Source organism: Neoaquamicrobium sediminum, assembly GCF_040970315.1.
In the GTDB taxonomy this organism is placed as follows: Bacteria; Pseudomonadota; Alphaproteobacteria; order Rhizobiales; family Rhizobiaceae; genus Aerobium; species Aerobium sediminum.
In genome coordinates, this window is record NZ_JAZHFV010000001.1 from 897,546 (window position 1) to 1,077,347 (window position 179,802).

The 179,802-nt window shown below is 64.7% G+C and carries 162 protein-coding genes (1 of these 162 cut by a window edge); 97 read left to right on the top strand and 65 right to left on the bottom strand.

All coding sequences use genetic code 11. The features are described from left to right. The 5 genes in view from V1479_RS04505 to V1479_RS04525 are tightly spaced (at most 56 nt apart) and all read right to left on the bottom strand, a layout consistent with a single transcriptional unit that may run on beyond the window. Positions 1-710, bottom strand: partial view of an alpha/beta hydrolase gene (locus V1479_RS04505; protein ID WP_368801836.1) — the 5' portion only. Its footprint begins 160 nt before the window's first position; only the first 710 of its 870 coding nucleotides appear in the window; the start codon lies at positions 708-710; the stop codon falls past the left edge of the window. Between the two features lie 13 nt (positions 711-723). Next, the gene (locus V1479_RS04510; RefSeq protein ID WP_368801837.1) at positions 724-2,373 is read right to left on the bottom strand and encodes an ABC transporter ATP-binding protein; all 1,650 of its coding nucleotides are present in this window, start codon (positions 2,371-2,373) and stop codon (positions 724-726) included. After that, positions 2,370-3,131: an ABC transporter permease gene (locus V1479_RS04515; RefSeq protein ID WP_438620500.1), complete on the bottom strand. Its 762-nt coding sequence runs from the start codon at positions 3,129-3,131 to the stop codon at positions 2,370-2,372. Before V1479_RS04515 ends, V1479_RS04510 begins: the two co-directional genes overlap by 4 nt. Before the next feature lie 56 nt (positions 3,132-3,187). Then, on the bottom strand, positions 3,188-4,132 hold the full coding sequence (locus tag V1479_RS04520) for an ABC transporter permease (protein ID WP_368801839.1): 945 nt from the start codon (positions 4,130-4,132) through the stop codon (positions 3,188-3,190). Positions 4,133-4,134: 2 nt separating this feature from the next. After that, entirely contained in the window at positions 4,135-5,301 is a 1,167-nt protein-coding gene (locus tag V1479_RS04525; RefSeq protein ID WP_368801840.1) for a C45 family autoproteolytic acyltransferase/hydrolase, read from the bottom strand. 164 nt (positions 5,302-5,465) lie between these two features. Here V1479_RS04525 and V1479_RS04530 point away from each other — a divergent pair, with 164 nt between their 5' ends. Then, entirely contained in the window at positions 5,466-6,425 is a 960-nt protein-coding gene (locus V1479_RS04530; RefSeq protein WP_368801841.1) for a GntR family transcriptional regulator, read from the top strand. On the opposite strand, the gene V1479_RS04535 is transcribed toward V1479_RS04530, so the two are convergent. Then, positions 6,415-7,836: an MATE family efflux transporter gene (locus tag V1479_RS04535; RefSeq protein WP_438620486.1), complete on the bottom strand. Its 1,422-nt coding sequence runs from the start codon at positions 7,834-7,836 to the stop codon at positions 6,415-6,417. The genes V1479_RS04530 and V1479_RS04535 overlap by 11 nt on opposite strands. Positions 7,837-7,961: 125 nt before the next feature. Here V1479_RS04535 and V1479_RS04540 point away from each other — a divergent pair, with 125 nt between their 5' ends. The 5 genes from V1479_RS04540 (at position 7,962) to V1479_RS04560 (ending at position 11,498) form a co-directional block, all read left to right on the top strand. Further along, positions 7,962-8,705, top strand: coding sequence for a ZIP family metal transporter (locus V1479_RS04540; RefSeq protein ID WP_368801842.1), 744 nt, complete (start codon positions 7,962-7,964; stop codon positions 8,703-8,705). 80 nt (positions 8,706-8,785) lie between these two features. After that, a complete protein-coding gene (gene argB, locus V1479_RS04545; protein WP_368801843.1) occupies positions 8,786-9,682 on the top strand; it encodes an acetylglutamate kinase in 897 nt (298 codons plus the stop codon). A gap of 325 nt (positions 9,683-10,007) precedes the next feature. After that, positions 10,008-10,346, top strand: coding sequence for a hypothetical protein (locus tag V1479_RS04550; protein WP_173187826.1), 339 nt, complete (start codon positions 10,008-10,010; stop codon positions 10,344-10,346). A 338-nt stretch (positions 10,347-10,684) separates the two neighbouring features. Then, positions 10,685-11,080 carry a MerR family transcriptional regulator gene (locus V1479_RS04555; RefSeq protein WP_173187824.1) on the top strand — a complete coding sequence of 132 codons (396 nt, stop codon included), beginning with the start codon at positions 10,685-10,687 and terminating at the stop codon, positions 11,078-11,080. Further along, positions 11,070-11,498 carry a carboxymuconolactone decarboxylase family protein gene (locus V1479_RS04560; protein ID WP_368801844.1) on the top strand — a complete coding sequence of 143 codons (429 nt, stop codon included), beginning with the start codon at positions 11,070-11,072 and terminating at the stop codon, positions 11,496-11,498. The genes V1479_RS04555 and V1479_RS04560 overlap by 11 nt, the downstream gene beginning before the upstream one ends. 3 nt (positions 11,499-11,501) lie before the next feature. Here the strand turns inward: V1479_RS04560 and V1479_RS04565 are convergent, their stop codons facing one another. Both V1479_RS04565 and V1479_RS04570 read right to left on the bottom strand, forming a co-directional pair. Continuing rightward, on the bottom strand, positions 11,502-12,407 hold the full coding sequence (locus tag V1479_RS04565) for a DMT family transporter (RefSeq protein ID WP_368801845.1): 906 nt from the start codon (positions 12,405-12,407) through the stop codon (positions 11,502-11,504). Between the two features lie 136 nt (positions 12,408-12,543). After that, on the bottom strand, positions 12,544-13,323 hold the full coding sequence (locus tag V1479_RS04570) for a GGDEF domain-containing protein (RefSeq protein ID WP_368801846.1): 780 nt from the start codon (positions 13,321-13,323) through the stop codon (positions 12,544-12,546). A 133-nt stretch (positions 13,324-13,456) separates the two neighbouring features. Between V1479_RS04570 and V1479_RS04575 the strand changes: the two genes are divergently transcribed. Together V1479_RS04575 and V1479_RS04580 are read left to right on the top strand one after the other, a co-directional pair. Next, complete coding sequence (locus V1479_RS04575) at positions 13,457-14,167, top strand: pyrimidine 5'-nucleotidase (protein WP_368801847.1); 711 nt, start codon at positions 13,457-13,459, stop codon at positions 14,165-14,167. Beyond that, positions 14,164-15,102: a DUF817 domain-containing protein gene (locus V1479_RS04580; RefSeq protein WP_368801848.1), complete on the top strand. Its 939-nt coding sequence runs from the start codon at positions 14,164-14,166 to the stop codon at positions 15,100-15,102. The genes V1479_RS04575 and V1479_RS04580 overlap by 4 nt, the downstream gene beginning before the upstream one ends. Positions 15,103-15,184: 82 nt before the next feature. Here V1479_RS04580 and proX read toward each other — a convergent pair whose 3' ends face one another. From proX to V1479_RS04620, 8 genes are all read right to left on the bottom strand, one after another. Then, the gene (proX, locus tag V1479_RS04585; RefSeq protein WP_173187812.1) at positions 15,185-16,228 is read right to left on the bottom strand and encodes a glycine betaine/L-proline ABC transporter substrate-binding protein ProX; all 1,044 of its coding nucleotides are present in this window, start codon (positions 16,226-16,228) and stop codon (positions 15,185-15,187) included. A 77-nt stretch (positions 16,229-16,305) separates the two neighbouring features. Then, positions 16,306-17,244, bottom strand: a complete 939-nt coding sequence (locus V1479_RS04590) for an ABC transporter permease (RefSeq protein WP_368801849.1) — start codon at positions 17,242-17,244, stop codon at positions 16,306-16,308. Between the two features lies 1 nt (position 17,245). Then, complete coding sequence (locus tag V1479_RS04595) at positions 17,246-18,364, bottom strand: quaternary amine ABC transporter ATP-binding protein (protein ID WP_368801850.1); 1,119 nt, start codon at positions 18,362-18,364, stop codon at positions 17,246-17,248. A gap of 391 nt (positions 18,365-18,755) precedes the next feature. Continuing rightward, complete coding sequence (locus V1479_RS04600; protein ID WP_368801851.1) at positions 18,756-20,177, bottom strand: FAD-binding oxidoreductase; 1,422 nt, start codon at positions 20,175-20,177, stop codon at positions 18,756-18,758. Continuing rightward, entirely contained in the window at positions 20,174-21,073 is a 900-nt protein-coding gene (gene dapA, locus V1479_RS04605) for a 4-hydroxy-tetrahydrodipicolinate synthase (RefSeq protein WP_368801852.1), read from the bottom strand. Before dapA ends, V1479_RS04600 begins: the two co-directional genes overlap by 4 nt. 22 nt (positions 21,074-21,095) lie before the next feature. Next, entirely contained in the window at positions 21,096-22,397 is a 1,302-nt protein-coding gene (locus tag V1479_RS04610) for a TRAP transporter large permease (protein ID WP_173187804.1), read from the bottom strand. Positions 22,398-22,406: 9 nt separating this feature from the next. Then, on the bottom strand, positions 22,407-22,925 hold the full coding sequence (locus tag V1479_RS04615; protein ID WP_368801853.1) for a TRAP transporter small permease: 519 nt from the start codon (positions 22,923-22,925) through the stop codon (positions 22,407-22,409). An 87-nt stretch (positions 22,926-23,012) separates the two neighbouring features. After that, positions 23,013-24,047: a TRAP transporter substrate-binding protein gene (locus V1479_RS04620; RefSeq protein ID WP_368801854.1), complete on the bottom strand. Its 1,035-nt coding sequence runs from the start codon at positions 24,045-24,047 to the stop codon at positions 23,013-23,015. A gap of 311 nt (positions 24,048-24,358) precedes the next feature. Here V1479_RS04620 and V1479_RS04625 point away from each other — a divergent pair, with 311 nt between their 5' ends. The 11 genes from V1479_RS04625 to V1479_RS04675 all read left to right on the top strand — a co-directional run bounded on the left by V1479_RS04625 (position 24,359) and on the right by V1479_RS04675 (position 35,604). Continuing rightward, a complete protein-coding gene (locus tag V1479_RS04625; protein ID WP_368801855.1) occupies positions 24,359-24,967 on the top strand; it encodes a helix-turn-helix domain-containing protein in 609 nt (202 codons plus the stop codon). A gap of 9 nt (positions 24,968-24,976) precedes the next feature. Further along, entirely contained in the window at positions 24,977-26,134 is a 1,158-nt protein-coding gene (locus V1479_RS04630; protein ID WP_368801856.1) for an alpha-hydroxy acid oxidase, read from the top strand. Between the two features lie 210 nt (positions 26,135-26,344). After that, positions 26,345-27,352, top strand: a complete 1,008-nt coding sequence (locus V1479_RS04635; RefSeq protein WP_368801857.1) for a Bug family tripartite tricarboxylate transporter substrate binding protein — start codon at positions 26,345-26,347, stop codon at positions 27,350-27,352. Between the two features lie 85 nt (positions 27,353-27,437). Beyond that, on the top strand, positions 27,438-28,961 hold the full coding sequence (locus V1479_RS04640) for a tripartite tricarboxylate transporter permease (protein WP_368801858.1): 1,524 nt from the start codon (positions 27,438-27,440) through the stop codon (positions 28,959-28,961). Continuing rightward, on the top strand, positions 28,954-29,994 hold the full coding sequence (locus V1479_RS04645; protein WP_368801859.1) for a Gfo/Idh/MocA family protein: 1,041 nt from the start codon (positions 28,954-28,956) through the stop codon (positions 29,992-29,994). The genes V1479_RS04640 and V1479_RS04645 overlap by 8 nt, the downstream gene beginning before the upstream one ends. Further along, positions 29,991-30,497, top strand: coding sequence for a tripartite tricarboxylate transporter TctB family protein (locus V1479_RS04650; RefSeq protein WP_368801860.1), 507 nt, complete (start codon positions 29,991-29,993; stop codon positions 30,495-30,497). Before V1479_RS04645 ends, V1479_RS04650 begins: the two co-directional genes overlap by 4 nt. Further along, the gene (locus tag V1479_RS04655; protein WP_368801861.1) at positions 30,494-31,342 is read left to right on the top strand and encodes a sugar phosphate isomerase/epimerase family protein; all 849 of its coding nucleotides are present in this window, start codon (positions 30,494-30,496) and stop codon (positions 31,340-31,342) included. Before V1479_RS04650 ends, V1479_RS04655 begins: the two co-directional genes overlap by 4 nt. Continuing rightward, positions 31,339-32,802, top strand: a complete 1,464-nt coding sequence (locus V1479_RS04660; RefSeq protein ID WP_368801862.1) for a mandelate racemase — start codon at positions 31,339-31,341, stop codon at positions 32,800-32,802. Before V1479_RS04655 ends, V1479_RS04660 begins: the two co-directional genes overlap by 4 nt. 18 nt (positions 32,803-32,820) lie before the next feature. Further along, complete coding sequence (locus tag V1479_RS04665; protein ID WP_368801863.1) at positions 32,821-33,849, top strand: NAD-dependent epimerase/dehydratase family protein; 1,029 nt, start codon at positions 32,821-32,823, stop codon at positions 33,847-33,849. Then, positions 33,836-34,558, top strand: a complete 723-nt coding sequence (locus V1479_RS04670; protein WP_368801864.1) for a TetR/AcrR family transcriptional regulator — start codon at positions 33,836-33,838, stop codon at positions 34,556-34,558. Before V1479_RS04665 ends, V1479_RS04670 begins: the two co-directional genes overlap by 14 nt. Beyond that, the gene (locus V1479_RS04675) at positions 34,555-35,604 is read left to right on the top strand and encodes a dihydrodipicolinate synthase family protein (protein ID WP_368801865.1); all 1,050 of its coding nucleotides are present in this window, start codon (positions 34,555-34,557) and stop codon (positions 35,602-35,604) included. The genes V1479_RS04670 and V1479_RS04675 overlap by 4 nt, the downstream gene beginning before the upstream one ends. 27 nt (positions 35,605-35,631) lie before the next feature. Here V1479_RS04675 and V1479_RS04680 read toward each other — a convergent pair whose 3' ends face one another. From V1479_RS04680 to V1479_RS04705, 6 genes are all read right to left on the bottom strand, one after another. After that, on the bottom strand, positions 35,632-36,615 hold the full coding sequence (locus tag V1479_RS04680) for a branched-chain amino acid ABC transporter permease (protein WP_173187778.1): 984 nt from the start codon (positions 36,613-36,615) through the stop codon (positions 35,632-35,634). Then, complete coding sequence (locus V1479_RS04685; RefSeq protein ID WP_173187776.1) at positions 36,615-37,502, bottom strand: branched-chain amino acid ABC transporter permease; 888 nt, start codon at positions 37,500-37,502, stop codon at positions 36,615-36,617. The genes V1479_RS04680 and V1479_RS04685 overlap by 1 nt, the downstream gene beginning before the upstream one ends. A 67-nt stretch (positions 37,503-37,569) precedes the next feature. Next, positions 37,570-38,760 carry an ABC transporter substrate-binding protein gene (locus tag V1479_RS04690; protein ID WP_368801866.1) on the bottom strand — a complete coding sequence of 397 codons (1,191 nt, stop codon included), beginning with the start codon at positions 38,758-38,760 and terminating at the stop codon, positions 37,570-37,572. A 43-nt stretch (positions 38,761-38,803) separates the two neighbouring features. Continuing rightward, positions 38,804-39,547, bottom strand: a complete 744-nt coding sequence (locus V1479_RS04695; RefSeq protein WP_368801867.1) for an ABC transporter ATP-binding protein — start codon at positions 39,545-39,547, stop codon at positions 38,804-38,806. Then, positions 39,540-40,295, bottom strand: coding sequence for an ABC transporter ATP-binding protein (locus tag V1479_RS04700; RefSeq protein WP_173187770.1), 756 nt, complete (start codon positions 40,293-40,295; stop codon positions 39,540-39,542). The genes V1479_RS04695 and V1479_RS04700 overlap by 8 nt, the downstream gene beginning before the upstream one ends. Positions 40,296-40,602: 307 nt before the next feature. Then, the gene (locus V1479_RS04705) at positions 40,603-42,522 is read right to left on the bottom strand and encodes a methyl-accepting chemotaxis protein (protein WP_368801868.1); all 1,920 of its coding nucleotides are present in this window, start codon (positions 42,520-42,522) and stop codon (positions 40,603-40,605) included. Positions 42,523-42,905: 383 nt separating this feature from the next. Between V1479_RS04705 and V1479_RS04710 the strand changes: the two genes are divergently transcribed. Next, entirely contained in the window at positions 42,906-51,425 is an 8,520-nt protein-coding gene (locus V1479_RS04710) for a GH36-type glycosyl hydrolase domain-containing protein (RefSeq protein WP_368801869.1), read from the top strand. A gap of 234 nt (positions 51,426-51,659) precedes the next feature. Then, positions 51,660-53,447, top strand: coding sequence for a glucan ABC transporter ATP-binding protein/ permease (locus V1479_RS04715; protein ID WP_368801870.1), 1,788 nt, complete (start codon positions 51,660-51,662; stop codon positions 53,445-53,447). 87 nt (positions 53,448-53,534) lie between these two features. Here V1479_RS04715 and bfr read toward each other — a convergent pair whose 3' ends face one another. Genes bfr through V1479_RS04730 form a run of 3 tightly spaced genes read right to left on the bottom strand, consistent with a single transcriptional unit; the run spans position 53,535 to position 54,628 of the window. After that, positions 53,535-54,020 carry a bacterioferritin gene (gene bfr / locus V1479_RS04720; RefSeq protein WP_368801871.1) on the bottom strand — a complete coding sequence of 162 codons (486 nt, stop codon included), beginning with the start codon at positions 54,018-54,020 and terminating at the stop codon, positions 53,535-53,537. Next, complete coding sequence (locus V1479_RS04725; protein WP_173187762.1) at positions 53,986-54,297, bottom strand: (2Fe-2S)-binding protein; 312 nt, start codon at positions 54,295-54,297, stop codon at positions 53,986-53,988. Before V1479_RS04725 ends, bfr begins: the two co-directional genes overlap by 35 nt. A 49-nt stretch (positions 54,298-54,346) precedes the next feature. Beyond that, a complete protein-coding gene (locus V1479_RS04730; RefSeq protein WP_368801872.1) occupies positions 54,347-54,628 on the bottom strand; it encodes a hypothetical protein in 282 nt (93 codons plus the stop codon). Positions 54,629-54,958: 330 nt separating this feature from the next. Between V1479_RS04730 and V1479_RS04735 the strand changes: the two genes are divergently transcribed. The 4 genes from V1479_RS04735 to V1479_RS04750 all read left to right on the top strand — a co-directional run bounded on the left by V1479_RS04735 (position 54,959) and on the right by V1479_RS04750 (position 60,662). Next, complete coding sequence (locus V1479_RS04735) at positions 54,959-56,164, top strand: OpgC family protein (RefSeq protein WP_368801873.1); 1,206 nt, start codon at positions 54,959-54,961, stop codon at positions 56,162-56,164. A gap of 44 nt (positions 56,165-56,208) precedes the next feature. Beyond that, positions 56,209-58,671, top strand: a complete 2,463-nt coding sequence (hrpB, locus tag V1479_RS04740) for an ATP-dependent helicase HrpB (protein WP_368801874.1) — start codon at positions 56,209-56,211, stop codon at positions 58,669-58,671. 40 nt (positions 58,672-58,711) lie between these two features. After that, positions 58,712-60,028: an ActS/PrrB/RegB family redox-sensitive histidine kinase gene (locus V1479_RS04745; protein WP_368801875.1), complete on the top strand. Its 1,317-nt coding sequence runs from the start codon at positions 58,712-58,714 to the stop codon at positions 60,026-60,028. 67 nt (positions 60,029-60,095) lie between these two features. Beyond that, positions 60,096-60,662, top strand: a complete 567-nt coding sequence (locus tag V1479_RS04750; protein ID WP_368801876.1) for an ActR/PrrA/RegA family redox response regulator transcription factor — start codon at positions 60,096-60,098, stop codon at positions 60,660-60,662. Between the two features lie 273 nt (positions 60,663-60,935). Here V1479_RS04750 and V1479_RS04755 read toward each other — a convergent pair whose 3' ends face one another. Further along, positions 60,936-61,877: a nucleoside hydrolase gene (locus tag V1479_RS04755; protein ID WP_368801877.1), complete on the bottom strand. Its 942-nt coding sequence runs from the start codon at positions 61,875-61,877 to the stop codon at positions 60,936-60,938. A 119-nt stretch (positions 61,878-61,996) separates the two neighbouring features. Between V1479_RS04755 and V1479_RS04760 the strand changes: the two genes are divergently transcribed. Together V1479_RS04760 and V1479_RS04765 are read left to right on the top strand one after the other, a co-directional pair. Continuing rightward, on the top strand, positions 61,997-62,416 hold the full coding sequence (locus V1479_RS04760) for an Hsp20 family protein (protein WP_173187754.1): 420 nt from the start codon (positions 61,997-61,999) through the stop codon (positions 62,414-62,416). Between the two features lie 78 nt (positions 62,417-62,494). Further along, positions 62,495-62,755: a BQ00720 family protein gene (locus V1479_RS04765; RefSeq protein ID WP_173187752.1), complete on the top strand. Its 261-nt coding sequence runs from the start codon at positions 62,495-62,497 to the stop codon at positions 62,753-62,755. Positions 62,756-62,827: 72 nt separating this feature from the next. Here V1479_RS04765 and ptsN read toward each other — a convergent pair whose 3' ends face one another. From ptsN to lptC, 6 genes are all read right to left on the bottom strand, one after another. Next, positions 62,828-63,292, bottom strand: a complete 465-nt coding sequence (gene ptsN / locus V1479_RS04770) for a PTS IIA-like nitrogen regulatory protein PtsN (RefSeq protein ID WP_173187750.1) — start codon at positions 63,290-63,292, stop codon at positions 62,828-62,830. 74 nt (positions 63,293-63,366) lie between these two features. Further along, a complete protein-coding gene (gene hpf, locus V1479_RS04775; RefSeq protein WP_173187748.1) occupies positions 63,367-63,948 on the bottom strand; it encodes a ribosome hibernation-promoting factor, HPF/YfiA family in 582 nt (193 codons plus the stop codon). Between the two features lie 239 nt (positions 63,949-64,187). Then, the gene (rpoN, locus tag V1479_RS04780) at positions 64,188-65,717 is read right to left on the bottom strand and encodes an RNA polymerase factor sigma-54 (RefSeq protein ID WP_368801878.1); all 1,530 of its coding nucleotides are present in this window, start codon (positions 65,715-65,717) and stop codon (positions 64,188-64,190) included. Positions 65,718-65,919: 202 nt separating this feature from the next. Next, positions 65,920-66,741: an LPS export ABC transporter ATP-binding protein gene (gene lptB / locus V1479_RS04785; protein WP_368801879.1), complete on the bottom strand. Its 822-nt coding sequence runs from the start codon at positions 66,739-66,741 to the stop codon at positions 65,920-65,922. Positions 66,742-66,758: 17 nt separating this feature from the next. After that, positions 66,759-67,313, bottom strand: coding sequence for an LptA/OstA family protein (locus tag V1479_RS04790; RefSeq protein WP_368801880.1), 555 nt, complete (start codon positions 67,311-67,313; stop codon positions 66,759-66,761). Beyond that, positions 67,303-68,037 carry an LPS export ABC transporter periplasmic protein LptC gene (gene lptC, locus V1479_RS04795; protein WP_368801881.1) on the bottom strand — a complete coding sequence of 245 codons (735 nt, stop codon included), beginning with the start codon at positions 68,035-68,037 and terminating at the stop codon, positions 67,303-67,305. Before lptC ends, V1479_RS04790 begins: the two co-directional genes overlap by 11 nt. A 326-nt stretch (positions 68,038-68,363) precedes the next feature. On the opposite strand from lptC, the gene sppA reads away from it, so the two are divergent. Genes sppA through lhpI form a run of 4 tightly spaced genes read left to right on the top strand, consistent with a single transcriptional unit; the run spans position 68,364 to position 71,047 of the window. Continuing rightward, positions 68,364-69,338 (top strand): signal peptide peptidase SppA, encoded by a 975-nt coding sequence (gene sppA / locus V1479_RS04800; RefSeq protein WP_368801882.1) that lies wholly within the window; start codon positions 68,364-68,366, stop codon positions 69,336-69,338. 60 nt (positions 69,339-69,398) lie between these two features. Continuing rightward, positions 69,399-69,680 (top strand): integration host factor subunit beta, encoded by a 282-nt coding sequence (locus tag V1479_RS04805; protein ID WP_173187741.1) that lies wholly within the window; start codon positions 69,399-69,401, stop codon positions 69,678-69,680. Between the two features lie 37 nt (positions 69,681-69,717). After that, positions 69,718-70,044: a LapA family protein gene (locus tag V1479_RS04810; RefSeq protein ID WP_368801999.1), complete on the top strand. Its 327-nt coding sequence runs from the start codon at positions 69,718-69,720 to the stop codon at positions 70,042-70,044. A 37-nt stretch (positions 70,045-70,081) separates the two neighbouring features. After that, complete coding sequence (gene lhpI, locus V1479_RS04815; RefSeq protein ID WP_368801883.1) at positions 70,082-71,047, top strand: bifunctional Delta(1)-pyrroline-2-carboxylate/Delta(1)-piperideine-2-carboxylate reductase; 966 nt, start codon at positions 70,082-70,084, stop codon at positions 71,045-71,047. Here lhpI and V1479_RS04820 read toward each other — a convergent pair. Next, positions 71,044-71,391: a VOC family protein gene (locus V1479_RS04820; protein WP_368801884.1), complete on the bottom strand. Its 348-nt coding sequence runs from the start codon at positions 71,389-71,391 to the stop codon at positions 71,044-71,046. The two genes, lhpI and V1479_RS04820, sit on opposite strands and share 4 nt — an antisense overlap. A 138-nt stretch (positions 71,392-71,529) precedes the next feature. Here V1479_RS04820 and V1479_RS04825 point away from each other — a divergent pair, with 138 nt between their 5' ends. From V1479_RS04825 to olsB, 6 genes are all read left to right on the top strand, one after another. Continuing rightward, a complete protein-coding gene (locus V1479_RS04825) occupies positions 71,530-72,555 on the top strand; it encodes an RsmD family RNA methyltransferase (RefSeq protein WP_438620487.1) in 1,026 nt (341 codons plus the stop codon). Then, complete coding sequence (locus tag V1479_RS04830; RefSeq protein WP_368801885.1) at positions 72,552-73,400, top strand: TrmH family RNA methyltransferase; 849 nt, start codon at positions 72,552-72,554, stop codon at positions 73,398-73,400. Before V1479_RS04825 ends, V1479_RS04830 begins: the two co-directional genes overlap by 4 nt. Continuing rightward, positions 73,397-73,885 carry a signal peptidase II gene (gene lspA / locus V1479_RS04835; protein WP_368801886.1) on the top strand — a complete coding sequence of 163 codons (489 nt, stop codon included), beginning with the start codon at positions 73,397-73,399 and terminating at the stop codon, positions 73,883-73,885. The genes V1479_RS04830 and lspA overlap by 4 nt, the downstream gene beginning before the upstream one ends. Positions 73,886-73,954: 69 nt before the next feature. Further along, the gene (acuI, locus tag V1479_RS04840) at positions 73,955-74,944 is read left to right on the top strand and encodes an acrylyl-CoA reductase (NADPH) (protein WP_173187733.1); all 990 of its coding nucleotides are present in this window, start codon (positions 73,955-73,957) and stop codon (positions 74,942-74,944) included. A 75-nt stretch (positions 74,945-75,019) separates the two neighbouring features. Continuing rightward, positions 75,020-77,311, top strand: coding sequence for a response regulator (locus V1479_RS04845; RefSeq protein ID WP_368801887.1), 2,292 nt, complete (start codon positions 75,020-75,022; stop codon positions 77,309-77,311). A gap of 115 nt (positions 77,312-77,426) precedes the next feature. After that, entirely contained in the window at positions 77,427-78,305 is an 879-nt protein-coding gene (gene olsB, locus V1479_RS04850) for a l-ornithine N(alpha)-acyltransferase (RefSeq protein ID WP_438620488.1), read from the top strand. Positions 78,306-78,317: 12 nt separating this feature from the next. Here olsB and V1479_RS04855 read toward each other — a convergent pair whose 3' ends face one another. Then, positions 78,318-79,400, bottom strand: coding sequence for an endonuclease/exonuclease/phosphatase family protein (locus V1479_RS04855; RefSeq protein ID WP_368801888.1), 1,083 nt, complete (start codon positions 79,398-79,400; stop codon positions 78,318-78,320). A 78-nt stretch (positions 79,401-79,478) separates the two neighbouring features. Further along, positions 79,479-81,764: an NADP-dependent malic enzyme gene (locus V1479_RS04860; RefSeq protein WP_368801889.1), complete on the bottom strand. Its 2,286-nt coding sequence runs from the start codon at positions 81,762-81,764 to the stop codon at positions 79,479-79,481. Between the two features lie 209 nt (positions 81,765-81,973). Here V1479_RS04860 and mutS point away from each other — a divergent pair, with 209 nt between their 5' ends. The 7 genes from mutS to V1479_RS04895 all read left to right on the top strand — a co-directional run bounded on the left by mutS (position 81,974) and on the right by V1479_RS04895 (position 93,366). After that, complete coding sequence (mutS, locus tag V1479_RS04865) at positions 81,974-84,643, top strand: DNA mismatch repair protein MutS (RefSeq protein ID WP_368802002.1); 2,670 nt, start codon at positions 81,974-81,976, stop codon at positions 84,641-84,643. 108 nt (positions 84,644-84,751) lie between these two features. Further along, positions 84,752-86,371 (top strand): EAL domain-containing protein, encoded by a 1,620-nt coding sequence (locus V1479_RS04870; protein WP_368801890.1) that lies wholly within the window; start codon positions 84,752-84,754, stop codon positions 86,369-86,371. A gap of 71 nt (positions 86,372-86,442) precedes the next feature. Further along, a complete protein-coding gene (locus V1479_RS04875; RefSeq protein WP_368801891.1) occupies positions 86,443-89,250 on the top strand; it encodes a [protein-PII] uridylyltransferase in 2,808 nt (935 codons plus the stop codon). A 30-nt stretch (positions 89,251-89,280) separates the two neighbouring features. Beyond that, positions 89,281-90,882 (top strand): murein biosynthesis integral membrane protein MurJ, encoded by a 1,602-nt coding sequence (gene murJ, locus V1479_RS04880; protein WP_368801892.1) that lies wholly within the window; start codon positions 89,281-89,283, stop codon positions 90,880-90,882. Between the two features lie 125 nt (positions 90,883-91,007). Further along, complete coding sequence (gene trpS, locus V1479_RS04885; RefSeq protein ID WP_368801893.1) at positions 91,008-92,075, top strand: tryptophan--tRNA ligase; 1,068 nt, start codon at positions 91,008-91,010, stop codon at positions 92,073-92,075. 97 nt (positions 92,076-92,172) lie between these two features. Further along, positions 92,173-92,664 (top strand): universal stress protein, encoded by a 492-nt coding sequence (locus V1479_RS04890; protein ID WP_368801894.1) that lies wholly within the window; start codon positions 92,173-92,175, stop codon positions 92,662-92,664. A gap of 120 nt (positions 92,665-92,784) precedes the next feature. Then, positions 92,785-93,366, top strand: coding sequence for a NifU family protein (locus tag V1479_RS04895; RefSeq protein ID WP_368801895.1), 582 nt, complete (start codon positions 92,785-92,787; stop codon positions 93,364-93,366). Positions 93,367-93,475: 109 nt separating this feature from the next. On the opposite strand, the gene V1479_RS04900 is transcribed toward V1479_RS04895, so the two are convergent. Next, positions 93,476-94,090, bottom strand: a complete 615-nt coding sequence (locus V1479_RS04900; RefSeq protein WP_173187718.1) for a L,D-transpeptidase — start codon at positions 94,088-94,090, stop codon at positions 93,476-93,478. 236 nt (positions 94,091-94,326) lie between these two features. Here V1479_RS04900 and cueR point away from each other — a divergent pair, with 236 nt between their 5' ends. Together cueR and V1479_RS04910 are read left to right on the top strand one after the other, a co-directional pair. Continuing rightward, positions 94,327-94,731: a Cu(I)-responsive transcriptional regulator gene (cueR, locus tag V1479_RS04905; RefSeq protein WP_368801896.1), complete on the top strand. Its 405-nt coding sequence runs from the start codon at positions 94,327-94,329 to the stop codon at positions 94,729-94,731. A gap of 38 nt (positions 94,732-94,769) precedes the next feature. Continuing rightward, entirely contained in the window at positions 94,770-95,270 is a 501-nt protein-coding gene (locus tag V1479_RS04910) for an MmcB family DNA repair protein (RefSeq protein ID WP_173187714.1), read from the top strand. A 4-nt stretch (positions 95,271-95,274) separates the two neighbouring features. On the opposite strand, the gene V1479_RS04915 is transcribed toward V1479_RS04910, so the two are convergent. The 5 genes from V1479_RS04915 to V1479_RS04935 all read right to left on the bottom strand — a co-directional run bounded on the left by V1479_RS04915 (position 95,275) and on the right by V1479_RS04935 (position 98,693). Then, positions 95,275-95,616: a winged helix-turn-helix domain-containing protein gene (locus V1479_RS04915; protein WP_368801897.1), complete on the bottom strand. Its 342-nt coding sequence runs from the start codon at positions 95,614-95,616 to the stop codon at positions 95,275-95,277. A gap of 20 nt (positions 95,617-95,636) precedes the next feature. Continuing rightward, positions 95,637-96,251 (bottom strand): LysE family translocator, encoded by a 615-nt coding sequence (locus V1479_RS04920; RefSeq protein ID WP_173187710.1) that lies wholly within the window; start codon positions 96,249-96,251, stop codon positions 95,637-95,639. Positions 96,252-96,296: 45 nt separating this feature from the next. Further along, a complete protein-coding gene (locus tag V1479_RS04925; RefSeq protein WP_368801898.1) occupies positions 96,297-97,199 on the bottom strand; it encodes a ribokinase in 903 nt (300 codons plus the stop codon). Between the two features lie 66 nt (positions 97,200-97,265). Beyond that, entirely contained in the window at positions 97,266-98,144 is an 879-nt protein-coding gene (locus tag V1479_RS04930) for a methylated-DNA--[protein]-cysteine S-methyltransferase (protein WP_368801899.1), read from the bottom strand. A gap of 63 nt (positions 98,145-98,207) precedes the next feature. Then, entirely contained in the window at positions 98,208-98,693 is a 486-nt protein-coding gene (locus V1479_RS04935) for a DUF2244 domain-containing protein (protein WP_368801900.1), read from the bottom strand. 21 nt (positions 98,694-98,714) lie between these two features. On the opposite strand from V1479_RS04935, the gene nth reads away from it, so the two are divergent. Further along, positions 98,715-99,479 (top strand): endonuclease III, encoded by a 765-nt coding sequence (gene nth / locus V1479_RS04940; RefSeq protein WP_368801901.1) that lies wholly within the window; start codon positions 98,715-98,717, stop codon positions 99,477-99,479. Here the strand turns inward: nth and V1479_RS04945 are convergent. From V1479_RS04945 to V1479_RS04955, 3 genes are all read right to left on the bottom strand, one after another. Further along, on the bottom strand, positions 99,473-99,922 hold the full coding sequence (locus V1479_RS04945; RefSeq protein ID WP_368801902.1) for a DUF2214 family protein: 450 nt from the start codon (positions 99,920-99,922) through the stop codon (positions 99,473-99,475). The genes nth and V1479_RS04945 overlap by 7 nt on opposite strands. A gap of 155 nt (positions 99,923-100,077) precedes the next feature. Further along, entirely contained in the window at positions 100,078-100,809 is a 732-nt protein-coding gene (locus tag V1479_RS04950; RefSeq protein ID WP_368801903.1) for a sulfate transporter family protein, read from the bottom strand. A 119-nt stretch (positions 100,810-100,928) separates the two neighbouring features. After that, a complete protein-coding gene (locus V1479_RS04955) occupies positions 100,929-101,414 on the bottom strand; it encodes a hypothetical protein (protein ID WP_368801904.1) in 486 nt (161 codons plus the stop codon). Positions 101,415-101,642: 228 nt separating this feature from the next. Here V1479_RS04955 and V1479_RS04960 point away from each other — a divergent pair, with 228 nt between their 5' ends. After that, positions 101,643-101,846, top strand: a complete 204-nt coding sequence (locus V1479_RS04960) for a hypothetical protein (protein WP_368801905.1) — start codon at positions 101,643-101,645, stop codon at positions 101,844-101,846. A 331-nt stretch (positions 101,847-102,177) separates the two neighbouring features. Here V1479_RS04960 and V1479_RS04965 read toward each other — a convergent pair whose 3' ends face one another. Beyond that, complete coding sequence (locus V1479_RS04965) at positions 102,178-103,143, bottom strand: helix-turn-helix domain-containing protein (RefSeq protein ID WP_368801906.1); 966 nt, start codon at positions 103,141-103,143, stop codon at positions 102,178-102,180. 161 nt (positions 103,144-103,304) lie between these two features. Here V1479_RS04965 and V1479_RS04970 point away from each other — a divergent pair, with 161 nt between their 5' ends. Then, on the top strand, positions 103,305-104,297 hold the full coding sequence (locus V1479_RS04970) for an adenosine kinase (RefSeq protein ID WP_173187690.1): 993 nt from the start codon (positions 103,305-103,307) through the stop codon (positions 104,295-104,297). A 3-nt stretch (positions 104,298-104,300) separates the two neighbouring features. On the opposite strand, the gene V1479_RS04975 is transcribed toward V1479_RS04970, so the two are convergent. The 4 genes from V1479_RS04975 to hrcA all read right to left on the bottom strand — a co-directional run bounded on the left by V1479_RS04975 (position 104,301) and on the right by hrcA (position 107,212). After that, entirely contained in the window at positions 104,301-104,933 is a 633-nt protein-coding gene (locus V1479_RS04975; RefSeq protein WP_368801907.1) for a trimeric intracellular cation channel family protein, read from the bottom strand. Between the two features lie 117 nt (positions 104,934-105,050). Then, a complete protein-coding gene (gene grpE / locus V1479_RS04980) occupies positions 105,051-105,728 on the bottom strand; it encodes a nucleotide exchange factor GrpE (RefSeq protein WP_368801908.1) in 678 nt (225 codons plus the stop codon). 67 nt (positions 105,729-105,795) lie between these two features. Continuing rightward, positions 105,796-106,128 carry a putative quinol monooxygenase gene (locus tag V1479_RS04985; RefSeq protein ID WP_368801909.1) on the bottom strand — a complete coding sequence of 111 codons (333 nt, stop codon included), beginning with the start codon at positions 106,126-106,128 and terminating at the stop codon, positions 105,796-105,798. A 13-nt stretch (positions 106,129-106,141) separates the two neighbouring features. Continuing rightward, the gene (gene hrcA, locus V1479_RS04990) at positions 106,142-107,212 is read right to left on the bottom strand and encodes a heat-inducible transcriptional repressor HrcA (protein WP_173187682.1); all 1,071 of its coding nucleotides are present in this window, start codon (positions 107,210-107,212) and stop codon (positions 106,142-106,144) included. A 150-nt stretch (positions 107,213-107,362) separates the two neighbouring features. Between hrcA and rph the strand changes: the two genes are divergently transcribed. The 8 genes from rph to V1479_RS05030 all read left to right on the top strand — a co-directional run bounded on the left by rph (position 107,363) and on the right by V1479_RS05030 (position 114,197). Beyond that, positions 107,363-108,079 carry a ribonuclease PH gene (rph, locus tag V1479_RS04995; protein WP_173187680.1) on the top strand — a complete coding sequence of 239 codons (717 nt, stop codon included), beginning with the start codon at positions 107,363-107,365 and terminating at the stop codon, positions 108,077-108,079. A gap of 10 nt (positions 108,080-108,089) precedes the next feature. Then, the gene (locus V1479_RS05000; protein ID WP_368801910.1) at positions 108,090-108,500 is read left to right on the top strand and encodes a VOC family protein; all 411 of its coding nucleotides are present in this window, start codon (positions 108,090-108,092) and stop codon (positions 108,498-108,500) included. Continuing rightward, entirely contained in the window at positions 108,501-109,148 is a 648-nt protein-coding gene (locus V1479_RS05005) for a non-canonical purine NTP pyrophosphatase (protein ID WP_368801911.1), read from the top strand. Continuing rightward, on the top strand, positions 109,148-110,305 hold the full coding sequence (gene hemW, locus V1479_RS05010; RefSeq protein ID WP_368801912.1) for a radical SAM family heme chaperone HemW: 1,158 nt from the start codon (positions 109,148-109,150) through the stop codon (positions 110,303-110,305). The genes V1479_RS05005 and hemW overlap by 1 nt, the downstream gene beginning before the upstream one ends. Positions 110,306-110,309: 4 nt before the next feature. After that, positions 110,310-111,209 (top strand): 16S rRNA (cytidine(1402)-2'-O)-methyltransferase, encoded by a 900-nt coding sequence (rsmI, locus tag V1479_RS05015; protein ID WP_368801913.1) that lies wholly within the window; start codon positions 110,310-110,312, stop codon positions 111,207-111,209. Continuing rightward, a complete protein-coding gene (locus tag V1479_RS05020) occupies positions 111,202-111,576 on the top strand; it encodes a YraN family protein (protein ID WP_173187672.1) in 375 nt (124 codons plus the stop codon). The genes rsmI and V1479_RS05020 overlap by 8 nt, the downstream gene beginning before the upstream one ends. A gap of 87 nt (positions 111,577-111,663) precedes the next feature. Then, positions 111,664-112,503 carry a cyclase family protein gene (locus V1479_RS05025; protein ID WP_368802003.1) on the top strand — a complete coding sequence of 280 codons (840 nt, stop codon included), beginning with the start codon at positions 111,664-111,666 and terminating at the stop codon, positions 112,501-112,503. Between the two features lie 80 nt (positions 112,504-112,583). Continuing rightward, positions 112,584-114,197 carry a GMC family oxidoreductase gene (locus tag V1479_RS05030; RefSeq protein WP_368801914.1) on the top strand — a complete coding sequence of 538 codons (1,614 nt, stop codon included), beginning with the start codon at positions 112,584-112,586 and terminating at the stop codon, positions 114,195-114,197. A gap of 344 nt (positions 114,198-114,541) precedes the next feature. On the opposite strand, the gene V1479_RS05035 is transcribed toward V1479_RS05030, so the two are convergent. Beyond that, positions 114,542-115,909 (bottom strand): cytochrome P450, encoded by a 1,368-nt coding sequence (locus V1479_RS05035; protein ID WP_368801915.1) that lies wholly within the window; start codon positions 115,907-115,909, stop codon positions 114,542-114,544. Positions 115,910-116,229: 320 nt separating this feature from the next. On the opposite strand from V1479_RS05035, the gene gyrB reads away from it, so the two are divergent. Continuing rightward, entirely contained in the window at positions 116,230-118,701 is a 2,472-nt protein-coding gene (gene gyrB, locus V1479_RS05040; RefSeq protein WP_173187666.1) for a DNA topoisomerase (ATP-hydrolyzing) subunit B, read from the top strand. 69 nt (positions 118,702-118,770) lie between these two features. On the opposite strand, the gene V1479_RS05045 is transcribed toward gyrB, so the two are convergent. Continuing rightward, positions 118,771-119,280, bottom strand: coding sequence for a hypothetical protein (locus V1479_RS05045; RefSeq protein ID WP_173187664.1), 510 nt, complete (start codon positions 119,278-119,280; stop codon positions 118,771-118,773). A 112-nt stretch (positions 119,281-119,392) separates the two neighbouring features. After that, positions 119,393-120,175, bottom strand: coding sequence for an IclR family transcriptional regulator (locus V1479_RS05050; RefSeq protein ID WP_368801917.1), 783 nt, complete (start codon positions 120,173-120,175; stop codon positions 119,393-119,395). Between the two features lie 169 nt (positions 120,176-120,344). Between V1479_RS05050 and V1479_RS05055 the strand changes: the two genes are divergently transcribed. From V1479_RS05055 to V1479_RS05085, 7 genes are all read left to right on the top strand, one after another. Then, the gene (locus V1479_RS05055) at positions 120,345-121,877 is read left to right on the top strand and encodes a sugar ABC transporter ATP-binding protein (protein WP_368801918.1); all 1,533 of its coding nucleotides are present in this window, start codon (positions 120,345-120,347) and stop codon (positions 121,875-121,877) included. Further along, complete coding sequence (locus tag V1479_RS05060; RefSeq protein WP_368801919.1) at positions 121,874-122,878, top strand: ABC transporter permease; 1,005 nt, start codon at positions 121,874-121,876, stop codon at positions 122,876-122,878. The genes V1479_RS05055 and V1479_RS05060 overlap by 4 nt, the downstream gene beginning before the upstream one ends. Positions 122,879-122,939: 61 nt before the next feature. Further along, positions 122,940-123,884 carry an ABC transporter substrate-binding protein gene (locus V1479_RS05065; RefSeq protein ID WP_173187658.1) on the top strand — a complete coding sequence of 315 codons (945 nt, stop codon included), beginning with the start codon at positions 122,940-122,942 and terminating at the stop codon, positions 123,882-123,884. Between the two features lie 294 nt (positions 123,885-124,178). Then, positions 124,179-125,453 carry an L-fuconate dehydratase gene (locus tag V1479_RS05070; protein ID WP_368801920.1) on the top strand — a complete coding sequence of 425 codons (1,275 nt, stop codon included), beginning with the start codon at positions 124,179-124,181 and terminating at the stop codon, positions 125,451-125,453. 505 nt (positions 125,454-125,958) lie between these two features. Beyond that, positions 125,959-129,252: a S8 family serine peptidase gene (locus tag V1479_RS05075; protein WP_368801921.1), complete on the top strand. Its 3,294-nt coding sequence runs from the start codon at positions 125,959-125,961 to the stop codon at positions 129,250-129,252. A 158-nt stretch (positions 129,253-129,410) separates the two neighbouring features. Next, positions 129,411-131,573: a transglycosylase domain-containing protein gene (locus V1479_RS05080; RefSeq protein WP_368801922.1), complete on the top strand. Its 2,163-nt coding sequence runs from the start codon at positions 129,411-129,413 to the stop codon at positions 131,571-131,573. A gap of 64 nt (positions 131,574-131,637) precedes the next feature. After that, positions 131,638-132,387 carry an SDR family NAD(P)-dependent oxidoreductase gene (locus V1479_RS05085; RefSeq protein ID WP_173187654.1) on the top strand — a complete coding sequence of 250 codons (750 nt, stop codon included), beginning with the start codon at positions 131,638-131,640 and terminating at the stop codon, positions 132,385-132,387. Between the two features lie 224 nt (positions 132,388-132,611). Here the strand turns inward: V1479_RS05085 and V1479_RS05090 are convergent, their stop codons facing one another. After that, entirely contained in the window at positions 132,612-133,169 is a 558-nt protein-coding gene (locus tag V1479_RS05090) for a PAS and helix-turn-helix domain-containing protein (RefSeq protein ID WP_173187652.1), read from the bottom strand. 124 nt (positions 133,170-133,293) lie between these two features. On the opposite strand from V1479_RS05090, the gene V1479_RS05095 reads away from it, so the two are divergent. The 6 genes from V1479_RS05095 to V1479_RS05120 all read left to right on the top strand — a co-directional run bounded on the left by V1479_RS05095 (position 133,294) and on the right by V1479_RS05120 (position 139,322). Further along, complete coding sequence (locus V1479_RS05095) at positions 133,294-134,490, top strand: substrate-binding domain-containing protein (protein ID WP_368801923.1); 1,197 nt, start codon at positions 133,294-133,296, stop codon at positions 134,488-134,490. Positions 134,491-134,659: 169 nt separating this feature from the next. Next, complete coding sequence (locus tag V1479_RS05100; protein ID WP_368801924.1) at positions 134,660-135,424, top strand: ABC transporter ATP-binding protein; 765 nt, start codon at positions 134,660-134,662, stop codon at positions 135,422-135,424. Further along, positions 135,421-136,140, top strand: coding sequence for an ABC transporter ATP-binding protein (locus V1479_RS05105; RefSeq protein WP_368801925.1), 720 nt, complete (start codon positions 135,421-135,423; stop codon positions 136,138-136,140). Before V1479_RS05100 ends, V1479_RS05105 begins: the two co-directional genes overlap by 4 nt. A gap of 235 nt (positions 136,141-136,375) precedes the next feature. Next, positions 136,376-137,371 carry a branched-chain amino acid ABC transporter permease gene (locus tag V1479_RS05110; RefSeq protein ID WP_368801926.1) on the top strand — a complete coding sequence of 332 codons (996 nt, stop codon included), beginning with the start codon at positions 136,376-136,378 and terminating at the stop codon, positions 137,369-137,371. A gap of 5 nt (positions 137,372-137,376) precedes the next feature. Then, complete coding sequence (locus V1479_RS05115) at positions 137,377-138,486, top strand: branched-chain amino acid ABC transporter permease (RefSeq protein ID WP_368801927.1); 1,110 nt, start codon at positions 137,377-137,379, stop codon at positions 138,484-138,486. Then, positions 138,483-139,322, top strand: a complete 840-nt coding sequence (locus V1479_RS05120; RefSeq protein ID WP_368801928.1) for an alpha/beta fold hydrolase — start codon at positions 138,483-138,485, stop codon at positions 139,320-139,322. Before V1479_RS05115 ends, V1479_RS05120 begins: the two co-directional genes overlap by 4 nt. Positions 139,323-139,565: 243 nt before the next feature. On the opposite strand, the gene V1479_RS05125 is transcribed toward V1479_RS05120, so the two are convergent. After that, positions 139,566-140,015 carry a baeRF12 domain-containing protein gene (locus V1479_RS05125; protein ID WP_368801929.1) on the bottom strand — a complete coding sequence of 150 codons (450 nt, stop codon included), beginning with the start codon at positions 140,013-140,015 and terminating at the stop codon, positions 139,566-139,568. Between the two features lie 203 nt (positions 140,016-140,218). Here V1479_RS05125 and cysG point away from each other — a divergent pair, with 203 nt between their 5' ends. The 6 genes from cysG (at position 140,219) to rpsU (ending at position 145,462) form a co-directional block, all read left to right on the top strand. Next, entirely contained in the window at positions 140,219-141,661 is a 1,443-nt protein-coding gene (cysG, locus tag V1479_RS05130) for a siroheme synthase CysG (protein ID WP_368802004.1), read from the top strand. 21 nt (positions 141,662-141,682) lie between these two features. Continuing rightward, positions 141,683-141,991, top strand: a complete 309-nt coding sequence (locus V1479_RS05135) for a DUF2849 domain-containing protein (protein WP_368801930.1) — start codon at positions 141,683-141,685, stop codon at positions 141,989-141,991. 38 nt (positions 141,992-142,029) lie between these two features. Beyond that, a complete protein-coding gene (locus V1479_RS05140) occupies positions 142,030-143,700 on the top strand; it encodes a nitrite/sulfite reductase (RefSeq protein ID WP_368801931.1) in 1,671 nt (556 codons plus the stop codon). Beyond that, the gene (locus V1479_RS05145; protein ID WP_368801932.1) at positions 143,675-144,427 is read left to right on the top strand and encodes a phosphoadenylyl-sulfate reductase; all 753 of its coding nucleotides are present in this window, start codon (positions 143,675-143,677) and stop codon (positions 144,425-144,427) included. Before V1479_RS05140 ends, V1479_RS05145 begins: the two co-directional genes overlap by 26 nt. Before the next feature lie 9 nt (positions 144,428-144,436). After that, positions 144,437-144,967 (top strand): DUF934 domain-containing protein, encoded by a 531-nt coding sequence (locus V1479_RS05150; protein WP_368801933.1) that lies wholly within the window; start codon positions 144,437-144,439, stop codon positions 144,965-144,967. Between the two features lie 201 nt (positions 144,968-145,168). Continuing rightward, positions 145,169-145,462 carry a 30S ribosomal protein S21 gene (rpsU, locus tag V1479_RS05155; RefSeq protein ID WP_173187630.1) on the top strand — a complete coding sequence of 98 codons (294 nt, stop codon included), beginning with the start codon at positions 145,169-145,171 and terminating at the stop codon, positions 145,460-145,462. A 49-nt stretch (positions 145,463-145,511) separates the two neighbouring features. Here the strand turns inward: rpsU and V1479_RS05160 are convergent, their stop codons facing one another. Beyond that, complete coding sequence (locus V1479_RS05160) at positions 145,512-145,712, bottom strand: hypothetical protein (protein ID WP_244648528.1); 201 nt, start codon at positions 145,710-145,712, stop codon at positions 145,512-145,514. Positions 145,713-145,894: 182 nt separating this feature from the next. Between V1479_RS05160 and V1479_RS05165 the strand changes: the two genes are divergently transcribed. Then, complete coding sequence (locus V1479_RS05165; protein ID WP_368801934.1) at positions 145,895-147,016, top strand: metallophosphoesterase family protein; 1,122 nt, start codon at positions 145,895-145,897, stop codon at positions 147,014-147,016. Continuing rightward, positions 147,013-149,649 (top strand): AAA family ATPase, encoded by a 2,637-nt coding sequence (locus V1479_RS05170; RefSeq protein ID WP_368801935.1) that lies wholly within the window; start codon positions 147,013-147,015, stop codon positions 149,647-149,649. Before V1479_RS05165 ends, V1479_RS05170 begins: the two co-directional genes overlap by 4 nt. A gap of 17 nt (positions 149,650-149,666) precedes the next feature. Here the strand turns inward: V1479_RS05170 and V1479_RS05175 are convergent, their stop codons facing one another. Then, positions 149,667-152,177 (bottom strand): heavy metal translocating P-type ATPase, encoded by a 2,511-nt coding sequence (locus V1479_RS05175; RefSeq protein ID WP_368801936.1) that lies wholly within the window; start codon positions 152,175-152,177, stop codon positions 149,667-149,669. A gap of 84 nt (positions 152,178-152,261) precedes the next feature. Then, the gene (locus V1479_RS05180) at positions 152,262-153,401 is read right to left on the bottom strand and encodes an acyl-CoA dehydrogenase family protein (protein ID WP_368801937.1); all 1,140 of its coding nucleotides are present in this window, start codon (positions 153,399-153,401) and stop codon (positions 152,262-152,264) included. 155 nt (positions 153,402-153,556) lie between these two features. Between V1479_RS05180 and V1479_RS05185 the strand changes: the two genes are divergently transcribed. Beyond that, positions 153,557-154,348: an enoyl-CoA hydratase/isomerase family protein gene (locus V1479_RS05185; protein WP_368801938.1), complete on the top strand. Its 792-nt coding sequence runs from the start codon at positions 153,557-153,559 to the stop codon at positions 154,346-154,348. A gap of 12 nt (positions 154,349-154,360) precedes the next feature. Here the strand turns inward: V1479_RS05185 and V1479_RS05190 are convergent, their stop codons facing one another. The 6 genes from V1479_RS05190 to purU all read right to left on the bottom strand — a co-directional run bounded on the left by V1479_RS05190 (position 154,361) and on the right by purU (position 160,282). Next, positions 154,361-155,071 (bottom strand): ABC transporter ATP-binding protein, encoded by a 711-nt coding sequence (locus V1479_RS05190; protein WP_368801939.1) that lies wholly within the window; start codon positions 155,069-155,071, stop codon positions 154,361-154,363. Next, positions 155,064-155,816, bottom strand: coding sequence for an ABC transporter ATP-binding protein (locus V1479_RS05195; protein ID WP_368801940.1), 753 nt, complete (start codon positions 155,814-155,816; stop codon positions 155,064-155,066). Before V1479_RS05195 ends, V1479_RS05190 begins: the two co-directional genes overlap by 8 nt. Further along, positions 155,813-156,805, bottom strand: coding sequence for a branched-chain amino acid ABC transporter permease (locus tag V1479_RS05200; RefSeq protein WP_368801941.1), 993 nt, complete (start codon positions 156,803-156,805; stop codon positions 155,813-155,815). The genes V1479_RS05195 and V1479_RS05200 overlap by 4 nt, the downstream gene beginning before the upstream one ends. 238 nt (positions 156,806-157,043) lie before the next feature. Continuing rightward, a complete protein-coding gene (locus V1479_RS05205) occupies positions 157,044-157,895 on the bottom strand; it encodes a branched-chain amino acid ABC transporter permease (protein WP_312860564.1) in 852 nt (283 codons plus the stop codon). A 49-nt stretch (positions 157,896-157,944) separates the two neighbouring features. Then, a complete protein-coding gene (locus V1479_RS05210; protein WP_173187616.1) occupies positions 157,945-159,123 on the bottom strand; it encodes an ABC transporter substrate-binding protein in 1,179 nt (392 codons plus the stop codon). Positions 159,124-159,412: 289 nt separating this feature from the next. After that, the gene (gene purU, locus V1479_RS05215) at positions 159,413-160,282 is read right to left on the bottom strand and encodes a formyltetrahydrofolate deformylase (RefSeq protein ID WP_368801942.1); all 870 of its coding nucleotides are present in this window, start codon (positions 160,280-160,282) and stop codon (positions 159,413-159,415) included. Positions 160,283-160,533: 251 nt separating this feature from the next. Between purU and ligM the strand changes: the two genes are divergently transcribed. The 5 genes from ligM (at position 160,534) to V1479_RS05240 (ending at position 165,546) form a co-directional block, all read left to right on the top strand. Continuing rightward, the gene (gene ligM, locus V1479_RS05220; RefSeq protein WP_173187612.1) at positions 160,534-161,949 is read left to right on the top strand and encodes a vanillate/3-O-methylgallate O-demethylase; all 1,416 of its coding nucleotides are present in this window, start codon (positions 160,534-160,536) and stop codon (positions 161,947-161,949) included. 101 nt (positions 161,950-162,050) lie between these two features. Beyond that, the gene (locus V1479_RS05225) at positions 162,051-162,977 is read left to right on the top strand and encodes a methylenetetrahydrofolate reductase (protein ID WP_368801943.1); all 927 of its coding nucleotides are present in this window, start codon (positions 162,051-162,053) and stop codon (positions 162,975-162,977) included. Between the two features lie 109 nt (positions 162,978-163,086). Next, entirely contained in the window at positions 163,087-163,818 is a 732-nt protein-coding gene (locus V1479_RS05230; RefSeq protein WP_368801944.1) for a PIG-L deacetylase family protein, read from the top strand. Continuing rightward, a complete protein-coding gene (locus V1479_RS05235) occupies positions 163,818-164,492 on the top strand; it encodes a 4-carboxy-4-hydroxy-2-oxoadipate aldolase/oxaloacetate decarboxylase (RefSeq protein WP_368801945.1) in 675 nt (224 codons plus the stop codon). The genes V1479_RS05230 and V1479_RS05235 overlap by 1 nt, the downstream gene beginning before the upstream one ends. Beyond that, positions 164,485-165,546, top strand: coding sequence for a 4-oxalomesaconate tautomerase (locus V1479_RS05240; protein ID WP_368801946.1), 1,062 nt, complete (start codon positions 164,485-164,487; stop codon positions 165,544-165,546). Before V1479_RS05235 ends, V1479_RS05240 begins: the two co-directional genes overlap by 8 nt. Positions 165,547-165,564: 18 nt before the next feature. On the opposite strand, the gene V1479_RS05245 is transcribed toward V1479_RS05240, so the two are convergent. Then, the gene (locus V1479_RS05245; protein ID WP_368801947.1) at positions 165,565-166,350 is read right to left on the bottom strand and encodes an IclR family transcriptional regulator; all 786 of its coding nucleotides are present in this window, start codon (positions 166,348-166,350) and stop codon (positions 165,565-165,567) included. 298 nt (positions 166,351-166,648) lie between these two features. Here V1479_RS05245 and V1479_RS05250 point away from each other — a divergent pair, with 298 nt between their 5' ends. The 12 genes from V1479_RS05250 to V1479_RS05305 are packed head-to-tail and all read left to right on the top strand — an operon-like array spanning position 166,649 to position 179,207. Continuing rightward, a complete protein-coding gene (locus tag V1479_RS05250; protein WP_368801948.1) occupies positions 166,649-167,869 on the top strand; it encodes a CaiB/BaiF CoA transferase family protein in 1,221 nt (406 codons plus the stop codon). An 11-nt stretch (positions 167,870-167,880) separates the two neighbouring features. Beyond that, positions 167,881-169,047, top strand: coding sequence for an acyl-CoA dehydrogenase family protein (locus tag V1479_RS05255; RefSeq protein WP_368801949.1), 1,167 nt, complete (start codon positions 167,881-167,883; stop codon positions 169,045-169,047). Between the two features lie 16 nt (positions 169,048-169,063). Continuing rightward, complete coding sequence (locus V1479_RS05260; RefSeq protein ID WP_368801950.1) at positions 169,064-170,329, top strand: acetyl-CoA hydrolase/transferase family protein; 1,266 nt, start codon at positions 169,064-169,066, stop codon at positions 170,327-170,329. After that, positions 170,304-171,500: a CaiB/BaiF CoA transferase family protein gene (locus tag V1479_RS05265; protein ID WP_438620489.1), complete on the top strand. Its 1,197-nt coding sequence runs from the start codon at positions 170,304-170,306 to the stop codon at positions 171,498-171,500. Before V1479_RS05260 ends, V1479_RS05265 begins: the two co-directional genes overlap by 26 nt. Before the next feature lie 22 nt (positions 171,501-171,522). Continuing rightward, entirely contained in the window at positions 171,523-171,978 is a 456-nt protein-coding gene (locus V1479_RS05270) for a MaoC family dehydratase (protein WP_173187597.1), read from the top strand. Next, positions 171,978-172,856, top strand: a complete 879-nt coding sequence (locus V1479_RS05275) for an HpcH/HpaI aldolase/citrate lyase family protein (protein WP_368801952.1) — start codon at positions 171,978-171,980, stop codon at positions 172,854-172,856. Before V1479_RS05270 ends, V1479_RS05275 begins: the two co-directional genes overlap by 1 nt. 31 nt (positions 172,857-172,887) lie before the next feature. Then, positions 172,888-173,466, top strand: a complete 579-nt coding sequence (locus V1479_RS05280) for a TRAP transporter small permease (RefSeq protein WP_368801953.1) — start codon at positions 172,888-172,890, stop codon at positions 173,464-173,466. Beyond that, positions 173,463-174,749 (top strand): TRAP transporter large permease, encoded by a 1,287-nt coding sequence (locus V1479_RS05285; protein ID WP_368801954.1) that lies wholly within the window; start codon positions 173,463-173,465, stop codon positions 174,747-174,749. Before V1479_RS05280 ends, V1479_RS05285 begins: the two co-directional genes overlap by 4 nt. Before the next feature lie 35 nt (positions 174,750-174,784). Continuing rightward, positions 174,785-175,822 (top strand): TRAP transporter substrate-binding protein, encoded by a 1,038-nt coding sequence (locus tag V1479_RS05290; protein WP_368801955.1) that lies wholly within the window; start codon positions 174,785-174,787, stop codon positions 175,820-175,822. A gap of 54 nt (positions 175,823-175,876) precedes the next feature. Next, entirely contained in the window at positions 175,877-177,181 is a 1,305-nt protein-coding gene (locus V1479_RS05295; protein WP_368801956.1) for an MFS transporter, read from the top strand. A gap of 19 nt (positions 177,182-177,200) precedes the next feature. Then, a complete protein-coding gene (locus tag V1479_RS05300) occupies positions 177,201-177,662 on the top strand; it encodes a MaoC family dehydratase (protein ID WP_173187590.1) in 462 nt (153 codons plus the stop codon). A 30-nt stretch (positions 177,663-177,692) separates the two neighbouring features. Further along, positions 177,693-179,207, top strand: a complete 1,515-nt coding sequence (locus tag V1479_RS05305) for a class I adenylate-forming enzyme family protein (protein ID WP_368801957.1) — start codon at positions 177,693-177,695, stop codon at positions 179,205-179,207. Between the two features lie 62 nt (positions 179,208-179,269). Here the strand turns inward: V1479_RS05305 and dctP are convergent. After that, positions 179,270-179,802 (bottom strand): TRAP transporter substrate-binding protein DctP (dctP, locus tag V1479_RS05310; RefSeq protein WP_368801958.1); only part of this gene is annotated, 533 nt, incomplete at its 5' end.

Genomic DNA, 179,802 nt, shown 5'->3' on the forward strand with positions numbered 1-179,802 from the left:
CCCTGAAGGTCGGCGCCGTCCATCCATAGCTTGCTTTCGCGCGGGATGGTGATTTCCCAGGTTGCGTCGTCGGCGCCGCCGATCAGCGTCTGGACCTTGACCCTGCGCATCGCCTCGAGGTCGATCTCGATGCCGAAGCGGGCTTTCAGGTCGCGCACGCCGACCCACCAGTCGTAGTCCTGGTTGAGCAGCGTCACCACGCCCGGCGCGCCGATGGCGACGGCGCGAAGGCGCTGCGGATGCAGCATGAAGAAGCGCTGGCAGAACTGGCCGCCGCCGGAATAGCCGTACATCATGAAGCCGCCGTCGCGGATGCGGTACTTGGCGCAGACCTCGTCGACCATCGACAAAAGCACGAGGTCGTAGCGGATGCCATGGAACTCGATGCGCTTGTAGTTGGCGAGTTCGCCGGGCTCGACGATGCCGACGGGAAACAGCGGCGCCAGGATAATGCAGCCATGCTTCTCGGCGAAGTCGGCGAAGCGGTCGCGATACTGCGCGGCCGTGCGGCCGGTGCCGTGGACGATGACGGCGAGGTCGTACTGCTTGCCGTTGGTCTCGCTGTAGTCCTGCGGGACATAGAGGCAGTAGCTGAAGCGCTGGTCGTACTGGCTGGCGAAGAACGGCGTCGGCCCGAAATCATAGAAGCTGAGATTGATGCCGTGGCCCTCGCGCTTCGGCGGTTTGGGCGTGACTGTGGCGTTCGACATGGATCGATCTCCTTCAGGTGGCATCGGCGGCGGCTGGTTCGTTGCGCCAGCGCAATTCGACGCCGCCGGCTGGCGTGGTCTCGAGGATCGGGATCGCGTTGAGCAGCCGGCGCGTATAGGCGTGGCGCGGCGTATCGAGAATGGCGTCGCGCGTGCCTTCCTCGACGATGCGCCCCTCATGCATGACGATGACGCGGTCTGCGATCTGCTCGACGACGGCGAGATCGTGGGTGATGAAGAGGCAGGCGAAACCGAACTTCGATTGCAGGTCGGCCAGAAGCCGCAGCACCTGCGCGCGGACAGTGACATCCAGTGCAGAGACCGCCTCGTCGGCGATGACGAAGGAGGGCCGGCGGATGAGCGCGCGCGCGATCGCCACGCGCTGGCGCTGGCCGCCGGAAAGCTCGTGCGGGAAACGCTTGGCGAAGGATGGGTCCAGCGTCACGTTGGTCAACGCCTCCTCGACGCGGCGCGCATAATGCGAGGCCGGTACGTCGGGCAGCGCGCGCAGCCCCTCGGCCACCAGCGCACCGACCTTCATGCGCGGATCGAGCGACGAGAACGGGTCCTGGAAGACCATCTGGCAATTGCGGCGGTAATCGGCATAGCCGGGTGCGCCGGGCTCGATGCCGTGACCGTTGAAGAGCACCCGTCCGCCCTGGTTCCGCGTCAGCCCCGCGATCACGCGCGCAAGCGTCGTCTTGCCGGATCCTGAACCGCCGACCACAGCGAGTACCTCGCCCGGGCGGATCTCCAGATTGACGTCGCGGACCGCATGCTTGACGCCGCGCCGGCCGAACAGCCCGGCCCGAACCGGGAAATCGACCTTCAGATTTTCGACCGACACGATCGGCGCGTTCTCCGGCGTAGCGCGTGCCGGCGCGCGCACCGGCAGCGATGCGAGCAGCTTACGGGTGTAGTCGTGCTTCGGCGTGACCAGCAGCTCCGCCGTCCTGCCTTCCTCGACGATCTCGCCCGTCTGCATGACGAGGATGCGGTCGCTGTAGCGGGCGACCATCGGCAGGTCGTGGCTGATGAGGATGACGGCCGTGCCATGCTCGCGCGTCAGGCCGACAAGCAGGTCCATGACGTCGCGCTGCGTGACGGCGTCAAGCGCGGTGGTCGGTTCATCCGCCACCAGCAGCGCCGGCCGCATCAGCATGGCGCTGGCGATCATGATGCGTTGGCGCATGCCGCCGGAGAACTCGTGCGGGTAGGCGGCCAGCGCGCGCTCGCCGTCGGCGATGCCGACCCGCCCGAGCATGTCGAGGATGCGGGCTTTGCGCTCTCTGCGCCCGATGCCGCCATGCAGGGCCAGCCCCTCGTCGAGCTGCTGGCCGATGCGCATCGACGGGTTGAGCGAGGTCATAGGCTCCTGGAAGACCATGGTCACGCCGCTGCCGCGCATTGCCCGCAGACCGGCATCGTCGAGCGCGCCCAGCGAGCGGCCCTTGAAGCGGATGTCGCCGGAGACGAGGCCGACTGGCGCGGGCGACAGTCCGAGGATCGCGCGGCCGAGCATGGTCTTGCCGGAACCGCTCTCGCCGACGATGCCGACGATCTCGCCCGGTGCGATCGACAGGCTCGCATCCTTCACGATCGTTGGGCCTGCCCGTCCGATGCCGAGCGTGACGTTGCTGACTTCGAGGAGTGGCTGGGTCACAGGACGCGCCTTCTCATGCGGGGGTCGAGCCGGTCACGCAGCGCGTCACCCAGAAGATTGATGCCGAGAAGCGCCATGGAGATGGTGAGGCCGGGGAAGGTTACCAGCCAGACCGCCTGGTCGAGAAAGGCGCGGCTGCCCGCCAGCATGTTGCCCCAGGTCGGCGCCGGCGGCGCAACGCCCAGGCCGAGGAAGCTGAGCGCGCTTTCAGCCAGCAGCGCCCAGCCGCACATCGACGTCGCGAGCACGGTCAGCGGCGCGATGCAGTTGGGCAGGATATGGCGGCGCATCGTGTAGCCGAGGGAGTTGCCCATGACGTGCGAGGCTTCGACGAATTCGCGCTCGCGCAGACTGAGCACGGTGCCGCGCACCACGCGCACCACGGAGGACATGTAGACGAGGCCCAGCGCAAGGATGATGCCGGTTTCGTTGGCGCCGAGCACGGCGAGCAGGCCGAGCGCGAAAAGCAGGCCCGGAAAGGCGAGCAGCACATCGTTGAGCGACATGATGATGCGGTCGGACCAGCCGCGCAGAAAGCCGCTGACGATGCCGATCGCCGTGCCCGCCGAGATCGCGAGCGTCACCGTCAGCACCGAGATCTTCACGCTTGCGGCGGCGCCGGTCATCAGCCGGCTGAGCTGGTCGCGGCCGAACTCGTCGGTGCCGAGCCAGTGGCTCCAGCTCGGCGGCGCGAGGCGGGCGGTGAAGTTCATGGCGACCGGGTCGTAAGGCGTCCAGACCACGCCCAATACCGCCATGACGACGATGATGCCCGTGAGCGCGAGCCCGATGACGAGGTTTGGCGGATAGGTTCTCATTGCGCCGTCACCCGCGGGTCGAAGATCGGATAGAGCAGGTCGACGACGAGGTTCACCAGCACGTAGATGCCGGCGATGAACAGCAGGCAGCCCTGGATGACGGGGTAGTCGCGGGCAAAGATCGCGTCGACCAGCAGCCGGCCGAGGCCGGGGATCGTGAACACGGTCTCGATGATGGCGACGCCGGCCAGAAGATTGCCGAGGATGAGGCCGAGCAGCGTCCATGTCGGGCCGAAGGCGTTACGGAAGGCGTGACGCCACATCACCGCGCTTTCGGGCAGACCCTTGGCGCGGGCGTGGGTGATGTAGTCGAGGCCGAGGACTTCCAGCGTGGAGGCGCGCGCCATGCGCAGGATCACGCCGACCTCGTGCAGGAAGAGCGTGAAGATCGGCAGGACGAGGTAGAGGGCGGCACCGCGAACGCTTTCAGAGAAGCTGACATAGCCGACGATCGGCAGCCATCCGAGCTTCAGTCCGAACAGGAGCAGCATCAGCATGCCCATCCAGAAGGTGGGGATCGACATCAGCAGCGTCGCAGAGGTGACAAGGGCGATGTCGCTGGTCTTGTTCTGCCGCCATGCCGCCAGCATGCCCATCGGCACGGCCACAAGCGTGGAAAGGATCACGGCAGGCACCACCACCTGCAGGCTGATAAGGAAGCGCGATATGATGGTCTGCAGCACTGGCTGGCCAGTGGCGATGGATGTGCCCATGTCGCCCTGCAGCAGCAAGCCTGCCCAGATCACGAACTGCTCCGGCAGGCTGCGGTCGAGCCCGAGCCGCTCGCGAAGCGCTGCCAGCGCCGCCGCGTCGCCGACATCGCCCAGCATCAGGGATGCCGGATCGCCGGGAATGATGCGCACTAGAATGAACACCGTGACGCCGACCATAATCAGCGTCGGGATCGCCATCGCTATGCGGCCTATGGCGAAGCGAAGCACCGTCAGTTCTCCGCGGATGCCGGGATCGCCCGCGCCCCGGCGTCCGCCGGCAGCAGCGCGTCGTCGTCCAGCGCGTATGTGCGGAACTCGCGGTTGAGCGCCGGAAGAGCTGCGATCTCCATGAACCCCTTCGAGGAGTCGATCACGACCATCGCGACGGTGGTCGAAATGTTGCTCGCCTCGTTCTCGCGCGGCGGCCGGCAGACCGAAAACGGCGTGAGGAAATCGTCGAACAACGCGGCCTTCAGGTCGGCGCGGCCGAGAAGGGGCCCGCGCTCCTCCAGCAGGCGGCGCACGCGCCAGTCGCGGTAGAAGCTTTCCGGCACATAGGGAATGCCGGTGTCGCGCAGCTTGGAGAGCGCGACCGGGCTCACCCAGTGGTTTGCATGCACCAGCAGCCCGTCCTCGGGATAAAGCGGAAAGGATTCGTCCGGCGCGCATTCGAAGTCGATGCCGAAACCGGCCGAGGTCGAGATCATGATGTTGTTGGAGCAGGACTTCGGCGTCGTCGCCACGACCTTGATGGCGCGGGCGAAATGCTCGTTCTGCAGCACCTTGCGACGGATCGCGCCCAGCGGCACGCCGCGCTGGGTGAAGTCGCGCTCGCACTCCAGATAGTTGGCGGTGATTGCCGTGCCAGCAGCGTTGAAGCCGCTGCGCGCAAGCCCGCCGGCCTCGACGAAGGTGACGAAGTCCGGCCCGTTCTCCTGCCGCACCCGCAGCACCACGCCGGTCTCGGCGCATTCCACCCGCCAGTCCCAGTTCTGGCCGTGGATCAGATGTCCGGTGCTGCTGCGCTCCGGCATGATGAGGGCGCAGGTGCAGCCGTCATCGGGCTCGTCTGGCTCGGGTTTGTTCAATTCAGCCCGCGCCGAAGCGACGATCTCGGTACGCGCATTGATCATCACGATGTCTTCGAAGGCGACGCCCGAGCCCTGTGCGATGCCGCGCATCTCCTCGATGTAGCTCTCGTCGAATTCGGCGATGCAGTCGGCATAGCTCTGGATCAGAGCTGCCTTGCGCTCTGCGGGAAGGCCAAGCTGGTGGAGCGAGCCGCCATACAGATCGGCGCTGCGTTTGATGCGCGGTGCCAGTAGCACGCCGTATTGCCGGCCACGCTCGAAGGCGCCGCCCGAAACGGTGATGAAGGGAAAGGGTTCGACCGGCATTGGCACTCCACAGGCACGTCACAAAATGTTCTTTATCGATACAGAAAACATATGTCCATACGTTCTTGAGTGAAATTCGTTTTATGCCTATTTATTATGCGTTTGAACAAGCCGCGGCCACCTGTCATGATGATGCAAAGTCGCAATCGATTGCCCGAGATGGCATGACGACCAGAGGCCCGATGCAGGTTTCCCCGAACGATTTGCAGCAACCCGCCGCGCTCAGCAGCCTTCAGGCCGAGATCGCACGTAAGGTCCTGGCGCTGATTTCCGAAGGGCGTTGGGCGGCCAAGGAGAAGGTTTCCGATTCGGCGCTGGCCCGGGAATTCGGCGTCTCGCGCACGCCTGTCAGACAGGTGTTGCAGGCGCTGACCGCGCAGGGGCTTCTCGAACAGAACGGCAGCAGGGGCTTCCAGCTCGTGCGGGCGCTGGCCTCGGGCGAGAGCATTCAAGGCATGGTGCCGCCCTCCGAAAGCCAGAGCCTCTATGACCGCCTGATGAGCGCCCGCGCGACCGGCGAGATCGCAGAGGAGGTCTCGGAAACCGAGCTGGTCGAGCAGTTCGGCGCGACGCGAGGCGCGGTGCGGCGTGCGCTCATGCGCATGTCCGACGAGGGGATCGCCAGTCGCCGTGCCGGCCATGGCTGGCGCTTCGCCGAATGCCTCGTCACCGACGAGGCCGTCGACGAGAGCTACCAGTTCCGCCTGATCGTCGAATGCGGCGCGCTGCTGGTGCCGAACTACCGGCCCGACGAGGCGCAGATCAAGACGCTCGAACGCGACCAGCGCGGTATCCTCGAGCGCCCCATCCACGAAATCAGCCGCGTCGACTGGTTCAGCGCCAATGCGAGGTTCCACGAGACCATCGTATCGTGGTCGGGCAACCGGTTCCTGGTGCAGAGCCTGCAGCGCCAGAACAGCCTGCGGCGGATGACCGAGCTGAGCGACTTCTCCAAGCTGAGCAAGCGCCGGCTTGACGAGGCCTGCAAGGACCATCTCGGCATTCTGGAGGCGATCGCTTCCGGCGACTACAAATTCGCGGCCGCACTGCTCAATCGGCACATTTCGCGGGCGAGCCAGGACGTATCCGACGAAGGGCGGGAAACGTCGCTGCCTATGGACTGACTGCGACAGTCGGCACTGGCGCAGGTGCCATCAGCCGGTCGCGGCGCAGCCAGCGGGCCAGAAGCAGCACGGCGACCACCGCAAGGCCGCTCGACAGCCCGATCCAGATGCCGACGCCGTCGAGCCCGCCGGGGAAGGCGAGCCACACGCCGAGCGTCAGCCCGACGCCCCAATAGCCGATCGCCGCATAGACCATCGGCACCGTCGTATCCTGCAAGCCGCGCAGCATGCCGCCGGCCACGGCCTGCGCCCCGTCGACGATCTGGAACATCGCGGCGAGCGCCAGGAAGGTGACCGCCAGCCCGATCACCGGCGCGTTGGCAGGATCCGACAGGTTGATGAAGGCGCGGATCAAAAGGTACGGCGCGAACAGCATCAGCGCCGCCATGCAGGCCATGAACGCCACCCCCATGACGAATGCCGTCCAGCCGGCGCGCGTCACGCCATCCCGATCGCCGGCGCCATAGGCGCGGCCGACGCGTACGGTGGCGGCCTGCGACACGCCCATCGGCACCATGAACGAGATCGAGGCGATCTGGATGGCGATGGCGTGGGCGGCCAGCGACACGGCGTCGATCAAGCCCATGATAAGCGCTGCGGCATTGAAGATGCTGACCTCGAAGGTGATGATGCCCGCGATTGGCAGGCCGAGCCGCAGCAACTGACGGAAACGCGGCCAGTCGGAACGCCAGAAGCGCCCGAAAAGCCGGTAGCGGCGGAAGCGCCGGTCGAGCGACACGGCCAGCGCCAGCCCGCCGAACATCAGCAGGCTCGACAGCGTAGTGGCGGCACCCGCGCCGACGATGCCGAGCGCCGGAAAGCCCAGATTGCCGAACATCAGCGCCCAGTTGCACAGCACGTTGAAGCCGACGGCGGCAAAGACGATCACCAGCGCCCAGCCGGGCCGTTCGAGCGCGGAAATGAAGGAGCGCAGCACGATGAAGCAGTAGAAGGGCAGGATCGCCCACTGCATCACGCGCACGTAACGGCCGGCTTCTGCCGCCAGCGCCGCGTCCTGCCCCATGGCAACGAGGATCGCCTCCGTGTGCCACAGGAGCACCCACACCGGCACGGCCACGCACAGCGCGATCCACAAGCCCTGCCGGACGGTGCGGCGTACATCGCGCACGGAATGGCGCTTGCGCCCGAGCTCGAAGGCGATCATCGGCGAGACGGCGAGGATCAGCCCGAGGCCGAACATCATCGGCGCGAAATAGAGGTTGGCACCGAGCGTTCCGGCGGCAAGAGCCTCCGGGCCCAGCCGGCCCATCATCATCACGTCCGTTGCCGTCATCGCGGTCTGGCCGAGATTGGTCAGGATCATCGGCCAGGCGAGCGCCAGCATGGCGCGGAACTCCGCGCGCCACGGCGTCTGCGCGGCAACGCGCCCTATGGTGGGGGTTTTTGACATTTCGGCTCAATAGCCGAGGCGGCGGACATTGCCAGAACCACGCCGCGCCATCGGTTGGCGCAGCGATGTTGCCCTTGTCGTGCCGTGGCTGTAGCGTTTTGACCACCTCGCAGGGGGATCGATTTGTGGGTGCGTTGACGGCATTGGGCTGGGGACTTTTCGGCGGCAGCGCGCTGCTGGTCGGAGCCGCGATCGGCTGGTTCGCGCGACCGAGCCCGCGCATTGTCGCCGCCGTCATGGCCTTCGGCAGCGGCGTGCTTATCTCAGCGATCGCGTTCGACCTGATGGATGACGCTGCCGGCAAGGGCGGTATCGCCGCCTCGGCCACCGGTTTCATGGTCGGGGCGATGGCTTTCACGCTCGGCGCGCTCTACCTCGCCCGGCGCGATGCCGGCGGCCGCAAACGCTCGTCGGCGTCCGCAGCGGCACCCGCGACGGCGGCCATGGCGATCGCGCTCGGCTCGGTCTTCGACGGCATTCCCGAATCGATGGTGATCGGGCTGAGCCTGCTCGACGGAGAAGGCGTCTCGCTGCCGGTGGTGATCGCCATCTTCCTGTCCAACGTGCCGGAAGGCATGTCGAGTTCGGCGGGCATGAAAGCATCGGGCCTGTCGCGCCGCTTCGTGTTCGGCCTGTGGAGCGGCATCGCCATTCTGTGCGGCATCGGTGCCGTGGCGGGTTTCCATCTCTTCGCCGGCGCGCCGCCGCATTACGTGGCCATTGCGCAGGGCGTCGCCGCCGGCGCGATGCTGGCGATGATCGCCGACACGATGATCCCGGAAGCCTTCGATACGGCGCATGATTTCGCCGGGTTGATCACGGCGGCGGGTTTCGTCTGCGCCTTCATGCTTTCGCATGCCTTCGGCTGACAGCGAACCATTTGCGCGGGGTCGCGTTTGAGGCTAAGACGCCGCCGACCGAAATGCCCAGCAATCCCGAGGTTTCCTCCATGACGACGGACCAGCTTGCCACCGCGGAAGAGCAGGCGCGCCTTCTCTCTGCCGCGCTGCCCTACATGCAACGCTACGAGAACAAGACCGTCGTGGTGAAATATGGCGGCCACGCCATGGGCGACGCCGAGCTCGGCCAGGCCTTCGCCCGCGACATCGCGCTGCTCAAGCAATCCGGGGTCAACCCCATCGTCGTGCATGGCGGTGGGCCGCAGATCGGCGCGATGCTGAACAAGATGGGCATCGAATCCAAGTTCGAGGGCGGCCTGCGCGTGACCGACCGCAAGACGGTCGAGATCGTTGAGATGGTGCTGGCCGGATCGATCAACAAGGAGATCGTGGCGCTCATCAACGCCGAAGGCGAGTGGGCGATCGGCCTGTGCGGCAAGGACGGCAACATGGTCTTCGCCGAGAAGGCGCACAAGACCATCAAGGACCCCGACAGCAACATCGAGCGCGTGCTGGATCTCGGCTTCGTCGGCGAGCCGGTCGAGGTCGACCGCACGCTTCTGGACCTGCTCGCCCGCTCCGAGATGATCCCGGTGATCGCACCGGTGGCGCCGGGCCGCGACGGCCATACCTACAACATCAACGCCGACACATTCGCCGGCGCCATCGCGGGTGCGCTGAGCGCCTCGCGTCTGCTGTTCCTGACCGACGTGCCGGGCGTGCTCGACAAGGACAAGAAGCTGATCGACGAGCTGACGGTCGGTGAAGCGCGCGCGCTGATCGCCGACGGCACGATCTCCGGGGGCATGATCCCCAAGGTCGAGACCTGCATCGAGGCGATCGAGCGCGGCGTCGAGGGTGTCGTCATCCTCAATGGCAAGGCGCCGCACGCGGTGCTGCTCGAACTCTTTACGCACCACGGCGCCGGTACGCTGATCGTGCCGTAGGCGGCATAGGCGGTCAGACACAGCCGGTTAGCGAGCCGATTCCCGCTCCCGGTTGGGCACGGGCCGGGCGCAGGCAGGACGGCCTCAAGCGATTCCCGCACATGCCGCGCGTTGGTGACGACGCTTGTCGGGCGACTGCTAGGCGGCACAAAGTGCCGCCGGTCGCACTGTTCCGGCCCCTCTTTCAGTCGATTCCGCACCCGGTTTTCCGGCAGTTTCCTGCAATCGACCCATTTTGCAGACGACGGATCGCGAATTTCGATGAAGCTTCTGTCGATGACGGCCGCACAGCGCCGTCTCAGGCAACGACTGAAGGAAACATCGCATGTACCACCGCCTCGCACCTCTGCTTCTCTTTCCGCTCGCTGGCTGCGTGAGCGCCAGCAGCGCCGACGTCACGCGCGAACTGGCAGTCGGCCAGACGGCCCACATCACAGCTTACAGGGGCGATGGCTGCAATGCTCCCGCACCGAGCTTTGAGGCGGTGATGCGGCGGATTCCCAAGTCGGACCTGGTCAGATATTCCGATGGCGGACTTTCCAGCCGCGTCAGCAACCAATGCAAGAAACGCGTCCCGACCCGTGCGGTCAACGGCACGGGCATCAAGGCCGGTTCCGAGGTGAAGCGCTACCAGTCGGGCACTGTCGCCATCGTCGTCAAATAAGCGAACGCATTTCCATTTGGCCGACGCGGCTGGGCGCAGACTTGCCTGGTGCGTCGCGCGACCCGGCTCGTGACCCCGATGGTTGGCCCCAGCGGGATCGCGGGCCGGTTTTCGTTCCGGCGCCAGTCTGGTGTCGGTATGCTTCGTAAAAATGCGCTTGACCTGGAGTTCGCTCCAGCAAGTAGATGCATGTGTGCAGACAACGGAGATGCACACATGCAGCGACAACCTTTCCTCGAAAATACCCCCGGCAGACCAAGGGCAGGGCGCGCTGGCCCCTCGCTTCTGGTGGATGCGCACGACGCGGTTCTGACCCGCTTTCGTGCCCGGCCCGAGCCATGAAGATCGGCGACGTCGCAAGGCGCACCGGGCTCAGCATCGATACGCTGCGCTATTACGAGAAGCTCGGCCTGATCGATCCGCCGTGGCGGCAGGCGGGGCGGCGCGCCTATGACGAGAACATCATCGCGTGGCTGAGTTTCATCAAGATGCTCAAGGCCACAGGCATGCCGCTTGCCGATGTCGAGACCTATGCAAGGCTCCGCCGCGACGGCGATCGAAGCTCGGCTGAGCGGCGCGTGATGCTGGAACAGCAGCGCGAGGCTGTGCTGCAGAAGATCGCAGAGCTGACCGAATGCGTGGAACTGCTCGACTACAAGATCAAGAACTACGCCGAAATCGAAGCGCGCTACCGCGCCGAGGACGGCCGGAAGGACCAACACGATGAACACTGAACAGACGATTGAGCGCCCGGCGCTCGACAAGGGGCGCGATATTGCGAGGAAACTGAACCCCGAACTGGAAGCGATCCTTGCCGGCCGCTACGACAAGGCACTGCCGGGATTCGCGGAAACGCTGATCGAATCCGCCTATGGCCGGCTCTACGCGCGCGACGGGCTGGACCTCAAGACGCGCCAACTCGCCACGGTCGCCGCGCTGACGGTGCTCGGCGGGCAGACCGCGCCGCAGCTCAAGGTCAACATCGAGCACACGCTGGCCGCCGGCGCGAACCGGCAGGAGGTGCTCGAGATCATCCTGCAGATGGCAGCTTATGGCGGCTGGCCCGCCGCGATCAACGGTATCAACGCCGCGCTGGCGCTGTTTGCCGAGCTGGACGGTTCCGACACGGCTTCCGCTTGGGACAGCCAGTAGTAATCAGCCTACGAGCACGAGGATCAGGATCCCGGCGACGATCAGGAGGCAACCGGCGGTTTCCAGCCGGTTGATCTTCTCCTTGAAGAAGAACACCGAGGCGGTGAAGGTAAAGAGCATTTCGATCTGGGCCAGCGCCTTCACCACCGCTGCCTGTTGCAAAGTCATCGCCATGAACCAGCCGAACGAGGCGGTCGCGCCGACGAAGCCGGTGAACAGCGAGACCTTCCAGGCCTTGCCGATGCGGCCGATCTCGGCGCGGTCCTTCCACAGCATCCAGCCGCCCATGACGAGCGTCTGGAGCGTGATCGTCCAGGCGAGGGTGACGGCTGCCTGCATCATGAAGTTCGGGCCGCCCAGCGCCAGCGAGGCCGCGCGATAGGCGACAGCAGCGATGCCGAACAGCGTGCCGGAGCCAAGCCCGATCAGCGCGTTCCTCGCAAAGATCGAGGCGACGAGATTGCGCCAGCTCATATGCATGTGCGCGACCGATATCAGCATGACGCCGAAGACGCTGACGGCGATTGCAAGCAGCGTTCCACCCGTGACCCGCTCGCCGAAGAAGAGCAACGCGAACAGCGCCGTCTGTGCCGGCTCGGTGCGCGAATAGGCCGTGCCCACGGCGAAGTTTCGGTACGAGAAAAGGTGGATGAGCAGGAAAGTCGCTCCGATCTGCCCGAAGGCGCCCACCGCCACCCAGAACAGAAACGTGCCGTTGGGCGAAGGGATCTGGTAGCCGGCAAGGCGGCTGAGCACGAGCAGGAAGAGCAGCGCGAAAGGCAGGCCGAAACCGAAGCGCACGAAGGTCGCGCCGGTGGTGCCCATCACCGCCTTCAAATGCTTCTGCGCCGCAGAACGCAGGTTCTGCAGGAACGCGGCAGCGATGGTGATGGGTATCCAGAGTTCCATGGGAGACGGCGCGTGAGGGACGAACGCTGTCTAGACCCGTGCGCTCATGCTTGCAATGGAGCTGCGAAAAACGACACCCGTTCCTTACCCGTCTTCCTTGTGGGGGCTGTGCCCGGCCTCATGCGGCTTTCCCTGGTCAGGCCGCCTTTGCGACGGTCTCGAAAACGACTCGGTTGCGACCGCGGCGCTTGGCTTCGTAGAGTCGCCTGTCTGCTTCGCGCATCATTTCCGACCATGTCAGCTGCTGGCGCAGCCTGGAGGCGCCGATGCTGACCGACAACGGAAGGTATTTGCCTTCGCCCGGCGAGAAATGGATGGCCTCGACGGCAAGGCGGATGCGTTCGGCCACCTCGACGGCCTCGTTCACATCGGCGCCGACGAGGAACGCGCCGAATTCCTCGCCTCCGATGCGCCCGACGAGATCGTCCTCGCGCAGGGCGGTGCGGATCGCCTCGGTGATCAGCTTCAGCGCCACGTCGCCCTGCTGGTGGCCGTGCGTGTCGTTGATGTATTTGAAGTTGTCCGCGTCGATGATGAGCAGCGCGCCGCTGTCGGTACGCCGCCGCAGGCTCTTCAAGGTGGCGAAAAAGGCTTCGCGGTTGAGCAGGCCGGTCATGTCGTCGTGACGGGCCTTTTCCGACAGCCGCGCATGCGCCTCGGCGAGCTGCATGTGAGCATCGGCAAGCTCGTCATGGGCGCGGGTCAGTTCGAGCAGGGCGTCGGAGAGCTTCTTCTTCTGCCACAAAGTGTGGCCGCTCGCGGGAAAGGCGATGACCAGCGGGCAAAGCAGCGCCATCAACAGCGCGTTGCCTTCCACGACCCCGCCGATGAGCGGCACGAGTGCGACCACAATCAGGAGCGACGCTGCTGCCGAGACCACGGCAAACAACGCTGCCTTTGCCAAAACCTGCTTCATGACGATCCTTCCGTTGGCGGACCTCATGGCAGGGGAAAGTGAATCGGTCGTTTCGAGCGCATCTCCAATTCGACATACTCGCCGAATTATCGTGGCGCTTCATTCGGCCTATGGAATCGTCTAGTCAGGTGCCATGACAAATCTTCCCGATCCCGCGCGCTTCGCCCATGTCACCGACTGGGTGTTCGACCTCGACAACACGCTCTATCCGCATCACTCGAACCTGTTTTCGCAGATCGACGTGAAGATGACGGCGTATGTGTCGGAGTTGCTGCAACTGCCGCGCGACGAGGCGCGCGTGTTGCAGAAGGACCTGTATCGGGAATATGGAACCACGCTGAACGGGCTGATGGCCCGCCATGGCATCGATCCGGACGACTTCCTCAACAAGGTGCACGACATCGACTATTCCTGGGTCGATCCAAACCCGGCACTCGGCGATGCCATCCGCACCCTGCCGGGCCGTAAGTTCATCTTCACCAACGGCGACCGGGGTCACGCCGAGCGCACGGCGCGGCAACTCGGCATCCTCGACCATTTCAACGACATCTTCGACATCGTGGCGGCCGACCTGACGCCCAAGCCGGCGCGCGAGACCTACGACAAATTCGTGGGCCTGCATCGCGTCGACACCGCCCATGCGGTCATGTTCGAGGACCTTGCCCGCAATCTTGCCGTGCCCAAGGCGCTCGGCATGACGACGGTGCTGATCGTGCCGAACAATTTCGAGCCGACCTTCTCCGAGATATGGGAGCGCGACGCCGATAACGAGGATGACGTCGACTACGTCACCGACGACCTCGCCGGCTTCCTGACGCGCATCAATGCGGCGCTTGCCCATTGAGGCGCTTTACCTCTCTTGAGGCACGGATCGATGCAGCCGCGCATATGGTGCTCGACCGACTGCCGGCGCATGGCCTCTATGGCGCTGCGGTCGAGTTCGTGGTTTTCGGGCTCAAGCAGGGCTGGGCGTGCCTGTTCGGCGGCGCGATGCTGGCGCTTATCATCGGCACGCGCCTGCTGTGGCCCGATGGGAGCATCGTGAGCCGCTATGACTTCCTGTTTCTCGCCGCGCTCGGCATCCAGCTCGCCATGCTGGGCCTCAAGCTGGAGACGCTCTCCGAGGCAAGGGTGATCCTCATCTTCCACGTCGTCGGAACGGCGATGGAAATCTTCAAGACCGGCGCGGGCTCCTGGGTCTATCCGGAGGAGAGCTTCTTCCGCATCGCTGGCGTTCCGCTGTTTTCGGGATTCATGTATGCGGCCGTCGGCTCCTATCTGGCGCGCGTCAGCCGTATCTTCGACATGCGGTACACGCATTATCCGCCCTTCTGGACGACAGTGGCGCTGGCCGTTGCGATCTACATCAACTTCTTCGCGCATCATTTCGTCGTGGATTTCCGCATTGTGCTCTTTGCGGCCACGGCGGTGCTGTTCCTGCGCACGACGGTGCACTACCGCGTTTTCCGGTTCCGCCACCGCATGCCGCTGCTCGTCGGCTTCCTGCTGGTGTCGCTGTTCATCTGGTTCGCGGAAAATATCGGCACGTGGTCGCGTGCCTGGCTCTATCCTGGCCAGGAGGACGGCTGGACGCCGGTCTCGATCCACAAGCTCGGCGCATGGTATCTGCTGATGATCATCTCGTTCGTGCTGGTGACGCTGGTGCACCGCCCGCGGTCGCTCGGCGACGAAAAAGATGAGATTGCAATGGATCGGGAGCCCGTCGCGGAGACGCCTTCAAAGGCGGACGCCATGGGGTTGAGCTCCCGGGAGACATAGCCCGACCGGGAAAGACGGGTGGTATCGGAGAGGACCCACCCGCCGTGTCCGGCGGATGGGTGGTTTTGATGCGTCCGGCCGATCAGTCGGCAGCGGCGCGGGCGGTTTCGAGCCAGCCGGAGACGAGCTCCTCATTGGCTTCGATCCACTCGCTGGCGTGACGCTCAATGTCCTCGGCGTCGCCTTCGCCGTTATTCATCTTGGCGTTCTGGGCAAAGATGTCCTCGATCGGGATCGAGGCGGCCTCAAGGAGCGCCTGCACGGCCGGGTTCTCTTCCAGGAAGGCAGAGTTGACCACCGGACGGATGTCGTTGGCCGGGAAGCCGAGCTTGCATGGATCGTTGATGCAGCCATTGACGCCGTCGAGCGTCGCGGCCTCCTCAAGGTCCTTCTGCGCTTCAGGCAGGTTCACCTCGGGAACCTCGATCCACATCACGTCCTCGCCGGGCTTCAGCGTGTCGACGGTCCAGTTCGGCGTCCAGGTGTAGAAGAGGATCGGGTCGCCCTCGCCATAGGCTGCCACGGCATCCGCCATCGAAGCAGAGTAGCTGGCCTTGATCGGGTTGACGTGGTCGCGCAGCTCGTAGGCATCGAGATGATGCTCGATGGTGATCTCGCAGCCCCAGCCGGGCGGGCAGGCAACCAGATCGGCCTTGCCGTCGCCATCGCGGTCGAAGGCTTCCTTGACCTCATCGCGCTTGAAGTCCTCGAGCGACTTGATGTCGAACTTCTCGATGGAGGCCTTGTCGACGAGATAGCCCTCGAGCGCGCCGCCCTGGGCGACATTGCCGACGAGCTCGGCGCCCTGCGAATAGGTGTCCTCATAGGTGTTGTGGAGCGGGAACCAGCCATTGACCCACAGATCGAGGTCGCCCTGCGAAACCGCCTGGTAGAAAGGCGGGTTGTCGAGCGTGGTCGGACCTTCGACCGTGTAGCCCAGCCGCTCCAGGAGCTGCTTGTAGACGGCAGCCGGGAACCAACCGGTGTCCCATGTGGCCTGGGCCATGCGCACGGTCACACCGGCGCCGGGCCCTTCCTGTGCCTGCGCGGTCGCCATCGGAGCGGTAAGCATCGTGCCGGCCGCAAGGGCCACGGCGAAGAGCCGCGATAGGTTGTGGTTGTTCATGTCAGTCTCCTTGCTTTCTTCTTTCGCCCCACGCGGATGGCGGGGCATGGGACCGCGCAAGACGCGGTCGGGGCAGGTCAGCCTGCCCGCTGCGACTCGCCGGCGGCGGCGTCGCGCCGCGGCGAGAAAAGGGATCGCATCGTCTCCATCAGCGAGACCGTACGCACGGAGCGTTTTTCGCCGAGCGCCTGGCTGATGCGGTCGAGGATGATGGCGAGCAGCACGATGCCGACGCCGCCGGCCGTGGCATTGCCGACGTCCAGCCGGCCGAGGCCGGTGAACACGGTCAGGCCGAGCCCGCCCGCGCCGATGAGTGCGGCGATGACCACCATCGAAAGAGCCAGCATCAGCGTCTGGTTGAGGCCGGCCATGATGGTGCGCAGCGCCAGCGGAAACTGCACCTCCACCAGCGACTGCCACGGCGTCGCGCCGAACGCGACGGCAGCTTCCGTGAGGTCGTGGCGCACGTTCCGGATGCCGAGATTGGTCAGCCTGATGATCGGCGGAACCGCGAAGATGATCGTTGCGATGATGCCCGGCACCACGCCGACGCCGAACAGCATGACGATCGGCACCAGATAAACGAAGGACGGGATCGTCTGCATGATGTCGAGGATCGGCCGCAGCACGGCCTGGAAGATGTCGCTGCGCGCGGCGAGCACGCCCAGCGGGATGCCGATCACAACGCAGAAGAACACGGCCGTCACGACCATGGCCAGCGTCGTCATCGTCTCCGGCCAGAGGCCGATAAGGTCGATGAAGACGAGCGCGATCAGCGTGAAGATGGCGACGCCGCGTCCGGCCGTACGCCAGGCGATCAGCGCGAGCGCGGCGGTAAACACCAGCATCGGCGTTGCGTTTAGGAAGGTGGACAGGCCGTTCAGCACCTGGCTCACCGGCCACTGCATGGACCGGAAGAAGGGCCGGAAGTTGGGCACCAGCCAGTCTCGAACGAACAGGTTGATCCAGTCGGCGAACGGGATTGCGAGAAAGTCGAAATCGGATGGGCTGATCATGTCAGGCGCCTCCCGCTGAAAGCTGCGCGAAGACCGCCTTCGGCTCGACAATGCCGGAGAGCCGTCCGTCACCATTGGTGAGCGCGATCGGAAGGCCGGTCTGCGCCAGTTCGTAGAGATCGAACAGCCGTGTGTCGGGCTCGGCTGCGGGGAAGTCGTCGTTCAGGACATCGCGAAGCGTGCTGCCTTTGCGACCCAGCGCGGCGTTGGCTTCGCGATAGGTTACGATGCCGGCCGGCTTGCCATCGTCAACGAGGTGTATCGCGTCCCTGTCCAGCCGCTCCATGGCGGCGAGCGCCGATTTCAGGTCGGCTGCAGCGAGCTCAAGCGCTTCACCGGGTTCCGCCACGCTGCCGGCTGTAAAGACCAGCGACCGGTCGATGTCCTTGGTGAAGGCGGCAACGTAATCGTCGGCCGGGCTGCCGACGATCTCTTCGGCGCTGCCGGTCTGCACGATGGCGCCGTTGCGCATGATCGCGATGGTGCTGCCGAGCGTCAGCGCTTCGTTCAGGTCGTGGGTGATGAAGACGATCGTCTTCTTGAGCGAGCGCTGGAGCTCGATGAGCTCCTGCTGCATGTCGCTGCGGATGAGCGGGTCGAGCGCGCTGAACGGCTCGTCCATCAAAAGGATTTCGGGCTCCGAGGCGAGACCGCGAGCAAGGCCGACACGCTGCTGCATGCCGCCGGAAAGCTCGTCCGGGTAGCTGTCGGCACGTGCGCCGAGGCCCACCTGGTCGAGGGCCGCCTGCGCCCGCTCGCGCCGTTCGGCTGCGGACATGCCCTTGATCTTGAGGCCAAAGGCGACGTTGTCGGCGACCGTCTTATGCGGGAAGAGGGCGAAGTGCTGGAAGACCATCGCCACCTTCTCGCGCCGCACCCACCGAAGCTGCTCGTCCGAGCAAGTGGCGACATCGACGCCGTCAATCAGAATTTCTCCGGCGCTTGGCTTGATGAGCCCGTTGATCATGCGCACCAAAGTGGATTTGCCGGACCCGGAAAGTCCCATGACGACGAAAATCTCGCCTTCGGCCACCTCGAAACTTGCGTCGTTCACGCCGACGGTCTGTCCCGTTGCCTCGAATATTTCGTCTTTGTCTTTTCCTGCTTCGAGGAGATTCAATGCGTCTCCGGCGCTTCCACCGAATATCTTATATAAATTCTTGCCTGATATTTTGGTTTTCATGAATCCATTGTGTGATGTCCAAAAATAAATACAGCCATGACCAAAAATAACATTCAATATCGCACGGGATCATGAAGGTTGTGCACCTTCAGCAATATCAAATGATTATTGAATGTCTGGCTATATGATGCCCTCATGGCATCGAAGTTGCTGCCTATATACGGCCGTAATATTTAACGGGCAACCCCGATGAGCCGGATTGGAACGGAACATTCAGGAATGGCGGGGCACGCGCAACATTGCTGCGCGAAGCCGATGAAACCCCGCGCGCAATGGCGCTTGATGCTGCCTGTGTCCGCAAAAGGAGAGCGGCGGCTGCGCGGTCGGCTCAGCCGAGCAGCGCGCCCGGGTTCATCATGCCGTCTGGATCGATCGCCTGCTTGATCTGGCGCATGACGGCAAGCTTCACCGGGTCGCCCAGCCGCTGCAACTCCGATGTGAGCTTGCGGCCGATGCCATGTTCGGCGCTGATGGTACCGCCGAAGCGCATGGCGATGTCGTGCACGGCCATTTCGACTTCGAGCGCCTTGGCCTCGCCGTCCGGCAGCGCCCGCCAGTAGTCGTGCGGGAACATGAGGATGTAGTGGACGTTGCCGTCGCCCAGGTGGGATACGACGAGCACCCGCGCCTGCGGGAAAAGCTTCGCGGACATCTCGTCGGCGGCCGCGATGAAGCCGGGCACAGCCGAATTGCGCACTGCGGTGTCGTGGACGATGCCGACACCTTCGATCTTGTGCGCCTCGGTGACGGAGTGGCGGATGTGCCAGATGTCCTGCGCCTGGGCCTCGTTCTGCGCGACGATCGCATCGTCTGCGAGGCCGGCTTCAAGCGCCGCCGCCATCACCTCTTCCAGCGCGGCTACGAGGTCTGCGTCGGGATCGGTGTGGGCGAGCTCGATCATCACCGACCATTCCGGCGTGGTCTCGAACGGCAGCCGCGTGCGCGGAATGTGCCGCAGCACGCAATCGACCTCAGCGCGGTTCAGCATCTCGAAGGCTTCGACCGCATCGCCGCAGCGATCCTGCAGGCGCGAAAGAAGCTCGACCGCAGCCTGCGGCCCTGTGACGGAAATCCAGCCATGGGCGAACGACCGGTTGGGTTGGCGCAGGCGCAGCGCGGCCCCTGTGACGAGGCCGAGAGTGCCCTCAGCGCCGATCAGCAGGTGCTTGAGGTCGTAGCCGGTGTTGTTCTTTCGCAGTGCGTCGAGATCGCGATAGACGCTGCCGTCGGGCAGCACCGCTTCGATGCCGCAGACGAGATCGCGCATCGGGCCGTAGCGCAGCACGCCCGTTCCGCCGGCATTGGTCGAAATCAGCCCGCCGATCTGGGCGGTGCCCTCGCTGCCCAGATGGAGCGGGAACTGCCGGCCTTCGCCGGCTGCAAGCTCGTGCACGCGCGCAAGCGTCATGCCGGCATCCACCGTCACGACGTTGGCGGCACGGTCCATGGCGCGCAGGTTCGCCATCCGGCTCATGCCGACGACGATTGCCGGGCGTCCGGGAGCAGGCGTAGGCACGGCGGCATAGCAAAGGCCAGTATTGCCGCCGAGCGGGAAGATCGCGGCGTTGTGTTCGCGCGCGATCGCCACCACGGCCGCCGCCTCGTCGGTATTTGCCGGCAGCGCGACCGCGTCGGCCGCGCCGGTCATGCGGCCACGGAAATCCGTCACGAACGGCGCCATCTCGCCCCGGTCGGCGATCAGGCCCCGTTCGCCGAGAACCGCACTCAGCCGCTCGATCAGCGTGCTCACGCAGCGGCTGCCTTCGTCATGCCGGCAAAGGCGGCCTTGAGCGCCTCGCGCGTCTCTGGCGTCGGATCGGTCAGCGGCAGGCGCACGCCGCCGGCGCGCATGCCGGCCAGCCCCATGTAATATTTGAGCGGGCCGGGGTTGGTCTCCAGGAAGATCGTCTTGACGACCGGGTCGAGGCGCTGCTGGTGGGCGATCGCGGCGTCGAGCTTGCCATCGCGGGCGAGCTTGAAGACCTCGATCCAGTGGCGCGGATAAACGGTCGCCGAAGCGAGCACGCCGCCGCATGCGCCGAGCGCCACATGCGTGGCGAACAGCGGCTCCTCGCCGCTGAGCACGGCAAGCTTGTCGCCGGCGAGCTTCATGGTCTCGATGAATTCCGGCATATCGTAGGACGAGCACTTCATGCCGATGATCGAACCGTCGTCGGCCAGTGCCGCGATGGTCTCGGCCTTGAGCGCCACGCCTGTGCGGCGCGGGATCTCGTAGGCGAGCACCGGCGCGTCGACCGCGTCGCGATAGTTGCGGAAATAGGTGCGCATGCCTTCCTGCGTGCCTGCGGCGTAGTATGGCGTGACCGTCATCACGCCGCTGGCGCCCGCGGCGATGAAGTCGCGGCCCGCGTCTACCGCATCGGCGAAGCCGGTTGCAAGCACGCCCGGCAGCACCGGCGCGCCGGCGGCGGCCTCCACGCAGGCTCGCACAATGTCGGCACGCTCGCCACGCGACAAAGCGGGGTATTCGCCGGTGCCGCCGATCGGCACGATGCCCGTCGCACCCGCATCGATCTGGAAGCGGACGAGCGAGCGTAGCGCGTCGAAGTCCACGGAACCGTCATCCGTGAACGGTGTGACGATTGCGGTGAAGAGACCCGACAGGTCGTCTTTTGTCAGAGCCATCCAGAAAGTCCTTTCAGAAATATCACATGAAACCGAACAACCGGGGCAGCGTCAGCGAAACCGCCGGCACGTAGGTGACGACAAGCAGCACCGCCAGGTTGGAGAGGAGGAAGGGCACGCTCTGGCGCACGATCGCGCCGAGTGGCACCCCGGATATGGTCGAGCCGAGATAGAGCGCCAGTCCGTAAGGAGGCGTCATCAGGCCGATCATGACGTTGAGCACCATGATGACCCCGAAATGGACCGGATCGACACCCATGGATGCAAGCAGCGGTGTGAACAGGGGCGCAAACAGCAGGAGCTGCACGGAATCGCCAATCCACAACCCGTTGATGAGGAAGAACAGGTTGAGAAGCAGCAGCAGCATCCACGGCTCGAGCTGCATGTCCTGCACAAGCGCCTGCAATTCGCTGGGCACGCGCTCATTGGCCAGAACCCAGCTTATGATGGTTGCGAAGCCGACGATCAGATAGACGGAGGCGGAGGTGCGCGCGGCGCGGTCGATGATGTCCCAGAAGGCCTTGAGCGACAGGTTGCGATAGGCAAGCACGCCCACCAGGAGCGCATAGGCAACAGCGATGGCGGCTGCCTCGGTCGCCGTGAAGATACCGGAGATGATGCCGCCCAGAATGATCAGCGGCATGAAGATCGCCCAGAACGCGCTCATGAAGATGTGGAAGGCAACGCCCAGCGTCAGGTTCTCGATCGGGTTGCGCGGGAAGCCCTTCTTGCGCGCCAGGTAGTAGATGACGGCCATCTGCGCGACGCCCAGCATCAGCCCCGGCACGGCGCCGGCGAGGAAAAGCGCTGCGACGGACGTGTTGGTCAGGGCCGAGAAGATGATAAGCGGGATCGACGGCGGGATGATCGGCCCCTGGATCGCCGAGCTGACGGTGAGCGCGGCCGCGAAATCCTTCCGGTAGCCGTCCTTCTCCATCATCTTGACCTCGACCGGGCCGAGCGCGGAGATGTCGGCCAGTGCCGATCCGGATACGCCGGAAAACATCATCGATCCGACGACGTTGACATAGGCAAGGCCGCCACGAAGCCTGCCGACCATCAGCCGCGACAGGTTCACCAGCCGGTCGGTCATGCCGATGGCGGTCATGATCTCGCCGGCGATGATGAAGAGCGGGATCGAGAGCCAGATGAACACATCCATGCCCGTGAAAAACTTGTGGGCATAGATGTCGAGCATGCCGGACATGCCCGGCTTGATGAAGAAATAGGCCATGCCGGCAAAGCCGATGGCGAAAATGACCGGGCTGCCCATGATCATGAGAACGAGCAGCAGGCCGATGACGACGAGAAGCGTGTAATCCATCGGGGTGCCTCAGATCTCGGCTTTGAGGATGGAGGGCTGGTCGTTTTCAGGTGTGCCACGGACCAGGTCGCGCAATGCCAGAACCAGCATGTGAAAGAGCATCAGGGCCGCGCCGACCGGCACGGAGAGATAGATCCAGTAGAAGCTGAGCTGCAGCGTCGCCGACATGCGGCGCTGTCCGAAATCAGCGTTTTCGTAGCCTTTCCAAACGAGCACGGCGAGAAGCGCGCACAGCATCAGCCGGAAGATCGCGTTGCGGATCGAGAGCAGCCGGCGCGGCCAGTAGCCGTCGAAGAAGTCGACGCGCACGAGCTGCTCGTCCTTCACCAGCAGGCTGCCGGCCAGCATCACCACCCAGATCATGAGGTAGCGCGCCGCTTCCTCGGGCCATGGAAGTGAGAAGCCGAAGCCGTAGCGCAGCACGACCTGCATGAACAGGATCGCGGCAACGAGGACGAGCATGACGCGGGCAACGAAGGAGGAGATGAAGCCCAGCACGTCTGCGAGCTTTTCGAGGGTTCTGAGCAACGCCGCCTCCATGGTTGAAGCCGGGACAGCCTTGGCTGTCCGGCGCAAATGAACGAGCCCGCGCCTGAGGCGCGGGCTCCATGATGACTAGTCCTGCGCGTCGGCGATAGCCTGCTGCAGCTCGCTGATGAGCTCCGCGCCGACCTGCTCGGTTAGGATTTCGGCGATCGGCTGCTGGGTCTTCTCGACGAAGGCCTGGAATTCTTCCGCCGTGGGCTGGTAGATTTCCACGCCTGCCTTCTCGATGACCTTCAGGTCCTGCGATTCCTTGGCCGCGATGATGCCGAGCATGGCGAACGTCGCCTGGCGGCCGGCATAATCGAACGCCGCGCGGTCTTCATCGCTGAGGCCCTGGTAGAACTCCTCATTGATGGTGATGAGCGGCATGTTGATGAGGTGGTGATCCAGCGTGTAGTACTTCTGCACTTCCTGCAGGTTCGCCAGAAGCATCGTGTAGGGCGCGTTCTCCTGCCCGTCGACGACGCCCGTCTGCAGCGCGCTGTAAAGCTCGGCCCAGGCGATCGGGGTCGGCGATGCGCCGAGCGCCTCGACCATCTTGATATGGATCGGAACCTGCTGGGTGCGGATCTTGAGGCCGACCATGTCCTCGGGCGTACGGATCGGCCGCACCGAGTTCGAGAAGTTGCGGAACGCGGACGGCAGGTAGTTGAGGATGCGCACGCCGCTCTGCTCGGCGACCGTGTCGGAGAGCTTCTTGCCGAACGGGCCTTCGAGAACCTCGCGCGCCACTTCCGTGGTGGAGAAGGTGTAGGGCATCTCCAGCACCTGCGCGGCCGGCGCGTAGGCTGCGACGTGGCCGGCATTCAGGCCACCGACGATCTGCAGCGATCCGCGCGCATTCTGCTCGAGCAGCGATTCCAGATCGCCGAGCTGGCCGTTCGGGAACACCTGGATCTCGTAGCGCCCGCCGGTGTGCGACTTGACGATCGAGCTGAACACCTCGGTGTAGGCCCAGTAAGGATTCGCCAGAAGGTCGCCTTCGCCGTCGACATGGCCGAAACGAACGACCGTCTGCGCGTCGGCGGCGCCGATCATCATGGTTCCAAGGCTCATTGTCGCCGCGGCGCAAACAACGCTCAGTTTTCGTATGATGGATTTCATTTCCTCAACTCCGCTGTCGGTGGTGAATGTCACAGTGACCCCGACGCGGCGGGCGCGGGCCCGACGACGCTCAAGTTCACCCTCAATGTAAATGCTTTTGGCAGTTTCCCTGGGGGCTTGTAGCCTGCCCCTCTTAGCTGTCTACCATACGAAACGAGATTTTCGTGTCAAGTTTGATCGGCAAAAAAATGTCGTATAGTGGATAAGCGTACTATCCGCACTTTCCCAACAGGAAGGGACATCGTATAAGCGACTGCGTCGCCTGGCGGTTTCCGCCGGGTAGCCAGACAGCAGGAAGGCTGGAGCCAGCAATGAACGTCCGACCCGCCGAAGTCATTGAGCCCGATGTCGAAACGGCCGTGCCCGGCCTGGATATCGGCGCGAGGCTCGCCCAGCTTCGCCAGCAGCAGGGCTGGACGCTGCAGCAGGCCAGCAAGCGGACCGGCGTCTCCGCATCGGCGCTGTCGAAGATCGAGCGCAACGAACTGTCGCCGACGATCTCAACGCTCCAGCGGGTTGCCCATGGCTACGAACTCGACGTGGTTGCGCTGCTCAACGACCGGGAGGCTTCGCGCAGTCTGCCGGGCCGCCGCAGCGTGACGCGGGCGGACGAGGGACGTCCCTACCAGTCGAACAGTTGCGCCAACACGGTGCTCTGCGCCGACCTGCTCGACAAGCGCATGACGCCGATCCGCACGCGGGTGACGGCGCGGTCGCCGGACGAATACCGCTCGTGGCCGGTGAGCGATGCCGAGATTTTCGTGACTGTCATCAAGGGGACGATGGTCGTGCACAGCCAGATCTACGAGCCCCTGATCCTCAACGCGGGCGACAGCCTCTATTACGACGCCGGATCGCCGCACATCTGGACCTCGCAGGGGCCGGAGGATGCGGAAGTGATCTGGGTGATCTCCTCCTAGAGACCTTCGATGCTGTTGAACGCAGCCGACTACCGCGAAAAAGCGCGGCGCAGACTGCCGCGCGGCCTGTTCGAATATATCGACCGGGGCACCGAGGACGAACAGGCCCTGACGCGCCTGCGCGGCTCGCTGGATGCGGTGACGCTGCGGCCTTCGGTGCTGTCCGGCCACGCGAGCCGCTATATCGGCACGACGCTTTTCGGCAGAGGATTGCCGACGCCTCTGGTCGTGGCGCCGACCGCGTTGGCGGGCCTCGTCGCACACGACGGCGAACTGAAGCTGGCGCGTGCCGCGGCAGCGCTCGGCATCCCATTTTGCGTCTCGACCCAATCCGTGACGACCATAGAGGTCATCCGCCGCGCAGCACCCGATGCGGCTTTGTGGTTCCAGCTCTATGTCTGGCGTGACCGTGCGCTGACCGCCGACCTTCTGAAGCGGGTGCGGGCGAGCGATTGCGAATGCCTCGTGGTGACGGCCGACACGCAGATGTCGCCCAACCGCGAATACAACCAGCGCAACGGCTTCGGCATTCCCTTCAAGCCGATCGTGCGAAACGTCGCCGACATGGCGGTTCACCCCGGCTGGCTGCTGGGCGTGATGCTGCGCTACGTGCTTGCCGGAGGCGTACCGACCTACGGTCATTATCCGCCGGAGTTTCGCAGCGCCATCACCCGCGCCAGTGTTGCGGACGCCGTGCGGCTGAGGACGGATCTCTCCTGGGACGACGTGAAACGGCTGCGTGACGAATGGCCGGGCAAGCTCATCGTCAAGGGTGTGCTGTCGGTCGAGGATGCCAAACTGGCCGACGGGGTCGGCGCGGATGGCATCGTCGTTTCCGCGCATGGCGGGCGCAATCTCGATTGCCTGCCATCTCCCGCAAGCTGCCTGCCGGCGATCGCGGAAGCGGTGGGCGACAGCATGGTCGTGCTGGCCGACAGCGGTGTGCGGCGCGGCACCGATGCACTGAAATATCTCGCCATGGGCGCGCAAGGCGTGATGCTCGGCCGGTTGCCGCTCTGGGGCCTTGCGGCCGGCGGCGAGGAGGGTGCGCGCGCCATCCTGTCGATGATGCTGCGCGAGATAGACACTGCAATGGGCTTTCTCGGCGTGGAAAACATCGCGGCCCTGCGAAACCCCGCGCGCTGGAGCGTCGAAGCGGTGAACTGAGCCCGCAACGCTGCTTCCCCTTGGTCGCGCCTGCTGCCTTGCCAGCCTTTCCTTGCCTTGCCTTTCCCCCGATCCCGTATCTCGCCTGCAAGCGGGCCGGTGCGACGGACGCTGCGGACAGAACCTTTTTCATCGCCGAATCTTCTTCTTGACTCGGGTGCGGATTCTCTCTCCTATTATCTAACCGTTTGGTTAGTTAGGGGAACGAGAATGGGCAATAAGGCATACGCATTCATCGCCGCGACAGCGGCCTTTCTGGTCGCCGGTCCAGCCGTTGCGCAGGACTGGAAGCCCAGCGAACCGGTCACGATCATCGTGCCGTGGTCCGCGGGCGGATCGACCGATACCGTCACCCGCGTCGTCGCCGGCGAGCTTTCCGAGGCGCTCGGCCAGAACGTCGTGATCCTCAACCAGCCCGGCGCGTCCGGCTCGACGGGCACGCGCTCTGTGTGGGAGGCGCCGCATGACGGCATGACCATGGCCGCCGGCGCGGTGGCCGACCTCGGCGCCTATCCGGTGCTGGGCACGCTCGACGCGAAGCTCGAGGACTGGCGCCTCTACCTGCATGTCGCCAATCCCGGCCTCATCTCCGTTCGCACCGACAGCGAGTGGAAGGATTTCGGCGACCTTCTCGAGGCGCTGAAAACGTCCGAGGAAGCCATCACCGTCTCGTCCGGCGGACTTTCCTCCGCAACCGCCATCAGCATGCAGACGCTGGAGAAGGCGGCCGACATCAACTATCGCCAGATCGTCTATGAGGGCGGCAACCCGGCCGTCATCTCGACCGTATCGGGTGAGACTCAGTTCACCGCGGCGACCGCCACCGAGCAGGTCGACATGATCCGTGCCGGCCGGCTGCGCCCGCTGGCCGTGGTGGCCGACAAGCCGCTCGAGCTCGAAGGCTTCGGCACGGTGCCGCCGGTGACCGAATGGCTGCCGGAGGTTGCCAGCGCGCCGAACTATTTCGGCGTCTTCATCCCCGCCGACGCGCCGCAGGAGGTGCTCGACACGATGGACAAGATCTGGGCCGAGAAGATCGCGGGCTCGGAAGTCATGAAGGCGCACGCCGCCGAGCGCGGCGCGCTGTTCAACGCCACCTATGGCGAGGAAGCGGTCAAGGCCGCGATGCCGTATCTTTCGATCAATGCCTGGCAGCAGTTCGAAAGCGGCGCGGCGCCGAACGACCCGTCGGAGTTCGGCATTCCGAAGCCGGAATAAGCATCCAACAGACGCGATCCGGCACGTTCTGCGCGCCGGATCGCGATAGTCTTTGCGCGCGGTACACGGCCAGGCGATCGGTTTCATGGACGGTCTGAATCAATTTCTCGGCGCGGTCGTCGCGATCGGCATGTCCGCGGACATGCTGGTCGTCGTCTGGGCGACGCTGCTCGGCATCGTGGTTGGCATGATACCGGGCCTGACGGCGACACTGGGCGTGGCGCTCGTCACCACGCTGACCTTCACCATGGAGCAGAACACCGCGATCCTGGTGCTGATCTGCGTCTATATCGGCGCGATCTACGGCGGCGGCAGGACCGCCATTCTGCTCAATATCCCCGGAACGCCGGCCAATGCGGCCTCGGCGCTGGACGGGTTTCCGCTCGCCAAGCAGGGCCGGGCGGGCGAGGCCATGGCGGTGGCGACGTCCGGCTCCTTCCTGGGCACGATGGTGGGCATGGTCGGCCTCGCGCTGATCGCGCCATGGCTGGCCGAATTCGCGCTCGACTTCACCTCCTTCGAATTCTTCTGGCTTGCCGTCTTCGGCATCGTGCTTTGCGGCCAGCTCACATCGATGGACGATCCGCTCAAGGGCTGGATCGCGGGCTTTCTAGGCCTGCTGGTCGCGATGGTGGGGCAGGAAAGCCTGCACGCCTATTCGCGTTATTCCTACGGCATCCTCGATCTTGAGGCGGGCTTCGGGCTGCTGCCCGTCCTCGTCGGCGCATTCGGCTGCGCGGAGGTGTTCGTGGTGATGCGGCAGGAGGCGACGACGCTGGTCGCCTCGCAGGTCGGCGGCGTGCTGCGGTCTGCCCTGAAATCGTTCAGATATGTGCGGACCTGGCTGCGATCCGGCGTGATCGGCACCTTCATGGGCGTCGTTCCCGGCGTCGGCGAAGACATGGGGGCGTGGGTCTCCTACGCAGCCGCCAAGCGCGCTTCGAAGACGCCCGACGACTTCGGCAAGGGCTCGACCGACGGCTTGCTGGCGGCCGAAACGGGCAACAACGCCGCCGTGCCCGGCGCGCTGATCCCGGTGCTCACCCTGGCAATCCCCGGTTCCGCGCCGGCCGCCGTGCTGCTGGCCGCGATGGTGATCCATGGGCTTCGCCCAGGTCCGCTGATCATGGTTACGCAGGCCGATTTCTTCTATTCGGTCGTCGCCATGGTGTTCTGGGCGAGCGTGGCAATGCTGGTGCTCGGGCTTCTCCTGACACGCCCGCTGCTGCTGATTCTCAAGGTGCGGCGCGAATGGCTGATGGGCATCATCTTCGTCCTGTGCGCGGTGGGCTCCTTCGCGATTGCCGGGCGCCTGTTCGATGTCTGGGTGATGATCGGCTTCGGCCTCATCGGCTTCCTGATGCGCGAAACCGGTTTCCCGATCGCGCCGATGATCCTCGGCGTGGTGCTGGGGCCGATCCTCGACAACAACTTCCGGCGCAGCCTGTCGCTTACACAGGGCGACCCGATACCCTTCGTCACGCGGCCGATCAGCGCCGTCATCGCACTCCTGGTGCTGCTGATGATCGTGCTGGCGCTGCCGCCGGTGCGGCGCATGCTGGGCCAGGCGAAAGTGCGGTTGCTCGAAGGGAGACGCGCCGATGGCTGACGCGCCGCGCTCCGTCCTGATCTGCGGCTTCGGTGCTTTCGGCGTACTGCATGCGAAGGCGTGGCGCGTCTGCGACCCCTCGGTTCGGCTCATGGTAAGCGACCCGTCAGAGGCGGCGCGTGGTGAGGCGATTGCAAGCGGCGTCGAACCGGCAGCGGTTGCCGAGGACCCTGCGACGCTGATGCCGCAGGCCGATATTGTAGATGTCGTCGCCCCGCCGGCTTATCATCTTCCGCTGGCGCTGCAGGCGCTGTCGCTCGGCAAGGCGGTATTGCTGGAAAAGCCCGCCGTGCGCTCGCTTGGCGAGGCGCAGGCACTCGTGCAGGCGGCCGGAACCGTGCCGGTTCAGGTCGGACTCGTGCTGCGGTGCCACCCGCTCGTGCGGCGCGCACGCGACCTGCTCGCGGCAGGCGCCATCGGCAAGCTGCTGTTGATGGAGGGTGATTTCTCCGGCTGGAAGCGGATGCGGGCGGATTCGTCACTCATCGAAAACGACGGCGTGCATTTCATCGACCTGATGCGCCATTTCGCAAGCGCGCCCGTCAGCGCGGTCGACGCTGCCGTCGCTCGGCACCTCGATCCGGCAGTTGTCGACGATATTCGCATCGATCTCGCATTCGAGAACGGCATCGAGGGCCGCCTGAGGCTCGGTGTGCTGGCCGGTGGGCTCGCCGAGGACGGCTTCGTGCCCGGCGCGATGACAAGCAAGAGCCTGCGGCTGATGGGATCGACCGGCAATCTGGTGCTCGATTTCAACGCCAACCGGCTGTTCCACGGCACCGTCGAATATCGCCGCTCGCCCGGCGGCTTCGACGTCATGCCGCAAGGCCTGACCAGCGAGGCAGCGATCGGGGTGACGCCGGTATCCCTGCTTGCCCGCAGCTTCGCGATCTTCGGCACGGCACTCGATGGCGGCGGGCCGGTGATGTGCGACCTGCATGAAGGCGCGCTGGAAATAGCGCGGGTAATCGAGGGGCTGGAGGCCTGCGCGAGCCGCACGCGCCAGCTCGAACCGGTAGGAGATGCCGCATGAAGGTGGACAAGGTCATGCGCACCGACCTGATATCGGGGCTGGTCGTTTCGGTGGTCGGCATTGCGGGTTTCGTCGAAGCCTTGCGGATGCCGCGTTTCGAGGCGCGCAACGCCGACCCGTTCACCGTACCCGGCCTGACGCCCGGCATCGTCAGCTTCGTCATCGCGGTGCTGGGCCTGATGCTCGTGTTGCGTGCGCTCGCGGGCCGTGGCGCATCCGAGACATTGCCGATTGGCGTATGGCCCGAAGGCAGCGTCAAGCGCACCCTGTTCACGATAGCCACGGTGGTCATCTACGGCGGTGCGCTGTTCGGCCGGATACCGTTCATTGCCGCGACGACGCTGTTCGTCTTCGTGTTTACCGTGGGAGCCGAGTGGCTGAACCCGCAACGCCGGATGGGCTTGCCGGTGCTTACGGGATGGGCTCTCGCCCTGTCGCTGGTTGCCGCCTTCGTGGTCCACTACGTCTTTACCGTCGTCTTCCATGTCAGGTTGCCGGGATGAGGACGTTTCGAATCTCGCTCTGCAACGAGGTGCTCGGCAAGCTGCCTTTCGTGCGCCAATGCGCGCTGGCGGCCGCACTGGGCTATGACGGGCTGGAGCTCGCACCGTTCACGCTTGACCCGGAACCGGCGTCCCTGGGCCTCGCGAAGCGCCGGGCCCTGCTGCGCACGGCCGAGCGGGAAGGCATCGCCATCACCGGATTGCACTGGCTCCTGACCGTGCCCAAGGGCCTGTCGATCACCACGGACGACGCGGCCCTGCGGGCGCGCACGGTCGCCCATATCGAGGCGATGATCGAGCTTTGCGCCGACCTCGGCGGTGAGGTTCTGGTTCATGGCTCGCCTGATCAGCGGCGACTTGCGGATGCGAGCGGCCCGCAGGCGGCGCGCAACAATGCGACCGTGGTGCTGGCTCGCGCGGCCGAAGCCGCGCAGCGCGCCGGCGTCGTCTACTGCCTGGAGCCGCTGTCGCCGGCGCTGACCGATTTCGTCACCAATATCGACGAGGCGGCGGCGATCGTGCGCGCGGTCGGGTCGCCGCATCTCGCGACGATGATCGACACCTCGGCCGCCTGGGCCGGCGAAACGGAAGAACCCGACGCGCTGATCCGGCGGCATCTGCCGACCGGCCTGCTGCGGCACGTTCACGTCAACGACACCAACCGCCGGGCGCCGGGGCAGGGGGAGCACGGCTTCCTGCCGGTAATGCGCGCGCTGGTCGATGGCGGCTACAGGGGCGTCGTCGGGGTCGAGCCCTTTGATTATCACCCGGACGGAGCAACGGCTGCCGCAATGGCGCTGGGCTATCTCAACGGGCTTCTTGAGCAGACGGAGAGGACGCCATGAACGCGCCAGCAATCAAGGTCGGCGAGGCGCGGTTTGGCATCGACAATGCGTTTGCCCGCATGCCTTTCCGTTTCGGCGTCGTCACCATGGAGGCGGCGGCGGCGCTCACGCTCGAACTGGAACTGAGCATCGACGGCCGCCGCGCCGTGGGCTACGTCTCTGATCTGCTTGCCTACAAATGGTTCGACAAGCGGCCGGAAAAGACGCCGGCCGACAATGTCGCCGATCTGCTCTGGGTGGTGCAGGAAGCAGCGAAGGTCGCGCGCGACCTGCCTTCGGGCACGCTGTTCGAGATCTGGCGGGCGCTGGACTGCGAGGTCGAGCGGCGCGCGCTCGACGCCGGCTTCAATCGTCTGGGCGCATCCTTCGGCGTGTCGATGATCGAACGCGCGCTGATCGACGGCATCGCACGAACGCTCGGGCTGACCTTCCACGAGTGCATCCGCGGCGACGTCCTCGGGCTGCGTCCGGCGCAGGTCTTCCCCGAGCTGGACGGCATGTCGCTTGCCGATGTGTTGCCGGCCACGCCGCTGAAGCGGCTGGGCCTGCGCCACACGGTCGGGCTGGTCGATCCGATCGACGCCGCAGACCTCGATCCGGCTCAGCGCGTCGGCGACGGTCTGCCAGAGACGCTGGCCGACTATCTGCGTCATGACGGCGTTCGCTATCTCAAGATCAAGGTGGGCGGCAACGCCGATGCCGACATCGCGCGTCTCGAGAAGATTGCCGGGCTGCTGAGGCAAGTCGGCGGGCCGTTCTCGATCACGCTCGACGGCAACGAGCAGTACAAGCGCCTCGACGATTTCGCCGGCCTGATGGAGGCGATCCGCTCGCGTCCAGCGCTGGACGAGCTCTACCGTTCGATCCTCTTCGTCGAACAGCCGCTGGAGCGCTCGGTCGCGCTCGTTGGGCCGCTGGGGGCGGACGCGCTGGCGGCGATTAGCAAGCCGCTGCTGATCGACGAGGCCGACGGCTGGACAGGCGCATTCCGCGATGCCATCGCGCTGGGCTATCGCGGCGTCAGCCACAAGAACTGCAAGGGCGTCGTCCGGTCGCTGCTCTACGCGATGCTGGTGGCGCACCACAACGGCGCGTCGGGCGAACCGAACGGCTATTTTCAGTCGGCCGAAGACCTGACATGCCTGCCGGCCGTGTCGTTGCAGGCGGATCTCGCGGTGGTCGCCTCGCTCGGCATCACGCATGTGGAGCGCAACGGGCACCACTATTTCCACGGGCTCGACCATCTGCCCGGCGCCGAGGCGAATGCGGCGCAGAAGGCACATCCCGACCTCTACGAGGAAACGGGCCAGGGCGCGCAACTCGCAGTGCGCGACGGCCATCTCGACATCGCGTCGCTGCAGGTGCCCGGCCTCGGCTGCGCGCTCACCCCCGATCTCGGCAAGCGCATCGCTCCGGCTGACTGGACGTTCGCCATGCTTAACGCAAGACCGGCAGACTGAGCCGGCGAGGAGACTGAAATGGACCAGACCATCCCGTCAGAAATCCGCACCGAGGAAGAGTTGGAGGAGCTGCTGTCGCGGCCGAGCGAACAACTCGTCGCGTCTCTGCGCAGCATCGACGGAGACATCACCATCCTCGGCGTGGGCGGCAAGATGGGGCCGACGCTGGCGCGCATGGCCAAGCGCGCCGCGCCCGAAAAGCGCGTCATCGGCGTTGCCCGCTTCTCCGAGCCGGGCCTGAAGGAGAAGCTGCAGGGCTGGGATATCGAGACGGTCGAGTGCGACCTGCTCGACCGCAAGGCAGTCGACGGCCTCGAGCGCACGGATAATGTCGTCTTCATGGCCGGCCGAAAGTTCGGGTCCGAGGGCAACGAGTCGCTGACCTGGGCGATGAACGTGCATGTGCCGGCGATCGTCGCCGAAGCTTTCGTGCAGTCGCGCATCGCCGTGTTCTCGACCGCCTGCGTCTATCCCTTCGTCGACATAGCGGGTCAGGGCGCGCGCGAGGACCTGCCGCTGGACCCGCCCGGCGAATACGCCAATTCCTGCGTCGGGCGCGAACGCATGTTCGAGCACTTCTCACGCGTCCACGGCGCACGGGTCTCGCTGATCCGTCTCTCCTACGCGATCGACATGCGCTACGGGGTGCTGCACGACGTCGCGCGCGCCGTACTCTCCGGCGAACCGGTGCAGGTGAGCAGCGGCCATTGCAACGTGATCTGGCAGGGTGATGCCAACGACATCGCGCTCCAGTCGCTCGCCCAAGCAGGAACGCCGCCTTTCGTGCTCAACCTGTCGGGTCCGGAGCTTGTCAGCGTGCGCCGGCTTGCGCAGAAGTTCGGGGAGCGCTTCGGGCGTACGCCGGTCTTCGAAGGCGAGGAGCAGGGCAAGGCATGGATCGTGGACACGAGCCTGCAGCAGTCGCTGCATGGCTACCCCTCGGTTCCGCTGCCCCGGCTGATCGACTGGACCGCAAAATGGATGCAAGGGGGCGGCAAGTCTCTCGACAAGCCGACGCATTTCGAGGTTCGAGATGGCAAATACTGATGCGGACGGGACGTCCGGCAAGGACGTCCCGACGGGCAAGACGGTGAAGGATGCGCCGCGCCAGACGCGCGACGCGGTGGCAACGCGCGCGCGCATCCTCACGGCCGCGGTGAAGGAATTCGCCAAGAAGGGCCTGACCGGCACCCGCATCGACCAGATCGCCACGCGCGCCCGCTGCAACAAGGCGCTGATCTACCATTATTTCGGCAGCAAGGAGGCGCTGTTCAGCGCCGTGCTGGAAAAGACCTACGAGAACATCAGGCTGGCGGAGCGCCAGCTCGACCTGGCGCACAAGCCGCCGGTGGAGGCGATGCGCGAGCTGATCGGCTTCTCGTTCGACTATGTCAGCCAGCACCCCGAATTCATCAAGCTCATCAACGACGAAAACCTGCATGGCGGCGTGCATGTCGCGCATTCGGCCAAGGCGCGGGACCTGAACAGCCCGCTCGTCGCGCTGATCGAGGAGATACTGAAGCGGGGCGAACGCGAAGGCGTCTTTCGCGCTGGCGTCGACCCGGTGCAGCTCTACATCTCCATCGCCAGCATCTGCTATTTCTTCATCGCCAATCGCCCGACCCTTTCCGCGATCTTCGGCCTGCCGAAGACGCCGGAAGTACTGGCGGATCGTCGCCGGCATGTGATCGACGTCATCCTCGGCTATCTGCGCCCCGTCGACGGGACGCCTTCCACATCAAGAGCAAATCCATGAAGATCAACGACATCCCCGCCACCCCGCTCGCAGCGCTCCGCAAGGGCGGCGTCATCCCCGCGCATCCGCTGGCGCTCGACGCCTCGCGCAAGCTGGACGAGCGCCATCAGCGCGCGCTGTCGCGTTATTATCTTGACGCAGGCGCGATCGGGATGGCGGTCGGTGTCCACACGACGCAGTTCGAAATCCGCGACCATGGCCTGCTGGAGCCGGTGCTTTCGCTGGCGGCGGAGGAGGCCGCGCGCCATGCGAGCCAGCCTTTCATGGTCGCCGGCGCGATCGGGCGCACGGAGCAGGCGGTTCGTGAGGCCGAGCTGGCGCGCGCCAAGGGCTATCATGCGGTGCTGCTCGGGCTCGCGGCCATGCGGGACGCCAGCGAGGACGAGCTGGTCGCGCACTGCCGCGCCGTCGCCGAGGTCATGCCGGTGATCGGCTTCTATCTGCAGACGGCCGTCGGCGGGCAGCCGCTGCGCTACGAGTTCTGGCGGCGCTTTGCCGAGATCGAGAATGTGGTGGCCATCAAGATGGCGCCCTTCAACCGCTACCGCACGCTCGACGTGGTGCGGGCGGTGATCGACGCCGGCGCGGAGGACCGCATCACGCTCTACAGCGGCAACGACGACCATATCGTCGCCGACCTGATGACCAAGTTTACGTTCAAGCGCGACGGCAAGCCGGTCAGCGTGCGCATCAAGGGCGGCCTGCTCGGCCACTGGGCAGTGTGGACCAGACGCGCCGTCGAGTTGCTGGCCGACATTCACGAACGCGCCGACGAGCGGTCAACCGCCGAATGGCTGGAGCTGGATGCGCGCACCACGGATGCCAACGGCGTGCTGTTCGACGTGCGCAACGACTTCGCCGGCTGCATCGCCGCCATCCACGAGGTACTGCGCCGGCAGGGCCTGCTGCAGGGCATCTGGTGCCTGAACCCGGACGAGACGATGGGGGCGGGGCAGGAAGAGGAACTCGCGCGCGTCATGCGCGACTATCCCGAACTCAACGACGATGCGTTCGTGCGCGAAAACCTGGATCGCTGGCTCGCCTGAGCAGGTCGCGGCAGGGATGGAAGCCGCTCAGAGCGGCTTCCGGGTCCATTTCGAGATGACGCCGACGATGCCTTCACGGAAGAGCATCACCGAGACCACGAAGATCAGGCCCTGAATGATGGTCACCCAGGCGCCGAAGGTCGCCAGGTAGTTCTGCATGGTGACGATCACGGCAGCACCCACGATCGGCCCGAACACGGTGCCCATGCCGCCGAGCAGCGTCATCAGCACGACTTCGCCGGACATCGTCCAGTAGACGTCGGTGAGCGAGGCGAGCTGGAAGACGATGGCCTTGGTGGCGCCGGCGAGGCCGGCCAGCGTCGCCGACAGCACGAAGACGGCGAGCTTGTAGCGGTTGACGCGATAGCCGAGCGAGATCGCGCGCGGTTCGTTCTCGCGGATCGCCTTCAGCACCTGCCCGAAGGGCGAGTGGATGATGCGGTAGATGAGCAGGATCCCCGCGAAGGCGATCGCCAGCACCAGGAAATACAGCGATTCCTGCGAGCGCAGATCGATGAGGCCGAAGAGATGGCCGCGCGGTACCGCCTGGATGCCGTCCTCGCCGCCGGTGAACTCGGCCTGCAGCGAGAAGAAGTAGACCATCTGCGCGAAAGCGAGCGTGATCATCGCGAAATAGATGCCCTGCCTGCGGATCGCCAGCGAACCGATGAGGAAGCCGAGCACCCCGGCGACCAGCGTGCCGCATATGATGGCAAGTTCTGGCGTCAGCCCCCACACCTTGGCGGCGTGGGCGCAGACATAGCTCGCCATCCCGAAATAAGCGGCATGGCCGAAGGACAGCAGCCCGCCATAGCCGAGCAGCAGGTTGAAGGCGCAGGCAAAGAGCGCGAAGCACAGGATCTTCATGATGAAGATCGGATAGAAGAAGAACGGCGCGGCAATCAGCAGCGCCAGCAGGCCGGCGAAGATCGCGATGTGGTGTACAGGCATGCCGCCCGCCGTCTGCTGGGCGACGACGGGGCCGCCGGTTGCTTCCGTGGTGGCGGTCATCAGGCAGTCCTCCCGAAGAGCCCTGCCGGCTTGACCAGCAGCACCAGGGCCATGATGACGAAAATGACCACCGCCGAGCCTTCGGGGTAGAAGACGCGCGTCAGGCCTTCGATGAGACCGAGCCCGAAGCCGGTGACGATCGAGCCGAGGATCGAGCCCATGCCCCCGATGACGACCACGGCGAAGACCACGATGATGAGGTTCTCGCCCATCACCGGGTTGATCGCGTAGATCGGCGCGGCAAGCACGCCGGCAAAGCCGGCAAGGGCTACGCCGAAGCCGTAGGTCAGCGTGATCATCAGCGGCACGTTCACGCCGAACGCGCCGACCAGCGTCGGGTTCTCCGTCGCGGCGCGCAGATAGGCGCCGAGCTTGGTCTTCTCGATCACGAACCATGTCGCCAGGCACACGACCGCCGACGCGATGATGACCCATGCGCGCGAGTTGGGCAGGTACATGAAGCCGAGATTATGTCCGCCCGAGAGCAGTGGCGGCGCCTGGTAGGGCAGGCCGGACACGCCGAAGATCTGCTTGAAGATGCCGGTCGTGATGAGCGCCAGGCCGAATGTGAGGAGCAGCCCGTAAAGATGGTCGAGGTGATACAATCGCCGGATGAACAGGCGTTCCAGGATGACGCCGGTAATGCCGACCGCGACCGGTGCGATCAGCAGCGACCACCAGTAGTTCACGCCGAGATAGTTGAGCAGCATCCAGGTGACGAATGCACCGAGCATGTACTGTGCGCCGTGGGTGAAATTGATGATGTTCAGCAAGCCGAAAATCACCGCCAGCCCTAGAGAGAGGATGGCGTAGAACGAGCCGTTGATCAGCCCGAGCAAGAGCTGGCCGAAAAGCGCCTGGGGCGGAATGCCGAGAAGTTCGAACATCTGGGTACCTGCTGCCGTATGAGAAGGGAGGCGCGCCTGTCGCGCGCCTCCCTTGCGAAGCGTTACGTCACTTGACGAATTCGCAGCCGCCTTCCTCGATCGGACGGAATGCCTTCTCGGCCGGGATCGTGGCGACCGTCTCGTAGAGGTCCCATTCGCCTTCCGACTTGTCGGGCGTCTTCACGCGGAACAGGTAGGAGTCGTGGATCTTGCGGCCGTCCTGCCGAACCACGCCCTTGCCGAACAGCGGATCGTCGGTCGGCATCTCCTTCATCTTGGCCATGACCGCCTCGGTTTCCTTGTTACCGACAGCCTCGACAGCCTTGAGGTAATGGAGAACCGCGCCGTAGACGCCGGCCTGGATCATCGACGGCTTGTTGCCGGTCTGCTCCTCGAAGCGGGCCGACCACTCGCGGGTGCCGTCATTCATGTCCCAATAGAAGCTTTCCGTCAGCACGAGGCCCTGGGCCACGTCGAGGCCCAAAGAGTGAATGTCGTTGATGAACACCAGCAGCCCGGCGATTGCCTGACCGGCCTGTGTGATACCGAATTCAGCCGCCTGCTTCATCGAGTTGACGGTGTCGCCGCCGGCATTGGCAAGGCCGATCACCTGCGCACCGGACGCCTGTGCCTGCAGCAGGAACGACGAGAAGTCTGTGCCGGGGAACGGCGTCTTGACCGAGCCGATCACCTCGCCACCGGCCTCCTTGACCACTGCCGAAGTATCACGCTCCAGAGCGTGGCCGAAGGCGTAGTCGGCGGTCAGGAAGAACCAGGTCTTGCCGCCGTTTTCCACCATAGCGCTACCGGTGCCGTGTGCGAGCTGCCAGGTGTCGTAAGTCCAGTGAACGGTGTTTGGCGAGCAGGCGGCACCCGTCAGGTCGGACGTCGCCGCGCCCGAATTGAGGAAGATCTTGTTCTTCTCGCGGGTGATCTCGTTGATGGCGAGCGCCACCGACGAGGTCGGAACGTCGGCGATCACGTCGACGCCTTCGGTGTCGTACCACTGACGTGCGATGTTGGAGCCGACGTCCGGCTTGTTCTGATGGTCGGCCGACACGATCTCGACATTGATGCCCTTGGAGGCCGCGTCGAAATCTTCGACCGCAAGCCTTGCGGCGATCACGGAACCTTCGCCGCCGATGTCTGCATAGATGCCGGAGCGGTCGTTCATGACGCCGATCTTGACGTCGGTGGCGTAGGCCGTTCCCGACATGAGCACACCTGCCAGTGCGGCAAGGACGAATTTGCTTTTCATTTCCTTCTCCTCCAATTGCGACGCATTTCGCGCCTTCTCTCCCTCACACGCCCAGATAGGCGTGCAACTTGTCGATATTGGCCTCGAGCTGGTCGTTGGGGATCATGTCGATCACCTTGCCCTGCTCGACGACATAGTGCCGGTCGGCCACCGTCGAGGCGAAGCGGAAGTTCTGCTCCACCAGAATGATGGTGAAGCCCTCCTGCTTCAGCCGCGCGATGGTGTGGCCGATCTGCTGGATGATGACCGGCGCGAGCCCCTCCGTCGGCTCGTCCAGAAGCAGCATCTTGGCGCCGGTGCGCAGGATGCGGGCGATCGCCAGCATCTGCTGCTCGCCGCCCGAAAGCTTGGTTCCCTGGCTCGAAAGGCGTTCCTTGAGATTGGGGAAAAGCTCGAAGATCCGATCCAGGCTCATGCCGCCGGGCTTCACCTGCGGCGGCAGCATCAAGTTCTCCTCGACCGAGAGCGACGAGAATATGCCGCGCTCTTCCGGGCACCACGCGATGCCTTCCCTGGCGATGAAGCGTGCCGGCGCGTGCATCAGTTCCTTGCCCTGGAACTGCACCGAGCCGGTGCGTTTCGGCAGGACGCCCATGATCGCCTTGAGCGTCGTTGTCTTGCCGGCGCCGTTGCGGCCCAGAAGCGTCACCACCTCGCCGAACCGCACGTCGAAGTCGATGCCGTGCAGTACGTGGCTCTCGCCGTACCAGGCTTCCAGCCCCTTGACCGACAGCAGCGGCGTTGCGTCATCGGCCTGCGGATTCTTTGCCAAAGCTGCCTCAGCCATGTCCCGCTCCGATATAGGCTTCGATCACGCGTTCGTCCTTGGACACGGTGGCGTAGTCGCCCTCGGCCAGCACCTTGCCGCGCGCCAGTACGGTGATGGTGTCGGACAGGCTCGCCACCACCGACAGGTTGTGCTCGACCATGAGAATGGTGCGATTGACGGAAATGCGCTTGATGAGCGCCGAGATACGCTCGACGTCTTCCTGCGCCATGCCCGCCATCGGCTCGTCGAGCAGCAGCATCTCGGGATTGAGCGCCAGAGTCGTTGCGATCTCCAGCGCCCGCTTGCGGCCGTATGACAGATCGGAGGCGTTGACGGTCTCGAATTCGGAAAGGCCGACATCGGCGAGCAGCGCCCGGGCCTCGTCGTCGAATGCGGAAAGCACCTTCTGCGAGCGCCAGAAGTCAAAGCTGTCGCCGCGCTTGCGCTGCAGGGCGATGCGGACGTTTTCCAGCGCGGTCAGGTGCGGGAACACCGCCGAAATCTGGAACGAGCGCACCAGCCCGAGCCGTGCGATGTCGGCCGATGACATGGATGTGATGTCGTCGCCCTTGTAGGTGATCCTGCCTCTGGTCGGCGACAGGAACTTGGTCAGCAGGTTGAAGCAGGTCGTCTTGCCGGCGCCGTTCGGGCCGATCAATGCGTGAATCTGCCCGCGCCGCACACTGAGGTTGACGTCTTCGACGGCAAAGAAGCCCTTGAATTCCTTGGTCAGATTCTCAGCGGCCAGAATGACGCCGTCACTCATACGTTCCTCACACTCATCGCTCGCGCCTTCCGGCGTGTTCTTTGTGATGAGCCCTCCTCCCGGGAAGCGCTCTGGCCGTTTGCCGGCCGATGCGGTCTGTCGCCGCGTCTGCCAGAACCATGCACAAGGATGCGGGGAAGGCAAGTTGGTATAAATACGTCGCTTGCCCGGTGACGCGCGTTACGAACCGTTCCGCGTATCATGTTCAACTAAAGTCTAATGAATATGAGTTGCCGCAACGGAAACGACGAAGGCCGGCTTTTCAGCCGGCCTTGGAGTTCGGTCAAGGAGGGGCGCGAGCTGCTCGCTAGCGGTGTCCGACCGCAGTGGCGGCGTCTTCGTTGTCGGCCTGCCGCATGGCGTTGCCGGCGGCGTGCAGCGGATTGCGCAGCATGACCAGCTCCGCACCTCCGGCCTCGTGGGCATCGAGCGAGAAGCGTGCGACCAGGGCCTCAAGCGACTGTGCCTCGCGTGCCAGCGAATGGCTGGCCGCCGTCGACTGCTCGGCCATGGCGGCGTTCTGCTGCGTGGCCTGGTCGATCGTGTTCACGGCGGAATTGACCTCGGCAAGGCTGGTCGCCTGCTCGCGCGCGGCGGTCACGATTGCCGCGATGTGGTCGTTGATTTCGGCGACCTCCCGGACGATCGAGTCCAACGACGTGCCGGTATCACCGACGAGTTGGACGCCCGACTGCACCTGTTGCGCCGAGGTCATGATGAGCGCCTTGATCTCCTTGGCGGCCTCCGCCGAGCGCTGCGCAAGGGCACGCACCTCGGAAGCGACCACCGCGAAGCCCTTTCCGGCCTCGCCGGCGCGCGCGGCTTCGACCCCAGCGTTCAGCGCCAGAAGATTGGTCTGGAACGCGATTTCGTCGATGACGCCGATGATGCTGGAGATCTCGCGCGAGGAGGCGTCGATCTGCGTCATGGCGTGAACCGCCTTCTGCACGGTCTCGCCGGAGATGCGGGCATCTTTGGTGGCTCTTGACACCAGGGCGCCGACCTCCTCTGCACGGCGCGATGAATCGCGAACGGTCGCCGTGATTTCTTCAAGCGCGGCAGCGGTTTCCTCAACGGAAGCAGCCTGCCGCTCGGTACGCCGCGACATGTCGTCGGCGGCGTTGCGGATTTCTTCCGAGCCGGAATTGATCGCCCTCGCGTTCTGCCGGATTTCGCCGAGCGTTTCGCGAAGTGTCGCCACCGAAGCATTGTAGTCGTTGCGAACCTGCTCGAGCCGGCCGGTGAAGGGTGTGTCGATCCGCTGCGACAGGTCGCCCTGTGCTAGTGCTGCCAGCGACGTGGCAAGCGCATCGACGGCTTCCGCGATTTCGGCCTCGGTCTGGCGTTTCTCCTCGTCGTTACGGGTGCGTTCCGCTTCCGATGCCGAACGCTGGCGCGCGCTTTCGCCCTCGACGCGTTCCTTCTGCAGTGCGTTGTCGCGGAACACGGCAAGCGCCCGGCCGATCGCGCCGAACTCGTTCTGCCTGTCCTGGTAGGGCGCTTCGGCGGTCATGTCGCCGGACGCCAGTCGGTGAACCGAGTCGGTCAGCGTCGCCATCGGCCGGATGAGCGCCCGCATCGCAAAGAACGCCACCGCCCCGAAGACCAGCAGGCACACCGCGCCCACGCCGGTCAGCAGCAAAAGCATGCTGTCGATCTTGGCGAAATAGACTTCCATGGGAATGCCGATGAACAGGATGCCGACATTGGCCCCGGCCTCGTTCTTCACCGGCACATAACCCGTCATATAGGCCTTCCCGAACAGCACGGCCTCTCCGTAATAGGCCTCGCCTTTGGCAAGAAAGGCCTGTGCCGGATGGTCCGGCGCAAGCGTGGTGCCGACCGCGCGGCTGCCATCCTGCTTGAGGACGTTGGTCGAGACCCGGCGGTATTCGTTTTCCTGCGTCTGGAACACCGTCGCGACGCCGGCGATGGCGTTCGCGGTGCGGTCGACGAGGTCGTGATTGGCGATCGGTGGTATGCTCGTCGCCGTGAGGTCGGAGATCTGTTCTCCGTCGATCTCAACGTTGAGCCCATAAAGCGACACGCCGGCCAGCACGGCCATGGTGCGGGCGGCGTCGCGTGCATCACTCGACGCATCCTGCAGCACCGATGCCCTGAGATTGTGGTGCATGACGCCGACGATGGCGGCGGTTGTCAGGAAAATGAGCGCTACGGTGACCGCCACGCTCTGGTAGACGATCGAAGATCTGAAAAGACTTATCATTGGGGCCCCTCGCCGCAGATGAACTCTTCAGATCATCCTTAAACAGTTAAAGCTTTAATGAAGCGTTCACTGTCTTATGGATGCTGCATCTGCGCCTGTGCCGATGCCTCAAACAAGGCTTCTGAACCTGACTTGGCGACCGTGACGCTGCAGGGACGCCATGCGGAAATACTGGGCCACGGAAGATTAAAGTGACGGTCGACATTGTAAGGACGGTGGGCGTGGGACACCTTGTCCGCCTGTTGTTTCGCGCTGCAACATAATGTGTTTGAGCAGAGTGAAACTCCCGTGGAACTATCGCCTCAATAATCGGTTTAAGAGCATCCCGCATACGTCTGGCTGGCAGCCGGGAAGTCGAAATCCCATCCGGGGGCTCATACCCAATGAATGTTCATGCAGACCCGACACTTCGGTCTGACAACAAGCTTTCGTTTCGCGGGGGCGATCTGCCTATCCGCTCTCCTTTTGCACATCACGGCGATCTGCGCCGGCTCGGCGCAGCGCTGGCGCAGGGTGCCAGGGAACATATCGAGGATATCGAGCCCTTCGAGCCGCGCGACCGTACGAAGGACAGCGCCGAGCGCATCCGCTCCGTCGTCCATGTACTGAACCGTGCGCAACTCGATGGCGAGAGCGTGACGCCGGCCGCCAACTGGCTGCTCGACAATTCGCACGTCATCGAACAGGCGATCGCCGCCATCCGCCGCGACTTGCCCCGGCGCTTCTATCGCCAGCTACCCGAAATGCCGGACCTGCGCGTGCCGCGCGTTCTGGCGATCGCATGGCTGTACGTGGCGCAGTCCGACAGCGAGGTCTCGGTCGACGGCTTCCGCGCTCTGGTCGACGGTTTCCAGGAAGTGCAGCCGTTGCGCATCGGCGAGCTCTGGGCGCTGCCGTCGCTGCTGCGCTTCGTGCTGGTGGAGAATCTGAGACGGCTGGCGGTTCGCGTGGCCAAGGCGCGCGACATGCGGGTGCTTGCCAATCAGGTGGCTGACAAGCTGGCACTGGTTCCGGGCGGCGAGGACGTAGACATCCTGCGCGCCTATGCGCAGCAGGCCCGCGACCGCACATTCGCGACACAACTACTCCATCGTCTGCGCGACGGCTCGCAGGTTTCCAGCAAGGCGCTGGCATGGCTGGAGGGCGAACTGGAAGCGGCCGGCAGCGACGCCGAGGAGATCACGCTCGGCGAGCACGCCAACCTGTCTTCGGGCAACGTCACCACCGGCAACATCATCAAGGGCCTGCGCCTGATCGACGACACCGAATGGACGGTATGGTTCGAGGAGGTCAGCCATATCGACCGCCTGCTGCGCGAGCGGACGGATTTCGAGAAGCTCGATTTCGCATCCCGCGACGCCTATCGCGGCGCCGTCGAAAAGCTGGCGAAACGTTCGGGGCGTGAGGAGCACGAGGTTGCCCTGCAGGCTGTCGTCATGGCCGAGACGGCGGGCGAATGCCGTTCGAACGGCGGCGCCGGCGTCGATGCAGGCTGCTTTCTCGTCGGGCCGCGGCGACAGGACTTCGAGCGTGAGCTGGGTTACAGCCCGTCGTTCGGTGAGAGGCTCCATCGCATTTACCGCAAGAGCGACTGGCTGGGTGTCGTCGTGCCGGTGGCGCTGGTGACCTGCCTGCTGCTCGCTGCTGGTGCGGTGGCGCTGGCCGACTACGGGCTTTCGACAGGGGCGGTGATGCTGCTGGTCGCGCTTTTTGCGTTTCCGGCGAGCGAGGCGGCCGTTGGCCTGTTCAACACGCTGGTCTCGACCTTCGTCAAGCCGACGCGGCTGATCGGCTATGACTACAAGGACGGCGTTCCAGCGTATGCGCGAACGCTTGTGGTTGCGCCGGTCCTGTTCGGCAGCCGCGACGATGTCGAAGAAGCCGTCCGCAATCTCGAAGTGCACTACCTCGCAAACATGGGGGGGGAATTGCATTTCGCCGTGCTGTCCGACTGGTCCGACAGTCAGACGGAGCAAAGCGCGGCTGATCTGGCTCTCCTCGAGCACGCCCACGAACTGATCGCGGCGCTCAATGCCCGCTATCCGAAGGATGGCCATGCTCGTTTCTACCTGCTTCACCGCCGGCGGCTCTACAACAAGGCCGAAGGCTGCTGGATGGGCTGGGAGCGCAAGCGCGGCAAGCTGCATGAGCTGAACACGCTGCTGCGCGGCGACCATGACACGACGTTCTTCGCGCCCGCGGACCCGCTGCCGCAGGACATCGAATATGTCATGACTGTCGACGCCGACACGCGCATGACGCGCGGCGCGGTCGGCAAGCTGGTCGGCAAGCTGGAACATCCGCTCAACCGCCCGGTGATCGACGCCAAGGCGCGGCGCCTGACGTCCGGCCACGGCATCCTGCAGCCGCGCATCACGCCGTCGCTGACGACCGGCGACGAGGCATCCTTCTTCCAGCGCATCTTTTCCGCCAACCGTGGCATCGATCCCTACGTCTTCGCCGTCTCCGACGTCTATCAGGACCTGTTCGATCAGGGCACTTTTACGGGCAAGGGGCTCTACCACATCGACGCGATGGAAGCCGCGCTCCGCGATCGCATCCCGGAAAACACGATCCTTAGCCACGACCTGATCGAGGGCGGTTATGCCAGAGCGGCGCTGGTGACCGATGTCGAGCTGATCGAGGATTACCCGACTCGCTATCTCGTCGACGAGTCGCGCCAGCATCGCTGGGCGCGCGGCGACTGGCAGCTTCTGCCGTGGATACTCAATCCGCGCTCGGGCGTGCCGGGCCTGTCGCGCTGGAAGATGATCGACAATCTGCGCCGGTCGCTGACGCCGATCTTCTGGATCGCGGCGTCGGTGGCGGGCTGGACCCTGCTGCCCTTCACGCAAGCCGCCCAGTGGCAGGCACTGCTTGTATTGAGCCTGTTCCTGTCGCTTACCTACGGCATTGTCGATTCGATCCTGCCGCGCGATCCCGAAGCGACGCTCAAGAACCACATTGCCGCAGTTGCGCGCGACTTCGCCTTTGCCAGTGCGCAGGTTGCGCTCAAGGTGGTGCTGATGGCGCATCACGCCTGGTCGATGGGCGATGCCGTGGTGCGCACGCTCTATCGGCTGTTCGTCAGCCGCCGGCATTTGCTGGAATGGCGGGCGGCCTCGCAGGCGGCGCGTTCCTGGGAGGCGAGCCTTGGAGGCCATTATCGCGCCATGAGCGGCGTGGTGCTGGTTGCTCTCGTGGGCCTTGCAATCCCGCTGATGGCCGGCTCCACCGGTGTGGTGATTGCTGCGTTCTTCGCGATTTTCTGGGCCGGTTCGCCGGCCTTCGCGTGGCTGGTCAGCCAGTCGGCGGAGACCGAGGATCGGCTGGAAGTAGACCCTGAGGACGCGGCCACCCTGCGCACCATCGCGCGGCGGACATGGCTCTACTTCGAGACCTTCGTGACGGCCGAGCACCACATGCTGCCGCCGGACAATTTCCAGGAAGTGCCGGTCCCGGTCGTGGCGGGCCGCACCTCGCCGACGAATATCGGCGTCTACATGCTGTCCGTGGTGTCCGCCCGCGACTTCGGCTGGATCAGCCTTTCGGAAACCATCGACCGTCTGGACCGGACCATGTCCACCATGGAGAAGATGGAGCGCTACCGCGGTCATCTCTACAACTGGTACGACACCCGCACGCTGCGGCCGTTGCATCCGCTCTACGTCTCATCCGTCGACAGCGGCAATCTGGCGGGGCACCTCGTCGCCGTCGCATCGGCCTGCGACCTTTGGGCTGCCGCGCCCGCTGCCCACCTGCAGGGTGAATTCGGCGGCATCATCGACGTCGCGACCATCCTCGAGGAGGAGCTGGCGGCGCTGCCCGACGACCGTCGCGCGCTGCGGCCGCTGCGCCAGCGTCTGGCCGAGCGCATCGAGGGCATGCGTCGGGCTGTGAACAACATCCGCGATGAACCCGAGACGGCGGCGATCCGTACCATCAACCTCACCGTACTGGCCGCCGACATCCGCAAGCTTGCCAGGGCGCTCGACGAAGAGATCGGCTCGCAGGCGAGCGGCGACCTGGCGCTCTGGGCTGAGAAGCTGGAGAAGGCCTGCGAAGCCCATCTGACGGATTCGCATGTCGAGGAAACCGGCATCGGCAAGCTGCGGCAGCGGCTGATGCAGCTGCGCGACCGCACGCGCAAGTTCGCCTTCGAGATGGATTTCTCGTTCCTGCTGCGGCAGGACCGCAAGCTGCTTTCCATCGGTTACCGGATCGAAGAGCGCCAGCTCGACGAAGCCTGCTACGACCTTCTTGCCTCCGAGGCGCGGCTGACGAGCCTTTTCGGCATCGCCAAGGGCGATCTGCCGACCGAGCACTGGTTCCGTCTCGGCCGTCCCGTTACCGAAATCGGCTTCCACGGCGCGCTGCTGTCGTGGTCGGGCTCGATGTTCGAATATCTGATGCCGCCGCTGGTCATGAAGGAGCCGCTGGGTGGCATCCTCAACCAGACCAGCAACCTCGTCATCAGGAAACAGATGTCATATGCCCGCTCGAAGCGGGTGCCGTGGGGCATTTCCGAAGCGGCCTATCACGCGCGCGACCGCGAGATGACCTATCAGTACACCAATTTCGGCGTGCCCGGCCTCGGCCTCAAGCGCGGGCTGGCGCAGGATACCGTGATCGCGCCTTATGCGAGCCTGCTTGCCGCGCAGTTCAAGCCAGCCGAAGCCGTCGAGAACCTGCGCTGGCTGCGCAAACTCGGGGCGCTCGGCCGCTACGGCTATCACGATGCGGTGGACTTCACGGCCGTGCGCGTGCCCGAAGGCAAACGCCACGCAGTGGTGCACAACTTCATGGCGCACCATCATGGCATGTCGATCGTCGCGGTCGCCAACGCCGTCTTCGAAGGTCGTATGCGCGACCGCTTCCACGCCGATTCCGTGATCGAATCCGCCGAGCTCTTGCTGCAGGAAAAGGCGCCGCGCGAAATCCCGGCAATGCCGATCCGCGCCGAGACCGGCGAGCGGATCAAGCCGGAGGTGCTCGACGAACGTCCGGATTCGCGGCTCGTCCTCGATCCCCTGCGCAGCATGCGCGCAACCAATCTCATGTCCAACGGCCACTATCACGTCATGGTCAGCGGCACGGGCACCGGCTACAGCCGCGCCGACGAGATCGCCATCACGCGCTGGAACGCCGATCCGACCGAGGACCGTACCGGAACGTTCCTGTTCCTGAGCGATCCCGAGAATGGCGACTGGTGGTCGGCCACGGCGGAGCCGAAACGCATGCCGGGCGAAACGACCCGCGCCTTCTTCGGCGATGACCGGGCCGTGTTCACCAAGACCGTCGGCACGCTGCGCTCCGAGGTCGAGTGCGTCGTCGTTTCCGAAGGCAATGGCGAGGCACGTCGCCTCACGATTTGGAACGAAGGCGATCAGGATCGCCATATCGACGTGACGTCCTTCGCCGAGCTGGCCTTGGCCTTCGAGGCGGCCGATACCGCGCATCCCGCTTTCTCCAAGATGTTCGTGAAGACGGAAATCGGCGGCGAGGACGGCGCGACTGTGTTCGCGGAGCGCCGCAAGCGCTCGTCCGGTGACCCATCGATCGCGCTCGCGCATTTCGTGACCTCCGGCGTCGGCGTTGCCCGCGATGTCGAGGCGGAGACGGACCGGCGCACCTTCATCGGGCGCGGCCGGTCGATCGCCAACGCCGCTGCCTTCGATGCCGGCGCCCGGCTCTCCGGCTCGGCCGGTCATGTGCTGGACCCCGTGATGGCGCTGCGTGCGCGCGTGAGGGTGCCGGCGCGCAAGAAGGTAATGCTCACCTTCTGGACGGTCGTCGCCGCGAACCGCCCCGATGTCGAGCAGGAAATGAAGCGCTTCCTCCACCCCGACAGTTTCCGCCGGCAGGCGATGCTGGCTTGGACGCGTTCGCAGGTGCAGACGCGCCATGTGGGGCTCAGCCTTGCCGAAGCCGCCGGGGTGCAGAAGCTCGCAAGCCGCCTGCTTTATCCGGACCCGACGTTGCGTGCACCGGCAGAAACCATCTCAGCCGGCCTCGGCCGCCAGTCGGCGCTTTGGCCGATGGCGATCTCGGGCGACTTCCCGATCTTCGCGCTGCGTATCGGAGACGTCGCCGATCTGGAGATCGTCGCGACTGCGCTTCGCATGCAGGAATACATGCGCGCCCACGGCCTGCTGGCAGATCTGGTGATCGTCAACGAGCAGGCCTCGTCCTACGTGCAGGACCTGCAACAGGCGATCGAGCTTCTTTGCGACAACGCCCGCATGCGCGGCCGCGAACTCGGGCCGCGCCAGCATATCTTCGCCGTGCGCCGCGACCTGATGGACGACACCTCCTATCGCACGCTTCTTTCGGCTGCGCGTGTTGTGATGCACACCCGCAACGGCCCGATCCTCGATCAGATCGAGCGGGCCGAGCAGACCGCGCTGGCGGCGGAGACCGCAGCGCGGGAGGCTGAAACGACACGCAGGCCGCTGCCCGTTCGCGAGCCGTCGCCGGGCAACGACAACAAGGCGGTTGCCGCGGAGGTCGACGGTGAGAACCTGTCCTTCTGGAACGGTTTCGGCGGTTTCGCGGAACATGGGCGCGAATATGTCGTGCGCCTCTCCGGCGACCGCGTGACGCCGCAGCCCTGGATCAACGTGATCGCCAACCCGGAATTCGGTTTCCATACATCGAGCGAGGGTGCCTCGTTTACCTGGAGCCGCAACAGCCGCGACTTCCAGTTGACGCCGTGGTCGAACGATCCCGTCACCAACCGGCCGGGCGAAGCGTTCTACATTCGCGACATGGAGACCGGCGAAGCGTTTTCGCCGCAAGCCTGCGTGTTGCGCGATCCCTCGATTGTGTACGAAGCGCGCCATGCACCGGGCGTCTCGAGCTTCCATGCGCGCAAGGGCGCGCTCAGCGCGGAGCTGACGCAGCTCATGGACCCGAACGATCCGGTCAAGGTGCAGCGCCTGCGCCTGACCAACCATGGAACCGGCAACGCCAAGCTGCGCGTCTATGCCTATGCCGAATGGCTGATGGGTAACAACCGTGCGCGCTCCGCCCCCTTCATCGTTCCGGCGCGCGACGAGACAACCGGCGCGCTGATGGCGCATAACCCCTACAGCCTCGATTACGGTGAGCGCACCGCCTTCCTCGTCACCGATGGCAAGGCAGTGACCTACACCTGCGACCGGACCGAATTCCTCGGGGCCGGCGGCTCCACGGTCAGTCCCGTTGCCGTGCGGCGGGGGCTGGACCTCTCCGGCACAGTGGAAGCGGGGCGCGACCCATGCGCCGCGATCGCGTGCGACGTGATGATCGGCGCGGGCGAAACGGCCGACCTGCACGTCATCCTCGGCGACGCCTCCTCGGCCATCGAGGTGTCTTTGCTCGCGAAACGGCATCTGGAGACCGATTTCGAGAGCCGCATGGGCGCGAACGGCACTGCGTGGGCGGAATTTTCCGATGCGCTGCAGGTGGAAACCCCAGATCCCGCCTTCAATGCGATGGTCAACACCTGGCTGCCTTATCAGAGCCTGGCCTGCCGTATCCGGGCGCGATCCGCCTTCTATCAGGCGAGCGGCGCGTTCGGCTTCCGCGACCAGTTGCAGGACACGCTTGCCCTGCTGCTTCACGATCCCGCGCTCGCTCGCGCCCAGATCGTCAACGCGGCGGGGCGGCAGTTCAAGGAAGGCGACGTGCAGCATTGGTGGCTGCCGCGCAGCGGCGCGGGCGTGCGCACCATCATCTCCGACGACGTCGTCTGGCTCGCTTATGGAACGCATCATTATGTGAGCGTGACCGGCGACCGCGCGGTACTGGACGAACAGATCCGCTTCATCGAGGGGCCGCCGCTGAAGGAAGGCGAACACGACGCCTTCTTCACGCCAGAGACCTCGCGAGAGGCGGCTACGCTGTACGAACATTGCGCGCGCGCGCTCGATCTCGCGGTGCAGCGCACCGGCGAGAATGGCTTGCCGCTGATCCTCGGTGGCGACTGGAACGACGGCATGAACCGCGTCGGCGAGGAGGGGCGGGGCACCAGCGTCTGGCTGGGCTGGTTCCTGCTCAAGGCGCTGCGCGATTTCGAGCCGATAGCCATCGGGCGTGGCGATGATGCGCGCGCTCAGACGTGGCGGCAGCATGCCGGAAAACTCGGCAAGGCCCTGGAAGACGCTGGCTGGGACGGGCAGTGGTATCGCCGCGGCACCTATGACGACGGCACGCCCCTCGGCTCCGCGCAGTCGGACGAATGCCGCATCGATTCGATTGCCCAGTCCTGGGCGGTGATGTCGGAAGGCGCCGATCCGGCAAGGGCATCGCAGGCCATCGACAAGGTCATGGAACTGCTGGCCGATGACGATCTCAAGATCGTGAGGCTCTTCGACCCGCCCTTCGAGAACACCGACAAGGAACCGGGCTACATCAAGAGCTACCCGCCCGGCGTGCGCGAGAATGGCGGGCAATACACTCACGCCGCGACGTGGCTGGTGGTTGCGCTGGCGAAGCTTGGCCGCGCCGACGAGGCCTATCGCGTCTTCTCGATGCTCAATCCGGTGAACCACGCGCCGGACGAGGCCGAGGCCGAGCGATACAGGGTCGAGCCCTATGTGGTGGCGGCCGACATCTATTCGCAAGGCGAAAAGGCCGGGCGAGGGGGCTGGACCTGGTACACGGGTTCGGCGGGCTGGCTCTACCGTGCCGCCGTGGAGGCGATACTCGGCATCCGCCGCGAGGGCGACAGGCTGTTCGTGGAGCCGTCGCTGCCTTCGTCATGGGACGGATTCGAGACCCGGCTGCGGCTCGGCAATGCCCGTCTGCACATCACAGTGAAGCGGGGCGCAAAGGCCGAAATGACGCTCAACGGGAAGCGGACGAAGACGCAAATTCCGGTCAAGGACGGTGACCATGAAGTCGTTGTGACGGTGGTCTGACGCACTTGCAGCATGGAAGGATCGCCGGGCGCACACGATCGCGCCCGGCTTTCGTCACCGCTCCGCCATTTTTTATTATATTTCAGTCTGTTACAAGATCACGAAAGGTAACTTTCTGTCGCTCTTGTTGACACAAACAAGGCAACGGAATCGCGCGCAGCCCATTGATGTAAATCGCGGCGAGGCATAGCGTCACCGCGTGCATGGTGCACTGCAACAAAAACGGGGTTCCGTTTGTCACTTCTGTCAATTTACTGGAGGGCCATGAGCTACCTCGCCGCCGAAAGGCAGCGGGTGGCAGTCATCAGCCTTGCCAATGTGGCGCTCGCGATCGCCATGATCGCCGAGCCCATTCTGTTCGGCCGCATCATCGAGGCCATCTCGCAGGAAGAAAACATCGCATTCCAGGTCGGGGCATGGGCCGCGCTGGGCGCATTCAACATCGTGGCCTTCGTTCTCGTCGCCCGCGGCGCCGACAGGCTGGCGCACAAGCGGCGGGTGGACGTGCTGGGCGAGTCCTTCGAGAAGGTCATCTCGATGCCGCTGTCCTGGCACCACCGCCACGGCACCTCGCATTCGCTGCACACGCTGCTGCGCGCGATGGAAACGTTGTTCTCGCTATGGCTCGAATTCATGCGCCAGCACCTGGCGACGGCCGTTGCCCTGCTGCTGCTGATCCCCACGGCGCTGACGCTCGACTGGCGGATGGCCGGTGTCCTGCTCTGCCTCGGCGCGTCCTACGTCGCGATCAGCCGCGCGGTGATGGCGCGCACCAAGGACGGTCAGGCGCAGGTCGAGCAGCATTATCATCAGGTCTTCGCGCATGTCAGCGACTCGATCAGCAACGTCTCGGTGCTGCAGAGCTACGGCCGGCTTGCGGATGAAGCTGCCGCGCTGCGCCGCTACACCGACGACCTCATCGGCGCGCAGTTCCCGGTGCTGAACTGGTGGGCTGTGGCCAGCGCCCTGCAGCGCCTGTCGGCCACGATCTCGATGATGGTGGTTCTGGTCATCGGCGCGATCCTCGTTCAGCGCGGTCACCTGCGCATCGGCGACATCGTTGCCTTTGCGGGCTTTGCGACGCTGCTCATCGGCCGGCTCGACCAGGTGACGGGCTTCGTCAATCAGGTCTTCGAGGCCCGTGCCAAGCTGGAACCCTTCTATGCGCTGGAGGATGCCGTTGGCGAACGCAGCGAGCCGATGGGCACCCGTCCGATCGAGCGGGTGCGCGGCGACGTGGTCTTCGACGACGTGTGTTTCCAGTTCCCGGATTCGGGCGAGGGCGTTCAGAACATCTCGTTCAGCGTCGCAGCCGGTCAGACGGTGGCCATCGTCGGCCCCACGGGCGCCGGCAAGACGACCCTCATCAACCTCCTGCAGCGCGTCTTCGATCCGAAGTCGGGCTCGATCCGCGTCGACGGCATCGATACGCGCACCGTGACGCGCAAGTCGCTGCGCGACCAGATCGCGACCGTGTTCCAGGATGCGGGGCTGCTAAATCGCACGATCGAGGAAAACATCCGCCTCGGCCGCGCCGATGCCGGCTACCACGAGGTCCACGAGGCGTCGCTCGCGGCGGCCGCGCAGGACTTCATCTTGGCCAAGAGCGAAGGCTACGACACAGTTGTCGGCGAGCGCGGCTCGCAGCTTTCCGGCGGCGAGCGCCAGCGCATCGCGATCGCGCGCGCCGTTCTCAAGGACGCGCCGATCCTGGTGCTCGACGAGGCGACCAGTGCGCTCGACGTCGAGACGGAGGGCAAGGTCAAGGAGGCGATCGACCGCCTGCGGCGCAACCGCACCACCTTCGTCATCGCCCACAGGCTGTCGACCGTCTGCGACGCCGACCTCGTGATCTTCATGGATCGCGGGCGGATCGTGGAGATGGGAGGCTTCAACGAACTTGCCGCGCGCGACAATGGCCGCTTTGCCTCGCTCCTGCGCGCCAGCGGCCTGCTGGACGACAAGGACAGGCTGCGCTCCGTGCCGCTGAACATGCGGGAATTGTCGCCCGAGGCGGCTTAACCGCTCCATCTGCGGCGCAATTACGAAAATCGCGCATGAAAAAGGGGCTTCCGGCTGTACCGGAAGCCCCTTTTTCAGTCGAAGATCTTATTCCGCTTCGTCGGCAGAGGCCGCATTGAGCTGGCCGTACTTCTGCTCGCCGATCTGTTCGTAGAGCTCGAGCTGGGTTTCCAGGAAGTCGATATGACCTTCCTCGTCCTGAAGCAGTTCCTCGAACAGCTTCATGGTGACGTAGTCGCCGAGTTCCTGACAGATCTCACGCGACTTCTTGTAGGAGGTGCGGGCGTCGTATTCGCCGGCAAGGTCGGCTTCCAGCACTTCCTTGACGTTCTGGCCGATCCTGAGCGCGCCGACCTTCTGCAGGTTCGGATGTCCCTCGAGAAAGATGATGCGCTCGATGATCTTGTCGGCGTGATGCATCTCCTCGATGGATTCTTCACGCTCCTTCTTGGCGAGCTTCTGGTATCCCCAGTCCTCGAGAAGACGGTAGTGCAGCCAGTACTGGTTGACTGCTCCCAGCTCCAGGAACAAGGCTTCGTTAAGCCGCTCGATGATCCGTTTTTCGCCCTTCATGGCTGCTGCTCCCGTACTGGCCGCGCAATCCACGTACGCGGTCCAGGAATGGTACGATCTCTGTTTCACCGGCGCCGAGGCGGCGATGGTACTCTTCGGTTACCCGAATGATCGTTTCCACCACATTTGGGAAGCAGCCGCAACAGCGACCGCGTTTCTTGAGCGTATGATAGACCTTCGCAGGCACGATGAGCTGCCAGGGGTCGGCATCGAGAAGCCCGACGATGACCTGCTCGATTTCCTTCTGGGTAATCAGGTTGCAATGGCAGACCAGCATTTACCTACTCATGGCTTGACCGCCGACGAGGGCGGTCGGGCTAGATGCACTACTTCTTCACCGTCGGTACAACCGCGGCTGAATCGTACTGGATATGGGTTGCATATGCGTTGATGTCATCGACGGACGCGCGCGCCTGCCGCCCGTCTCCGGTTGGCGGCAGCAGGAAGATCGCAGCCGTGAGCAGCGCCGTGGCAAACAATGGCGATATCGATGCAAGACGCCGTTTCGCGTCGGTCGCGGGAAAGCCGCCGCGCCAGCCATAGGAGTTGTTGCGTGCCCGCACCCGCAGGCTCTCGGCGCCCTCGCGCCGTATCGGCAGAAAAACCATCCTTGCCTCCAATCGAAAGGGTTCAAGGCCCAGACATCAAAGGGTGTGCCTTCAGGCACGCCCCCTTAAACACCTATGGCGGCCGGCTTGTCAATTCAAACATGACAAAAACACTCATAGATCAATAGGTTAGAAGAATTCTAAGGTAAGAGCGGAGGCTGCCTGCCGTCCCGCGTAACAGGCTGCCACCGAATGTGATGGGAGAAAGTGCCACCATTGCGGCGCTACTGCGTTATGGCCACAGCTTCGCCCGGTTGTGCGTCTTTCAGCGTTCGTTGAAGGGCTCATGTGATCGGTCGGGAACCGGTTCACATCTCGCGGCATGGACGTATGACCAATCCTCTTTCACAGGTACGCAGCACCAGAGACACCAGGATCGACGTGATCCGGGCGATTGCCCTGATAACGATCTTCGTCAATCACGTTCCCGGAAACCCGTTCGAAGTGCTGACATCGAAGAATTTCGGGTTTTCCGATGCCGCAGAGGCATTCGTGCTGATTTCCGGCGTGTCGGCCGGGCTGGCCTACGGCCTGAAATTCCGCCCTGGCGCGCGGCTCGCAACCGCGCTGAAGATGTGGCGGCGCGTTGGCGTTCTTTATCTGGCGCAGCTTGGCACCACGATGGCCACGCTGGGCATATTCTCGTTCTTCGCGCTGCATTACGGCGCGCCCGAACTGCTGGAGAAGATCAATATCGGCCCGGTGATGGAAGACACCGCCGCAGCGCTGGTCGGCATCGTCACCTTCGGGCACCAACTCGGCTACAACAACATTCTGTCGATGTATGCGGGCGTGCTTCTGTTGCTGCCGGCGCTGCTGCTGATCGGCAGCCGGGCGGGCCTGCTGCACATGGTTGCAGCATCGGGCGCGCTATGGCTTGCAGCCGGCCTCTTCCGTCTCGGCCCTCCGAACTTTCCCAACGAAGGCGTCTGGTTCCTCAATCCGCTTTCGTGGCAGTTCCTGTTCGTCATCGGCCTCGCTGCAACCATGCATGTGAAGCGCGGCGGCAAGCTGCCGGTGCATCCCTGGATGATCGGTACTGCGGCCGCCTATCTCGTGCTGTCGCTTGCGTGGGTGCAGGTGCCGCTATGGGGCATCGACACCTCGATGGGTCTGCCATCTGTGCTGACGGGCTTCGACAAGACCTACCTTTCGGGCCCGCGCCTGCTGCACGTTCTGGCAGCAGCCTACCTGATCGCGGTCCTGCCGCAGATCTCGGGCCTCGCGCGCCGACCAACAAACAATCCGCTTGCCGTGATGGGTCGTCATGCGCTGCCCGTCTTCGTGACCGGCACGATCCTGTCTATGGTGGCGCAGGCTTGGCGTCTGGTGCACGAGCCGTCGATTGCGACCGACATCGCGATCGTGGCCGTAGGCATCGGGGCGCATTTCGCCCTTGCTTATTACATCGAATGGTATCGGGGGCTGGTGCGCGGCAGCAAGTCCGTGCCGGCTGGCCCCGAGGTCTTCATGGGCCCGCCGCTGCGACCTGCCCACCATTCGCTGCCGCATCGGGCAAAGCCTGAAATGGCCTGACCGGAAGGCTGGCCGCCGCGCCCGCGATCGTGCATATCGCGGGGATGACGCGCCAGCTTCCCGATCTCCCCGTAACCGCAGCCCTGCCGCGCCTGCTGGAGGCGCTGGACAGAGGCAACAGCGCCGTTCTCGTTGCGCCGCCGGGCGCGGGTAAGACGACGCTCGCGCCGCTGGCCATGCTGGATGCTGGCTGGCGGGGTGAAGGGCGCATCCTGCTGCTGGAGCCGCGCCGGCTTGCCGCGAGGGCTGCCGCGCGCCGCATGGCGGCCCTGCTCGGCGAGGAGCCGGGTGAAACGGTCGGCTATGCCATGCGCATGGAAAGCCGGGTTTCGGCAAATACCCGCATCCTTGTCGTGACCGAGGGCGTGCTGTCGCGGATGATCCTCGACGATGCCGGAATGGACGGCATCGCCGCCGTCATATTCGACGAATTCCACGAACGCTCGCTGGACGGCGATTTCGGTCTAGCGCTGGCATTGGACGTGCAGGCGGCGCTGCGGCCCGATCTGCGCCTGCTGGTGATGTCGGCCACCATCGACGGCGCCCGCGTCGGCACGCTGCTGGGCGAGGCGCCTGTGGTGACCAGCGAAGGGCGGTCGTACCCCGTCGACATACGTTACCGCGATCGCGCGGCCGACATGCGCATCGAGGATGCGACGGCCGCGGCGTGTCGCGACATGCTGGCGGAAGAGACAGGCAGCGTGCTCGCCTTCCTGCCGGGGCAGGCAGAAATCGAGCGGACCGCGGAGCGCCTCGCGGGCCGGTTGCCGGCCGACGTCGACATCGCGCCGCTCTATGGCGGGCTTGACGGCAGGGCGCAGGACGCCGCGATCCGGCCCGCGCCGGAGGGACGGCGCAAGCTGGTGCTTGCCACTTCGATCGCGGAAACCTCCATCACCATCGACGGCGTACGCGTCGTGATCGATTCCGGCCTCTCGCGTCTGCCGAAATACGAACCGGCCACGGGCCTGACCCGGCTGGAAACGGTGCGTGCCAGCCGCGCCTCGGCAGACCAGCGTGCCGGCCGCGCCGGCCGCACGCAGCCGGGTGTGGCCCTGCGGCTGTGGCGCGCCGAGCAGACGGCGGCGCTGCCGGCTTTCACGCCGCCTGAAATTCTCGAAGCCGACCTTTCCGGTCTGCTCCTCGATTGCGCGGCCTTCGGCGTGACCGACCCGGCGATGCTGTCCTTCCTCGACAAGCCTCCGGCCCCGGCGCTGGCCGAGGCGCGCGCGCTGCTGGTCGAACTCGGCGCGCTTGACGGCGATGGCCGGCTTACCGATGCGGGCGAAGCCATGCGGCGGCTGGCCCTGCCGGTACGCCTTGCCCACATGGTAGCGGAAGCCGGCGACCGCCGGGCCGCAAGCGAACTGGCGGTGCTGCTCACGGAACGCGGACTGGGCGGCACCGCGGTCGATCTGGACCGGCGGCTGGCCGGCTTTCGCCGTGACAAGGGTCCGCGCGCGCAGGCGGCGAGGAAAATGGCGGAGAGGCTCAACCGCTCGGCTGCCCAGGAACGGCCGTCCGGGGCGTCGTCAGCCATGACCTCCGCCGGCGCGCTTCTGCTACTTGCCTATCCCGACCGGGTTGCGAAAGCGCGGGGCGAGTATGGCCGGTTCGTACTCGCCAATGGCAGGGGAGCAATGCTCGATCCGGCCGAGCCGCTGGCAAGGGAGGGTTTTCTGGTCGTCGCCGATCTCCAGGGCAGGGCCCAGAATGCGCGGATCGCGTCCGCGGCAGCGATCACCGAGGAAGAGATCCGCCAGCATCTTTCGGGGCGGCTGGAGACCGCGACCGAGACGAGTTTCGATGCCGAGCGCCGCGCCCTGCGGGCGCGTGAGACGGTGCGGCTCGGTGCCATCAGGCTCGCCGAACGCCAATTGCCGGCACCCACCGGCGCGGAAGCCGATCGCGGGCTGATTGCGGCGCTGCGAGAGCAAGGCTTTGCCTTGCTCGACTGGGGCAAAGGGGCGGCAATACTGCGCCGTCGCCTGGCGTGGCTCCGCAGCGGTCTTGGCGCGCCCTGGCCCGACATGTCCGACGAGGCGCTGACGGAGGCGCTGGATGACTGGCTTTTGCCGTTCCTCTCCGGCGAAGCCTCGCTGGCGCGCATCGACGCGCAGGCGATTTCCAACGGGTTGATGTCGCTGGTGCCGCATGAATTGCAGCGCAAGATCAACGATCTCGCGCCGACGCATTTCTCGGCACCCTCCGGCAGCTCGGTGCCGATCCGCTACGACGAAGACCAGCCTGTTCTCGCGATACGGGTGCAGGAACTGTTCGGGCTCGACCGGCATCCGTCGATTGCCGGCGGCACGATCCCGCTGACGCTCGAACTGCTCTCGCCGGCACACCGCCCGATCCAGACGACGCGCGACCTGCCGGGCTTCTGGCGCGGTTCCTGGGCCGACGTGCGCGCCGATATGCGCGGCCGCTACCCCAAGCACGTCTGGCCTGAAGACCCGTTGCAGGCGGCTGCGACAAACCGGGCGAAGCCGCGCGCCAGATAGGACTTGGCGCGGACTGCGAGGCAGCGCATAAGGAGCCACCATGCTTGCGAAACTGGGCAGACCCGACCCGCTCGAAATCCACCATCTGCGGCTCAACACGCTGATCCGCCTGCGCTGGCTGGCGATCATCGGCCAGAGTGCGGCGGTGCTGATCGTCGCCTACTGGCTGGAATTTCCGCTGCCGGTCAGTCTCTGCTTCGCGCTGATCGCGCTTTCTGCCTGGCTCAACCTGTTCCTCGCATTCCGCTATCCGGCGACGCACCGCCTGCCTCCGCACTTTGCGCTCGGCATCCTGCTGTTCGACGCGTTGCAGCTTGCGGGCCTGCTCTACATGACGGGGGGGCTGACCAATCCCTTCTCGCTGCTGATGACGGTGCCGGTGGTGATTTCGGCGACGTCGCTGCCGGCGCGCTGGACGATGCTGCTGGGTCTCGCCGTGGTGGCGATGGCCACGCTGCTCGCCTTCTTCCACCTGCCGCTGCCGTGGTTTCCCGGCATGACGCTGACGATGCCGTTCATCTACGTGGCCGGCATGTGGATGGCGGTGGTATCGTCCATCGCGTTCACGGCTATCTATGCCTATCGCGTCGCCGAGGAGGCGCGGCTTCTGGCCAACGCGCTTTCCGCGACCGAACTGATCCTGCAGCGCGAACAACATCTTTCGGCGCTCGACGGCCTGGCGGCCGCAGCCGCGCACGAGCTTGGCACGCCGCTGGCCACGATCGCGCTCGTCGCCAAGGAAATGGAACGCGCGCTGGGTTCGGATTCGCGCTTCAAGGAAGATGTGGTGCTGCTGCGCTCCCAGTCGGAACGCTGCCGCGAAATCCTCAAGCGGCTGACCAGCCTTTCCTCCGAGGACGAGGCGCATATGGCACGGCTGCCATTCACGTCGCTGATCGAGGAGGTGATCGCCCCGCATCGCGATTTCGGCATCGCGATCACCCTGGAGCCGGGCGAGCGGCAGGGACCGGAGCCCGTCGGACGACGCAATCCCGGCGTGATCTACGGTCTCGGAAACCTGGTCGAGAATGCCGTCGATTTCGCCCGCGAAAGCGTGGTTCTGCGTTGGAAATGGGACGACGCGCGCGTGGAGCTGACGCTGGTGGACGATGGCCCGGGCTTTCCGCCGGAAATCATCGACCGCATCGGCGAGCCCTATATGTCCAAGCGCTCTCCGGTTGATGGCGGGCGCGGGCTGGGTCTCGGCCTGTTCATCGCCAAGACCCTGCTCGAGCGCTCCGGCGCGTCGGTGACTTTCGGCAACGCGGCCCAGCCCGGCAAGGGCGCTATCGTGCGCGTCGCCTGGCCGCGGCAGGCCTTCCTGTCGACCGCGGGCAGGGCGGAACTCGCTTATTGACGCTTCGGAAGTTTGAAAACCGGGCGATATTGCCTATTAAGAGAATGAAACAGCAGGAAAACGCCCAATGAACGACGAAACAGCAATCGATGCAGCCGAAATCCTCGGTGCGGACCGCTCGCTGCTGATCGTCGAGGACGACAAGCCGTTCCTGACCCGCCTCGCGCGCGCCATGGAAGGGCGCGGCTTCGTCGTCGATACGGCCGAAAGCGTCGAGGAGGCCGTAGGCAAGGTCAAGGCCTCCGCGCCGGCCTATGCGGTGGTGGACATGCGGTTGGGCGATGGCAACGGGCTCGACGTGGTCGTGGCGATCCGCGAGAAGCGCGACGATGCGCGCACCATCATCCTTACAGGCTACGGCAACATCGCGACCGCCGTGACGGCGGTGAAGCTGGGCGCGATCGACTACCTCTCCAAGCCCGCCGACGCGGACGACGTGTTCGCCGCGCTGACGCGCACGGCAGGCGAGAAGGCCGCGCCGCCGGAAAACCCGATGTCGGCCGACCGCGTGCGCTGGGAGCATATCCAGCGCGTCTACGAGATGTGCGACCGTAACGTGTCGGAAACCGCGCGGCGGCTCAACATGCACCGCCGCACGCTCCAGCGCATCCTGGCCAAGCGCGCGCCCAGGTAGGGCACTGCGACGGCTTCATATTAGCGGCTGCGAGGGTTGATCGGCCAATTGGCCGCAGCACCGCCGTCATCCCGGGCAACCGAGCGTAGCGAGGACAGACCCGAGACCTATTGAGCAGCGCGGCCGGTGGCGGGCTCGCTCGGCAGCGCCAACATGCGCCATCACTTGAACCGGGCCGCGCTTCAAGATGTTCGGACCAATGGGTCCCGGCTCTGCGGTCGCTTCGCTCCCTTGGCCGGGATGACGGTGGAGAGGTAGAGACCAAAGCGCCCGCTAAAGCCGCGCGATCCTTTCCGTCAGCAGCGCGAAGAAGCCTTCGGCGTCGATGTCGCGCATGACGAGCGCGTTGCGTGGGCCGTCGGTGATGTTCCACCAGTCCACAACCGTGGCGCCCATCGTCAGTTCCGAAACGGTTTCGATCTGCACGTTGCACTGCCGGCCTGAGAAGAGTTCGGGCTTCAGAAGGTAGGCGATGACGCAGGGGTCGTGCAGCGGGCCGCCGTCGGTGCCGTATTTCTCCTCGTCGAACCGCTCGAAGAAGTCGAGAAGCTGTGCGGTGGCGGTGCCGACGCGCGTGCCCATCGTGCGGAAGCGCTCGATACGGGCCTTGGTGGTCAGCGCCTTGTGGGTGACGTCGAGCGGCATCATGACGATCGGCGCGCCGGAGCGGTAGACGACGTCGGCCGCCTGCGGATCGACGTAGATGTTGAATTCCGCCGACGGCGTGACGTTGCCCTGCTCGAAATAGCCGCCGCCCATCAGTACGATTTCGCGAATGCGCGGCACGATCGCAGGCTCGCGGATCATCGCCAGGGCGATGTTCGTCAGCGGGCCGAGCGGGCAGAGCGTGACCGTGCCCTCGGGCTCGGCCATCAGCGTCTCGACGATGAAGTCGACCGCATGTTGCGTTTCCAGCTTCATCGTGGGCTCGGGCAACTCCGGCCCGTCAAGACCCGTGCGGCCATGCACATGCTCGGCGGTGACGAGTGGGCGCGTCAACGGTCGCACCGCGCCGGCGAAGACACGGGTTTCGGGCCGTCCCGCCAGTTCGCAGATCTTGCGGGCGTTCTTCTCGGTCAGCGCCAGCGGCACGTTGCCTGCCACGGCTGTGAGGCCGAGCACGTCCAGTTCGGGACTGGCGAGAGCCAGCAGGATGGCCACGGCATCGTCCTGGCCGGGATCGGTATCGATGATGATCTTGCGCGCTTCGGCCACTGGCGGTCCCTTCGGTCTTTGTTCTTGAACTGGAAAAGCGGGCGAACCATATCAGTGGCACAGGCGAAAATGCCATCCGGGTTTCCGCCTTTCCACGTCGCTCTTTGAGGACATGATTGATGACGCGCATGACGCCCTTTTCGAGCCCGCTGCTGCTGGGGTTCGATACGATCGAGAAGACCCTCGAACGCGTCGCCAAGAACGGCGACGGCTACCCGCCCTATAATATCGAGCGCCTGCGCGGTGACACCGGTGATCGGTTGCGGATCACGCTCGCGGTCGCGGGCTTCTGCGAAGCCGATCTGGAAGTGGTGGTCGAAGACAACGAACTGACCGTGCGCGGCCGCCAGACCGACGATGCGGAACGCGAATTCCTTCATCGCGGTATTGCCGCAAGGCAGTTCCAGCGCGTGTTCGTGCTGGCCGACGGAATGAAGGTTGCCGGCGCGGAATTGAAGAACGGGCTGCTGGCAATCGATCTCGACAGGCCCGAACCGGAACGACTGGTACGGAAAATAAACATTTCCGTGAAAGACTGAGTTCCGGCCGCACCGGAACCCAATGGCTCTGCTGCGGGTTGGTCAAGGAGACGCCCCGCTGAAGCGTAGGAGGCTGACATGACTGTGAATGAAGAAGAAAAGACCGTGCTGACCCAGGCCGAACTGGCCCATCTCGGCGAAGGTACGGTGGCCTATCTCAAGGAAATCGACAGCGACGAGCTGCGCGGAAAGTTTCCGGGCATGCCCGAGATCGCGCCGGGAACCAAGCTCTGGGCGGTTTTTGCGGCTAATGGCCAGCCGATCCTGCTGACCGACGCACGCGCATCGGCGCTAGCAGGGGCAATCCAGAATGACCTGACCCCCGTCAGCATTCACTGACGCGGGCACACCCGAAAATGAAAAAGGCGGCCGCATGGGCCGCCTTGGATGGAACCTGTACCGTGGGAGCCGTCAGGCGGCGTGAGACGCCGGCGTCTGCGACAGGAAAGTATGAATTGCGGCAGCATCCTTGGTGCCGCGAATCTTGCCGACGATGTCGCTGTCTCGCAGAACGCGCGCAATCCGCGACAGGGCCTTGAGATGGTCGGCGCCGGCCCCTTCGGGCGCCAGCAGCAGGAAGACGAGGTCGACCGGCTGGTCGTCGAGAGCCTCGAAATCGACGGGATTTTCAAGCCGCGCGAAAATGCCGGTGATCCGGGAGATGCCGGGCAGCTTGCCGTGCGGAATGGCAATGCCGTTGCCGACGCCGGTGGAGCCGAGCCGTTCGCGCTGCAGGATCGTGTCGAACACCTCGCGCTCGGGCAGGCCGGTTACCGATGCGGCCTTTTCGGCCAGCAATTGCAGAAGCTGCTTCTTGGAATTGGCCTTCAAGGCCGGCATTACTGCCGAAACCTCGATCAGATCGCTGAGATCCATTCCGATTATCCTTTTGCTCTGCCTTTTAACCGCGACGCAAGCCCCCGCCTGCGGTCCGGCTGAGTTGTTGGCGGCTAGGCCCTTGCGACCACGGCTGAGGAGGTGTCTATCCAGCCGATGTTCCCGTCAGGGCGGCGATAGACGACATTGACGTGCTCGTTCCCGGCGTTGCGGAATACGAAAACGGGACTGTCCTTGGTGTCGAGTTCGATGACGGCGGATGCGACCGACATGATACGCAGCGCAACCGTGGACTCCGCGACGATCGCCGGCGCGTAGTCTTCTGGCACTTCCTCGTCGTCTTCGGCAACGGGCGCCATCACACGGTAGTCGATATCGATGCCGTCAGCGACCACGCCAGCCTGGTGCGACTTGAGACGGCGCTTGTAGCGGCGCAGGCGCTTTTCGATGCGCTCGGCGGCGGCATCGAACGCGAACTGCGGGTCCTGTGCCTGCCCGGTCGCCTGCAGCACCATGCCGGTGTCGAGATGGACCATGCAATCGGCGGTAAAACGCGATCCGGACTTCTCAACCGTGACGTGCCCGGCAAATCCGCCGTCGAAATACTTGCCCACAGCCTCCCCGACACGTCCCTCGATTTTCGATCGGAAAGCGTCGCCGATTTCCATGTGCTTACCAGAGATACGCAGGCTCATATGAAACTGACCTTCTCTTGTGCCGGTTCTAGAGGGCTTGGAGTTTATACCTGTGGTCGTCGCGCACAAGGTTTTTGGCGGCATTTCGGATGGTTAGGACTTCTTCCTTCAAGCGCGGAACGCCGTCCCGACGTGCTGTCGCATCGCCTCCGAAGCGGTCCGCCATATGCGGGCGGGCTTCTAGTCACTTCGGCTGGCAATGTCAAACCGGGCAAGGTTACCTAACGGGAAGACTTGGGTCAGCCGCCCGCCGAGGCAAGGGCCCGTTTTTCGCGCCGACGCTGCACCGACGACGGAATACTCATTCCTTCCCGGTACTTGGCAACGGTGCGGCGCGCGATGTCGACACCGCCACGCTTGAGGATATCCACAATGGCGTCGTCGGAGAGCACATCCAGCGGTTTTTCGGCGTCGATGAGCTCGCGGATGCGATCCCGGACGGCTTCCGAGGAGTGTGCGTCGCCGCCTGCCGCCGAGGAGGCGATCGCCACCGAGAAGAAATAGCGCAGCTCGAACACGCCACGCGGCGTCATCATGTATTTGTTCGCCGTCACCCGGCTGACCGTTGATTCGTGCATGCCGATAGCGTCGGCGACGGTGCGCAGGTTCAGCGGCCTTAGATGCCGGATGCCGTGGAGCAGGAACGCATCTTGTTGTCGCACGATCTCGCTTGCAACCTTGAGGATCGTACGCGCGCGCTGGTCGAGGCTGCGCGTCAGCCAGTTGGCGTTCTGCAGGCACTCGGCCAGGAACTCCTTTTCGGCATTGTTGGCTGCCTGCTTCGAAACGCTGGTGAAATAGTCCTGGTTGACGAGGACGCGTGGCAGCGTGTCGGCATTCAGCTCCACCGACCAGCTTCCGTCGCGCGCGGCGCTGACGATCACATCCGGCACGATCGTGTCCGCCGTGCCGCGCGTGAAGGCCAGGCCGGGGCGCGGGTCGAGGCCGCGAATCTCAGCCAGCATGTCGAGCAGATCGTCGTCCTCCACTCCGCAGAGCCTGCGTAGCTGGGCGAAATCGCGCCGCGCCAGCAGGTCGAGATGGGCGACCAGTGCTTGCATGGCCGGGTCGAAACGGTCGTTTGCACGAAGCTGCAACGCGAGGCACTCGGCAAGGTCCCGTGCAAAAAGGCCTGCAGGGTCGAATGTCTGGCAGGTGGTCAGGACACGGGCCACGGCCTCTTCGTCCGTGCCGAGCCGCTCCGCAATCTCCGCCATATCGCCGCGCATGTACCCGGCTTCATCGAGGGAATCGGCGAGTTCCCGCGCGATCAGGCGGTCGGAGGGCGCCCGAAAGGCAAAGGCGATCTGCTCGCCGACATGATCGGCGAGGCTGACGCGGGAGGCAGCCATGTCTTCGATGTCGAAACCTTCGCCGCCACCCGTCGCGGACGGCGCCGACTTCCACTGTGCGGCAAGGTCCGGCGATAGCTGCTCCACCGTGCCCGGATCATCGGGAAAGACATTTTCCATCGACGTGTCGAGCTGTTCCGACATCGCGGCGGCGTTCGTATCGTCAGCATCGAACATGCGGTCGAGCTCGGAGCCGTCGGAGGCCCCTTCGGCCCGCCGGTCGTGCTCATCGTCGCGCCGCGGGTCGTCGTCGCGCTGCTCCGTGCGTTCCAGCAGCGGATTCTTCTCGATCTCATCCTCGATGAAACGTTCCAGCTCGATATGGGTAAGCTGCAGCAGCTTGATCGACTGCATGAGCTGCGGGGTCATCACCAGCGACTGCGACTGACGCAACTGCAGTTTGGCGCTGAGTGCCATGGCGACCGCTACCTACCCCTTACCCCGAACCTGCAATGGCCTGCGGCTTCCGCCGCCCACACGCCATTTCGGACCGAATGAAACTGGCCCGTCTTTTGCTTGTCAAGCGCATCGGGGTTTAGATTCGCTTACGCGAGGGCATTCTCGATGCCAAAACCCGCCTCGAGAGCGCGAAATCGCGGAAAAATGGCTTGGAAGGTGTCTAAAGCGTAAAGGCTTCGCCGAGATAGAGCCGGCGCACGTCGGGGTTCTCGACGATTTCCGAGGGCAGGCCGTGGGTCAGCACCTGTCCAGCGTGGATGATATAGGCGCGCTCAACCAGCCCCAGCGTTTCACGCACATTGTGGTCGGTGACCAGCACCCCGATGCCGCGCGCGGTCAGGTGCCGCACGAGCTGCTGGATGTCGGAGACCGCGATCGGGTCGACGCCCGCGAAAGGTTCGTCCAGCAGCATGAAATTGGGGTTGGAGGCCAGCGCGCGGGCAATCTCCAGACGCCGGCGCTCGCCGCCCGAAAGCGCGATGGAAGGCGCCTTGCGCAGATGCGCGATGTGGAATTCCTCGAGCAGCTCGTCGAGCCGGTGCTCGCGGGCCTTGCGCCCCTTCTCGGTCACTTCGAGGATGGCGCGGATGTTGTTTTCGACCGAAAGGCCGCGAAAGATCGACGCTTCCTGCGGCAGGTAGCCGATGCCCAGCCGCGCACGCCGGTACATCGGCATCGAGGTCACGTCGTAACCGTCGATCTCGATCGTGCCCTGATCGACCGGCACAAGACCGGTGACCATGTAGAAGCAGGTGGTCTTGCCGGCGCCGTTCGGTCCGAGCAGGCCGACCGCCTCGCCGGCGCGCACCCCGAAGGACACGCCGCTGACGACCTGGCGGCCCTTGTAGCTCTTGGTCAGGCCACGCGCGATCATGGTGCCCTTGAAGCGCTCGCGATCGGCGCGCACCTGCACCGCCGGAGCGCCTTTGGAGGCGAATCGGTCTGTCAGCGACTGGATGAAAGAAGACGCACGTTTGGCCATGAAATGGTCTGGCCGCCCTACCGGTTCTGCGAGCCGGGCTTGAGCAGCATCTTGACCCGACCGCCGCTGCCTCCCTGCTGCTTGCCGCAACCGTCAAGGGTCGCGAGCCCGGTAGACATCTGCACGGTCAGCCGGCAGCCGACGACGACATTGTCGCCCTCCGTCAGCACGACTTCCTTGCCGGAAAGGACCAGCACCTCGGAGCGCATGTCGAAGCTGCCGCTGTCGCCGGTGGCAACCTGGGTCTCGGACTTGACGTAGACCTTGCCCTCGACCTCGAGCCGGTCGATGTCGGCCGAGCCCGTCGTCGCGGAGCCGCCCTCGGTGTTGTAATGCACGGTCATCTTGCCCGAGCGCAGCAGCGTCGGGCCCTGCACGACCGAGACATTGCCGGTGAAGATGGCCACGCCGTCGTTCTCGCGCACTTCCAGATGGTCGCTTTCGATCTGGATCGGCTTGTCGCCGTCGAGCTTCAGGCCCGTCAGGCGGCCAGCTTCCTGCGCAAGTGCATTGCCGGCGGGCAGCAATGCAAGGCATGCGGCCACGACCAGGGAACGGCCGTCAATTCTCATTCGTCCCTCCATTGGCCGTATCCCCCTCGGCATTCGCCGCTGTCTGCAGACGCTTGGCGTCAATTTCCATACGCACGCGGTTCTCGAAGACCATCACCGCGCCCTTTTCGCTGATGCGCATGGAATCGGCTTCGATGCGCGCGCCGTCAAGCATAATATCGACCGGATCGCTGGTTTCCAGCTTGCCCGAGGCCATGTCGACCACTGCGGAGCGCAGTAAGGCGTGAATTCCGGTGTCGGTGGTGAATGTGATGTCGCTGTCGAGCCCGAGCGTGTTTGCGTCACGATCGAGGACGCCGCTCTTTGCCGCGACCGTCACCCAATTGTCGTCGTCGAGCGGCAACTTTGCGGCGATGCCTTCTAGGTCGATCTTGCTGGCGTTGCCGATGTCCTGGATCGCGCGTTCCGCCGTCATGTTGTAAGGGCGGTTGTCGCGCGTGAAGCCGTCGAGCTTGGGATCCGACATCACCAGCCTGCCGCCTTCGATGGCGGTCGAGCCGAGTTCGACGGAAACGCCTTCGGGTGTCGCCAGCCAGGATTTGGCCACGAACGCAGCGACCATCAGCACGGCAACAACCGGCAAGGTCAGCTTGAGGAATCGCACCCGCCCGGAATGCCGTCGCGCGCGCGAAAACGCCTCTTCTACGCGGCTCTCCTGCGCAGAAGGCGTGGCGGCCGTTCTACGCGCCGTGCCCGTTGGCTGTTGCGCTGACGAAATGGTCATACCCCGTTGGTCCGAAATCTGATTGCGCACCCGATATCAGGGGCGATGGTGATACTGGCCTGCCGTATCCCGCAGGCAATTAAGAGTGCTCCCGAAGTGGAGCTGACGACCTGTTCTGATCGTGCCGACGCGAGTTACATCCTAATATGGTAATTTTTGGATAAACCAGCGCACCCTACAATATAGGCGCCTTGCGCCGTCCGCAAAAGGGGGTTCCCCCAGAGGCGCTCCCAGGGCGCGGCAAGCTGCCTCTTCTAACCCTTGCCGGCTTGTTCTACAAAGCTGTCCGCAGGCGGCGGACAAGTGGCAAACCCGGAGAGGACGTCATGGCAGATCGGGCAGACGACATCATCGACCGCAGACGGCTGCGTCGCAAGCTGACGTTCTGGCGGGCGGCGGCGCTTGTCATCGTGGTTCTCGCTGTTGCAGCACTTTCGTCCTGGGCAATGCGCGACCGGCTGGCCAGCACGGGCGGAAGCCATATCGCCAAGGTCAAGATCGAAGGTACGATCGTCGAGGACGAGGAGCTTCTCAAGCGGCTGGAACGCATCGCGAAGGCCGACAGCGTCAAGGGCGTGATCCTGTCGATCGATTCTCCCGGCGGCACGACGGTCGGCGGCGAGGCGATCTACGAGGCGGTACGCAAGCTCGCCGAGCAGAAGCCGGTCGTTGCCCAGGTGGGCACCCTTGCCGCTTCCGCCGGCTATATGATCGCCAGCGCCACCGACCATATCGTCGCAAGGCAGTCCTCCATCGTCGGCTCGATCGGCGTGCTGGTGCAGTTTCCCGACGTTTCCGAGCTGATGGCCAAGATCGGCGTCAAGGTCGAGGGCGTGAAGTCCTCGCCGCTCAAGGCCGAGCCGTCGCCGTTTAGCCCGACCACCGACGAAGAGCGCGCCATGCTGCGTGCCCTCGTCATGGACAGCTACGACTGGTTCGTCGGCCTGGTGGAAGAACGCCGCCCGCTGAGCCGCGCCGAGGTGCTGGCCGTCGCAGACGGGTCCATCTTCACCGGCAGGCAGGCGCTGGAGCGCAAGCTCGTCGACGGGCTGGGCGGCGAGGAACAAGCGGTCGAGTGGCTGGCGTCCAAGGGTGTGGACGGCGAGCTCTCCGTGATCGAATGGAAGTCGTCGGAAAGCGACAGCTTCTTCTCGCCGCTGGCGCTCGCACAAGCTGCCGGAACTTTGCTCGGCCTCGAGGGCCTCGGTCCTGACGTGGCTCGCAAGATCGGCGCCGACCGCTTGTTCCTTGACGGGCTGCTGTCCCTCTGGCAACCTGACCGGGATGCCTTTGGTGGCTGAAAAATCAAGCAAAAACACTTGCATAAACGATAACAACGCTGTCAGCGGGGAAGCTTTCCGATGATCAAGTCTGAACTCGTGCAGACCATCGCCAACCGAAATCCGCATCTGTTTCTCCGCGACGTGGAGAACATCGTGAACGCGATCTTCGACGAAATCTCCGAAGCGCTGGCCTCCGGCAACCGCGTCGAACTGCGCGGCTTCGGCGCATTCTCGGTGAAGAATCGCCCCGCCCGCGTCGGCCGCAATCCGCGCACAGGCGAATCGGTCGAAGTCGAGGAGAAGTGGGTGCCGTTCTTCAAGACCGGCAAGGAACTGCGCGAGCGGCTCAACTCCGACTAACTCTGAACGGGAGCCGCGCTGGCGCGGCATAATGCACATGCTCAACCGCTTCATGACCGTCGTGGTCTTCATTCCGCTGGCGATCGTGCTTGTGGCGCTTGCGGTCGCCAACCGCGGACCTGTCGATTTTACGCTCGATCCGTTCAATCCCGGCAATCCGGGGCTGACGGTGACGCTGCCGCTGTTCATCTATCTCTTCGGCGCCCTCGCGCTTGGGCTGATCGTCGGCAGTGTCGCGACCTGGTTCAGGCAGGGCCACTACCGCAAGCTGGCGCGTCGGCGCGAGGCTGAACTCGCAGCCGCGCCGAAACCAGCGGCCAAGCCCGAAACCGGCGCGGCCGCGCTGCCGGCACCGCGCGCCTGACCCGTCGCCTGTCGGCGACCTCGAAGGAGTTTCACACATGTTGACGATTTCGGCCGACGGCGTCGACCGCTCGCTTAGCTTTGCAGGTCTCGTAGAGACGCTGCGCGTGGCCTTTCGCGACGGCGCGGTGCAGCCTGTGCGCCATCACCACACGATCCAGCGCCCGGACGGCGCGGCGTCGACCCTGCTGCTCATGCCCGCCTGGAACGACTTCGAGAAAGCCGGCACCTCCGATGGCGGCTATATCGGCGTCAAGATCGTCACCGTTTCCCCGGATAACAACCAGATCGGAAAACCCGCCGTGATGGGGCTCTACCTCCTGGTCGACGGCAAGACCGGCGAGCCCCGCGCGCTGATCGACGGCCAGCGCATCACGCAATGGCGCACGGCCTGCGCTTCCGCGCTTGCCGCCAGCTATCTCGCCCGCGAGGATGCATCAAAGCTGCTGGTCGTCGGCGCCGGTGCGTTGTGCCCGTTCCTGGCGCAGGCTCACTCGGCCGTGCGGCCGATCGACGAGATCAGGATCTGGAACCGCACTTCCGAGAATGCGGCCAAGGCGGCCGCTGCATTGCGCGAGGCGGGTCTGAACGCCAGCGTAGCCGAAAATCTCGACGAAGCCATCGGCTGCGCGGACATCGTCTCCTGCGCCACCATATCCACCGAGCCACTGGTGAGGGGCGAATTGCTGACGCCCGGCACGCATCTCGATCTGGTCGGCGCGTTCACGCCCACCATGCGCGAGAGCGACGACGAGGCGATCCGTCGCGCGCGCGTCTATGTCGATACGCGCGCGGGTGCGACCAAGGAGGCCGGCGACATCGTGCAGGCGGTAGCCTCCGGCGCCCTCACGCATGAAGGCATCGTCGCCGACCTGTTCGAACTGAGCCGCGGCGAGAAGCCGGGACGACAAGGCACCGACGAGATCACGCTGTTCAAGTCGGTCGGCGCCGCGCTGGAAGACCTCGCGGCGGGCATCGCCGTCTATGAGGGCTCGAAGGGTTAGTCGGCCAGGCAGACGCGCAGGAGGTTGCCGTCCGGGTCCGGCGCGGTGAAGGTGCGACCGAACTGGGCGTCGAATGGCTGCCCTGCGTCGATGCCGGCGTCCCGCCAGCGCTGGTGCTCCCGGTCCACGGCTTCTGGACCGTCCGCCAGAAAGGCGAATTCGAAGCCCTTGTCGGATACCGCCGCGGGCGACGATTTCGACAGAAGTCCCAGCATGAAGCCGGAGCCAAGGTCGAACGACACATAGGTGGGCACGGCGAACACCGGCTCGCGGTCCAGAAGTTTGCCGTAAAAGGCGGCGCTGGCGGTGGGGTCTTCGACATAAAGAATGATGAGATTGGGCAAGATGTGTCTCCTTTCGACCCGCACATGATAGGAGATGGCTCCGCTCAAACGTGTCAGGAGACCGCACCCCGCCACGCTCTGTTGCGAGGCGGATGACCCTGTGCCAAAAGCGGGCGACAAGATGCGGAGACCCTTTCCTTGAACGCCTCGCGAGACAAGCGCCGCGACAAACGCCCCGCACGCGGGCCGCAGCCTGCCGACGGCCGCAGGCAGGCCGCGCGGGAGGAACCGCCTGTAAAACGGCCGCTGACGCGCAGGCCCGGCCCCCTGCCGGCCGAGACGCTGCCGCTGATCCTTGAGGTGGAGCCCGGTGCCGACTATGCGCTGCTGGATTCGGGCAGCGGCCGCAAGCTCGAGCAGTACGGGCCTTATGTGATCGAGCGTCCTGAGGGTCAGGCGATCTGGCAACCGGCACTGCAGCCCGCCGAATGGGCCAAGGCCGATGCCGTCTTCACCGGCGATACCGACGAGGAAGGCATGGGCCGCTGGCGCTTTCCAAGGGAGCCGCTCGGCGAGACCTGGCCGATGAAGCATGACGGCATCGATTACCTCGGCCGTTTCACATCCTTTCGGCACGTCGGCGTCTTTCCAGAGCAGGGCTCGCACTGGAGTCATATGGAAGGCCTGATCCGCAAGGCGGGCCGGCCGGTGAAGGTGCTCAACCTGTTCGGCTATACGGGTCTCGCCTCGCTGATTGCCGCGCGTGCGGGCGCAGAGGTCACGCATGTCGACGCCTCCAAGAAGGCGATCGGCTGGGCGCGCGAGAACCAGCAGCTTGCAAGGCTGGCCGACAAGCCGATCCGCTGGATCTGCGAAGATGCAATGAAGTTCGTCGAGCGCGAGGAACGCCGCGGCAACCGCTACGACATCATCCTGTTCGATCCACCCGCCTATGGGCGCGGGCCGAAGGGCGAGGTCTGGCAGCTTTTCGACGACCTTCCGGTCATGGCTGACATCTGCCGCGAAATCCTGTCGCCCAAGCCGCTGGCAGTGGTGCTGACGGCCTATTCGATCCGCGCATCGTTCTTCGCGATCCACGCGCTGATGCGGGATACCTTCGCGGGCATGGGTGGCGAGGTTCAGTCCGGCGAACTGGTGATCCGCGAAAAATCCGCCGGCCGCGCGCTCTCGACCTCGTTGTTTTCAAGGTGGGTGGCGGGATGAGCGACAACCGGCGCGTCGGGCAGGTGAAGGAAGTCACCAGCCTTTCGAACCCCATCGTCAAAGACATCCGCGCCCTGGCGATGAAGAAGTTCCGCGACCAGCAGAACGCCTTCATGGCCGAGGGACTGAAGCTGGTGATCGACGCGCTCGATCTCGGCTGGACGATCCGCACGCTGGTTTTCGCCAAGGCGCAGCGCGGCAACCCGACGGTGGAAAAGATCGCCGCACGCACGGTTGCCGCCGGTGGCCTCGTGCTGGAAGCAAGCGAGAAGGTGCTGGGCGCCATCACCCGTCGCGATAACCCGCAAATGGTGGTCGGCGTGTTTCAGCAACGCTGGGCCGCACTCAAGGACATCCGCCCCGCTGACGGCGATGTCTGGATCGCGCTGGACCGCGTGCGCGATCCCGGCAATCTCGGCACGGTGATCCGCACGGCCGATGCGGTGGGCGCCAAAGGCGTGATCCTGGTCGGCGAGACGACCGATCCGTTCTCGGTGGAAACGGTGCGCGCCACGATGGGGTCGGTCTTCGCTGTTCCGGTCGCAAGGGCCGGCGTGGAGGCATTCCTGGCCTGGCGCAAGGGCGTCCAGGCGACCTTCGTCGGAACCCATCTGAAGGGATCGGTAGACTATCGCACGGTCGACTATGCGAAACGGCCGGTCGTGCTGGTGATGGGCAACGAGCAGCAGGGCCTGCCGGACGAACTGGCGGCCTCGTGCGACGCGTTGATCCGCATCCCGCAGGCAGGGCGCGCGGATTCGCTGAACCTGGCGGTGGCCACCGGCGTTGCGCTTTACGAAATTCGCAGGCACGCCCTGCCGGTGGTCGGAAAGGACGAGAATTGAGCTTCAACAGCCGGGGATTTTACGCCGCCGTCGTCATCCTGGCGGTGGCTATCGACCAGTGCATCAAATATCTGGTCGAGACGGAGCTGGCCATGCATGTGCAGGTCGAAGTGCTGCCGTTCCTGGCGCTGTTCCGCACGCACAATACCGGCATCGCCTTTTCGATGTTTTCCGACCTGAGCGGCGTCGCACTCATCGTGTTGACGCTGGGTGTGGTGGGCGTCGTGACGTGGATTGCGTTGCGTACCGACGAGGACCACCGCCTCGCCCGTCTCGGCTTCGCGCTCATTGTCGGCGGCGCGCTGGGCAACCTGATCGATCGGGTCTGGCACGGCTATGTGATCGACTACATACTCTTCCATCTGCCGACCTGGTCCTTTGCGATCTTCAATCTGGCCGATGCCTTCATCTCCGTGGGCGCGGCGCTGGTGATCCTCCAGGAGTTCATCGTCTGGCGGCGGTCGCGGGGCAGCAGCGCGCAATAAAAGGTGCTGTTGACCTCCGCGCGACGCCACCCCACAGTTGTCCGAAACAGCCACCGGGAGGAAGCCATCATGTCCGACACGTTCAAGGCGCTGCTCGTCTCGCGCGACGAGAACAAGACCCAGTCCGTCGACATGGTGGAACTCAGCGAAGACGACCTGATGGAAGGCGACGTGACGGTCGCTGTCGAGGCAACCACCGTCAACTACAAGGACGGGCTGGCGATCACCGGCAAGGCGCCCGTCATCCGCCGCTGGCCGCTGGTGCCCGGCATCGATTTCGCCGGAACGGTGATTGCGTCCGACAATGCGCAATGGAAGGTCGGCGATCGCGTCATTCTGAACGGCTGGGGCGTCGGCGAAACGCATCATGGCGCCTTTGCCGGGCGCGCGCGGGTCAAGGGCGAGTGGCTGGTGCCGCTGCCTGCCGCCATGACGCCGGTCGACGCGATGGCCGTCGGTACGGCAGGCTACACGGCAATGCTGTGTGTCATGGCGCTGGAGCGGCACGGCATCACGCCGGAACGTGGGCCGGTCGTCGTCACGGGTGCTGCCGGCGGCGTTGGCTCGGTCGCCGTGTCTGTACTTTCAAAGCTCGGTTATCACGTTATCGCTTCCACGGGCCGGCCGGCGGAAGCCGGTTTCCTGCAGGAACTGGGCGCTGCCGAAGTCATTGCCCGCGAGGAACTGGAAGCGCCGGCAAAACCGCTCGGCAAGGAGCGCTGGGCGGGCGGCATCGATGCGGTTGGCAGCAACACGCTGGCCAACGTGCTGTCGATGACGGCATATGGCGGCGCGGTGGCGGCCTGCGGCCTTGCCGGCGGGATGGACCTGCCGGGTAGCGTCGCGCCGTTCATCCTGCGAGGCGTTTCCCTGCTTGGCATCGATTCCGTGATGGCGCCGCGTGAAATCCGGCTGGAGGCCTGGCGGCGCATCGGCCAGGACCTCGACCACGGCAAGCTGACCGCGCTCTCGACGCTGATGCCTTTCGACGCGATCGTCAATGCCGCCCACGACATCGTGGCCGGCAAGGTGAGGGGCCGTCTGGTCATCGAAATGTAACGGCATCGCCGCTCGCTAAAATTGTACTGAACGGCCAAAAGCTTCCCTAAGCCTTCTTCGCTATCGTCCGCGACGATGACGGTGGAGCACAACCAGTTCGAGACGGCAGCGGAAGCGGAGCCAGAAAAGGTGTCGGCGCCTGCGCGCCTGCGCGTCAGCCCTCCGCCGCTGGCGCCGGATGCGCCTCAGGCGCCGAGACGTCGTTCGCTGGGCCGTCCGGCTCTCGTTGCGGCTTTGCTGTCGCTTGCCGGTATCGCTCATCTCACCGGTTCCTCCCTCATCGTCACCGGCGGGCTTCTCCTCATCAGCTTCGCGGCGCTGGTGATGCAGATCCTCGAGTTGCGCAAGGAGAACCGGCTGACGTCGCTGCTGGACGAGAATGCCAACCGCAGCCGCGAGGAAATCGAAAGCCTCGCCGACCGCATGTGGGAGCTTCAGGAGAGCGAGGAACACTTTCACGGGCTGATCGACGCGCTGGGCGACATCGTCGTTCATCGCGACCGCGAGGGGCGCATCGTCTACGCCAACCGCGTTCTTTCCGACATGCTCGGCTGCAAACCCGACGCGCTTGTGGGTCGAAAGCTTCTGGAACTCGGCATCGACATCGGCGTGGTGCCGGACGGCGCCTTCGCCGACGGCGAGTGCCTGAGTTCGGCCGATGTGGCGATACGGACCGAGGCGGGTATACGCTGGTTCTCGTGGATCGAGCTTTCGGTGCGCGACAAGGAAAACAACGCGGTATCGCACCGGGCCATTGCCCGCGACATCACGGCTCGCAAGCGCGCCGAGACGGCACTTATCAATGCGCGCGAACGCGCCGAGTCCGCGAACCAGGCGAAGTCGCGCTTCCTGGCTACCGTCAGTCACGAAATCCGCACGCCGATGAACGGCATCATGGGCATGGCCAAGCTTCTGGCCGACACGAAGCTGATACCGGAGCAGCAGACCTACGTCGCCGCGGTATCCACGTCGGCTTCCGCGCTTCTGGCGCTGATCGAGGACCTGCTCGACTATTCGAAAATCGAGGTCGGCCGCTTCGATATGGAGCCGCAGCCGGTGAGCCCGCGCGAACTGGTTGAGAACGTGGTCGAACTGCTGGCGCCCCGCGCCTATGGCAAGGGCATAGGGCTCGGCTGCCATGTCGCCCCGGATGTTCCCGAACTCGTCTCCGCCGATCCAGGCCGTCTGCGGCAGGTGCTGCTCAATGTCGTCGGCAACGCGGTCAAGTTCACGGAAGCCGGCGGCGTGCTGGTCAGCGTGGACATTTACGACACCGAGCCCGGGCGGCGGCTGCGCATTTCCGTCGCCGACACAGGCCCCGGGGTTCAGAAGAAGGACATCGACCGCATTTTCGACGAGTTCGAACAGGGGGACGGAACGTCGACGCGACAGCACGGTGGTGCGGGCCTCGGTTTGGCGATCTCGCGGCGCATCGTCGAGGCGATGGGTGGCTCCATCGCCGTCGATGGCGAGCCGGGCGAGGGGTCCGAGTTCACCATCTTCCTGCCTGTACGGGATGCCGTGGAACGGCCGATGGAATTTGAAGGCGCGCTCGCGGACTGCCGGGCGATCGTCATATCGGGTAATCTGATGGAGGCTGAAGGGATCGCGCGTACGATAACCGCGCATGGCGGGCTGGCTGAAATCGCCCGCACTGCGGAGGAGGCGGCAGCGGCGGCGCATGCTCGTGGCCAGGGCTATAATGTGGTGCTGGTGGATGCGTCGCTGGAGCGCGTCGATGGCCGGCTGCTCAAAAGATTGCAGAAGGCGGGCGTGAACCCGGCGGAAGCCATCACGCTGATCGCCCCGACGGATCGCGGCCAGCTCGCCGAATACCGGGCGAGCGGATACAACACCTTTCTGGCCCGGCCGGTCCGCGGTGAAACGCTGTTGCGCGTCCTTCTCGCATCACCGTCCAGGTCTGCCGGACCCGGTGGCGCGGTCGATGGCGGCGGCCGTCAACGCGCCCGGGCATCGCGCTCGCGTAGCATCCTGATTGCCGAGGACAACGAGATCAACGCCCTGCTGGCGCGCTCCGCACTGGAGAAGGCGGGCCACCGCGTCGAGGTGGTACGCAACGGCAAGGCCGCGGTCGAAGCGTTGACCGCGCCGCGCCGCGCGCATGCCTACGACATCGTGCTGATGGATCTCCACATGCCGGTCATGGACGGGCTCGATGCAATCGCCCACATCCGCAAGCACGAAGAGGCAAAGGGTCTTCCGGCGGTACCGATCCTGGTTCTTTCTGCCGACAGTCAGGAAAAGACCCGTCATGGCGTGATTGCATACGGGGCGACCGGGTTTCTGACCAAACCCGTTGATCCGCTTGCGATGGCGGACGCTGTTGAGAGCCACTCCCGAACTTGAGCGCCGGCTAATTAGAACGGCTGTCGCGGCCTCGGGGTGGAATTAGGTCACAGTCCTGTTGCAGTCTGTCTTTATAGCCACGACAGATCAGTGGCTGCGGCGAGGAGAATCAGCCATGCAGGATGCCATGACCGAACGTGCTGCAAGCAGTTGCCTTGCCGGGCAAGGCGCCAACGGCCGTACCTTGCTGGCTGGAGAGCCGCTGGGACGAATCGGCACGATGGTGGTGCGGCTTGCGTGCAGCGCTGCCGAGATCGAGGCAGCGCAGGAAGTGCGCTATCGCGTCTTCCGGGAAGAACTCGGCAATCGGGCGGTTGCCGCGGGCATGCAGGACCGGCGCGACGCCGACCGGTTCGACGATGTATGCGACCACCTGCTGGTGATGGACACCTCGCTCGAGGGGCCGGACCATCGCAGGATCGTCGGCACCTATCGACTGCTGCGCCAGGAAAGTGCCTCCGCTGCCGGCGGCTTCTACTCGAGCGACGAGTTCGAGCTCGACAGGCTGGTCGCGCGCCATCCCCATCTGCGCTTTCTGGAGCTTGGCCGCTCCTGCGTCCTGCCGGACTACCGATCGAAGCGTACGATCGAACTGCTCTGGCAGGGCATCTGGGCCTATGTGAACCATTACGACATCGGCGTGATGACCGGCTGCGCGTCCTTCCATGGCACGGTGCCCGCGGCGCATGCCGAGGCGTTGTCGTTCCTCGCCCATAATTGCAGCGCGGAAGGTGCCTGGCGCGTGCCTGCCGTGGCAAGACGCCACCATCCGATGGACCTGATGCCGACCGAGGCGGTGAATGCGCGCTCGGCACTCGCCGCCATGCCGCCGCTCATCAAGGGCTATCTGCGGCTCGGCGCAAAGATCGGGGACGGTTGCGTGATCGATCACGACTTCGGCACGACGGATGTCTTCATCGTCCTGCCGGTCGAGACGATCTCGGCGCGCTATATCAATTATTACGGCGCCGAGGCACAGCGCTTCGCGGCTTGAGGTCGGGCTGTCTCAACCCTCCCAATCCGTCCCGATCGCATCTTCGTCGCGCTTCTTCGCTTCGCCTACCAGTTCGCGCGCGCGGGATAGATCGTCGCCATTCGCCTGTTCGGGTTCCGATTCCGCGTCTTCGTCTGGACACAGGACGAGTTCGAAAAGCACCGGGAAGTGATCCGACCCGCAGGCCGGCAGCCGGTGCATGGCCTCCAACCGGAACTCGGCCGAGTGAAACAGATGGTCGAGCGGCCAGCGAATGAGCGGGAAGCGCGCGTCGAAGGTGGAAAAAACCTTGCGGCCGATACGTGGATCGAGAAGCCGGCTTATCCGGCGGAAGCGTTCGGTTGTGCCCGACCAGGCGACGTCATTGAGGTCACCCGTCACGAGCACGGGCAGCGTTTCGTCCTTGACCCTCAGCGCTACCAGGGCGGTTTCGCCGTCGCGCCCCTCGGTGCCGCGATGTGGCACCGGCGGTTCCGGATGGATTGAATAAAGCCGAAAGCGCTGCCCCTCCGGCGTGGTCACCGTGGTCACGATGGACGGCACGCCGTCCGTCAGCAGGCATTCGACGACCGTGTCGTATAGCGCGAATTTCGACGCCAGGATCATGCCGTAGGAGTTGTCCTGCGTCTGGTCCACGACCGTCGGATAGCTTGAAAGAAGCTCCGAAAGGGCATCGCGCCAGCGCTGGTCGACCTCCATCAGCACGAAGATGTGGGGATCCCATTTTCGGATCTCGCTTTCCAGTTCGCCGAACCTGTCGTTCGACATCTTCACGTTGCTGGCCAGAAGCTTCAGTGCCTCGCCCTTGTCCGTGGCCGGGTCGAAATCGGCGGACTGCCGGCGCCAGATCGGTGTGAAGGGCAGGATGAACCATAGCTGCACGAGGGCGACGGCGAGGAGAGCGATCTGGATAACGCGCCACGCGGCGCCTTCGGCGCCAAGCAGGAGGGAAGCCGCGACGACGAACAGCGCCGTCGCAAGCGATTGCTGGCGGGGAAAGTCGCCCACCCGGACGATGCCGTGCGCCAGCGGCAGAAACGGCAATATCGTCGAGACAGCGAGAAATACTGTCAAGGCCGATGCTGCGATCAGCATGTCGTCACCCTTATCCCCATCGCCCGCTTGATCGCGGCAAGGTGGAAACTCGAAATCGCAGCCTCGGTTCCGTCCGCCTTACGTCCCCGCACTGTAGGCGGAGATGGCCGCCATGTTGACGATATCGGAGTCCTTGGCATTCAGCGATACGATCTGGACCGGCTTGTTGAGGCCGACCAGCATTGGGCCGATGACGGTCGAGCCGCCGAGTTCCTGCAGCATCTTGGTGGAGATGGATGCCGAGTGGAATGCGGGCATGACCAGCACGTTTGCAGGCCCGGAGAGCCGGCAGAACGGATATTGCCGCATCAGGGTCGGGTTGAGTGCCACGTCCGCGGCCATCTCGCCGTCATACTCGAAATCGACGCGCCTCTTGTCGAGGATGCGCACCGCTTCCTGAACGCGCGCCGAGCGCTCGCCTTGCGGATGGCCGAAGGTGGAATAGGCCAGAAGCGCAACACGTGGCTCGTAGCCCATGCGCCTGGCGAAGCCGGCCGCTTCCTCGGCGATGTCGGCGATCTCCAGGGAATCCGGCATGTCATGGACGGCGGTATCGGCGACGATTACGGTGCGGCCGCGGCACAGCGCCACCGACGCGCCGATGACGCGGTGGCCCGGTTTGGCGTCGATCACGCGGCGGATGTCTTCGAGCGCCGTCGAATAGTTGCGCGTCACGCCGGTCACCACCGCATCGGCATCGCCCAGCGCCAGCATGCAGGCGGCGAAGTGGTTGCGGTCGTTGTTGATGAGCCGCTGGCAGTCGCGGAAGAGGAAGCCCTTGCGCTGCATTCGCTCGTAGAGATGGTCGGCATAGACCGCGTTGCGGCGCGACAGACGCGCGTTGATGATCTCGATGCCCGGCCGGTCGAGGTCGACGCCCGCGTGCCGGGCGGTCTCCCGGATCTGGTCGTCGCGTCCGACGAGAATCGCCGTGCCGAGCTTCTGGTTCACGTATGACACTGCCGCGCGCATTACCTGCTCTTCCTCGCCCTCGGCGAAGACGACACGCTTGGGCTGGCGGCGCACGCGATCGTAGATGCGTTGCAGCGTCGAGGCTATCGGGTCGCGGCGGGCCGAAAGCTCCTGCTTGTACTTCTCGATGTCGAGGATCGGCCGCCGCGCCACGCCCGAATCCATCGCCGCGCGGGCCACGGCCGCTGGGATCGCCGAGATGAGGCGGGGATCGAACGGCACCGGGATGATGTAGTTGGCGCCGAATTTTGGCCGGTTGCCCTGGTAGGCCGCGGCGACGTCGTCGGGCACGTCCTCGCGGGCGAGCGCCGCGAGCGCCTGCGCTGCCGCGACCTTCATCTCGTCGTTGATGGTGGTTGCCCGCACATCCAGCGCGCCGCGGAAGATGTACGGGAAGCCCAGCACGTTGTTGACCTGGTTAGGATAGTCCGAACGGCCGGTCGCCATGATGGCGTCGGTGCGAATCTCGGCGACTTCCTCCGGTGTGATTTCGGGATCGGGATTGGCCATGGCGAAGATAATCGGGTTCTTGGCCATCGACTGGATCATGGCGTTCGAGAACGCGCCCTGTGCCGACAGGCCGAAGACGATGTCTGCGCCATCCATCGCCTCAGCAAGCGTGCGCTTGTCGGTCTTGACCGCATGCGCCGACTTCCACTGGTTCATGCCTTCCTTGCGGCCCTGATAGACCACGCCCTTGGTGTCGCAGAGAATGACGTTCTGCGGTGAAAAGCCCATCGACTTGACGAGTTCGACGCAGGCGATGCCGGCCGAGCCCGCCCCGTTGCACACCAGCGTCGCCGTCTTCATGTCGCGTCCGGTGATTTCCAGAGCGTTGATGAGGCCGGCGGCCGCGATGATCGCCGTGCCGTGCTGGTCGTCATGGAAGACCGGGATGTCCATCACTTCCCGCAGGCGCTGCTCGATGATGAAGCAGTCCGGCGCCTTTATGTCCTCCAGGTTGATGCCGCCGAAGGACGGGCCAAGGAAGCGCACGCAGTTGATGAACTCCTCGACGTCCTGCGTATCGACCTCCAGATCGATCGAATCGACGTCGGCAAAGCGCTTGAACAGCACCGCCTTGCCTTCCATCACCGGCTTGGAGGCGAGCGCGCCGAGATTGCCGAGGCCGAGAATGGCGGTGCCGTTGGAGATCACCGCGACCATGTTGCCGCGCGTCGTGTAGTCGAACGCCCGGCTCGGGTCTTCCGCGATCGCCTTGACCGGCACGGCCACGCCCGGCGAATAGGCCAGCGACAGGTCGCGCTGGGTCGCCATCGGCTTGGTCGGGTTGATCTCGAGCTTGCCCGGTCGTCCCGAGGCGTGGAAATCGAGCGCTTCCTGAGGGCTGACGGAGGGGCCGCCCTCCGTGGACTTGTCTTTCAACGGCATGATGGTGTCTGTTTCCTTCCCCGGGTGGCTCGTTCTTGTGGAGTTTTGCCGAGCCGCATCGATTAAGGCTACACTTGGCCGCCGTGAATCGCCAAGCAGGAAAACCGCTTCCTCCAGAAGGCAATCCGCCGTTGAACGACGAAACGCCCATCCGCACCGCCGGCGCCGCGCCGACACCGCCCGTCCTGTCGACGGCGGGCGCGACACCGATGATGGAGCAGTTCATCGAGATCAAGGCGGCAAACCAGGATTCGCTGCTGTTCTACCGGATGGGCGACTTCTACGAGCTGTTCTTCCAGGATGCCGAGATCGCCAGCCGGGCGCTGGGCATCACGCTGACCAAGCGCGGCAAGCACCAGGGCGAGGACATCCCGATGTGCGGCGTGCCGGTGCACGCGGCGGACGATTATCTGCAGAAGCTGATCGCGCAGGGCCATCGGGTCGCGGTCTGCGAGCAGGTGGAAGACCCTGCCGAGGCGAAGAAGCGCGGTTCGAAGTCGGTGGTGCGCCGCGACGTGGTGCGGCTCGTCACGCCGGGCACGATCACCGAGGAAAAGCTTCTGGCGCCCTCGGAAGCCAACTACATGATGACGCTCGGCCGCGTGAAGGGGCAGGGCGGCAGCGCGTCCGGCAACGGAGACAGCTACGCGCTTGCCTGGATCGACATCTCGACAGGTTCGTTCAAGGTGGCCGAAAGCGCGGCCGACCGGCTGCTCGCGGACATATTGCGCGTCGACCCGCGCGAATTGATCGTTGCCGACCCGATCTATCACGATCCCGAACTGCGCGCGGTGTTCGACGTGCTTGGCCGTGTGGCCAATCCGCAGCCGGCGGCCCTGTTCGATTCGGCCGCCGCATCGGGCCGCATCGCGCGCTTTTACGGCGTGGCGACGCCCGAGAGCTTCGGCCAGTTTTCCCGCGCCGAGCTCGCGGCCATCTCCGGCGCGATAGCCTATGTCGAAAAGACGCAGATTTCGGAGCGTCCGCCGCTGGCACGACCCGAACGCGAGGAGAGCGGATCGAGCCTCTTCATCGACGCGGCCACGCGCGCCAATCTGGAACTGACGCGCACGCTGTCCGGCAACCGCGACGGCTCTCTGCTGAAAGCCATCGACCGTACCGTTACGGGAGGCGGCGCGCGGCTTCTGGCCGAAAGGCTGACCGCGCCGCTGACCGACCCCGCAGAGATCAACCGGCGGCTGGATTGTGTTTCGTTCCTGTCCGCCGAGACGCGGCTTTGCGAGGCGCTGCGGGCAGTCCTCAAGGGTGCGCCGGATATGCCGCGTGCCCTGTCGCGGCTGGCGCTCAGGCGCGGCGGTCCGCGCGACCTCGGCGCATTGCGCGCGGGACTGAAAGCGGCCCGCCAGGTGCTGGAGGCTGTGTCGGCGGCGATGCTGCCGGACGGACTGAAGAACGCGTGCGACGCGCTCTCGTCACTGCCCGCCGATCTTTCGTCCAATCTCGACCGGGCGCTCGCCGAGGAACTGCCGCTGCTGCGGCGCGACGGCGGCTTCGTGCGCGCCGGCTACAATGCCGAACTCGACGAGATGCGCGCGTTGCGTGACCAGTCGCGCCGGGTGATTGCGGGCATGGAGCGCGATCTTGCCGAGGAAACCGGCATCCGTTCGCTGAAGATCCGGCACAACAACGTGCTGGGCTACTATATCGAGGTGACGGCCAACCATGCGGAGGTGATGAACGGCACGGATGCTGCGAAGGCGCGGTTCATCCATCGCCAGACGATGGCGAACGCCATGCGCTTCACCACCACCGAACTCGCCGGGCTGGAAACCAAGATCGCCAACGCGGCCGACCGGGCGCTGCAGATCGAGCTGGCGGTCTTCGACGCGATGCTGGAGGAAGTGGTCTCGCACGCCGAGGCAATCCGCGCCGGTGCCGCGGCACTCTCCGAAATCGACGTGGCCGCCGCAGCGGCGGTGCTGGCGGCTTCGGAAAACTACTGCCGGCCTGTCGTCGACGATGGCCTTTCGTTCCACATCGACGGCGGACGCCATCCGGTCGTCGAGCAGGCACTGCGCCGGCAACTGGCAGATCCGTTCGTTGCCAACGATTGCGACCTGTCGCCGGAGGGCGATGCGAAACACGGCGCGATATGGCTGCTGACCGGCCCTAACATGGGCGGCAAGTCGACCTTCCTGCGCCAGAACGCGCTGATCGCGATCCTCGCGCAGATGGGCTTCTTCGTTCCGGCGGCCGCGGCGCATATCGGGATCGTGGACCGGCTGTTCAGCAGAGTCGGCGCCTCGGACGATCTGGCGCGCGGCCGCTCCACCTTCATGGTCGAGATGGTAGAGACGGCCGCGATCCTCAATCAGGCCGGCGACCGCGCGCTGGTCATTCTCGACGAGATTGGTCGCGGCACGGCCACGTTCGATGGCCTGTCCATCGCCTGGGCGGCGGTCGAATATCTGCACGAGAAGAACCGCTGCCGCGCGATCTTCGCCACCCACTTCCACGAAATGACGGCGCTGGCCGAAAAGCTCTCCCGGCTGCATAACGTGACGATGCGGGTCAAGGAGTGGGAAGGCGACGTCGTCTTCCTGCACGAGGTTGGCATGGGCGCGGCCGACCGGTCCTACGGTGTGCAGGTCGCGCGCCTCGCCGGCCTGCCGGATTCTGTGGTTGAGCGTGCTCGCGAGGTGCTTCGACAACTGGAGGAAGGCGAAACGTCCGGCAAGGCGGCCCGCCTCGTCGACGATCTGCCGCTGTTTTCGGTTGCTGCAAAACGCGAGGCTCCAAAGCCGGCGGGTGGCGGTGCACTGGCCGACGCGATGGAGAGCCTGCACCCCGACGAGATGACGCCGCGCGAGGCCCTCGAGGCGCTGTACAGGCTCAAGGAACTCGCCGCGCGCAGTTGATGCGCCGCACCTCCTGCAACGATGCAAGCTTTACGTTGCGGCGTCTTGTCCATTAACTCTCGCTTGAGCTTTTCATGTCCTAGTGACGGGCGAATGGGGGGCCGTTCAATGGCAAGGTTTGTCAGCGTCTTCATATCGGCGGCGCACCGGCGGGTGATTTCGCTAATCGTCTGGCTCGTCGCCTTCGCGGCGGTGCTGGCGCTTGTCGGCTGGTTCGCACTGGATCAGGCCGGAAGGTCGATGACGTACGAAGCGCGTTCCACGGCGGATCATTTCGTCCGGCTGCGTACAAACCTGCTTTCCACCTTCGACGTCATGCACGCAAACCTGACCGCCGAACCCTGTTCTCCGGCTTTCCAGGAACAATTGCGGCGCATCGCCTATCTGCCGGACGGTCTCAACGAGTTCCTTTATGCGCCCGGCGGTCGTGCGCGCTGTTCTGCGAATGTTGCTGCGTTTGACGGGGCGGTGGATCTCGGAGAGCCGGACATTGGCCGGCAGGGCGAGCGCGGAATCGTGATGTGGGTCGATCGCGATCTCAGCTTCGTGGGGCTTACGGGCGAGCGTGGAACGATTGCGCTGAATGAGCCCTTCGCGGCCATCGTTCCGCCGCAGGAGGCTGGCTTCCGAGGGCCCGACTGGATGTCGATGCAGGCGGTGCTGGTTGCCGAGGATGGGAACTGGTGGCATCGCAGCGGTCGACCGGGCATCTACACGCGATTGATTGCAGATGGCGGTGGCCTCGCCGACGGCAAGATGCGCGTGATCTCCTGCGATGCAGGCGGCATGCATTGCGTCGTCGTCGAGGGTGACCTGCGTGCGCTTCTCGCGCAATACAAGGGCCTTGTCGCCCTGGCGCTACTGGCGGCGGCGATTATCGCCACGCTCGCTACTTTGCAGACAAGCGCGCTGATTGCGCGATACTGGTCGTTCGAGGCGCGTTTCCGTCGCCACCTCGATGGGAAATCCATCGTCTGCGCCTACCAGCCGGTGATGGAACTCGACACGGGCGAGATCACGGGCTGCGAGGTGCTCGCCCGCTGGCGTGATATTGACGACCGCGTTGTCTTCCCCGATCGCTTCCTCAATGTCATCGAACGTCACGACATGACACGGCGCTTCACCGAACTGGTTGCCCAGCGCGCGTGTGACGAGCTTTCCGAGCACCTGCCTGCGGGCAAGCGGCTGCAGGTCAACTTCAACATCTTCCCCTGCGATCTGGATAGCGACAGCCTGGCGCGCATCTTCTCGGGCTTCACGTCGCAGCCGGATCGCTTCGATGTGGTGCTGGAGATCATCGAAAGCGACGAGATACCGCCGAACGCCCAGCGGGAAATCGAAGCGCTGCGCCGGCTGGGCATCAAGACCTATATCGACGACTTCGGCACCGGCTATTCGAACATGCAGAATCTGGCTGCCCTGTCCGTCGACGGCGTCAAGCTCGACCGGGCCTTCGCAATGGCGCCCGACAATACGGTGATGGCCAAGATGCTGCGCCACGCCGTGGAGATGATCGAGGCGACCGGTCGGGTCATGGTCGTCGAAGGCGTGGAGACGGCCGAAAGGCTAGCGCTGCTGCGCGGCATGCAGGCGCGTGTCGACTTCGTGCAGGGCTATTTCATTTCGCGGCCGCTCGACATCGCGGCGTTCGTGGCGTTCATGACCCCGCAGCCGGTCTCGTTGGCGGAGCGCAAACGCAAGGCCGGTCTGGGTGTCGTCGCGGCCTAGCCGCAACAGCGCCATACACAAGGCGCAAATTTCGCGCTATAGACCGCGCGATTGCGGCAAGACCGGTGGGCATGGCGAAAGTTCCTCTCAAACTGGACGAGATCATCGACGGCCGCGCGCTGCTCGATGAGATGATTGCGCTGGCGGGCAAGGATGCCGCCGGTGCGCGGCCTGCCCTGATCCGTCTGTTGAAGGAACGCGTCGCCGAAGCCCGCGCCCGCGCGGAAGCGATGCTGATGGCTGATGGCGGCGGAACAGCCTGCGCAGCGCGGCTGTCGCACCTGATGGACGAGGTGATCCGCGCTCTTTATGCATTCGCCGTCGATCACGTCTACCATACCCGCAATCCCTCGGCGGCCGAGCGCATGGCGGTGGTGGCGGTCGGCGGATACGGGCGTGGAACGCTCGCGCCGGGCTCCGACATCGACCTGCTTTTCGTGTTGCCCTACAAGCAGACGCCCTGGGGCGAGCAGATCGTCGAATACATCCTCTACGTGCTGTGGGACCTTGGCCTCAAGGTGGGCCACGCGACCCGTAATCTCGACGAGTGCATGCGCCTGTCGCGCACCGACGTCACCATCCGCACATCGATCCTGGAAGCGCGCTTCGTCAGCGGCGACGAGGCGATCTACGACACGCTGGTCACCCGGTTCGACGCGGAAGTCGTCAAGGATACGGGCGCCGAATACGTGCAAGCGAAGCTCGCCGAGCGAGACGAGCGGCATGCCAAGGGCGGCGAAAGCCGCTATCTGGTCGAGCCCAACGTCAAGGAAGGCAAGGGTGGCCTGCGCGATCTGCACACCCTGTTCTGGATCGGCAAATATTATTACCGCGTGCCGACCGCCGAGGAGCTGGTCGGCAAGGGCGTTTTCACGCGCAGGGAGTTTCTGCAGTTCCGCAAGGCGGAGGATTTCCTCTGGGCGGTGCGCTGCCACATGCACTTCCTGACCGGGCGCGCCGAGGAACGACTGCATTTCGACATTCAGCGCGAGATTGCAGAGCGCCTTGGCTATACTAGCCATCCGGGCCTTTCCGCCGTCGAGCGGTTCATGAAGCACTACTTCCTCACCGCCAAGACGGTGGGCGACCTGACGCGCATCTTCTGTGCGGCGCTCGAGGAGGAGCAGGCCAAGCATGTGCCGGGCTTCAACCGCATCTTCCTGAATTTCTCCCGGCGCAAGCGCAAGCTCGCCGGCAGCAGCGACTTCATCGTCGACAATCACCGTATCAACATCGCCGACGAGCAGGTATTCGAGCGCGACCCGGTCAATCTGCTGCGGCTGTTCTGGCTGGCCGACAAGCACGGCCTCGAATTCCACCCCGACGCGTTGAAACTTTTGACCCGCTCGCTCAAGCTCGCGGACCGCAACCTGCGGCGCAACGAGGAAGCCAACCGACTGTTCATGGATGTGCTCACCTCCGGCCGCAACCCGGAGCTCAATCTCAGGCGCATGAACGAGGCCGGCCTGCTCGGCAAGCTCATCCCCGACTTCAACAAGATCGTGGCGATGATGCAGTTCAACATGTACCACCACTACACCGTCGACGAGCATCTGATCCGCTGCGTGGGTGTTCTCGCCGAGATCGAGCATGGTGACGCCGAGGCCGTGCATCCGCTGTCGCATTCGCTGATGCCGTCGCTGCAGCCTCTGCGAGACATCCTTTATGTCACCGTGCTGTTCCACGACATCGCCAAGGGGCGGCCGGAGGACCACTCCGAAGCCGGCGCCCGCATTGCGCGCAGGTTGTGCCCGCATATGGGCTTTTCCAAAGCCGATACCGAAACCATCGCTTGGCTGATCGAGAACCATCTCGTCATGTCGATGACCGCGCAGACCCGCGACCTCAACGACCGCAAGACGATCCAGGATTTCGCCGACGTCGTGCAGTCGGTCGAGCGGCTGAAGCTTCTTCTGGTGCTGACCGTCTGCGACATCCGCGGCGTCGGGCCCGGCGTGTGGAACGGCTGGAAGGGGCAGCTCCTGCGCACGCTCTACTACGAGACCGAGCTGCAACTGACCGGCGGCTTCTCGGAGGTCACACGCGCCAAGCGTGCCCAGGAAGCCCGCGCCGTACTCGAAGATGCGCTTGCGGACTGGCCCGAGAAGGAGCGCAAGCGCTATCTCGGCCTGCACTACGACAACTATCTGCTGACGGTCGATCTCGATGACCAGGTACGCCATGCCGGTTTCATCCGGGAGGCCGATGCGGCCTCGCGGCGGCTGGCGACGATGGTGCGCACGCACCAGTTCGAGGCTGTGACCGAGATCACCGTGCTGTCGCCGGACCATCCGCGCCTGCTTTCGGTAATCGCGGGTGCATGTGCGGCAGCGGGCGCCAACATCGTCGACGCGCAGATTTTCACCACGGCAGACGGCCGCGCGCTCGACACCATCCTGATCTCGCGAGAGTTCGACATGGACGAGGACGAGCGCCGGCGCGCTCAGCGGGTGGGGCGGCTGATCGAGGACGTTCTGTCCGGCAAGAGCTGGCTGCCGGAGATGATCGAGAAGCGCACCAAGCCACGGCGGGGGGCAAAGACGTTCCGGGTGCAGCCACGCGCGGAAGTGCGCAACACCCTGTCGAACCGCTTCTCGGTCGTCGAGGTCAAGGGACTGGACCGGCCCGGCCTGCTCTCGGAAATCACCGGCGCCATATCCGATCTGTCGCTGGACATCGCGTCGGCGCACATCACCACCTTCGGCGAAAAGGTCATCGACACCTTCTACGTCACCGACCTGACGGGGCAGAAGATTGAGAATCCGACGCGCCAGGAGAACATCCGCAAGCGGCTGATCGCCGTGATGGACGGCAGCGACACCGCGCGCAACGGCAATGGCCGCGGCACCGGTTCGACGCCGAAAGCGGCGGCGGAGTGAAGCTGTGTTGACCGGCGGGACCCCCATCGAATGAGCCTCGTGAAGAAGTTCGCCACTGTCGGCTCCGGCACGATGCTGAGCCGCGTCTTCGGCTTCGCCCGCGAAATGATGATGGCGGCGGCGCTAGGCACCGGGCCGGTGGCGGAAGCCTTCTATGCCGCATTCCAGTTTCCGAACACCTTCAGGCGGCTGTTCGCCGAGGGGGCGTTCAACGCCGCCTTCGTGCCGCTCTTCGCCAAGGAGATAGAGGCGAACGGCGTTGCCGGTGCCAAAAAATTCTCCGAGGAGGTCTTCGGCGTCCTCTTCACCGTATTGCTGCTTCTGACCATCGCGATGGAACTGGCGATGCCTTTCGTCATCCGCTACGCGATCGCGCCGGGCTTCGCGAACGATCCCGAAAAGCTGCTGCTGACGGTCGAGCTGGCGGCGATCATGTTCCCCTACCTCATCTGCATGTCGCTGGGCGCCATGATGGCGGGAATGCTCAATTCCCTACATCGCTACTTCGCGGCCGCGATCGCGCCGGTATTCCTGAACATCATTCTGGTCGGCGTCCTCGTTGTCGCCTGGTACGGCGGCTATGACGGCCGCGAGGTCGGCTTGGCGCTCGGTTGGGGCGTTCTGGCTGCCGGCGTGGTGCAGCTCGGTATCGTCTTCGTCGCAGTGCGCGGCGCGGGCGTGTCCATCGGCTTCCGCAGGCCGCGCCTCACGCCCAACGTAAAACGTCTCTTGTGGCTTGCCCTGCCCGCGGCCATCACCGGCGGCATTACGCAGATCAACACGCTTGTGGGCACGGCGATCGCCACCGGGCAGGACGGCGCGGTTCCCTCGCTCAACCTCGCAGACCGGGTCTACCAGCTCCCGCTCGGCATCGTCGGCGTGGCCGTTGGTGTGGTTCTTTTGCCGGAGCTGGCGCGCGCTCTGCGGGCGGGCAACCGCGTCGAGGCCGCGAACCTGCAGAACCGTTCAGTCGAGTTCACCCTGTTCCTGACACTGCCGGCGGCCGCTGCCCTGTTCACCATCGCCGAACCGATCGTTCGGGTGCTCTACGAACGCGGCGCATTCCTGCCCGAAGATACGCTTGTCGTTTCCGAGGTGCTTGCGATCTTCGGCATCGGCCTGCCGGCATTCGTGCTGATCAAGGCATTTACGCCCGGCTATTTCGCGCGGGAAGACACCAGAACCCCGATGATTTTCGCGGGCATTTCCGTTGCGGTGAACATATCGGTCGCGCTTCTGCTGTTCCCGTCCATGGGCGCGCCCGGCATTGCGACCGCCTCGGCGGTTGCCGGCTGGATCAACGCGACGCTTCTTTTCACCGTGCTCGTCCGCCGCGGCCATTGGGGCAGCGATGCGGGGCTTTTGAAACGCGCGCCCCGGATACTGGTCGCCTCCGCGCTCATGGGTGGTGCGATCCACCTCGCCGTCAGCTACATGCAGCCGCAATTTGCGCCGGAAACGCCGTTCTACATTCAGGCGGCAGCGCTCGCCGCCGTCGTTGCGGGTGGCATGGTTTTCTATTTCGCGTCTGTTTTCGGATTGGGCGGAGCCGATATGGGCATGATCCGCCGCAACGTGAAGCGTAAGCAGGGTACACCCTCGGGCGGCGACCAGAACAATGACCCCGTGTGAGGCTTGATCCGTGAGGCGCGCTCGGCCATAAGCGCGCGTCTCGCATTGCAACCACGCGGTTCAAGGGCGAAGCCGGCGGTCTTCCGGTTCACCTCAGACGGCCCTCCACAAGCCAGGAAAACGAAATGTCCGAATTCAAGCCCCTTGTCTTCTCCGGCGTTCAGCCGACCGGAAACCTGCATCTCGGCAACTATCTCGGTGCGATCCGCAAATTCGTCGCGCTGCAGGAAAGCCACGACTGCATCTATTGCGTCGTCGACCTGCATTCGATCACCGCGCAGCTCGTCCATGACGACCTGCCCGGCCAGACACGTTCGATCACCGCGGCTTTCCTGGCGGCCGGCATCGACCCGACAAAGCATATCGTCTTCAACCAGAGCCGGGTGCGGCAGCACGCCGAGCTCGCCTGGGTCTTCAATTGCGTCGCCCGCATCGGCTGGATGAACCGCATGACCCAGTTCAAGGATAAGGCCGGCAAGGACCGCGAGAACGCATCGCTAGGCCTTCTGGCCTATCCGAGCCTGATGGCCGCGGACATTCTCGTCTATCGCGCAACGCACGTGCCTGTTGGCGACGACCAGAAGCAGCATCTGGAGCTGACGCGCGACATCGCCGCCAAATTCAACAACGACTTCTCCGCCAAGATCGGTGATCTCGGCCTTGGTGTGGAGATGGAAGTCGGCGAGGAAACCGTCAATGGCTTCTTCCCGCTGACCGAACCGCTGATCGAGGGGCCGGCCACGCGCGTGATGAGCCTGCGCGACGGCTCCAAGAAGATGTCGAAGTCCGATCCGTCGGATCTGTCGCGCATCAACCTGACCGATGACGCGGATGCCATCTCGAAGAAGATCAAGAAGGCCAAGACCGATCCTGAGCCGTTGCCGTCCGAACTTGCCGGTCTGAAGGCACGCCCGGAAGCCGAAAACCTCGTCGGCATCTATGCGGCGCTGTCCGACAAGACCCGCGAGGCTGTGATCGCCGAATTCGGCGGGCAGCAGTTCTCCGCCTTCAAGCCGGCGCTTGCCGATCTGGCCGTCGACAGGCTCGCACCGATCGCAGCCGAAATGCGCCGCATCTCGGCCGACACGACCTATGTCGACGGGGTGCTGCGGGACGGCGCCGAACGCGCCGAGGTGATCGCGGAGGCCACCATGAAGGGCGTGCGCGAGATCATTGGCCTGCTCAACGACTGACAAGGCCTGTCGGTTTGGCCGGATGCGACGGCTTGCCCGCCGCCGCATCCGATGGCAGATTGCGCCGTCGGCAGCGGGTGCCGGGTCGGGAGATTAGATGGTTTCCAAACGTCTGAGCCGTGAAGCCGGTCACCGGCGGAAATTCCTTGCGGTCGCCGATGAAACGCCGGAGTCCGAGCGCGCTATCGCCTATGCCTCGCGCCGCGCGCAGGCGACCAACGGCTCTGTCGTGCTTCTCTATGTCATCGAGCCTGGCGATTTCCAGCATTGGCTCGGCGTCGAGCAGATCATGCGTGAGGAGGCCAATTCGGCCGCCGCGGCCGTGCTCGATGCCCAGGCAGTGAAGGTGCGCGAACGGATCGGCATCGAACCGGAGCTTGTGATCCGCGAGGGCTCGCCGACGGAAGAAATCCACAAGCTGATCGAGGACGACCAGGACATCGCAATCCTGGTGCTGGCCGCCGGTGGCGCGAAAGAGGGGCCGGGACCGCTGGTCGCCTCGGTTGCCGGCAAGGGTGCCGCATTCCCCATCCCGGTCACCGTCGTGCCGATGAATCTCTCCGACGAGGATATCGAAAGCCTCGCCTGAGCCTTCCCAGAGATTGCGCGGCGGGGCACCGCTCACCATATGAAGGCCGATTGGCGCTTGCAGTTCTGCGCTGGCAGGCCTATTTAGAATTATTCCAAACTATATGAACGGAGAACGCTGATGTTCATCCAGACCGAAGCCACGCCAAATCCCGCAACGCTGAAGTTCCTGCCGGGCAAGGTCGTGCTCGAGGAAGGCACGGCGGATTTCCGCGACGCCGATTCGGCGACCGCCGCATCCGCACTCGCAGGCCGCCTGTTCGGCGTGCCCGGTGTCGTCGGCGTCTTTTTCGGCTACGATTTCGTGACCGTCACGAAGTCCGACGAGCATGACTGGCAGCACCTCAAGCCGGCTATCCTCGGCACGATCATGGAACATTTCATGTCCGGCCAGCCGGTCATGGCTTCGTTGAACGCGGCAGCGGAAGGTCGCGCTGCAAGCGCTGGCGAGGAGTTCTACGAAAAGGAGGACGAGGAGATCGTCCTGACGATCAAGGAGCTGCTCGACACCCGCGTTCGTCCGGCCGTGGCACAGGACGGCGGCGATATCACGTTCCGTGGATACGAGAACGGCACGGTCTTCCTTCACATGAAGGGTGCCTGCGCCGGCTGCCCGTCTTCGACCGCCACGCTCAAGCACGGTATCCAGAACCTGTTGCGCCATTTCGTGCCCGAAGTGCAGCAGGTCGAGCAGATTTCCTGAACGCTGCCCGATAATTCGCTCAACCGAGCGACCGTCGATGAACAACAAAAAACCGGGCTTGCGCCCGGTTTTCTGCATTGGGACGTCAGTGTTGCCTAGACGGTCCGCCTTATTTCACGATCACTTTCGCGCCTACGTCGGCGCGCTCGTAGAGGTCGATGACGTCCTGGTTGATCATTCGGATGCAGCCGGAAGACATCGCCTTGCCGATCGAATTCCATTCCGGCGTGCCATGCAGCCGGTAACCGGTGTCGCCACCCTTGTTGAAGAGATACAGCGCGCGCGCGCCCAGAGGGTTGCTGAGACCGCCCGGCTGTCCGCCGCGCCACTTGGCGAGCTCGGGCTGGCGACCGATCATCGCTGCCGGCGGCGTCCAGGTCGGCCACTCGCGCTTCATGGCGATGCGCGCCGTGCCGTTCCACTCGAAGCCTTCGCGGCCGACGCCGATGCCGTAGCGCATCGCTTTGCCGTCGCCCATCACGAAATAGAGGAACTTGTCGCTGGTATCGACAATGATCGTGCCGGGCTTCTCGCTGGTGTCGTACTTGACAATCTGCCGGTGGTACTGCCTCGGCACCTTGTTGATCGGAATCTGCGGAAGCTGGTAGCCGGAGTCTTTCTTGGCACCGTATTCCGAGGTGAAGATCGTGCCCCCGGTGCTACATCCCGCAAGCGCAGTTGCAGCCCCAAGCGCCGCAACGATGAAAAGCGTCTTCAGTCGCATATGATACTCAAACCCCCACAGCCAGCTTGTTGCCCGATTCGAGCCGTATTTCTGCCAAGGTCTGTTTGGCTTACCCAGCGGCGTTTGCCAAGTCTCCGACGCCCATGTGCAACGACCCCGTCGCAGCTTACTGCAGGTCTATGGTAAATGCGCAACATTCTCACGGCTTCGTGAAGAAGACGCGCCCCACATTGCTCATCCTTTCGAGGGCGGGCATAGCTAAAGAGAGGTGTTAGATGAACGTTTCGGCAGCCGCCCGGCGCTCGGGTCTTCCAGCCAAGACCATCCGTTACTATGAGGATGTCGGCTTGCTGAAGCCGGACAGGTCCGCAAACGGCTATCGCGACTATTCCGGCGACGACGTGCATCGGCTGGCTTTCCTGAAGCGCGCCCGCGGCCTCGGCTTCTCGATCGATGAATGCCGGCAGCTCATGACGCTCTACAGGGACCGAAGCCGCGCCAGCCACGACGTGCGCGAGATCGCGATCGCGCATGTCGCGGCGATCGAGGAGAAGATGCGCGAACTGGAATCGATGCGCCGCACGCTCAACCGCCTGATCACGGCCTGCCACGGCGACGACCGGCCCGATTGCCCGATCCTCGACGATATGGCGGGAGCATTGCAGGATACACGCGGCTGACGGTTCAATGCCGACGCCTTTGATGGCATTCTCGCTTCATGCCGATCATCTCCCCGATTCTCGTCAATCCCCTGGCCGACGGACGCCAGTCCGAGCGCGCCATGGTGGTGCGTCGCGGCGTCCAGCGCCTGCTCATGGAAATGGGCGCCTCCGTGATCCCCGAAATATCGCTGGCGTCCGGTCGTCGAGCCGATCTCGTTGCGCTGACGCGCAAGGGCGACATCTGGATCATCGAGATCAAGTCCTCGATCGAGGATTTCCGGGTCGATCGCAAATGGCCGGAATACCGGCTCCATTCCGACCGCTTCTTCTTCGCCACGCATCCGGAAGTGCCGGCCGGGATTTTCCCGGACGAATGCGGTTTCATCCTCTCAGACGGTTACGGCGCGGAGATCCTGCGCGATGCGCCGGAGCACAGGCTGCCGCCTGCGACCCGCAAGGCGCTGATGCTGCGGATCGCGCGCGCCGGCGCTGCCCGGCTGACAGCGGCAGAAATCGCAGGCGTGGCCATCCCTGCCCTCGATGGCGAAAGCGAATAGGGCATCAGTCCTCGCCGATTTCGGACTGAAGCGCGGCCATATGCGGCTCGGCTGCGGCGAGAGCCGCCCGTTCGATCGCGCGAAACCGGCTGACGAGCGCGAGGCCTGTCGGGGTCAGTTGCGCGCCGCCGCCTCGCTGGCCGCCTTTCTGCGTGTCGAGCACCGGCTTGCCGAAGAGCTGGTTCATCTCCTCCACGAGGTCCCAGGCATGCTTGTAGGACATGTTCATCTGCCGGGCGCCGGCCGAGATCGAGCCGAAGGATGCGATATGCTCCAGGAGTTCGATCTTGCCCGGCCCGATGCGACCTTCGGGATCGAGATTGATGCGCAGGCTGAGCGACGGCACGTCTTTCCTTTCCAGCGGTCCTATTTCGCCCGCGAGAAAGCGAGCCAGAGCCCGCCGCCGATCAGCATTCCGCCGCTGACGCGGGTAATGGTTCTGACGACGCGCTCGGAAAGCGCGCGGCCGATCCGGCCGGAAGCGAGCGCATAGGCGCCGTCGCAAAGGGCGGCGAGCGAAAGCGCGGTGACGCCGAGGATCGCGATCTGCATCGCGTGGTCGGCCGCCGGATCGATGAACTGCGGCAGCAGCGCGCCAAAGAACAGAAGCTGCTTGGGATTGCCGAGGCAGACCAGCAGACCCTGCATGAAAAAGCCGCCGCGCGGCTTGCGGGCCGTTGGTGAATTATCGATGCGGCCGCCGGCACGGATCATCTGCCATCCGACCCAGATCAGATAGGCCGCGCCCAGCAACTTGATCCATTCGAACCAGTGACCGGCGGTCTCGACCACCGATGTCAGCCCGAAACCCGCGATCGCCAGCATCAGCGCCAGCCCCGCCTGCGTTCCGGCGACGTTGAGCAGCCCCGCCCTGGTGCCGTGGCGCATGCCGTTGGCGACGATGAGCGTGTTGGTCGGGCCGGGAACGATGATCGCGACCAGACAGACGGCGAGATAGGCGAAATAGGCTTCAGGGTTCATGGACGTCCTCCGGAAGGCGCAAGCTTGCACGAGTCCGGATGTGGTTCAATTCGCTTTCAGCGCCTCGTCGATCTCGGCGGCAAAGGGTATGGCCGGCTGTGCGCCGGGTTTCAGGCAGGCAAGCGAGCCGGCGGCTGCCGCGCGCCGCAGCGCCTCTTCAAGCTCAAGCCCCCGCTCAAGGCTGGCAGCCAGATAACCGCAGAAGGTGTCGCCTGCGCCCACCGTATCAATCGGCGTGATGGCGAGGCCGCGCGCGCGAACAACGCCGTCCGGCGTGGCGGCCATGACGCCTTCCGCACCCAGCGTGACGACAACGATGCGCCCGGTGCGTGCGCAGAAATCGCGCATCCTGGCTTCGCGCTCGTCGCCAGCGAGGTCGAGCGCTTCGGCGTAGAGGTCGAACTCGGTCTCGTTGGCTACAACATAGTCCGCCTCGGCGAGCAGCCCACTGGCCTCGGCGCGGAAAGGCGCGGTGTTGAGCATCGACGGTGCGCCGGCCAGTCGTGCCGCGGCAAGCGCCGCTTCGACTGCGTCGAGCGGGATTTCGAGCTGCATCATCAGGAAATCGTCGGCCGACAGCTTTGCTGCCGCGACGTCGGAAGGTGAAACCGTACCGTTGCCTCCGGGCACGATCGCGATCACGTTCTCGCCCGCGGCTTCCACCAGGATCACGGCGATACCCGTCGCGGTCTCGGCCCGGCGCATCTGGGACAGGTCGACGCCTCCCTCCTGCAGCAGCGCCAACGCCTGCTCCGCAAAGGCGTCCTGACCGACCGCCCCGACCATCCGCACATCCGCGCCGGCGCGCCGCGCGGCGAGCGCCTGATTGGCGCCCTTGCCGCCAGGCGCCGTGGAGAAGCCGTCGCCCGGAACCGTTTCGCCCGGCCGGGGCAGGCGATCGACGGTGGCGATCAGGTCGAGATTGGCGGAGCCGATGACGGTTATCACGAAAAAGCCTCCCTGGATGATGTCCGGGGAGGCTTTAGCCGATTTGCAGGCGTGGAGTAAGACCGGTCAGCTTGCGACCTGTCCAGCCTCCCAGCCGAGAATGGCGCGCTTGCGCGTCAGGCCCCAGTGGTAGCCGGTGAGGGCGCCCGACTTGCCCAGCGCCCGATGGCAGGGCACCACGAAGGAAACCGGATTGGCCCCAACGGCCGCGCCAACGGCCCGGCTTGCAGTCGGATTGCCGATTTCGGCCGCGATCGACGAATAGGTGCGCGCGCGGTTCATCGGGATCTTGAGCAACGCTTCCCAGACGCGGACCTGGAAGTCCGTTCCGATCAGCACCACGCGCAACGGCTCGTCGGCCCGCCAGCGCGACGGTTCGAAGACGCGCCCGGCATAGGGCGTCGTTGCCGAAAGGTCTTCGACATAGGTCGCGTTCGGCCAGCGCCCGGACATATCCTCGAACGCGGCCCGCTCTCCGCCGTGGTCGCAGAAGGCAAGGCCGGCAAGCCCGCGATCGGTCACCATGACGAGCGCGATGCCGAACGGCGACAGGTGATAGCCGTAGCGGATGATCAGGCCCTTGCCGCGGCTCTTGTAGTCGCCGGGCGACATTGCCTCATGGGTGACGAAGAGGTCATGCAGCCGGCCCGGCCCCGACATGCCGACCTCGAAGGCGGTGTCGAGAAGCGGCATGCCCTGGTCGAGCAGCCGTCGGGCGTGGTCGAGCGTGACGGCCTGCAGGAAACCTTTGGGCGACAGCCCGGCCCAGCGGGTAAACAGCTTCTGCAGCCCGGTCGGGGTATCACCGACATCCGCCGCGAGCTCTTCCAGCGATGGCTGGTCGCGATAGTCGAGGCTGATCTTTTCGATCGCGCGCCGAACGACCTCGTAGTCGTTGCCGACCGGCGTCACGTCGCGTTGCAGGATGGCGGTCTGTGCGTTCATGGCAAAATCTCCTTGAACGCCAATATCGTTTTGCGCGGTCGTCTTCGCCACCCGATTCCTGCCTTATCCGGCCTTGGCCGTGGCGAGCGCGCGGCCGAAGGCGGTTGCGAAACTCTCGCGGTCGTCCGGGTTGAGGAACGAGCCGATTCCCACCCGCTTTCCCTCGCCCTCGACGGCCATGTCGGTGATGCCGATCTCGGCGTGGCGCGCGACGCGGAACCGTGTCCAAAAGGGGTTGAAATGGTGTGCCTCGGTGCGACCGGACGGCGCGATCTTGCGGATGTCGAGCGCGCTGCGTGACACCGACACCTCCTCACGCACCCGCGCGGCGCGGTAGTTCAGCCGGAAGGCGACATAGATTGCCACCATGTCGAGCCCGAAGAAGCCGAAGACCGGCCATGCGCCTATCGACATGAAGAACAGGCCGGTGCTGAGCCAGACCGCTCCGAGTACGCTCATCAGCACGATGAAACCCGTCCGTCCCAATGAGCGGTAGGGGGTCAGCAGCGCGCGGAAAATCGGCTCGTCTGCGGCTTTCGTTTCGTCCATGGCACGGAGTATAGAGTGCCCATGGAAAAGCCCAAGAGCAAAAAGGCGGCCGCGGCGTCGCAGCCCAAGCGGCCCGCCGCAAGCCATCGCCGCCGGACCCTCTACACGCCGCACGAGATCGACGAGATATTCCGCCGCTTTTCGGTGCAGCGCGCCGAGCCGAAGGGCGAACTCGAGCATGTCAATGCGTTCACGCTGCTGGTCGCGGTGGTGCTGTCGGCGCAGGCGACGGATGCCGGCGTCAATCGTGCCACGCGGGCGCTGTTCGCAGTCGCCGATACGCCCGAAAAGATGCTTGCGCTGGGCGAGGAGGCGGTCGGTCAACACATTCGCACCATCGGGCTCTGGCGCAACAAGGCCCGCAACGTCATCGCGCTATCGGACGCGCTGATCCGCGATTTCGGCGGCGAGGTGCCACAGACGCGCGAGGAGCTGGTGACCTTGCCCGGCGTCGGCCGCAAGACCGCGAATGTGGTGCTCAACATGTCCTTCGGCCAGCCGACCATGGCGGTCGACACCCACATATTGCGGATCGGCAACCGTATCGGCCTGGCCCCGGGCAAAACGCCCGAGCAGGTGGAAGACACGCTCGTGCGCATCATCCCCGACAAGTATATGCGCCACGCGCACCATTGGCTGATCCTGCACGGCCGCTACGTCTGCAAGGCGCGCAAGCCGGACTGTCCGGCCTGCGTCATCGCCGACATCTGCAAATCGCCGGAAAAGACGACTTCCACCCCCGCGCCGCTGGTGCCAATCGGCGATCCCGAGCCGTTTGCTCAGTAGCCGATACCGCGCGCCAGCATCGCCGCCAGGATGGGGATCAACAGCAGGACCAGCCCTTCGCGGCCGAGCCACGTTCTAACCGCGCCGATCTCGTCGTCCGGCACGATGTAGCCCGCGTCGGCCCTGGCAGCGCCGAGCCAGCGGCGGAAGCGAAGCGTCGGCGGCACCGACAGCAGGCCGACCAGCAGAAAGGCGCCGACTTTGGCCCAGAATACCCAGTAGGTGCTGTAGTAGTCCCATCCCTTGAGACCGAAGATCGCCCGCGCGAAACCGACGATGATGACCGCCAGCGCGATGCCGCCATAGGCGCCGTCCAGTCGCGCAAGGCGGCTGACGGTGGAAGCTCCAAGGCCGGGGCGCACGAGAGCCATCTGAACCGCGAAGATGGAAAACAGTGCAAAAACGAGCAGGTGATGGAGGATGGCCAGAATGAGATCGGTCATCGGGTAAGCCCCCTCGGACAAATGTTTACAACGTAAAGATTGAATAGATACGAATCTTTCCGCTGTCAAGACACGGTGGCTGCGCAGACAGGACGAGCTGAAGCGTGGCGATGTCTACATGAACATGAAGTGGAACGGCGGGACCGACTGACCGGTCAGTAAGCGCGCGCTGCCGCAGCCGCGGACCGGCTTTCGCGAACCGACACCAGCTTGTGCAGGTGCACCATCATCGCTGCGGCGAACAGCGGCGCGAGCAGGTTGACGATGGGTACGGACAGGACGGCGGCGATCAACAGCCCGGCGCCGAACACCGTGCCGGCATTGCGGCGGCGCAGCGCTTTCGCATCGGCCTCGCTGCGGAAGCGCATGGCCGCGAACTCGAAGAATTCCCGGCCGAGCAGATAGCCGTTGACGACAAAGAACGCGATCAGATTGACGCCCGGCACCAGCAGCAGAAGCAGCGCCAGGAGATTGCCGAGCAAGACGAGGCCGAGGAACTTGGCCGAGACGATTGCCGCGGTCATCATCGGCAGGGCCTTGCCGGGCGGGTCATGCGGGTAGTCCTCGCGTTCGACGATCTCGGCGACGTCGTCGAGGAAGAAGCCGGCGATGACGGCGGTCACTGGCGCGATCAGAAGGCCGAGACCCAGCGCCAGCATAATCCCGGCGACGAATGTCGCGGCGGTGCCGAACCAGGCCGCCCATCCCGGCAGGTCGGGCATCAGCTCCTGGAGCGTGGGTAGCGCCAGCATGTCGAACAGGCCGCCGATCGCGAACCACAGGCCGATGAGCGCGAGAATGGTGAGCCCCAGCGTCTTGAAGAAGACGGCACGGAATTCGGGCGTGAACAGGCGGCCTAGAGCCGCGGATGCTGCTTGGAGGATCATGGGCGCACCTGCATCATCCGCAGATAGGCAGCCGCTCCCTCCGCTGCAAGAAGTGGGCCTCCGCACTGAGGGATGCGGAGGCCCGGCACGACGCCGCCGCCTCGGCGAACGTGCTTGAGCTACTGGTCGCCGAGCGCGCGCAGCCGGCCGGCCACGGGCCGCACCGCTTCGGCAAAGGCCGCGCCTTCGGCCCTGTAGGCCTTCACCCGCTCCGCCTCAGCCATGAAGTCGCCCGCCAGCTCGCGCTTCTGTTCGGCGGTCAGGCCCTGAAGCGCGGCGACCTTCTCCTCGACATTGCCGAACATGGCGTCGAATTCTGACTGCGGCATCAGTGCCATAAGACCCTTCATCGTCTGCTCGTAGGCGACTTGCCAGCTCTCGCGGGTGAAGCCGGCAGCGGGAATGAGGCCGTCACCGTCGGCGTCGAATTCATGCCAGTCGTCAGCGGCCTCTTCGTCGTAATAGACCGGTTCGCCGCGTTCCGAAGCCAGTCTCTCCAGCACGTCGGCAACGATAGCCGCCTGCCTGCTTTCCAGTGCGACTGCATAGGAGGCAAGGAAAAGCGATGCGAGCGCGGTCAGCAGCGCAAACTTTATCCGTTTCATGTGGGGTCCCTCTAGTAGCCCTGTCGTGACTGGCATTCGCGCATCACGTTGGCCTGGGCTTGCGCTTGCTGGGATCTGGCTATCGCACCGCCGGCGGTCGAGGCGACCTGCGCGGCAACCATGCCGCCACGTCCCCCGAAACCACCGAGGCCCCCGACCATACCGAGCGCACCACCCAACATTGCGGAGTTGGCCTGGCTCCTGATTGCCGTATCGCAGGCGTTTGCAGTGGAAGCAGCCTGGCGCGCTGGGGTCCGCGATGTTGCCGCCGTTGCTGCGGTGCTGCTGGCCGAGGTGGGGCTAGCCGGCGTCGAGGTCTGGCTGCATCCGGCGAGCAAGGTGCATAGCGCGAGGATTGCGAGCCTGTTCATGGCAACCACCGTACGGGTGGTCTGGGAATTCTGTCGGAGCGGAACGCCGGCAGCGGCGTGAAAGGAGTGATGAACGCTTTCATGAGCATGATCCGTGCATATGAGTTGAGGAGCGGGTTGCGGCGCGGCGGTTCGGCCGTTGCATCCACGCAAGAATTGCCTGTGGGCCGACCCGACGCGGTGCGGGCCGGCCCTTCGGGCAAGCAAGCCGAGTGGTTGTTGACCAGCCCATCTGCGTCTCGCCTGCGATTGCCTGCGAGGGGCTCGAGCAGACCGGGGAGCCGCCTCGCAGATGGCGGACGAGTAGTCGCGGCGCCGCGACATCGGCAACGGTAATTCACGCACGCATAGCTTTTGCCCCGCGCGCATAGGGTGGCAGAGGGAGATGCAGGTCAGTCTTCGGGAAAACCGTCGCGCCGGTGCCGTGCAGGCGAGATGCCGAAGCGGCGCCGATAGGCACTGATGAAGTTTGTCGGATGGCCGTAGCCCAACTCCCAGGCAAGCTGCTTCAGCGGCATGTCGATGCCTTCTGCGATAAGCTGCCGCGCCCGGTCCAGCCTTGCGTCACGCAGATGATCGAACACCGTTGTGCCGAATACGGCCCGAAAGCCTTGATTGAGACGCTTGGCGCTGAGGCCGACGGAATGCGCGAGCTCGTGCAGATCGGGTGGATTGCGCAGATCGGCCAGCAGCCGCTCGCGAGCCTCGCGTATACGTGTCTTCTCGCGCGCTGAAAGGGCGCGCGCATCGACCGGGGTGTCGAGCATATCCAGCAGGCGCGCCAGAAACTCCATCGATTTGGCCTGGCGGTAGAGCTCACCCATCCTGCCCTGGTAGTTCAGGTTGATGAGATCGTCGGCGAGCTGCGCCGTTGCCGGGCCGTCTAGCGGGCGCATCATACTGAAAGGGCGGGATTTGCCGTCGATGGCGTTGCGCGCGAGGTCGGGCAGATCGTCGCCGGCCGTCAGTTCCGCCAGCGTCTGCGGTTCGAGTACGACACCCACTGTGCTCCATGTCTTGCCGGGCTGAATGTGATAGGAAACCGGCGTCTCGGGCGTTAGCGCGAAGAAGTTGCGGTCGTCCCGCCAGCTCTGGTCTTCAGCGTCGCCTGTTTTGACGCAGCCGGCGCCTCCGAGCATATTGCCGAGAACGAGCGAACCGCGCTGCATCACGCCCTTGGGAGCAAGGTCATAGCGGTGCGTGGAAATGCCGTTGATGCGATAGAGATGAAATCCCGGTCGCAGTTCCGAACCTTCCATCCAGCCTTGAAACGGGCCGTCATGATACTGCACGCGTCCGCTGCGATAGCGGCGTTCGGGATGCTTGCCGTCGAAATGAAAGGACCAGCTTTCGGCCATAGGATTGCCGTAACGTCAGAAAGGATGCGCGCCTATACTCAAGTTTGATTTGGATGAACAGCCTTCTTGCGCGCGGACTTGCATTTCGGGGCACAGCGGCTAAACCCGGCCGATGTTCAATGCTTGGCAGGCGACCGCTTGTCGGCACTTCGGAGACATTCATGAGCCAGTACGACGTGCTCTGCATCGGCAATGCGATCGTGGACATCATCGCGCGCTGCGACGAAGCGTTCCTCACCGACAACGGCATCATCAAGGGGGCGATGAACCTCATCGACGCCGAGCGTGCCGAGCTTCTGTACAGCCGCATGGGGCCAGCGATCGAAGCGTCGGGCGGCAGCGCGGGCAACACGGCCGCAGGCGTTGCGAGCTTTGGCGCACGTGCTGCCTATTTCGGCAAGGTGTCGAATGATCACCTCGGCACGATCTACACGCACGACATCCGCGCGCAGGGTGTGGCTTTCGACACCAGGCCGCTGACCGGGGAGCCACCCACGGCGCGCTCGATGATCTTCGTCACGCCGGACGGCGAGCGGTCGATGAACACCTATCTCGGCGCCTGTGTCGAACTCGGACCGGAAGATGTGGAGGCCGAGAAGGCAAGCGGCGCCAAAGTGACCTATTTCGAGGGTTACCTTTGGGACCCGCCGCGTGCCAAGGAGGCGATCCGCATGGCGGCCCGCCACGCGCATGCGGCCGGCAATGAAGTGTCGATGACGCTATCCGATCCGTTTTGCGTCGATCGGTACCGTGACGAGTTCCTCGACCTGATGCGCTCCGGCACGGTGGATATCGTTTTCGCCAATGAGAGCGAGCTGAAGTCGCTTTACCAGACGTCTTCGTTCGAGGCCGGGCTGGATCAGATCCGCAGGGATTGCAAGGTTGCCGCCGTAACGCGCTCAGAGCGCGGCTCGGTTGTCGTTCGCGGCGAGGAAACGGTGCCGATCAAGGCCATCGAGATCGCCGAACTGGTCGATACGACAGGTGCCGGCGACCTCTATGCGGCCGGGTTCCTGTACGGTTATACGGCCGGGCGCAGCCTTGCCGATTGCGGCGCGCTGGGTTCGCTGGCCGCCGGGCTGGTTATCCAGCAGATCGGCCCGCGCCCGCGCCAGAATCTGCTGGAGGAAGCCCAGCAGCACCGGCTGGCCTGACGCTCACGGGATATCCTCCGGACGCCGGCCGGGCCGGCTCTTGTAGGGCGGGAAAGACCAGCCGAAGCGCAATGCGCCGCCACGAATGGCGAACGCGACGAGAAAGGCCGGCGCCGCCGACAAAAGCAGCGGCAGGCCGGCGATGTCGAGGACCGTAAAGGTCACTGCGCCCGCCATGGCCGAAGTGACGTAGATTTCAGGACGCAGCAGCACCGATGGCTCGCCTGAAAGAATGTCGCGCAGAATGCCGCCGAAGGTGGCCGTCAGCATGCCCATGACGATGGCAACCATCGCCGAACCGGTGACGACAAGCCCCTTCCAGGCGCCGAACACGCAATAGGCAGCAAGGCCCACCGCGTCGAGCCACAGCAGCAGACGGTAGCGCGACTCGATCAGGTGAGCCGAGAAGTAGACGGCGACCGCGATTGCAGCGCAGACCAGCAGATAGTCGTGGTTCTGCACCCAGAACACCGGCACGTCGAGAATGAGATCGCGGAACGTGCCGCCGCCCACGCCGGTCACGCCGGCCAGGAACAGGAAGCCGATGACATCGAGCTCCTTGCGCGATGCCGCGAGCGCGCCGGTCGCGGCAAACACCGCGACGCCGGCATAGTCGAGGAAGATGATCTGGTCCATCGCGACCTCCCGCTACGATCTCTAGCGGAAGGGCGTGGCGTGTGGAAGGTAGCAATGCCGGTTCGAGAGCCTCGAAGGACGCACTGACGAGTTTCGATCGGACGACGATGGTCCTGTTCAGGCGTCTTTTTCCGCTTGCGGGTCCGGGGGGCCGGGTTCTGCGGGCGCGGCCTGCTCGGCAGGCTGTTTCGGGCCGCCCTTGGCCACGCCGACCATGGCCGGGCGCAGCACGCGCTCGCCGATGACGTAGCCGGTCTGCACAACCTGCACGACCGTATTGGCCGGCACTTCGGGATTGGGCACCTCGAACATCGCCTGATGGAAATGCGGATCGAACTTTTCGCCGATCGGCTCCAGCTTCTTGACGCCATGGCGCTCGAGTGCCGACAGCATCGCACGCTCTGTCATGTCGACCCCTTCGATCAGGGCGGTGAAGCCGGCATCGCCCGCAGCCTTGGCCTCGGCCGGAATGGCGTCGAGCGCGCGGCGCAGATTGTCGGACACCTGCAGCATGTCGCGCGCGAAATTGGCGATCGCATAGGACTTGGCGTCCTGCACGTCGCGCTGGGTGCGACGGCGCAGGTTCTCCATCTCCGCCGCAAGCCGCAGCGCTCGGTCCTTCAGTTCCTCGTTTTCCTTTACCAGCCGCACGACAGCTTCATAATCGGCTGCCTGCCCCTGCGCATCGGCCTCCGTTTCGGCCTGGAAGGCCTCACCGGTTGCAGCCGTCTCGGCATACTCGCTCTTTGCCGCGGTTTGCTCGGGCGCGCGTTCGTCTTTTGGCTGTTCGCTCATCGCCAGATCCCGTCTTTGGAATGGTTCTTGAAAGTTGCGCCCGATATCGATGTTCGGGGCGCGAAAATCAAGAGCCGGATGCAAGGGGAGGGGAAAAGGTTCCTATTTTAGGCAGGCCGATGCCCGCCACCGGCTCGGTGACCGTATGGCTGTCGAAGCCGGCGATCAGCGGCCGTGCCCTGGCAATTGCGGCTTGAACGGCAGGCAGTGCAAGCGATGCCTTGTGGCTGGCCTCGTCAGTCCACACCTCCGTCACCCAGATCGCATCGGCGTCGGCGGGGTCGCGGGCAACGATGTAGCTGAGGCAGCCGGGCATATCGCCGCTGCCTTCGAGCTGCAGGCCGAGAAGGGCGTCGCGCTGGCCGGGCACCGCCCGCATCCTGCCGATCAGTCCGTACATGTCCCGTTCCTCGCTAGCGCAACAGGCGGCTGATGACCTGCGCGGTGTAATCCACCATCGGCACGATACGGGCATAGTTGAGCCGTGTCGGCCCGATCACGCCCAGCGCGCCGACGACGCGGGCATCCTTGTCGCGATAGGGCGCGACCACCAGCGACGAGCCCGACAGCGAGAAGAGCTTGTTTTCGGAGCCGATGAAGATGCGCACGCCGGAGCCTTCCTCTGCGAGATCGAGAAGCTGGATCAGCCCTTCCTTGGTTTCCAGATCGTCGAACAGATGGCGCAGCAGGTCGAGGTCCGCCTCGGCCGTTATGTTTTCCAGAAGGTTGGACCGGCCCCGCACGATCAGCCGCGCGGGCAGCCCGCTTTCCGCGCCGGCCCAGATTGCAAGCCCGCGTTCCACAAGGTCCTGGGACAGCGCGTCGAGCGCGGTCTTGGTCTCCTCCTTGAGCTTGGCGATCTCCGATCGCGCCTCCGCCAGCGTGCGGCCGCGGATGTGGGCGTTGAGGAAGTTCGATGCTTCGTGAAGCTGCGATGCGGTGACACCGGCCGGCAGTTCGACGACGCGGTTTTCTACATCCCCGTTCTGCGAGACCATCACGGCTAGGGCGCGCTTCGGCTCGAGCTGGATGAACTCGATATGCTTCAGCGGCACCTCGTTCTTGGTCGCAAGCACCAGGCCTGCGCCGCGCGACATGCCGGAAAGCATCTGGCTCGCCTCGGTCAGCATGTGCTCCAGCGTCGCGCCGCTGCCGGATGCCTTGACCTGCGCGTCGATCACACGGCGTTCGTCGTCGGAAAGGTCGCCGACCTCCATGAAGGCGTCGACGAAGAAGCGCAGACCCTGCTGGGTGGGCAACCGTCCGGCCGAAACGTGTGGGGCGTAGATCAGCCCGAGCTGTTCCAGATCGCTCATCACGTTGCGAATCGTCGCCGGTGAGAGCGATTGCGGCAACAGCCGCGAAAGGTTGCGCGAACCCAACGGCTCACCGTCGCGCAGGTAGCTGTCGACGATCATCCGGAAGATGTCGCGCGAGCGTGCGTCGAGCGACTGCAACTGCTGGTCCATCACTGGCTTGGTCATTGTCTGTCTGCCTCGTTCAACGGAGGATATAATCGTCGGCTGCGTGGGTGCAACGGCTGTGAAGGTCGCGTGCCTTTTGCCTTTTCCTTTGCGTCGCGCCGTTGCTGCCGCTACAAGCCCCGGCACATTGAACAGGACCGGACAGAATCCATGCGGCCATCCAAGCGCCAGCCCGACGAGATGCGGGCAATCTCCTTCGAACGCGGCTTTTCCAAACATGCCGAGGGCTCGTGCCTCGTCAGGTTCGGCGACACCCACGTGCTTTGTACCGCCAGCCTCGAGGAGCGCGTTCCCGGCTGGATGCGCAATTCAGGCAAGGGCTGGGTGACGGCGGAATACGGGATGCTGCCGCGCTCGACCGGCGAGCGCATGCGCCGCGAGGCATCGTCCGGCAAGCAGGGCGGCCGCACGCTCGAGATCCAGCGGCTGATCGGCCGTTCGCTGCGCGCGGTCGTCGACCTGCAGGCGCTTGGCGAAATGCAGATCACCGTCGACTGCGACGTGCTGCAGGCCGATGGCGGCACGCGCACGGCCGCGATCACCGGCGGCTTCGTGGCGCTGCACGACTGCCTCAAATGGATGGAAGCGCGCCAGATGGTCAGCGTCGGCAAGGTGCTGAAGGACCATGTGGCCGCCATCTCCTGCGGCATCCACAATGGCGTGCCGGTGATCGATCTCGATTATGACGAGGATTCCTCGGCCGGCACCGACGCCAATTTCGTCATGACCGGCAAGGGCGGCATCGTCGAGATACAGGGCACCGCCGAAGGCGAGCCTTTCTCGGAGGAGGAATTCGCCGCGCTGATGGCGCTCGCGCGCTCCGGCATCAGCCGGCTGGTCAACCTGCAGAAGATGGCGATCGCCTGAGATCGAAGCGATGACCCCCTCCGGCATCCTCGAAACCGCGCTCTATGTCGATGATCTTGACGAGGCCGAGGCTTTCTATACCGAAGTGATGGGACTGGAGCGCATTGCGAAGGTGGAAGGCCGCCATGTCTTTTTCCGCTGCGGGGATGGGGTTCTCCTGCTCTTCGATCCGGACAAGACCGTCCAGCCGCCGGCACCCGATGCGCGGCTGTCTGTGCCGCCCCACGGCACCAGCGGCGCCGGGCATCTGTGCTTTCGCGGAACCGAGGATGAGATCGAGCAGTGGAAAACCCGCATCGAGGGGCGCGGGATCGTCATCGAGGCCGATTTCGAGTGGCCCCAGGGTGGACGCTCGATCTACTTTCGCGATCCGGCAGGCAATTCGATCGAAATCGCAAACCCGAAGATCTGGGGGCTTTAGATGCGGAAGCTTGAGGCAGCGAAGATCGTTGTGGCGAGCCACAACAAGGGCAAGCTGGCAGAGATAGCCGAACTGATCGCGCCGTTCGGACTGCAAGCGGGGTCGGCCGCGGATTACGGACTGCCGGAACCTGCCGAGACCGGCACGACCTTCGAGGAAAACGCCTACATCAAGGCTTATGCCGCGGCTTCGGCAACCGGGCTGCCGGCGCTCTCCGACGACAGCGGGCTTGTCGTCGACGCGCTCGACGGCGCGCCGGGCGTCTACACGGCTGACTGGGCGGAGACCGGTGACGGCCGCGACTTCGCCATGGCCATGCGCAAGGTGGAGGACCTCTTGCAGGAAAAAGGTGCGGTGACCCCCGACGCCCGCACCGGGCGCTTCGTGGCGGTGCTCTGCCTCTGCTGGCCCGATGGCCATGCGGAATATTTCCGCGGCGAGGTCGAGGGCACGCTGGTCTGGCCGCCACGCGGCGAGCGCGGCTTCGGCTACGACCCGGTCTTCAAGCCGGACGGTTACGACGAGACGTTCGGCGAGATGCCGGCCTCGCAGAAGCATTCCTGGGAAGCCGGCCGCGGCGACCTCGGCCTGTCGCACCGGGCCCGCGCCTTCGCCCGCTTTGCAACCGCCATGCTGGTCGAGGCGTGATGCCCGACGACCGGCAGCCCGGCTTCGGCGTCTATGTTCACTGGCCTTTCTGTGCGGCCAAGTGCCCTTATTGCGACTTCAACAGCCATGTCCGCCACCAGAAGGTCGACGAGGAGCGTTTCGCCGCCGCCTTTGCTGCCGAGATGGCATCGATGCGGGAGCGCACCGGTCCGCGTGAGGTGACCTCGATCTTCCTCGGCGGCGGCACGCCTTCGCTGATGAAGCCGCAGACCGTCGGAGCCGTGCTGGAGGCGGTCGCCGCCAACTGGACCGTGCCGGCCGGCATCGAGGTGACGCTGGAGGCAAACCCGTCCTCGGTCGAGGCGACGCGCTTTCGCGGCTATCGCGATGCGGGGGTCAACCGCGTCTCGCTGGGCGTGCAGGCGCTGAACGATGGCGACCTGCGTTTCCTCGGCCGCCTGCATGATGTGGAGCAGGCGCTGGGCGCGATCCGGCTTGCCCGCGAGACCTTCCCGCGCCTGTCCTTCGACCTGATCTACGCGCGACCCGGCCAGTCGATGGACGCTTGGGAGAAGGAGCTCGACGAAGCCATCGGCTATGCGGCCGATCATCTGTCGCTCTACCAGCTCACCATCGAGGAAGGCACGCGCTTCCATGCCCTGCATGCGGCCGGCAAGTTCGCGATGCCCGATCCCGACCATTCGGCCGACCTTTATCGGCTGACGCAGGAGGTGACCGCGGCGCGCGGCCTTCCGGCCTATGAAATCTCGAACCACGCAAGGCCGGGCGCCGAGAGCCGTCACAATCTTGTCTACTGGCGCTACGGCGAATATGTCGGCGTCGGGCCGGGGGCGCATGGCCGTTTCCTGGAGGACGGGCACCGCATCGTCACCTTCACCGAGAAGATGCCGGAGACATGGCTCAATCTTGTCGAGGCAAAGGGGCACGGCGTGATCGGCGGCGAAGTCCTGACGCGTTCGGAAGAGGCCGACGAATTCCTCCTGATGGGCTTGCGGCTTGCCGAAGGCATCGACCTTGCGCGCTACGAGCAGCTTTCGGGCCGGCCGCTGTCGTCGCGCCGCATTGCGTCTCTTCAGGAGGAGGCGCTGGTGGCGCCCGTCGGCAACTCGCGCCTGCGCGCAACCTCGGCCGGCATGATCGTGCTCGACGCGGTAGTCGCCGATCTGGCACGATAGGCCGATGGACCGGGCGGACACGGACGGCAAGCGCAGCTATCTGATCGGGCACGCGGAATTTTCCGCGCGCCGGCTGGAGCCCGCGCTCTATCTGGTGGCGACCCCGATCGGCAATCTCGGCGACATCACCATCCGCGCGCTGGAGACGCTGGCGGCCGCAGACATTGTTGCCTGCGAGGACACCCGCGTCACGCGCGTATTGCTCGACCGCTACGGCATCAGGCGCCGAACCACCGCCTACCATGAGCACAACGCAGCCGAGGCGGGGCCGAAGCTGGTCGAGGCAGTGCTGGCGGGCAAGAGCGTGGCCCTGGTTTCGGATGCCGGCACCCCGCTCCTTTCCGATCCCGGTTTCCGGCTGGTCGGCGAGGTCGTGGAAGCCGGCGGCCGCGTGGTGCCGATACCGGGCGCTTCGGCCCTGCTGGCGGCACTCACGGCGTCGGGACTGCCGTCCGACACGTTCCTGTTTGCCGGGTTTCTGCCCGTGAAGGCCGGACAGCGAAAGACGCGACTGGAGGAACTGCGCGCGGTGCCGGCAACGCTGGTGTTCTACGAATCGCCGCGCCGGCTTGCCGATTGCCTTGCGGCAATGGCCGAGGTGCTGGGCGACCGTGAAGCCGCCATCGGCCGCGAACTCACCAAGACTTTCGAGGAGATGCGTAGGGGGTCTCTGGCAGCGCTGGCGCAGGCTTATGCCGGGGAAGACACGCCCAAGGGCGAGGTCGTCATCTGCGTGGCGCCTCCGCAGGAAGCTGCCTCCACGGTCGAGGATGTCGATGCGCTGTTGCTTTCGCTGGCCGGCGAGATGGGGGCATCGCGGGCTGCCGGCGAGGCGGCCAAAATGACCGGCGCGCGCAGGGCCGACCTCTACCGCCGGCTGATGGAGCTCAAGAGCGATGGCTGACGGCGTGCGGGCGAGGCGGCAACGCGCCCTGCGCCGCGGCAGCCGGGGTGAGTGGCTCGCCTCGCTGGCGTTGATGCTCAAGGGCTATCGCATCGTCGAACGGCGCTACCGCACCAAGCTTGGTGAGATCGACCTGATCGCGCGGCGCGGCGACCTCGTGCTCATCGTCGAGGTCAAGGTGCGCTCTACGCTGGTGCAGGCCATGGAGGCCATCGGGCACCTGAGCGAACGCCGCATCGCGGACGCTGCCGATCTCTGGCTGATGCGCCAGCCCGACCATGCCCGTCTCTCGATCCGTTTCGACATGGTGGCGGTGCTGCCGCGCCGCTGGCCCGTGCATGTGGAGAACATCTTCCAGCGCGTCTGAGCAGCGCACATCCTTACCTTGCGTGCCCCTTGATGGGGGATCATTCTGTCTGGCATCGTGGAAACGATGACCAGAGAGGGAATGAAGATGTGCCATCATTGCGTCATTGAAAACGTCAAGCAGAACATGCTGTCGCGCCGTAGCCTGTTCAAGGGTGGTGCGGCCGTGGCAGGGGCCGCAGCACTGGGCGCACTGCCGGTTTCAGCCGCCGCCCAGAGCCCGGCCGCGTCCATGCCCGCCGCAGCCGGCTGGAGCGACCTCACGCATGAGCTATGGGATACGTTCCCGACCTATTTCGGCGGACAGCAGCTTTTCTTCGAGAAGCAGTACGATTTCGCAAAGGACACCTTCAACCTCTACGAACTGTGCCTGAGCGAACATACCGGCACCCATATCGACGCGCCGCTGCATTTCACCGCCGATGGCAAGTCGGTCGCCGAACTACCTATAGAAGATCTGATCTGCCCCCTCGTGGTGATCGACATTGCCGCCGAAGCCGAGGAGAACCCCGACGTGCAGGTGACGCCTGATCATATCGCCGCCTGGATTTCGGCGAACGGCGACATCCCTGAGGGCGCATGCATTGCGATGAATTCGGGTTGGGACCGGCATGTGGCCACCGACAAGTTCCGCAATGTCGGCGACGATGGCAAGACCATGCATTTCCCCGGTTTCCATGTCGAAGCGGTGCAGATGCTGATGGACGAGACCTCCGCCAAGGCGATCGCGGTCGATACGCTGTCTCTCGACTTCGGGCCTTCGCCGGACTTCATCGTCCACAACACCTGGCTGCCTTCCGGGCGCTACGGCATCGAGGGCATTGCCAATCTCGGCGCGTTGCCGGCCTCGGGCGCAACTATCGTGGTCGGCGCGCCAAAGGTGCGCGGTGGCACCGGCGGTCCGGCCCGTATCTTCGCTTTCGCCTGACTGCTTGACTGGACAGGCATCGGTGGCCGGCTCTACCGTCTCGTCGTCGGCAATGGCGGCTCACCTGGGGAGGGGAAGCGATGTCCTATGATTATGTCATCGCCGGCGGCGGTTCCGCCGGCGCGACCTTGGCTGCGCGCTTGTCGGAAGATCCGTCCGTCGAGGTATGCCTGATAGAGGCAGGCGGCGAGGGCCGTGACTTCCTCATCCGCACGCCGATGGGCACCGTGGCGATGCTGCCGGGACGGCCGAAGATCAATAACTGGGCCTTCACCACCGAGCCGCAGGAGGGTCTCAACGGACGCCGGGGCTATCAGCCGCGCGGCCGCACGCTCGGCGGCTCAAGCGCCATCAACGCTATGCTCTATGTGCGCGGCCATCGCTCCGACTATGACGGCTGGGCCGATCTCGGCTGCGACGGCTGGTCGTGGGACGAGGTGCTTCCCTATTTCCGTCGTGCCGAGGGCAACCAGCGCGGCGCCGACGATCTTCACGGCAACGATGGACCGCTGCAGGTGCGCGACCAGCCGCACCCGCGATCGATCAGCCGGGCCTTCATCGAAGCCTGCGCGCAGTCCCAGCTACGCACGACCACCGACTTCAACGGCCCGGAACAGGAAGGTGCCGGCTACTATCAGGTGACGCAGTTCTGGGACGGTGCGCATCGCGGAGAGCGCTGCTCCGCTGCCGCTGCCTACCTGCATCCGCATATGGGCGTGCGGCCCAACCTGACGGTCATCACTGGCGCTCACGCCACTGGCATCGAATTCGACGGGAAGCGCGCCGTCGGCCTGCGTTATCGCAGGGGCCGGCAGGACATGCTCGCTTCCGCGCGTCGGGAGGTGGTGCTGTCGGGCGGGGCGTTCGGGTCGCCGCAACTCCTGCTTCTGTCCGGCATCGGGCCGGCTGACGAGCTGAAGCGCCACGGCATCGCGGTGCGACACGAACTGACCGGCGTCGGCCGCAATCTTCAGGATCATCTCGACTTCATCGCCTCGTGGAAATCGAAGGAGACTGATCTCGTCGGCGTCGGTCTTCGAGGCACGACGAACATCCTCAAGCAGATCGGCATCTGGCGACGCGAGGGCGGCGGCATGATCGCCACGCCCTCGGCCGAGGCAGGCGCCTTCTTCAAGTCCCGGCCGGACCTCGACCGGCCCGACCTGCAACTGCATTTCGTCATCGGCGTCGTCGACGACCACGCCAGAAAGCTGCACCTCGGCTACGGCTATTCGTGCCATGTCTGCGTGCTGCGGCCTTTCTCGCGCGGCGAGGTCGGGCTGGGCGATGCCAATCCCTTGTCGCCGCCGCGCATCGATCCGCGCTATCTCTCCGACGATCGCGACGCGGCGCTTATGGTCAAAGGCGCGCGCAGGATGCGCGAAATACTCGCCGCGCCGGCGATGGCGCCTTACCGACACAAGGAGCTTTACATGCAGGGCGATGTCTCCGACGGCGAGCTGCTCGGCCACATCCGCGCCCGCGCCGACACGATCTACCATCCGGTCGGCACCTGCGGCATGGGGACCGGCGACGACGCCGTCGTCGATCCGGAGTTGCGGGTGCGGGGGCTGGAGGGGTTGCGGGTCGTGGACGCTTCGGTGATGCCGACGCTGATCGGTGGCAACACCAACGCGCCGACCATCATGATCGCCGAGAAGGCGGCGGACATGATCAAGGCGGCCGCCATGTAGTTCCACTTGGCTCTTCAACGTCGCTGCTTCTCTTTCTCTCACGAGCCGCACAGCTTCTCCACCGTCATCCCGGCCGAGTGAGCGAAGCGAGGGAGAGCCGGGACCTATTGAGCGGCAGGGCCGGGTTGAAGGTTCGCGCGAAAGCGCTGAAACGCGCCGGGATGAGAGCTGGGCCTGGCCCATGTTCTTCGGACCAATGGGTCCCGGCTCGGCGGTCGCTGACGCTCCCTTGGCCGGGATGACGCCGTTGCATGGCTGCATGTCGTCACACCACCACGCCTGGTTACCGGCTGCTCATCGCCCTCGACTGGCTCGGGATGAGCGATGGCGCCGCCGCCGCCAGCCTACCTCCGCGTCACCCGCATCGGCAGGCCGCCCTGGGGTTGCGTGGTGAGTTTCTGTACCGGCCATGGCTTCGTCTCGAGCACGCTGTCGAAGCGGAAGCGCGACATCAGGACGCCGAGCGCGATCACGGCTTCCTGCATGGCGAAGCTTGCGCCGATGCAGATGCGCGGGCCGGCGCCGAAGGGCAGGTACTGGAAACGGTCGATGGCGTCGCGGTTGTCCGGATGGAACCGCTCCGGCATGAACGCTTCCGGCTCGTGCCAGAGCTTGCGGTGGCGATGGATCGTCCATGGCATGATCTGGATCTGCGCGCCGCGCACGATGTCGAGGTCGCGCCAGCGCTCGGGCGTGATCGCCTCGCGGCTGATCGAAGCCGCCGGCGGATAGAGCCGCATGGCCTCCTCGAAGGCGGCGCGGGTGAAAGGCATCTTGCCGAGCCATTCATAGGGATCGGGCGTGCTTGCCACGACCGCGTCGATCTCCGCCTCCACCCGGTCACGCTCGCCGGGTGCTTCGGCAAGGCAGAACAGCGTCCAGCCGAGCGCGCGGGCGGTGGTTTCGTGCCCGGCGCCGATGAAGGTGATGATGTTGTCCTCGATTTCGGATGCCGAAATCCCCTCCGGACCTTCGGCTTTCAGCAGCAGCGTCAGGAAATCGCTGGGCGAGCCTTCCGGGTCCCGCGCGAGCTTCGCCTTGCGCATGCGCATCGTATCGGCGACCAGCCCGCGGAAGAAGGCGAGCGCCTTGCGACCGCGCAGCCGCGTGATGCGGGGCAGCCAGTCCGGCGCGCCGATCAGGTCGAGCGGGTCGACCCGCCCCATCGTTTCGAACAGATGGTCGACCTGGTGCGCGAAATCGTCAGGATTGCCGGCAATCTCGCCGGAAAACAGAGTCTCGGCCAGGATCTCATAGGTCAGCATCGTCATATCGCGGGCGACATCGACGATCGCGCCGTCCTCGTAGCGCGCGGCGAAGTCCTGCGACACGCGCAGCATGGGTCCCGCGAAGCCGGCGATGTGGCGCGGCGTGAAAACCGGCGCCATCGCCTTGCGCGACCGTTTCCAGACCTCGCCCTCGGCCGTCAGTAGGCCATCGTGCAGGATCGGGCGCAGAATCTTCTGGCGTACGCGCGCCATCCGGTAGTTCTTCGCGTTGTCGACGAGGATGTGACGGATCAGCGCCGGGTCGTTGGCGATCACCAGCGGGCCGCCGATCCCGGTGGAGATGGAAATCCACGGCTCGTTGTAGGAAGGTTCGCCCCACAATTCGAGCGGATTGCGATAGACGATCCGTATCATCTCGAGCGTCGACGGCGGCTTTGTGCGCGGCTTGGGCGCCGGCGGTACGAAGAGCGTGGCCTGGGTCATCGGCTGATCCTTGGTTCAAGCCGAATGTAGGAAGCCGCCCGCTGGCAGTCCACGCAGCCCGCAGCAGTGCGTCGAATTACAGCAGGCGGTGTGGTGCGGTTCAGGCCGTCAGGGCCGATGAGTTGCGAAGTTTGGCCCGATTATCGGGCCGGACAGGAATTTTGCCGGTTTTTGTCCCCGAAACGGCTCCATTCCTCTGCAAAACAGCGCGCATTTGTTGGAAATCGGGCCGCAAAACACCTATATCTGGGTATCTTTCTGGAGCATGATTCGGCACCGGTCCGGTGCTCCATTTCCGGGCTTTGCGAGATTGGAATTTCATGAGCGACGAGACCGAAAACGGCAACGGCGGCAACGAGTACGGCGCGGACTCCATCAAGGTCCTCAAGGGCCTCGACGCGGTGCGCAAGCGGCCGGGCATGTATATCGGCGACACCGATGACGGCTCCGGCCTGCATCACATGGTCTACGAGGTTGTCGACAACGCCATCGACGAATCGCTCGCCGGCCACGCCGACCTCGTGTCGGTGACGCTCAATCCGGACGGTTCGTGCACGGTGATCGACAACGGGCGCGGCATTCCGACCGCGATCCACTCCGGCGAGGGCGTTTCCGCTGCCGAAGTGATCATGACGCAGCTCCATGCGGGCGGAAAGTTCGACCAGAATTCCTATAAGGTTTCCGGCGGCCTCCATGGCGTCGGCGTGTCGGTCGTCAACGCCTTGTCGACCCAGCTTCGGCTGAAGATCCGCCGCGATGGCGAGATCAACGAGATGACTTTCACCCATGGCAACGCGGACGCGCCGCTGGCCGTGACAGGCTCCTACGTCGAGAACCGGCAACCCGGCACCTATGAAGGCCGTTCGGGCACCGAGATCACCTTCCTGCCGTCGCCGCAGACATTCACGAAGACCGAATTCGACTACGGCACGCTGGAGCACCGGCTGCGCGAACTCGCCTTCCTGAACTCGGGCGTGCGCATCATCCTGACCGACATGCGCCATGCCGACGTCAAGCAGGTCGAGCTGCATTATGACGGCGGGCTGGAAGAATTCGTCAAATATCTTGACCGCGCGAAGAAGCCGCTCATTACCGCGCCGATCGGGATCAGGGCCGAGCGCGACGGGATCACCGTCGAGGTGGCGATGTGGTGGAACGATTCCTACCACGAGAACGTGCTGGCCTTTACCAACAACATCCCGCAGCGCGACGGCGGCACCCATCTTGCCGGCTTCCGCGGCGCGCTGACGCGCCAGGTGACGGGTTATGCGGAGTCTTCCGGCATCTCCAAGAAGGAGAAGGTCTCGCTCACCGGCGACGACTGCCGGGAGGGCCTGACGGCGGTGCTGTCGGTGAAGGTGCCGGACCCGAAATTCTCCTCGCAGACCAAGGACAAGCTGGTCTCGTCGGAGGTGCGGCCTGTGGTCGAAAGCCTCGTCAACGAGGCGCTCAACACATGGCTCGAGGAGCACCCCGCCGAGGCGAAGGTGCTGATCGGCAAGGTGGTCGAGGCGGCGGCGGCCCGCGAGGCAGCGCGCAAGGCGCGCGACCTGACGCGGCGCAAGGGCGCGCTCGATATCACGTCGCTGCCCGGCAAGCTCGCGGACTGCCAGGAACGCGATCCGGCCAAGTCCGAAATCTTCATCGTCGAGGGTGACTCGGCAGGCGGCTCGGCCAAATCCGGACGCTCTCGCCAGAACCAGGCGATCCTGCCGCTGCGCGGCAAGATCCTCAATGTCGAGCGCGCGCGTTTCGACCGGATGCTGGGCTCGGACATGATCGGCACGCTGATCACGGCGCTGGGTACGGGCATCGGGAAGGACGAGTTCAACCCCGAAAAGCTGCGCTACCACAAGATCATCATCATGACCGACGCCGACGTCGACGGCGCCCATATTCGCACCCTGCTTCTGACCTTCTTCTTCCGGCAGATGCCGGAGCTGATCGAGCGCGGGCACCTCTATATCGCGCAGCCACCGCTCTATAAGGTCAGCCGCGGCAAGTCGGCTCAGTACATCAAGGACGAGCGTTCCTTCGAGGAATTCCTGATCGAGTCCGGTCTGGACGAGGCGTCGCTGGAACTGGACGGCGGAGAAGTGCGCGCCGGACAGGATCTTCGCGCGGTCATCGACGATGCGATTGCCGTGCGCACGCTCATCAACGGCCTGCATACGCGCTATTCGCGATCCATCGTCGAGCAGGCCGCGATCGCGGGGGCGCTGAACGCCGAAGTGCTGTCGAGCCCGGCGCGAGCCGCAGAAGCCGCCGCCTATGTCGCCCGACGCCTCGACATGATCGCCGAAGAGACCGAGCGTGGCTGGGAAGGTCGCGTGAATCCGTCCAACGAGGGCGCGGGCGGTCTGGTCTTCGAACGCACCGTACGCGGTGTGCGCGAGGTCGTGACGCTGGATGCCGGGCTGATCGGCTCGGCCGACGCGCGCGCCATCGACCGCTATGCGGGCCGGCTGCAGGAAATCTACGCCAAGCAGCCCGTGCTGCGCCGCCGCGACACCTCGGAGCCGATTTCGGGGCCGATGGCGCTGCTGGACGCCGTGTTTGCAACCGGCCGCAAGGGGCTGACCATGCAGCGCTACAAGGGCCTCGGCGAGATGAATGCCGAGCAGCTCTGGGAAACGACGCTCGATCCGAACGTGCGCTCGCTGCTTCAGGTCAAGGTGACGGACGCGACCGACGCAGACTCGCTCTTTGCCCGCCTGATGGGCGACGAGGTCGAGCCGCGGCGCGACTTCATCCAGGAAAACGCGCTGTCTGTCGCCAACCTCGACGTGTAGGCGACCGGCCGGAAAAGGAACGCCGAGAGGGCGGAGAGGTCATTGCAGACCTCTCCGCCCTTTTCTGTTTCAGGAAGCGGTCCTGCGGGCAAAATGCTCGTATGTCACCCGCCAGGGATCTTTGTCGGATACGCGCTCCTCGCCGATCCAGTGGAAGCTGTCGGCCGTGATTTCGGTAAAGCGCCATCGCGCCTTCAGGCCGCGCGAATCCTCGCCGACCTGGACGATGTCGTTGCCGTCGGCCCGGCCGATCTGGCGCGAATAGTCCTGGTTGAGCGGATCGCTCCATATGATGTGCCAGCCGTCGATCCCCGGATCGAAAACACGCAGCGTCGTGCCGTACATGGTCGACGGCGCCGGGCGCCTGGGCCTGATCCATATGTCCTGGATGGCACGGCCCTCGAGCACCCAGCCGAAATGGATTTCCCCGGTCGATTTCTCCGTTGTACCATCATCGAGGTGATGCACGGTATCCATCTCCCAGCTTCCGATCAGCCATCCATAGAGGCTCATGTCGCCGGCGATCCCAGCGGCAGGACCGCCCGATCCGAGAGCCGCATGAAACGGAGAAATTGTCATGGCGTCGCTGTCCCTTGTCCTTGGCTGGCCCGACGCCGAACGTCGCACAGCCTTGCTGCCACCCTGACGTCAGCAGGCCTTGCCAAGGCTTGGGAGGCCGGAGCCCGGATGACTAGGACAGCGACAGGTCCTGCGCCACGCCTTTGAGCAGCGCCAGCACCTCGTCGATCTCGGGCTGCGCCTTGCCGTCGAGCCGCTGGATATAGGGGCAGGTCAGCACGGCGATGGCATGGCCCTCCGGTGACCGGATCGGCACGGAGATGTCGTCCACGCCCCTGATCTGCTGGCTGGGTCCGATGCGGTGCCCGGCATTGCGGCAGGCCTCCAGTTCGGCGCGCATTGCGTCCATGTCGTGATCCTTGCCGTCGCGCTGCCAGCGGTCGAGCGCTTCCTCCGTGAGGTGCGGGTCCTGGAAGGCAAGCAGCGTGTGCCCCGAGCCAGTGCCCAGCAGGGCGATCTGCGTTCCCACCCTGATGCCGAATTCCCAATTGCCGGGGCATGTCGCCTGCGCCACGACGATGGCCTGTTCGGTATCGGGCACCACCAGATGCGATGATTGCAGGGCCGCGCGCGCAAAGGCGTCCATCAGCGGCAGCGCCCGAGCCACCAGCCGGCGCACGGGGGGGTGCCGGTGCGCAAGCACGAACAGCTTCATCGTCAGCGCATAGCGATCGCCCTCCGGCGAGCGGCTGACATAGTCACGCGCGACCAGCCGTTCGAGCATCCGGTAGATCTCGCTGGCGCTGCGGCCCATCGCCTTGACGATCTCGGCCCGGGTCATGCCCCGCGGCTGCTCCGAAAGCAGCTCCAAAATGTCGAGGCCCTTGTCCAGCGCAGGCGCGCGATAGCGGTCGTCCGTCTGTCTGTCCCTTTGCTCGACCACCGCAGATTCCATCACCCGACCTCATGCCCCAACGTCAGCGATTTCAGTTTACATATGAACGATCTGTTTGTATATAGAATGAGACGCTGCCAATTGACTGGGAGGACAATCGGCGAATGCGATCGTTTGGGAGCACATATCCGCTCGTTCCAGGCCGGCATGTTGACCGTGGGGTCGACTTTTGACGCCCCTCGTCGCCATGGCCGGGATCGACAAGAGTTTCCCGGGCGTACGTGCTCTGAATGGCGCGCGCTTCGAGTTGCTGGCAGGTGAGGTTCACGCCCTGATGGGCGAGAACGGTGCCGGCAAGTCCACCCTCATGAAAATCCTCGCGGGCATCTATCAGAAGGACCGCGGCGCGATCCTGATTGATGGCAACCCAGCCGAGATCGCGTCACCGCGCGCTGCCCAGGCGCTGGGCATCGGCATAATCCATCAGGAACTGAGCCTGATGCCGGACCTGACGGCGGCGCAGAATATCCTGATCGGGCGTGAGCCGCGCCGCGCCGGCGGGCTGCTGCTCGACGAAGCCGCGCTCAACGCACGCGCCGCCGCGATCCTGCAGGGCATGAACCTGTCGCTCGACCCGCGCACACCGGTGCACGGGCTCTCCATCGCGCGGCAGCAGATGGTCGAGATCGCCAAGGCGCTATCCTACAAGTCACGCGTGCTGATCATGGACGAGCCGACGGCCGCCTTGAACGATACAGAGATTGCCGAACTGTTCACGATCATCCGCAAGCTGCGCGGCGAGGGTGTCGGCATCGTCTACATCTCGCACAAGATGGACGAGCTGAAGCGTATCGCCGACCGCGTGACGGTGATGCGCGACAGCGAGACCGTCGACACCGTGCCAGCGGCCGAAACGCCGGTGGAGACCATCATTTCGATGATGGTCGGGCGCAAGCTTTCCGATGAAGCAGTCAAGGTGCCTGATCTAAGCGCCGCCGAGGTTGCGCTTGAAGTGCGCGGCCTGCGCCGGGGCGCCGAAATTCGCGACGTCAGCTTTTCGGTACGCAAAGGCGAAATCCTCGGCTTCGCGGGCCTGATGGGTGCGGGCCGCACGGAGGTGGCGCGTGCGATCTTCGGGGCCGATCCGCTCGAGGCCGGGGAGATCCATGTTCACGGCCGCAAAGTGGCGATCGCACAACCCAAGGACGCCGTGCGCGCCGGCATCGGTTACCTCTCGGAGGATCGCAAGCAGTTCGGCCTCGCCACCGGCATGGATGTGCGCAACAACATCGCGCTAGCGAGCCTGTCGCGCTTCACCGGCGCGGGCGGAATTCTTCGCGACGGGGCGATGCGGGAAGCCGCAGTCGGCTACATCGACATGCTCTCGATCAAGACGCCTTCGGACCTGCAGGAAGCGCGGCTGCTTTCGGGCGGTAATCAGCAGAAGGTCGTCATCGCCAAGTGGCTCCTGCGCGATTGCGACATCCTGATCTTCGACGAGCCGACCCGTGGCATCGACGTTGGGGCGAAAAGCGAAATTTACAAGCTTCTGAATTCGCTGGCCGCGCAGGGGCGCGCGGTGATCGTGATCTCCTCCGAATTGCCCGAAATCCTGCGGCTTTCGCATCGCATCGCGGTGATGTGCGAGGGGCGCCTGACCGGCATCCTGCCCGCCGGCGCTTCACAGGAAGAGATCATGAAGCTGGCAACGCAGCGCAACGGCGCGACCGGAGCGCAACAGCAGATGGGAGACGCGGCATGACCACCGAAGCAGCCACACCAGCGGCCCCTTCGCCGGCAGCAGCGAGGCTCTCCGGGGCGCATCACCGGCTACTGGCCTTCGCCAGCCTCATCGTTCTGATCCTGGGCTTCAGCCTTGCGTCGCCCAATTTCATGCAGACCAGCAACATCATCGCAATCCTGCAGGCGACCTCGGTCAACGGCGTGCTCGCCATTGCCGCGACGCTTGTCATCATTACCGGCGGCATCGACCTGTCTGTCGGCACGCTGATGACCTTCTGCGCGGTGATCTGCGGCGTTGTGTTGACCTACTGGGGCCTGCCGCTGCCGCTCGGCGTGCTGGGCGCGATCCTGGCTGGTGCCGCGGCTGGCTTCTGTTCCGGCACGTTCGTCGCCAAGCTCAAGGTGCCGCCATTCATCGCGACGCTGGGTATGATGCTGATTCTCAAGGGCCTTTCGCTGGTGATTTCGGGCACGCGACCGATCTACTTCAACGACACGCCCGGCTTCACCGAGATCGCGCAGGGATCGATCGTCGGTGTGCTTATACCGTCGGTGCCGTTGCCCAATGGCGTGTTGATCCTGTTCCTCGTTGCTATCGCCGTTTCCTTCATCCTGTCGAAGACGGCGCTTGGGCGCTACACCTTCGCGCTCGGCTCCAACGAGGAAGCGGTGCGCCTGTCGGGCGTCAACACGGACCGGTGGAAGATCGCCGTCTATACGCTCGCCGGCTCCATTTGCGGCATCGCCGGGCTGCTGATCGCCTCGCGTCTCAATTCCGCGCAACCCGCACTTGGTCAGGGCTACGAGCTCGACGCCATCGCGGCGGTGGTCATCGGCGGCACGTCGCTTTCCGGCGGGCGCGGCACGGTGCTCGGCACGCTGATCGGCGCCCTCATCATGAGCGTTCTGCTCAACGGCCTGCGTATTCTGTCGGTGGCGCAGGAGTGGCAGACCGTCGTCACCGGCTCGATCATCATCCTCGCCGTCTACATCGACATGCTGCGGCGGCGGAAGCTTTAGCAAGAGAGGGCGGTCAGCGCTCCGGAAACGTACCAATACGTGTAACCAAGGAGGAAATGCCATGCTCAACAGACGCACTATCCTGGGCGCGATCGGCGCGCTCGCCATGCTTGGCGCGGCAGTGCCCGCCAGCGCGCAGGAGACCTACATTCCGCTGATCTCGAAGGGCTTCCAGCACCAGTTCTGGCAGGCTGTGAAGGCCGGCGCCGACAAGGCCGCGGCCGAGTTCGGGGTCACCGTCACCTTCGAAGGTCCCGACACGGAGGCTCAGGTCGACCGCCAGATCGACATGCTGGCGGCCGCACTTGCCAAGAACCCCCAGGCCATCGGCTTCGCCGCGCTCGACAGCCAGGCGGCGATCCCCCTGCTGCGCAAGGCGCAGGAGGCCGGCATTCCGGTGATCGCGTTCGACTCCGGCGTCGATTCCGACATTCCCGTCGCCACCGCCTCGACCGACAATCTCGCCGCCGCCGCCCTTGCGGCCGACAAGATGGCCGAGCTGATCGGTGGCGAAGGCAAGGTGGCGTTGGTCGTGCACGACCAGACCAGCCGCACCGGCATCGACCGCCGGGACGGATTCGTCAACCGCGTCGAGGAAGCCTATCCGAACATCGAGATCGTCACCGTGCAGTATGGCGGCGGCGACCATCTGCAGTCGACGGAGATCACCAAGTCGATCCTGCAGGCCAATCCCGACCTGAAAGGCATCTTCGGCGCGAATGAAGGCTCCGCGATCGGGGTCGTCAACGGCGCACGCGAACTCGGCAAGACCGACCTCGTCATTATCGGTTACGATTCCGGCGCGCAGCAGAAGCAGGCGATCCGCGACGGATTGATGGCCGGAGCCATCACCCAGAACCCGGTCGGCATCGGCTACGAGACCGTCGCGGCTGCCGTGAAAGCGATCAAGGGCGAGGAAGTTCCGGCCGCGATCGACACCGGCTTCTACTGGTACGACAAGTCGAACATCGACGATCCCGAGATCGCCGCCGTTCTTTACGATTGACTGTAGCGAGCCGTCGGAGGCGCAGGTTTCCGACGGCTCCACAATTTTGAGACGACCGTCGATGTTTGCGCCCCATGTTGCCCCCCTCTGTCCTGCCGGACATCTCCCCCACGAGGGGGGAGATCGGCCGACCGCCTGGCTTTCGCCAATCGCCAGCGTTGCAGATGGAGCGGCGCGCTTGAAGCTGCCGATCTCCCCCCTCGTGGGGGAGATGTCCGGCAGGACAGAGGGGGGCAACGTAGGGCCAGGGTTCCTCAAGGTACGTTGGCTCCAGCGTTCATGCGCGAGTGCGGCATGACACGCATCGTCGACATGCAGGTGCTGGACCTGCGCTTTCCGACATCGCTCCATCTCGACGGATCGGATGCGATGAACCCCGACCCCGATTATTCGGCGGCCTATGTCATCCTCAGGACCGATGATGAGCATGAAGGCCATGGCCTGACCTTCACCATTGGGCGCGGCAACGAGATATGCTGCGCAGCCATCGAGGCGATGCGCCATCTCGTAATCGGGCTCGACATGGCCAAGGTCGCGGAGAACATGGGTGCTTTCTGGCGGCATGTTACGTCCGACAGCCAGCTTCGCTGGATCGGACCGGACAAGGGCGCGATTCACCTGGCGACCGGCGCCGTCGTCAACGCCGTGTGGGACCTGTGGGCAAGGCTAGAAGGCAAGCCGGTCTGGCGGCTTGTGGCCGAGATGAGCCCCGAGGAGATCGTGCGCTGCATCGATTTCCGCTACATCACCGACTGCATCACGCCGGCGGAGGCGGTCGAACTGCTGCGCGGCAAGGTCGAAGGCAAGGACGAACGCATCGCGACACTGCTTCGCGAGGGCTACCCCTGTTACACCACCTCGGCCGGCTGGCTCGGTTATGACGACGACAAGCTGCGCCGCCTGTGTCGGGAGGCGGTGGACGCAGGCTTCCAACATATCAAGATGAAGGTCGGCCGCGACAAGGCTGACGACATTCGTCGGTTGACCATCGCGCGCGAGACCGTCGGTGCCGACATCAACCTGATGATCGACGCCAATCAGGTGTGGGAGGTCGACGAGGCCATCGACTGGATCGGAGACCTTGCCTTTGCAAAGCCGTGGTTCATCGAGGAGCCGACCAGCCCCGACGACATCGAGGGCCATCGGCGCATTCGAGAGAATATCGCGCCGGTGAAGGTCGCGACCGGCGAGATGTGCCAGAACCGGGTGATCTTCAAGCAGCTCATCATGCGCGGCGCCATAGACGTGGTGCAGATCGATGCCTGCCGGCTGGGCGGCGTCAACGAGGTACTCGCCGTATTGCTGATGGCCGCGAAATACGGACTGCCGGTCTGTCCGCATGCCGGCGGCGTGGGTCTGTGCGAATATGTGCAGCACCTGGCTATGATCGACTATGTCTGCATTGCCGGCACGCTCGAGGGGAGGGTGGTCGAATATGTCGACCACCTGCACGAACATTTCGTCGAGCCATGTGTGATCGAGGGTGCAGCCTACATGCCACCGTCCGCGCCGGGCTTTTCCATCGAGATCAAGCCGAAATCGCGCGAAACTTACCACTTTGGCGCGTAACTCATAGCTAATCCCTCAGGGCGTCTGAAACAAAAGAACCCCGCCGCTCTCGAAAGAATCGACGAGGTTCCGTTGCCTGAGAAGCGTTGCATAGCACTGTTGTCGAAACGGTCAACAGTCTGTCAACGGATAGCGAACGCAACCTTTGGGCTTAACCCCCCTTTAAATAGCCGCATTTACTTTCCGCCCGATGCGATGCACGTGCATTGAGCCGACCGCCGAGGGGGTAGCAAGACGACGACGCTTCGGTGTTCCTTTCCCGCGATGGAGAAGGGGCGCCGGCGCCTTGGAGCGCTGAGGCGTGCTGCAAACCCTCGTCAGTCTCGATTGACATAGGTAGACTGCCGGATATGTTGCATCAGTGCGGCCGATGAAATCTTGAGTTGAGGCTCGATGCTGCCGTCGGCCACGAGATTCCGATCTCAATGGCAACATTTCCTGTTTCCATACAGGCGGAAGGGAGGGGGATAGCATGAGGGGCAATGCTGGTTCACGGCGGAGATACTTGCTGGGGGCGATTGCTGCTGGCATGTTGATTGGTGTCAGCGTGTCGGCAGCGATACCGTCGCCGGCTTCCGACGCTCCTCCCGCGGCTTTTGTCCAGAAAGTGGAAGATCATGACGCGCTCTGGGCGAAGCTGGCTGCCAATCCGGGCACGAAGCTGCCCGTCATCGTGCAGTTTGAAATGCCGGCGTTGCCAAACGCTGCCGGCTTCGAGCTTCCGGAGGCTGCCGACGGAGCGCGCATGAAGGCGATACACGCCTCGCAAGACGAGATACTGAATGCGGCATTCTCAGCCGGTGCGCCATCCCTCGCCGCCGGTGGCGAACGCAATCTGAAGCGGTTGAATTTTTCGCCAACGTTTGCGATTCTGGCTGACGCAGTTGAGATATCGAGGTTGGCGAGCGATCCTCATGTCACCAGGATTGTCGAGGATAGGCTCGATCCGCCTCTGCTCAGCGACACCCTGCCCCTGATACAGATGCCGGCCATGTATGCCGGTCGTGCCTCGGGGCATGGCTACAGCGTTGCCGTTCTCGATAGCGGAACCTGGAACAGCCACGAGTTCCTCAGGGCTAGCGTCTCCGCCGAGGCCTGCTTCAACACCACCGGCGTTCAAGGTTCGATAAGCCGGTGTCCCGGTGGCTACGACTATTCGACGGCTCCAGGCTCGGCCGAGGACTGCATCGCCGCCAACACCTACGGTTGTGGTCATGGCACCCATGTCGCGGGCATAGCGGCAGGCTTCCACGTATACGCGGACGAGCCGATAGGCGGCGTAGCCAAGAACGCCCAGATCATATCGGTCAACGTTTTCTCTCTGCTTCCAGCCAGCGCGTGCGGAACTTTGCCTCCCGGATACAACAGCTGCTTGCGGGCTTTCGCCAGCGATCAGCTGCGAGCGCTCGATTATGTTTACGGTCAGCGCAACACATACAATATCGCCGCAGTGAGCATGAGCGTTGGCGAAGGCCAGAACGCGGGGCACTGCGACGGCGACGCCCGCAAACCGATCATCGACCAGCTCAAGGCCGCGTACGTGGCAACGGTGATCCCCGCGGGAAATAATGGGTTTGACAATGAAGTGGCGGCGCCCGCCTGCATTTCAAGCGCGATTACCGTCGGTTCTTCTACAAAGGCCGATGTCCGCTCGACGTTTTCCAATTGGGGCAGCCTGATAGATCTGGTGGCGCCTGGCTCTTCGATCATATCCTCTTATATCGACGGCACAGACAACTCGCGCTTCGCGGCTTTGAGCGGCACGTCGATGGCTGCGGCTCATGTGGCCGGCGCTTTTGCGGCATTGCGTCAGGCCTACCCCGGCGCAACGGTTGACATGATCGAAGATGCCCTGAAGTCGACAGGTCAGGGCATCTCATCAGCAGGCGTCACGAAGCCCCGCATCCGTGTGAACGATGCCCGTCTGGTGCTTGAAGACAACGACATGCCCGCCCCGCCGGCGCCTCCTAATGACGATTTCGAGAACCGCATCGCCATCGCGCTGCCTACGGGCCTTTATGGGGGCCGGGTAGTTACCGGAACCAATGCGGGAGCCACCACGCAAGCGGGTGAGCCCGTGCACGCCAGAACGGCCAGCGCCCGCAATAGCGTGTGGTGGAGCTACACGCCAAGAAGCTCCGGGCAGATATCCGTCAGTACGACAGGAAGTCCCAATACAGCGCTGGTGCTGGCCATATACTCGGGAAATACGATCGAGACGCTGACGGAGGAGGTAACTTACTCTTCTGGCAGCTCTCGCTTTTTCGATGGGGTAGCTGGCGTCGAGTATAAAATCGCCGTGGCGGGCAGAAACAATCACGAGGGAAGCATCAGACTCTCGATATATGGTGGCGCGGGCACAGATCAACATCCGCCCGCCAACGACAATTTCGCCAGCCGCATCGCGATCTCGCCGCACGGCGCGATCTTCGGCCCGCGTACCGTCACCGCCAACAACACCTACGCCACAGCCGAATATGGCGAACCGCAACATGCGAACCGGCCGGTCGCAACCAACAGCGTGTGGTGGCGCTACACGCCCGCCACCTCCGGTCCAATCACCATTGATACCAGAGGTAGCAACTTCAACACCGTGTTGGCGGTCTACACCGGAGGGTCGCGTTCCCTGCGCGTCGTTGCAATGAACGACGATGCGCCGGACCTCGGCCGGCGCTCGCGCGTGGTGTTCGACGGCATTGCCGGCACCCAGTACCAGATCGCGGTCGTCGGCGGTTACGGCAACAATTCTGGCCATATACGCATGACAATCCGCGGCGGCGGCAGATATGCGGTGAATCCGCCGGCGATAAACGACACCTTCGCCAACCGCATCGTGATCTCGCCGTACGGCGCTCTCTTCGGGCCGCGTACCGTGACCGGGCACAACATCAACGCGACCAACGAATTCCGCGAACCACGACATGCCAACCATCCGGCCGCGACCAACAGCGTGTGGTGGCGTTACACGCCGGCCACTTCCGGCCAGATCACCATCGACACAAGAGGCAGCAACTTCAACACCGTACTGGCGGTCTATACAGGTCGCTCGGCCGGCGGCCTGCGTGTCGTCACGCACAACGACGATGCACCCGATCTGGGCCGGCGTTCACGCGTGACTTTCAATGGTATCGCCGGCACCCAGTACCAGATCGCAGTCGCGGGCGGGTACGGCAACAATTCAGGTCAGATAAGGATGACCGTGCGCGGCGGCGGAAGACATGCCTCAAGCTCGGTATCGGAGCTGGCGGGGTGGTCACTGCCCGGCCGGCAGACCGCGCCTTTCGCCGGCCTCTCGGTGGATGGTGTCGCTGGCGCGCGCGCGACGGCTGCCGCACAGGTCGATCTCGTCAGCGTGGTGGTGACTTCCAACAACGATGGTGTCCTCCGCATCCCGACCGATGGCGACGGCGTGGCGGCCGTGGCGGTCAAGAATGTCGGCGCCCGTGCGATGCTGGCCGCCCACCTCGCTCTGTCGTCGGCGGAGGGGTTATCGAAGGCACTGCCAGCCGGACTTTCGATCTGTCGCACGGATGCAGGTACCGGCGCATGCATCGGCGCGAAGGGATCGTCTGTTGCCTTCACGGCCGAAGCTGGTGAATTCGTCACCTTGGCAGCGTATGTCGGCCCTCAAGGAACGGCGATCCCGTTCGATCCGGCGGCAAACAGGCTTTACATCCATTTCCGACAGGATGGCAGGACGGTAGGCGCGGCAAGCGTTCCAGTTTGCTCTGTCGATGCGGCAGGTTGCGGTGGCGAGGGAATGAGCGAACAGTCTGCGCAAATGACGACAGCACAATAGAGCGGCGGGGCCTCCGACATCGGCGGCGCATAAGAATCCTCGCAAGCGATTGAAATCCCTGACTATCGCGATCTGTCGTCTTAACCCCCCTTTAAATAGCCGTATTTACTCTCCACCCGACCCGATGCCCACAGACTGAGATCGGACCCGCGGACGGGATGGCCAGCCGAAATCGAAACACGCGCATAGAACCGACTTTCGGTGGAGGATCGCGAGACGACGACGCTTCGGTGTTTTTCGTTGGCGAAGACGATCGCGTGGTGCCTGCAGCGCGAAAGGGCAAGGCAGCCCCGACCCGCAAGAAGGCGGCGAGCGGATCGACCCGCCGGCGGGCTTCAGGCAATCGCTCGCGCTCCGGAAAGCACAAGAAGCGGCGCGGCTTCTTCGGCCTCCTGCGCGGCGGCGTCTACTGGACGATGGTGATGGGTATCTGGGGCGGCATCGCCGCTGCAGGCCTCGTTGCCTTCTACGGCGCGCAGATGCCGGCAGCGACCACGTGGGCGATCCCCGACCGGCCGCCGAACGTGCGCATCGTCGCCGTCAACGGCCAGCTCGTCGCCAATCGCGGCATGACCGGCGGCGAGGCCGTCGGCCTGCACGAGATGTCGCCCTTTATCCCGCAGGCGGTAATGGCGATCGAGGATCGCAGGTTCCACTCCCATTTCGGCGTCGACCCGATAGGCCTGGCACGCGCTGTCGTTACCAACATCGCCGGTGCGCGGTTCAGCCAGGGCGGCTCGACGCTCACCCAGCAGCTTGCCAAGAACCTGTTCCTCAAGCCGGAGCGAACCATCGAGCGCAAGGTGCAGGAAGTGCTGCTGGCGCTGTGGCTGGAGCAGAAATACACCAAGGACCAGATCCTCGAAATGTATCTGAACCGGGTCTATTTCGGCTCGGGCGCCTATGGAGTGGAGGCGGCCTCGCGGCGCTATTTCGGTAAGTCCGCGCGCGATGTCTCGCTGTCCGAAGCCGCATTGCTTGCCGGTCTGCTCAAGGCGCCGTCGCGGCTTTCGCCGGCCCGCGATCCGCAGGCGGCCGAGCAGCGCGCCCAACTCGTGCTCGCCGCCATGCGCGACCAGGACATGATCGGCGACAGCCAGCTTGCAACCGCGATGAGCACGCCGGCCGTCCGCGCCACCGCCTACTGGACAGGGTCGGAGCACTATTTCGCCGACCGTATCATGGAAGAGCTGCCGCAGCTCATCGGCGAGGTGCGACAGGACATCGTCGTGGAGACGACCGTCGACCTCGTCCTGCAGACCTATGCGGAAGGCTCGATCCGCCGCCTGATCGACGAGGAAGGCAAGAAGCACAACGTCAGCCAGGGTGCGCTGGTGTCGATCGACGCCTCGGGCGCGGTCCGCGCCATGGTCGGCGGCTACGACTATGCGACCAGCCAGTTCGATCGTGCCTCGGAAGCGCGCCGGCAGCCGGGCTCTGCCTTCAAGCCGTTCGTCTTCATGGCCGCACTCGAAAAGGGCCTGTTCCCCGACACGGTGCGAAACGATGCGCCGATCCGCATCGGAAAGTGGGCGCCGCGCAACTACAACGAGAAATACTACGGGCAGGTCTCGCTAAGCACGGCGTTGTCCAAGTCGCTCAATTCCGTGGCGGTGCAGCTTGCGCAGGAGGTGGGCGCCTCGGCGATCGTCGAGGCGGCCTGGCGTATGGGCATCGAATCCGATCTGACGCCGAACCTGTCGATCGCGCTCGGCACGTCGGAGGTCACGCCGCTGGAGCTGACGGCCGCCTATGTGCCATTCGCAAATGGCGGTTTCAGACCGGACATCCACTTCGTCAAGCGGATCACCACGGCCGGCGGCGAGGTGCTATACCAGCACAGGTCGACCAGTGGGCCGCGTGTAGTGCGCCCGGAAATCGTCGGCATGATGAACGCGATGATGGCCGAAACCGTGTCGCAGGGCACGGCGCGGCGCGCGGCCTTCGGCTGGCCGGCGGCTGGCAAGACTGGTACCACACAGAATTCCCGCGACGCCTGGTTCGTCGGCTACACCGCGAACCTCACCACGGGCGTATGGTTCGGCAACGACGACGGGACCGCGACCAAGAACATCACCGGCGGCTCGCTGCCCGCTGCGGCCTGGAACGACTTCATGGCTGCCGCGCATGAAGGCGTGCCGGTCGCCAACCTGCCTGGCAACTGGAACGGGCGGGTGCTCTCGCAGGTCGAGGACATTTTGCGCGCGCAGCCCGGTACCGAGCATACGGCTTCGATCGACGCGCCGACACCGCAGGCCGATATTGGCGCCCAGGCTCAGAAACCCGTGGGCTCGATCATGGACATCATCCTCGGCAATTGATGTGCGTCTTTGCGCACTCGCTTTGGGCAACGGCTTCCGCTAGATAGCGGCAAGGAGATTTGCCATGGCCGATGCCGACCCACGCAAGACACTGGTGTTGACCGGCGCAAGCCGGGGCATCGGCCACGCCACCGTCAAGCGCTTTTCGGGCGAAGGGTGGCGCGTCATCACCTGTTCCAGGCAGGCATTCGCCGACAACTGTCCCTGGCCATCAGGCCCGGAGGATCACATCAAGGTCGACCTTTCCGACCCGGAGGATGTGGGGCAGGCCGTGGCCGAGATACGCCACCGGCTTGAGGCCGAGGGTGGCCAGCTCGACGCGCTCGTCAACAATGCCGCGATTTCGCCCAAGCTCGAGGGCGGCGCGCGCATGAACTCGATCGAGACACCGATGCATGTCTGGCGCGACGTGTTCCAGGTCAATTTCTTCGCCCCCATCATGCTTGCTCGCGGCCTGTTCAAGGAACTGGCCAGGGCGAAAGGGTCCGTCGTCAATGTCTCGTCGATCGTGGGTAGCAGGGTGCATCCCTTCGCCGGCACTGCCTACGCGACGTCGAAGGCCGCACTCGGTTCGCTGACCCGCGAGATGGCGGCCGATTTCGGCCCGCACGGCATCCGCGTCAACGCGATCGCGCCTGGCGAGATCGACACCGCGATCCTGTCGCCGGGCACCGAAAAGATCGTCGAGACGATCCCGCTGCGTCGGCTGGGTTCGACGGCGGAAGTCGCCGACATCATCTTTTTCCTGTGTTCCGGCCAGGCTTCCTACGTGACGGGATCGGAAATCCACATCAACGGTGGCCAGCACGTCTGATGCTGCCGCGCCCTCGTGCGTCCTTCGAGGCTCCCCTTCGGCAGGCTCAGGGTCGCACCTCAGGATGAGGGAGGTGGGTTGCTCAGCCCGCTCGCGGCAGTCTTGGTATATTTCAACAGAACGACCCTCGAACCCCGATCTTGCCGATGCGATGTACTACAGTCCTCATCCTAAGGTGTGAGCGGAGCGAGCCTCGAAGGACGCACTAAGGCGAAGCTGCAGCTTTATTGCGGCATCGTCGACAGGTGCGACAGCAGCTCGGCGACATTGGCCGCCCCGCATTTCTTCAACAATCGCGCGCGATAGGCCTCGACCGTGCGCGGCGAGATGGCGAGCATGCGCGCGATCTCTTTGGAGGTGCGACCCTCGCCGAGATGCATGACGATCTGCCGCTCGCGGGTCGTGAGGTCGAGTACCGGGCGGGTCTCCGACAGATCGGCGAAGCTCCAGACCGCGCGGCGCAGCGGGTCGTCGTCCGGCGTCAGCGAGTGGCCGCGCACCCGGCACCAGAACAGCGTGCCGTCCTTGCGCGCCATGATGCGCTCGTCGGAATAGCGGTTGTTCTTCTTGAGCGGCGCGACGCCGACATCTCGAATGCGCACGAACTCCTCGAAGGAGGGGTAGAGGATGGCGAAGGACCTGTCGGTCAGTTCGTCGCGTTCATAGCCGAACATCTCCGCAAAGCGCGGATTGCAGGCGCGGATGACGCGGCTTTCCGTGACCACGAGCCCGACCGGCGCATGCTCGAACGCCAGCTCGCGGATGTTTTCGGCCCAACTCATGATGCGTATTTCTACCGTTCGTATTCCTACGATATTGCGGGTTCCGGTTTCCGGAAACGATAATAGCCGCCAGACCGAACCGCGCCAGTCGCAGCGTTCCGTCATACTCTGGGAGGAGACCATCATGAAGAAGCTTTTTGCCGCGCTGGCCGTGGCCACCGCGTTGACGGCCACGCCGGGCCTGGCGCAGGATGACACGGTTCGCATCGCTCTGCTTCACGGCCTGTCGGGTTCGCCGCTGGAGGCCTATTCCAAGCAGACTCATACCGGCTTCGAGCTCGGCCTCGAATACGCCACCGACGGCACGATGGAGGTCAAGGGCCGCAAGATCGAGCTGATCGTCAAGGACACGCAGTTCAAGCCCGATGTCGCCCGCGCCCTGCTGGCCGAGGCCTATGGCGACGACGATGCGCTGATCGCCGTCGGGGATACGTCCTCGGGCGTGGCGTTGTCGATGCTGCCCGTCGCCGAGGAATACGAGAAGATCCTGCTTGTCGAGCCGGCAGTGGCCGACGGCCTCACCGGGCCGGATTCTAACCGCTACGTATTCAAGACCTCGCGCAACTCGTCGATGGACATGCAGGCGCAGGCGCTTGCGCTTAACCCGGACGAGAACCTCTACGTCGCGACGCTGGCGCAGGATTATGCCTTCGGCCGTGACGGCGTGTCGGCCTTCAAGGCGGCGCTCGACGGCACCGGCGCGCACCTCGTTGCCGAGGAATATGTGCCGCAGCAGACGACGGACTTCACCGCCACGATCGAGCGGCTGACGGCGGCGCTGAAGGATCAGCCCGGCCGCAAGGTCATCATGATCTACGTCGCCGGCATCGACGCGATGACGCCGCTGGCCGGTGCCGGCCTCGACCGCTACGACATCGAGCTCTCCACCGGTGGCAACATCCTGCCGGCCCTCGTCGCCTACAAGCAGGTGCCGGGCATGGAAGGCGCGATCTATTATTACTACGAGGCGCCGGACAATCCGGTGAACGACTGGCTCGTCGAGCAGCATCAGGAGCGCTTCGGCTCCCCGCCAGACTTCTTCACCGCGGGCGGCATGGCGTCTGCCATGGCCATCGTCACCGCCCTCGAAAAGGCCGAGGAGTGGGACACCGAGACGCTGGTCGCCACCATGGAAGGCATGACCTTCGACACCCCGAAAGGTCAGATGACCTTCAGGCCTGAAGACCACCAGGCCCTGCAGTCCATGTACCACTTCAAGATCAAGGTGGAGGACGGTGTCGACTGGGCGGTGCCGGAACTGGTCCGCGAGATCAAGGCCGAAGAGATGGATATTCCGGTCGGCCGGAACAATCAGGAGTAGGCCTCATAACAGCCCCTCCACCATGCTTCGCATGGTCCCCCTCCCCCGCTTCGCAGGGGAGGAACCGAGGTCGCGGACATCCGCGACGCTGGATCCTCCTCCGTTTACGGGGGAGGGGGACCGCCGAAGGCGGTGGAGGGGGCGTTGGCCCCGACACTAAGACTTTGCGATGAACTCCTCCCTCCGCACCGAAAACCTGACGATCCGTTTTGGCGGCCATGCGGCGGTCAACGGCGTTACCTGCGCGTTCCAGCCTGGCGAGTTGACGGTGATCGTCGGACCGAACGGGGCCGGCAAGACGACGTGGTTCAACCTCGTCTCGGGACAGTTGAAGCCGACCGAGGGGCGCATCTTCAAAGGCGACGAGGACATCTCCGCGCTCTCCCCATCGGCGCGCGCGAAGGGTGGCATAGGGCGCGCGTTCCAGCTCACTAACCTGTTTCCAAAACTCACCGTGCTGGAGAATGTGAGGCTTGCCGTGCAGGCCCGCGCGGGGCAGGGCGCGCGCATCTTCACGCGTGCCGCCGGACTTACCGACATACGCGACAAGGCCTACGGCTTCGTCGAAGCGACCAGACTGGCCGCTGTCGCGCATCTGCCTGCCTCGGCCCTGCCGCATGGCGACCAGCGCAAGCTAGAGGTCGCGCTTCTGATGGCGATGGAGCCGGACATCTTCATGTTCGACGAGCCGACGGCGGGCATGTCGGTCGATGAGGCTCCGGCGATCCTTGAGCTGGTCGCCGAACTCAAGAAGGACGGTTCCAAGACCATTCTGCTGGTGGAGCACAAGATGGATGTGGTGCGCGCGCTCGCGGACCGCATCGTGGTACTGCACAATGGCGAACTCGTTGCCGACGGCCGGCCGGACGAAGTGATGGCGCTGCCGATTGTGCGCGAGATCTATCTCGGCGTCGGTGCGGAGGAGGTGGCATGAGCGCGCCGATCCTGCGCATCGAGGATGTTTATACCGACATCGCGCAATATCACATCCTGCATGGCATTTCGCTCGACGTGCCGGAGGGCGGCGTGCACGTGCTGCTTGGCCGCAACGGTGCCGGCAAGACCACGACGCTGCGCACGATCATGGGGCTCTGGCGGGCGCGGTCCGGCAGGATCGTATTCCGCGGTCAGGACATCACGGCCATGCGCACACCCGACATCGCCAGGCTGGGCGTGGCGTTCGTGCCGGAGAACATGGGCATCTTCGGTGGCCTCACGGTCGAAGAAAACATGCGCCTCGCCGCGACCGGGGGGCGGTTCGACGACGAGCGGCTGCAACGCGTCTTCACACTCTTTCCTGCGATGGAGAAGTTCTGGGACCGGCAGGCTTATGCGCTTTCCGGCGGACAGAAACAGATGCTCGCCATTTCCCGCGCGATCATCGAGAGGCGCGACCTGATACTCATCGACGAACCGACCAAGGGGCTGGCGCCTGCGATCATCCGCGCGATGATCGACGCCTTCCGCGACATCGCGCGCGAGACGACTATCCTGCTGGTCGAGCAGAATTTCCTCTTTGCCCGCGCACTCGGCGAAACCGTCGCCGTGATCGACGACGGCCGCATCGTCCATCGCGGCTCCATGGCCGAGCTCGCGGCCGACGAGGCGCTCCAGAACCGTTTCCTCAGCCTGTCGATGGAAGCGCATTGAGGATGTTGGTCATGTATGCGCTCTGTCACGCCCCCCTCTGTCCTGCCGGACATCTCCCCCACAAGGAGGGAGATCAGCCGGCCGCGCAGTTTTCGCCAATCGCCGGCGTTGCCAAGCGCTCGGTGAGCGGTCTGAAAGCCGATCTCCCCCCTCATGGGGGAGATGTCCGGCAGGACAGAGGGGGGCAACATAGAGTGGGTTCCTTTGGTCGAACGATCGCGGGGAAACGGCCAACATGAAAACCCTCTCCGCCACCTTCGAACGCTTCGGAGGCGTCATGCTGCTGCCGGTCGCGCTGGGCCTTATCGCCTTCGTGCTGATCGGCCGGCCGTCGACATGGATGACGCTGACCGTCGCCGGTCTCGCCATGGGCATGATGATCTTCCTGATGGCGTCCGGTCTGTCGCTGATCTTCGGCCTCATGGACGTGCTCAACTTCGGCCATTCGGCCTTCGTCTCATTCGGAGCGTTTATTGCAGCGAGCGTGCTTGCATGGTTCGGCGTATGGGTGTCGGGCGGCAGCGCGGCCATGAACATCGTCGCACTGATGGCGGCCATCGCGGCTGCTACCGCGTTCGGCGCGCTCGCTGGCTGGGCTTTCGAGCGCGTCATCGTCAAGCCGGTCTATAAGGACCATTTGCGCCAGATCCTGATCACCATGGGCGCGCTGATCGTGGCTGAGGAACTCATTTTGATGATCTGGGGCGGCGCGCCGATCCCGGTGCCGCGTCCGGCTGCGCTCACTGGCTCCATCGTCATTGGTGACGTGGCCATCGAGCTCTACCGCATCTTCGCTTTCGCCCTCGGGCTCGTCGTCTATATCGCCATGCATTTCGCGCTCAACCGAACCCGCATCGGCCTTCTGATCCGCGCCGGCGTCGAGAACCGGGAAATGGTCGAGGCGCTGGGCTTCCGGATCGACCGGCTGTTCATCGCCGTCTTCATGGCGGGCTCCGCGCTGGCCGCGATGGGCGGCGCCATGTGGGCCGGCTATCAGGGGCTGATCACGACTGCCATCGGCTCGGAGATGATGATCCTCGTCTTCATCGTCGTCATCATCGGCGGGCTTGGCTCCATCGAGGGTTCACTGCTCGGCGCGATCCTCGTCGGGCTGATGGCGAACTACGTGGCCTTCCTGTTCCCGAAGATGTCGCTGGCGTCGAACATGATCCTGATGATGGCGATCCTGCTGTGGCGACCCTTCGGACTGAAGCCGGCGGTGAAGGGGTGAGCGACATGACAGCAACGACGCCAGCCACCACCGGTCACAGGATTGATCGTCGCGTTCCCGCAGGCAGGCTCATCGTCTACGGCGTCGTGCTTGCGGTCGGGCTTTGCCTGATGTTCGCGCCGTTCCTGTTTCCCGACGTGCGGGCGCAGGAGGTGGCGGCGCGCATCTGCGTGTTCATCGTTCTGGTGGCGAGCTACGACCTGCTGATCGGCTATACCGGCATCGTGTCCTTCGCCCACACTATGTTTTTCGGGCTCGGCGCATACGGGGTGGCGATCGCGCTGAAAACTATGGGCGCGGGGTTCGACGCGATCCTGCTTGGCGGGTCGCTCGGCGTGATTGCGGCGCTCGTGCTCGCGGTGCTGATCGGTCTCCTGTCGCTGCGCGTCAAGGCGATCTTCTTCGCCATGATAACGCTTGCCGCAGCCTCGGTGATGATGGTGCTGGCAAGCCAGCTTTCGGACTTTACCGGCGGCGAGGACGGGATGACCTATTCGATCCCGCGCTTCTTCTCGCCGGCGAATACGCTGATCGAGGGCAGCGACGGCAAGGCGTTGCGCATCTTCGGCGTCGCCGCGAACGGCCGGCTCGCACTCTACTATTTCGTCTTCCTGTCCTCTTTGATTCTGTTCCTGGCGATGTTGCGCATTGTCGCCTCGCCGCTTGGCACGGTGCTGGAGGCGATCCGCGAGAACGAGATGCGCGCGGAGGCGATCGGCTATCGCGTCGTTGCCTATCGTACAGCCATCTTCTGCATCGCCGCGGTGATCGCCGCTCTTGCCGGCATCGTGCGGGCGACGTGGCTGCGCTATACCGGCCCCGACGTCGCGCTTTCCTTCGACATCATGCTCGACATCCTGCTGATGGTGGTGATCGGCGGCATGGGCACCATGTTCGGCGCGGTGATCGGCGTCGTCATCATGACGCTGGCGCAGTTCTACCTGAAGGACCTCATGGCCGCCGGCGCGGCGGCAACCGCCGACGTGCCGCTGATACCGGACCTGCTGAACCCCGACCGCTGGCTGCTGTGGCTCGGTGTGGTCTTCATCCTGCTCGTCTATTTCTTTCCGGCTGGCATCGCCGGCACCCTCATGGGCAAGGGAGACACTAAATGACCCTGCCGCGTTCGGCGTATGTGAACTGCGACGGCTTCGAGGTGCACGTCACCGAATGGGGCGATCCGCAAAATCCTGCTTTGGTGATGTGGCATGGACTTGCCCGCACCGGCCGTGATTTCGACGAGGCCGCCGAGGCGCTCAGCGACACCTATTTCGTGATCTGTCCCGACACGCTCGGGCGCGGCCTGTCGAGTTGGGCGCGCGACTACACGGTCGACTATTCTTATCGGGTGTTCGGCGAGACGGCGCTGGCGGTCCTCGACCATTACCGCATCGGCGACCTGCGCTGGGTCGGCACCTCGATGGGCGGCCTGATCGGCGTCACGCTTGCGGCGGGCCCGCTCGCGCAGCGTATCACCCATCTCGTGATCAACGACATCGGACCCGACATACCCGAGGCCGGCACGGGACGGATCGCCTCCTATGTCGGCAATCCGCCCGTCTACGACACGATCGGCGAACTGGAGGCATGGCTGCGCGAGAACTATGCGCCGTTCGGCCGCAACACCGATGCCTTCTGGCGCCGGATGGCGGACACTTCCTCGCGCAGGACAGACGATGGGCGCGTGACGGTCCATTACGATCCCAATATCGTCTCGCAGTTTACGCATCACAAGTCGGATCTCGACGTGTGGGACTCCTACGACGCAATCACAGCAAAAACCCTGCTGATACGAGGCGAAAGCTCCGACGTGCTGCCAGCCGGCATCGCCGAGGACATGGTGCGGCGCGGGCCGCGCCCCCGTCTCGAGGTCATGCCCGACTGCGGCCACGCCCCGACGCTTGCCAGCGACTTCGAGATCGCCATGTTGCGGGACTTCCTCGCGGAGTAGCTGTGCGTCCTTCGAGGCTCGCTACGCTCGCACCTCAGGATGAGGGGAGGTTGTGCATCGCTCCGGCGAGCCGGTGGGTTCGAGGGCCGTTCTTCAGAAATCCATCGAGCCCACGACGTCGTAGACTCGATCAGACTACATCCCTCATCCTGAGGTGCGAGCCCCCGGGTCTTGCCTTCGGCAAGCCCGAGGACAGGCTCCGCGAGCCTCGAAGGACGCCCCCCTGAGAATGCGAGCAGCCAATCAGTCGGCCGTCAAGATTTTCTCGATTTCGTCGATCGTGTGGTTCGTCAGTGTTTTCGACACTTCGGCGACGAGGCGGTCCTCGACCTCCTTGTGGAGCTCCTTGCGGACCTCGCCCATAACCATCGGCGGGGCGACGATCACAAGCCGCTTGTAATCGCCCCGGTGCGCGGACTTGTAGAGTCGCTCGGCAACCTCTTTCGCGAAACGCTCCTTCTCGATCCGGTGCCAGTCGGTCTCCTGCACGGCGCTGCGGTGAACATTGGGCCCGTCGTTGAAGCGCCCGGGCCTGTCGGTGCCCTGTTCGTGGGTTGGCGGATTGTCGTCATGCATCTCGCGAAACACTTCGAGATTCGGAAATTTCGCATCGCCTTCATTGCGAAGGAACAGCGCCTTCTCGCCATCGGCGACGACAACCCACGCGTCGTGCTCCAGCTTGATTCCAGACATGTCCTGCTCCTTTCAGCCTTGTTTCCGGTTGATCTTTCAACGCTTGCGGATCGTTGGCCGTTCCGTCCGTTGTCCGGTTTGATCGGCATCAGGAGCAAAACTTTGCGTGGCGATGCTGCATGGCGCAAAAGCGATTGCCCGCCGCGATCCGCCAAGCGAGGCTGTTTCTTCTGAAAACCGGCCGAGGCAGCGACAATCCGGCCATGGTCGAGGAGCTGCCACACACCCGCGAAACGCGCCTGAGCGCCTTCCCCGTGTTTATGCGGGTTGAAGGCCGCACGGTCGTCATCGTCGGCGATGGCGAGGAAGCGCTTGCCAAGGCACGGCTGCTCGGGCAGTCGGCAGCCGAAATCCGCATCGTGGCCGAGGCCGCGGAACCGGCCCTCGCAGACTGGGCCAACGCCAATGGCGCGGAGCTAATCCAGAAGGCGTGGGCACCCGCTTATCTGGACAATGCCGTTCTGGTCTTTGCTGCAACCGGCGACGAACAGCGCGATGCCGCCATCGTGGCCGATGCGCGCCGCGCAGGTGTCGCGGCCAATGCGGTCGACCGTCCCGAACTCTGCGATTTCTACACCCCCGCGCTCGTCAACCGCGCGCCCGTCGCGGTTGCGATCGGTACCGAGGGCGCCGGTCCCGTCCTCGCCCAGATGATCCGCAGCCGCATCGACCGGATGCTTTCGCCGTCGCTGGGTGCGCTGGCATCGCTGGCGACCCTTTATCGCGAGGCTGCCGAGCGGCATGTGCCCAAGGGCGCGCCGCGCCGTGCTTTCTGGAAGTCCTTCTTCACCGGCGCGACGGCTCGCGCGCTCGATGCCGGTGACGAGACCGGTGCCCATCGAGCCGCGCAATCTCTGTTGCAGGACAGGGGTCAGGCTAGCGGCCACGTGGCGCTTGTCGGTGCGGGACCCGGCTCCGAGGACCTGATTACCCTGCGTGCCCATCGGCTTCTGATGGAAGCCGACGTCATCGTCCACGACGCGCTGGTGCCGGAGGCGATCGTCGCTCTCGGACGCCGCGACGCCGAACGGATCGCCGCTGGCAAGCGCAAGGGCTGCCATTCAAAGTCGCAGGCCGAGATCAACAAGCTGCTCGTCGAACTCGCCAAGGCCGGCAAGCGGGTGGTGCGGCTCAAGTCGGGCGACCCGCTGGTGTTCGGGCGCGCCGGCGAGGAGATGGCGGCAATGCGCGCGGCAAACGTCTCCTACGAGGTCGTGCCCGGCGTCACCTCGGCTTTTGCGGCCGCCGCCGATTTCGAACTGCCGTTGACGCTGCGCGGCGTTTCATCCTCCCTCGTCTTCACGACGGGCCATGACCTGAAAGGCAAGTCGCTGCCGGACTGGGCGCGGCTCGCGATCGATGGCGCGACCGTTGCCGTCTACATGGGCCGCAGCAATGCCGCAGACGTGGCCGGCCGGCTGGCCGATGCAGGGCTCTCGCCCGATACCTCGGTCGCCGTCGTGGAAAACGCCAGCCTGGGGCATCGCCGCCTGTTCCACGGTAGGCTGGTCGACCTGCCCGCGCTTCAGGAGCGCACGGATCTTGCGGGTCCCGTCATGACGATTATCGGCGACGCGGTCGCCGGCGCGAATTTCGACAGATCAGAACCGCTCGGCGCGCGTATTGCCGCTGCGGCGACCGCTTGAGACGCAGAAAGGACCGACCCGATGAAGATACTGACCGCGAACAGGCTTTCCGACGGTGAAGCAGTGTGGCTTGCCGCAGATCATTCCTGGTCGGAAGCGATCGACGCCGCCGAACTCGCCAAGGATGCGGCCACCGAAGAGCGGCTCGAGCGCACCGGCAAGGCGGCGTTCCTCAAGAACGAGGTCGTGGACGTGAACCTGATCGACGTCGAGGTCGTGGACGGCGCGATCCGGCCGCTTCGCCTTCGCGAGCGCATCCGCGCCGCCGGCCCCACCAACCGCATCGACCTGGGCAAGCAGGCCCGCCCCGAAATCGCAGTCGCCGCCTGATCGAGCCGGCGGCTGTCCCGCTTTAAGGACAGTCCAGCATGTATCGCTACGACGAATTCGACCATGGCTTCGTGAAGGCCCGCGTCGCCGAATTCCGAGACCAGGTCGACCGGCGGCTAGCCGGTGAGATCACGGAGGACCAGTTCAAGCCGCTGCGGCTGATGAACGGGGTCTATCTCCAGCTCCACGCCTACATGCTGCGCGTCGCGATCCCCTATGGCACGCTGAATGCCCGCCAGATGCGCGTGCTGGCGCATATCGCGCGCAAATACGACAAGGGCTACGGCCATTTCACCACGCGCCAGAACGTCCAGTACAACTGGCCTGCGCTCGCAGACATTCCCGCGATCCTCGACGATCTGGCGTCGGTGGAGATGCACGCGCTTCAGACCAGTGGCAACTGCATCCGCAATGTCACCGCAGACCACTTTGCCGGGGCCGCCGCCGACGAGGTGGCCGATCCGCGCCCCTATGCCGAAATCCTGCGGCAATGGTCGTCGGTGCACCCCGAATTTTCCTACCTGCCGCGCAAGTTCAAGATCGCCGTTACCGGCGCGGAACGCGACCGGGCAGCGATCCAGGTTCACGACATCGGCCTGCACCTGAAGCGCAATGCGGAGGGTGAGCTGGGGTTCGCTGTCTATGTCGGCGGCGGTCAGGGGCGCACGCCGATGATCGCGAAGAAGATCAGGGACTTTCTGCCCGAGGCCGATCTGCTCGCCTATACGACCGCGATCCTGCGCGTCTACAACCTGCACGGCCGCCGCGACAACAAGTACAAGGCGCGCATCAAGATCCTCGTCCACGAGACCGGCACCGAGGAACTGACGGGCTGGGTGGAGAAGGAATTCGAGGCGCTGAAGGACGGCGAACTCAAGCTGCCTGAGGCGGACATCCGCGCGATCGAGACCTATTTCGCGCCGCCTGCCTTGAATGTGCGTCCCGAAGGGGAAGCTTTGGTCAAGGAAGCGCAGCTTGACGATCGCGGTTTCGCCGCCTGGCTGCGCCGCAACGTGACCACGCACCGCCATCCGGATTATGCGGCGATCACCATCTCTCTGAAGACGATCGGCGAGGCGCCGGGCGACGCGACCGACGCGCAAATGGACGCCGTTGCCGACATCGCCGAGGAACTGGCATTCGATGAAATCCGCGTCAGCCACGAACAGAACCTGATCCTGCCGCATGTCGCGCGCGCCGACCTGAAGACGGTTTACGACCGGCTCGTCGCGATCGGTCTTGAGACCGCGAATTCCGGCCTCGTCACCGACATCATCGCGTGCCCGGGCCTCGACTATTGCGCGCTCGCCAATGCGCGCTCGATCTCGGTTGCGCAGGACATCTCGCGCCGTTTCGCGTCGCAGGAGAAGCAGGAGGAAATCGGCGAGCTGAAGCTGAAGATTTCCGGCTGCATCAATGCCTGCGGTCATCACCATGTCGGTCACATCGGCATTCTGGGTGTCGAGAAGAAGGGCGCCGAACTCTACCAGGTGACACTCGGCGGTTCGGGCGACGAGCACACCTCCATCGGCGAAATCGTCGGTCGCGGCTTCGGTCCGGAAGAGATCGGTGGGGCCATCGAGACGGTCGTCGAGACATATCTCGCCTGCCGCTCGGACCGCGAAGAAACGTTCCTCGATACCTACCGGCGGCTGGGGGCTGCCCCATTCAAGGAGGCCCTTTATGGAAGCGAAGCAAAGGCTGCCTGAAGCCGGCCTCGATACGATCGGTGAGGCGGCGGCGCTCGATGCCCGCTTCGGCGGCCTTGAACCGCATGAGATCATCGGGGTGGCCAGGGAACGCTTCGGTTTCGGCGAGCTTGCCGCCGTATCGTCCTTCGGCGCGGATTCGGCGGTTCTGTTGCATATGATCGCCCGCACCGATCCGGATTTGCCCGTCGTCTTCCTCGATACGGGCAAGCATTTCGGCGAGACGCTCGAATATCGCGACCAGCTGGCTGACGATCTCGGCCTGTCGGATATCCGCATCGTCACGCCGGATGACGCCGCACTGGCGCGTGTCGACCCGACCGGAAATCTGCACAAGACCGACGTCGACGGCTGCTGCGCAGTACGCAAGGTGGAGCCGATGGCCCGCGGTGTCGCGCCGTTCCGTGCATGGTTTACCGGACGCAAGCGCTTCCAGGCTTCGACACGCGGCGCCATGCCGGTCTTCGAGGCGGTCGGGCCGCGCATCCGCATCAATCCGCTGGCGCGCTGGGATACGGCGAAGCTGGCCGATTACATGCGTCGTCACGATCTGCGCGAGAATCCGCTGGTTGCCTATGGCTACCTGTCGATCGGATGTTTCCCCTGCACCGAGCCGGCCAAGCCGGGCGAAGACCCCCGTTCCGGTCGCTGGGCCGGGCAGGCGAAGACCGAATGCGGCATCCATCTGCCGGGGCTCGGCGAGCAACTGGCCACTCCAACCTATTAGGGCATGCCAATGAGCGAGACCGAAACCGTCACCCGGCTGTGGACACCGGACGGCTTCCGCGAGGACGAATGGAGCCATGCGGAGGACGCTCAGGCGCTCGAGGGTAACCAGCGCGTTATCCTGCCGCTTGCTGTCTTCCTGGATCTCGACGATGCCACGCGGGCGGCAGCCGCCGACCGCATCGGCGTTCATGTGCTGCCCGGCGAGGCGCTGGATGCCTTGCTGCCGTTGCTGTCACGGGTGCCGTTGATTTCCCTCGCTTTTCCGGCCTTCAACGATGGCCGCAGCTATTCGAAGGCCGAACTGCTGCGCTCGCGGCACGGATACGGCGGCACCATCCGCGCCTCGGGCGACGTGCTGATCGATCAGATCCCTCTGATGATCCGCACCGGCTTCAGCGAGTTCGAGGTGACCAACGAAACTGCGCTCTCGCGGCTCGGTGAAGGGCGCATTGGCGGTATCCCGTTCCACTATCAGCCGGCGGCCAAAGCAGGCGATGCTGGAGCCGGATATTCCTGGCGCAGGCGTCCCGCGGCCTGAGCTTTCTGCCCCACGGGGTTGCATTAAACTGTCAGCGGTCTATATCGGGTGCATCTTCAGGCGCCCGCAGGATTCGCGGCACGCATCGTCCGCTCTCATTTCGTGACTTGGCGCCGCTTCGCCGGATCGCACTGCGATCCGCTTCCATGTCCTCCATGTCCAGAACATGCCGGGCGAACCCGTGAGAAGTCAGGAAAGCAATTGCAGGTTATTGTACGCGACAACAACGTCGATCAGGCCCTCAGGGTCCTCAAGAAGAAATTGCAGCGCGAAGGCGTCTTCCGCGAGATGAAGGCGCGCCGTTCCTACGAGAAGCCGTCCGAGAAGCGCGCCCGCGAAAAGGCTGAGGCAGTGCGCAGGGCGCGCAAGCTGGCCCGAAAGCAGGCGCAGCGGGAAGGCCTGCTGCCTTCGCCGAAGAAGAAGCCGATGCGCCCGGCGCGTCCGCGTCCTGCTGCTGTTGAAGCGACACCGTCGACCAGCTCAAACGCTGCGTGATGTTAACGAAATTCAGGGGGACGGCTGCCAGGCAGCCGTCCCCTTTTTGCTAGCTGCGCGCTCGCGACCGTCCGTTTTCGGCTCGGTCGAGTTCCGCAAGTAGATCGTTGAACTGATCGGGCATGTCCGCATCCACTTTGAAGGCAGGCATGCGGCCGAGAAGTCGGCGATTGTTCGCCGAACCGATCTCCTTGCGGATCAGTTGGTCGAGCGCGTCCTCCCGCATCGTATTTGCCTTCATTCCAGACATGTTTCCCTTCCTTTCGTGAATGGAAACCGTGGTGTGGGTGGAATGGTTCCGGAATAGGCCCTGTTTGCGCAACGGAAACCGAGCAACACGGTAAAATTTTACTTAAGTTGTAGCGATGTGCTGCTCTGTTCGTGGAGCGTTTTTCGCTCTTGCGCCGCGCCGAATCCTGCTAGTCGGGATGCATGTTTCGTTTCGTTCACAGCTCCGATCTGCACATAGGCAAGCGTTTCGGCAACCTGCCGGAGGACTTGCGGGGGCGGCTGCGCGAGGCGCGCCATCAGGCGCTCGGACGCCTGGCTGGCCTTGCCCGTGCACAGGGTGCGTCCGTGATCCTGCTTGCGGGCGACACGTTCGATACCGAAACGCCGACACCGGCGATGTTACGACAGTCGCTTGCGGCGATGGCCGAAGATCCCGCGTTGCGCTGGATAGTTCTTCCGGGAAATCACGATTCCCGGGTGGCCGACGAGCTGTGGCGAACCGCCCTGCAGCACGCTCCAGCCAACGTCACGCTGGCTCTCGAGCCGGAGCCGGTGGACGTGGCACCGGGCGTGGTCGTGCTGCCGGCACCTTGTACCGCGAGACGGCCCGGGCGCGATCTCAGCGAATGGATGGATGGGGTAACGACGGGCGAGGGCACGCTCCGCATCGGCCTCGCGCACGGCGCGATCCGCGATTTCTCCGAAGAAGGCAGTTCATCCGACGTGCTGGCGCCCGACCGGGCGTCGCGCGCGGGTCTCGATTATCTGGCGCTGGGCGACTGGCATGGGCTGACCCGTATCGATGCCCGCATGTGGTACAGCGGCACGCCTGAGCCGGATCGGTTCAAGCATCGTGAGCCCGGCCGTGCGCTCGTCGTGTCCATCGAGGGGTCCGGCGCCGAACCGACCGTCACGCCAGCCGAAACCGGTGCGTTCCAGTGGCGCACCCTCGATCTTCGCCTGTTCGGCGATGAGGACGTGAACGCAGCGCTTGCGCAGGTGCTGCCGACAGAGATGCAGCGGCAGAGCCTTCTGCGGATCGCCGCCCAGGGGCGCACGAGGTTGCCGGCACAAGCGGAACTCAAGGCCGCCGTTGAACATGCTGCGCCGGACTTCGCCCATGTGATTTATGAAGACGGTGCGTTGGTAACCGTCTGCGAGAGCGGTGACCTGGACCGCATAGACCATGCCGGTGCCTTGCGACAGGCGGCCGAAACGCTTCTGGCCGAAAGCGACGATCCGCAGCGCGGGGAGGCTGAACGCGACATCGCGCGTGGGGCGCTGGCGCGGCTGTTCTCCTATAGTGAGGACGCGCCGTCGTGAAGCTGCGCGCTGTCCGCTTGCACAACGTCCGCCGCTTCGCAGGTCGCGGTGTCGCGATCGAAGGCATGGGCGATGGCGTCAATGTGCTGTCGGCGGCCAACGAGCATGGCAAGTCGACCTCGTTCGATGCACTCCACGCGCTCTTCTTCCAGCCGCATTCCGGCACACCCAAGGCGGTGCAGTCGCTGCGCCCCTACAGCGGCGGCAGCCCGCTCGTCGAGGCCGACATCGAAACGGATGCGGGGCGCTTCCGGCTGACGAAACAGTTCTATGCGGGCAAGCGCGCCGGCGTCGTCGATCTCGCAAGCGGCCGCATCGTGGCGCAGGCGGACGAGGCCGAGCGGTTCATCGCCGAGCTGGTCCATGGCAGCAGTGGCGGCCCGGCGGGCCTGTTGTGGGTGAGGCAGGGCATCACCGGCATCGAGAATCGGTCGCCCAGCGAAAAGGAAGAAGAGCGCAAGGCGCGCGAGGGCGTGCTGGCCTCTGTGCAGGGAGAGGTCGAGGCGCTGACCGGCGGCCGCCGCATGGCACAGATTCTGGATGCCTGCGCCGCCGAACTCGGTGAACTGGCAACGGCGACGGGCCGACCCAGGGCCGGCGGTCCGTATGCCGAGGCGCTGGAGGAGCGGGACAGGCTGGCTTCGGAGGAAGCGCGTCTGGAAGCCGAGGTCCGCGATTTGCGCACTGCGCTCGATGCGCGGCGCAAGGCGCGCGAGCGGCTGGCGGAGCTTGAGGATCCGGCCGAAACAGCCGCGCGACAGCAGGCAAGGGCGCAGGCCGAACAGGCGCTCGCTCAGGCTCGCGCGCATGGCGAGAAACTGCACGCCGCCGAAGCGCGGGAGAGCCTCGCGCGGCATAACGCGGAAGCCGCCCGCGCGGCGCTCGACAAATTTCGCTTCACGTTGCAACGCGCGCTCGACTTGAAAGTGCTTGAAGCAGCGGCGATCGCACGGCGTGATGAGGCCCTTGCGGCGCGAACCGAAGCTATCACTGTCAGCGACAACGCCCTGGCGGCGGCAGAGCAGGCGGAGATGGAGGAGCAGCAGGCGCGCGAGCTTCTTGCGCGTCTGGACCGCGCTCTGCGTGCAAAGGAGGCCGCCGAACGGCTCAAGGAACTGCGCGAGCGTCTCTCGAAGGCTGATGCGGTGAACAAGCAGGTCGAGGACGGACAGGCCGCCCTGCGTGTTGCCACCGTTCCCGCCGACGCGGTGCGCCAGCTGGAAGGCCTGGAAACAGAACTCGCCGGGCTGTATGCAGCCGAGGCCTCGCGCGCAACGACGCTGCGGATAGATTATGACGATGGTGCCGGGGGACGGCTGACCGATGGCGGTGCGCCGCTTCCGGACGGGGCGGAGCGGCCCATCCACGGCACCGAACAGTTCCGGATCGAAGGTGTCGGGACGTTGACGATCCGTTCCACGCGTGAAGGCGCGGCGTCCGACGGCAAGCTTGCCAAGGCAGTGGAAAGGCACCGGACGTTGCTTCGCCAGCTTGGCGTCGAAAGCCTGCGCGAGGTGCGCGAGCGGCAGGCGGCGGCATCGGCAAAGGCGATCGAACTCGAAACGGCGCGTCGGCATCTCGCGCTGCTGGCTCCACAGGGCGTGGCCGAGTTGCGCGCGGAGATCGCGCGCCTGCAGGATTTGCCTGTGCCGGAAGACCAAACGGAAGCGAATCCGGAGGCGGCAAGGCAGGCGCATGCCGCCGCAGGCGAGAAGCTTGCCGCTGCGCGGCTTGCTGCACGCGAGGCCCGGCCTGCAAGGGATAAAGCGGAAGCCGCGGTTATCGATGCCGAAAAGGCGCTCTCCTCGATCGCAGCGGAGCGTGCGGTCGCTGAAGCGGCACTCGGCGCCGAGGAAGGACGCGCTGATCGCGCTGGCGAGCTTCAGCGTGTCTGCGAAACGGCTGAAGCCGCGTTCGCCGAAGCGAAGGCTGCGGCCGAGACGTTGCGAGCGGGCGCTCCCGATATCGACACTGTCGAGGCGACGCTGCGCCGTACGGCATCAGCGGTCGACGCGACGGCCAAGGAAGCTGCATCCTTGCGAGAACAGTTGGCCGACCTGAACGGCAGCATCCGTACCCGGACGGACGGCGCGGTCGAGGAAATCTGGCGGGAGACGGCCGAACGGCGCGCTGCCGCCGATACGCTGGTGCGGCGGTTTGAGATGGAAGTCGCTGCGCTGACGAGGCTGCGCCGCGCGCTGGAAGATGCGCGCACGGCCGCGCGCGATCTCTATTTCGAGCCGGTGATGAACGAGCTGCGGCCGCTGATGGGGCTGCTGTTCGACGATGTCTCGGTCTCGTTCAACGATGCCACGCTGCTGCCGGAACTGCTGCGCCGCAACGGCCAGGACGAGCCGGTGGACGTGCTGAGCGGCGGGATGCGCGAACAGCTTGCAATCCTCACGCGTCTTGCCTTTGCCCGGCTTCTGGCACGCGACGGACGCCCCGCGCCGGTCATCCTCGATGACGCGCTCGTCTATTCCGACGACGACCGCATCGAGAAGATGTTCGATGCGCTGCATCGCCAGTCGCGCGACCAGCAGATCATCGTCTTTTCCTGCCGGCAGCGCGCCTTCGAGCGGCTGGGCGGCAACCGCTTGCAGATGACGGAGTGGCGGCCGGACCAGGGCTGATCCGGCCGCTCAGCGGTTCAGCCGTCGAGATTGACGCGGCGCAGCCGCAGCGCATTGCTGATGACCGAGACGGACGACAGGCTCATCGCCGCGGCGGCCAGCATCGGTGACAGCAACGTCCCGAAGATCGGATAGAGGACACCTGCGGCGACCGGAACACCGGCTGCGTTGTAGACGAAGGCGAAGAACAGGTTCTGGCGGATGTTGCGGATCGTCGCTTTGGCCAGCAGCCGCGCGCGCACGATGCCGTTGAGGTCGCCCTTGACCAGCGTGATCCCCGCGCTCTCCACCGCGACATCCGCGCCGGTGCCCATCGCGATGCCGACATCGGCGGCTGCCAGGGCCGGCGCGTCGTTGACGCCGTCACCTGCCATGGCGACCGATGCGCCCGCCGCGCGCAGTTCGTCGACAAGCGCCTTCTTGCTTTCGGGAAGCATGTCGGCGCGGACAGCGTCGATGCCGAGCCGGTCGGCCACCGCTTTCGCCGTCAGCGCGTTGTCGCCTGTCGCCATGATGATCTTGAGCCCGCTTTCGTGCAGGGCGCGGATCGCCTCGGCCGTCGTTGCCTTGACCGGATCGGCAACGGCAACGATGCCTGCCAGCTTGCCGTCGACGGCGACGAACATTGCCGTCTTGCCATCCTTGCGCAGCGCATCGGCCTGCTGGCGCAGGGCCTGCGTGTCGAGACCCATCGCTTCCATCATCGCCCGGTTGCCGAGCGACACGGATGCATCGCCGACCTTGCCCTGAACGCCCTTGCCGGTGACGGCCTCGAAGTCGGCGGCGTTTTCGATCTTTGCGCCGCGCTCGCTCGCGCCCTCGACGATCGCCTCGGCAAGCGGATGCTCCGACCCCCTTTCGAGGCTTGCGGCGAGACCAAGCAGCCGCTTCTCGTCAAAGCTGCCGGCGGTAACGACGTCGGTCAGTTTCGGCCGGCCTTCTGTCAGCGTGCCGGTTTTGTCGACGATCAGCGTGTCCACCTTGGCGAAGCGTTCCAGCGCCTCGGCGTCCTTGATCAGCACGCCGGCCTGCGCGCCGCGCCCTGTTGCGGTCATGATCGACATGGGCGTGGCAAGCCCCAGCGCACAGGGACAGGCGATGATGAGCACCGACACCGCCGAGACGATTGCGAAGACCATGCTGGGCTCGGGACCGAAGACGGCCCAGACGATGAAGGCCAGGATGGCGACAAGCACCACGGTCGGCACGAAGTAGAACGACACGCGGTCGGCCAGCCCCTGGATCGGCGCCCGGCTGCGCTGTGCCTTGGCCACCATCTCCACGATCTGCGAAAGCACGGTTTCAGAGCCCACGCGCTCGGCGCGGATGACGAGAGAGCCATTCTTGTTGAGCGTGCCGCCGGTGACCGTATCGCCTTCCGCCTTTTCGACGGGAACCGGCTCGCCGGTGATCATGGATTCGTCGATGGAGGACCGGCCCTCGACCACAATGCCGTCCACCGGCACGCTGTCGCCGGGGCGGACGCGCAGGCGATCGCCGCTCGCGACCTCGTCGAGCGGCACGTCCGTCTCGGAACCATCGTCGGCGATGCGCCGCGCCGTCTTCGGCGCGAGATCGAGCAGCGCGCGGATGGCCGATCCGGTGCGTTCGCGCGCCCGCAACTCCAGTACCTGTCCGAGGAAGACCAGCGCGGCGATGACGGCGGCCGCCTCGAAATAGACCGGAACGGAGCCGCCATGGCCGCGGAACTGATGCGGGAAGATGCCGGGGAACAGCGTCGCTACGACGCTGTAGATGTAGGCAGCGCCGACGCCGATCGAGATCAGCGTCCACATGTTGGGGCTGCGGTTGACGATTGACTCCCAGCCGCGGTGGAAGAACGGGATCGCTGCCCACAGCACCACCGGTGTCGCCAGCACGAATTCCAGCCATATCGCGGTGCGCTCGCCGAGCCATTCGCGCGCTGGCAGGCCCAGCATCGGGCCCATGGTGATGACCAGCAGCGGCAGCGATAGCACCGCGCTGACCCACAACCGCCGCGTAAAGTCGATGAGCTCCGGATTGGGCCCTTCCTCACCTGTGGGCACGCCCATCGGCTCGAGCGCCATGCCGCAGAGCGGGCACGAACCCGGCTTGTCGCGCACGATCTCCGGATGCATCGGGCAGGTCCATTCGGTTCCCGCTGGCATCGGCTCCGGCGCCGGCCGGTCACCCAGATATTTGGCCGGCTCTGCCTCGAATTTCTTCAGGCAGCGCTCCGAGCAGAAATAGAAGGCCTGACCTTTATGGTGGGTGAAATGTTCCGCGCTGGCGCGGTCGACAGTCATTCCGCAGACCGGGTCGGTCGCCGTCAGATATTGGTCGGGCGCAGCGGTGAATTTCTTGTGGCAGCCGGCCGAGCAGAAATGAAACGTCCGGCCTTCATGCGTCGCCGTCGGCTTGCCGGCGTTCGGATCGACCGTCATGCCGCAGACGGGATCGCGCGTTACGCCATGCGCCTTGCCGCCATGGGCGGAGCAGCAGGAACCGCCGCTCGAATTGTGGGAATGTGTGTGGTTGTGCGCCATGGGCAGTCTCCGGATTTCCTGATGAAACCACGGGTAATCCTTCCAGTCACTGGAGGGTCAAGCGCTTTTTTTCAGAGTTCCGCGTCAGCTCTCCTGCGCCAGCGCACGCGCGATCACGAGCTTCTGGATGTCGCTGGTGCCTTCGTAGATCTGGCAGACCCGCACGTCGCGATAGATGCGCTCGACCGGAAAGTCGGCCACGTAGCCGTAGCCCCCGTGGATCTGGATCGCGTCCGAGCAGACACGTTCGGCCATCTCGGATGCGAACAGCTTGGCCATCGAGGCTTCCTTGAGCGCCGGTTGGCCCGCCTCGCGCAGGGCGGCCGCATGCAGCACCATCTGCCGCGCGACCTCGATCTTCGTGGCCATATCGGCAAGGCGGAACGCGACCGCCTGATGCTCGATGATCTTCGCGCCGAAGCTCGTCCGCTCCTGTGCGTAGGCGAGGGCTGCCTCCAGTGCGGCACGCGCCATGCCGACCGACTGCGCGGCGATACCGACGCGTCCGCCTTCGAGATTGGAGAGCGCGATGCGATAGCCCTGGCCTTCTTCGCCGAGCAGCAGGTCGGGCGTCAGTTCCATGTCGTCGAAGGCGATCTGGGCGGTATCGGAAAGATGCTGGCCGAGCTTCTCCTCCAGCCCCGCCACGCGATAGCCGGGCGTGGACGTCGGCACGATGAACGCGCTGATGCCGCGCTTGCCGGCGTCCGGGTCGGTCACGGCGAAGACGATGGCGACATCGGCATTCTTGCCCGAGGTGATGAACTGCTTGGTGCCGTTGAGCACATAGCGGTTGCCGACCTTGCGCGCACGGGTCTTGATCGCGGAGGCGTCGGAGCCGGCCTGCGGTTCGGTCAGGCAGAACGCGCCCAGCCATTCGCCGCGCGCCATCGGTTTGAGGAAGCGTTCCTTCTGTTCCTCGCCGCCGAAGGCGAGTATGGGCGCGCAGCCGACCGAATTGTGCACGCTCATGACTGTCGAAAGCGCGCCGTCGCCGGCCGCGATCTCCTCGATGGCGAGCGCGTAGGAGACATAGTCGGTCTTCGAACCGTCATAGGCTTCCGGCACCAGCATGCCCATCAGGCCGAGTTCGCCCATTTCTGTGACGCGGTCGCGCGGGAAGGTCTTGCTGCGATCCCACTCGGCCGAAAACGGCTTGAGCCGCTCCTGCGCGAAGCGGCGGGCCATGTCGCGGATCATCGTCTGGTCTTCGTTCAGCAGCATCGATAGGCCTCTCTCTGCCGGTGCGGAAAAGCATCCCGCAGGCTTGTCGCATGCAGGCTGTTTGGCGACTATTCACTCGCCAGTAAAGTCATTACCTGCAAGAAAAGGGGCAGGCGACGCGCGGCGCCGATGTGGACACCGGGGGAGAATGACGAATGCAGACAAATGACGGGCCGGTGCTTTATTCCAGCGCCGGCGGCATAGCCGAGATAAGGTTCAATCGACCCGACCGGCTCAACGTTCTCGATCTCGAAATGGCGCAGGCGTTTGCCGCGGCCGTCGAACGGGTGACGGCCGACGAAACCTTGAGGGTGGTCGTCATTTCCTCGGAAGGGCGCGCATTCGTCGCCGGCGGCGACCTTGCGCATTTCCGGACGTCGCAGGACACGCGGGCGGCGGCGGCCGAGCTGATCGATCCGCTGCATGGCGCGCTGAAGATGCTTGCCGCAGCTCCCGTGATCTCGCTGGGCAGCGTGAAGGGAGCCGTCGCGGGCGCCGGCATGTCGCTGGCACTCAATTTCGACCTGCTGGTGGCGGCCGACGACGCGACATTCAACCTTGCCTATGCCCGTATCGGCGCGCCGCCCGATTGCGGCGGCTCGTGGGCGCTACCGCGCCTGGTGGGCGTGCGTCGGGCGCTGGAGATCGCGCTGCTATCCGATACCGTCGGCGCGGATGAAGCGCTGCGGCTCGGACTGGCCAACAGGATCGTGCCGCGCGACCAACTGGAAGCGGAGACGGCCAGGCTGGCAGCCCGCCTTGCCGCCGGTGCGCCGATGGCGCAGGCGCGGATCAAGGAACTCATGCGTACATCGCTCGGAAACGCCTACGCTGAGCAGCTCGATGCAGAGGCGCAGGCATTCGGTGATTGCGCTGTCACGGACGATTTCAGCGAAGCTGTCGAGGCGTTCTTCGCCCGGCGCAAACCGGTCTTCAAAGGTGTGTGACGCGGCAACGCGTCAGCCGAGTTTGAGGCCGAGATAGCGCTCCAGCGTGGCGTGGTCGTGGAGCAATTCCTGCGACGGCGCGCGATGCGCGATCATCCCGCGTTCCAGGATCACCGCGTCGCGCGTCAGGCGCAGGGCCACTTCGGCATGCTGCTCGACCAGCACGATCGCCACGCCCTCGTCGTCGATCATCTTCCGCACCGCGCCGGTCAGTTCCTCGATGATGATCGGGGCGAGCCCTTCGAATGGTTCGTCGAGCAGCAGCACAGATGGATTTGTCATCAGCGTGCGGGCGAGCGCGAGCATCTGCTGTTCGCCGCCCGAAAGCTGGTTTCCCATATTGCCGCGTCGCTCCCGCAGGCGCGGGAAGAGCGCGTAGATCGAAGAAGTATCCCAGCGCCCCGGCCGCGCGGCGACGGTCAGGTTTTCCTCGACGCTAAGCGAGGGGAAGATGTCGCGTTCCTGCGACACCCAGCCGAGGCCAGCCTGCGCGCGCCTGTGCGGGGCGAGGCGCGAGATGTCGCGGACGCCGAGCCGAACAGCTCCGCGCATGATGCCGACGAAACCCATGGCCGCCAGCAGCAGTGTCGTCTTGCCGACGCCATTGCGGCCGAGCAGCGCGAGGCTGCCGTTGGCCGGCAGCGACAGCGAAACCCCATCGAGCACCACGGCCTCGCCATAGCCGGCGCGCACGTCTTCCAGTTCGAGCAGGAGATCAGCCATGGCCGCTCCCCAGATAGACTTCGCGCACACGCGGATCGTCGCGCACGGTCTGCGGGTCCGCCTCCAGCAGAATTCCGCCGGAAACCATCACGATGATCTGCGTGGCGAAGCGGAACACGATGTCCATGTCGTGCTCGATGAAAAGCACCGAGATGTCGTCCGGCAGCGCGGCGATCACGTCGAACAGCATCGCGCTCTCGTCCTTGGGCACGCCGGCCGCCGGCTCGTCGAGCAGCAGCACCTTCGGGCGCGTCGCCAGCGCCAGCGCAATCTCGAGCAGCCGCTGCTGGCCATAGGGCAAGGTGCGCGTGACCCGCGTGGCGGCGTTACCGAGCCCAAGCCGCTCGAGAATGGCGATGCTCTCGTCGACGATCGCACCTTGCGATGCAAGGCCGCGCCAGAATTGCGCGGCCACGCGTTCGCGCTCGCAGATGGCGAGCGTGACCGCTTCAAGCGGCGTCAGGTCCGGAAACAGCGTGTTGATCTGGAAGGTGCGGGTCAGGCCCTTACGCACCCGTGCCGCGACAAGAGCGGCAGTGATGTCCTCGCCTTCCAGCTTGATCGTGCCGGCATCCGGCCTGAGCTGCCCCGTTATGAGGTTGATGAGCGTCGTCTTGCCGGCGCCGTTGGGGCCGATGAGCGCGTGACGGCAGCCGCGCGGCAGCGCCAGCGAGATGTCGCGCGCGACTTCCAGCGAGCCGAAGTTCTTGCGCAGCGCCTCCGTCCGTAACACGGCTTCGCTCATCCGCGGCCTCTCCGGCGCGCCGCGAGGCTGGCCAGCCCGCCGAGAATGCCCTTCGGCATCACCAGAACCACGAACATCAGCAGCAGCCCGATCCAGAAATACCAGTATTGCGGATTGATGCCCGCAAGCTGGTCGCGCGCCACCAGGAAGATGACCGCACCCACGATGGCCCCGTAGAGCCTGCCGGTACCGCCGAGGATCAGCATGACGACCACGTCGGCGGAGCGCTGGAAGCTGAGCGCGTCGAGCGCCACCACGTTGGTCGTCTGCGCGAGCAGCCCGCCGGCCGTGCCGGCGATGGCCGCCGAGATGACGTAGATCTTCTGCAGGTGGCGGCGATAATCGGAGCCGATGGCGGGCATGCGCCGCACGTTTTCGCGCACGCCGCGCAGCGCCAGGCCGAAGGATGAGTTGACGATCCGGCGGCTGAGCAGAAATCCGAGGAACAGGGCCGCCAGCGAATAGGAATAGGCGGTGTAGCCCCAAAGGTCGAACCGGAAGTAATTGAAGATCGGCCACGTGCGGATGCCGCGCAGCCCGTCGGTGCCTCCGGTCAGCCATGTCATCGCGTTCGCGAGTTCGTAGGTCAGGAAGCCGAGGCCGAGCGTGATCATGATGAGCGCGAGGTGCTGCACGCGCACGACGACGAAGCTGGCCAGCCAGCCGGCGAAACCGGCAATCGCGGCGGCGAACAGCAGGCCGGAAATCGGCTCGCCCCAGCCATAAACGCTGAGCAGGCCGGCGGCATAGGCGCCGAGGCCGAAGAACATGGCATGGCCGAGCGTGACGATACCGGCATAGCCGAGGATCAGGTCGACGGAGATCGCGAACAGCGCCGTGATGGCGATCTGGCTCGCCAGCGTCAGATAGGTCGGAAAGAAGTAGAACGGCAGCAGCGTCGCCAGCCAGAAGGCGATTTCGAGCGGCGACCACCGGCTTTGCCGGGCAAGCCAGGCGTGGGGCTGCTGGTTGACGTCGGCGTTCGTCATGGCCGGGCGCTTTGATTGGAATTGCGCTGCAGGGGCTGCGTTCCTTCGCGCCCCCCTCTGTCCTGCCGGACATCTCCCCCACGAGGGGGGAGATCGGCCTTCATTTCTCTGGGTGCCCATCCTGAGAGGTCGGAGATTAGCGACAGCCGATGCGCGAGTTGATCTCCCTCCTCGTGGGGGAGATGTCCGGCAGGACAGAGGGGGGCAACGTAGGGCGCGGGTCTGTCCATGAACTCGCTCACCGCTTTCCGAAAAGGCCGAGCGGCCGCACGAACAGGATGGCGACGAGCAGCAGGTAGATCAGGAACGAGCCGATTTCCGGCACGAAATATTTGCCGGCGACGTCGCCGATACCGAGCAGTGCTGCGCCTACGAAAGAGCCGGTGATCGAGCCAAGCCCGCCGACCGCGACCACGATCAGAACGTAGACGAGGTAGTGGAAGCCGAACGATGGATCGAGGCCGACGATCTCGATCGCCAGCGCGCCCCCGAGCCCCGCAAGCCCGCTGCCGAGTGCGAAGGTGATAGCGAAGATGCGCTCCACGTCGAGGCCCAGCCCCTGCGCCATGCGCTGGTTGTCGACGGCCGCGCGGATCTGTGCGCCGAGCCGCGTCCGTTCCAGCCCGAACACCAGCAGCGCCGTCACCGCAAGCGCGATCGCGATCAGGAAGATGCGGTAGACGCCGAGGCGCAGGCCGAAGACCTCGACCGAACCGCGCAGCCAGGACGGCAGGATGATGACCTGCTGCACCGTTCCGAACGCATAGGTCGCGACTGCCGCCGCGACGAACACCACGCCGATGGTGAAGAGAACCTGGTTCAACTCGCCCGCCTTGTAGAGCCGGCGGAAAAGCGTGCGCTCGAAGACCACGCTGACCAGCGCCGCCGCCAAGAAGGCGGCCGGCAGGGCAAGCAGGAAAGGCAGGCCGAGCTGGCGCATTGCCAGCACGGTGACATAGCCGCCCAGCATGCCGAACGCGCCGTGGGCGAGGTTGATGAAGTTCATCAGCCCCAGCGTGACCGACAGGCCCACCGACAGGACGAACAAGAGCATCCCGAAGGCGAACCCGTCGAACAGCACGATGGCGATCTGCCCGATCACGATCTCAAACGCATGCCAGCTTGAACCGAACCTGCCCTCAGTTGGCCCCGTGCAGCGGGTCTTTTACCTCCGGAATTTCGTGGATGATGACGTTCTGCAGCTTGCCGTCAACCTCCTGCACCTCGCGGATATAGACGGTCTGGACGACATCGCGCGTTTCCGGGTCGATGCTCATCGGGCCGCGCGGGCTCTGCCACGACATGCCCTTGGCGGCCTCGACCAGCGCGTCGCCGGACGCGTCGCCTTCGGTTGCCTTCAGCGCCTCGTAGATCAGGTGCATGCCGTCATAGCCGCCGATCGAGAACAGGTCGGGGCTGCGGCCGTTATTGGCAGCGTGATAGCCGTCGACATATTCCTTGTTGAGCGGGTCGTCGCGTTCGAGCGTGTAATGGAAGGTCGTGATGATGCCGCGCGCATTTTCGCCCATGCTTTCCAGAGCCTCAGGATGGGTCAGCTCACCCTGCGCGAAGATTTTCGTGTCCGGCGGAGCCAGCCCGCGATCCGCGAGCGCCTTGCCGATTGCCGCCGGCTGCGCGCCGCCCGGCACGAAGATGTAGACGGCTTCCGGATTGGCGTCGCGGACTCGCTGGACATAGGCCGAGAAATCGGGATTGGCGACCGGGGTGCGGTCGGAGCCGACGATCTTGCCGCCGGCCTCGGTGAAGCCCTTGGAGAACGAGCTCTCGGCATCATGGCCGGGGCCGTAGTCGGAAACCAGCGTATAGGCCTGCTTGATGCCGGCCTCGTTGAACGCCCACTGGCCGAAGGCATAGTTGAGCTGTGGAATCGTAACCGACGTGCGCACGATGTAGGGCGACTGCTCGGTGACGATGGACGTGGCGGCGTTCATCACCACCATCAGCTTCTGCGCCTCGTCTGCGATCGGGGCCGCACCCAGCGCTTCAGGCGTCAGCGCGAACCCCGCCAGGATGTCGACGCCATCGCGCACGACCAGCTCCTGCGCCATGCGCTGCGCGACGTCGGGCGCCGGGCCGCCGGTATCGCGCTTGATGATTTCGATCTTCTTGCCGGCAACCTCGTCGCCATGCTTGGAAATGTAGAGGTCGATGCCGGCCTGGAGTTGGTTGGCGGCGTCCGCGAATGGCCCGGAATAGGGCAGGATGACGCCGATCTTGACGGTTTCCTGAGCCAGTGCCGTGCTCGACCAGGCAAGGCCGAGCCCGAGCAATGTCGCCGCTGCTGCTTTGTTCAACATGCGCATTTCCTCCCTTTTTGTTGCCTTGCCACGCGCTCGTTCGCGCGCGGCAGCGGCTCCTCCGGGGATGAAGTGTATACATCGTTTGCGCGTTCGCAATAGGCATTCCGGACAGCGACGGTTTCCATCCCACTGTATGCGGCGCGCTTCGCTGTCGTTCAGACGAATGCGCGAAAGGAGTTTTTGCGAATCGGTCGCCAGCGCTCACCGGTGTGCGCGCTGGCGGAGTATGGACGAAAGCAACTGGAGCTGTGCTTGCATGTATACACTGAAATCCAGTGCGGCGCCTCTATTCGGGGAAGACGATGGTCTTCGAGCCATTTAGAAGCACCCGGTCCTCCAGGTGCGACCGGACGGCCCGCGCCAGCACGCGTCGCTCGATGTCGCGTCCCTTGCGCACCAGTTCCTGGGGGCTGTCGCGATGGCTGATGCGCTCGATGTCCTGTTCGATGATCGGCCCCTCGTCGAGATCACCGGTGACGTAGTGCGCGGTGGCGCCGATCAGCTTCACGCCGCGCTCGTGTGCCTGGTGATAGGGCCTTGCGCCCTTGAAACCGGGCAGGAACGAGTGGTGGATGTTGATGCAGCGGCCCGCAAGCCTGGCCGAAAGCTCGCTCGACAGAACCTGCATGTAGCGGGCGAGCACGACGAGGTCGATCTGCTCGCTATCGATGATCTCGATCAGTTTCGCTTCCTGCTCCGGCTTGGTCTCTTTCGTTACCGGCAGGAAGTGGAACGGCACGCCTTCGAAAGACAGGTCTGCATAGGTTTCGCGCGGATAGTTGGAAATGATCCCGCGCACGTCCATCGCCAGTTCGCCGATGCGCCAGCGGTACAGCAAGTCGGCAAGACAATGATCGAAGCGCGAGGCCATCAGCAGCACGCGCCGGCGAGCGCCCTGTATGCTTAGAGACCACTTCATGCCGAACTGCGCCATGACCGGTTCGAGCGCCTGTCGCGCCGCATCCTCGGCGATCGGGTCCGAGGCGCCCCGGAAGACGACCCGCGAAAAGAACTGCGCGGTTCCCGCATCATCGAATTGCTGCAGGTCCACGATGTCGCCGCCGAGTTCGAAGATCGCCTTGGATAGCGCGGCGACGATGCCGGCCCGGTTGGCGCAGTAGGCCGTAAGCACAAGGGCGGGGTTTTGCGCGGTCATTCTCATACTCCGGTTCAGTCTCGTCGGTTCGGCAGGTGTATACAGCGCCGGTCCGGATCGCGACTGTCTTTAATCGCCATAGCTGATGCCGAGGACGTTGGTGTGGCCCTTATGTCCTTTGAGGTGAGGGCTGAAAAGCCCCAGCGGGCAGCATGCGGGAATTTGGCGCGGTTGGTAGCCGAAGATCCTCTTGCAATCGATCGGGGCATGCGCAATGTATACAACAACGCTAACCGATGGGAGGATCGATCATGGCGGAATCCAGCCTTGAAGCCGTATTGCGCAAGAATGGCAGCGCCGTTGACCTGCTGCGCAACTCGAAAATCGGCATGTATGTATACCCTGTCGTGGCGCCGGAGTTTTCCAACTGGCGCGACGAGCAGCGGGCATGGCGCGAATCGGCGGTGCTTTTCGATCAGTCGCACCACATGGACGAGCTGATCGTCGAGGGGCCGGATGCGGAGAAATTCCTCGCACACCACGGCATCAACTCGTTCTCCAATTTCGGCCTGAACCGTGCCAAGCATTTCGTGCCGGTGACGCCGAACGGCCACGTGATCGGCGACCAGATCATTTTCAGGGAACGCGAGGACAAGTTCATCCTCGTCGGGCGCGCGCCGACCGCCAATTGGCTGCAGTTCTGCGCTGCCTATGGCGAGTGGAACGTGCGACTCAGGCACGACCCGCGCTCCAATTCGCGGCCCGAGGGCGAGCGCGTGCTGCGCACCCATTACCGCTACCAGATCCAGGGGCCCGAAGCGCCGAAGATTTTCGAGAAGCTCAACCGCGGGCCGATCCCGGAGATCAAGTTCTTCCATGTCGACTGGATCAATGTCGGCTCCAAGCGCGTGCAGGCGCTGCGCCATGGCATGTCCGGCGCGCCCGGACTGGAAATCTGGGGTCCTTACGAGGACAAGAGCTATGTCCTGTCCTGCATCCTCGAGGCAGCGAAGGAGGCCGGCGTCGATCTCGTGCGCTGCGGCAGCCGCGCCTACTCGACCAACACACTGGAATCCGGCTGGATTCCGTCGCCGCTGCCGGGCATCTACACCGGCGACGGCATGCTCAAGGCCTATCGCGAATGGCTTGGCGCCGACAGCTACGAGGCGATCGGCTCGATCGGCGGCAGCTTCGCATCGGACAAGATCGAGGACTACTACGTCAATCCGTTCGAGCTCGGCTACGACTTCTACATCGGCTGGAAGAAGGATGACTTCATCGGCAAGGCCGCTCTGGAAAAGATGAAGGGCGCGAAGAACCGCAAGAAGGTGACCTTCGAATGGAACGCGGAAGATGTGGTCGAGGTGATCGCGTCAGCGTTCCGGCCGGGCGAGGATCACTACAAGTGGATCGATTTCCCGCAGCCGAACTATGCGTCATCGAGCGCGGATATGGTCATGCGCGACGGCAAAATGGTCGGCATGTCGATGTTCAATGGCTACAGCTACAACGAGCGCTGCCTGCTGTCGCTGGGCGTCGTCGACCAGGATGTCCAGGAAGGCGATGTGCTGACGATGATCTGGGGAGAGCCCGACGGGGGCAGCGGCAAGACTTCCACCGAGCGCCACAAGCAGGCTGAAATTCGCGTGCGCGTCTCGCCGACTCCTTATGCGCGCGAGGCGCGCGAGAACTACGCGGATAGCTGGCGCACACGCAAGGCGGGCTGACGGGTTCGCTTTCGGGAGCTGATGCGAGGCGGCCCGGTTCCGCGCCCCTCGCATCATTTCGGACGTTGCATGACGTAGGCGGTCAAGAGCAGGAGAAGCTTATGGCGTGGTTGGAGCGTTTCGGGGCCGGGCGTGGCGGGTCCGAGTCTTCGAATGTGCACCTGGCAAAGATGCTCGAGAACCATTCGATCGAGGTCATGCCGCGCACGGCCGCCAAGATCGATGACTTCCGCGCACTTCTGCCTGCGGGCACCCGCATCTACATCGCCCATATCGAAGGCACGCCGATAGACGACATGGTTGCCACGGCGCGGCGGCTTCGCGACGATGGCTTTGCCGCGATGCCGCATCTGCCGGCGCGAGCCATTCGCGATGCGGCCGAGCTGGAGCAATGGCTGAGGCGCTACCGCGACGAGGCTGGCGTTGAGGAAGCGCTTCTCCTCGCAGGCGGGATGAAGAGACCAGCCGGCAATCTTCATAGCTCCATCGATATGCTCAAGACCGGCCTGTTCGATCGCCTTGGCTTTCGGCGCCTGCATGTGGCGGGCCACCCGGAGGGCAATGCCGACATCGATCCGGATGGCTCCAGCGCCGAGGCCGACAAGGCACTGTTGTGGAAGCAGGCATACAGCGAACGCACGGATGCCGAGATGGCCATCGTGACCCAGTTCGCGTTCGACGCGAAGCCGGTCATCGCCTGGGCGGAGCGGCTTCGCGGCGCCGGCGTCACCATGCCCATTCATGTCGGCGTCGCGGGACCGGCCAAGCTGCAGACGCTCATCAAATATGCGGTCGCGTGCGGCGTCGGCCCATCGCTGAAGGTTCTGCAGCGGCGCGCGCTGGTTGTGTCGCGGCTGATGCTGCCCTACGAGCCGGACGAGGTCGTAACCGCACTGGCGGCCTATGGCGCCGCAAGCCCGGATAGTCTGATCGAGCGTATCCATATCTTCCCGCTGGGAGGCATCAAGGCAGCGGCGGACTGGGCTCGCGAAAGGCGCGATGCGCTCCAGCCGGCACTGGCTGGATAGAGCGGCGTTTTTCAGGCAGGCGACAGACGCCCTACCGGCCTCTATCATGAGGATCGCATGCCGGGGGAGGTAGGTATGCCCGGTAAGCCGGCATCGAGGGAGGACTGGAATGGCTGCAAGGACTGCGCTGGTCGTCAGCGCGCATTCTGCCGATTTCGTCTGGCGCTGCGGCGGCGCGATCGCGCTGCATGCACAGAAGGGCGTCGCGGTGACGGTGGTGTGCCTTTCCTACGGCGAGCGCGGCGAAAGCGCCAAGCTGTGGAAGCAGGACGGCATGACGCTGGAAAAGGTCAAGGCGGGGCGGCGGCTGGAGGCCGAGAACGCGGCAAAGGCCCTCGGCGTTCATGACATCCAGTTTTTCGATTGCGGAGACTATCCGCTGGAACTCGACCGCGAGCAGCGGTTCCGTCTTGTCGACGTGATCCGCAAGGTGCAGCCTGATTTCATGCTGTCGCACTCGCTGGAAGACCCCTACAACACCGACCATCCCTACGCGACGCGCGTGGCGCTCGAATGCCGGATGGTGGCGCAGGCCTGGGGGCATAACCCTGGTGAAAAGGTGCTGGGCGCTCCGCAGCTTTATCTGTTCGAGCCGCACCAGACCGAGCAGTGCAACTGGAAGCCCGACACCATCCTCGACATCACCGATGTGTGGGACAGGAAAAAGGCCGCCATCGAATGCATGGAAGGCCAGCAGCATCTCTGGGACTACTACACAAACGTGGCCCAGAACCGCGCCAACCAGTTCCGGCGCAATTCCGGCGGGCAGGCAGGCGGGCGCGAGGCAAAGTATGCCGAGGCCTTCCAGTCCATCTTCCCGCGAACCGTGGATGAGCTGTGATGAGTGGAGTGGTGGTCAGGAACATCGAGCGTACAGACGCGGATCTCGTTGGCGGCCTCGGCAAGTGCGGCGTTGCCACGGTTCACGAGGCGATGGGCCGAAAAGGATTGATGCGGCCGTTCATGCGGCCGATCTATGCCGGCGCGCGGATCGCGGGTTCCGCTGTCACGGTCTCGGTCCCTCCGGGCGATAACTGGATGATCCATGTCGCCGTGGAGGAGTGCCAGGAGGGCGACATCCTCGTCGTCGCACCGACCAGCCACTGTGAAGACGGCTATTTCGGCGAATTGCTGGCGCGCTCACTGATGGCGCGGGGCGTGCGCGGGCTCGTGATCGAGGCCGGCGTGCGCGACGTGCGCGACCTGACCGAGATCGGCTTTCCGGTGTGGTCGCGGGCAGTCTCGGCGCAAGGGACAGTCAAGGAAACGCTGGGATCGGTCAATGTGCCGATCGTCTGCGCGGGCGCGCTGGTCAATCCGGGCGATGTGATCGTCGCCGACGATGACGGTGTCTGCGTGGTGCCGCGCGGCGAGGCAAAAGAAGCCCTCGGTGCCAGCCTTGCGCGCGAGGCCAAGGAAGCCGAGGTGCGCGAGCGGCTGATGGCCGGCGAACTCGGCCTCGACATCTACGGCATGCGCGAGAAGCTTGCCGCCAAGGGCCTGAAATATGTCTGACAACGGTGTCCGCTGCATGTGGATGCGCGGCGGCACGTCGAAAGGTGGCTACTTCCTTGCGTCGGACCTGCCGGCCGACCCGGCGGCTCGCGATGCGTTTCTCCTGCGCGTGATGGGCTCGCCCGACCCGCGCCAGATCGACGGCATGGGCGGAGCCGATCCGCTGACCTCGAAGGTCGCAGTGGTCAGGAAGTCGGCGCGTCCGGGCGTCGATGTCGATTATCTGTTCCTGCAGGTCTTCGTCGACAGGCCTGTTGTCACCGACGCGCAGAACTGCGGCAACATCCTCGCCGGGGTCGCTCCCTTCGCCATCGAGCGCGGGCTGGTGCCGGCCCGAGATGGCGGGACGGACGTGCGCATCTTCATGGAAAACACCGGCCAGGTGGCGGTGGCTTCTGTTACCACGCCTGGAGGTACAGTAACCTATGAGGGCGACGCGCGCATCGACGGTGTGCCGGGCACGTCGGCTGCCGTGCCAATTACCTTCCAGGATACGGCAGGGTCGTCCTGCGGCGCTCTGCTGCCGACCGGCAACGCTGCGGACGAGATCGACGGCATCTCCGTCACGCTTATCGACAACGGTATGCCATGTATCGTGCTGCGCGCGCAGGATCTTGGTGTCACCGGTTATGAGGAGCCGGCCGAGCTGGAAGAGAACACGGCACTGCGCGAAGGGCTGGAAACGATCCGTCGCAAGGCGGGGCCGATGATGAACCTTGGCGATGTCGCGCAGAAATCGGTGCCGAAGCTGACGCTTGTCGCACCGCCGCGCAACGGCGGCGCGATCTCGACGCGCACCTTCATTCCCCACCGCTGCCACTCGTCCATCGGCGTGCTCGGCGCCGTAAGCGTTGCCACCGCATGCCTGTTGCCGGGGAGCGCCGCTGCGGTCCTTGCCAATGTTGGGGAGGACGGCCGCCGACGCGCGCTGTCGATAGAGCACCCGACCGGCGAAATGACCGTGCTGGCGACGCTCGACGACCGCGGGGCGGTGGTGTCGGCTGCCATCCTGCGCACGGCACGCAAGTTGTTCGACGGCGTGGTGTTCGGTTGAATTCGAGCGCTAACGCGTTCAGCCGTTTTGAGGCAGCAGAGAGCGCAGGCCCTTGATGTTCTTCTTCACGTAATCCGGCCCGAAATGCAGCGCTATGGCGCTGTGCATGATGTGGGCGAACTCGTCGAGCCGCTCGCCGACCCGGAACCACGGCCCGGCAACGGTGATCGCAAACACCCGGTCGCCGAAGACGATCGGCAGGCCGATGCCGCCGAGATCGGGCGTGAAGGCCGACGAGCTGACGAACCAGCCGCGATTGAGCGACTGACGGATGCTGGTCTCGACCGCTTCGATACTCATCGGTGTGCCTTCGCCGTAGCGCTTGAACACCGCCTTGCGCAGAAGTGTGGCCTGCTGTGCCGGCGGCAACTGGCTGATGATGGCCTGGCCGGTCGCCGTCCCGTGAAGCGGAACGCGCGTGCCGACGCTGGCCGTATAGCGCACCGACGCCTTCGATTCGATCACCTCGAGAAAGATCGCATGCTGGCCGCTGGGGGCCGCGATCCACACTGTCTCGCCGGTACGCTTTGCCAGGTCTTTGAGCAGGTTCAGCAGGGCTTCCGGCAAGGGTTCGGCGGCCGCGACCTCCTGTGCCAGCGTCAGCCAGCGTGGTGTCGGATAGAAACGTCCGCGCGCTTCCGGCTCATACAGGAATCCGCGAGCCACCAGTGTGGACAGCAGGTTGAACGTGCTCGAGCGCGGCCAGCCGAAATGCTGCGACACCTCCGCCAGGCTCGCCGCCTTCTTCTGTTCGGCAAAAAACTCCAGCAGATCCAGTACGTTGGCTGCCTGTTTGACCAGCATTCGGAACGTCCCGTGTTTGAGGGGTGTCTGGGCGCGAATGGCCCGCGCGAAGCTGCCCGCCACCTCTGGTAACCCCACGTTTCATCAAGATCGTAGGTGTTCACAGCGCTTTTGTCCATCAGCGTGGACTAATCCATCACAGTTGAGGCGGGAAGGCCGGCAAACCGCATTCGTTGTCGATTTCGAATTGACTTGTCCAACCTCATACGGCTAACTGTCCATATCAAAGGACATAATGTCCATATATATGAATAAGCAGCGAGGAGCATTCCGAAAGGGATGGCTGCGGAGGAGGCAAATGGGACCGTTGCGCGGTATCCGTATCATTGACATGACCACCGTGCTGATGGGGCCGTATGCGACCCAGATGCTGGGGGATTTCGGTGCGGATGTGATCAAGGTCGAGGCGCCGGAGGGGGACCTCGTGCGCAAGATCGGCCCGGCGCGCCATGACGGCATGGGACCGATCTACCTCAACGCCAACCGCTCCAAGCGTTCGATCACGCTCGACCTGAAGCAGGCCGAAGGCCGCGCGGCCTTGCTGCGCCTTTGCGCCGATGCCGATGTGCTGGTCTATAACGTGCGCGCCAAGGCGATGAAGCGACTGGGCCTTTCCTATGAGGACATATCGGCCGTCAACCCGAAGATCGTCTATGCGGGCATGTTCGGCTACAGCCAGGATGGACCCTATGCGGCGCGGCCGGCCTATGACGATCTGATCCAGGGCGGCGCGACGATCCCGTTCCTGTTCTCGCGGGTGAACGAAGGCCAGCCGCGTTATGTGCCGTCGGCGATTGCCGACCGCGTGGTCGGTCTAGCGGCTGTTGGTGCGATCCTCGCATCGATCGTCGAGCGGGAGCGCACCGGCCTAGGGCAGCGCGTCGACATTCCGATGTTCGAGACCATGGTCAGCTTCGTGCTCGGCGACCACATGGGCGGGCTCACCTTCGAGCCGCCGCTTGACGCAGGTGGCTACTCGCGGCAGCTCTCACCCGACCGGCGCCCGTATCAGACCAAGGACGGCTATGTCTGCGCGCTGATCTACACCGACGGGCACTGGCAGCGCTTCTTTTCAGCGATCGGTCGGCCGGAGATGCCTGCGGCCGACCCGCGCTTTGCCAGTTTCGTCTCGCGGATGGCGCATATCGACGAGGTCTATGGCGAACTCACCCGGATTTTCCTGACCCGCACCAGCGCGGAATGGCTCGACCTGCTGGAGGAGGCGGACGTGCCGGCCATGCCGATGTACGACTTCCAGGGTGTGCTGCAGGACCCTCATCTGGTGGCGACGGATTTCTTCCGCGTCATCGAGCACCCCAGCGAAGGCACGATCCGCACCATGGCGGTGCCGGCCAAATGGTCGCGCAGTCCCGCCGGCCCCACGCGCCACGCGCCGCGCCAGGGCGAACACAGCGAAGAGGTGCTGCGCGAAGCAGGATTTTCGCCGGAAGAGATCGCCGATCTGCTGGAACGCGGCATCGCGCGGACGGCCGTGACATACGATCCGGCGCAGGCTTGAGGAGACAGGGAATGGATTTCGGCTTCACCGAGGAACAGGAGGCGATCCGCGATTCCGTCGCACGGATCTGCGCGGATTTCGACGATGCCTACTGGTTGCAGCGTGACCGCGAAGGCGGCTTCCCGCACGATTTCTACGACGCGCTGGCGCGCGAGGGCTGGCTGGGCATCTGCACGGCCGAATCCTCGGGCGGCGCGGGGCTGGGCATCCAGGAAGCCGCGATCATGATGCGCACCATCGCCGAATCCGGCGCCGGTCTCTCGGGCGCATCGGCCGTGCACATCAACATCTTCGGCCTCAACCCGGTCGCCGTCTTCGGCACCGAGGAGCAGAAGCAGCGCATGATCCGGCCGATGGCCGAAGGGCGCGAGAAGGCATGCTTCGCCGTCACCGAGCCCAACACCGGCCTCAACACGACGCAGCTAAAGCTTAAGGCCGAGAAGCGCGGCGACCGCTACCATGTCAACGGCCAGAAGATCTGGATTTCGACGGCGCAGGTGGCCGACAATATCCTGCTGCTCGCCCGAACCACGCCGCTGGACGAAGTGAAAAAGGCGACGCACGGCCTCAGCCTCTTCTACACCAAGTTCGACCGCGATCGGATCAAGGTTCGCGAGATCGAAAAAATGGGCCGCAAGGCGGTCGATTCCAACGAGCTGTTTTTCGAGGATTTCCAGATCCCCGAGGCCGACCTGATCGGCGAAGAGGGACGCGGCTTCGAATACATCCTCCACGGCATGAACCCGGAGCGCATCCTGATCGCTGCCGAAGCGGTCGGGCTCGGCATGGCGGCGATCAACCGCGCCACGCGCTACGCCAAGGAACGCATCGTCTTCAACCGGCCGATCGGCCAGAACCAGGGCATCCAGCATCCGCTGGCCAAGTGCTGGGCCGAGCTCGAGGCGGCGTGGATGATGGTGATGTCGGCGGCATGGCAATACGACACCGGCAAGCCGGCAGGGGCCGCCGCCAACGCGGCCAAGTATCTGGCCGGCGAGGCCGGGTTCAACGCCTGCGAGACGGCGGTGATGGCCCATGGCGGCTTCGGCTATGCAAAGGAATATCACGTCGAGCGCTATCTGCGCGAAGTGATGATCCCGCGCATCGCGCCCATCAGCCCGCAGCTCTGCCTGTCCTACATCGCCGAGAGAGTTCTCGGCCTGCCGAAATCATACTGAGGCGCGCAGAGGACCGATGCGCGCCGTCGCTGCCGACGATCTCGATCTTGCCACCCTGCTGCGGCCGGGCGATCGTATCGTCGTCGGCCAGGCGACGGCCGAGCCGCTGACGTTGACGCGGCGGCTGGTCGGCACTGGGGGGCTGCCGCAAGGCTGTTCGGTGTTTCTCGGGGTGCTCAATTCGGACACGTTCGACGGCGCGGACGGGCTGGCGCTCGAGGGGTACGGCGCGGTTGGACAAGGTGCGCGGCTGGCGCGCGCCGGCAGGCTGGACGTTCTGCCCTGGCACTATTCGCAGCTTGCACCGGCCTTCGCCGACGGCACGCTTCGCGCCGATTGCGTGCTGATCCAGCTTGCGCCCGCCCTTGAAGGGAACGGCTTCAACCTGGGGCTCGCCAACGACTACGTGCTCGATGCGGCGCGCAAGGCGCGGCTCGTCATCGCCGAGATCAACACGGATGTGCCGCGGTGCCATGGCGCACAATGGCCCTCGGACATACCGATTCACATCTGCGTTGCCGCCGAACATCCGCCGCTGCAGCAGCAGGGCGTCGTGCCCGGCGAAACCGAACTGGCAATCGCCGACAATGTCGCTTCGCTCATACCGGATCGGGCTGCACTGCAGCTCGGCGTGGGCGCGATACCGCAGGCGGTGACCGGGAAACTCGCGGGGCACCGCGATCTCGGCCTGCACTCAGGCGCCCTGTTCGATGCCGTCGTCGATCTGATCGAATGGGGCGCGGTGACCAATATGGCCAAGGAATACGATACCGGCGTCAGCGTCGGCGGGATTCTGCTCGGCAGCCGCAGGCTCTACGATTTCGCCAACGACAACGGCGCGTTTTGCCTGCATCCGCCGGCCCGGACACATGCGCTCGGAGTTCTCGGCGGATTGTCGCGTTTCTGCGCGATCAATTCGGCGATCGAGGTGGATCTGACCGGCCAGGTCAATGCCGAGACGGCCGGCGGACGCTATCTCGGGGCAGTTGGCGGACAGGTCGATTTCGTGCGGGGTGCGAATGCCTCACGGGGCGGTCGCGCGATCATCGCACTGCCTTCAACCGCGCGTGGCGGCACTGTCTCGCGCATCGTCACCCGCGTGGAAACCGTCACCTGCCCGCGCTCCGATGCCGACGCGATCGTCACGGAATGGGGTGTTGCCGAGCTGCGCGGCTGCACATTGTCTCAGCGCGTCGAACGCATGATCGCGATCGCTGCGCCGCAGTTCCGGGAAAGCCTGTCTCGCGAATGGCACGATGTGGGGAGGGCCGCCTGTGGCTGAGAACCGCAAGGGGCCGCTTGTCGGCCTGCGTGTCGTCGAGATGGCCGGTATCGGTCCTGCGCCATTTGCCGCGATGCTGCTCGCCGACATGGGCGCCGACGTAGTGCGGATCGACAGGCAGGTCGCGTCGGGGCTGGGCGTGCCGCGCCCCGACCGTTTCAATTTTGCCGGGCGCGGACGGCGCTCGGTTGCACTGGACCTGAAGCGCCCGGAAGGGGTCGACTGCGCCCTGGAGCTGATCGACAAGGCGGATGCGCTGGTCGAGGGTTTTCGTCCCGGCGTGATGGAACGGCTGGGCCTCGGCCCCGAAGTTTGCCATGCCCGCAATCCGCGCCTCGTTTTCGGCAGGCTGACAGGTTGGGGGCAGCAGGGGCCGCTGGCGCATGCGGCCGGCCACGATCTCAACTACATCGCACTGACCGGCGCGCTCGACGCTATCGGCCGTCGTGGCCAGCCACCGACACCGCCCTTGAATCTGCTTGGCGATTTCGCAGGCGGCAGCCTGCTGATGGCCTTCGGTATCGTCAGCGCGCTGCTTCATGCGCAGCGCACGGGAGAGGGACAGGTCGTGGACGCGGCGATCGTCGACGGGGTTTCGCTGCTCGCCACCCCACTGATGGGCTTGCAGGCGGCCGGAGTCTGGCCGGGCGGGCGCGGCGAAAACATTCTCGACAGTGGCGCGCCGCAATACGACGTCTATCGCTGCGCCGATGGCGGGTACGTCTCCATCGCACCGATCGAGGGCAAGTTCCAGACCGTGCTTTTGAGCGCCATGGGCTTCGATCCGGCAGGCTTTCCCGACATGAACGAGCGCGCCAACTGGGATGAGGCGCGCCGGCTTCTGGCCGAGCGGTTTTCGCAAAAGACGCGGGCGGAATGGTGCGCGTTGCTGGAGGGAACGGACGCCTGCTTCGCACCCGTCCTGTCGTCGGCGGAAGCGTCGTCGCACCCGCACCATGCCGAGCGTGGCACTTTCATCACCGTCGACGGACTGGTGCAGCCGGCACCCGCACCTCGTTTCAGCGGCACGCCCGCTGCGGCGCCGACGCCGCCCGAGGCGCCTGGCCAAAGTGGTGACGCCGTATTGCGCGACTGGGGCATTGCGGAAGAACGCATAGCCGAACTGACGACAACCGGCGTCCTTGGACGCAGAGACAAGAACGCGGACTGAGCGCCGACAAAGGGAGGATCATATGGCAGGTCTATATTACGAGGAGTTCGAGGTCGGGCAGGAATTCGCGCACGAGCTGACGCGCACCGTGACCGAGCACGACAACATCTCGTTCAGCCTGATGACGATGAACCCGCAGCCGCTGCATGTCGACGCTCATTTCTCCGCGCAGACGGAGTGGGGCAAGCCTTTGTTCAACAGCCTTTACACGCTCGGCATCATGATCGGCATGAGCGTGCAGGACACCACGCTGGGCACCACTGTCGGCAACCTCGGCATGTCCGACGTACGCTTCCCGAAGCCGGTCTTCGCCGGCGATACGCTACGCAGCCATACGAAGATTGTCTCAAAACGCGAGAGCAAGTCGCGCGGCGATGTCGGCATCGTCGAGTTCGAGCACACCTGCACGAACCAGAATGGCGAGGTCGTCGCCGTCTGCCGGCGTGCTGGCATGATGCGCAAGCGGGCGGCTGCGTGATGCGCTCGTTCCTGTTCGTACCGGGCGACAGCGCCCGCAAGTTCGAGAAGGCGCGCGGCGGCAATGCCGATGCGCTGATCATCGACCTTGAGGATTCCGTTTCGGCCGAAGCCAAGGAGGCGGCCCGTGCTGCCACGCGCGCGATGCTCGAAACGACCCGGAACGCCCAGAAATGGTTCGTGCGCGTCAATGCGCTCGACACGGGACTGACGCTCGCCGACCTGACGGCGGTGATGCCGCTGCTTCCCGACGGCATCGTGCTGCCGAAATGCGCCAGCGTGGCGGATGTCGAGAAGCTGGCGTTCTATCTCGATGCCTTCGAGGCGGCATCCGGGCTCGAAGCCGGGTCGACGCGGATCATCGCGGTGGCCACGGAAACCGCCGAATCCATCTTCGGCTTGTCGAGCTACAAGGACGCCAGCCCGCGGCTATGGGGCCTGATGTGGGGCGCGGAGGATCTTGCCGCCTCGCTGGGCGCGACGGAAAACAGCGTCGACGGCGTCTATTCGGAGCCGTTCCGGCTGGCGCGCAACATGTGCCTGATGGGTGCGGCCGCCGCCGGTCTTGCTGCCATCGACACGGTCTGCACCAACATCGGCGATCTTGCGTACGTCGAGGCCGAAGCCAATGCCGCCCGGCGCGACGGCTTCGCGGCCAAGGCGGTCATCCATCCAAACCATGTCGATCCCGTGAACCGCGCCTTCACGCCGCGGCCGGAGGAGGTCGCGTGGGCCGAACAGGTGATCGCCGCCTTTGCGGCCGATCCGCGGGCGGGCGTGGTCAAGATAGACGGGAAGATGATCGACAAGCCGCACGAGCGCGCGGCGCGGAAGATCATGGCGATGGTGAACCGGTCCGAAGTGGCCGGCGCCGTCTGAGGGGCCTGATCCACAGGGAGGAGGAAGAAAGATGATGCAAAGTCAGCCGCCCGCAAACGGTGCCTCGGCGCTGCTTGCGCGCATCGAGAGTGTGCTCGCGCTGCTGTCCGGCCTGTCGCTGGGCGCCATCATGCTGATCGTCGTTGCCGACGTGGCGATGCGCTATGTGTTCGCCGCGCCGTTGTCGTGGTCCTATAACCTGATCGGCCTCTATCTCATGGTCGCGGTGTTCTTCTTCGCGTTGTCGGACACGCTGCACAATCACGGCCATATCGCCATCGACATCTTTCAGCACCAGATTCCGCATCGTCCGCGGCATCTGGCTCTGGCGGTCGGCTATCTCCTGTCCTCGGGCCTCATGGCGCTGATCGGCTGGCAGGCCTGGCTGCGGCTCAAATCCGCTTACCTCAACGACGACCGCATTGCGGCCGTCATCCCCTGGCCGACCTGGGTCGCCTATTTCATTGTGGCGGCAGGTTGCCTGGTCATGACACTGCGCTGCGTCTATCGCACCTTCGGTCATGCGGCATCCGGCCTGACGGGTCGCGACCTCGTAGAGACGCCACCGCCACCGGAAACCGAACCGCAGGCCGGGGAGGGCGCGGAATGACGATCGCGCTCGTTCTGCTGGCGCTAGTCGTCATGCTCGTCATCGGTCTGCCGGTTGCCTTGGCCATGGCCGTGTCGGGCGCCATCGGGCTCTACATCTTTGGCGGTCTGCCGGTGCTGTCGGGCATCCTGCGTACGTCGCCGCTGTCGACCGCCAATTCCTACGAGATCATCACGATCCCGATGTTCATCCTGATGGCGGAGTTCGTCATCATCTCGGGCGTGGCAAACGATCTCTTCCGCTCGGCGACCATATGGGTCGGCCGGATCAAGGGCGGGGTCGCGATGGCCACCGCGCTTGCGGGCGCTGGCTTCGGTGCGATCTCGGGCTCGAGCACGGCGGCGGCGGCGACGCTCGCCTCGACCTCGATCCCGGCGATGATGAAGGAAGGCTACGAGCCGAAGCTGGCCGGCGGCGTGGTCGCCATTTCCGGCACGCTGGCGATGCTGATCCCGCCATCGATCGCGTTGATTCTGTACGGCATCCTTGCCGACATCTCGATCTCGGCGCTTCTGATCGCAGGCGTCATTCCCGGCCTCATCGTTACCGTCGCGATCATCGCCACCATCGCCATACTGGTCTGGCTCTGGCCGGAATCCGCGCCGGCGGGCCGCGCCTACACGATGCGTGAAAAATTCGCCTCGCTGAAGCGCGTCGGGCCGATGATCCTGCTATTCTTCGCTGTCACCGGCACGATCTATACCGGCATCGCGACGCCGACCGAGGCTTCCGGCATCGGTGCGTTCGTGGCCATGCTGCTGGCGATCAAGGAGGGCAGGTTGAGCCTTCCAGCGTTCTCCGGCGCGCTGCGCCGCGCCGCGCAGACCAGCTGCATGATCCTGTTCATCATCCTTGGTGCGCACATCTTCGGCTATTACTTCACGCTGGCGCGGGTCACCAACGACCTGACGACGTGGGTCGGCGGCCTGCCGCTTTCGCCGATGACGATCATGGTCTTCATCCTGCTCGGCTATATCGTGCTGGGCTTCATCATGGACCAGATCGCGATCCTGATCCTGACCGTGCCGGTGGTGCTGCCATTGGTCATCTCGCTTGGGTTCGACCCGATCTGGTTCGGCGTCATCATCGTGGTCACCGCGGAGGTCGGCATGGTGACCCCGCCGCTCGGCATGAACGTCTTCGTCGTCGCACGATACACACGCCGTCCGCTCGGCGAACTGTTCCGGGGCGTGATGCCCCACGTCTGGGCGCATCTGCTCGTCATCGCACTGCTCACCGCCTTTCCGGCCATCATCCTGTGGCTTCCGTCCACGATGCAATGACCGCAAGGCAATCGTTCAAGAAGGAGGAGAACGTCATGAAATACCAACTGCATAGAACATTGCTTGCCGCGTCCGTGGTGGGCGCTGCCCTGGCTGCCGGCAACGCCGCGCAGGCCCAGGAACTGACCCTGCGTATCGGCGACAGCTTTCCGGTCGGCCACTACATCCCCGAGAACATGACCAAGTTCTGGATGGAGCGCGTGACCGAGCTGAGCGGCGGCGAAGTCGCGTTCGACTATTACCCCGCGGAACAGCTCGGCAAGGCGAAGGACCTGCTGTCGCTGACGCAGACCGGCGTTATGGACATCGGCTATGTCGGCGCATCCTATGTCAGCGACAAGCTGCCGCTGTCATCGGTCGCCGAGCTGCCGGAAAACTTCACCACCTCCTGCAAGGGCACAAAGGCATTCTGGGAGATCGCCAAGCCAGGCGGTGCGCTCGATCAGGCGGAGTTTGCGCCGAACGGCGTACGCGTGCTCCTCGTCATGGTGCTGCCGCCATACCAGGTGCTGACGTCGAATTCGGAAATCACCGATCTCGACAGCCTGCGTAACCTCAAGCTGCGCACGACGGGCGGCGCCAAGGAAATCGCGACCACCAAGATCGGCGCGGTGCCGGTGCAGATTTCCGCGCCTGAGACGCGCGATGCGCTTTCGCGCGGAACCATCGACGGCGTGCTGTTCCCGCATTCGAGCGTGCTGCCTTACGACATCCATCCGCTGCTGAAATACGGCACGCAGGACGTGAATTTCGGGTCCTTCGTGGTCACATACGTGATCTCGCAGGAGCGCTGGGAGGCGCTCGATGAGGACGTGCAGGCGGCGCTCGTGCAGGCCGGCGACGAAGCCATCACCAAGGGGTGCGAAGCCGCCGACAATCTCGATCTCAAGGACAAGCAGACGATTGCCGATTCCGGTGTCACCTTCGTCAGCCTGCCCGACGAGGACAAGGCCCGCCTCGGCGAGCTGATGGGCGAGGTCAGCCAGCAATGGGCTTCCGACCTCGACGCCCGCGGGCGTCCGGGAACGGATATCCTCAACGCGTTCCGCGCCGCGCTCGAAAAGGCCGACTGATCGCATATGAACCGCCCCGGTGCGAGCCGGGGCGGTCTTCCACTGTAGGCATTCATGACCTCTCGCGGCGACCCTGAAGACAAACCGGCGTACCAACGCGGTTCGCGGAACGAGCTTGCGCTGGCCGGGCTGGTCGTGGCCATCGGCTTCCTGTTCAACTTCACCGCGCGCGGCGTGGTCGACACCTTCATGGTGTTCATGCTGCCGCTGGAGGCCGAGTTCGGCTGGAGCCGCTCGACGCTCACCGGCGTCTATTCCTTCTATCTCATCACGGTCGGCCTGATGGCGCCGCTGTCCGGCATGATGCTCGACAGGCTGGGGCCACGCGCCACCTACGGGTTCGGGCTGTGTGTGCTGATCGCGGCGACCTGGGCTGCTTCCACCACCACTGCCCTGTGGCATATCTACCTCTTCATCGGCGTATTCTGCGGTGTCGCCGCCTCTGCGCTGGGCATGGTGCCGGCGGCAGCCCTGATCGGCCGCTGGTTCGACCGCAACATGAGCCTTGCCATCGCCATAGCCTATGCCGGCTTCGGTTCCGGCATCCTCGTCATCGTGCCGTTGGCGCAGGCTGGTATCGATGCCTATGGCTGGCGCGAGACCTATCGTCTGATTGCCATGGCCCTCGTCTGCGTCGTGCCCCTGCTGCTCCTGCCGTGGGGGCGTATCCGCCAGGGACGCGTGCGGCCCTCCGCTGCTGAGCCGCTTGCCGACCAGCCGGCCATGGCGGTGTCGAGGCCAACCGGCTGGACCATCCGCAGCGCGGCGAAGACGCGCGAGTTCTGGCTTCTGGTACAGGTTTTCTTCTTCACCGCGTGCGGCGTCTACAGCGTCGTCGTGCAGACCGTGCCCTATCTCGTGGAACAGGGCTATCCGCCGATCGAGGCCGCACTCGCCTTCGGCGCTTCGGGCATGCTTTCGATCTTCGGCGTCGTCTTTGCCGGCTGGCTCTGCGCGCGTTTCGGCAACCGCTTCACGGCGACGCTGTCCTTCACGGGAACCTTTCTGGGCGCGGGCGCGCTGCTTGCCTATTCGGCCTTCGCCAGCCCATTCCTCATCCTGGTCTATGTGCTTGCATTCGGTGTGAGCCAGGGCGCGCGCGGGCCGATCGTATCGACATTGACGGCGCGCATTTTCGCGAGAGGCGCGGTGGCTTCGATCTTCGGCACCATCTTCATGATGATGTCTTTCGGCTCGGCGTTCGGCGCCTGGATTTCGGGATTCCTGCACGATGTGACGGGCGACTATCGCGCTGCCTTCATCTTCTCCGGCGTCTCGATCCTGTTTGCCTGTTCGCCGTTCTGGATTTCGACGCGACTGTGCCATCCGCGCACGCTGCAGCCGCCGCCGGCAGAGTGACAATCTGAAAGGAACCGACATGAAACTGCTCGGAGAAGGATTTCGCTGGAACGACCTTTCGGTCGGCCAGCAGTTCCGCACATTCGGACGCACCATCACCGAAACCGACATCGTCAATTTCATATCCTGCGTCGGCATGCTGGAGTCGCTGTTCGTCGACAAGGAATACCGCGCGCAGCACTCGGCGATCCCGGGCCGCCCGGCGCCGGCAGCGCTGGTCTATGCCCTGGCCGAGGGGCTTGTGCTCAACGCGACCGGGCAGGGCACGGGGCTTGCATTCCTGCACATGGAGCTGAATGTGGAGGGACCGGTGCTGGAAGGCGATACGATTCATGTCGAGATCGAAGTGATCGAGGTGCGCGCGGCGAGCAAGGGGGCCCGAGGTCTCGTGCGCACGCGCAATCGCATCGTCAACCAGCGCGGCGAAGCCGTCATCGTCTATACGCCGCTGAGGCTGATGGAAGGGCGGGCAACGGACTGACACGGCGACGCCGCTAACAGGAGGACACGCATGAACCTAGCCGACTGGCTGGACGCCACGGCCCGGGCAAAACCCGACGCGCCGGCGATCTTCGAGGGTACCGAGCTCTACGCGACCTATGCCGGGTTCGCGGCACGGGTGCGTGCACTGGCGGCAGGCCTGCAGGCCGCGCACGACCTCAAGGCTGGTGACCGCGTCGCCGTCTTCATGAAGAACTGTCCGGCCTATCTCGAACTTTTCTATGCGGTCTGGTGGTTCGGCGGGACCATCGTGCCGATCAACAGCAAGCTGCACCCCCGCGAGGCGGCCTGGATAGTCGGTGACGCCGGTGCGACGGTTCTTGTCAGCGACGGTGACGGGCTGGGCGCCGATGCTGGCATGCCGGCCGACTGCGCACGGATCGCCGTAGGCTCGACGCAATGGTCCGCCCTTTTCGAGCAGGGTGAGGAAGATGCCACCCCGGCGCGCGTGTCGGGCGATGATATTGCCTGGCTGTTCTACACATCGGGCACGACCGGCCGACCCAAAGGCGTCATGCTGACCCATTGGAACATGCGCGTGGCAACGCTTGCCTATGCGCTGGATGTCGACCAGCCCGCGCCGGACCAGGCGACGATTTATGCGGCGCCCATTTCGCACGGCGCCGGCATCTACAACTTCGTCTTCGTGCGCGCCGGCGGTAGTCACGTGTTCCCGCTGTCGCGCGGCTTCGACCCAGCGGAGATCGAGGCGCTGTCGCGCCATTTTGGCCAGGCGGTGATGTTTGCCGCACCCACCATGGTCAAGCGCATGATCGAGGCCGCCAAGGCTTCGGGCTATCGCGGCGAGGGCATCCGCACGATCGTCTATGGCGGCGGGCCGATGTATGCGGCCGACATCGACGAGGCGTTGTCGCTGTTTGGCCCTCGCTTCGTCCAGATTTACGGACAGGGCGAGACGCCGATGACCATCACGTCTCTGCCCCGCGAACTCGTTGCCGACGAGACGCATCCTCAATGGCGCGAGCGCCGTGCCTCCGTCGGGCAGGCGATGTCCTGTGTTGAGGTGCGCATCGCGAACGACGGCGAGGATGTGCAACCCGGCGAAGCAGGCGAAATCCTCGTTCGTGGTGCGACAGTGATGAAAGGCTATTGGCGCAACGAGAACGCGACGGCCGAGACCCTGCGCGACGGTTGGCTCCATACCGGCGACATCGGCCGGCTCGACGAGGACGGTTTCCTGACGCTCACCGACCGCGCCAAGGACCTCATCATCTCCGGCGGCACCAACATCTATCCGCGTGAGGTCGAGGAGGTGGTGGCCCGGCATCCCGGCGTGCTCGAGGTCTCGGTCGTCGGCCAGCCAAGCGCGGAGTGGGGCGAGGATGTCGTAGCCTTCGTGGTGCCGCGCGGCGAAGGCGCCTGCGATGCCAAGGTGCTCGACGCGTGGTGCCGCGCCGAGATGGCGTCGTTCAAGAAGCCGAAGCGTTACGTCTTCTGCGCTGAACTGCCGAAAAACAGCTACGGCAAGGTACTCAAGACGGAGCTGCGCAGGCAAGTCGCCTGAGGCCGGACGATTGTGGTTGGCATTGGAGCGCCGATGCCAACCACGCGATCAGGTTCTCAAGGCTACTTGCTTGCGATGATCTGGTCGACAAGCTCCTTGCCAAATGTGCCGTAGTAGGTCTCGTACGCAGTCGTTAGCGCCTTCTGAAAAGCAGCGCGTTGCTCCGCACTGAGCTCTCCGACGTCCATTCCGGCTTCCTTGAGCTGTGCGACGCCGGAGGTCTCGACGTCGTCGACGAAGCCGCGCATGGCGGTCACGGCTTCGGACGCCGCCTTGCGGAAGATCTCCTGGTCCTCTTCCGACATGCCGTCCCAGAGCTGCTTTGAGACGAGCAGCATCGCCGGCGAATAAACGTGGCCCGACAGGGTCAGGTACTTCTGCACTTCCGACAGCTTGGCGGACGTGATGACCGACAGCGGGTTCTCCTGGCCGTCGATGGTGCCCTGCTGCAGCGCGCCGATCACCTCCGGCCATGCCATCGGGGTGGGTGCGGCACCCAGCGCCTCGAAGGCGGTGATGTGGGTCGGGTTTTCCATCGTGCGCAGCTTCAGGCCGGCGACGTCGGCAGGCCCTGCAATGGCGTTGCGGTTGTTGG

What these genes read in the sequence shown, in the direction of transcription:
- V1479_RS04515 (WP_438620500.1), bottom strand. Translation starts at nt 3,131, where the DNA reads ATGGCGGTATTGGGCGTGGTCTGGACGCCTTACGACCCGGTCGCCATG.
- V1479_RS04525 (WP_368801840.1), bottom strand. Translation starts at nt 5,301, where the DNA reads ATGCCGGTCGAACCCTTTCCCTTCATCACCGTTTCGGGCGGCGCCTTC.
- V1479_RS04530 (WP_368801841.1), top strand. Translation starts at nt 5,466, where the DNA reads ATGACGACCAGAGGCCCGATGCAGGTTTCCCCGAACGATTTGCAGCAA.
- V1479_RS04535 (WP_438620486.1), bottom strand. Translation starts at nt 7,836, where the DNA reads ATGTCAAAAACCCCCACCATAGGGCGCGTTGCCGCGCAGACGCCGTGG.
- argB (WP_368801843.1), top strand. Translation starts at nt 8,786, where the DNA reads ATGACGACGGACCAGCTTGCCACCGCGGAAGAGCAGGCGCGCCTTCTC.
- V1479_RS04550 (WP_173187826.1), top strand. Translation starts at nt 10,008, where the DNA reads ATGTACCACCGCCTCGCACCTCTGCTTCTCTTTCCGCTCGCTGGCTGC.
- V1479_RS04555 (WP_173187824.1), top strand. Translation starts at nt 10,685, where the DNA reads ATGAAGATCGGCGACGTCGCAAGGCGCACCGGGCTCAGCATCGATACG.
- V1479_RS04560 (WP_368801844.1), top strand. Translation starts at nt 11,070, where the DNA reads ATGAACACTGAACAGACGATTGAGCGCCCGGCGCTCGACAAGGGGCGC.
- V1479_RS04565 (WP_368801845.1), bottom strand. Translation starts at nt 12,407, where the DNA reads ATGGAACTCTGGATACCCATCACCATCGCTGCCGCGTTCCTGCAGAAC.
- V1479_RS04570 (WP_368801846.1), bottom strand. Translation starts at nt 13,323, where the DNA reads ATGAAGCAGGTTTTGGCAAAGGCAGCGTTGTTTGCCGTGGTCTCGGCA.
- V1479_RS04575 (WP_368801847.1), top strand. Translation starts at nt 13,457, where the DNA reads ATGACAAATCTTCCCGATCCCGCGCGCTTCGCCCATGTCACCGACTGG.
- proX (WP_173187812.1), bottom strand. Translation starts at nt 16,228, where the DNA reads ATGAACAACCACAACCTATCGCGGCTCTTCGCCGTGGCCCTTGCGGCC.
- V1479_RS04590 (WP_368801849.1), bottom strand. Translation starts at nt 17,244, where the DNA reads ATGATCAGCCCATCCGATTTCGACTTTCTCGCAATCCCGTTCGCCGAC.
- dapA (WP_368801852.1), bottom strand. Translation starts at nt 21,073, where the DNA reads ATGGCTCTGACAAAAGACGACCTGTCGGGTCTCTTCACCGCAATCGTC.
- V1479_RS04610 (WP_173187804.1), bottom strand. Translation starts at nt 22,397, where the DNA reads ATGGATTACACGCTTCTCGTCGTCATCGGCCTGCTGCTCGTTCTCATG.
- V1479_RS04620 (WP_368801854.1), bottom strand. Translation starts at nt 24,047, where the DNA reads ATGAAATCCATCATACGAAAACTGAGCGTTGTTTGCGCCGCGGCGACA.
- V1479_RS04625 (WP_368801855.1), top strand. Translation starts at nt 24,359, where the DNA reads ATGAACGTCCGACCCGCCGAAGTCATTGAGCCCGATGTCGAAACGGCC.
- V1479_RS04630 (WP_368801856.1), top strand. Translation starts at nt 24,977, where the DNA reads ATGCTGTTGAACGCAGCCGACTACCGCGAAAAAGCGCGGCGCAGACTG.
- V1479_RS04635 (WP_368801857.1), top strand. Translation starts at nt 26,345, where the DNA reads ATGGGCAATAAGGCATACGCATTCATCGCCGCGACAGCGGCCTTTCTG.
- V1479_RS04640 (WP_368801858.1), top strand. Translation starts at nt 27,438, where the DNA reads ATGGACGGTCTGAATCAATTTCTCGGCGCGGTCGTCGCGATCGGCATG.
- V1479_RS04645 (WP_368801859.1), top strand. Translation starts at nt 28,954, where the DNA reads ATGGCTGACGCGCCGCGCTCCGTCCTGATCTGCGGCTTCGGTGCTTTC.
- V1479_RS04650 (WP_368801860.1), top strand. Translation starts at nt 29,991, where the DNA reads ATGAAGGTGGACAAGGTCATGCGCACCGACCTGATATCGGGGCTGGTC.
- V1479_RS04655 (WP_368801861.1), top strand. Translation starts at nt 30,494, where the DNA reads ATGAGGACGTTTCGAATCTCGCTCTGCAACGAGGTGCTCGGCAAGCTG.
- V1479_RS04660 (WP_368801862.1), top strand. Translation starts at nt 31,339, where the DNA reads ATGAACGCGCCAGCAATCAAGGTCGGCGAGGCGCGGTTTGGCATCGAC.
- V1479_RS04665 (WP_368801863.1), top strand. Translation starts at nt 32,821, where the DNA reads ATGGACCAGACCATCCCGTCAGAAATCCGCACCGAGGAAGAGTTGGAG.
- V1479_RS04670 (WP_368801864.1), top strand. Translation starts at nt 33,836, where the DNA reads ATGGCAAATACTGATGCGGACGGGACGTCCGGCAAGGACGTCCCGACG.
- V1479_RS04675 (WP_368801865.1), top strand. Translation starts at nt 34,555, where the DNA reads ATGAAGATCAACGACATCCCCGCCACCCCGCTCGCAGCGCTCCGCAAG.
- V1479_RS04680 (WP_173187778.1), bottom strand. Translation starts at nt 36,615, where the DNA reads ATGACCGCCACCACGGAAGCAACCGGCGGCCCCGTCGTCGCCCAGCAG.
- V1479_RS04685 (WP_173187776.1), bottom strand. Translation starts at nt 37,502, where the DNA reads ATGTTCGAACTTCTCGGCATTCCGCCCCAGGCGCTTTTCGGCCAGCTC.
- V1479_RS04690 (WP_368801866.1), bottom strand. Translation starts at nt 38,760, where the DNA reads ATGAAAAGCAAATTCGTCCTTGCCGCACTGGCAGGTGTGCTCATGTCG.
- V1479_RS04695 (WP_368801867.1), bottom strand. Translation starts at nt 39,547, where the DNA reads ATGGCTGAGGCAGCTTTGGCAAAGAATCCGCAGGCCGATGACGCAACG.
- V1479_RS04700 (WP_173187770.1), bottom strand. Translation starts at nt 40,295, where the DNA reads ATGAGTGACGGCGTCATTCTGGCCGCTGAGAATCTGACCAAGGAATTC.
- V1479_RS04705 (WP_368801868.1), bottom strand. Translation starts at nt 42,522, where the DNA reads ATGATAAGTCTTTTCAGATCTTCGATCGTCTACCAGAGCGTGGCGGTC.
- V1479_RS04710 (WP_368801869.1), top strand. Translation starts at nt 42,906, where the DNA reads ATGAATGTTCATGCAGACCCGACACTTCGGTCTGACAACAAGCTTTCG.
- bfr (WP_368801871.1), bottom strand. Translation starts at nt 54,020, where the DNA reads ATGAAGGGCGAAAAACGGATCATCGAGCGGCTTAACGAAGCCTTGTTC.
- V1479_RS04725 (WP_173187762.1), bottom strand. Translation starts at nt 54,297, where the DNA reads ATGCTGGTCTGCCATTGCAACCTGATTACCCAGAAGGAAATCGAGCAG.
- V1479_RS04730 (WP_368801872.1), bottom strand. Translation starts at nt 54,628, where the DNA reads ATGGTTTTTCTGCCGATACGGCGCGAGGGCGCCGAGAGCCTGCGGGTG.
- V1479_RS04735 (WP_368801873.1), top strand. Translation starts at nt 54,959, where the DNA reads ATGACCAATCCTCTTTCACAGGTACGCAGCACCAGAGACACCAGGATC.
- hrpB (WP_368801874.1), top strand. Translation starts at nt 56,209, where the DNA reads ATGACGCGCCAGCTTCCCGATCTCCCCGTAACCGCAGCCCTGCCGCGC.
- V1479_RS04745 (WP_368801875.1), top strand. Translation starts at nt 58,712, where the DNA reads ATGCTTGCGAAACTGGGCAGACCCGACCCGCTCGAAATCCACCATCTG.
- V1479_RS04750 (WP_368801876.1), top strand. Translation starts at nt 60,096, where the DNA reads ATGAACGACGAAACAGCAATCGATGCAGCCGAAATCCTCGGTGCGGAC.
- V1479_RS04760 (WP_173187754.1), top strand. Translation starts at nt 61,997, where the DNA reads ATGACGCGCATGACGCCCTTTTCGAGCCCGCTGCTGCTGGGGTTCGAT.
- V1479_RS04765 (WP_173187752.1), top strand. Translation starts at nt 62,495, where the DNA reads ATGACTGTGAATGAAGAAGAAAAGACCGTGCTGACCCAGGCCGAACTG.
- ptsN (WP_173187750.1), bottom strand. Translation starts at nt 63,292, where the DNA reads ATGGATCTCAGCGATCTGATCGAGGTTTCGGCAGTAATGCCGGCCTTG.
- hpf (WP_173187748.1), bottom strand. Translation starts at nt 63,948, where the DNA reads ATGAGCCTGCGTATCTCTGGTAAGCACATGGAAATCGGCGACGCTTTC.
- rpoN (WP_368801878.1), bottom strand. Translation starts at nt 65,717, where the DNA reads ATGGCACTCAGCGCCAAACTGCAGTTGCGTCAGTCGCAGTCGCTGGTG.
- lptB (WP_368801879.1), bottom strand. Translation starts at nt 66,741, where the DNA reads ATGGCCAAACGTGCGTCTTCTTTCATCCAGTCGCTGACAGACCGATTC.
- V1479_RS04790 (WP_368801880.1), bottom strand. Translation starts at nt 67,313, where the DNA reads ATGAGAATTGACGGCCGTTCCCTGGTCGTGGCCGCATGCCTTGCATTG.
- lptC (WP_368801881.1), bottom strand. Translation starts at nt 68,037, where the DNA reads ATGACCATTTCGTCAGCGCAACAGCCAACGGGCACGGCGCGTAGAACG.
- sppA (WP_368801882.1), top strand. Translation starts at nt 68,364, where the DNA reads ATGGCAGATCGGGCAGACGACATCATCGACCGCAGACGGCTGCGTCGC.
- V1479_RS04805 (WP_173187741.1), top strand. Translation starts at nt 69,399, where the DNA reads ATGATCAAGTCTGAACTCGTGCAGACCATCGCCAACCGAAATCCGCAT.
- V1479_RS04810 (WP_368801999.1), top strand. Translation starts at nt 69,718, where the DNA reads ATGCTCAACCGCTTCATGACCGTCGTGGTCTTCATTCCGCTGGCGATC.
- lhpI (WP_368801883.1), top strand. Translation starts at nt 70,082, where the DNA reads ATGTTGACGATTTCGGCCGACGGCGTCGACCGCTCGCTTAGCTTTGCA.
- V1479_RS04830 (WP_368801885.1), top strand. Translation starts at nt 72,552, where the DNA reads ATGAGCGACAACCGGCGCGTCGGGCAGGTGAAGGAAGTCACCAGCCTT.
- acuI (WP_173187733.1), top strand. Translation starts at nt 73,955, where the DNA reads ATGTCCGACACGTTCAAGGCGCTGCTCGTCTCGCGCGACGAGAACAAG.
- V1479_RS04845 (WP_368801887.1), top strand. Translation starts at nt 75,020, where the DNA reads ATGACGGTGGAGCACAACCAGTTCGAGACGGCAGCGGAAGCGGAGCCA.
- olsB (WP_438620488.1), top strand. Translation starts at nt 77,427, where the DNA reads ATGCAGGATGCCATGACCGAACGTGCTGCAAGCAGTTGCCTTGCCGGG.
- V1479_RS04855 (WP_368801888.1), bottom strand. Translation starts at nt 79,400, where the DNA reads ATGCTGATCGCAGCATCGGCCTTGACAGTATTTCTCGCTGTCTCGACG.
- V1479_RS04860 (WP_368801889.1), bottom strand. Translation starts at nt 81,764, where the DNA reads ATGCCGTTGAAAGACAAGTCCACGGAGGGCGGCCCCTCCGTCAGCCCT.
- mutS (WP_368802002.1), top strand. Translation starts at nt 81,974, where the DNA reads ATGATGGAGCAGTTCATCGAGATCAAGGCGGCAAACCAGGATTCGCTG.
- V1479_RS04870 (WP_368801890.1), top strand. Translation starts at nt 84,752, where the DNA reads ATGGCAAGGTTTGTCAGCGTCTTCATATCGGCGGCGCACCGGCGGGTG.
- V1479_RS04875 (WP_368801891.1), top strand. Translation starts at nt 86,443, where the DNA reads ATGGCGAAAGTTCCTCTCAAACTGGACGAGATCATCGACGGCCGCGCG.
- murJ (WP_368801892.1), top strand. Translation starts at nt 89,281, where the DNA reads ATGAGCCTCGTGAAGAAGTTCGCCACTGTCGGCTCCGGCACGATGCTG.
- trpS (WP_368801893.1), top strand. Translation starts at nt 91,008, where the DNA reads ATGTCCGAATTCAAGCCCCTTGTCTTCTCCGGCGTTCAGCCGACCGGA.
- V1479_RS04890 (WP_368801894.1), top strand. Translation starts at nt 92,173, where the DNA reads ATGGTTTCCAAACGTCTGAGCCGTGAAGCCGGTCACCGGCGGAAATTC.
- V1479_RS04895 (WP_368801895.1), top strand. Translation starts at nt 92,785, where the DNA reads ATGTTCATCCAGACCGAAGCCACGCCAAATCCCGCAACGCTGAAGTTC.
- V1479_RS04900 (WP_173187718.1), bottom strand. Translation starts at nt 94,090, where the DNA reads ATGCGACTGAAGACGCTTTTCATCGTTGCGGCGCTTGGGGCTGCAACT.
- cueR (WP_368801896.1), top strand. Translation starts at nt 94,327, where the DNA reads ATGAACGTTTCGGCAGCCGCCCGGCGCTCGGGTCTTCCAGCCAAGACC.
- V1479_RS04910 (WP_173187714.1), top strand. Translation starts at nt 94,770, where the DNA reads ATGCCGATCATCTCCCCGATTCTCGTCAATCCCCTGGCCGACGGACGC.
- V1479_RS04920 (WP_173187710.1), bottom strand. Translation starts at nt 96,251, where the DNA reads ATGAACCCTGAAGCCTATTTCGCCTATCTCGCCGTCTGTCTGGTCGCG.
- V1479_RS04930 (WP_368801899.1), bottom strand. Translation starts at nt 98,144, where the DNA reads ATGAACGCACAGACCGCCATCCTGCAACGCGACGTGACGCCGGTCGGC.
- V1479_RS04935 (WP_368801900.1), bottom strand. Translation starts at nt 98,693, where the DNA reads ATGGACGAAACGAAAGCCGCAGACGAGCCGATTTTCCGCGCGCTGCTG.
- nth (WP_368801901.1), top strand. Translation starts at nt 98,715, where the DNA reads ATGGAAAAGCCCAAGAGCAAAAAGGCGGCCGCGGCGTCGCAGCCCAAG.
- V1479_RS04945 (WP_368801902.1), bottom strand. Translation starts at nt 99,922, where the DNA reads ATGACCGATCTCATTCTGGCCATCCTCCATCACCTGCTCGTTTTTGCA.
- V1479_RS04950 (WP_368801903.1), bottom strand. Translation starts at nt 100,809, where the DNA reads ATGATCCTCCAAGCAGCATCCGCGGCTCTAGGCCGCCTGTTCACGCCC.
- V1479_RS04955 (WP_368801904.1), bottom strand. Translation starts at nt 101,414, where the DNA reads ATGAAACGGATAAAGTTTGCGCTGCTGACCGCGCTCGCATCGCTTTTC.
- V1479_RS04965 (WP_368801906.1), bottom strand. Translation starts at nt 103,143, where the DNA reads ATGGCCGAAAGCTGGTCCTTTCATTTCGACGGCAAGCATCCCGAACGC.
- V1479_RS04970 (WP_173187690.1), top strand. Translation starts at nt 103,305, where the DNA reads ATGAGCCAGTACGACGTGCTCTGCATCGGCAATGCGATCGTGGACATC.
- V1479_RS04975 (WP_368801907.1), bottom strand. Translation starts at nt 104,933, where the DNA reads ATGGACCAGATCATCTTCCTCGACTATGCCGGCGTCGCGGTGTTTGCC.
- grpE (WP_368801908.1), bottom strand. Translation starts at nt 105,728, where the DNA reads ATGAGCGAACAGCCAAAAGACGAACGCGCGCCCGAGCAAACCGCGGCA.
- V1479_RS04985 (WP_368801909.1), bottom strand. Translation starts at nt 106,128, where the DNA reads ATGTACGGACTGATCGGCAGGATGCGGGCGGTGCCCGGCCAGCGCGAC.
- hrcA (WP_173187682.1), bottom strand. Translation starts at nt 107,212, where the DNA reads ATGACCAAGCCAGTGATGGACCAGCAGTTGCAGTCGCTCGACGCACGC.
- rph (WP_173187680.1), top strand. Translation starts at nt 107,363, where the DNA reads ATGCGGCCATCCAAGCGCCAGCCCGACGAGATGCGGGCAATCTCCTTC.
- V1479_RS05000 (WP_368801910.1), top strand. Translation starts at nt 108,090, where the DNA reads ATGACCCCCTCCGGCATCCTCGAAACCGCGCTCTATGTCGATGATCTT.
- V1479_RS05005 (WP_368801911.1), top strand. Translation starts at nt 108,501, where the DNA reads ATGCGGAAGCTTGAGGCAGCGAAGATCGTTGTGGCGAGCCACAACAAG.
- hemW (WP_368801912.1), top strand. Translation starts at nt 109,148, where the DNA reads ATGCCCGACGACCGGCAGCCCGGCTTCGGCGTCTATGTTCACTGGCCT.
- rsmI (WP_368801913.1), top strand. Translation starts at nt 110,310, where the DNA reads ATGGACCGGGCGGACACGGACGGCAAGCGCAGCTATCTGATCGGGCAC.
- V1479_RS05020 (WP_173187672.1), top strand. Translation starts at nt 111,202, where the DNA reads ATGGCTGACGGCGTGCGGGCGAGGCGGCAACGCGCCCTGCGCCGCGGC.
- V1479_RS05025 (WP_368802003.1), top strand. Translation starts at nt 111,664, where the DNA reads ATGTGCCATCATTGCGTCATTGAAAACGTCAAGCAGAACATGCTGTCG.
- V1479_RS05030 (WP_368801914.1), top strand. Translation starts at nt 112,584, where the DNA reads ATGTCCTATGATTATGTCATCGCCGGCGGCGGTTCCGCCGGCGCGACC.
- V1479_RS05035 (WP_368801915.1), bottom strand. Translation starts at nt 115,909, where the DNA reads ATGACCCAGGCCACGCTCTTCGTACCGCCGGCGCCCAAGCCGCGCACA.
- gyrB (WP_173187666.1), top strand. Translation starts at nt 116,230, where the DNA reads ATGAGCGACGAGACCGAAAACGGCAACGGCGGCAACGAGTACGGCGCG.
- V1479_RS05045 (WP_173187664.1), bottom strand. Translation starts at nt 119,280, where the DNA reads ATGACAATTTCTCCGTTTCATGCGGCTCTCGGATCGGGCGGTCCTGCC.
- V1479_RS05050 (WP_368801917.1), bottom strand. Translation starts at nt 120,175, where the DNA reads ATGGAATCTGCGGTGGTCGAGCAAAGGGACAGACAGACGGACGACCGC.
- V1479_RS05060 (WP_368801919.1), top strand. Translation starts at nt 121,874, where the DNA reads ATGACCACCGAAGCAGCCACACCAGCGGCCCCTTCGCCGGCAGCAGCG.
- V1479_RS05065 (WP_173187658.1), top strand. Translation starts at nt 122,940, where the DNA reads ATGCTCAACAGACGCACTATCCTGGGCGCGATCGGCGCGCTCGCCATG.
- V1479_RS05070 (WP_368801920.1), top strand. Translation starts at nt 124,179, where the DNA reads ATGACACGCATCGTCGACATGCAGGTGCTGGACCTGCGCTTTCCGACA.
- V1479_RS05080 (WP_368801922.1), top strand. Translation starts at nt 129,411, where the DNA reads ATGGCCAGCCGAAATCGAAACACGCGCATAGAACCGACTTTCGGTGGA.
- V1479_RS05085 (WP_173187654.1), top strand. Translation starts at nt 131,638, where the DNA reads ATGGCCGATGCCGACCCACGCAAGACACTGGTGTTGACCGGCGCAAGC.
- V1479_RS05090 (WP_173187652.1), bottom strand. Translation starts at nt 133,169, where the DNA reads ATGAGTTGGGCCGAAAACATCCGCGAGCTGGCGTTCGAGCATGCGCCG.
- V1479_RS05095 (WP_368801923.1), top strand. Translation starts at nt 133,294, where the DNA reads ATGAAGAAGCTTTTTGCCGCGCTGGCCGTGGCCACCGCGTTGACGGCC.
- V1479_RS05100 (WP_368801924.1), top strand. Translation starts at nt 134,660, where the DNA reads ATGAACTCCTCCCTCCGCACCGAAAACCTGACGATCCGTTTTGGCGGC.
- V1479_RS05105 (WP_368801925.1), top strand. Translation starts at nt 135,421, where the DNA reads ATGAGCGCGCCGATCCTGCGCATCGAGGATGTTTATACCGACATCGCG.
- V1479_RS05110 (WP_368801926.1), top strand. Translation starts at nt 136,376, where the DNA reads ATGAAAACCCTCTCCGCCACCTTCGAACGCTTCGGAGGCGTCATGCTG.
- V1479_RS05115 (WP_368801927.1), top strand. Translation starts at nt 137,377, where the DNA reads ATGACAGCAACGACGCCAGCCACCACCGGTCACAGGATTGATCGTCGC.
- V1479_RS05120 (WP_368801928.1), top strand. Translation starts at nt 138,483, where the DNA reads ATGACCCTGCCGCGTTCGGCGTATGTGAACTGCGACGGCTTCGAGGTG.
- V1479_RS05125 (WP_368801929.1), bottom strand. Translation starts at nt 140,015, where the DNA reads ATGTCTGGAATCAAGCTGGAGCACGACGCGTGGGTTGTCGTCGCCGAT.
- cysG (WP_368802004.1), top strand. Translation starts at nt 140,219, where the DNA reads ATGGTCGAGGAGCTGCCACACACCCGCGAAACGCGCCTGAGCGCCTTC.
- V1479_RS05135 (WP_368801930.1), top strand. Translation starts at nt 141,683, where the DNA reads ATGAAGATACTGACCGCGAACAGGCTTTCCGACGGTGAAGCAGTGTGG.
- V1479_RS05140 (WP_368801931.1), top strand. Translation starts at nt 142,030, where the DNA reads ATGTATCGCTACGACGAATTCGACCATGGCTTCGTGAAGGCCCGCGTC.
- V1479_RS05145 (WP_368801932.1), top strand. Translation starts at nt 143,675, where the DNA reads ATGGAAGCGAAGCAAAGGCTGCCTGAAGCCGGCCTCGATACGATCGGT.
- V1479_RS05150 (WP_368801933.1), top strand. Translation starts at nt 144,437, where the DNA reads ATGAGCGAGACCGAAACCGTCACCCGGCTGTGGACACCGGACGGCTTC.
- V1479_RS05160 (WP_244648528.1), bottom strand. Translation starts at nt 145,712, where the DNA reads ATGTCTGGAATGAAGGCAAATACGATGCGGGAGGACGCGCTCGACCAA.
- V1479_RS05165 (WP_368801934.1), top strand. Translation starts at nt 145,895, where the DNA reads ATGTTTCGTTTCGTTCACAGCTCCGATCTGCACATAGGCAAGCGTTTC.
- V1479_RS05175 (WP_368801936.1), bottom strand. Translation starts at nt 152,177, where the DNA reads ATGGCGCACAACCACACACATTCCCACAATTCGAGCGGCGGTTCCTGC.
- V1479_RS05180 (WP_368801937.1), bottom strand. Translation starts at nt 153,401, where the DNA reads ATGCTGCTGAACGAAGACCAGACGATGATCCGCGACATGGCCCGCCGC.
- V1479_RS05185 (WP_368801938.1), top strand. Translation starts at nt 153,557, where the DNA reads ATGCAGACAAATGACGGGCCGGTGCTTTATTCCAGCGCCGGCGGCATA.
- V1479_RS05190 (WP_368801939.1), bottom strand. Translation starts at nt 155,071, where the DNA reads ATGGCTGATCTCCTGCTCGAACTGGAAGACGTGCGCGCCGGCTATGGC.
- V1479_RS05195 (WP_368801940.1), bottom strand. Translation starts at nt 155,816, where the DNA reads ATGAGCGAAGCCGTGTTACGGACGGAGGCGCTGCGCAAGAACTTCGGC.
- V1479_RS05200 (WP_368801941.1), bottom strand. Translation starts at nt 156,805, where the DNA reads ATGACGAACGCCGACGTCAACCAGCAGCCCCACGCCTGGCTTGCCCGG.
- V1479_RS05210 (WP_173187616.1), bottom strand. Translation starts at nt 159,123, where the DNA reads ATGTTGAACAAAGCAGCAGCGGCGACATTGCTCGGGCTCGGCCTTGCC.
- purU (WP_368801942.1), bottom strand. Translation starts at nt 160,282, where the DNA reads ATGACCGCGCAAAACCCCGCCCTTGTGCTTACGGCCTACTGCGCCAAC.
- ligM (WP_173187612.1), top strand. Translation starts at nt 160,534, where the DNA reads ATGGCGGAATCCAGCCTTGAAGCCGTATTGCGCAAGAATGGCAGCGCC.
- V1479_RS05225 (WP_368801943.1), top strand. Translation starts at nt 162,051, where the DNA reads ATGGCGTGGTTGGAGCGTTTCGGGGCCGGGCGTGGCGGGTCCGAGTCT.
- V1479_RS05230 (WP_368801944.1), top strand. Translation starts at nt 163,087, where the DNA reads ATGGCTGCAAGGACTGCGCTGGTCGTCAGCGCGCATTCTGCCGATTTC.
- V1479_RS05235 (WP_368801945.1), top strand. Translation starts at nt 163,818, where the DNA reads ATGAGTGGAGTGGTGGTCAGGAACATCGAGCGTACAGACGCGGATCTC.
- V1479_RS05240 (WP_368801946.1), top strand. Translation starts at nt 164,485, where the DNA reads ATGTCTGACAACGGTGTCCGCTGCATGTGGATGCGCGGCGGCACGTCG.
- V1479_RS05245 (WP_368801947.1), bottom strand. Translation starts at nt 166,350, where the DNA reads ATGCTGGTCAAACAGGCAGCCAACGTACTGGATCTGCTGGAGTTTTTT.
- V1479_RS05250 (WP_368801948.1), top strand. Translation starts at nt 166,649, where the DNA reads ATGGGACCGTTGCGCGGTATCCGTATCATTGACATGACCACCGTGCTG.
- V1479_RS05255 (WP_368801949.1), top strand. Translation starts at nt 167,881, where the DNA reads ATGGATTTCGGCTTCACCGAGGAACAGGAGGCGATCCGCGATTCCGTC.
- V1479_RS05260 (WP_368801950.1), top strand. Translation starts at nt 169,064, where the DNA reads ATGCGCGCCGTCGCTGCCGACGATCTCGATCTTGCCACCCTGCTGCGG.
- V1479_RS05265 (WP_438620489.1), top strand. Translation starts at nt 170,304, where the DNA reads ATGTGGGGAGGGCCGCCTGTGGCTGAGAACCGCAAGGGGCCGCTTGTC.
- V1479_RS05270 (WP_173187597.1), top strand. Translation starts at nt 171,523, where the DNA reads ATGGCAGGTCTATATTACGAGGAGTTCGAGGTCGGGCAGGAATTCGCG.
- V1479_RS05275 (WP_368801952.1), top strand. Translation starts at nt 171,978, where the DNA reads ATGCGCTCGTTCCTGTTCGTACCGGGCGACAGCGCCCGCAAGTTCGAG.
- V1479_RS05280 (WP_368801953.1), top strand. Translation starts at nt 172,888, where the DNA reads ATGATGCAAAGTCAGCCGCCCGCAAACGGTGCCTCGGCGCTGCTTGCG.
- V1479_RS05285 (WP_368801954.1), top strand. Translation starts at nt 173,463, where the DNA reads ATGACGATCGCGCTCGTTCTGCTGGCGCTAGTCGTCATGCTCGTCATC.
- V1479_RS05290 (WP_368801955.1), top strand. Translation starts at nt 174,785, where the DNA reads ATGAAATACCAACTGCATAGAACATTGCTTGCCGCGTCCGTGGTGGGC.
- V1479_RS05295 (WP_368801956.1), top strand. Translation starts at nt 175,877, where the DNA reads ATGACCTCTCGCGGCGACCCTGAAGACAAACCGGCGTACCAACGCGGT.
- V1479_RS05300 (WP_173187590.1), top strand. Translation starts at nt 177,201, where the DNA reads ATGAAACTGCTCGGAGAAGGATTTCGCTGGAACGACCTTTCGGTCGGC.
- V1479_RS05305 (WP_368801957.1), top strand. Translation starts at nt 177,693, where the DNA reads ATGAACCTAGCCGACTGGCTGGACGCCACGGCCCGGGCAAAACCCGAC.